The sequence below is a fragment of the Nostoc sp. DedQUE07 genome (assembly GCF_034530975.2).
Classification (GTDB): Bacteria; Cyanobacteriota; Cyanobacteriia; order Cyanobacteriales; family Nostocaceae; genus Nostoc.
Map to the genome: position 1 here is coordinate 115,343 of NZ_JAVRCC020000004.1, position 168,271 is coordinate 283,613.

The window sequence follows — 168,271 nt, forward strand, 5'->3', positions numbered from 1 at the left end:
TGCCACGAAAAATAAAGGTTTTTGTTGATTTAAATCAACAAATTCGGGCAATATTCAAAATTTAACATCAAAAAATCGGTTTTACATCCTGAATTTCCTTGATTTCTCTAGTTAATATTTACTAGCAAAAAATTAAATTTTATAGTAATCCTGAATCACTCGCGAAAAACAGGATACCCAACAACTTTTACAAAATCATGGATTTGTGGGTTGTAATTTTCACAAATTAAATAAAATTGATATATTTATTTGAAATATCCTGAATTTGATAGATGACAAATAGTCTCTTTGCTTAAAAGCAAGATAGTGTTTGTTAAGGAGGCGATGCCCACAGCGGGCTGCGCCAACGCGATTGCCATCTCTTCCATGAACGAAAGAAGTTTGTTAACATAACTGCCTTGCCATTAAAGGTAGCTAGATTGTGAAGTGATATTACAAAGCTTGCAAAAATATTTAGAAATTGCCTACAAGGCAAACATAGTTCTAACGTAGAACCTATTAGGAGAGACTTGAGGCAAATGTGATGAGCGAAAATAATATTCAAAAGTACCGGTTTGTCTGTACCCTGACTTTCGGTGATATCTACGGTCAAATAATTGTTTGGTTGATTACAATTACCCTAAGTTTGGCATCAGCCTTGGCGTTAATGGGTGCCAAGCGGCCCGTGTACGCTTTAGCAACAGCGGGTCTTGTTGTTCTGCTATCGCTACCTTTCTTGTTGTTCGCGTTTGTCACTACCTTGTTAAATCATATTGAAGTCAGTCCTGTAGGGCCAGGAACCAAAATGGAACCCATACCAGGTAATGTCTCTCAGCAACAACCTGTACAAGCAACTAGCTAAACAGTTAGGAGTTATGAATTATGAGTTATGAGTCACTTCATCTGTGCCATAACTCTTTTAGGACTTACGCACACTTTACGAATTCTTGGCGTCTTGGCGTCTTAGCGGTTCGACAAATTAAGCTTTTGGGCGATTTTTGCGTAAGTCCTATCTTTGTTTTTAACTTTTCACTCCTAATTTCAAAATTTGTTACAACGTCCCTGTATAGAAGCAGGGAATTTTTTTGTAGAGATGCTACTGCTACAACCCACTAGCTCATTAATCACGTCTCTACAATAGAACAGCAGTGGTTTGCAATCAGTGGGGTAATTATGCTGGAACACGATGTGATTATTGTCGGGGGCGGATTGGCGGGATGTCGCGCTGCTGTAGAAATTGCCCGCACTGACCCTAGTTTAAATATTGCTGTGGTTGCTAAAACGCACCCAATTCGTTCTCACTCGGTTGCAGCTCAAGGTGGTATGGCTGCATCGCTGAAAAATGTTGATTCCGAAGATAGTTGGGAAGCACACGCTTTTGATACTGTCAAGGGTTCTGATTACTTGGCAGACCAAGACGCTGTAGCGATTCTCGCCCAAGAAGCGCCGGATGTGGTGATTGACTTGGAACATCTCGGCGTTTTGTTCTCTCGCTTACCCGATGGGCGCATTGCCCAAAGGGCTTTTGGCGGACATTCTCACAACCGCACTTGTTACGCTGCTGACAAAACCGGTCATGCGATTTTGCACGAATTGGTTAACAATTTGCGGCGTTATGGGGTGCAAGTTTATGAAGAGTGGTACGTGATGCGTCTCATTTTAGAAGAAAATGAGGCTAAGGGTGTGGTCATGTTCCATCTTTTGGATGGACATATCGAGGTGGTGCGGGCTAAGGCGGTGATGTTTGCCACCGGGGGCTATGGTCGCGTTTATAACACTACCTCCAATGATTACGCTTCTTCGGGTGATGGTTTGGCAATGACTGCGATCGCAGGTTTGCCCCTCGAAGATATGGAATTTGTGCAGTTTCATCCCACTGGTTTATATCCTGTAGGGGTACTGATTTCGGAAGCGGTACGGGGAGAAGGGGCGTATCTGATTAACAGTGAAGGCGATCGCTTTATGGCGAATTATGCACCCAGTCGCATGGAACTAGCTCCTCGTGATATTACCTCACGAGCGATCGCTTACGAAATTCGCGCTGGACGTGGTATTCATCTCAATGGCAATGCTGGTGGCCCCTTTGTCTATCTGGATCTGCGCCATCTGGGCAAAGAAAAAATTATGAGTCGTGTTCCCTTTTGTTGGGAAGAAGCCCATCGTTTAGTAGGTGTTGACGCAGTAACTCAACCGATGCCAGTCCGCCCGACAATTCACTATTGTATGGGTGGTATCCCAGTTAATACCGATGGTCAAGTTCGCAGTAGTGGTGATGGTTTAGTTGATGCTTTCTTTGCGGCTGGTGAAACATCTTGTGTTTCTGTACATGGTGCAAATCGTTTGGGGAGTAATTCACTACTGGAGTGTGTAGTTTATGGTAAGAGAACTGGAGCTGCGATCGCCAAATTTGTGCAAAAACGTAAGTTACCTTCTGTAAATGAGCAACGGTATCTAACAGAAGCCCAGCAACAAATTCAAGCTTTGCTAGAACAACCAGGACAGTACCGCATTAACCAAGTCCGTGAAGCTTTTCAGGATTGTATGACTGATTATTGCGGTGTTTTCCGCACTGAGGCATTAATGACTGAAGGTTTGCAGAAATTAGAAGAAATACAACAAAAATACCCGCAAATTTATTTAGATGACAAAGGTAGTTGCTGGAATACGGAACTCGTGGAAGCTTTGGAATTGAGAAGTTTGATGGTAGTAGGACAGACTATTTTGGCATCAGCTTTAAATCGCCAAGAAAGTCGTGGCGCTCATTTCCGCGAAGATTATTCCCAGCGAGATGATACTAACTTTCTCAAACACACAATGGCTTACTATTCACCAGCCGGAATTGATATTCAATATCGACCGGTAGCGATTAATATGTTTGAGCCAAAAGAGCGGAAGTATTAGCCAAAGGTAAATTTATATGAGAAATCGAGGTGATTACAAAAATTTTGTTCACCTCGATTAAAAATATGAAATTGTTAAGTTATCAATCAGAACTTAATTGTTTCTGAATTACAGCAATTATTTTTTCTTCCCAAGCCGGATCGTTTAATTGTATTGTAGCATCACGATGACGAGATTTTCGTCTATCCATGTAAGCATAAAAGGCTTCCTTATCATCCTTGTGGGTGATAAAGTAACTTTTTAGCTCTTGGTCGCTCATTGCTGCATAGTTTACCTTATTCATGGTTCTGTACTACCATCTGGTGTAATTTCTAGCTTTATTTCTTCATTTTGCCCAGCTAATATAAAGCCCAAAAGATAGCGAATTAACAGAGAAAATCTTTTGAGTGTAGAGTTAGCTACAGAAACTACCCTCAAGCATCTAAGATATTATTGATCCGAAAAAAACTAATTATACGATTACATTTGCTAAATCCCAGATTCAGCAAGTGCGAAGATATTTTCTGTATGGCATAAAATTCTTACTATAAAAACAAGATTTTTATTTAAAATATGAGCAATTCACAAACTTGGTACATTATCAAGCGTTCTGCTGGAAACTGTGAAATTATCTCCAGCGACCAACTTGGCGATGATAATCTAGAAATTATAGAACAGTGGGGGCCTTTTAGTTCGCAAGAAGAAGCGATCGCTCGACGTGTCGGACTTATTAGGGCTGGAAAATGCAAACCAGTTTAAGTTAGTAGTTAGAAGTTGACAGTGATGGACTTTATTCCTAACTCCTCACTACTCACTCCTAACTTTATTCCTAACTCTTCATTTTTCTGCTGTAGGTGTGCCCTGAGCAGCAATTTTTTTACCTATCACTTCCACCGCTTTAGCGAATTGAGGATCTGCAAGAGTCGCGAGTTTGTCGCGTTCATGGAGCCACAAATCTTCCATCTGCTTTTTGCTCAAATCCACCTTCACATCTGGCGAAATGCCTTTGTGATTGATATCCGTACCATTGGGGGTATAGTAATGAGCAATTGTCACCGCTAATCCTGAACCATCTTCCAGGGGACGCACTGATTGCACTAGTCCCTTACCAAAGGTTTGAGTACCGACCAAAGTAGCACGCTTATTATCCTGCAAAGCCCCTGAGAGGATTTCACTGGCACTAGCGGAACCTTTATCTACCAGCACCACCAAGGGTTTATTTGTTAACGCTTTTCCGTTTGCCTCTTCCTTTTCTGCCTCTCCTTGGCGTTCAACAGTGGAGACAATCTTACCTTTATCTATCCACATCCGAGCAATATCGACACTGGAGAAGAGTAAGCCGCCTGGATTACCACGCAGATCGAGAATATATCCAGCTACCTTTTTGCTTTCTAAATTTTTGATAGCGGTTTGCATTTCTTTACCAGCATTGGCACTGAACTGGTTCAAACGGATGTAACCAAGATTGCCTGCTGGAGTTTTCTTTTCAGAAAACTTAACTGGATGGATTTCAATTCGCGCCCGTGTAATATCAAATTGTTTTATCTGCTTGTCGCGTTGAATAGTCAAGTTGACTTTCGATCCTGCTTCACCTCTAATCAAGGATACTGCCTGGTTAGTATCCATCCCCTTGGTATCTTTGCCGTCAATTTTGAGGATGATATCTTTTGCCAAAACACCAGCTTTAAAGGCTGGTGTATCTTCGATTGGCGCAATTACAACCAATTGCTTGGTTTTTTCATCCTGACTAATGGTGATCCCAATCCCTGTCAATTCTCCAGAGGTATCCACCTGCATATTCTTGAATTCCTCTGGACTCATAAACCGGGTGTATGGGTCATCTAGCTTTTTCAGCATTTCCCGAATGGACTTATATGCATCCTGCGGATTACTGTAGGACTTGCTCAAGTATTCCTTACGAACAGCTTGCCAATCTACCTGATTAAAAGTACCGTCGACATATTGGCGCTGAACAATTTGCCAAACTTCATCTACTAATTCTTTAGGACTTGCTTTAAATAAAGCCTGACCTCGCGAATGAATGCCAAGGCTAGTAACAGCGATCGTGGAGAGTGTAACTGCCGTAGCACCCAAAACAAGCCTATTTTTTGTAATCACCATAATGACAGCTGCGTCAGAGGGAAAATAATATAGTCAGTATGCTCAATCTAACACAGGCTACCACTGTACAGACCGAGTATGTATCCTTAATTTAAACAAAATACTTGACAATCCGGCGACCTTGATGGTTAAAAGATACAAAGTTTTTGGGGACTGGGTATGGGGCATTGGGCATTGAGAAGAGACAAGGTAGACAAGGAAGAAGGGGAAGATAAGGAGAGACTTGTTCAATAATTCCCCGTTGTCCCCCCTTGCCTCCCCTGCCCCCCTGCCCCTCTGCTCCCTTTAAGGTTCTACCCAGCGTTCATCTGCCTTAATGAGGTTAATTAATTCCTCTACACCTTTATCTTCTGGGACTTTTTTAATTTCTTCCCGACCACGATACAAAGAAATATAACCAGGTGTTTTGCCAACATACCCATAGTCGGCATCTGCCATTTCTCCGGGGCCATTGACAATACAACCCATCACTGCAATATCTAGTCCAGTTAAGTGTTTAGTGGCTTCCCGGACTTTATGCAGTACTTCCTCTAGATTAAACAAAGTGCGCCCACAGGAAGGACAAGCGACGTACTCCACCATCGTTTTTCGCAATCCCAAAGCTTGGAGAATGCTGTAGCAGACGGGAATTTCTTTTTCTGGTGCTTCTGTAAGTGAGACGCGAATTGTATCGCCAATGCCATCAGCAAGTAAGGTAGCAATACCAGCCGTAGATTTAATTCGCCCGTATTCGCCATCACCGGCTTCCGTAACGCCTAAATGTAACGGGTAATCCATACCCAGTTCATCCATGCGCTTGGCTATCAGGCGATAGGCGGCTACCATCACCGGGACTCGTGAGGCTTTCATGGAAACTACCAAGTTGCGGAAATCCAAGGATTCACAGATGCGAATGAATTCTATAGCAGATTCCACCATTCCTTCGGGGGTGTCACCGTAGGTAAATAGCATCCTTTCTGCGAGGGAACCGTGATTTACCCCAATTCGCATAGATTTACCTTGATCGCGCAAAGAAACTACCAGAGGTTCTAGGGTTTCGCGGATTTTATCGCCAATTTCGTCAAATTCGGATTTAGTATACTCGGTTCGATTGACGTTGGGCTTTTCAAAGACATATAACCCCGGATTAATCCGCACTTTTTCTATGTGCTTGGAGACTTCCACGGCGATTTTTAGTCCGTTGTGATGGACATCAGCCACAATGGGCACATCTTGGTAAGTTTTAATTAATTTTTGTTTAATTTCTGCTAAAGCTTTAGCATGAGCCATACTCGGCACTGTGACGCGGACAATTTCGCAGCCTATTTCGTGCAGACGACGAATACCAGCCACGGAACCATCAATATCAAGGGTGTCTTCGTTAATCATTGACTGCACTACAACGGGGTAGCCACCGCCAATGGTGACATTTCCTACCTTTACGGGGCGGGTTTTACGCCGCTTGATAGTTGTATCAAAGGTAGGTTGGCTTGATGTAGTATTTGAAGTATCTACTATGGGCAGAGTTTGCATAACCTGATTAGGTAAATTTGCTGTCGTTAAAATATCAGATTTGATAAATCTCTGTTTCCCAGATTGCCACAGGTGGTGGCTCTTTGGGACGATTAGGTAGAAAAAAAAGGAAAATAAGACAGGCAAAGAAATAAAGAGCAATTTAAAGGTTTTGCTCACTTGTAAAGATATATTGCTGAAAAATTATTTTAACTGAGTAGCTTGAGTAGCGATCGCGCAGCGTTCAGCAGCAAAGCTTAAGGAAGCGATCGCTTTATTATTGAGTTACAAATATTACTATTAATTCAGTAATTATATGACCCAACCTGCAATATCTGTAATATCAAGTTCGGGTGATTACTTATAATAAAATCTATCAATGTAGGTTGGGTTGAACGCCAGTGAAACCCAAGATGAATATGGATCAAATGTTGGGTTTCGTTCCTCAATCCAACCTACAGATATTAGAAGTGTTTAACCTAACCTGATATAATTAACTCAATTCCTGATGATGCGATTTTAATTACAACTATACTCTGTAAGTATCCAATTCTCAAGCCTCATAGATGTAAGTAATGGAAATTAATACAAATGGTGAATAAATTATTGGTCGTCATCATCAAAAGTTAATTCGTCATTATCTAAATCTAATAGATAATCAATCTCTTCAGGATCTTCAACCTTATGTAGTTGATTTTCTTCAATTCTCTTTTCTGGCATGATAGTGTTGTATAAGATAGCGCCCTGCAAGTCTGTATATCTCAAATAAGTATCTCGCAAGTCTGTATTTGTGAGGTTAGCATTCCTTAAGTCTGTGTGTATTAAGTTAGCACCTCTTAAATTACTGCCACTCAGATTTACACCTTGTAAGTCAAGACCGCTGAAATTACAACCGCTAAAATCTAGTCCACTTAAGTCAGCACCGGGATATATGCGAATTACACCTGGTGGATCATTTGCTGCTGTGTCTTTAAAACCATCAGAATTATAGTAAATAGCATCAGTTAAATTTGCTTCACAGTTATTTATTTCATTGGTATCGTCAACATATAAAACAGTACGCTTAAGATAAACTTTTTTCAACTAATGCTTAAATTCGACTACAAACCAATTATCAATATTTGCTTTTTCCCAGTTAGTATCACTGAGATTTACACCCTGCAAACCGATTTCTCTTAATCGAGCCTGACTCAAATCAGCACCAGTTAAATTAGAACCTTCAAAAGATGACTGAAATGCATACATACCTCTCAAGTTAGCACCTGTTAAATTGCATTCATCAATGCGAGTATGATCTAGGTGAACTTCACTCAGGTTAGCTTCTTGCAAATTGCTACAAATGATATCAGCATAGTGTAAATCAACATTACTGAGATTTGCTTTACTGAGGTTGACACCATACAACTCAACACCTTTTAGTTTGGCACGACTAAGGTCAACTCCTGAAAAGTCTCTCTCACCTGCGGCATAGCGTTTAAGTAATTCATCTCGGTTCATAAGAGCGATAACTTCGTTAAGCTTTGCTAACGCTAAATTTATTTAATAATACAAATATGCTATTAAGCAAGGAAAATGAGGAGCGAGTTTACTAAGGTAACTCTAGACTTGAGAAAATTGGGGGATTGAAATTATAGATGTTATTACAGAATAAAAGCGGCTGTAATTATGAACACCCAAATAACACCTCAACTACCAATTCCCCCACACTTTAATCCTGAAAAAGTCGGCGAAGTCTGGCGCGTACCTTACCAAGAACATGCCGCCGAAGCTGAAATCTGGGCAAAACAACACGATATCAAACCTGCATCTTTAGATAAAAGCCGGATTTGCTTACTATTAATTGATGTCCAAAACACCTTCTGCATCCCTGGATTTGAACTATTTGTAGGTGGGAAATCCGGGAATGCGGCGGTGGATGATAACGTCAGATTATCTGAGTTTATCTATCGAAATTTGGGAATAATCACGAAAATTGTACCAACTCTAGATACTCACACAGCAACGCAAATTTTCCATCCAATCTTTTGGGTGAACGCCGCCGGAGAACATCCCACTCAAGCAGCAACTAGCATCACACCAGCAGATGTTGAACAAGGTATCTGGAAAGTTAACCCAGCAGTTGCTAACAGTGTTACTAATGGGGATTATGAATTATTAGAAAAACACGCTTACCATTACCTTAAGAAACTCAGTCAAGACGGTAAATATCCTCTCACTGTTTGGCCTTATCATTCTATGTTGGGTGGTATTGGTCATGCTCTAGTTTCATCGGTAGAAGAAGCGATATTTTTCCACGGCATTGCGCGTCAGAGTCAAACGCAATTTGAAATCAAAGGTGAAAATCCTTTAACAGAAAACTATTCTATTTTGCGTCCAGAAGTGTTGGAAGATTTTGATCAACGTCCACTCGCTCAAAAGAACACGCGCCTGATTAAACAACTTTTAGAATATGATGCAGTAATTATTGGTGGTCAAGCTAAAAGTCACTGTGTCGCTTGGACAATTGACGATTTATTAGCAGAAATTAAACAGGTAGATGCTACCCTGGCGAAAAAAATCTATCTGCTAGAAGATTGCACTTCCCCCGTTGTTGTCCCCAATGTTGTGGACTACACAGAACAGGCAGATGCAGCATTTGCAAGGTTTGCAGAGGCAGGAATGCACATTGTAAAATCTAGCGAAAATATAGCATCTTTTTTTTAACGCAAAGGATCGCATTCGCAAAGCGTCTCGTAGAGAAGGTTTCGCAGAGGAACACAGAGATTTCCTCTGCGTTTCAAAACGAACTTCATTTTTTCAAATAGCCCTTTGGATCTTCTGCTACCCAACCCAGAGATGAGCTAGAACGCACTTCAAAATGGAGGTGCGGTTGAGCGGAACTTGGTTTTCCACTAGTTCCTACTGTTCCCAGTAAGTCTCCTTTTTTCATTTGCTGACCGATAGTAACTTTGATGCTGTCAAGCTGGGCGTATCGGCTTTGAAGTCCGCCACTGTGGTTAATAATGACCAATTTGCCATAAGAACCTCGATCGCTGGCAAAGGCTACAGTTCCAGGGGCGATCGCTACCACATTACTACCAACTGGTGATAATAAGTCAACACCACTGTGGAAGAAAACTTCACCTGTCGCCGGATCTATTTGCCAGCCGTAAGCTAATCCTACAGTTGCTATTTGCGCTAAGGGGTATCCCGACAAAGAAGCACGGTTTGGTGTACCTGCATCAGTAGGTAAAGGGGACTTAGTTACAACACCATTGGGCGACCAATTTACCCCCGGAACAAACACGATTCTGGGGTTTTGTTGGCAGCCATTCACCTCAAACAGGCTATCAGCGCGAACTTTGTATTGTGCTGCCACTTGTCGCCAAGTTTGACCGCGAGGCACTTCGACTACAATCCCATTGTAGGGAGGAATTTGAAGCACACTACCAACGGCGGCAGCTGCACCGTTCTGCAAAGCTGGATTCATGCCAATAATAGTTGTCGGAATGAGATTGTAGCGCTGCGCTATGCTCTCCAAAGTTTCGCCACGAACAACTTTATGGCGTTGGAAGCGAGATAGGGCTGGAGTTGAGCAACCACTTACAGCAGCGTTAGCACTGTTTGAGTATGGCAGTATGCTTACTAGGCCCAAGGCGCTTAAGCTACAGAGAAATAGTTGACGAAAGGGTAAAGTCATGTATAAAGGTCAATAGCGCATTAACTTTAGATTTTAGATGGGAAGAATGGGAATTGGGGAGCAGAGGAGCAGGGGAGACAAGGGGGGCAAGAGGGACAAGGGGGAATTATTGAAAATCTCTCCCAAGTCTCCCCTTCTTTCTTGTCTTTTTTGTCTCTTCTCCATGCTTAATGCCCAATTCCCAATGTCCAATCCCCAATGCCCCATGCCCAATGCCCAATCCCTAATTTCTCGTAAATTGATCTGTCCACTTGCCGTTCGCTTGACTACACTTAGAAATTAGCAACTGCATTGCTGTTCTTGAGCAAAACAATATGAAGTTATCCTTAAAGCAACTGGCGGTTTATGTGTTTTTACTGGTAATTGGCGGTGGTGCAGGTTTGTTTGGCAGTCGCTATCTCATTCCCCAAAATCGCTCGTTCCAACAGCTAAAAAATGTAACAATGGCTTCGCCTCCAGAATCCATAGTTCCGAATTCTCCTAACGGAGCTATTGGGGCTACTGGTGGCGATAACGTGAATTTTATTGCGACGGCAGTGCAAAAAGTTGGCCCGGCTGTAGTGCGAATTAATGCGACTCGCAAGGTAGCCAATCCTATCTCTGACGCTTTGAAAAATCCCATCTTGCGGCGATTCTTCGGAGAGGATGACCAACCAATTCCTCAAGAACGCATTGAGCGCGGTACAGGATCGGGATTTATTTTGAGCGATGATGGAGAATTACTCACCAACGCTCATGTAGTAGCAGATACAGATACAGTGCAAGTTACCCTCAAAGATGGTCGCAGTTTAGAGGGGAAAGTGGTAGGAGTTGATTCTGTGACAGATGTGGCGGTAGTGAAAATAAAAGCGAATGATTTGCCGACGGTAAAACTGGGCAATTCGCAAAACCTGATTCCAGGGCAATGGGCGATCGCTATTGGCAATCCTTTGGGTTTAGATAATACTGTCACTATCGGTATCATCAGCGCTACGGATCGTACTAGCACTCAAGTTGGTGTCCCCGATAAGCGAGTCAGCTTTATCCAAACTGATGCCGCTATTAACCCTGGTAATTCTGGTGGCCCCTTATTAAACGCTCAAGGCGAGGTGATTGGTATTAACACAGCCATCCGCGCTGATGCTCAAGGACTCGGTTTTGCCATCCCCATCGAAACCGCCGCCCGCATCGCTAATGAACTTTTTACTAAAGGGCGTGTAGAACATCCCTTCTTGGGTGTTGAAATGGCAGACCTTTCTCCCATCAGAAAACAGCAGATTAATCAAGAAAATCAACTGAATATTCAGCAGGATGCTGGAATTGTGATTAAAGGAGTCACAGATGATTCCCCAGCCAAGCGTGGAGGACTGCTTCCTGGAGACGTGATTCAAAAAATTAACGGGAAACCAGTCAAAACTTCAGCCCAAGTTCAGAGGCTGGTAGAGTCGAGCAAAGTTGGAGACATAATAGCGATCGAAGTCAACCGCAGTGGTAAAGTTCAAACCTTCAAAGTCCAATCAGGAGCTTATCCTGAAAAGAACTAGTCAAAATGATTCGTAATTTCTAGAGAGGGTCATTCCGAATTACGAATTAGTGATTATTTGGTCAATAGTCCCAGAATGTTTGACTAGCGACTATTAACTATTGGCCATTAGACAAATGCTCTAACTGCATTCTTTGTTCCATCTGGCGCAGAAAATACCCCGTCATCATGGCCGACGCTAGAAGTCCAGCTAAATTCTCCCGATCTGTTGTGATTTGCACGTTGAAATTTTCTGCCGGGAGCATTCCCACTAGCCCTTGGACATTTTGCGAGATGATTTGTTTAATTTCGGGGCTGGCGGACTGAGCAACCCTAGCTAAAACATCAGGAGACTGATGCTGTAGATATTTGAGTAACTGATTAGGGTATTCCTCAGAGTGGTCGGAAACAAGTTGATTAGGGTGTTCCTCGGAGTTGTCATTCAAAAAGTCAGGATTAAACACCATTGGCAGTTTTATTTAGCTTAATTGCTAACTCTACTCTAAACCATAGAACAAGAGTAGCGCATTCACCACGGGTATAAGTCAAGAGAAGGGGAGTGTGATTAGGGGAGAGATGACAGATGACAGGTTATAGGGAATAATTTGTACGCTGTAACCTGTACCCTATTCCCTTCTTTACTCCCCACTCGCCACTGCCTTTAGTTCTAGTTCTAGTTCTAGTTCTAGTTGTTCTTCCTTCTGATTTGTAGAAAGTATTTGTGGAAGTTGTTCGATTTGGAAATACTGATGGAATTTTGGGGTTACTTGGAGTGAGTAAGAGCGAGAATCGCTGTCTCGGCGTTTGCGGATGAAACCAAGTTCAACGAGTTCTGGGACGTGCTGATATACTCCTGAACCGCGTAGGTTAATCAAGTCGCTTTGGAGTATGGGACTATTAAGGGCGATCGCTGCCAAAGTTCGCAATGCACCTACACCCAATTCTACTGGTATCATCGTTTGCACTAAGTCATGAAAATCAGACCGGAGTTGCAAACTGTAACCATCTGGAGTTTCTACTACCTCTAGGGCACTATCTCGGTGGGCATAGTTGTCCATTAGTTCAATTATGCCTTCTTTGACAGTGGCGCGATCGCACGCGGCATACTCGGCGATTTCGCCGAGCGACAAGGGTTTACCCTTTAAATAGAGAATTGCTTCTATCTTCGTCGCTGTGGCTGTAATCATTTAGTCATTAGTCGTTTGTCATTGGTCATTAGTCATTGGTCATTAGTACATGACAACTAACAATCAACAAGTGTGTGGCATTATATCGTAAATTGTCAAAGTATTTTTTAAAATTGGGCATTGGGCATTGGGCAAAACAGTGTTGAGTAATGAGTAATGAGTGCTGAGTTAGGAGTTATTCTCCCCCTGCTCCTCTGCTCCCTTGCTCCCCCAGTCCCCAGTCCCTAATCCCCAGTCCCTCTATTTGTGAGAATAAATTCTGCGATCGCTAAATCTTGGGGAGTGGTCACTTTTAAATTTGTCTCTTCTCCCTCGATAATTCGGACTTCAATGCCGCACTTTTCAAATAAAGCAGCATCGTCAGTTACTTCCCAACCTTGACGGACTCCTTCAGCATGGCACTGTTTCAACAACTTGACATCAAATCCTTGGGGAGTTTGTGCTGCCCATAGTTGTCGTCTGTCGGGTGTTTCTTGAATTATGCCTTGTTCGTTGACAATTTTGATGGTGTCTTTGACGGGTACACCAGCAATTAAACCGGGACAGTGGCGAATGGCCTCGGCACAAGAGTTAAATAAATCTGATGTTACCAGGCATCTAGCACCATCGTGAATCAACACTTGTTCTGCGGCTATTGGCAGAGATTGCAAGCCATTGTAAACAGATTCTTGGCGAGTGGAGCCGCCTTGAATCAATTCTACTGGTTTAGTCAGCTTCAGATCGGCGAGAATTGCATTGAACTCTGGCCAATCGCTAGACTGAGAAATGATCCCGATCCAACTGATTGTACTGGCGGCTTCTGCGGCTAATAAAGTCCAAGCAATAATTGGTTGCGATCGCACTCTTAGCAGGAGTTTATTGCGGTTACTACCCATTCTTTTTCCGATTCCCGCAGCTGGAATTAGTAAATACACAGAATTCCTCAATCTTTAAGCTATATATTTTCCCCTAAAATAGGGAGCGAGTAAGCGTCAATAAATATTATGCGAGTAGTAGCCCTTGTACCTGGCGGAATTGGCGACCAAATTCTCTTCTTTCCGACTCTAGATGACCTGAAGCGCCATTACCCTGATGCTCAGATAGATGTCGTTGTTGAACCCCGGTCAAAGGCTGCCTACCGAGTGAGCAAGTCAGTTCACGAGGTGCTGAACTTTGATTTTAATGACCGTAACAGTCTGGCAGATTGGGGTAATTTAGTTGGGACAATTCGCGATCGCGAATACGATGTTGCCATTGCTGTTAAGCAAAATTGGTTGGTGGGTCTTTTACTCTGGTTGACGGGAATTCCTATACGCATTGGCTACCAAGGCAAAGGATCGGGTTTTCTTACCCATACTGTGCCGTTGAAATCATCCCAATATGTCGCAGCAGTTTATCACGACTTGCTGCAACCGTTGGAAATAAATAGCCCTGTCCCAGAGTTAGCAGTAAATGTACCAAAACCAGATATTGAATGGGCACAAAAGGAACAAAAACGTTTAGGGGTTCATGAAACAGGCTATATCTTGATTCATGGGGGTTCTGGCCAGTTATCCCAGGCTAAAGAACTGGATAAAATCTACCCTGTCGAGAATTGGCAACAAATTATTCAAGCCTTCCAACAAAAGCAGCCGGATTTACCTGTGGTGCTTATTAAGGGGCTTGATGATGAGCTGTTTGTGCGATCGCTTCTGGAGTCTTCTCCAGATATCAAGGTGACTGCCCCAGATGATATTGGTAAGTTAACTGCCATAATTGCTGGGGCAAATTTGATGTTATCTACTGATAGCGCGGCCCTACAACTGAGTGTTGCAGTTCAAACTTATACCATTGCCATCTTTGGGCCCAGCAATCCAGCTAAGTTGTTGCCGAAAAACGATAAATTCCTAGCTATTGAATCCCTTACGGGAAAAACGGCGGATATTTCACCAAACACAGTTTTAGAGAAAATTTGGGGTGGCTAAACCAGTAGTTTTCCCAAACTTAGATACCTAGAACAGACAGTAAGCCTCAAAACCTCTCTCCTGGAAAGAGAGAGGTGAATATATAATGCATACAAATGAAAAGCTCTATAATTTATCACTCAGCCGTTGCCAACTTGTGACAACGGCTTTCAGTTTTTATTTAGACAAATCGTATTCTAGTGCGTTATACCACAATAAAGTTGAGTTAAACCCAAAATCCTTAAAAATATACTATAGTTCAATACGATTCAATTAAGTTTCTGGTATTGATTTCGGCAAATAGAGGCGCGAAATTATACTTCGTGTCGGTCAATGCGCTAACGCTTCTCTACAGAAGATTTAGGGTTTAACTGAACGATATTGCAATATCAGAATAACCTCACACAGTTTACTAAAACAAAGAACATTTTCTCAAAACTCTTCCATCACCTATTAGCTATTTAAAATATTTCAAAAAAAGCATCATCTAATTCATAACCTAGAATTTGCGCCATAGACTTTAGGCGCGAGAGGCTGGGTATGTTTTGTTGTTTCAGCCAATCACCTAAAATAAAGATTTTGTGCATCAAAAATATCTCTAAGGCTTCAGGATTGTACTGAATACCTTCTTGAGAACTAAACTGGTGTGGTACAAGCATGGCGGCATAACGAGCAAATTCCCCAGCTTTCCAATCTAGTAAAAATGGCAACCAGGGATATTTGGCATCTAGACGCACAAACCACAGGCGCACCTCTGGAATTTCTGAGAGTTCCCGTGGGTCTCCAGGCTGGAGATCGTAATTGACATCAAAGCGTAGCTGCTGTTCGTGGGATACAACCCCATCTTGCAGCATTTTTTCAATCACCGTTGATGCAGGGGACAGATCCAGATTGTTAATGAAGTCATTATTGAGTGCGATCGCAATTGTCATTGATTTAGCAGCCACTTTCTTGATGCTCAACTGTAGGATCGAGAATATACAGTAGCAGCTTTCAGGGATTGACGCTACATTGACTTTTGATCGCACAATGTCTTTTTCATAAATAAATTAGTATTTACTGATACTTTTTGCTGATAATTTCGTCAACCCATACAAGGTTTAAACACAAGTCTGACCTTGCTCAAATTTATTTGATACTTTTGCTTAATTTTCGGTGATTATAACAAATATACATCCATTAATAGCCTTGATATGAGCCACTAGCGATGGCTGCGGTAAATACTCGCCTACGCGACTCACTTCACCGATATTTACTAAAATTAAATGTTACTTTTATCATTGATATATTTACTCGCATCTAATTAAATAATTACTACACGATTAATATGGTACGCGATTAGAATCAGCTTCCTTGGGCAAGGCAATGGCTGCCCCAAGGTGGACATTTACAACAATTTTAAGTTAAAGTTGTAATGAGTTTGTTTTAGATTAAGGTCTGACAAAGTAGCCGTCAACAACCAAAAAAAATCATAATCGCCACCTGTCACTTTCACAGCATCAAAAGCCAAAACATAAGTACAGGTGAGACAGCGGTGTGCAATATCATTGCATATATTAAATAACCAATAAACATTTAGACGGGAAAATTCCCCCCAACAGTTAACAAGCTGTAATATGCAAAAACAAACAATTACTACAAAACCAATTCGTTCCTTAGAAGATGCACTTGAGCGCTGTCAAATCCTGGGTATGCGCGTCAGTCGTCAGCGTCGCTTTATTCTGGAATTACTTTGGCAAGCAAATGAACATCTTGCTGCAAGAGAGATTTACGATCGCTTGAACCAACAAGGCAAAGAGATCGGTCATACCTCTGTTTATCAAAATTTAGAAGCACTATCCAGTCAAGGCATTATTGAGTGTATTGAACGCTGTGATGGACGTTTGTACGGCAACATTAGTGACTCTCACAGTCATATAAACTGTTTGGATACAAATCAAATTCTTGATGTTCATGTGGAACTACCAGAAGATTTGATCCGCAAAATTGAAGAAGAAACAGGAGTGCGGATTACTGAGTACAGTATTAACTTTTTTGGCTACCGCAATCCGCAAGAGGTCTAGGGAGCAGGGAGCAGAGGAGCAGGGGGGCAGGGGAGCAGGGGAGCAGGGGGGCAAGGAGGAATTATTGAAAATCTCTCCCTTGTTTCTTTTCTCTCTTCTCCATGCCCAATGCCCAATGCCCAATGCCCAATGCCCCATACCCTATTCTCCAATTGAATTCTTACCAAAAACTGTCTCATCATCGGCATCATCATCATCTAAATCTACTGATAAAATTGCGCCTTCACAGCTTTCAATTAGTCCGATCGCAGGGGTTTCGTTCCAATTAACGTTTGTATTTGGCGTGATTTTCACAGTGTTTAAAAAGCGCTGCTGCGATGCCTGCGGCGGTAAACTACGCAAATGTTTCAGTTTTTGAAACAACTCTTTAGAGAACAAGGCTCCATTATCAGCAGCCAATTTTTTGTCACTCGCCGCAAGGATGGCGTCAAATAAGCAGGCGTTGGTGAGATCGGCAGAATTGAGATTTGTCCCCATCAGGTTTGCCTGTTGCAGGTTTGCGCCTGTGAGATTTGCCTGTTGTAAATTCGCACCTGCGAGGTTTGCGTGTTGTAAGTTAGCACCTGCGAGGTTCGCCTGTTGCAAATTGGCTCCAGCCAAATTCGCCCCTGTTAACTCCGCATTAGATAAATTTGTTTGCTCAAGATTTACCCCAGTTAACATCACTTGCAATAAAGAGGCTCCCGATAAATTCAGTCCAGCCAGAGACTTGATTCGGGTTGCGAAGGCACTTTTATGTAAAACCGTTGTCCTAGCAATTAGCACACTCAACACTTCTGGATTGAATTCTGTCAAATTGACTGGATTCCCACAAGGCCAAAATGGAACTTTTGTTTCTCGGTAGCAAGCACAAAGCAATAAAAATACATTCAGTCCCACCGCAGCATTCACCTGTTCAACATTCACAGGGTTTTGCAGTGCATGAAAATTAGTCAAAGCGTTGTGCGCTATCCCCTCATCTAACCAACGTCCTTGACAGTAAGCACGCCAGAAAGATAAAAGACGTTGAAATAAAACTTCAAACGAAAATTTGTGCTTTTGCTGGCGACGCAATCCGGCGATCGCTAGTTCTTCTATTTCTTGGCTAAGTATCCCGTAACCTAATAAATTATAAATATTCTGAGCTACGCTACTGGAATCAAGTACAAAAGTGGGCGTACCATAAGCCTCATCTTGGTACTGAGTCAGAAGTTTAAGTTGGGCAACAATAGCATCTGCACAAAGAGATTCTCCTAACTTGAGATGCGAAAACTCAATTAAACTACTTTTCGCTGCGCTTTCACCTGAGCTTTTTACATCCCAAATTTTAAAATAAAACGCTGGTAAAGTATTAAACTCACCAGTTAGATTAATTTGATGACGTTGCGAGTGTAAAATTTTGAGAGCGATCGCTTGCATCTGCTCGAGTAAATCTTGGGGATGACGATTAGCGAGTAAATTAGCGATCGCTTCTGGAGTCCGATGAATATGAGCTGTACCCGAACGCAGTAACATCGTCTTGATCCCACCAATTAACGGATAACCCAACAACCATCGACTCAGACGATGATGAATTTCCCATAACAGAAAAGACTTTTGGGTATTAGCTGCTAACTGCAATAGTTCATCATCTAGCAATCCCTCGCGGTGCAAGAGGCCCAATAAATGCAGCATTAGGGGTTGACGGATAAGGGGAGATAATTCGCTTAACTTTGATTGGCTATTAAATAACCCTGCCTGTTTTAATAATGTAAATAAATTTTGAGCAATGGGTAATGATTGCACTTTTGCCCACTGTTGAAACCATTGTTTGAATTCGTCCACATCCAATGGCTGAATAATAATTCGCTTCAACAATAGCGGTAGTTCCGAGACGATTTCTGGTAAAGTCGTTGAGCGACTTGTCAACACAATTTTGTGGCGGTGCTGAGATTGAAGGTTTAGTAATTGCTGAATAAAAATTGCTTGTGCCCTGATACTCTGGACAGAATGGGGCAGTTCATCCAAACCATCCAGCAGCAACAGACAAGGGAGATTTTCTTGCTCTAACCAAGTTGAAAGATTAACACCAAAGGCAGAAGTTAGAGTTTCGATTAAAGTTTTACCGTATTTTACATCTCGCAACCTAATTACTATAGGCATCCAAGTAGGGTACAATTCCTGTGCTACCTGTACTGCCCAAAGTTGGCAAAAACTAGTTTTTCCATAACCTGGTTCTGACTCAATAACAGCGATCGTTTCTAAATCAGTTAACTGTTGCTGCGCCCATGTTTTTAAATCAACTGGTTTAACAGCTTTTTTATCTTGTTCAGAAATATTTTCTTCTATTGGTAAGCCTTTTTGTGGCACATAGATATCCTTAAGAGCAAAGGATTCCATCAGTAAAGGGATACTGAGGTTTTTAATCAAACTTGCACGGTAATGTTCTCGGTGCAAATCAATTTTTTCACTGACTGTAGAACCAACTTCTGGGGTAATGAAACTGGGAGATAATGAGATCCCCAAACGGAAAAATTTTTGCAGTTGGGCTAAAGGTGCAGCATTCTCAGTGACGACTACTAGTATGTCACCAGGAAGTGAGTTGACTAAACGCTGTGTTAGAAGTTTTGCTTCCGGTTCCTCTGCACCATTGGCAACTAACCAAGCGATAGTAGCATTATTTATTTGTTGCACTAGTAATGAATCTGCAACCGAAGACAGTGCTTGTTCAGCTTGAGTATCAGTCAATTTACCTGGGCTGAGAGTTTTTAGCAATCCTTGTAGTTGCGAATCTTGGAAAATGAGTTTACCCACATCTTCTTTAAGTATGTGTGCTTGTATGGGTATAATTGCTCGGTCTAACCACGGTTTTTGTAGGCTTGCTTCCTGCTCTAGAATTGCTTGCAAAGCTTGGAGATAGGCAATTTGAAACGCTAGCCATGTCCCTTCGTTACGTTTTAACGGTTTTTTTTGGCTGAGGCTACGCAACAGTTTTTCTGTCAACTGGGAAATGACACTAATTTCTTCCCAAACAATACTTAAGGGCAGTTCTAAAACCTCTACCAAGATACAGATATCAAAAGGCATCAGGCTTTTGAGTTCCATATCCTGAACAATACGGTAGGCAATACCTGCCAATTGCCCCTCAGAAAACTCTCTGATTTGATTGATTGCAATATGGCGTTCTGCCAACCAGTGCCGAATACTCAGGTTCATTTAATCACACAGTGAAAGCTGTTTATGGCAATTACGATCGATTTATCAGTTTGCGAAAACAGATGACAATGGGGAAGACAAAGTTTTATATCAAAGTTGTTTTCTGATTGGTAAAAAACAGTGCCGATCTAATTGAGTGGATTATGAGCGATCGCCCTTTAAAATTATTGTTAATCGACCAAGACCCGATTTTTCGTCTGGGATTACGGGTAGCTCTGGAAGCGATTCCTAACCTGGAAGCGATCGCAGTTGTAGAAACTGATACCATTGCCTTGCAGATTCTAGCAGAAATTGCCGAAAAAGACCCTAACCAGGTAAATTTGATAGTTTTAGAATTTGGCAACGGTCGCTCTACTACCAGTCAACAGCTGGGTTTACAATTCTGTCGGCAACTCAGAGCCTTATATCCCAACCTACCAATTCTGCTCCTCAGTTCTATTCAAGAACAAGGACTGCTATTAGCTGCGAAATCTATTGGTATCAATGGCTACTGCTCCAAAGGTACACCACTTCCTGAGTTAATCGCCGCCATCCAAGAAGTTGCAGATGGTGGTTCTTATTGGTTCCAGGACACAGAAGCAGTAATAACTCCTAAGTCCTGTAGAGACGCGATTAATCGCGTCTCTACTCCCTACTCCTCACTCCCCTTCTTTAAACTGCGAAATAATTTACGTTTGTCAGGAATCGCTAACATTGATGCTACCCTAGCCGCAGTAACAGCACAATTACAAACTCCTGGACTGCCATTACTAGATCGAGCCACTCTAGCTGGACAGCGGCGAGAACTGTTAGCGGCTCGTTGGTTGCTAAATCGGTTGTTGGTTTCATCACAAGAAAGGCAAGAGGAACAGATTCCGGTTGCTGATGAGCCGCCTGTGATTCCTTCATTGAGTAGTGCCATTCAGCAACGGCAAACTGTATTACCTTTACTGAGTCCGGGAACCCTACAATCTGCCTTGTTTACATCTTGTGTTGCTAAACTTCAATTTCCTTTACGAAATGTCACAGATATACCTTTAGAAATTGATATCTTTCGTGAAGATAAAAAACGGGAATTACTTTATCTAATCCTACAAAAATTAGCTGGACAGTTGGATGAACTGCGTACTTCTCAAATAGAGATAAATCAATTATATGAACTACAAAATACTTTGCTATGTGATTTATGGCAAGCAGCAATTACAGATTTTTTTGGGAAATTTTCTCGAATAAAAATAGTTAATCAAAACATAGAAATTGTTAATTTGTTGCTGCAAAATACAGAGATTGTACAGAGAGAGATTATCAATAAAATTCCGCTAGTTTGTGAGTTGTATTCTTATCTGTTATTTCAAACAGAATTGAACATTGATAATACCTCCTATCCAGTAGTAAGTGCCGAAGCTAAGTCTCAAGCATTAATGATTTTAGAGAACTTATTGATTCAGGTAGCGAATGGAGTAGTGCAACCACTATTAAATTATTTAGCAGATGTAGAAGAGATTAAGCAAAACTTTTATGGACGCCAATTGATTTCTACAAGAGAAATTGAACGATTTAGAAATGATTTGTCGTGGAAATATAGATTAAAAAATTATATAAACGAGCCAAAAGCAGTTTTTGAAAGTCGGTATGAACTATTTGTAATTGCGCCTCGTGGCATTGCCAATACTTCAGTTTATGCCCCTCGAAATCAGGAGTTAGTAAAACTTTCTAATATTCCCTTAGTAGTGACATTGCTCCTAGAATTTAGTGATGCGATCGCACCGCGTTTAAAATCACTATTAGCAGTTTTCGGTAGCGGTATAGTTTTTATCCTTACCCAAATAGTTGGTCGGGGTTTAGGTTTAATCGGTCGTGGTATTCTTCAAGGTATTGGTAGCGTTTCGTCAGTAGAAAAGAACTTTAGACGAAATAGCGATCGATCTAAGTGAACCAGCAGGCAAAGATGAGAAGGAGGGGACAAGGGAAATAACTCAATGCCCAATGCCCAATCCCCAATGCCCAATGACAAATGACAAATGACAAATGACAAATGACAAATGACAAATGATTTTATCGGACTAGCAATTTCTTATGTCTACGCTATCAGTCTGCTTGTGATTGGCGAGGGACTACGTAGGCTATTTGGTGTAAAGCCGGATTTGACCCGCAAAGTAATCCATATTGGTGCAGGGATGTGGGCTTTCGGCGTCCTGCTACTGTTTAAGAATTGGGAAATCGGAATTATACCTTTTGCTACCTTTATCGGACTGAACTACTTGTTTTACCGCTACCGAATCATCGGCGCAATGGATACCCAAGATAGCTCACCTGGTACGGTTTATTTCGCCATCTCAGTGACACTACTGTTCGGGCTACTGTGGCGACCAGATGGGCCAGTAGATAGCGTTGCGATCGCTGTAGCTGGGATAATGGCGATGACCTGGGGTGACGCACTAGCAGCATTAATCGGTAGACGTTTTGGGCAGCATAAATACCAAGTAGGAAGTTCTGTGCGTTCCTGGGAAGGTTCAGCAGCAATGTTTATAGCGAGTACAGTAGTGATTTTCTTGGTGCTGTTACTGCTACCTGGTTCTTTGCTAAGTCCCCTAGCAAAGCCTTTAAGTTTCGGATGGGCATTGTTGACGGCGGTGATAACTGCTACTTTTGCAACCTTAGCAGAGGCAGTCTCGCCCCACGGCACAGATAACCTCAGCGTACCTCTAACAGCGGCGGGAGTAGTTTGGATTTTCATGCAGGGTTTTTAAGGCACTTTTAATTACTTCGTTCCCAATCTACAACTAGAATTTCAGCCACTCATAATATAGATTCTCAATAAAAATAGCTATTTCAGTGCGATATCTGCGGCGGGCTGTGACGCTTGACGGCTCACTAACGCTGCGCTATCGGTATCGCACTATTAATTCGGCGATTTATACCCCTAATTTTTAGCACCTAACTTTGGAGTACTGCTACTTCATACTACAATACTACTATTTTGAAATTGGCAGTGTTCGTAAACACAAGATATCTGTGATCGAGAACACATATTTTTTGATTGAGACAACTATATGATCTTCCCCACATGGGCAATACAGCAAGAATACATCTTGTAGCCTGATTTCCATCTTGTTTCTCTTAACTCCAGCGATACACTGTTATGCTTCATTTTCTGATTTAGCAGAAATTGTCAAAGCATACCTGAAAGGATTTCCCACAATTGAAGAAGGCAGAAGCCTGTAAGTATCAATCAAAACTTTAGTTGTGGGTGATTGCCCATTACTAGAACAAAATTGTGTCGAGATATAACACAGACACAAAGCATCCTTGCTTCAATCTCATGCTTTTAAGGGTGGGATTAAAGCAGAAATGCCTTCATATCTCGTACCTTCTGGCTTCTGAATGCATTTTTCATCAAAAAACAACTCTAGCAACATAGGTACAATCAATATGAACTTTAAACAATTTGGTGTATTACTGTCTATATCTACAATTCTTGGAATCAACGCGATCGCGACTAAGGTTTTGGCTGACGAGCCTAGTATTACTTTTGGAGATGCAATCGGGTCTGGTGGATGTAAGGTTGCCGATCAACTTGTTGGAGAGGATGGTAGAACCTTATCGCTCATCTTGGATAACTTTAGTGCATTCAATGGTCAGCGTCAAAAGTGTATTTTACGCGTTCAAAGTTTTATTCCAAGTGGTTTCATCATCCAAAATGTACAAGTACTGTACCAAGGAACTACTGATATTAATACTAAGAGTAAAGGTACCAGCTTAAGCAGAACTTATAGCTTTAGTGGTGGTGCTCTTGGTCAAGCCGTAGCTTCCCCTAAAACTAGCAAGTTTACATCTAGTAAGGCATTTGCAGAGCAAGATGAGATTACTGTTTTAGCTGCTACAGGTTTATGTAGTGGTGGTGGACAAGGATTATTAGGTATTAATCTGACTGCACAATCCTCAGCAGGAAGTTCTATTTTTGTTGATACAGCCGATCTCAATGCTGGAGATGTGATACTTTCTTTTGACCTAAAGCGTTGTTAGTAGTTGCTTTTAGCGATTCTGTGGATAGATGGTGATATACGCACCAAATTCCAAATTTAGTGGTCTTCAATGAGTGGTGAATCTAAATCCCCCACTCGTTGAATCTACCAAATGTATTCTTCTTTAAAATTACAAATTTCTGTTGATGGAGAGGAAGTTATGTTGAGATTGAGTGATGCACGTAATTTTTTCATATTAATGTGCTTGTTTTTTTTCTGTTATGATGCCAATTCATCTAGCACTGCTGCTCCAGTAAACAACCAGCCGCGATTTTCGGTTAACAGAGGATGTAATATAAGCTTCAATCCGCAAATAAATCAGTTTACGCTTCGCGCTCCTATAACTGTAAAGGCACAATCGTCAAGGGCTAGATGTATCATTAGAATTGATACCTCTAATACTCAAAAGCAATTTAGACTCGTGCCTTTAGCTGTAAAAGGTGTAGTCAAGAAAGCACCAGCACAAGTAGCTATCACATCGTTTTTACTTGGCGATAAACCAACTCCATATCAAATAAGATATGAAAGTACTATAAATTTTGATTTGACCAAGCAAATACTTCCAACTAACTATACAACTACAGGAAAAAGTGTTTTAGGCATTAATTTAGTATTAACAACAACCGGAGGAGAATTAGAGTTGACAGATTTCAAATTTACACTTCAACAAAAATAATAAGCTCAATTTTGAGGAATGCTCCCCAATTCTGATGAGGTTGGTCTGCGATCGAGGTGCTGTCAATATTAGCAAAGGCAGCGAGAACTGCAAAGTCAGTAATGATATAGGACTAATATCTGATTTTTGAACGATATTTTAGATAAAACCCTTAGAAAACGGGGTTTTCAGTTTCAAAATGTTTTCAGAAATTAAATTGGAGTCCTATATCAATACCTTGTTTAAGTTATTATAGTGACAACTCCCTACGTAAGTGCTAATTCCAATTGCGACGGACATGGAAGAAGCCTTCTAAAAACTCTTGCAAAGGAATGTTGGTATTTAACTTTTGCTTACTCCACTCTCTTGCAGTTTGTTCCAGAATTTCTGAGAAACTGGGATAGGCAGGAGATAAATTTGCTAGGTGTTTAACTTTAATTTTTTGTGATATTGCCAAGGCAATCAAATTAATTAATTCTCCAGCTTCTGCCCCCAATATCGAAGCCCCTAAAATTTCTCCATTGCGTAGCACAATTAATTTACACATACCAGTGGTTTCATCCCGAAGTTGGGCTGCTGCCACTGTTTTAAAATACTGTCGCAAAACTAAAACTTCATCTCGACGAAATTGGCGTTTTGCCTGTGCCTCTGTCAAACCCACTTGCGCCAGCATCGGCGCAGAAAATATCGCCCAAGGAATTGAGGAATAATTTACTCGTAATCTAGGGAAAAATAGTGCATTGTTCAGGGCAATTTTTGCTTCATAATTAGCGATATTGGCAAAGTCGTAACCACCAATTACATCACCACAAGCATAAATGCGGTGGTTGGTGGTTTGCAGTTTATCATTTACTACTAAGCTACGCCGATGCCATTTCACACCTACTGTTGCCAAATTTAGAAATTCAAGATTCGGCTGTTGGCCAGTCGCCACTAAAATTTCATCAGTTTCAATGGCCTTATCTCCTGCTTGAATCCACTTTTTATTTTCAATTACCCTCACCTGAGTTACTGGTTTTTCGGTGAGTACGCGCACACCTTCGACTTCTAGCTGCGCCTGAAGCAATGTAGCTATCTCAGGGTCTAGATATGGAAGAACATAAGGATGCTTGACTACCAGCGTCACACTGCAACCAAACCTTGCTAAAGTTTGAGCAATTTCAATGCTTTGGGGAATTCCACCGATAATTACCCAATTTTTGGGTAATGTCGTTCCCTGGAACGATTGCCAAATATTAGAAAGGGTTAGATAGCCAGTGGCTTGTAATCCTTCAATCTCTGGAATTTCTGGACGCGAACCACTGGCTAGCAAATAAGTACGGGCACGTAGTAGGCGATTGTTAACGGCAAATGCCAATTGAGGTGAAGATTGAAACTGACCACTGCCAACGATCGCATCGACTCCCTGCGCAGCTAGAATGGCTGGGGAATACTGTTCTTGGAGATTTGAAGCGACGCATTGAGCATACAGCATCGCTTCTTGCCATGCCATAGATATTTGGCATTCTTGTGAGGTATCAGTGTGTGTGGCATGAATACCAAAACCAGCCGCATCCTTCAACTTCTGCGCTAGTTTACCAATTTCGGTAAGAGCATGGTGATGAGTAAACCCGTAGTCTACTTTGGGTTGTACCAGGGCAACTGTAGCATGTAGTTGGGTTGCAGCAAGTGCAGCATAGTATCCAGCAAGACTGCCACCAATAATTACAACATCGTAGTCAACGGTCACGTGAATTTAGATTAGAGTTAGGAGTTAGCAGTTAGGAGTTAAGAGTTAAGAGTTAAGAATTAGGAGTTAGGAGTTAAGAGTTAGGAATTAACAGTTAAGAATTAAAACCTTTTATAAGTTATAACTCCTAACTTATAACTTATAACTCCTAACTCTCTTTTAGCGCTGTTAGTAAGCGTTGGTTATCAGACTCTTGACGTACAGCAACCCGGAAAAAGCGATCGCCTAGTTCTTTAAAACTAAGGCAATCGCGGATTAAAATCTGGTGATACTTAAGTAATTGTTGCTGTAAATGGGAAGTAGATTCTTGGGACTCAACCAGTAAAAAGTTAGCAGCACTTGCTTGGGGTTGCAATCCTGGGATTTCAGCTAAACCCTGAAACAGTTGGTTTCGTGCAGGTGGTAGCCATGCCCAGGTTTGCTGCTGAAACTCCGTATCTTGGAGTGCCGCAATTGCCGCTGCTGCCGCTAGCGTGTTTACAGGCCAAGGGTCACGCCATAGCTGCCACTTAGCTAGGCAGTCGGGGTGTGCGATCGCATATCCCAATCGCAGTCCTGGGAGACTGTAAAATTTGGTCAGCGATCGCAACACTACTAAATTCGGATATTCCTGCACCACCGGAATCAGGCTTTGTTCCTCATTGGGCGGCACAAAATCCATAAATGCTTCATCCACCACAACCAAAGCAAATTGCTCCAGGTAGGGCAAAATAGACTCCCGTGAAAATAGTTTTCCGGTTGGGTTGTGCGGATTATTCAGCAATAGTCCTTTGTCCTTCGTCCTACCCTGCGGGAAGCCGCTGGGGCGTCTATGTCCTTTGTCAATGACCAATGACAAAGGACACTCCAGCACATTAGCGTTGTACGCTGCCAAGGTTCGGTAGTAATCGCCAAAGGCTGGAGTAATCAAAATTGTTGCGGCTAATTGAGCTAATTCCCTACCGATTAGAGTGAGTAATTCTGCGGAGCCGTTACCCGGCAGAATCCACTCTGACGGCAATTGATGGAAGTGACTGAGAGCTAGTCTCAGTTCACTATAGTTTGAGTCTGGATAGTGCTTAAGATTACCAATTTGGGACTTAATAGCAGCGATCGCGCTGTTTGGAGGCCCCAACGGGCTGATGCTAGCAGAAAAATCCAGAATAGCATCAGGGGGACAGCCAGCCAGTGCTGCTGCCCAGGCTAAATTTCCCCCGTGTGCAGGTTGCCGCATTAAAAAAGGGTTCCCGAAGACAGAACCTATGCTTTTGGGGGTGCTACCTTTTCTCTAAACAGTTTTCCTGCGGAGAAGGCAGGAACCCTCGTCGCTGGAATTTCCATTTTTTCATTTGTTTTCGGGTTGCGACCTTCACGAGCTTTACGTTCCCGTGATTCAAATGAGCCAAATCCCACCAATGTCACCTTATCACCAGAGGAAACCGCTTCAATAATCGTTTCTAGAGCAGCAGTTAAGACTGCATCCGCTTGTTTCTTGGTAACACTAGCCTTTTCAGCTACGGCATCAACTAATTCACCTTTGTTCATGTCAAACTCCTGAAGGTTTACTTGAGATTTCAGTACGGATACACATTAATACATCCGTACTGAAATCTTTGTTTGCGGAAATACAAAAATCATCCTTTGGGAGTATTTTTTCTCAAAACGGCTGTACATCCCATCGGCTCGACTTTTCAATGAATCATTCTAAGGTGTAGTAGCCTGATGTGGATAGATGAAACCATTAATTTATATAGATTTCAGGATTTTTTGTAATTTTAGGGTACTTGTTTCACTAAAAACCACCCCAAAAGTAGGAAAAAATACTTAGTAAATCCCGCAATTGCAAAGAAAACAGGGGAGTAGGAGGTGGAAGATGGTCAATGTTTGTTGGCATTGATTAACGATGTTGAAGAGTTATTGCTGAGATTAACCAATTTTTATGGAAATTGAAGGCTCAGATTCCCAATTTCTCTAAAAAGTCGCAGATTTTGCTCACTTTTTATCTGATGTGGAAAATCCAATGCGAAATTTAACCCCATAGCAAGCTTCTTTAGTAGCGAAGAGGGAAAAATTAAAACTTCTCCCCTAGAAGGCTATCCATTAGTTACATGTTTCTTAACATTTATGGGGCGATGCCTACGGCGGTAAACTACGCTGCAAAAACTTTTTCTGGTGCATCCGTTACGCGTAGCTTACCGTAGGGGTACAACGAACGTAGGCACTGAACAAACCTATTCCTTAGCAGAAATTTTCTGTTGCACCCAAGCCCGAAAAGCACGGGTAGTATCAATTTCCCCATTCTTCTTAGCTTCTTGGATAAACCGAGGAATCTCCTTGACCGACACAGGTGCAAAAGTAGGGCTGGTTTCGACTTCTGAGTATTGCCCATCTGCAAGCGTGTAGACTCGCAACACACTGCCGTTATAGCGCCAAAATTCAGGGACTTCCATCGCAGCATAAAGCCTCAGCTTGTCTATTGCAGACCTAGAATATTCCACTTCCAGCACTAGGTCAGGGGGCGGGTCGATAGCTATGTCAATATTTTCTTTATCTCGAACTAGCGCTTCATTTTGGATGTAATAGCTACTATCTGGTTCGGCTCCCCGCTGCAAATCATCCCGCATTAAAGTTAATGAACCAGCGCGTCTAATTTCCCAGCCCAACTCCTCGCACAACACGCCAACAAAAACCTCTATTAAGCGATTTGAGTTCTCATGCGGCATTTGTGGGGTCATAATTTCTACGGTTCTATTGTCATAAGCCAGTCGGGAGTTACGATCCGAACCCATTTCAGCCAACATGGTTTTAAATGTCTGCCAGCTGATATTTTGAAGTAAAACCCTATTTTCTGCGGATGTTGTTATTGCCACCATAGTTCATTTCTTTGCAACAAAACTTTTTCCAGTACCGTATCCCTACGAACCTATTACCAAATTCGTTATATTATATTGAGTACAAAATCAGGTAAAACATTTTCCCCGGAAATAGTTTGAGGACATTTTAAAACTTCCTCTTGTTTGTCTTGTGAAGAGAACGCCATTTTGTTAATAACTCTTGTTCTGGACTCATTAGTATTCACCCACTAGTATTACTACTTTTATTGTGATTGAGTATTCTTATTCTAAAATGACATTTAAAATCCTATTTATGAATAAGAAGATCCCCGACTTCTTTAAGAAGTCGGGGATCTGAGTTTTTGTCAGAGATAACTTACCTGCTCCTTATCTACCAGGAACCTTCAACCCACGACGCTCAAGGATTTGCCGCACCTCTGGGCTAGGGGCGTAGTTATAGCCGTAAGAGGAGTTCTCAGAGTCATCCATAATCTGAGGTGTAAGCAACACAATCACCTCTTGACGCTGGTTTTGTCGGTTTGTACTTCTAAATAACGAACCAATCAGCGGAAGATCGCCTAAGATAGGAATTTTGGAGACAGCTGTCCGATCTTGGTCTTGAATAATACCACTTAGGATTAGTGTCTGACCATCTCGTAAGCGAATTAAGCCAGAAGTAAGAGAGCGCTCAGACACTAAAATAATTTGTCCATTTCCTGTATTTTCTGAGGCGGAAGGAGCGCTGACAGTAGGAGCAACCGATAAAGAAACGAACCCATTATCGTCAATCCGCTCAATTTTGACACTCAAGGTTAAGCCAACTTTTTGTTTCTCAATTGTTCTTTCTGTTCTAGAACCACCAGAAGTATCCGTTGTTTCCAGGGTTATATTTCCCACTACTTCTTGAGTCAGATTCACCAGAGCCTGCTGACCTTCTTGCACAATTAAGGTTGGGTCGGTCAAAATCTTGGCATTGCCATTTGTCACTTGAGCCTGCAAGCTAGCGAGAAGACTTTTAGTAAATGTTATTGGCTTTGCAACAGTGCTAAAGACATCATTCACGATCGGTGTACTAGTCAAGCTAGTTCTTACTTCATCACTAGTAGCTGGTCTTTTACCTCCAAAATTCAGAGAGGCGATACCACCATCATTGCTAAAGTAGTTGTTACCAACCCCAAAAGAAAAGCTAGTGTTGTAGTCTTGAATGTTCGAGAGGTTGACATCAATAATCTTGACGTTGACTACCACTTGACGACGGCGGATATCAAGCTGAGTTAGTTGAGCCATCGCAATCTCAATTAGTCTAGGAGGACCAATTAAGGTTAGGGAATTGGTGCGCTCGTCTCCTAATGCCTGTAAACCTCTTAGTAATGGGCTAGAGTCTTTAAAATCAGCGCGTTGAGTTTCCAGTTTGGTTTCCGTGGTCGTCTGAGTTTGAGTGATGGGAGCAGCCGTATTACCCACGGCTACTGCACTAACACTGGTAACTTGTCGTTCGCGGCTGACGGCACTTTCTGCTCCTAAGCCAACCAAAAAATTTAGTGCGGTTCCCACCGTTACCTGATTGAGTCGCACACTACGCATAACCATGTCACGCGTTGCATTAGGTAATTTAGCTCCGACAAAAACTGTACGACCACTACGGTTAGCTTCTAAACCACTCAAGCGCAAAACGTAGTTAAATACATCTTGCACTGGCTCATTTTCTATGTCTAAAGAAATAGTTTGAGAAACTGCTGGTGCATTAGCACCGCCACCTGGCTGACCTCCACCACCTTGCTCACCTCCGACGTAAGCCAGGTTCAAACCAGCAGCACGAGCAAGCAATGATAAAACCTCACGTACTGGGGCATCTCGCAGTACTAAACGAGGTACACGTTCCTGAGTTGCTAAGTCAACGGTACTAGGAGAAGCATCAGTAGCAGAAATAGCAATATCTCCCACTGGTGGGGCGACGGCTCGAGGTAAGAACGGTGGAGCCTGACTCACAGGTTGACCTGGCCCAGCAGCTTGTGCAGGTTGTCCGTCAATGGTGACTTCCGGGTTAGGAACGAGAACACCTGGATTTTGACCAGGTTGGGCTGGAGTTGTAACAGGTGGTGCTGTGGATGTTGGGGTTGTTGGGGCTGTTGGCGTTGGCACTGATGCTGTAGAGCCTGTTGAAGGGCTAAAGCTGAGTGTAATTCCATTTGGCGATCGCATCACGGGTTGACTGCCAGGTGCATTGTTGCTCCCAGTTACCGTCACCCGAATACTATTAGCATCAAGCTGACTAACCTCAACAGAGGCAATTCCTGGTGCTGGGTTATCTTGACGAAAGCTATTACCTTGTGGTAATCGTAATTGAGTGTTGATAACATCAGCGACTAAAGCCTTGCCTCTTTTTGTAGTGAAAACTTGGGCGCGCGACCCGGAAGAAGTTTTCAAAGCGACGCTAATTCCACCATTAACTGGATTTAACTGGACATCAGTAACTTGACTAATTTGTGCCCAAACTGGTTGAGCTGCCAAAAATACAAAAGCAGCAGTAGCTAAAATAAAACTATTACCGTGAAGCTGTTTCACAGTTCATTCCTCACCTTATAAAACCTTGTTTACAAACAATTTTGAGTAGGCGCTTAGAAACCACACGCCAATTGCTTATGGGGTTTCCCCATTGGCGCTAGCCTCTCTTTTTTGAAGAAGATCGCGTTGGCTTAACTAGACGAGACTTTGCCCACCTACCCTGCGGAAAGACCAAGGACGAAAGTGAGTTTCAAAATCCTCAATTATTTCCTTAGTGTGTGGGAAGAGTTTGTCTACGCTTGTGTAGCCGCGAAATTCTATTCGTCCTAGCTCTAATTTGACTACTTTTTCGGGGCAGCTTTTGCTGCTGCCGCTATTTCTTCTGGACTAAGTGGCATCAATACCTGTAACTGGAATGATGTATTAATCGCTGCTGGGCCTACCTGCATCGGCGTTTTATCTAATGGGGATCTTGTCTCTACTGGAGCCAAAGTTGCTTGATAATCTTTAACTATTAACAAAGGCTGTAACCGCTCAATGTTACGAATTATCGATTGTGTTTGTTCATAAGTTGCTGTAATCTCAGCGCTGATCGTACTGCGTTGCAGCTTGCCGTCAACCCCTAGTCCTAGACTTCCATCGGTAATCGGTTCTGGTTTTTGGGAAATCGGCACATATCTCTTCAGTTTGGCTCTGACTGCATTAATAGAAGTTGCACTATTGCCAGACTCAATTAAGCGGTTCAAATCCAACAGTAATGTATCTAAGGTTTTTTCGTTAGCAAATAAACTTAAAACCTGAACTTTTTGCTGCTTTGCCTGTGCTAGTTCGTCTTTAACTTTGTCAATCTGTTTGATATTGGCTTTTTTTTGCTCAATTTGCGCTTGCAGTTCAGAGCTTTTGGCTTGCTGTTGCTGATAGTTTTCCCAAGCTGGCATCAGCAGGTTTAAAAATATATAAGCTGCTCCCGCTAAACCAACTACCCCTACCAAGATCCCAATAATTTTTGGTGTGAAGGCAATACCAAATACTACGGGTGCGGCTGGCGTTGCCTGATCGAATTCCCCACCTTGTTCGGAAAAATTTAAATCATCACTCAGCGTCATTTTGAAATGACTCCTGTTTGTTGCATATTACGAATTCGAGTTACTAACCCCACTGTGCCTTTTTTTTCCAACTCTCGAATTAATTCCGACGCTGGAACGTCGTTCATGCTCGATTGAATAGTGTATTTAACTACTTGAGGTGGCTTAATTACGACATTATTAGAAGATTGACTCGCACTTGATGTTAAGGGAGCATCTACTAATGCTGCTGTCACAATTCTGGTTTCTGTGGACTTCAAAAACTGAGACTGTTGTAAACTCAATAAGAAATCATTGACATCATTAAAGGAACGAGCCAATCCGTTAATTTCTAATCCCCCTGCGGGATTATTTGGTGGCTGACCTGCCGCTACTGCAATGGGTGGGATTTGCTTGATATTCTCGATTTGCACTGCCGTTGGGATGCGATCGCGCAAATCTTGCAGCATTGCTGACCAAGGACGAATCTGGTCAAATACAGTTACTAAAGCTTGGGTTTCCCCTTTAATTGCCTTCGTCTCGTCTTTGATTTTATTAATATTTCCTATTTCTGTATCTAACCTCTTGCTTTCTTGATCTAGTTGTGCAATCTGACCATCTAATTCAACAATCTTCCCTTGCAGCAACCACCAACCAACTCCAAATAAAACCGGAAGACCTATACCTACTGCAACTCCTACATACAGTAATGTCAAATCCCCTGTAGGAAGTTTTAGGGCTATTCCTCGTTGTTTCTCTGGCTTTTTTTGGTATGCTGGGCGGTCTTTAAGAAAGTTAACATCTAAGCTGTACATTTTATTACACCTCCCGCATTCCTAGACCTAGTACAATCGCCAAGCCAGAGCGTTGCACCTGTGGATATTTATCAGTGTCAACTTCCAAAGATAAAGACCCAATTGGATCTATTTGGGTAGTTGGCAAACTCAATCGTTGGGTAAAAAATTCATCTAGCTGTTGAAGTCCACCTCCTGGCCCGGCTAATAAAATCTGCGCTACCTCCAAATTTTCACTTTGATTCAGGTAAAAATCGATGGAACGGCGCAGTTCATCCGTTAGTTCCCCCAAGACTCTCAATATGGCAGCCATGCCAGGATCGAGTTCGGTAACGCCAGTTTTCCCGCCATCTATGGGAGTTGCAGGAATAACCATTCCGTGTAACATTTCCATATCTCGTGATGTAGGTAAACTCATTGCCCTTGCTAAGGCAGTTTGCATTTGATAAGTCCCGATGGGGACTGTGCGCGAAAATTGCGGCACTCCGTTAACGATGATGGCGATTTCTGTACTGTCGAACTCGATATCAACTAGTACTGCTGCTTCTTGCGGCCCAAATTGTCGCAGTTGTTCGCGAATAGTCCGAATTAGAGCAAAACTGTTAATTTCTAAAACATCAATTTGTAATCCTGCCTGCTCGAAGGTACTTATATAGGTATCCGTGATCTCCTTGCGGGTGGCAACTAGGAGTACATGTACTTTTTCAATGCCATCTTCATCTACAAAATACCCAAGTTTCTGATAATCTACATCAGCCTCTTCACGAGGATAGGGTAAATACAAACCTGCTTCATGGTTCAGCACCATTTCTCGCAATTCTTTATCGTCTAACTCTGCTGGCACTGGTATAATCCGAACGATAGAATCTCGTCCTGGGACACCAGTAGCAACGCGAGAAGTTTTGATTTTGCTCTCAGCTAGCGCCTGCTGAATTAATTGCGCCATTGCTGGAGGGTCGTTAATTTGACCATCGGTAACTATCCCTTCTGGAACTGCTACCGATGTATAGATTTCTAGTTTCAAGCCTTGACCCTGCTTGCGTAGCTGAACTACATTCACTCGTTCGGGAGCAAGCTCAATGCCTACTCCTTTTTTCGATTTGCCAAACAGACTATTGAAGCTTTTTACCACAGTTGTGCCCGCTGGACTGCTAAATTGAAAATTTAAATTTGTTGCAGTAAAGGCGTTATATATTACGTCTTTACGGGTAATTTATTTAGCCTATAATCTCAACAATTCTGTCTAAGCTTTTCACACCGATCAAGCGTAAAAATACTGGGAAAATGATTCAATTGCGAAAATTTAAACAACTTGTTGCTTTTGTACTGCTTGGCTTAATAACCAGTTGGGTTATAAGTTGCAGCACAGGTAATGTTAATACAAGTACAAAACAAGCTACTTCAGGAGCGGGAACTGTTGAGTTTTGGACAATGCAACTCCAACCTCAATTTACCGACTACTTCAAAAGCCTAATTGCGAATTTTGAATCGCAAAATCCAGGTATAAAGATTAACTGGGTCGATGTACCTTGGGCAGCAATGGAGAACAAAATATTAACAGCTGTCTCCGCAAAAACGCCACCTGATGTAGTTAACTTGAATCCGGGTTTTGCTTCTCAGCTTGCCGGACGAAATGCTTGGTTAGATTTGGATGCGAAAGTCCCGAATGATGTACGTTCCTCCTATCTGCCGAATATCTGGAAAGCAAGCACACTTAATGGCAAGAGTTTTGGGATTCCCTGGTATCTCACCACACGGTTAACCATTTATAACACTGATTTATTAAAACAGGCAGGTATCAATAAAGTCCCCGTAACCTACGCAGAATTAGCACAAGCAGCGCAACAAATTAAAGACAAAACGGGAAAATATGCCTTTTTTGTAACTTTCGTACCGCAAGATTCTGGTGAAGTGCTGGAATCTTTCGTGCAAATGGGAGTCACCTTAATAGATGCTGAGGGTAAAGCGGCGTTTAATTCAGCGCCAGGGAAAGCCGCGTTTCAGTATTGGGTAGACTTGTATAAAAAAGGTTTGCTTCCTAAAGAGGCTTTAACTCAAGGACATCGCCACGCGATCGATTTATACCAATCTGGAGAGACTGCGTTTCTAGCTTCTGGGCCAGAGTTCCTGAAAACGATCGCTAATAATGCCCCCAAAATTGCTCAAGCTTCGGAAATAGCACCTCAACTCACTGGTGACACAGGTAAGAAGAACGTCGCGGTGATGAACATAGTTATTCCTCGCGATAGTAAACAACCAGATGGCGCTGTGAAGTTTGCTTTATTTGTCACCAATGACGAAAATCAGTTAGCCTTTGCTAAAGCTGCAAATGTTCTGCCTTCTACAATCAAAGCATTGTCTGATAGTTACTTTAAAGATGTTTCAGCTAATGCTTCAACAATAGAAAAAGCACGAGTAATGAGTGCTCAAGAACTGCCAAAGGCAGAAATATTGACCCCGACATTGAAGGATTTTAATAAACTGCAAAAGGCAGTTTACGAAAACTTGCAAGCAGCAATGTTAGGGCAGAAAACTGTAGATAAAGCTGTAGAAGATGCGGCGCAGGAGTGGAATCAGAGGTAAATTCGTAATTCGTAATTCGTAATTCGTAATTCGTAATTATGATTTATGAAATATATTGGTGGTTGCTAAAAAGTCGCCGATTAAATAAAGGGAACCACACAAAACGATTAAATCGTCTGTGGTAGCGGTTGAGGTTGCAGCTGCTAGTGCTGTGAATAAATCTGGATGGATTCGGCGATCGCTTAATTCGGGACAGAGGCTGTAAGCTAGATTTGATAAGTAGTCTAGATCCGCAGAAGTTCTACCAGGCCAGGGTTCTACTGGTATTGGCACTAAATAAAGGCGATCGCCTGGTCGCAGTAATGCGGTAAAAATATCAGCATGATCCTTATCGGCAAACATTCCCACAATCCAATTGACGGGCTTATGGTTAACTGAGTCTAAGCTATCAACATATTGGCGAAGAACTTGAGCGGCGGCGGTATTATGAGCGCCATCAAGTAATAATTTATGGTTGTTCCAAGTAATCCATTGCATCCGCCCTGGCCATTTAGTTTTGGCCATGCCGTTAATTATGGCTTCTTCTGAAATCTGCCAACTCTGTTGTTGGAGAATTTCTAAAGCAGCTATTGCCAAAGCTGAATTAGTTAACTGAATTTGTCCCGCTAACGGCAAAGGGTATTTAATTAAGTTTGAATTTTGAATAGTTTGATATTCTGCCCATCCTGTAGCGATTTCACGGGCGGGTTGAGGTGTAAAAATTGGACATTGTAATTTTAAGGCGCGCGATCGCACCACTTGGTCTGCCTCTGGTGGTAATGGCCCAACCACAACGGGACATCCAGGTTTGAGAATACCTGCTTTTTCTCCAGCAATGTCAGCGACAGTAGGGCCAAGTTGTTGCCAGTGTTCCCGGCTAATGGAAGTAATGAGTGTAACCAAAGGTTCCAAGCAGACATTGGTTGCATCTAAGCGCCCTCCCAGTCCGACTTCTACCACAGCTACATCAACTTGCTGCCGAGCAAAATATAACCAAGCAGCCGCCGTAATTACTTCAAACTGAGTTGCCGATTCGTCCTGATGACGAATAACCGCTTGGACTTTTTCTAATAATTGACTCAATTCCTCAGAGGAAATTTGCTGCTCGTTCAGACAAATACGTTCCGTCCAATCAACTAGATGGGGTGAAGTGTAGCGTCCTGTACGATAACCAGCCTCTGTGAGTACTGAGGAAATATAGGCACAGACAGAACCTTTGCCATTAGTGCCAGCAACATGAATTACCGGGACTTGGTGATGGGGATTGCCGAGATTTGCCAATAGGTTGACAATGCGATCGAGTCCCAAATGAACACCAAAGCGTTGCAGGGGTTGTATTACAGAATCGATATCCAAGGAATGGGAGTAGGGAGTGGAGACAAGGGGACAAGGGGACAAGGGGACAAGATGAATAATCAATGCTCAATACTTCGGCTTCGCGGTAGTTGAGCGCAGTCGAAACTCAGTACAAGTACCCCGTGCCCCATGCCCCATTAATGAATTTAAGCTTCTCTATCGAAAAAGCCTTGAAATTGTCTTAAAGCCGCAGCGCCAATATTAAACACTGCCCAACTAGCAGCAATGACTACTGGTGCTAAAACGATCGCTATACGAAAATCGATATCCATATCTAAGAACCCCTCTTTTAAGTAGAAATTAAAGTTTTGTCAACAGCTCTCATTTTTATTTTTAGCTGAAGTGGGCAATTTTTCCAAATCCAAATGTAAAGAATGTTTAAATTATGGGGTATTGAGCATTGGGCATTGGGCATTGGGCATTGGTTATTAATTCTTCTCCCCCTGCCTCCCCTGCCTCCCCTGCCTCCCCTGCTCCCCTGCCCCCCTGCCTCCCTACTCCCTACTCTCTAAGCCTTGCTAAAACCAATATCAGTACCCTTACCAGCATGAACTAAAGCTAACTTTTGGTAACGTTTAGCGTGTTCAATCAGTTCTGCGGCTTCAACATCTGTTACTTGCCGTAATACTTTACCTGGAATACCGACAACTAATGACAAAGGCGGTACATTTTTAGTTACTACTGCGCCAGCACCAATAATGCTACCAGCGCCCACTCGTACCCCATCTAAAATCACTGCGCCAATGCCAATCAAACTTCCACGCTCAATGTAAGCAGAATGTACTACAGCGCGATGCCCTACGGTAACATGATCTTCTAAAATTGTTGGAAAACCAGCGTCACCATGTAGAATTGCACCATCTTGAATATTGGTACATTCGCCAATTTCAATTCGTTCTACATCTCCCCTCACCACTGCTCCATACCAAATGCTCACTCCTGTTGCTATATTTACCGAACCCATAACAACAGCATTGTTCGCAATGAAGGCAGCTTGAGAAAAATCAGGAGATGTCCAGTAAGAAGCGGTAGACACGATAGAATATGAATATGGTACCCAGGAACACTGGAGAAACACCAACCTTTGAGGCTGGTTGCACAACCAGGATATCACAGCGTCAAGCCTCTACGCTGAGGAAAACACTAGTGAACAATGTTCCTGCCGCAACACCGTGTCTATGCAGCAGCGAGCAAGTAACCCAAAGTGGTTGAGCCGAAGTGTATAATCCAACCCACTAGTGCTGGTGAAGACAAAACTATGTTTGTACGCACTTCATGATGAATCCAGGTTTGCAGTACCCGATGTTTGGGCCGGAAATACAGTGTCCCCATTGTCGCCAGACTATTCCGGCGTTGACACTCACAGATACCTATCTGTGTCCGCGTCATGGCGCGTTTGAAGCTAATCCTAAAAATGGAGAGTTAATCCATTTGCAATCGGGGCGTCATTGGCGGAGATGGAATAATGAATGGTATAGACAACATACTCATCCTGATGGTATTCGCTTTGAAATTCACGAAGCATTAGACAAGCTCTATACCCAAGGTTTTCGAGCAACACGAGTGATTATTGCTCGACGCTATCAGGAATTAATGAGTGGCTACTTAGAACGCAGCACGCCTTGGCGTTCTGGACAACCAGAAGCTACTGCGGCACGTTTGTACGGTTTACCCGTGGAGTTTAGCCCTGATACCTCAGATGATGCCTGTTGGGAAGTGATTAATTTTGACTTGGAAAAAGAGCCTGGTGTCCCTGTACGCTACCCTTATTTCAGGTTGTTTGAGTAATGGTCATTTGTCATTAGTCATTTGTCATTAGTGAATAACAAAGGACAAATGACTAAGGACTAAGGACTAAGGATTAATATGCACCACGCTTCTATTCGGACTGCGAATATTCATCGAGCGATCGCTTTCTACGAACTTCTAGGGTTTACAATCTCAGAACGCTTTACCACAGGCTACACCCTAGCTTGCTGGATGGAAGGATTGGGCGGCAGCAGAATTGAACTGATCCAAATTCCCGAACCAAAGCCAGCCCCAGACGCGTTTGCTGACGAACATTATGTAGGGTATTATCATCTCTCGTTCGATTTAACAGAGATTACACCAGATTTACCTAGCTGGTTGACAAATTTGCAAGAATGTGTATTATTGGCGGCTGAGAGTCAAACCGAAGGATTAGAACCGTTGAAGGTGCTTTTAGAACCGACACAACAGCAAATAGGCGATCGCATTTACGAAGTGGCTTTCATCGCCGATACTGATGGCTTACCTCTGGAATTCATTCGGATTTTAGCAAAACTCTCGTAATTCAGCTTTTTTATTAGCTTTGTTGCTAATATATTTTTTTTCTGTATTGTTACTGAAGTCACAGATTTTTTCGTCAGATTAGAGTGTAGTCATTCTTAAAAATAACTATGTAACTTAATTTACAGATAAATCTGCTAAATACATGTATGGATTTTCCAAATTTTATTCTAAATTTTATAAATATCCCTTGCCGATATTACTTTTAAGTTTATGGCTAGTAGCTGTTTTTTTGTTGAGCGATCGACCTGCTCATAGCCAACATCCAGTTATATTTACTAACAAAGAAAAATATCAGTCAACCTTGCTAGCAAAAAGAATAATGCCCTCAACACTGACAGAAAATGTCCGCAAGACAGTACTAGAGAATGGTCTAACTGTCCTGACAAAGGAAGTGCATACTGCGCCAGTGGTGACGGTGCAAGTGTGGTACAAGGTTGGCTCGCGTAACGAAGAACCAGGCGTGAATGGCATTGCCCACCAGCTAGAACACATGATGTTTAAAGGTACAAAAAACCGTCCAATTCAATTTGGACGTTTGTTTAGTGCTTTAGGTAGTGATTCTAATGCTTTCACCAGCTACGATCAAACTGCATATTACGGTACTGTGGAACGAAACAAGCTGAAAGCGCTCTTGGTGCTGGAAGCAGACAGAATGCGAAATTCCCAGATTGAGCCGGAGCAATTAGCCAGTGAAAAGCGGGTAGTAATTTCCGAGTTACAGGGTTACGAAAATAGTCCAGAATATCGCCTCAACCGCGCCGTTATGCAAGCGGTGTTTCCCAATCATGCTTATGGGTTGCCTGTAGGTGGCACCAAAGCTGATGTCGAGAAATTTGAAGTTGAGCAGGTAGAAAAATATTACCGCAATTTTTACAGTCCCGATAATGCCGTCTTAGTGATTGTTGGAGATTTTCAAACTGCAAATGCTCTCGAAACAATTAAAGAAGTGTTTGGTAAATTACCAAAAAAAGTTAGGAGTGAGGAGCTAGGAGTTAGGAGTGAGGAGTTAGAAGTTAGCAGTAAAAATACTTTTACCCCATCTACCTCACTCAGCACTCCCATCGTATTGCGAGAACCAGGAGCAGGGCGGCTGTTACAAGCTGTGTATCCGTTACCGGATGCAAATCAACCGGATGTGCCGGCGCTGGATGTGATGGATTACATCTTGACAGAGGGACGGAATTCTAGACTTTATCAGGCATTGGTGGAATCAGGTTTAGCTAGTGAACTTACAGCATCCGTTACCAGTTTGCAAGAATCTGGCTGGTATGAGTTGTTGGTAACGGCTGGAGCTAAACAAGATTTGAAAAAAATTGACTCAATGTTGAGTAGTGCGATCGCTAATGTAGCAGAAAAAGGTGTGACATCTGAGGAAGTAGAACGAGCCAAAACTCAATTAGCAGCAGATGTAATTTTGAGTAACCGTGATATCACCTCTCAAGCAATCCGATTGGGGACTGATGAGACAACTGTTGGTGATTATCGCTACACAGACCGCTATTTGGCAGCTGTTCGTCTGGTGAAGCCGACGGATGTCGTTGCTGTGATTAACAAATACCTGACAAAAGAAGCGCGGACAGTTGGCTTTTTTGAACCAACTCAGAAGCGGATAACAGAAGTTGCTGACAAAGCAGACTCAGCCCAAACTACAGAAAACTTCTCTCCTGGCGTACCCGTGCTTTTTTCTGAGGTGATAAAGTACTTACCGCCTGTGGATTTGGCTACAGATGCGATTGCCCAAGTCTTACCCCAGGAATTTAAATTGACTAATGGATTGCGGTTATTACTGTTACCAGATCGGAGTACTCCCACCGTTACCTTGAGCGGTTATATTCAAGCTGGGACGGAATTCGATCCAGAGAATAAAGCTGGATTGGCTGCTTTTGTGGCAGATAATTTGCTAAATGGTACTAAGAGCAAAGATGTTTTAACTATTGCTAAAGTCTTAGGAGAACGAGGCGCAAGTCTAGACTTTCAAACCTACCGCGAAGGCGTGCATATCGAAGGTGATAGTTTAGCAGATGATTTGCCAATACTCCTAGAGATATTAGCAGATGTTGTGAAAAATAGTACCTTTCCCAGCAAAGAGTTAGAACTGCATCGCCAACAAACTTTAACTGATTTGCAACAGGAATTAGATGAGCCATCAGAAGTAGCCAGAAGAGTATTTGTTCAGTCAATTTATCCGAAAAAACACCCCTTACATACCTTCCCGACAGAGGAGAGTTTACAGCAGATTCAGCGCCAGGATGTGATTGATTTCAAAGCTAAACATTATCGTCCAGATACAACAGTACTAGCGCTGGTGGGAGATTTCGATCTAGACAAAGTGCGATCGCTGATTAAAAATAAGTTGGGAGACTGGGAAGTTAGCGGCCAAGCACCCACATTAAAATATCCCCCGGTGGCAATGCCGCAGAAAATTGTCAGTGTCAACCCAGTTTTACCAGATAAAGCCCAAGCTGTAACTTATATGGGTTACACAGGCATTAACCGTTACGATCCTCGGTTTCATGCAGCCTTAGTATTAAACCAGATATTGGGAGGTGATACCTTATCTAGTAGACTAGGTGCAGAAGTGCGCGATCGCCAAGGTTTGAGCTATGGAATTTATAGCTCCTTCCAAGCTCTTAAGAATGTAGGGACATTTTTGATTGAGATGCAGACTAGTCCTGAAGATAGCAGTAAAGCGATCGCTAGTACCCGTCAAATACTACAACAAATCCATCAACAAGGTGTCACGGCACTGGAAGTTGAAACAGCTAAACACACCCTTATCAGCAACTACAACGTTTCCCTAGCAAAGCCAGAGGAATTAACAGATAGAATTCTGATGAATGAGGTGTATGGACTAGATAAAGTAGAATTACACTCCTTCACTGATAAAATCCAGAAAGTTACTCTTGCCCAAGTTAACCAAGCGGCTCGTGAGTTACTCCACCCAGATCAAATCGTAGTCGTTACTGCTGGGCCATCTGTGTTAGCAGAGAAAAGTATTAGGTAGAAATAGGCACTGAGCATGGATAATATAAAGAATAGGTAAAGTGGTTTTCCCCGTTCCCTATTAATTGTTATTGCTCATCAGCATTGCCTTTTGAGAATTAGTGATGAAAATTTATAACTATTTTTACGAAATTGTAATTAAATCCCTTACTTTCACAATTCATACTTGGGTACAAATATTACGGTGTAACTACGTGATATTAACGTTACTTCTAGCTCTAAATTTCATCGCTGCTACTCCAGCAATGGCGGCGAATAAGTCTTTTGATTTGCTCAAGCAACCAGCCAAAGAATTTACAGTTAGCTTGGGTAATGCGGCTAACGACCTCAAATTTGAGCCAAATCATTTGGAATTTGAGGTTGGTAAACGTTATCAACTACGGCTTAATAATCCCAGCCAACTGAAGCACTATTTTACCGCTAAAGATTTTGCCGATGGCATCTGGACACAAAAAGTTGAAGCAGGCAAAGTAGAAATCAAAGGAGCCATTCACGAACTGGAACTCAAACCCAGTGCTGAAGCCGAATGGGTATTTGTGCCCTTGAAATCTGGTACTTATGGCTTACGTTGTACAATACCAGGACATACAGAAGCGGGTATGATTGGAGAAATTGCCATCAAAAATTAAAAATAATTGAGATAAATACAACATTTCATGAAATTCTCTGCGTACCTTTGCGCTTAACTTTGCGCCCCTTTGCGTTTAAATTTGAAACCTCAATTCACCACAATTTTAGACTAAACTGTACTAACTCCCATAGTGTTAAATTATAGATATTATTTCTCAATTAATCTAGAGAAAGCATTCATACTTCAGCGTCACAGCCACCAGTAATTATTAATTTCCCATGAACATTTTCAGTAACTTACTTTCTCAAGCGACTCAGCCTGCACCTGCGAAAAAACAGCGCCGAGGAATTGAAATTAAATCGCCGCGTGAAATAGAAATCATGCGGCAATCATCGGCAATTGTCGCAACGGTCCTCAAAGAAATTTCCGAGCTAGTAAAGCCAGGAATGACAACAGCTGATTTGGATGCTTATGCAGAAAAACGCATCCGCGAAATGGGTGCAACACCGAGTTTTAAAGGATATCACGGTTTTCCGGGTTCTATCTGTTCCAGTATTAATAATGAAGCAGTACATGGCATTCCTAGCCCCAAAAAAGTGATTCGCGTCGGGGATGTATTAAAAGTAGATACGGGTGCTTATTACCAAGGCTTTCATGGTGATTCTTGCATTTCAATTGCTGTCGGTGAAGTGACGCAAGAAGCTGCTAAATTAATTCGCGTAGCAGAAGAAGCTTTATATAAAGGCATTGAACAAGTAAAGGCTGGTGTATACCTACTTGACTTAGCTGGAGCAATTGAAGATCATGTGAAATCTAACGGCTTTAGTATAGTTGAAGAATTTACTGGACACGGTGTCGGTCGTAACCTGCATGAAGAACCTTCAGTATTCAACTACCGTACTCGTGAGATGCCAAATGTTAAACTCCGGGCAGGGATGACGCTGGCAATTGAGCCAATTTTAAACGCGGGTTCCAGACACACACGAACATTATCTGACCGTTGGACAGCAGTCACTATGGATAATTCTTTGTCGGCTCAATTTGAGCATACAGTTTTGGTAACGGAGACTGGTTATGAGATTTTAACTGACCGTTTTAAGCTGTAATTGTTTAGTTGTAATTATCTGTTGTTGAGAGAGGTAAAGCGTCAAAAGAGGGCGATTTATCTCTTTATTTGTTTAACCCAATTTGTAAAATATTCAATAACTGCTATAGCAATCCTATCTAATTTTTCATAAATGATTTAGGACTGCTGATTAGTCCCTGCATAATTAGTTTTGTAAATAGAAAGCATCTCTTTAGCTTGCACAAAGACAGACGTACTTTCTGGAATAGCTTCTAACAAATTAATTGCTTGCCGCCATTTATTTTGTGCTTGCTGCCGACTTAGTCGTGAATGAGGTGAATTTTTAACAACTAAATTAGCTTCTGTTGCTAACTTGTGGGCTAATTCTAAGTTTCCTACAGCTTTCTTTTCAATTAGTACTCTTTGACTAATAGATTTATAGTTAATTTGATAGTAAGCTAATTTCTTTTTTGCGCGGTCATAAACTGATGTTTTAGCAGGAATGTTATCTAATAAAATTATTGCATGATACCATTTAGTTTCTGCTTCTTGCCAGACTTTTAGAGTATGCGGTGGCTTTTGAACTAGAGAAGCAGCCTCCATACCAAGTTTTTGAGCAGATTTAAAGTTAACGATCGCACTTCCTTCTTGAGTTAAACTTAGACTTTGTTCTCTAATTTTCAAACCAGCAAAAGTTAAGATTAATAAACTTGAAGCGATAATCAAAGCTGAACGTATTATTTTTGGTGTTGAAAACTTTGTTAATATTCCTACTTCCTGGCTACTAGTTGTTTCTCTACTACTTTCCTGTTCAATGTTTTTCAGGGCTTGTTCTCCCTGTTGAGTTAAAGTATTACCCCTAATAATTAAAGCAGCAATTTGTTCTTGGAAAAAATCACAATCATTGAGAATATCTGTCAATTCTTGAAATTTTCCCTCACTCGATATAATTAATTCGTGGTCATCGTCTAACCACTCTAAAGCGAAACCAGATTTACCATAAAAAGCTGAGACACCTAATAAAATATTTAATAAGCTACGACTATTTTTAATAGTATCAAAAATATAATTTAATTTTTGCTGTAACTGTAAGAGTTGTGTTTGAGAATCGCCAATTTTTTCAATTTGATGTTTTAAAATATTAGATTTAGCCAAGGCTAAGTCAATTTGTAAGCTGTTATTCAAGGTTTGAAATTCATTAGATATACTTAAATTAAAAATATCAGAATTTAGTTGATTTACTAATTGAATGTCACTAAGAATATCAGCAGCTATCGCTTGTAAAAAATAACCCCATTCAATCCAATCATCAATTTTTGATTGTAAATCAGTTAATGAAATTTTAGTTTCTGAGTTTCCAAACTTTTCTGCGATCGCTGGCTCGGCTAATCCAAAATTAGGTATAAATAAAGTAGCTGCTGCGCTCAATGGAGGAAGTGTAGCGATCGCAGAATTCTTAGTGCGCTCGAATCTCAATTCCTGAGCGATTATTTTTTTAATACTCCGTAGCTGTTCCTGAGCATTATTGATTAGGATAATTTGTTCCATAATTTGATTAGAATCACCAATAGTCAGTTTTAAATTTTGAATTAGTGTTGGCAATTTACTAACAAGTATTTCTAGGTTAGCCATAAATACCCCTTGGGGATTTGTCGAAAGTTTATGCAGAACAATTAAAATAGCTTGAGTAATACAACCACGTTTATTGCATCTGAGCATCCTAAATAAGTCAAAAATCTTAGGAGCTATAAAATTTATAGTTCCCGGAAATCCTGCTAAAGTAACAATTTCAGTTTAAAAATCCCAGAGAAAGACAAAATTACCCATTCACTAACCTATGAATGAAGTTGATTTAGCATTTACCCCAGCACTAGAGTTGGCGCAATTAATTCGTCGCCGGGAAATATCACCGCTAGAGTTGGTAGAAATATATTTAGAAAGGATTGGGCAATTAAATCCCCAATTAGGAAGTTATTTTACGGTGACGTCAGAGTTAGCGATCGCAGATGCCAAAGCCAAAACAGAATTATTAACAACTACCTCAGAACTACCGCCATTTTTTGGCGTGCCGATTTCTATTAAAGACCTCAATGCTGTAGCAGGTGTTACCTGTACTTATGGAAATCCGGCATTACTGAACAATATCCCTAACTATGATGATGGGGTTGTAACGCGGATTAAGCAAGCTGGATTTACTATTCTTGGTAAAACAGCCACTTCCGAATTAGGTTCTTTTCCCTACAGTGAACCTATGGGTTTTCCCCCAGCGAGAAATCCGTGGAATTTAGAATACACCCCTGGCGGTTCCAGTGGTGGCGCGGCGGCGGCGGTAGCGGCGGGACTGTGTGCGATCGCTCAAGGTTCTGATGGCGGTGGTTCAATTCGCGGGCCTGCGGCTTGTTGTGGTTTAGTGGGACTTAAACCATCCAGAGGCAGAGTGAGTAAAGCACCCGTAGGCGAACGCCTCGCTGGAATTGCCGTCAACGGGCCGATCGCCCGCACTGTTGCTGATGCTGCTGCCCTTTTGGATGCCATATCTGGTTACATGACAGGCGATCCTTACTGGTTGCCAGATCCCGAACCATCATTTCTCGCCGCTACTCAGACAAAACTCGGTGCTTTGCGAATTGCCTTTGACACTAGTATTTCTCCTTTGGGAGAAGCTGACGTTAACTGTCAGCAAGGTGTTCGCGAAACAGTCCAGTTGTTAGAACAACTCGGCCACCACGTTGAACAAAAATCCCCAGATTTTAGTAGTTTAGTTGAACCATTTCAAATCGTTTGGCAAGCTGGGGTAGCCGCATCGGGACTTCCTGCTGAAGCTTTGCAGCCATTAAATCGCTGGCTATTTGCACGTACAGGTTCCGTTGGAGAATACCTGCAAGCAGTTTCTCAAATGCAGATAGTAGCACGTCAAATTGTGGCGTTTTTCGATACCGTGGATGTGCTGGTATTGCCAGTTTATCTACATTCACCTATCCGCGTTGGGGAATGGGCTTCGCTCAGTCCAGAAGAAACATTCCAAAATATTATTGAGTGGGTTGCTCCTTGTCCGCCTGCGAATGCAACTGGACAACCTGCGATCGCCATTCCTGTCAGCTTTGATAATCAAGGTTTACCCATCAGTGTACAGCTAATTGGTAAACCTGCCGCTGAAGCCACAATCATCAGCCTAGCAGCACAATTAGAAGCGGCTAATCCTTGGATTCATCATCGTCCAGCCTGGGCAATATCAGGCTGATCGTGCAAGCGTCCCTGGAACAACTTTCACAAATTATCGTGTTTGCGGGTTTAAAAACGGTAGAGAAGATCGGTTTACAAGCTTACACTCAGGTACAAGGCTATCGCAAAGGAGAGATTATTCTCCATGAAGGCGATCGTTTACCAGCAAAACTCTACGCTGTTGTCAATGGATCGATTCAAGTTACTAAAACAGCAACAACGGGGAAAGAAACAATTCTTCGTGCCTTAGCTGCTGGAGAAATTTTTGCGGCTCCTGCTTTGTTGGGAAATGGAATTTCTCCGGCAACTGTCACTGCTGAATCTGATTGTGAAATCCTCACTGTAGAGCGAGATGCTTTATTAAAAGCTATTGGCGAAAATCCTGAAATCGCCTTACGAATGCTGATGGTTTTTAACAGTCGGATTCAGCAATTACATCAAACAGTCCACGGATTAGTTTCTGAAAGAGCGATTGTTCGCCTTGCGAGATTAATTCAATATTTTGCTGCTGAATCAGGAACTGAATCTACTTCACAAGGCGAGTGTTTAAAAGTTAAATTATCTTATTATCGGATGGCTCGAAGTAGCGGCATTACTTACGAAGAATGCGTGCGATTAATTAAAAGTCTCAAGTCAGTAATTGTCTATCATCGTGGTGGGACAATTACTATACTTGATACTGAGAAATTAGATGCGATCGCATCTGGAGATATAGATTAGTCGGGACGCACATCTGTGCGCCACTACACGCGGGAGACAGCAATTCAGACTGCTACAGCTGCTCTATCTTGTTCGCGTGCAGCCACAACTAAAACTAGACATAGAGCTGCGATCGCTTTTTGCCATTCTTGCCGAACTTGCGCGTCTTCGACATCTTCAAACATACCTATCAAGCGGGGAATAGAAGCTTCTAAAGCCGGACGAGGTAGTGGACGGTGCAACTCAACTAAATGAGTTAGACTTTCTTGATTATGGAGAAAACCAATTACCCATGTTGTTGTGTGATCGGGACTATCAGGAACCCGCTTGACTCCCAACTCATTTTTTAGCCAGTTGTAAAAAGGTGGTAATTCCTTAGCTAAAACTCCTCCTGCTGTGGGTAAAGTTTCCTTAAGTAAACTGGTATCTAAGCTGTTTAATTCTTGTTGCAATCCAGGTGAATTGAGAACTTCAGTTAAAGGTTGTAATAGTATTTCTTTCAATTGAGTTTCAGATAAACTTAATTTTTCAGCAAAAGTTAAAAGTAGCGATTTCATTTTTTTAAATTCCAAAATTAACTAATTTTTATCTGTGACTTTCTCAGAAAGTGTGAGCAGAAATGTTAGATTTTCTTCAGCTTTTAAGGTATGAGGTGCATTAGCAAGCATCGACATGAAAACACCAGGTTCAAGTACAATTTCTTCTCTAGTTAAAGTGAGTAAACCTCTGCCTTCAATCACAGCTATAAAACTGTTTATCTAGGCTGAAAGTTTGCCCACTGAAATAATTTTTTGGTGGCTATTCGTCCACCAGGACGGAGATATTTTTTACCCTCTGCTGCTAATACTTCGTGTCCGGTAGCTGTTTGGAAATTGAGGATAGTGTTGGTCATGTCTGTGACCCTCTGAACTTGTCTTACCCTTAATTTCTCAGCAATTTATGATATTGTCTCTGAGGTAGCTCATAGAAGCAATATTAGTTTGCTTGCCACTCATGCTCAAGGATCGCGTAAAGAAAGTTGTCGTACCATCTGCCTTTGATTAACTCTTTTTCCCGCAGATAACCTTCACGACGCATACTAATTTTTTCTAATACCTTTACAGAAGCAACATTCTCTGCAACACACCAAGACCAGATACGATGCATTCTCAATTCTTCAAAGCCGAACTTTAAAATTGCCTGTGCTGCTTCCGTTGCATAACCTTGTCCCCAATATTGAGTATTTAGTTCATAGCCGATATTTGCTTCCCGCATTTCTGGATCGTTTACACGGATACCACAATTGCCAATCAGCCGATTTTCTTCTTTGAGGACAACAGCTAACTGAAACTTAGTCCGAGGTTGCTCTTTTTGCTGATTGATAAACATCTGGATAAACTCGCAAACATCGTTCTGTGTGCGTTGTGTCCAGTAGTTATAACGCAAGTACAAAGGATCGGATTGATAGGCAAAAACCGCCTGCCAATCTGTCTCTACAAAGTCACGCATTAGCAAGCGGTGTGTTTCTAATATCATGTCTTTTTTTATAGGCAAGTTCTACCATATTTATGTTAGCCAGTGGAAGAATTGGCGTTGCTGAATTCAGGTATAAAAATGATTTTGAGCAATTTCAAAATTTTTGTAAAAACCTTACATGGCAACGTCTTTACATCCAGATTTATACATTGAATTAGCAACGCCAAATAATTAAGTTGCCCGATCGATTTTTTGCACTTCTTCGTCAGATAATTTCACGTTGATAGCACGCGTTGAGTCTTCAATGCTGGAAACCTTGCTAGCACCAGGAATAGGCAAAATAACGGCCGATTTGGAACGCAACCACGCTAGAACGATATTATACACCGACACGCCTTTTTCTTTAGCTAATTTAGCGATCGCAGAAATATCTTGCAAATCCTGATGGCGACGCCTACCACCAAAGGGACTCCAAGGTAAAAAGGTCAATCCCTGCTGTTCGCAATATTCTAATACGCCGTCATTTTCTGGCTGTCGCTGCCAAGGGCTGTATTGATTTTGCACCGAAACAATATCGACGATATCCCGCGCCCGCTTAATTTGTTCAACGGAAAAGTTAGAAACTCCTACAAACCGAATCAAACCAGCCTCTACTGCTTCTTTAACTGGCGTAAGAGATTCTTCAATGGTGTAATTAGGATCGGGAGAATGGTATTGCCAAACATCGATGGGTTTAGCACTGCCCAAAGCCTCAAAACTGGCTCGAATTGTTTGGCGCAAATGTTCTGGGTTGCCGTTGCTTGTCCAGTTGCCATTGGGACGCATCAACCCGCCCTTAGTTGCTACAATCACTTGGCTAACATCGCCTTTGTAACTACTAAGTGCTTTGTGAATTAGCTGCTCATTGTGGTGCTTATCTGACTCATCTTTGCAGTAAGAATCGGCTGTGTCAATAAATGTAATACCCAAATCCAAAGCCCGATGGATAACTTGGATTGATTCCGATTCAGGAGGACGATTAGCAATTGACATCGGCATACCACCCAAACCAATCGCACTTACAAAGATACCAATTTTTCCTAGCTGTTTGGTTTCCATGCTTTTAGCTATAGCTTTCTGCCCCAATTATCTATCAGTTAGTTATTCATCAGAAATCCTCCCTAGTACTTAGACTTGAGGATAAGTGAATGTAATTCTTCTTTCTGCTATGTGTGACATACCACATTATTTGACAGATAAACGACGATTTACTCTAACTTATACTTAATAAAGATGATTGACATGAAATTTTTAATTTCATTTTCTAAAAGTCATCTTTGATTGGGTCTTAGTGAAATTAATTATTATTGATGCTTACCAATATTTATAGCCGTTTGCCATGCTGTCAGAGTAGGAATAGTTGCGATCGAGTAAAGTAATATATTAACATTTACGCCCGTCAAACGGACGTAAATATTGTTAAGTAATTGTGCTGGCTAAATTATTTCCTCTAAATTTATTAGGAAATTTAGAAATTTAATTAATAGCCCTCTATAGTATAACCAGCAGATTGAACCATCTGTTTAATTGATTCTTCAGAAGCTGCAGCATCTACAGTTACGGTTTTAGTATCAACGTTCACATCTACTTTGGCATCAGATTCCATAGTCAGAATAGATTTAGTTATTTTCTTAGCGCACTCATCACCTTTAATATCGGGAACTTTCAATTTAATTGCCATTACTTACCTCATTACGTAAACTGAAATTTACATTTAATAAATATAATATCGATTTTGAGAGTGAGGGCACATCTTACTTGAGTTAGGGAATTGAGCATCACATAAATAGTAATAACTAATAGTTCTACCTAAATCGTTTTTGACAAACTATTGAAGCAGTCAAACTAAATTAAATGCTAAAATGTATAAAGTTATTTATGAAAATCCACTTAGAAACCGCTAACTTTTAAAAAGCCTTTTTTAGTTTGTGATGAGGACTCCACAAGACATTCTCCCTACTTTTTTAGGCATTGGTGTTAGAGATAGTTATTTTAGTAAGACTACCCAATCGTATAAGAGTCTATGCGTAATTCACAAAATCTTTTTATCTGTAGTTTTTAATTTATTGTATGCTTCAGATACTTTTGCCCAACATTTGAAGTACATATAGATTCAAAAAACAGCTATCTTGCGGCATAAATATATTGTGGGTTCCCAACAAAAACTTTCAGCGACATAATTATGATACGAGTGTTAGACACTGCTTAATTTGGGTATTTACGCTAGAGACTGCTTCACATTGCGAGTGGGAACGATTCCTGAAATGTACCAGTAGTTGAAATGCGATCGCTAGAAGCAACGAAAAAATTAGCATTTCTCGTTTGATTTATTTTCCAATATCTATGACGAACTATGACCCTCGAAGTAAAACTCGCTAACGCTTCTCTAGGAGAGGCTACGCCTAGTTTGCTTACGCTATCGGTGGCGCAACTCCAGGATGCTGAAGTCATCTTACTCATAAACACAACCTAGTTAACTACAAATACCCACTTTGTCAGTTTGTCTAATTGAGATATGTTTGGTAAATAAAATAAGTAGCCTAGATCATCGGCTGTTATTCCACACTTGACATAAAGCATTGTGAGTGCAAAACGTCTGCCAGAAACCATTGCCCATGTCAGAATTACCCGCCAATCCTGGCAACACGGCTTCCTTGAAGGTGAAGTGAGTGCGGGTGAGTTTGAGTGGCATTTCCAGTGGCATTTTCGTCGGGGAGAACTTGCCGTCAAGCCTTCCCAAGGTCGCGCCTTAATCAAAGAACCTCTGGGTCGATTCTTAGAGCAACAAGATTACCAGCTAGAGCCTGGAGGAGACTATGCTTTTACGATTCGGGCGGAACTTTAAAAGTTTGGAGTTATTCAATTTTGGATTCTGGATTGAAAAAAAAAGTGTTCGACTGAGCGCTCACGCCGAAGTCTAAAATCTAAAATTGGCTGGTTGCTGATTCAGTGAGGCGATTTAAGTATCTTTCGATTAAAAGGATGGCAACAATGTCATCTATGGGTCTTGGAGGCTGTCGTAGACCCTGTGGCAATAGCTTGATTAGCCCTTTGGGCGGGAACATTTGCCAATAGCGATCGCGTGCTTCTAAGGTTGTGTAGCGCTCATCTACTAAAATAATACTCAACGGTTCTGTCAATTCTTGATATAATCTCTGTCTCCACTGTTTGGCTGTAGTTTGGTCGCCCATGACCATCAAAGAGATCGGAAACCTTTGGCGCAGTGTCTCAATGCTAGCGATCGCCTCTTTTGCTAACACAACTTGATGATAATACAGTTGCCGATCCAGTCCCATCACCCCTAAACCACACTTATCTCGACCTGGATCGAACCCCAAAATGACTGGTTGCATTGGTGAAAATTCACGGAAATTCATAATTAATTAAAAATTAAAAATGTTCGCATAGTATCTGCTAAATAAAAAATGCAGCTACAGCAATTATTTTGACTGCTGTTCAATATGTTTAAATCTTACTAATAACAGTGTGCAAATAATTTTTTAAGTACTAAAAATAATTTTTCCGTTAACTATTGCTACCAATTTTACTCTCAATGGCCCGGCTGTATAAGTATCCTCTGCTGCGATCGCTTTGATCTCCAAAAGTTGATTATACTGTCTTAATTGGCTGACAAAGCGCAGAAAAGTCCCCTCTACTTGCACATTTTCGACAATTCCGGCATTACGGGCACGAAATTGGGAAGCAGAAATCAGTATTTCTAGCCGCTGCTGTAACTGATAAGATGTCATGGTTTGGGAATCAGCAGTAGTCGTGGCTAACACCGTGCCTCCCGAAAAAACCAGTTGATTCTGGGCTGTATCCGCAAAAAATTCGATCTGCTTTTCTCCCCTGACGTAATTACCAGCAGAAAAAATTCGCACGACGTATTCTTTACCATCGCCAATTTGCTTGCTTAATTGATCGACCCGATCCTGGGTCACGCGCAACAGCTCTAAGTTTGCCGAATTTGCACCAGGTTCGCTTAATTCGAGGTTGGCGTTGCGATTGGCTTCTTGTAAAAGTTGTACCACTGCCTGACGAGCAGCGGCAGGTTGAGTAACACGAATTACAGCAGCAGACAGAACTTGACCGCGAACTAAAGCCAGCTTACCCAAACGCAGGTCGCGGTAGGACTGATAATATTTTTCCAGTCTGGCAACTTCCTGTTCTAGTTCCTCCTGTTGTGCTTCCAATTCTTTGAGGCGCGATTCCCGTTTGGCAATCACTTGCTCTCGTGCTGCAACTTCTACGTTACGCTTTTGAATCAGTTGATCCAGTTGAGCAATTTTTTGATCGCGCGCTTCTATGGCTTCTTGACGGTTAGCAAGTTCGCGATCGCGTTTTTCAATTGCTGTTTTGGCTTCGTCAATGGCTTTTTTCGCTTCTGCATACAGTCGTTGTCGTTCTGTCTTCAAGAGTTCAACTGCCGCCTGTAGCTGTTTTCTCTGATTGGAAACGCTTTGCAACTCAGCTATGGCTTTTTGGTACTGAGTTACAACTTGTCCTAGCTGGCCTTGAGTGCGTTGGAGTTGAGTTTGAGTTTGAGCTTGTTGACTAATAGTGCGATTCAACTGGGCTTGCGTTTCCCTCTGTTTGGCATTTGCCGCCTGCAAGGATTGATTAATTGCCTGCAAGTCTTGTTGTGCTTTTGCTTGAGCAATTCTTGCTTGGTTTAGCTCGCTCTCTACCTGACTTTTCTGCGTTTCTGCGGTTTTTAGCTGTTCCCGCTTCTGTCTGAGGTCTGTTTGAATATCTTCTAACTCAAAGACTCCTTTTCGCAAACCTTCGTCGGCAGCGAATAAAATCCCTAACGTTGATGCTGAAATCAAACCACCAGTAAAAATTGTTACTAGTACGGCGGTGTTTTTTGGACGAAGCTTAAAAAGTGAGAGGCGGGCTTTGCCAACTCGTGTGCCGATGCGATCGCCCACGGTGGCAATTACGCCTCCCAGAATCAAAATTGCTGCGATGAGGATGTATCCGGTGGTCATCTTTAGCTACCGAAATCCTTCCTGATACAGCCTACTACTTTTAAGCATTGTCTGGAAAGAAGTGGAAATTGGCAATAGCTGAAATTATTCAATTTTAGATTTACCTCTAGCTATTAGTGTCATTTTTCAAAATAGAACACGCGCCGATTCCCCTTTCTCCAATTGTTTTTATGTGAACTGTCTACTTAAGGTAACAGGTTTATGCACAGTAATCTTCTTTTTGTGGATAGAAATCATTTTTTTCTCACGCAAATCTCCCAGTAGCCTAGTAACGGTAACACGAGTTGAACCAATTGCCTCTGCGATCGCTTGATGAGATAATTTCAAATCAATTGTGATCCCATCTGCACAAGGAACGCCAAAATCCCGACAAAGAATTAACAAAAAACTCACCAACCTAGAACCCATATCTCGGTGAGCAAGAGTTTCAATCATCATCTCTGTTTGTAAAATGCGCGAAGACAGACCTCGCAGCATTAACATTGATAATTCTGGATTTTCCTTGAGTGCTTGTTCCACTTGTTCAATTGGTGCTGACAGTAATTCCGCAGGCGTAAATGCAACCGCATGGTAAAACCGATCCGACTTATTTCCTGTCAGCAATGACAATACACCAAAAACACTATTTTCCCGCAGCAACGCTACCGTTATTTCCTCTCCTGCCTCGTACACCCTGGAAAGTTTAACAGCACCTTTCAAAAGAAAATAAACTCGTTCGGCAGGATCGCCAGGAAAAAAGATCGTTTTATTGCGTTCAAACGTTTCCACAACTGGCGGAAACGCCCCGGTCGCCATCTGACGAAAAACATTTGCTAGGGCTTTATCTTGTGTCACGATCATCTCCCTTCCCCTACCCAATGCCGGAAAAACAAAAACTGATTACCTAAGAATACACCCGAAAAATGAATAAAGCACCGTCAACCTTTCTGTACTTTCCTATACTCCAACTAATCTCTTCATAACTCTTTGTTTATAATGATACATAATTGTTGATCCTTTCAGCTACTAATTGTTGATAAGTACTTCCAATAGCTATATTCAAAAGGTTTTTTGAAGAACAAATAAAGATATCTTGAGAATATCTTTATAAAAAATCAAGGTTTTTGTCACAGCAAACACCCTTAGCAATATTCATTTTTGTCAAGCCTGTATAAAACAAAGACAAAACGTGCCTCAGATTCTAGTATGCTCCTAATGATCGATCGCATTAACAATTTATATGCTAAATCTGACTGGAAAAAATGCCCTTGTTACAGGTATTGCCAATAACCGCTCGATCGCTTGGGGCATCGCCCAACAACTGCACAAAGCTGGAGCAAACCTGGGTATTACTTACCTGCCGGATGAACGCGGCAAGATGGAGAAAAAAGTCGCGGAGTTGGTAGAACCTCTTAACCCCAGCTTATTTCTTCCCTGTAATGTCCAAGATGAAGACCAAATTAAATCTACCTTTGAGACAATTCGCGAACAGTGGGGAAAGCTAGATATCCTCATCCATTGTCTGGCTTTTGCCAGCAAAGACGATTTAAGTGGAGATTTTAGCCAAACCTCTCGTTCTGGCTTCAACACCGCCTTAGAAATTAGTACTTACTCATTAGTGCAATTAAGTGGTGCAGCGAAACCTTTGATGACAGAGGGAGGTAGTATCGTCACCCTGACATATTTAGGTGGTGTTAGGGCAATCCCCAACTACAACGTTATGGGAATTGCTAAAGCGGGTTTAGAAATGAGTGTGCGTTACCTGGCTGCTGAACTAGGGCCGCAAAATATCCGCGTGAATGCCATCTCCGCAGGCCCCATCCGTACATTGGCATCTTCAGCAGTGGGTGGAATTTTGGATATGATTCATCATGTAGAAGAAGTAGCTCCCCTACGACGCACCGTCACTCAGCTAGAAGTAGGCAACGCTGCGGCTTTCTTGTGTAGTGATTTGTCCAGTGGGATTACCGGACAAATTCTATATGTAGATGCAGGATATGAAATTATGGGAATGTGACGCGATAAAGTTAGGAGTTAGGAGTTATGAGTTATGAATTTTTAACTCCTAACTTCTAACTCCTAACTCTTTTCACTCCCCATGCAAACAACCAATCGCCAAGTTAATTCAAACTACGATCGCCTAACTGAAACTTCTCGGATTGCCACTGTTCACCGCACTACTGGTGAAACTGATGTGCAAGTTACCATCAACCTGGATGGTAGAGGAACTTGCACAGCAGGAACAGGCATTCCGTTTTTGGATCATATGTTGCATCAAATTGCCTCCCACGGGCTGATTGATATAGATGTCCAAGCCAAGGGAGACTGGGAAATTGATGACCATCACACCAACGAAGATGTAGGCATTACTTTAGGGCAAGCTTTCAACCAAGCACTAGGCGACAGAAAAGGCATTGTCCGCTTTGGTAATTTTCTTGCACCACTGGATGAAGCCTTAGTTCAGGTAGCGCTAGACTTTTCTGGACGGCCTCACCTCAGCTACGGCTTGCAAATTCCTACTCAGAGGGTAGGAACATATGACACCCAACTGGTGCGAGAATTTTTTGTGGCTTTGGTGAACCATAGCCAAATGACACTGCACATTCGGCAACTGGATGGTATTAATTCCCATCACATTATTGAAGCGACATTTAAAGCCTTTGCAAGAGCAACACGGCAGGCGGTAGAAATTGACCCCCGACGTGCTGGCTTTATTCCCAGTTCTAAGGGAGTTCTATGACAGGAGTCAAATTGAATATTGGGATTAGGCATTGAGCATTGGGCGAATGGCACTAAGAAAAGATAAAACCCCTGCTAGGGCTGGGTGTTGGGGGTAGGGTGTAGGGTGTAGGGAAAAAGTAAGAAAAGTACAATCCTCGTGCGAACATCAATGAACTTCTTGCTCACTACACCCCACACCCCACACCCCACACCCAAAAGCCTTACGAATAATAGGTTTGCCGTTAACAAGCGTGCCATGCGGCATTGGGCATTGGGCACTTGTACTGAGTTTCGACTGCGCTCAACTAGCGCGTAGTCGTAAAGCCTGCGGCATAGCTACGCTTCGGGCGCAGCCTCTTCAAGAGTTGTATTCGGCATTGGGAAAAATCTACCCTTGTCTTCCCAATCCCCACTCACCAGTTTGAGCTAATTGACACACTCGTTTGTGATGGTTATTATCAGCCTACTGGGTAATTTTTAATTAATACCAAGCTGATAAATAGTGATTTAACCGAGATGAAGTCTGTTGCAGATGACCCTAATTCTCAACTTAATACGACAGACACTCCGCCAGTAGTCCTAACTTCTGAGTTGCGAAAAGCCTATCGCACTGGTTTTTGGCTAAATCAAAAAGTCGTATCTCTCAAAAACTGTTCTTTAACGGTTTACAAAGGCGAAACCTTTGGGCTGTTGGGGCCTAATGGCGCTGGTAAAACCACCCTTTTAAAATTATTGCTGGGAATTATTCATCCTACCTCTGGACGGGGATTATTATTGGATAAGCCAATAGGCGATCGCAGTGTTAAGCAACATATTGGCTATCTGCCAGAAAATCCCTATTTGTATGACTATCTCACTGGTTGGGAGTTTTTACAGCTTGCTGCTGGGTTATTCCAAATTCCCCAAAGTGTCCAACGCCAGCGCATTCCCCAACTATTGGAATTAGTGGGTTTATCCCAAGCTGATGCCCGTAAAAAGCTTTTGCGCCGCTATTCCAAAGGAATGCTCCAGCGTGTTGGTATGGCACAGGCGCTAATTAACGAACCAGATTTGGTTTTTCTAGATGAACCAATGTCTGGTCTCGATCCGGTGGGACGCTACCAAATGCGAGAAATTATTCTGGCGCTCAAAGCTGCTGGTAAGACGATTTTTTTCAACAGCCACGTTCTTAGTGAAGTAGAACAGATTTGCGATCGCATTGCCATCCTCGCTCAAGGTGAACTAATTTGCTCTGGTTCGCTCAATGAACTCTTAGGCATAAATCACATATATCAAGTAAAAGGTCAAGGTGGTGACTGGGAAATTCTCAAAAAATGGATACCCACTCTCATATTTGAGCCTGATGGTTCCTGGCACGGTACACTACAAGACGGTTACTATGATTTTCTTGCCAGTCTTCGTCTTATGGAAGGTAAAATTATCGCCATTAACTTGTCACGCCAATCCTTAGAAGAATTTTTTATTCAACAGATCCAAAGAAAAAACAACCCCTTGAATTAGTCTTGTTGCTAAGTAGTAAATTGTCTACTGGCTTGAAGAACAAAACCCAAAATTCTGCCTTTTTGAGTTCTCTTTGCCAACGCAATCCACAAAAAATAAAATTCCGACATCTTTTCAAGGTTATTTATATTTATTTAATGAACTCGTTCCTAATTTTAGTAGTCCTTTACTACTCATCGCAGATTTTAAATGTCATCAAATTAACTCTGACAATAAAAATTTATTCGTGACTACTTGATTGTTAGCTAACAGATAATTTATTGTAGAAACTGGGTTTATTGGCGTAAATCTTATGTTTTTTGATATTACTCTATTCAAGCAACATTAAATTTAAGCTAACTTCACTAAAAATTTAACTTCAATAAACAAATTTCCTCCGGAAAATCACACTTTTCTAGGAAAATAAGAGTGTCGGGGAACATGAATACTTAGGTATAGTCAAAATAAAAATGTTTAGACAGTACTTTATTGATTGTAGTTTCAGAGTCTCAAGTAAATATGCTTAACAAAAGTTTGTCTAAATTCCTAATTCAGCCAGCTGTAGGTATGGCTTTGTTAACTGCTGTCAATGCCGCTGTGTCATCTGCCAGTCTAGCTCAGGGACAACCATTACCACCAACAACACAACCACCAATTACACAAACACAATTAGATACTAATTATTCATTAGGAGGCGGCGATCTCATCCGTGTAAATGTATTTGAAGTACCTGAATATACAGGTGAATACCAAATTCCCCCCGGTGGAGCAATCAACCTACCTTTAATTGGCAGTGTATCGGTATTAGGGCTAACAACTGAACAAGCTTCTGACGAAATAGCTAGAAGATATGCTCGCTTCCTCAAACGCCCCTTAATCTCAGTCAATCTCTTGTCTCCTCGTCCCATCAATATTTTTGTTGCTGGAGAGGTGACACGTCCTGGAGCTTACACTCTAAACTTGAGCGGAGGCGCCGGGAACAATCCAGGCGTACAATACCCCACTGTATTAGCCGCATTAACAACAGCGCAGGGGGTGACTTTAGCTGCGGATGTGACTCAAGTTCAATTACGGCGTAGAATAGGACGTTCTTCAGAGCAATCTGTCACCCTCAATTTGAAAGAACTCATTCAAACAGGCAAGTTATCGCAGGATATTACCTTGCGGGATGGAGACACTATAGTTGTGCCAACAGCAACCAACTTCAACGTCGCAGAATCTCGCAATATATTTGCATCCAACTTTGCCGCCAGTCAAACCACACCCCGCACAGTAACAATTATTGGTGAAGTTAACCGTCCTGGTTCGTATCTTGTCACCCCAGGTAATACAGATAGCCAAGTGGGCGCAACCCCTAACAGTGGCACTGCTAGTCCCACTGGTTTACCAAATGTGACACGAGTAATTCAATTAGCTGGCGGGATTACAGCACAAGCTGATGTGCGTAATCTCAAGCTACGCCGACCTACAAGAACTGGCTCAGAACAATCTATAGATATTAATCTTTGGCAACTGTTACAGAGTGGTGATGCCAATCAAGACATCATTGTGCAAGACGGAGATACAATTGTTATTCCGACGGCAACTGAAATTAACCCCGCAGAAGCGACTCAATTAGCTACGACTACTTTGTCTCCTACACGGATTCAGGTTGGTGTGGTAGGCGAAGTTAAAAAACCAGGTCTAACAGACGTTCAACCAAATAGTTCTTTAAATCAAGCTATACTCGCTGCTGGCGGATTTAATGATGCCAGAGCTAGTAGTAGTGCTGTTGATTTAATTCGCCTCAACCCTAATGGTTCTGTCACTAAACGTATAGTAAAAGTGGATTTCTCGGCTGGGATTAATGAGCAAACTAATCCCATACTCCGCAATAATGACGTTGTAGTAGTCAACCGATCTGGTTCAGCTAAGACTGGCGATACCGTCAACACCATAACTGGACCTCTAGGTGTTATCTTTAATCTTTTGAACTTATTCGGACTTTAGTTTAAAAGATAGATGCAAATTGGGGACGTTAGCCAACCCTCTTCGTCCCTAAAATTGCACTATCCTTTAATCAAAAGCAAGTTACACATAACAAACGCTTCACAAGACATTGCTTCTTCCAACTTGCGTTTTCTAAATGCTGTGATACTTGTTAATACAAGTCTGCTATAAATACTCTGACAGCCGCTCTCTTCTGATTTGCCAATGTTCTAAGCTATCTGACCACTTTTATATATCCGTCATTATAATAATTTTAAGTAATATTACCTATAAAAAAATACTGTAAACTTTAAAACTCTCACTGTAAATTCATAATGTGCATTGATAGGCTTTTGAAATCTTTATTGTAGGTACTCGGATTTCTTATGATAATGAGAATCTTTTAGAAAGCAGATTTCGTAAATACTAGTTCATCACTGATTTTTAGTCATTCAGTGATTCTTATTATCATAAGAATTATTTAAGTAAATCAACTAATTGATGACAGATATACTATTTTAACCACAGATACCGCGTATACACAGTAGAATGATGTCGAATTGGAAATGACGCCATTTGTACGGTTGCTTGGTGTTCATGAATAGGGTAACTCTGGATACTGATATTTTTGATTCAGTGACTTTATCAGATGTTTGCAATTTTTTGGAACACAAGCTCAAAAGGTGGTTCAGCCATATTTACGCGAAAATGCGCAGGTTTAAACCTATAAAACCGTGTATAAACTTACAAGTGGCAGTGATACGACCGTATCCAATACTGGGTTATTAACTAAGGCTAGAGTTACTAACCGTTAACGATTGAGTTTTTGCAACATACCCTATTTTTTCCCTATGATGATTCATGGTTTCGGTTTTCTCAGTTTGAGCGCATCTCTTGTACTTCCCTGGGCATTAACAGGTCTGGTTCAAGGGCAGAGAATAACAGAGTCTTTCTTTAAAGATGTTCCTCAGCCATCCACTATTCAGGAAACACCACTACCTAACCGCAAGTTGATCAGTGGTATTTCAACTGGGACAACATACTATGTTAGTGGTAACGGAAACGACAGAAATAGCGGACTTTCTACCTCATCCGCTTTTAGAACACTTCAAAGGGCAGCAAACCTGACTAATCCTGGCGACACGGTACTTATTATGAACGGGCAATACAAAAATGGGCCCAAAAACGGTGCTGTACTAAGTATTAAACGTTCTGGAACTGCAAATGCATGGATTAAATATAAAGCATATCCTGGGCATTTTCCAAAAATTCAGCACAATACGTGGAATGGTATCTCGATTTCAAATGGAGCTTCATACATCGAGATTAACGAGCTGGAGGTTATAGGGAACAATGCTAATATCACCCGTAATTATGCGTTAAGTCAGAAATATAACACATCAAATCAGCTTACTAGCGGAAATTGCATAAGCATTGATGGAGGAAACAAAGGCCGTTCTCATCATATAAATATTCTAAACAACAAAGTGCATGATTGTGGAGGAGCAGGTATCTCAGCAATCCAAGCTGATTATGTGAAAGTGGATAATAACACTGTTTTCAATAACGCTTGGTACACAGTTCATGGTTGCAGTGGCATTTCCCTGCTTAATAATTGGAGTTCTGACAACAAGCAGGGATACAAGATATTTGTGACCAATAACAGAAGCTACAATAATCGAATGTACGTTCCTTGGATTGGTTCCGGAACGATTTCAGACGGTAATGGTATTATTGTTGATGTTTCAAAAGGATATAGAGGACGGATTTTAATTGCAAACAATCTCACCTACAATAATGGCGGTTCAGGTATTCATTCCCATGATAGTCAGCATATCGATATTATCAACAACACGGCATATTTGAATCAGCAAAGTCCAGAAGTTAAAAAAAAGGGAAAAGGCGAAATTTATGCGGGTTATTCGTCTGATGTCAAAATTTTCAATAACATTATGTATCCTTCCCCTGGTAATGTTGCGAATAGCAATATGAAAAATGTCAACGTCAGTTATAACTACAATGTTTATCGTAATAATTCGACAATCAAGATTACAGGGCCTAACGATATGATTGCAGATCCACAGTTTGTTAATGCCTCGGCTCGTGACTTTAGATTGAAATCAACAAGTCCGGCAATTAATAGTGGCTTAAAGTGGAGTAGTTTGAAAACTGATTTTCTAGGCAATCCTCGTGTGTCCGGTTCTGCACCTGATAGAGGAGCATACGAAAATCGGTAGTAGTTAAAAGTATGGCATTGGGTTGTAGGATAAAGTTTTTATTGATATATAGCTTTTGTCTACAACTCAATTCAAGAAGGCCAGCAACAGCCACGAAGCAAAACAGTGAAGATATATCTTATCCGATCTAGGAGCGCTATATAAATAATTCTTAGTCCGGTTAATTACTTATTATTTAAAACTTCTGGCGTCTTTACGTCAGTCTTTATTAATAAATATTTATCCGGACTTGATGTAACTCCTAAAATAATTTTTTAGAAGCTTTATTTCTTCGCCAGTCCCTTAAGCTCTTTTTTCAACTCTCTTGGGTTAAAGTATTCGTGAGAATGATATCGATAACTACTAGATTCATTTTTATCAATGACTCCATTGACTACTAAACCTAGAACGTTGTAATTGGATCTCTCTAATATCTCTTGAGCAGCATTAGCACTGTTGGAATCAATTACTCCGGGTCGGGCTACTAACAAAATACCATCAGTCATTTGGCTTAAAGTCAAAGCATCGGCTGCCAAAAGCAGTGGAGGAGCATCAATAATTACAAAATCATACTTGTACTGGGATGAGAAACTATCAATGAGTGATGCCATCCGTTTTGAGTCAAGCAAAGCAAGTGGGTTGGGAGGCCTAACTCCAGCAGTTAAAACATCAAGGTTGTCCATTACCTTAGATACGGCAATGTTAAATTCAGCCTGACCTACGAGAACCTCACTTAAACCAACTTCATTGGTTAATTGCCAGAGATGATGTTGAGAAGGAACTCGCATATCTGCATCTATTAATAAAACTTGACGTCCTAGTTGAGCGATCGCTGCTGCCAAATTAGCTGAAACTGTAGACTTGCCTTCTTTAGGAATTGCACTAGTTATCACAATGGTTTTAAGCAATTTATCTGAACTTAAGAATTTCAGATTTGCTTGAATCATTCGGTACATTTCACTCGTTAAAGAGTGGGGAGTATCTCTGACGGCAACTGTTTGAGACGTTGATTCTGCATTTGAATCACGGGAACGAAGCTTTTTAACAGACAAAGGAACAATTCCTAGCAAAGTATATCCAAATACATCTCTAATTTCTTTAAGTGTTTTTAGAGATCTATCTCTCATCGCGAGAAAAAGTACAGTTGTGGTAGCAAAAAACAAACCGAACATGACTCCTAGCACCAAAACAATTATTTTTTTGGTTAATGTAGGATCTTCAGGCACTAAAGCCTGAGCAATAATTCGGGAACTAGGGGTATTTGTATTTTCAACTAACTGTAATTCTTGAACCTTTTTCAATAGAGTTTGATAGGTCGATTCTGCAACTTCAACTTTCCGTTCTAACTCCCGCTGGTTTTGAGCCAACTGGGGTATGAGTTTCACCCGCTGTTCATAGCTGGCACGAGAATTATATAGTGACGAGAGTCTTTGAGTTAAGCCAAAACGTTGTATTTCTGATTGCAGAAAGTTTTGTATCAAGCTTTGTCTGAGTTCTCCAATCTGCAATAGGCTCTGGGGAACTTGTGTTTGATTGCCAACAGTCTGACCAACTTGCTGTTGTAGGAGAGATTTTAAATTCGCTTTTTTTGCTTCTAGGTTAATAATTACTGGGTTATCATCTAGAAAACGGCTGCGCTCAACCGCTAACTGCCGATCGGTCTCTTGGAGTTGTGTAAGAATTCCCTGTACTGCTGGTGACTGACTGAGGGCACTCACAGCGATCGCTTCTTGAGAATTTAGCTCTACTTTCTGCCGTAGTTGATTGGTTTGGGCATTTACCTCATCCAGTTGAGCCTTGACAGTATTCATCTCATTGTCTAGATTTCCAATAGTCGCAACAGCTGACCTTGTTTCCTCTGATAAATCTGCAATCTGATGCTTTTGTTTAAATATACGTAGCGCTACTTCTGCATTATTAACAGCAGCTTGAGTTGTAGGAAGTTGCTTGGCCATAAACTGACGAGTCGCTCCTGCCTCAGAGCGATTTGTCAGAATATCATTTTCTAAATAAAACCTCATAATTGTGTTGACTACTGCTGCTGCTTCTTCAGGATTGTGACTTTTATAAGTAATACGCAATACATCTGTCCCACCAACAATTTTTAGGTTCAGGGCTTTTAGTAGTGCTTTCACCTCCAAAGGTTCACCTTCGTTGTCTTTTAGTTGTAGTTTGTCTATTGTCCGTTGTAATAAAGCTGGGGAAGAAATAACTTCTATCTGACTGCTTATGGGATTTTGAGTTGCTACCAATGGTTTCAAATCTCCTGCTTCTCCTCCTTCAGAGGTATCAGGGTAAAGATTATTGCCTGCTACTTTAAAACTGGGAATCCTGAATAACAGTTTTCCTTCTGCTTCATAGTCTGGCTTCAGAAATTGTGTAGATATGGCACTCAGAATAACTGTCGCCACAAATATACTGAAAGCAGGCAACCACCAGCGTTTCAATATCAATAAGTAACGATTAAGGTCTAAATCAATAGATTCTCTAGATTCCATAGATTTTTCTGACATAAATCTTCCAAAGTACAGGTCTTAAGCAAGAAACTCAAAATTGACTTATAACAGTCACAAACCAGTGCAATTGACAATACTGATTATGTATAATTTTACAATATAAAACATAGTATAGACGAATACGGTTCAGTTAAAGCTTAACTCTTTATCGAAATCCTTTTTTTAACGAACCGCCAAAGGCGCAAATAAAAGAAGCAAGAAGTGCTTAAATGAAATGTATTGTAGTATATATTTAAGTTAAAAATTTAGTCCCCATTGAGTGAAATGTGTAACGGTGGTGTGTACCTTTATTGAGCAAAACCTTTGTTAATTTTGGAATTTCAGATGAGTTAACTACGTCCTAACTATAACGACCTTCCCATAAATCAACCCTTTAGTAACAGGAGGTTAAATTAAATTTTTTTTGCATTAGCCATCAACCACTAATATTCATTCACATTTATTTCTGGATTATCAAAGACTTGATTTTTGGCTTGGATATTATACGGCTAGATTCCTTGTCAGATCAACTATCTTAGCCAAAGCCAAAATTTCAAAGTCAAGTAAAAAATCCGTTCTTTAGTCATTTTGTAATTTTGACCATAAACATCTACTCATTAGTCAACTCATTTACTACTCAATATAGTAATTCTGAAAGTTAAAGTAGCTACCTACTTTGCCAAACTTTATCGTAAGCATCTAACAGTTTTGGAGCTTGATATTGCCATTCAAGAATTTCCTCCATTCTACGTCGGCCCTCGGCTCCGATCTTTTGTCTACGTTCAGGAGAATCTAGAAGTTCCAAAATTTTCTCGGCAAATTCTACCTCGTCATTAGGTTTGGCATAAAGAGATGCTTCTTGTGCAGAACGTCTTCCCTCTCGCAAATCAAACTGGACAATTGCTTTTCCCATTGCCATGTATTCAAGGATTTTATTCATAGTGCAGTTTTCGTTATAAGCAGATGTTGGAGAAGGTTCTACACACACGTCGCAGCTGGAAAGCCGCTCTAAAAGTTCTTCACCTTGCTTAAACCCTGTAAATTCTACAAAATCATTCACTTCTAACTCTTTGGATAAGTCCTTGAGCTTTTCTGCCATAGGACCACTACCAATTAGCATAAAGTGAATATCAGAGCGATTTTTTTTGTGGACAATGTAATATACCATTCTTAAGAGATAATCGATACCTTCTGGTTCTCCCATGACACCCATGTAACCTATCAAGTAGTTTCTACCTCTGCGGTAATTGGGGTTTGGAGGCATTCGGCGAAAGCGCGAAAGATCCGGCGCACTACGAACTACAAATACTTTCTCTGGTTTCTTTTGCCCACGCTTAAGAGCTACTTCTCGGTGTGACTCGTTCGTTGAAATTACCATATCTGCTGTGGCATAGGTTAAGCGTTCAGCCCAGCGTAATCCATAATAAAAAATATCGCGCCGACGATACTTAGCTTCATACATTTCTGGACTGAGATCGTGATGATCGAAGATAATAGATATACCATGAAATAATTTAAACCATGCTGCTACCAAGAAAAGTAAATCGGGCGGATTACAAATATGTATGACATCAAAACCACGCTCTCGCCATACCCTTTGAGCTAGACGGAATTGCCAGTTAATCGCCCAACTGTACTCTCGGAGATAGCCAATGACAGAACTTTCTTCCGGTGGTAGAGGGTGACGGTAAATGTGAATCTGCTCAATAATTTCGTAATCTTTTTCAAAGCCATTACCCGTAGGTGAAATTACACTAACTTCATACCCAGCTTTTTGCAAAGTAGTTGCTTCCATCCATACCCGTCTATCAAAGGGAACTGGGAGATTTTCAACAATAATTAATACTTTTTTCGGTGATGCCATAATAATTTCAATTTTTAATTAGTTTAGTCAGTAATTATTCACTTACTCGGAAAAATGCTTGAAACCCTGAATTTATAGGTATAGCCAGGGTAAATGTGAAAGGCTACTTTAGTAAAACACTCAGTCGTCAAGTCTAAAATATACCTTATTTATGGAACTTATATTCATAACTTGGCGAAACTGGATTAAATAATAAATATGCATATACACATCATGACAGCTATCAGTTTTGCTGTTATTAGCTGGTTACAATTATATTGATTAATCATCTGATTTTTAGATTTTGACTGAGAGAGATGCCGCCACATAGAGTATCCAAGTCAAACTATTTGATTCCATTAAGTTAGACTCAGTGAGGCTAGATAAAAGTATATATGTCATGTGTATAAGTGGCCAAATATCAAATGCTGTTTTGCTACTACGCACCCAAGCAAATCCTTGCAGATAATTGCGCCAAAATCCAAAAAAGAAGACTCCTAAGCCCAAAAGACCCAAATCTAGGCAAAGAGCGAGATATCCATTGTGGGGGTGGCTTGGCGTCCATGCAGCTGCAAGCCAAATATCGGCAGATTCGCCATTCCATCCTTGCCAGAATCCACCATAACCGTAACCAAGCCAAGGATGTTTCCAAATCTTATCAATTACTAATGGCCACAACTCTGTTCGACCCGTCAGCGTCGCATCTTTACCAATTGCATTGAACAGGACATTCGCGTTACTAGACAACCAAAAATATAAGCTTTGGCCGATAGTAGCTATCATTATTAGGGTTGGTACCATGAACTGGTAAGACCAACGCCAAATTTGAAAACCAAAAAATGTCAATATTATGATTAATAGGTTAACTAAAGATGAACCGGAAGCAGAAAGCCGTAAGAGTATTATTGACAAGCCAAATCCTGCCCAGAAAAGCCAATTACGTCTTTGAGTTTGATAACCAAGTATAAAAAAAGTCATACTACTTGTTACCATTCTTGCTCCCAGACCGTTTTTGTGCGTGAATACTCCACGCCACTTTGAGCCATCCAAATCGCTCTGTATTCCGTATTTAGGCAAAGCTATGGCAAAAACAAAACTGAGTACTATAATAATTGCAAAGTTCCAAGCAAGTAAATGTAACTGCTGTTTTAAGTTATATCGTGAAGCAAAATATAGTCCAAATAAACTGGAATTAATCAGGGAAAAACTATTTTTTAATGTTGTTGATGGTTCAAAAGACCAAATAATAGAAACAGCTGACAATAAAATTAAAGAATAAAGCCAAAAGTCTTTCCTAAGGAAATAAAGAGTTTTCTTCCAACGCAAAATTAGTAGTACTAAGGTAACTAAGTAGATTAAAGAATAAATAATCCGAATCACAGAGCTATCATATTCTACTAAATCAGTCTGCCCTGCTCCTCCTGACAGTACAACAACAAAAATTGCCCCTGAATACATCAGCAAGCTCAAAATTGTGAATACCTGTTCAGCAAAAATTAGTATTTTTTTCATAATAAATTAACTAATATTTATTTTGCATATTCAGTTCTTTATAATAAACTTGAGCTGTTTGAGCGGCAATATTTGACCAATTTAAATCTTCCTGACAGCGAGCTAATGCCGCAGCTTGCATACGTTGTTGCAAATCGCGATCGCTTAACAAATAAATAATGGCATCAGCTAAAGATTGAACATCACAAGGTGGAACTAACAACCCATCTTTTTTATGCTGAATTATCTCACTTAATCCCCCTACTTCAGAGGCTACAACCAAGGTTCCCATCCCATAAGATAAAGCTGCCACTCCACTTTGAGAGGCTTCTATGTATGGTAGAACTGTTATCGTACTGCGTTGAAATAGATTACTTACTTCTTCAAGGGGGATAAAGTCATTGATAATTTCGTAGTGTTTCTCATCATAACCATTAGGGAAATATTGTTTGATATTTTCTCCCCGTCCAGCGATAATCAGTTTGACTTCAGGTATACGTTCAGCAATTAAAGGCATAGCCTGAAGTAAATATTTCAATCCTTTGTATGGCCAGATCCGGCCAAAAAATAGTAACGTATTTGGATCGCGAGTCTGACTATATTTCTTACCCCGACGCTGATACAAACTACCAAGTTCCCCATGTGGTAAAACATTGACTCGCTCTTGAGGTATACGAAATTGTTCAATTAGAATCTTTTTTAGTTGATGAGTATGAACAATCAATTGTTGGGAACGATAGAAGGCAATACGCCTAGTATACTCTGAACCGAATACAGCCATGCTATCTCCTGGGTGACGGAATATGTCGTGGATAGTTGTCACCAATGGCGGCATTTTGTTGAGTAACAAAGTCCAATCATACCAAGGATCGTTAGTTTCTTGCACATGCAAGATATCCGGCTGTATGTCTTTGATAATACGCATCATCGCGTACATCGACAATAGGTTGCGTGGATCGCGAATCCGTGGTTTTTTAAAGCTAATTACGCGGATGTTGGGATCGAGAACATTGCTACAGACATTTGAAACTTTTTCCGGGTGAATTAGCGTTAAATCAACATATTTAACCAGACTGTTTGCTAATTCAATAGTGTAATCTTCAAAGCTAAAATGTAATAAAGCAACTTTAATCATAATTACAATTATATCCTCCCTCTTAAATTCTTTATTTCATCAGTTTTTATATTTTTTTATTTATGAGTTAATAATAATTTATTTGAGACTAATTACATTACTGCGATCTTAACAATTTCAACCATAAAAACCGAAACCCTCCAAATGCACGAATACCTAAATAAGTTACAAATAAAGTATAAACACAAGTTGCAATAATTAAAGTTAATATAAAGTTTAAACTAAGTTTTTGTAAAAATATTAATATAGGTAGCATTACAATAGTTATTATTAATGGTCGGCGCACAATTCGCCATAAATTTAATGAAAATAGACGAGTATAGGTGAAATAAATATACTGGCTAAAACCAGAAATAGTCATCAATAATACCATTAAAGCTGCACCTAGTAACTGATAGCGCGAAACTAATACCACACCTCCTAAGCTCCCTAATGTACTGGTAATAACTACTTCACGTAGGTTCACTATCTCGAAACCATTGGCTACAAGTAAATAAGTCAGTGAGCGGGTAAACGGCAAAAAAATAAGTGATGCAGCGCTGATCGTAAGAGCTATATTTGCTTCAGCAAAGCTAGCATTATAGAGAAAAACTAATAAATCTTTGCCAAACAATAAGATCCCAAGAAACAAGGGCAATGCGATGATTAGTAGGATTTCGATAAGATTTTCAGCTATCTGCCTCTGCTTTTCCCTTCCTTGCTCTACTGCTTTTGAAAGCCTTGGAAATATTGCTAAACTCATACTGTTAGCAATAATCAAAAACGGTTGTAATAATTGTGTTATTCCGCCAAATAAACCTACTAAAAACTCGTTTCCTAATAATGAAAGGATCAGTATTTGAATTCTGCCAATTACTACAGCTATTGCTTCAATAGCAAAAAATGTGCGCGCATTTGTGATTGTATTCAAGACAAAATTTCTATCGATTTGCCATTTTATTTTTACTAACCGAGCGATAAAAATCCATTCAATTACTAAAATTAGTGTTTCAGAAAAAACTAGGATCGCCCCTAAATATTCAATTCCATATTTTAGTTGCATCGCCCAAATCATGATTATTAGGCGTAAAATATAAACTGGCACTGTAGCGATCGCAATCAGATGCATCTTTTCTTTCGCTTGAAAAATTGCCTCTGTGATATTAGAAAGCGCAAAGGGGATGATCGTTAAACCCATTATGTAACAAACAGTCGAGGTTTTAGTACTGTAGGGAAGTAAAAATACTACAATCACCAATGCTCCATAACTGAAAAAACTAAATATTAGCTGTAAGCAAGTACCACTCATTAAATAGACTGATGTTTTTTGGGGTTCACGAGCTAGTTCTCTAGTGAACAATGTTTTTAGCCCTTGTGAAGCAATGCCTACAAAAATAAAATAGTAGCTATATGCTAGTAGATACTGCCCTAAAGCCTCAGCTCCTAGAGTACGAGCAATCGAAGCGGTTAACACAAAGGCTGTAACACTTTGTACTAACCGATTGAGTATCATTGAGAAGGAATTACTTATGAATTTGTACTTTTCTACCATTCTTATAATTCTTAATTCAGCTTAATTCTTTCATTTTGAGTCATCATGATTTTTTCGGATATATCCTGCTAGATTTTTTAGAACATCCTCTCTGTAATGTAAAAAAATCTAAATTGAATCCGCCACAAATTAAACTGAAAACTGCAATAATTTTATTGATTTATACGAAAAGTAAATTCTCTAATCATAGCTGCCCAGCTAGAGATTTTTTATTTTAGTAAGCACCATCTTTTTGCAAAACCACCATAACTGTTTTAAGAAGAATTTCAAAGTCTAACCTTAGTGACCAATTTTCGATATAGCTAATATCGAGATGAATCACTTGTTCAAAATCTAAAATGTTTGAGCGACCTGAGACTTGCCAAAGACCCGTAATACCAGGTAAAATTTCATGTCGAATAAAATGATGTTCGGCAAACTTTTCAACATCTCTGGTAGGTAAAGGGCGAGGTCCCACTATACTCATTTCTCCAAGGATAACGTTAAAAAGTTGAGGTAATTCGTCTAAACTGTAACGACGGAGAAATTTTCCAACACGGGTAATGCGAGGATCATCTTTAATTTTAAAGATAATCCCATCTTTTGTTTCATTTAATGCTTCTAATTCTTTTTGTAACTTTTCCGCATCAGACCTCATTGTTCTGAATTTCCATACTTTAAACTGTTGACCATGTAGACCTATACGCGTTTGTTTGTAGAATACTGTGCCTGGAGAGTCAAGTTTTATAGCTATAGCTATAGCTATATAAATGGGGAATAAGAACATTACAAATAAAGTTGCAAAACAAAAATCACAGCTACGCTTTATCCAAAAATCTTTACCTGTAATTATCGGACAATCCAAACTTAAACAAGGCATTCCTCCTATTTTGTTGAATTGTACGTTTTTGTAAATTGGTTTTAATTCCATCGGTAAAATATGTACTTGTATCCCAGATGCTTGAAACAACCAGCACAAAAACATTCTATTTTTTAGTGCATCCCAAGATATAAAAACTTCTGTCACTCCTAGTTGATTAAGCTGAGTCAATGTTTGCTGACGCTGATATCTGTCTAGTGAATTGGCATTCGCAGTTCCAGATATAATGTAATGCTTTTCTTTTTTTATAAAACTCTCTATCTGCTCGTGATCCTGAGGATCGCAAATAATGAAAACAGAAGAACGAACTATTTTTTTTTGTTTGCGTAGATATTCAAGAGTAATATTTACAGCATATCTACCAGTACAAACAAAAAATACACTTAGCAACCAAGGTAATAATATTAATTTTGGACGTGTTATATCAATAACTGGTTTATACAAAAAACTAACTAATAGTATTAATCCATGAGCAAAAGTTAGCGATTTGATAATATTGAAATAGTCATAACGTTTTTGACCTTCTCTATAAATTCCTTCGATAGCTAGCGATCCTATTTGAATCCCAATAGCTGTTAAAATAGGTAAATAATGGCTCGGTATATACCAACTAAAGTGTCCATCAGTAGATTGATATGCTGCTAAAACCCAAGCTAAAAATAAAAGAGTACAGTCTACTAAGAATAATGTTGTTAATCTTAACCACCACGAACCCTTACGTACTGTGACAAACGTCGATGCACGTAAATCCAAAGGTGCTTCACTGAATTTATTTGTTGTAATGCTTTGATTACTCATGAGTAGGAACACTTGGTGTAGGTAAAATTTGATAGGAGCTTAAAAATACAAGACAATTTAGCTATTTCACTATTTTTATTTACAAATAAACCTGGAATTTTTAGTCTTAGTCTTAATCATTTTCTTTAGAGTAACTTTAAGTTCTCGATCAAAAACATTTTCCAGGTCGGTTTGAGTGCTGTTTTACTAACGAGATATTTAGGTTTGATTGCAGTATATAATCACATTTTAGTCTGTACAAATTTAATGAAAAAAAAAGGATTTGTTGACTAATTTAGATTATTAGTAATTAAACAAAACTGCGGATGTTAAGAATCAAGCAAGTAGGCAAACATAAAAATAAAATATTATAATTTTCCAGGTTACTAATACATCAGATCGATCGTGGATATCGCAGATATCTTGGAGAGTTTCACTTCTTTGTTCGAGGTATAGAATTATTGATATAACCTCAGAAATCACTCTAGCATATTTATTTAGACTAATTCAGCTTTGAATATAAAGTTGTCTTATTCTATCTGTTGTTCTTACGCAGAATTACTGATTAAAAATCATATTACATAATTTATAACAAAATGCATTAAAAGTTTGATTTTTGTAATGAAACTTTACATACTGACTTAAGTCAGTTTCATAGATATTTCTAAATGAAGTCTTAAAAGGGCAGCAACCTTAAGATGAGACTGTAGTTTAGAGTAGAAGACTGATGTTACAAACTTAATTGAGTTTTATGAGGTTGGCTAAATTATCCAAAAAAATAAGATTATGACTTTACATTAAATTTATATAATTAGAGATAAAATGAAGATTTTGTAAAAACTATCTTTCATCAAGTAGATTTTACTGAGATAGGATAATGTACCTTTATAATTACGTGTAAGTGTTTGTATTTATTCGATAAAACAGAAATTTGATTTTTGGGATTAAACTGCAATAATTTCGAGTTTCATTTCAATCAATAAGACACAGGGTAAAAGTATGGTGACTAGTAAATTAGATATAGTAGATCGATTGGGCAGGTTTTTAAACAATAAAAAATGGCGTTTGCTGACAAATTTGCGTCTAAACAATTTAAAAGTTAATAAGATTTTACGATCAACAAATGATTCGGAAATAGGCAAAGTCCAAATAGAAATAAACAATTTATATTTTTCTGAAAAAGATTATAGGGATTTTATAAATTCGGATGTATTAAGTAAATATAATCAGCTTGATTACATCCATTCTAAGCCACTTGAATATCTGACGACAATGAGTCTATTAGATTTGAAAGAAGGTGATGAAATACTAGATGCCGCTGGTGGTGAGAAAGCTGAATATATAAAGGCTTTAATGGCAGTTTCGGAGTTCAAATTGAATGCTTACTGTCAAGACTCCTTATTGGACGGAAAAGTCACAGATGGAATTAAGTACATTGGTGGCTCTATTGATGCGATCCCTCTCCCAGATGAATCTTTAGATGGAATTAGCTGTCATCATTCTTTTGAGCATTTTCAAGATGATTTGGATATTAAGTTTATTAAAGAGGCAGTACGTTTATTGAAAGTGGGCAGAAAACTTGTCATTGCACCGCTATTTTTAACTAACGAATATGCAGAAATCTGGAACAATAAACGGATTCAGAAGCCCAATGTTGACAAAGCAATTACAATTTTTGACAATACTGCAAGCTTTGCTGGATGGGGTGCATATGAAGGCTTTGCTAGAACTTATAGTCCTGATGCATTTAAAACAAGAATTGTTGAAAATTTACCGAGCAACTGCTATGCAAAAATCTACAAAGTTATTGTAGATGGGAAACCTGTGCCAGACCTCCAAAAAAATTATCATCAACCTCTGCTCAATGCTGAAATGAAGGCACTGGTAATAGTCAAAAACTAAAGAGCAAGCAACTTTTTAGTTTGATAAGTGTTATAGCTGTTTGCAATTCTTTGGAGTTCAAATAATTAGTAGGGGTGCACAAGATGTCTGTGTGCTCCTAGCGTCTGTATCATTTAATATTGCTGTATATCAGTTCTATGATAACTAATAGTATTCTGCTTATTTTCTAGAGATTGGAAACTATATTTGCTCATATCTTTTTTAGTCATAAACCTTTAATTATTTATGCCCACTGGAACTTAATATATAAAATGCAGATAAATAGTCAGACATCAGAAGAATATAAGCAAAAGATTACCTTAAATACCTTAACTAACATTATCGACACTCAAGTTTTACAGGAATTAAATGATACCCAAGTAGTTTATCATCAGTATCTGTGCATTCATCAAATGTTCGAGATGCAAGTAGAGCGATCGCCCCAAGCCATTGCAGTAATATGCGAAAATACACAATTTACTTATCAACAGTTAAACCAGCGGGCGAATCAACTAGCGCACTACCTACGTTCTTTAGGCGTTGGACCGGAAGTACTTGTGGGTATATGCCTGGAGCGCTCCTTAGAGATGATTATAGGACTACTGGGCATTCTCAAAGCTGGAGGCGCTTATGTGCCTTTAGATCCAGCATATCCCTCAGAACGTTTAGCTTTTATTTTGCAAGACACCCAGACACCAGTATTGTTAACCCAAGAAAAATTAGTTAAGAACTTACCACCGCATCAGGCACAAGTGGTTTGTCTGGACTTAGACTGGCAAGGGAATATTCAAAACAGTCAAGAAAATCCTGTAAATAGAACTACAGCTGATAACCTCATTTACGTAATCTACACATCTGGTTCTACAGGACAGCCCAAGGGTGTGATGATTTCTCACCGTAGTATCTGTAATCAACTCCACTGGAAGCAAACAACTTTTGGATTAACTCACACAGACAAAGTTTTACTAACTATTTCTTTTAGCTTCGACCCCTCAGTGTGGCAGATATTCTGGTCATTGTGCTTTGGGGGTCAATTGTTCATGGCTCGCCCTGGTGGACATCAAGATATAGCCTATCTTGTGAAAGTGATTACTGAGCAGCAAATCACAGTTCTGGCTTTAGTACCTTCCGTACTGCGTGTCTTATTAGAAGAGAAAGGAATTGAAAATTGCCGATTCATCAGACACATTACCTGCGGTGGTGAAGCTTTACCTGGCGAACTCATAGAACGCTTCTTTGCCCAACTGAATTTGGACAATGTTTTACATAATTGTTACGGTCCGACAGAAGCTTCTATTGATACCACTTTCTGGAGTTGCCGACGAGACACTAATTATGCTAATGCACCCATTGGTCGTCCGATTACCAATGCAGAGATTCACATCCTCGATGACAATTTGCAGCCAGTGCCTATTGGTGAATCAGGTGAACTGCACATTGGCGGTATTGGTCTAGCGCGAGGTTATCTTAACCGTCCAGAATTGACCATAGAGAAGTTTATTTTTGACCCCTTTAGCTCTGAACCTGGGGCACGCCTTTACAAAACTGGGGACTTAGCACGTTATTTGAGCGATGGTAATATCGAGTTCCTTGGTCGGATTGACCACCAAGTGAAAATACGTGGCTTCCGAATTGAATTAGGAGAAATTGAAGCCATACTAGCTCAACATCCAGCACTGACGCAGACTTTAGTCATAGCCAGAGAGGATGCGCCTGGAGACAAGCGACTCATAGCATATATTGTTGCCAGTCCAGAGCAAATTCCTAGTCAAGCTGAATTGCGTTGCTTTTTGGAAGCTCGGTTGCCAGAATACATGGTGCCTGCTTTCTTTGTCTTTTTGGACACCCTACCATTAAATCCCAACGGTAAAATAGACCGCCGCGCCTTACCTGCACCGGATACATCTTATATTAGGCTGTCAAATAACTTTGTTCCACCTCAGAATTCGACAGAAGAAGTCTTAGCTGGCATTTGGGCGAAAGTTTTGTGTCTGGAACAAGTAGGCATCCACGACAATTTTTTTGAATTGGGAGGGCATTCACTCCTGGCTACTCAAGTGATGTCTAGAGTTCGTCAAGCTTTTCAAATAGAAATAGCGTTGCAACTCTTATTTGAGAATCCCACGATCGCTACTTTAGCTCAAGCAATCGCCCAAAACCAAACTCCAAAAAACGACCCCCAAAATCAGACCATTCCTCAAATAGCCAATCGGCAATCAGCCCCTCTATCCTTTGCCCAGCAGCGAGTCTGGTTTTTGGAGCAGTTGGAACCCAACAGCCGAGCGTATATTGTCTCCAATGCACAACGCTTAACGGGCAAGTTAAACCTGAGTATATTACAACAGTCACTGGATGCGATCGTTGTCCATCATCAGGCATTGCGAACCAACTTTATTACATCACCTGATGGTAGCCCGATACAAGTAATTGGTACGCCTCGGCCAGTGGAACTTAAAATCATTCAGGTAACAAAGGAGCAAGTAGAATTGCTCCTAAATCAAGAGGTGCAACGCCCCTTCAACTTAGAATATGACTTGATGCTGCGTGCTACTTTGCTCCAAGTAGACGAGCAGGAGCATATACTCTTGTTAATGATGCATCACATCGCTTCAGATGGTTGGTCAATTGGTATTCTTTGGCAGCAGTTAATAGCGCTTTATGAAGCCTTTTTGAGTAGTAAGCCTTCTCCATTAGCAAAATTGCCCATTCAGTATGCGGATTTTGCTGTGTGGCAGCACCAATGGCTATCAGGTGAAGTACTTTCTAAGCAAATTAACTATTGGAAAACCCAATTAGCAGGTGCTAATACTGTACTGGAATTGCCTACCGACCAACCACGGCCACCAGTGCAAACTTACCAAGGAGCAGCCCAATCTCTGATGCTACCGCAGACTTTGAGTGCATCACTCACAGAACTCTCGCATCAGGAGGGTGTCACTCTATTTATGACATTGCTGGCAGCTTTTGGGACAATACTGCACCGCTACACTGGGCAAGAAGACATTCTTATCGGTTCTCCTATTGCCGGACGTAATCGTTCTGAGATTGAAGAGTTAATTGGATTTTTTATTAACACCGTTGTTTTACGGACTGATTTTGCCGACAACCCCAGTTTTCGTTTAGTGCTAAATCGAGTTCGCCAGATGGCATTAGCTGCTTATGCCCATCAAGATATGCCCTTCGAGAAACTGGTAGAAGAACTGCAACCAGAGCGAGATACCAGTCGCAACCCACTGTTTCAAGTGTGGTTTAATATGCTCAACTTAAGGGACATCCAACTAGAACTACCTGGAGTGGCTATCGAACCAGTCTCGATCCTAGAAACAGCTTCTAAGTTCGACTTAACTCTTTACGTTACAGAACAAAATCAAGGAATCCAACTTGATTTAGTTTACAACACCGCTCTGTTTACTTCCGAGCGGATGATGGAAATGCTTCATCAATTCCATCACTTGCTAAATCAAATTGTTGCTGCTCCAGAGAGGAAAATTAGTTTATATTCTCTGGTGACACCAAAAGCGCAACTTTTGCTGCCAGAACCAAGGGCGGTTTTACCAGAACCACAGTATGAATTGACGACAACAATGTTTACCTCTTGGGTAAACCGTACCCCAGAACATTCATCACTTCGTCAAGGAATTCGCACTTGGAATTATGGGGAGTTGGGCAAAACCGCTCAAACCTTAGCACAGGTTTTGTTATCTCATGGAGTAGAGCGGGGAGATGTTGTAGCCGTATATGGTACACGCAGCTTTGGGCTAATTGCCAGTATGCTTGGTGTACTCTTGAGTGGTGGTGTGCTACTCACCCTCGATCCGAAACTTCCTAGCCAACGCCAGCGCCTGATGCTACAGGAAGCTAAAGCTAAATACATATTATATATTGATGGTCAGCGTCCAGAAGACGAAAATATAGGGGAGTCTTTAACTAACATCTGTGTTAACCGAGACACAGGAGAAGCTATAAATTCCCAAAAGAGGATTGAAACCGTAAATCTACCTGAAATTGCTGACGACGATGCAGCTTATATTTTCTTTACTTCCGGCACTACTGGTGTGCCCAAAGGGGTGCTGGGGTGTCATAAAGGGTTGGCGCATTTTCTCAACTGGCAGCGACAGACCTTTGAAATTAATCAGCAAGACCGCATTGCCCAATTAACTGGTCTTTCTTTTGATGTCGTTCTTAGAGATATCTTTTTACCTTTAACTAGTGGTGCAACCCTATGCTTGCCAGAAGAAGAGGATAACCTAGAACCAACGAGAATTCTGCGTTATTTGGAAAATGAGCAAATTTCTGTACTGCATACAGTTCCTTCGCTGGCGCAATTATGGTTAGCGAATGTGCCGTCAGGAGTTTCTTTACGTAACTTACGCTGGTTATTCTTGGCTGGAGAACCTCTGAAAGAAACCCTTGTAGTTCGCTGGCGGGATGCTTTTCCTGAATCAGGTGAAATTGTTAATCTCTATGGCCCGACAGAGACAACTTTGGCAAAATGTTATTATCGAGTACCTGTTGACTGTAGTCTTGGTGTACAGCCAGTAGGATTACCGTTGCCTCAAACTCAAGCACTGGTTTTCACACCAAATCACCAACCATGCGGTATCGGTGAACCGGGCGAGATTGTAATCCGAACTCCATTCCGCAGTTTAGGCTACATCAATGCCCAGCAAGAAAACCGTTCTCGGTTTGTCAAGAATCCTTTTCGGAACGATCGCCACGATTGGCTTTATTATACAGGCGATCGCGGATGCTATCGTCCAGATGGCTCTCTAGAAATTCTCGGTCGCCGAGATCATCAAGTCAAGATCCGGGGGATACGCATTGAACCAGGGGAAATTGAAACGGTGTTAGCCCAACACCCAGATGTACTCCAGACTGTAGTAATTGCTCGTGAAGATGTTCGCGGCGAGAGATGTTTGGTGGCTTACATTATACCGAATCAAGACTCAGCAATTGCAATTACTGCTATCCGTGGCTTCCTGTCGACAAAATTGCCACAGTACATGCTACCTTCAGCTTTTGTCGTGCTGGACACCATGCCCTTAACTCCCAATGGCAAGGTAGACCGTCGCGCTTTACCAGCACCAGACTTATCAAGGCAAGAGTCAGAAGCGAGCTTTGTTGCTCCCCGTAACCAACTGGAACGCCAGTTAACCCAGATTTGGGAACAAATTTTAGGCGTCCAACCGATTGGTGTTAAGGATAACTTCTTCGAGCTAGGAGGACATTCTATCCTAGCAGTAAAACTGTTTTGGCAAATTGAAAAGACATTTAATAAAAACCTGCCTCTTGCTATTCTTTTCCAGTCAGGGACTGTAGAAGCTCTAGCCAAAATAATCTGTCAAGAAGAAGATTTAACAACAAACTCGGTTTTAGTAAATACCTTAAATCAGTCAAAATCTAGCTGGTCATCCTTAGTAGAAATTCAACCCAACGGCTCCAAGCCACCTTTTTTCTGTATTCACGGGCTGGGTGGAGAAGTCTTATGTTTCCGTGAATTGGCATTACATCTGGGAACAGAACAACCATTTTACGGATTGCAACCACGAGGGCTAGATGAAAAATACCCTCTCCATACCCGCATTGAAGATATGGCAGCGCACTACATTCAAGAAATTCAAACCCTTCAACCTCATGGCCCTTATTTTCTCGGAGGTTATTCCTTTGGGGGTACAGTTGCCTTCGAGATGGCTCGGCAACTCTATGAGCAAGGCGAACAAATTGGCATTTTAGTTATGCTTGATAGTTGTCGTCCAGGTTATAGCTGGCAAGCGCCATTTCTCAAGCGAGTTTTTTTGCATTTAAATAATATTGTTCAACAAGGGCCTAACTATGTTTGGAAAAAGGTTGTGAGATGGAGTTATTGGCGTAAGCGAGAACTGCAAAATACATATAACCGTTACTTGGAAGACGTACTTCATGTACCTGAAACTGACAAGCATTTAAAGGTTATAGATACTAACACTCAAGCCCTTAGTGACTATATTTTTTCACCTTACCTTGGTCGAGCTGTTCTTTTGCGGACAGAGGATCAAAATCGGGACGAAGCTATAGGCATAGAATACGATCCTCAATTCGGCTGGGACGAGGTAGTAGTTGGAGGATTAGATATTCATTACCTTCCCGGATCTCACCTTGACATACTTAAAGAACCCCATGTACAAGTATTAGCTGAAAAATTGAGAAATTGCTTAACTCAGGCGCAGTCTCAGATTGCAAAAAATTAATTTGAACTTTTCCGTTAGTTCACCTTCGCACAACTCAGGACTGCTGGGTTGTTTTGCCATTTCATGGTCTAAACTTGAAATAATAATAGAAAAATGCTTGCTAGTGGTAACTAGAGTGAGATAATTATTCTGTGGAACTGGAATATTGGTAAAAATCCAATAACCAAAAGACCTGACCGATTTAAGAATGCGATGAATATTGCTAGTGTCACAGATTGAACAGAGGGAATGATTGTGGCACTAATAGCTGGAATGACGATCGTTGTTAGATTTTAAGTTGGCAAGCAATCCACAATCCACTGATGCTATATAGAAGATTTGGGCGCACAGAATTACAGATGCCAGTGTTTTCCTGCGGTGGCATGAGATATCAGTTCAAATGGGAGGATGTTCCCAATCATGAAATTCCTGCTGATAACCAGGCAAACTTAGAAGCGACTATTAGAAGGGCAGTCGAGGTTGGGATTAATCATATTGAAACTGCCCGTGGTTATGGCACTTCTGAAATGCAATTGGGGAGAATATTGCCCAAGTTTCCCCGCGAAAAGTTGATTGTTCAGACAAAAATCAATCCAAAGGCAGATGCGAAAGAATTTCGGGAGACATTTGAACAATCCTTGAAAAATCTTCAGCTAGATTATGTTGACCTTTTAGGGTTGCACGGCATTAATCATCCTGAGTCGTTAGATGAAAGCATCCGTCCTGGCGGCTGTTTGGAAGTAGCACAGCAGTTGCGAGCAGAGGGAAAAGTTAGATTTATTGGCTTTTCCACACATGGCTCGACAGATATGATTGTGCAGACAATTAATACCAATCAATTTGATTACGTAAACCTGCACTGGTACTACATTAATCAATGGAATTGGGCGGCAATCGAAGCAGCTAAACGCCACGATATGGGGGTATTTATTATTAGCCCATCTAATAAAGGAGGTTTGTTGTATGAGCCTCCACAAAAATTAGTAAATCTTTGTGCCCCGTTGAGTCCAATGGTGTTTAATGATTTGTTTTGTTTGAGCCATCAAGAGGTACATACCCTGAGCTTGGGAGCAGCAAAACCACAAGATTTTGATGAACATCTGAAGACTTTAGAATTATTAGATCGAGCATCAGAAATTTTGCCGCCACTTTTAGCAAGATTGGAAGAAGAAGCGATCGCAACTTTGGGAGAAGATTGGGTAAAATCCTGGGAAACAAATCTACCAACCTTTGACGAAACCCCTGGTGAGGTAAATATTCGGGTGATTTTGTGGCTGCGGAATTTAGCGATCGCCTACGATTTAGTAGACTACGCTAAAATGCGCTATAACCTGCTTGGCAATGGCGGTCACTGGTTCCCCGGCAACAAAGCCGATCGGCTAGATGAATTAGATTTAGGGAAATCTCTTACCCGTAATCCCTACGCCGATAAAATCCCCCAACTCCTGAAACAAGCTCATCAGATGTTGGCGGGTGAAGAGGTCAAACGTTTATCTCGCACTTGATAAATCGCGTAAATCGGGCATGGGTTATGGCGTATGGTAAATAGTAAACGATAATTATCAATGCCCAATGCCCAATGCCCAATGCCCAATCCTAATCAGATTTTTTCGTATCTGCTGATTTAACTGCCTTCGGTACGACTAGCACCTTATCAACGCGATTACCATCCATATCCATTACTTCAATTCGCATACTTTGCCATTCAAAATGATCTGCTGCGGCAGGAATACGACCTAAATGGGTAATCACAAAACCGCCTAATGTTTGATAACTACCGCGTTCCTCAGATTCCCACTCTTCCATCCCAAAAAGTTCCAAAAACTCCTCTACAGGCAACATCCCATCCAAAAGCCACGAACCATCTTCGCGTTGTACAGCTTGTGGTTGATCCTGCCCATCCGTTGAAGGAACGTCACCTACGATTTCACTCATGATGTCGTTGAGAGTGACTAATCCTTGAATTACGCCGTATTCATCCACTACCAGCGCCATGTGAGTGATAGTTTGCTTGAACAATTCCAAAACTTTCAAGCCACGGGTGCTTTCTGGCACAAATACAGGCTGTCGCAATCCGATGGTTAAGTCTAGTGGTTCCCCTCGGAAACTCCTGGCTAATAAGTCGGTGACAGGGATAACACCCAGCACATTGTCGAGTCCTCCCTGACAAACTGGATACCGAGAATAAGCACTATCAACCATTTTTAGGCGATTTTCTTCGGCAGAGTCGTCTAAGTCTAGCCAAACAATATCAGGACGAGGTGTCATTAAGTAACTAACAGGGCGATCGCCTAAACGAAAGACTCGCTCTACCATATCCTGTTCAGCTTCCTCAAAGGTTCCCGCCTCTGTGCCTTGCTCGATTAAGATTTTAATTTCTTCTTCGGTGACTTGCGGCTCAGTAGAAGCTGTAATTCCTAGCACTCGCAGGATCAAATCTGTAGAAGCACTTAATAGATATACCATTGGCGAAGCGATCGCCGATAAGGCACGCATTGGAATAGCTACAGTCGATGCAATTCTTTCTGGGTTGTTTAATGCCAGACGCTTTGGTACTAATTCACCAACAATCAGTGACAAATAAGTAATGATTAAAACCACTATTCCAAAAGATATCGGTTCGCTATAAGGTGCTAACAAAGGTACAAGTCGCACATAGACTGCCAGCCGATTGGCAATTGTTGCTCCTCCAAAAGCACCAGTTAGGATACCGATCAGGGAAATACCCACTTGAACAGTTGACAGGAAATGATTTGGAGACTCCGCTAATTTCAATGCTGCCATTGCCTTGACATCTCCTTGATTGGCAAGCTGTTGTAACCTTACTTTCCGTGCCGAGACAATCGCCATCTCAGACATAGAAAACACGCCATTGGCAATAATTAGCACCAAAATGATTAAAATTTCAAAAGTGATGGAGGACATGTTTAAAATTGCCGCTTATCAGAGCAAACGTAGCTCAATCCTTAGTATCTAGTATTAAAGGTGCTTCGATAAATACTTTGACTATACACAAAGTAGTAGTTATAGTTCTTAAATTTATTAGTCACTGTGCATTATTCTTCCACCTAAAGAATAAGAAAGCTGTTAACACTTTTAAAATAGTTGACATAAACTGCCTCAAGATTTGCTGATCCACAAAGACTCCCATCGCTAGTAGTACTTATGTCATTTTCTTCTATTGTGCGTGCCTTAGGCCGATCGCCGCTCACCACTGAATTTATTTCTAAGCTGAATCGACAACAAGAATTGCGGTTAAATGGCATTCCCAGGCTGCCCAAGACTCTAGTGGCTTCGGCATTAGCGCAGTCTCAGGGTAAAGATTTGTTTGTGGTTTGCGCCACCCTAGAAGAAGCTGGACGCGTTTACGCACAACTGGAGGCAATGGGATGGCAAACAGTACATTTTTACCCCACCTCCGAGGCTTCTCCCTACGAACCTTTTGACCCGGAAACTGAAATGAGTTGGGGGCAAATGCAGGTTTTAGCAGATTTACTCAAAAATCAAGAGTCATTAGTCATTAGTCAGTTGTCATTAGAAACAAACCAAGAACAAATGACAAGGGACATAGACGCGCCAGCGGCTTCCCGCAGGGTAGGACAAAGGACAAATTTAGCGATTGTGGCTACTCAAGGGGCGTTGCAACCTCATTTACCACCACCAGAAGCTTTTGGGCAATTCTGTCTTACCCTAAAAAAAGGGATGGAATTAGACCTGAATAGCTTCAGTGAAAAAATAACTATTTTGGGGTATGAAAGAGTTCCTTTGGTGGAAATGGAGGGGCAATGGAGTCGGCGGGGCGATATTGTTGATGTGTTCCCGGTTTCCTCGGAATTTCCAGTCAGGTTGGAATGGTTTGGTGATGAAATCGAGCAAATGCGGGAATTTGACCCAGCAACCCAACGTTCCGCCCTCGACAAAGTTGACCAGTTAATTCTTACACCCACTAGCTTTACTCCTATCGTGATGGCTGCACTGAAAAATAGTGCTGAGTTTGGAGTGCTGAGTGCTGAGTTAAATTCTGACTCAGAACTTAGCACTGCGAATTCATCAATGTTGGAGGGTAGCCGTCGCTTTTTGGGGTTAGCGTTTGAGCAACCAGTATCTCTGCTAAACTACTTAGCAGAAAATACCCTGATTGCCATTGATGAGCCAGAACAGTGTCATGCTCATAGCGATCGCTGGGTAGAAAATGCCCAGGAACAATGGGGAATGGCGTATGGGGAAGAATCTACTCCTCTAACATTGCCGAAAATTCACCGTTCGTTTGATGAGTGTCTAGTTGATGTTGCCAGATTTAAAACATTATATTTATCGGAATTGTCAGAGGAAAATGATGGGATCAATCTTGCCAGCCGTCCTGTTCCAGTCACGCCACACCAGTTTGCTAAACTAGCTGAAACCATCCGCCAAGAACGCGATCGCAATTTCTCGATCTGGCTGCTTTCTGCTCAACCTTCGCGTTCTGTCTCGCTGTTACAAGAACATGATTGTCCGGCTCAGTTTATCCCCAATCCCCGCGACTACCAAGCGATTGATAAGCTGCAAATTAACCATACTCCCATAGCTTTAAAATATTCTGGGCTTGCGGAACTAGAAGGTTTTATTCTGCCTACGTACCGATTAGTAATTGTCACAGATCGGGAATTTTTTGGGCAGCATTCTTTGGCGACTCCCGGCTATATCCGCAAGCGTCACAAAGCGACATCTAAGCAAGTCGATCCCAATAAGCTGCGTCCAGGCGATTATGTAGTTCACAGAAATCATGGTGTTGGTAAATTTGTCAAGCTGGAAAGTTTGACGATTAATAACGAAACTCGTGATTATTTGGTGGTGCAGTATGCTGATGGCTTACTCAGAGTCGCAGCCGATCAAGTAGGTGCTTTATCCCGGTTCCGCGCCGGAGGTGATAAAGCACCGGAACTCAACCGGATGACTGGTAAAGCTTGGGAAAATACCAAGAATAAAGTCCGCAAAGCGATCAAAAAATTGGCGGTGGACTTGTTGAAACTGTATGCAGCGCGATCGCAACAACAAGGTTTTAGCTTTCCAAGTGATATGCCTTGGCAGGAAGAATTGGAAGATTCTTTCCCCTACCAACCCACGACGGATCAACTTAAAGCTGTACAAGATGTAAAACGCGATATGGAAAGCGATCGCCCAATGGATCGCTTAGTTTGTGGCGATGTCGGTTTCGGAAAGACGGAAGTGGCGATTCGTGCTATTTTCAAAGCAGTCACCGCCGGTAAACAAGTGGCACTCCTTGCGCCAACGACTATTTTAACACAGCAGCATTACCATACACTCAAAGAACGTTTTGCACCCTACCCTGTGAATGTCGGTTTGCTCAACCGTTTCCGTTCCGCCGAAGAACGCCGTGATATTCAAAAGCGATTGGCAACAGGTGAATTAGATGTAGTAGTTGGTACGCACCAACTTTTAGGTAAAGGCGTGACATTCCGAGATTTAGGACTTTTGGTAGTAGATGAGGAACAGCGATTTGGGGTCAACCAAAAAGAGAAAATTAAAAGCTTGAAAACTCAAGTTGATGTGCTTACCCTCTCCGCCACTCCCATTCCCCGAACTTTGTATATGTCCTTGTCAGGAATTCGGGAAATGAGTTTGATTACCACGCCACCCCCAACCAGACGCCCGATTAAAACACATCTATCACCGATAAATTCCGAAAGTATCCGCACTGCAATTCGTCAAGAATTAGACAGAGGTGGACAAGTATTTTATGTAGTTCCACGAGTAGATGGGATTGAAGAGACAACAGCCAATTTACGAGAAGTAATACCGGGGGCTAGGTTTGCGATCGCTCACGGTCAAATGGATGAAAGCGAGTTAGAATCAACCATGCTCACTTTCAGCAATGGCGATGCAGACATCCTTGTTTGTACGACAATTATTGAATCTGGCTTAGATATTCCGCGAGTCAACACGATTTTGATTGAAGATGCTCACCGCTTTGGATTGGCACAACTGTATCAATTACGCGGTCGTGTGGGACGTGCAGGGATACAAGCTCATGCTTGGTTATTTTATCCGAAGCAACGGGCATTATCTGATGCGGCACGGCAACGATTACGAGCGATTCAAGAATTTACTCAGCTAGGTTCTGGATATCAACTAGCGATGCGCGATATGGAAATTAGAGGCGTGGGTAACTTGCTAGGTGCAGAACAATCCGGTCAAATGGATGCCATCGGTTTTGATTTATACATGGAAATGCTAGAAGAAGCAATTCGGGAAATCCGAGGACAAGAAATTCCGAAAGTGGAGGATACCCAGATTGACCTCAACTTGACAGCATTTATTCCGGCAGATTATATCACCGATTTGGATCAAAAGATGAGTGCATATCGGGCGGTAGCGACAGCTAAATCTAAATCAGAATTAAAGCAGATTGCAGCCGAGTGGAGCGATCGCTATGGTAGTTTACCAGTGTCGGCAAATCAACTTTTGCGAGTTATGGAACTCAAACAACTAGCGAAAAAGCTCGGATTTAGCCGGATTAAACCAGAAAACAAGCAGCACGTCGTTTTAGAAACGCCAATGGAAGAACCTGCTTGGAATTTGTTAGCGGCGAATTTACCAGACAATCTCAAGACGCGCTTTGTGTATTCTCCAGGTAAAGTGACAGTACGCGGGTTAGGAGTTTTTAAAGCCGATCAACAATTGCAAAATTTGATTGATGCTTTTGGAAGAATGCAAGGGGCGATTCTAGAGGCGGCTATTGTTTGATAAGTAGAAAAAGATTATTCATCAAATGAAAACCTATGTCAGACTTACTTAGAAGAATCACAGTTAATCCCAAACAATGTGGTGGTCATCCATGTATTCGGGGCATGAGAATTCGGGTGTCAGACGTACTGGACTTGTTTGCATCTGGACTTAGTGCCGAACAAATCTTGGAAGAAATGCCCGATCTTGAGGCTGATGATCTCAAAGCAGCACTTCTATACGCTTCACGTAAGCTTAATCATCCAGTGTTAGTAGCATGACCATCTGGGTAGACACACACCTGTGACCTGCGATCGCAAGTTGGATCGCTAGCACTTTTGGGATAACAGCCTTCTCTTTACGTGATGTTGGTCTGAGAAATGCTGAAGACCTTGAAATTTTTGAAGTAGCCAAAGCTAGAGGAGTTATTTTTATAACTAAGGATAGTGACTTTGTTGACTTGGTTGAGCGTCTTGGATCGCCACCACAAATTATCTGGTTAACTTGTGGAAACACATCAAATGCTCGGTTGCAAGAGATTTTGAGTGCTACTTTGCCAGAAGCACTAAAGTTTTTGCGAACAGGTGAAGCCTTGGTCGAAATCAGAGGAGACTAGCAATTTTACTACTACACACGTTAACAGCTAAAAGATATCTGGTTCTAGATGTCTCTTAAGTAGCTCAATTACATCAGTACTCCATTTCAATTGAAAGCCAGAATGGTTGTTTTTGCCTGTGTAGGGCAGAATTACGCTTAATCTTTGGCCTAATATGGTGGGTTCCCATACATTAGCAACTTTACATTGTAATTGTATTGCTTGCAGTAGTCTGTTGACCTGCATCCCACTTATTTTATTACCTGTAATTTTTTCTAATTCTCTTCCTATCTCTGTGGGATTCAAGAATTGAGCTTCTAGTGTCATTCATTTCACCTCAGTATCAATAGTATGAGGTTAGAGTTTGGGAACTTCCCAATGGAACAAGATGCTAGCTAAAGGATTAAAGTCTTTTAGAATATAGACATAGAGCATTTAGGAACGTATTTTCATTTGGGACATTCCCAAACTTTTTTGGAAAGTTATTATAGTTGACCTATGCCAAAAGTTAGCTGGAGTTCTGATGTTCAACAGCGCGTAAGAGGCTTGTTAAAAGAATTGCTAGGTTACGTCTTTGATTACCGCAATGACCTCCATCTGTTATATAGGTGGGAGCATGAGGATACTGATAGACCTAAGTTAATTGTTGAAACTCAGAGAAGATTTCTTGTAGAACTAGCTCACTTTAATCAACAAGGTCACTTTTACGAAGCTATCAACCGTCTTAAAGACTTGAATATTTTTGAAGACAAACGCTTCCATAAAAGAGGAAAAGATTACTGGCACTTTGCTTTAAGACTTTGGAATAAAGATCCGCAAATAAACATGAAGGAGTTTGATAGGGAATGGGAATACAGAAAAAACGATAAATCGAAAAACTCGGAGTATAAAAATAAGCTTAAATTTAAACAAGTTAATGATAGCTATTATGATTCTCAGCCTGTTTTTAGCAAAGCAGACAATATTGATCGGCGTAGCTTTGCAATAGGAACGCACATTGGTACAAATAGTATTATCTATTTAGATTTTGATCGCCTTTTACAAACAAATGTTGGGGTATTTGGAAACTCAGGAACAGGTAAAACCTTCCTGACTAAATTAATGCTATCGGATCTTATTCATCAACAAGCAGCTGTGAATTTAATTTTCGATCTCCACTCAGAGTACGGAAGGGAAGCTGCACTGCAGGATCAACAATTTAGTACAGTTAAAGGTTTGAGTCAGATGTTTCCTAGTGCAGTGGAAATTTACGTTACTGATCCTGACTCTATATTTCGCTCAGGCGTGCGTGAAGTACAAGAACTCTATCTTAGTTATGACCAAATTGAAGTTGAAGATATAAAGTTAGTCAGTCGAGAGTTAGGAATATCTGAAGATAGCCTGGATAACGCCAACATATTGTATACGGAATTTGGCAAGAAGTGGATTACTCAGTTATTCAATATGACTAATGATGAAATCCAGATTTTTTGTGATAAAAAGCGGGGAGACAGAAATTCGATTATGGCATTGCAGCGCAAATTGCTGCGACTGGATAATCTGAAAAATATGAGAGATGTTCTACCGCATAATTACATCCATCAACTTTTACGTTCATTGGAAGCAGGTAAGAATGTTGTGGTGGAGTTTAGTCCCCAGTTGGATATGCTCTGTTATATGTTGATGGCAAATATGATTTGTAGGCGCATTCACATTCACTATATCAAGAAAACTAAAAAGTTTTTGCAGACAAAAGCTCAGAGCGATACACCTCGTCGGCTAGTGATAACCGTTGAAGATGCCCATCATTTGCTAAACTCCAACACAGTTCACCACAATATCTTTAGCACTCTTCTTCGACAATCGTGGAAGTTCTACATCACTTTATTTGTAGTAGAGCGATATCCCTCAAGGATTGATAAAGAAATTATGTCTGAGCTTGGTACTCGTATTACTGGTTTTCTTAATGCTGAAGAGATTGATGCTATGTTTACCGATGTTGCTAGCAATCAAAGCCTACGTTATATGATGTCCAAGGTAGATTCTAGCCAACAAGCTCTAATCTTTGGTTACGGAGTTACTGCACCAGTAGTGGTACAAACACGAGTTTACGATGCAAAATTTTATCGTGAATAGCGATCGCCCTCGCCATAGCTTAGGAAATCCAATACTTGCTACTAAAACTCTACGATATTGAGAGCGATCGCGCTTTGCTCCCACCCCAAGCGATCGCACTTTAACAAACCCAACATGCAAGCAGGGATAATTTATAGTATGACTGAGGTGGGGATTTAAACCCCGCCTTAAAAAAACGACTGATATTCGTCGGGGCTTCTTACTCCCTTGCGGGAATAGGGAACAAGGAACTGTTTCCCGCTAAAAGTTCCCTATTCCCTTCTTTGGTAAATTTCCAGATGATTTATAAATATTCAAAAAATACTTCAGGCACTAATCTGAATTCTCCAGATTTCAAGCGAGAGATATCTATCCATAATGCTCTATGTTTATGATGTGGCGATTCTGAAAAAATTAAACTTTCCAGTTGATAAAATTTGGAATCAACAAAGTCACATTGATAAAGCTGAATAATTTCATGACCTTGCCTACCATTAAATGTAAACAGGTTCTCTATACAACCTAAATATTTAATATTCGTTAATTCTGCCTGAATTTCCTCTTGAAATTCCCGTTTTAAGGCGGCGTGGCTGGTTTCACCAAAATCCACACCACCGCCTAAAGCACGATAAAATGTTTCTTGTTTTACGGGATCGTAGCCTTCAGAAACAAAAATGCGTTCGCCCTTGGCGTTGGCGGAGCCATCGCCATTCCGAATTAACCCCAAGGCTATTACCCGAATTTCACCTGCTTTATTCATTTTTGTAACTAATTATCATAAATAGACTGAGGACGACTTTCGCTATCCTCAATAGGCCAATCTGGATTTTCACCACCGATGTACAATTCTTCAATGGTGACATATTCCTGACTTAGCTGGGTGAGAGCGTTGATTAAAATATCCAATGCGATCGCATCACTGGTTCCTAAGTCAAACCAACAACGCCCCCACTGACCCTCATATTCAAACTCACCGATGTTGTGCATCAGTGCTAGTAGGCTTTTATCATACCCTTGTTCATCATAATTCATGTAGCTGATATCGAGTCCAGTGTCCTGCACCTGAAGATTCTCTGCATTAAATGCACCCAATTTACCCAGATAAAACCAGGAATTGAAGACTTCTTCTACATACTGCTTTTCACGCGCAGAAGGATTTGTGCTGAATTTTAGCCAAATCCACACATCAAAAGGATTAATTTCGCGGAACTGAATCTCCATTTTGGTTTAATATCTCAATTACTTGTCTGCAAATAAGCATATCAAAGTAGGGAATGGGGCATGGGACATAGGGAATAGAGAATAAAACTTAATCGCCAATGCCCAATGCCCAATGCCCAATGTCCAATGCCCAATTATCCAGGATTCTTAAGGCTAACAGCACTATTGCGTTCGCGCTCAATTTGTTTGACTAAATCGCCTGGGAGTTGGGATTTTTTAGTCAATGCTTTGTCAAAATTAGCGATCGCTTCCTGGATCATCTGCTGACTTTTTTCTCTTTGCCCCAGTCGCTTCAGTATTTGGGCTTTAAGATAATAAATTTCTGGATTATCAGATGTCGTTTTGATCGCCCGGTTGACATACTCTAGCGCCTGTGGATACCGTTTTAAATCCCGGTAAGCAAGAGCAATACCCCGATCCACTAAATACTCAGGAGCAGCATTTTTTTCTAAGCGTCCAATTGCCTGATCTGGGCTAGCAAAAGGCAAATTAACCGCCAATAATAAATCCATATAACCCTTGATTAAATTCAGTTCTGGATCGTTGGCAGAAATTGCTTCGGCTTTGTCTAAATATTCAAAAACTTGCCGCAGCCGACTAAAAGCTTGGGGTACACCATTGACAGTACCTTCACGGGTGATAACTACTGCACCTTCTAAAAAATGACCAACAGCAGTGTATAAATTACCACGCAATGGATCGCTAGCAATCAGTTTTTGTCCAGTTTCTAGAGTTTTTTGGCTGTAAGTATCTAGTCTAGCCCAATCCTTATTTCCGTATGCTAAAGATGCGCTCATGGCATAAGCTAGAGGTTCATTTGGTTCTTTGGATAGTGCTTGTTCCAGATAACGCTGTGCTGCTGGATAATTGCCCTGTTGGAAAATCGCTTTAAAAGCGGCTTCTGTTTGGTCGCCAATTTGATGAGGTTCGCTATTGCGAAAGGGATCGCCAGCCAGAGAGGGATTTACCCAGACATTAAGTGCGAAAGCAGCTGCAAAAGCAGTCTGAGCAAAGGTAATGAGTTGAGCAGACACTACTAATTGAGGCAAAGAAAACCTTTTAGTCATTTTAACCCTCAGAATAATTGCGGTTGAAATAGTTGTATGTGTTACTTAGAATGCAAAAATGGTTAATTTCAACTTGCCTTTGCTTCAACCAAAATTTTCTTATATATTGGTAATCTTTCCATGTTTGCAGGCTTGCTCTAGCCATTATTTCAGGCTTAGTCTGCCACAATGGAGAAAAAGTGGATAATTCTTGCTGCTAAATTAAGGTGTTAATCCAGGTAATACGCTGTAAATTTTTTTCTAGAATTTTCCAGACACTTTCAGTGTAGCTAATTAGTAATTTGCTGACTTTTTGGTAATCTTAACAAATGCTTTATCTCCGAAATGTAAATTATCATCCCACAGCGTGCCCAACAGCGATTCTCAAATCGATCAATTTAGAATTAGCACCCCAGCAGCTAGGTTTGATTATTGGCCCGAGTGGTTCCGGTAAAAGTACCTTACTAGAAATTTTGTCTGGACTAGCCGAACCCACTACTGGCGCTCTCTTCTGGCGGGAACAAGAACTTATAGCCGAACAGTTACAACAATTAGCCGGGTTAGTATTTCAGTTTCCAGAGCGGCACTTTTGCGGTGGTTCGATTTTAGAAGAATTGCGTTTAGGACATCCTGAGTTAGGGTCAGAAAGAGTCAGACAGGCGCTGAGTGAAGTGGGATTAGAGCATTTATCGCTTTCTGCTGCCCCTTATGCTTTGAGTGGTGGTCAGCAACGACGTTTAGCTTTGGCAGTCCAATTAATTCGCCAGCCAAATTTACTGTTATTAGATGAACCCACAGCTGGTTTAGATTGGTCAATGCGTCGGCAATTGATAAATTTATTAGCGAAACTGAAACAAGATTGGACGTTGTTAATTGTGACACACGATGCTGGGGATCTGTTAGCGATCGCAGACCGTTGCTGGACACTCAACCACGGCGAACTAGAATCAGTAGACCCAAAGACACTAGAATCCAAAGTTAAAGAACCTCTACCAACGGTGTGAGAAAAAAGCAGGGGGACAAGGGGACAAAGAAAAAAACTATGTCCCATGTCTCATACCAAATGACAAATGACAAATGACAAATGACAAACCTATTGCCTGAGATGGCAGAAATCTGGCAGAAAACTCTCAATTGGCAACCAACTCTTCAACAACAAGCGCAATTTCAAAAGCTTTATGAGTTAATTCTAGAAGGTAATCGCCAACAAAATTTAACTCGGATCGTTGAACCTCAAGAGTTTTGGGAAAAACATCTCTGGGATTCTCTGCGAGGAATTGCACCTCTTTTATCAGCAAATTTCTCTCCTGCTTCCCCTACGATCGTCGATATTGGTACAGGTGCAGGTTTTCCAGGTGTTCCCGTAGCAATTACTGTACCTAATTGCCCAATTACTCTTCTCGATTCCACTCGGAAAAAAATTACTTTTCTCGACAATATATTAACTGAACTTGCCCTTACCAATGCCAAAACTCTTGTTGGTAGGGCTGAAGAAATCGGTCAGCACCGCCAACATCGACTAGCTTATGATATTGCATTGATCCGTGCTGTAGGAGCAGCCTCTGTCTGTGTAGAATATACCCTACCACTGCTCAAACAGGGAGGTTTAGCTATAATTTATCGCGGTAATTGGACAGAGGATGAAACAGCTGCTTTAAAGAATGCTGTGAAGCAGTTGGGTGGTGTAATTGAATCAATCGAACAATTTACAACACCGTTAAGCCACAGCATCCGCCACTGTGTGTATTTGCGTAAGGTAGCTACCACTCCAGCTAATTTTCCTCGTGCTGTAGGTGTACCTACTCAAAAACCTCTTTGAGTAAGAGTGCGAGAAAAAGAGCCTAATTCCCAAAAATATACCAAGTGCCATTACTCGGTCGCCAAACTGCGAAGTCATTCCTAATAGAGAAATCATAATTGCCAGGGGCAGGAATATCACCACCAACGCCCCATTGTCTAGTAATTGCTAGACCTGTAGAACTGTTAATTACATACCAAGTACCATCACTTGGTCGCCAGACTGCAAAATCAGTTTTACCATCATTATCGTATTTGCCAGGGGCGGGAACATCACTACCGACGCCCCATTGTCTAGTAATTGCTGCACCTGTAGAACTGTTAATCACATACCAAGTGCCATTACTCGGTCGCCAGACTGCAAAATCAGTTTTACTATCGCTGTCATAATCGCCGGGAACAGGAATATCGCCACCAACGCCCCATTGTCTAGTAACTGCTACACCTGTAGAACTGTTAATCACATACCAAGTTCCATTACTCGGTCGCCAGACTGCAAAATCAGTTTTACCATCATTATCGTATCTCCCAGGTGCAGGAACATCACCACCAACACCCCATTGTCTAGTAACTGCTACACCTGTAGAACTGTTAATCACATACCAAGTGCCATTACTCGGTCGCCAGACTGCATAATCAGTTTTGCGATCGCTATCATAATCGCCGGGAACGGGAATATCGCCACCAACGCCCCATTGTCTAGTAACTGCTACACCTGTAGAACTATTAATGACATACCAAGTGCCATTACTCGGTCGCCAGACTGCATAATCAGTTCTACCATCATTATCATAATCGCCAGGAACGGGAATATCGCCACCTACACCCCATTGTCTAGTAACTTCAGCTTGTGCTTTAAAATTTACAATTCCAAGAAGCAATGGAACACTTAAAGCAACCGTTAATAATTTGCAACCAATCTTCATGAGAACATCCTCCTTATAATCAAATTTAAATTCGACATTTAAAGAAAGATTCTAAATTTCATGTATTGTGATGATTAAATCCGAAATTGCAATTCTTATATAATTTTTTTCAACATAAATATAGCACTATACAAGTAAGATTAATTACAAGATTTGTTGAGATATATTCTTATTTTTAACGTAAAATCAAGCTATATTAAATCTCAAAAAATAAAAAAAATACCTGCAATAATTGAAGAAAACTAATTATTAAAGAAAATCATTTTCAAAAGATGAATAATGATTAGATGATCGCATCAAAAAACTGGCAACAGAAAGAACATTCTGTCGCCAATTTTTAAGCGCCTGTGACTCTAAATTGTTGTCTGGTTTTAGGCAAATTTACTTGCTGCTGCAAACCGCTTGTTAATCTCATCCCAATTAACCACGTTCCACCAAGCATCTAAATAATCAGCGCGGCGATTCTGGTAATTGAGATAATATGCATGTTCCCATACATCATTACCCAAGATGGGATATTTACCTGCACTTAAGGGAGTATCTTGGTTAGCTGTAGTTGTCACTTCCAACTTGCCACCCTTGTTACGTACTAACCAAACCCAACCACTACCAAAACGGCCAGCACCAGCTTCATTAAACTGTTTTTTGAAAGCTGCAAAAGAGCCAAAATTTTGATTAATTGCGGAGGCTATATTTCCAGTTGGTTCTCCCCCACCTTTTGGCTTCATAATTTGCCAGAACATTGAGTGGTTCACATGACCGCCGCCATTATTACGTACTGTTTTGCGAATATCTTGTGGTACACTGTCAAGTTTTTGCAACAGTTCTTCAACAGTTTTACCTTTGAGTTCTGGATGTTTTTCTAAAGCTGCATTCAGGTTTTTCACATAAGTTGCGTGATGTTTATCGTGGTGAAATTGCATCGTTTTGGCATCGATGTGCGGTTCCAGTGCTTCGTAGGCGTAAGGTAAAGGCGGTAGTTGGATAGCACCTGCTTTATTTAGTGTTGTATTTGCTGTTGTGTTTGGTGTTGTTTCAGAAATTGCAGTGTTTCTCTCAGGAGATTTCTCTGCCAATGCACAAGCATCTAATGCAAAAGCACCGGCACCTGATGTCAGTAAAAACAAGAAATGGCGTCGATTAATAGTCATATAAGTTTTTGCAGCTAATCCATGAAGTCTCTATTGCAGTTTTTATTTTCTTAGATTCTGGCTACAAAAAATTGTTAATTGTGATTATTTATGGCAGTTTAAGAAACTATTTACAAGACTTGTAATATTAAGTACTAACATTCAAAACGTTATGTATTTTTACTTAAACTATCTTTTTGCAACTAATCATAGGTTCGCACCCAACCACCAAAAAACAAACTCTATCGTCACAAGAGACGCTACGGGGTGTTAAGGGAATTGTGGGGTATTGGGTAGTTAATCGAGGTCGTCAGGCATTTCACCCACATTATACTTTCTTCTTATTTTTTTCCTCGCTTAAAATCAAATATAGGCTGATCGAGTCCTGGGGGTAAGTGTAAATGAAACACATACTTATCTATGTTAGTAGGATCAGATGGGTCAACAGTACGCTTAGTACCGTATCCCCATACACGTTTTATGTATTTACCGAAGAATGCTCGCGATCCTTCCCATCCGGTTCCGATATTCCTTTTCTCATTATCAAATTCATCGAGCGTTGCTCCTTTCGTGAGCAGGGTGACAATTATATGTATTTGACTATTTTCTTTAGTAATAGGTTTAAGTTCCTCCTTATATTTAGGAGCAACATCGGCGTATTTATCAACATTTTTAGTTGTCATTTTATTAATTCTTAGTTGTTTGGTGTTTTGTATTTTTGGTGAAATGTCGGGAAATACCTGTTTATCAATAACGTACTGAAAAAATTTGTTCAACAGTTAGATTTAAATCTGGAAATGTTGGAGACTTTATACGGTCGTCTCCTCTAAACTGTTTACCACGATATTCACCCTCATCACTTAAAGAGTAAATTGTGATTGTTGGTTGTTTGGGGTCGCCTATCAATTCCTTGCTACCCAAAGCAGCATAATCCACAATCCAATATTCTTGAATACCCATTTCTTCATAGTCAGCAAACTTTTTATGATAATCATCTCTCCAGTTAGTACTGACCACTTCAATCACTAATGGAATTGAAGCTGGTTTACTAAGGATAGATTGTTTCTCCCATAATGGTTCATTACCCAAGTTAGAAAAATTCATTAATAAAACATCAGGATAGTACCCTGACATTTTATTTTCTGGCTTCACTGTTGCGGTTTTAGGTATACCGTAATTAAGTTTAAGACGAAGACACTCATACCCTAACATCATTGTTAACAATGCTACTATTTGCTCGTGTTTGCCTGATGGTGGCGGCATTTGAATAATATCTCCATCGTGTAATTCATAACGAATGTTTTCCGGTTGTGTTTCTAAAAACTCTAAATATTCATCAAATGTAAATAGTTTTTGTAGTGATTGAATCATTATTTCATCCTGATTATGGATATAAACACTTCACACTGCTGTAACCTGAAAATTAACAGTTAACGGGGTGTAGCGGCCAAAGGTGAAAGTCAATCGGCATGGGCCAGCCAAGGTTCTTACTCAGCAAGAGATACAGCAAATTTTCGCTATTGGGTTAACAAATGACCGCGATCGCACGACGCAGTAACGGCGGTGTGATGATGATTCTGGATGCGATCGCTAACCTATCCCTCGCCACGAATTACAGCGATTGCCCCTACACTCCGTCACAGCGATCGCGCACAAAACAATTATATTTTACACTCCGAAGCGCTTATAGTATTCTGTCCCCAGTTTTGGGATCAAATACAAACAAGTGATTTAAATCAAGTTGTAGAGAAAGGCGATCGCCTGGACGAAGACGCACATCAGAGCCTACTTGAATATTCAGCATCACCGCCGAACCGGGTAAACCAGCACGAATCAAAGTTTCTCTTCCCAAAGGTTCCACAACTTTAACTTCAACCGATAATAATCCTAAGTTTTGAGTACTGTGTTCTGAGTCAGTATCAGTGTTTATTTTTATATGCTCTGGACGAATTCCCAAATCAAAACTGTGTCCTTGACGCGACTGTAATTTTCCTTTCACAACTGCTGGGATTGCTAATAACTGTCCGCTCACATCAAAACCATTATTTTGATAGATTGCAGGCAAAATATTCATTGGCGGACTGCCTAAAAAATTTGCCACCATCTGATTAGCAGGATTTGCATAAATCGTTTGGGGATCGCCAATTTGTTGAATTCGTCCGCGATTTAGCACGACAATTTTATCAGCCAAAGTCATGGCTTCAACTTGATCGTGAGTGACGTAAATAGTTGTAATCCCTAATTCTTGATGTAGTTGTTTTAATTCTGCCCTGGTATCATCGCGCAATTGGGCATCTAAATTAGATAAAGGTTCATCAAGTAAAAAGACTTGGGGTTCGCGAGCGATCGCTCTCCCTAATGCTACCCTTTGTTGTTGTCCCCCAGAAAGTTGTTTGGGTTTACGATCTAGCAAATGATCCAGAGAAAGCGATCGCGCCACATTCATCACTCGTTCTTGAATAATTTTTCGGTCAACTTTCCGCATTTGCAAGCCAAAGGCGATGTTTTGGGCCACACTCATGTGAGGATAGAGAGCGTAGTTTTGGAACACCATCGCCACATCCCGTTGTCTGGCTGGAATATTATTTACCAAGCGATCGCCAATAAAGAGTTTGCCAGATGTAGCGGTTTCTAAACCGGCGATCGTTCGCAAAATTGTAGATTTACCACAACCCGATGGCCCAACTAAAACCCAAAATTCACCATCAGGAATTTCAAAGGTAATGTCCTCGATCGCGGTGACATTATTGAATCTACGCTTAATATCTTCTAGACGAACGTTTGCCATTATCTAATTTGAGATTGTGGATTTGGGATTAGTGGAAAACTTCCCAAGTCTATTATTCCAGCAAACCTATAAACTCTTCCCTTGTAAGTTCAACATCGCGTAGTATTTTGCGTAATAATCCTTTACCTATTGTTTTACCAGGATGAACAGGAATAGTTACTAACCGCCCATCTTCATGTTGCATTTGTACATGAGAGCCTTTTTGACGCACCGCCTGAAATCCTATTTTCTCAAGGGCGTTAATAACTGTTTTGCCTGTTAAAACTGGTAGTTTTGGCATTAAATTACTACCTTTTGAATACCTATAAATTCTGGTATTTTTTCATCACTTGTTGTTTCTAAACAAAGTTCAATTACTTCTTTCATATTAACCATCAACTCATCAATTGTTTCTCCCTGGCTGTAACAGGCTTTTAGCTGAGGAACTTCTCCAACATAGTAGCCATCTTCATCCCGTTCAATGATGACGTAGAATTCTCGGTTCGTGGGATTAATCATAATCTATTTGTACGTAGGCTCAAAATCATTTTTCTGAATTCTTCGACCAAGCTGGGTGAGAGAGTAAAGAAGCAAAGACTCTTACTCCCCGAAGCTGATTAGAAAGGGGTAAGTGACCTTTAGGCGCACTCAAATCCCAGGTAAACTCGTTAGGGTATCGCGTCCAGTTATTACCTGCTTTCCAGCCAATTTTTGGCCAGAAATTCTCCCAGTTTTTACCCAAACTTAACCAAATTTCTCGCTGCACTGAAAAACCAAATTTACCTTCGGAGTGGACTAACCAGAGGTTGTTAATGGTTTGCAAGTCAACAGCCGAGATATTTTCTACCTCGGTAAAGTACAACCATTTTCGTTGTACAGCCGTTGGCCCTGATAGTTCGCACATTTTTTCGATGGTGAGGCGATCGGCTGCTTGGAAGTCTTGAGTAGCTAGTAGCTGTTGCAAAGAATTGTAGTTAATCCCGCACTCTGATTTTAGAGGTACAATTCCTTCAGGAAAACAGGAGCGCAAAAATTCTTTGGCTTGAGGTGCATCAGAACTGTAAAGGACTTGGTAAGCTTTGCCATCAATCCAAGTCGCTGGGTTCTCACGCCGTTTCAGTAAAAATTCCATCAACACGTCTAATCCCTCATTACCCAACTCAGCTAATTGTGGGATTATCTGCTGTTGGACTTTTTCAGACCCAGCGATTAACGGTTGTCGGAGGGAGTCGATGTCATTTGCAGGGCCTGATAAAATCATTGGGTCTGTCATGCCATTCTTGTGTTAACGGTCAGTGAAAGAGCGGTAAGCTATCGGGCATTCTTTAAAGTGAAGTACTGATAGCGAAAAGTAGTTTACTATTTTTGATCGTACAAAATTGCGATCGCTTCACTGAATCCCACACTTAATCCCCAAATAATGTACAAGGGGAATAGGGGGAAAATCTGTGCCTTATGGCTTGGCGAACAAAAGACATAGCAAAATATACAAGCCTGCCACATAAGGTTTTTTGAATAGCAGCGTATCGATTAGGAGTGTGTGAACGATGTACGAAAAGATTACCCCCCCCGCAACCGGAGCAAAAATCACGTTCAAAAATGGTGAACCAATTGTACCGGACAATCCAATTATCCCTTTTATTCGTGGCGACGGCACAGGTATAGACATCTGGCCTGCTACCCAAAAAGTGTTAGATGCGGCGGTAGCCAAAGCATATAAGGGTCAACGTCAAATTAGCTGGTTCAAAGTTTACGCTGGCGACGAAGCTTGCGATTTATACGGGACTTATCAGTATTTGCCTCAAGACACTTTGACGGCAATTGAAGAATATGGTGTAGCTATTAAAGGGCCTTTGACTACTCCCGTTGGGGGGGGAATTCGTTCTTTAAATGTAGCGCTGCGACAAATTTTTGACTTGTATGCCTGCGTGCGTCCTTGTCGTTACTATGCAGGTACACCCTCACCCCACAAAAACCCTGAAAAGCTGGATGTAATTGTTTATCGGGAGAATACGGAAGATATTTATTTAGGCATTGAGTGGCGACAAGGTAGCGAAATCGGCGATCGCTTAATTAAAATTCTCAATGAAGAACTGATCCCCGCCACCCCAGAACACGGAAAAAAACGCATTCCTCTTGATTCTGGAATTGGCATCAAACCTATCAGCAAAACTGGTTCCCAGCGTCTAGTCAGACGTGCCATCAAACACGCTTTGCTATTGCCCAAACACAAGCAACAAGTGACTTTGGTGCATAAGGGCAACATTATGAAGTACACCGAAGGCGCTTTCCGCGATTGGGGTTATGAACTAGCAACCAGCGAATTTCGCCAAGAAACTGTTACCGAACGAGAATCTTGGATTTTGAGTAACAAGGAGAAAAATCCGAATATTTCCTTGGAAGAAAACGCCCGCGAGATCGATCCTGGGTTTGATAGTCTCACTGAAGAGAAGAAAGCGCAAATTGTCAAGGAAGTTGAAACTGTTCTTAACTCAATTTGGGCAACTCACGGCGATGGCAAATGGAAAGAGAAAGTTTTGGTGAATGACCGGATTGCTGACAGTATTTTCCAACAAATCCAAACCAGACCAGATGAGTATTCGATTTTGGCGACGATGAACTTAAACGGCGATTATTTGTCTGATGCGGCTGCTGCGATTGTTGGGGGATTGGGAATGGGGCCAGGGGCAAATATTGGTGATTCTAGTGCCATATTTGAAGCTACCCACGGCACTGCACCCAAACACGCCGGCTTAGATCGGATTAATCCTGGTTCAGTGATTTTGTCTGGTGTGATGATGCTGGAATTTTTGGGTTGGCAAGAAGCCGCAGACCTAATTAAGAAAGGTTTAAGCGATGCGATCGCAAGTAGTCAAGTGACTTACGATTTAGCCCGGTTGCTAGAACCGCCAGTTGAACCCTTAAAATGTTCTGAATTTGCTGAGGCAATTATTCAACATTTTGGTTAATTCTATTAGGGTTAAGTCGAATTACCCCACCCTAACCCTCCCCTTGTAAAGGGGAGGGAACTGGATCTCTTGTTTCCCGCCTTCTAAAACGGAGAGAACTGGATTTCTTGTTTCCCGCCTTCTAAAACGGAGAGAACTGGATCTCTTGTTTCCCCCCTTTGCAAGGGGGGATTAAGGGGGGTAATTTAACTTGTGCATACAACCCTAGCTTTTTTAAGAGTGGTTAGGGGAGATCGACAAATATTTAATACTCCTCAGACATCCTCTAATAAATCAACCATTTTAAAAAAGCGAAATGGCATTTTATTTGCAAAAAACACCAAAATCAAAAAGCAAACTGGGGTTTGAGTAAGTCAAATGGCATTTTGAGAAAGTCAAAGCTTCGTTTGCTTGCGGAAAACACCAAAATGACTAAGCAAAAGCTTCTTTTGAGAAAGTCAAAGCTTCTTTTGCTTGCGGAAAACACCAAAATGAGTAAGTAAAAGCTTGTTTTGAGAAAGCAAAAGCTTCTTTTACTTGCGGAAAACACCAAAATGAGTAAGCAAACTGGGGTTTGAGTAAGTCAAAGCTTATTTTGAGAAAGTAATTGCGGATTTTACTTATTGAATTTAGTCCAAATATGAAGTTTAGATAAAATTATTGAAAAAATTGCTGATAAATTTTGATCCGTCAGATTTTAAAGTAGGCAAAAACAAAGTCCCCGGCTTTTCTAAAAAGTCGGAGATTTTTTTGGGGCAATCCCTTATAAAGTTTCCCTTATTCGGATTTAGAGTTATCGAGAATTCGGCGTAAGTTCTCCATTAATTCGGATTTAACCCAATCGGTACTTGCTTTACCTGTGATTTTGCTAATTTATCAGGTGCGATCGCTCCATTCTCTGTAATGATGGCTGTAATCAACTCAGCTGGAGTCACATCGAAAGCTGGGTTGTAAAAATCTACACCCGCAGGTGTGAGAATGGTATCGCCAACTTGATAGATTTCTGTTGGTTCGCGTTCTTCAATGGGAATTTGGCTGCCATCAGCTAATTCAAAATCAACGGTGGAAAGGGGTGCAGCTACAAAGAAGGGGATATTATGTGCTTTAGCTGCGATCGCTACACTGTATGTACCAATTTTATTAGCAGTGTCACCATTAGCAGCAATGCGATCGGCACCCACAACTACAGCATGAATTAAACCTTGTTTCATGCAATGGGCTGCCATATTATCAGTAATTAATGTAACTGGAATACCTTCTTGCACGCATTCCCAAGTGGTGAGTTTTGCGCCTTGCAAACGAGGACGGGTTTCGTCGGCAAATAAACGTTCTAAACGTCCTTCCCTCCAAGCAGAACGTACAACACCCAAAGCTGTGCCATATCCGGCTGTAGCTAATGCCCCAGCATTGCAGTGAGTAAGCAACCTTAGCTTTTCTGGAGTATTGGGCAAGACTGCCAAACCATTGTCGCCAATCGCTTGACAGGTTTGCAAATCTTCAACGTTGATTGCTTGGGCTGTTTGGAAAAGGGTTTGCTTGATTTCTTCTACAGTTCCCAGCGTTTCGTAGGCGGCTTTCAGCATCCGGCTAATTGCCCAAAATAAATTTACCGCCGTCGGACGAGTAGAACGCAACAACTGGGCTACTTTATCTAAGTGTTGCAAAAATTCGGTGCGATCGCTTGTTTTAATTTCCCTTGCACCAAGATACATTCCATAAGCCGCAGCTACACCAATTGCAGGCGCACCTCGCACAATCATAGTCTTAATCGCCCGCGCCATATCTTCACTGCGGTGAATTTCTACAAATGTATATTCATTGGGTAAGCGAGTTTGGTCAATTAGTGACACTGAGTCGTTGTGCCAAATAACGGGATAAACCTGGTTTGTCGAAGGTGTCATAGAAAAAGGTAGTTAGTAAAGGGTCAATATTTTTTACTTTAATGCACCCTGATGATTTCATTCTTAAACTGATTAAACGTTCTGAGTATTGGATTTAAAAGCTTTGAAAATTTTAGTGTCAGATGGTCTGATGAAATTGGTATTTTATTTATTAGTTTGGTATATAGCATTTCCCGACCTGCTGAGGTACTGAGTAAATCACTAATAACATTAGGTAAGCCTCTGCGTACCTTTGCGTTTGACTCTGCGCTCCTCTGCGTTTAAAAACATTATTTCTGTACCTCACGTAACTAGGAATTGCGATAGTCAAATCCTGAAGAATCAAAAAAATAGAGCAGTTGCACTGTAATACAACTGCTCTAAAAATTATTGAGATAGATATTTACTCTACCTATCCACAGACCCCATAATTACGTCAACGCTACCGAGAATCACCACAATATCTGCAACCTTCATCCCGCGTAGTAAATGTGGCACAATCTGGAGATTGTTAAAATCTGCGGCGCGAATCTTCCATCGTGCAGGGAAGACATTATCATCGCCAACCAAATAAATTCCCAATTCACCTTTACCACTTTCTACACGGGCGTAGATTTCACCCTTGGGCATCTTGAAAGTCGGCGAAACTTTTTTACCGATGAATTGGTAATCAAATGCGTCCCACTCAGATTTTTTCCCTGCGGCTAAACGCTTGGCTTCCAGATTTTCGTAAGGGCCGCCAGGAAGTCCTTTAATTGCTTGGCGAATAATCTTCACAGATTCGCGCATTTCCCGCATCCGCACTACATAACGGGCAAAGCAATCACCGGCAGTTTCCCACTGCACATCCCAGTCGAAATCGTCGTAGCATTCATAATGGTCAACTTTTCGTAAATCCCATTGCACGCCAGAAGCGCGTAACATTGGGCCAGAAAGTCCCCAGTTAATTGCTTCTTCTCGCGTGATAGTACCAATACCCTCAACACGTCGCCGGAAGATGGGGTTATCGGTTACTAAACGTTCGTACTCATCAACTTTGGGTAATAAGTAGTCGCAGAATTCCAGACATTTATCTACCCAACCGTAAGGTAAATCAGCCGCTACTCCACCAACGCGGAAGTAGTTGTTATTTACCATCCGATAACCTGTGGCTGCTTCCCACAAATCATAAATCATCTCCCGTTCGCGGAACTGGTAAAAGAAGGGAGTTTGAGCGCCTACGTCAGCGAGGAAGGGGCCAAACCATAGCAAGTGGTTAGCGATACGGTTCAACTCCAGCATAATGACGCGGATGTAGCTAGCGCGTTTGGGAACAGCGACACCTGCAAGTTTTTCTGGGGCGTTAACAGTGACAGCTTCGTTGAACATTCCCGCCGCGTAGTCCCAGCGACTAACGTAGGGGACGTACATTACATTAGTGCGGTTCTCGGCAATTTTTTCCATTCCTCGGTGCAAATAGCCGATGACTGGTTCACAGTCAACAACATCCTCGCCATCCAGAGTCATGATTAGCCGCAGAACCCCGTGCATTGAGGGGTGGTGTGGCCCCATGTTTAGCACCATTGGTTCAGTGCGGGTTTCTAGTCTGGTCATAGATTTCGTGTTCTCCCGTTGTGTTCGTGTAGCGTGCTGAAGGCAAATTTTAAATTGAACCGCTAAGATGCCAACCAGAATGTTTTAGTTTGTTGCACTTCTTCAACTATTATATGAAAGCTCGATATCCACTTAATTGAGGCATCGGATTTTTTTCACCTCATTGTGCTGGGACAAGGGGACAATGCCCAATGCATAATGCCCAATGAATTCTGAGTTTTTACGTAAGTCATAGAGATATTGTGTCAGTTATATTACAGTTTTATGACCCTGATACTCATCTATGACTTTCAATCAAGAGCGTTTTGATAAGCTAATTCAGAAGTTAGAAGTTTTTGCTAATAAACAACCGCGTCTTTATAAATTGCACGTTGCTTTTTTGGCTACTTTAGGCTACGCATATATATTTTTGGTTTTAGGTGTAACGTTGACTTTGTTAGTAAGTATTATCTTTGGGATACTTAATGCTCAGTCAATTTCTAAATTATCTTTGACAGGTCTTCTGTTTTTGCTGACGTTAGCATTCGTATTAGTGCGATCGCTTTGGGTTTCTTTTCCCCCACCAACAGGTTTACCATTACAATCCAAAGATGTACCTAATCTCTATTCTTTAATTAACGAAATCTCATCGAAGCTAAAAGCTCCACGGTTTCACCACATTCTGCTGACCGACGATTTTAATGCAGCAGTTGTCCAAATACCACGCTTAGGTTTGCTGGGATGGCAGCAAAATTACTTAATTGTGGGTCTACCACTCATGCTAGCACTGTCGCCCGAACAATTTCGTGCTATCTTAGCTCATGAACTGGGACATTTATCAGGAAATCACAGCCACTTTAGTGGTTGGATTTATCGCCAACGCGAAACTTGGTATCGCATTCTTAAGGGACTCCAACAAAGTGGACACGATCTATCATTGTTAATTTTTCAACTGTTTTTGATATGGTACATTCCATTTTTTAATGCCTATTCTTTTGTGTTAGCACGAATGGATGAATATGAAGCAGATAGATGTGCTGTTGATTTAACAGGAGAACAAAATATTGCTAAAGCTTTGATAAATTTTCATGTCAAATCTAGATTTTTAGAAAGATATTTTTGGTCTAGTATTTATAAACAATCACAAACAGAGATTGAACCACCAATAATGACTTACATGGATATGAGGCAGGCTTTAAGCCAGAGACTTCATCAGGAAATTACAAGTGCTTATTTAAGTGAAGCTTTAACGGAAAAAACCAACAATGCTGATACTCACCCTTGCCTGACAGATAGATTAAAAGCCTTGGGATATATCGCCGATACTCAGCAGGAATTAGCTATATTTGCACCAATTGAAATTAGTGCTGCCCAAGAACTTTTAGGCGATGCATTAGAAGTTTTTATTGATTATTTTAGTCTAAATTGGCGAGAAAATATAGCAACACCTTGGCGACAAAAATATGCTAGGTTTCAAAAATTGATAGCTACATTAAAAGATTTAAATTACAAATCGCAAAAACAACAGCTAACTTTAAAAGAAGCTATCCAACAAGCATTTTTGACACTGGAAATTGAGGGCGAAGAAGCTGTTATACCTCTATTACAAGAAATTCTTAATCGTGATGCTTACCATGCATCAGCTAATTATTTACTAGGTGAAATATTATTAAAAAAACAAGATTCGACTGGAATAGAATACATTGAGAAGGCAATAGAGCAAGACTCAAATATAGTTATAGTAGGTTGTCAGATAATTTGCAATTTTCTGAAAAACCAAGGTAAAAACAATGAGGCAAAGTCTTATCAAGAACGTGCAGAAAACTATGATAAATTAATTTTAAAAGCCCGGAAAGAGCGTTCTAATTTGAAAAGGAATGATAAGTTTTACTCTCATAATATTTCGGATATAGAGGTAAATAAGCTTCGTCAGCAGTTATCTCATTACCCGCAGATAATAACTGCTTATTTAGTTCAAAAGAATCTGCAATATTTTCCTGAAAAACCACTTTATGTTCTAGCTGTGAAGCGTGGATTTAGTTTTTGGGAAGGTAGTCGTATTTATGAAACCGATAACTCTAAAATTGTTCAAAGCTTATTAAAGGAAAATGAATTGCCCGATAATGTATTCATTTTTATTTTAAATAGCAATTTAAGTATGGAGAAAAAATTAAAACGCATATCAAATTCGATGATTTATCAGAAAAAAGGTAAAAAATAGCACCACAGATTTTTGAGGCTCAACATCCAAGCCTGACGCTGGGTGTGGAATTTATGATATTTTCCTTTTGTATATTTATGGTTTAAAAACTATTTTTTAGCTATAAACCCGCAAAGACACAAAGAAAAGAATACATAATTAAAGTTCATCTGTGGTTTTTTGCCTAAGTCTCATGAATCGTCAGCTAGCTATTGAAGAACCGACATTTTCCCATCTACCAGTTTTACCGCAGGAAGTTATTGCAGGTCTAGCGGTATCTCCAGGAGGTCATTATCTTGATACGACGGTAGGCGGTGGAGGTCACAGCCGTTTGATTTTAGCAGCTGCGCCAGATGTAAAATTAACGGCAATTGACCAAGATGAGGATGCTTTAGCCGCAGCAAGGAAAGAATTAGCCGAGTTTAGCGATCGCATACAATTTATCTATAGCAATTTTGCCGACTACGAATTTCCCCCCAACACTTTCGATGGTATTCTCGCCGATTTGGGGGTAAGTTCTTACCATTTAGACCAAGCAGAAAGGGGTTTCAGCTTTCGCCAAGCTGCAAATTTGGATATGCGAATGGATCGAGGGCGATCGCTAACTGCTGCTGATGTGATTAATAATTGGGATGAGGCAGAATTAGCTGATATTTTCTTTAAGTACGGTGAAGAGAGATTATCACGGCGCATTGCGAGACGCATTGTAGAACGCCGACCGTTGCACACGACTACAGAATTAGCTGATGCGATCGCTTCTTCAGTTCCCCCCAAATACCGTTATGGAAGAATTCACCCTGCTACCCGTGTTTTTCAAGCTCTGCGAATTGTCGTCAACGATGAGTTAAAATCCCTAGAAACCTTTTTAGATAAAGCCCCAAATGCCCTTGTCCCTGGCGGTAGAATTGCGATTATCAGTTTCCACAGTTTAGAAGACCGTCCGGTAAAGCATGGTTTGAGAAATTCACCTTTGTTAAAAGTCTTGACAAAAAAGCCGATTATTGCACAAGAAGAGGAAATTAGTCAGAATCCGCGATCGCGATCGGCCAAACTGAGGATAGCCCAAAAGCTGCTGTGACTACAACGCAGCGTTAAAATACTCCATCTCAACGATCTGCTAATGTAGCGTTGTTGAAGAGTGAAAAAATAATAAATGGAAATTAGTAATCTGTTTACAGCAGGTGGCGTTGTCATGTGGCCTCTGCTGGCGTTCTCTTTGTTAGGGGTGGCGCTGATTATCGAACGTATCATTTTTTGGGTAAAGATAAATAATCGGCAAAACAAGGTGGTGCGAGAGGTGCTACACCTTTATCGCCTTGATAATGTCGTTAGTGCTTTAGATAAATTGCACAAAAATACTGATTTACCCTTGGCTCGAATTTTTTTAGCAGCTTTAGAATTGGAGGAGCCGACACCAGACGAATTTCGTTTGGCATTAGAAAGTGAAGCACAAGCCGAAATCCCTTTACTCAAGCGCTCCCAAAATATTTTTGAGACAATTATTGGTCTTGCGCCTTTGTTAGGACTTCTCGGCACTGTATTGGGATTAATTAACTCTTTTGCTTCTCTGAATATCGGAGATGTGGGAGGTAGTAAAACAACAGGTGTGACAGCTGGAATTAGTGAAGCTTTAGTATCTACAGCATCAGGGTTGGTAGTGGCAATCTTTACACTATTATTTGCCAATACCTTCCGAGGACTCTACCAGCGCCAGATTGCTTGGATTCAAGAATATGGCGGACAGTTAGAATTACTCTACCGTCGTCGCTACGAAAGAGGAGATAAATCATATCCGCCAAATAAATGAAGCAAAACTGGGTAATTGTAAATTAGCAATCAGTAATTGGGATTAATTCACTATTTGTTACTGAATTTTGCTCTAAAAGTTTTGACTCTAATAGTATTCTAAAATGACGAATAGCTTTGTTCGCTACAGTTATTGAGGAAATATTCCATGACTATTTGGGTAAATGAGCAAATCGATCCGTCTGGGATGATTCATGCCTGTATTGCCACTCGTAATGAATCTCAAGCCAAAGATTGCCATGATTCATTTCAGAATAATTTGACTGAGAGGCAAAAGGCAGCAGGTTGGGTGGCACGATTGCGGACAGTCGATTCTTGGGATGAAGTGCCGGTGAATTCTTTAAAACTCAATTAATTGAGTTTTAAAGAAATTAGGCTGCATAGCTGAAGTATTTTCTGGCAGACATAATTACTTTTGTTATTTTCTGCTTACTTCAACCTGCTTTGCTTTTTTGGGATTTCGAGCGAACATATTTCATCTACGTAGGCGTAGCCCGTCATAGGCATCGCTTGTCTAACACACGCTGCATCTCTGCTAATACCTACAGCGATCGCAACAACTTCTATGAAAACAGGTTAATAAAGGATAAAGTTCGGATTAAATTTCTCACATTATTATTAACTGCTTCCAAAAAAAGTAACATATTATAGAAAAGTGATGATTTTTCTTAACTTTTAAGAGGTATCATCTATACCGTAGATTAAATTCAAAAATTTGTATAAGCCGAATCAATTTAGTGAACTATCCCAAAGTTTACACTTCGGAGCAAGTCTGTCCCATTAATTTAGTTGGCGAAACAGGACAAGCGGTTCAAATTTCAATTCATGCTCCCAGCCAATATATCTGTGCCAACTGCGAACGGATATTACCAGATTGGAAACGGCAGCCATTTTTACGAGTAGTGATTGTATTACAACAGTCGCGTTATCAATTAGTCGAAAAGACAGCAGAAGTAGAGTCAGAGAAAGAACGCTTACGAGAAAAGTTTATGAGATTTGGCTGTGATTTAGCATTTAATCTGCGCGATCGCGGCTATTTAACTGACCTGATTGACCCTCGTACAGGCTATCCCTTGCTTTCCCATCCCGGAGCAATTCCTCACGATGACACAGCAGTTGTCAAAGCTTTGCTCAACTATCCAGTAATTAAAAATCGATGCCGTGTGTTAGTTCATCCCAATTGGGGTGCAGCAGTTTATCCTAGCATTTTGATATCAGAAGCTCCCCCAATTTTGATCGAATGGGTTACAAAAGGCGTAGCATCCATGCATGGGTGGAAAGAAATTAATTATTAGTCATTAGTCACTTCTACTGAGCGTAGTCGAAGTATTGGTCATTGGTCATTGGGTATGTAAAGGCGTATATCAGCACTTGTGTCTCCAAAGAAGTTTTTCTAAGAAGCTAGGATAGTCAAAGCGATAGTGCGGCTTGTTACTTCTCTCTCATAAGTAAATGCTACGAAGCCAAACCGGGAAGAATGGTTTTTGGTTCTTGTTTGGGTAACATCTCAGGTTGATCGGCAGGTATTTCAAATTGATGATAATTTTACCCACTACTGTCAGAATAAACTTTTAGCCTGTAGCGAAGAGAATGGTACTTTAGCAGCATCTACGGGAATTATATAACTATAACTATCGGGAAAAATCCTGTTCCCAACTTTCTGCATATAAGTACATGGATGAGGAAATTTATAAGTATGACTGTTGCGAGGATTGCGATCGCAAAGCGTCTCTCGTTAGGACTGCGCGAAGTGTTTGCGTAGCCTCTCGTAGAGATGCAATCGCAGGGGTTTCAAGCTTTTTATATCTCGTTAGATAGTTAGATTTATTTGTGCTTACCTACCTTAGAAACCAAGTTGATTTTGAGCAAACTGAAATACTTGTTTTCTAGTTATGCTCAACCACAATTCCTATAAATACAAAATTTCCCATAGCTAATATATGAAAATATTAATTCAACACCGTCATTACGACAATGAAATTAGTGGAGTTTTAACTTATATTTATTCTATTATTCCTGAGTTGGAAGCTAGATTAATTGAGGTTAAAACTATTTCTACTAAACAAGATAATATCACTAAATGGTTTAGTTATATTGCTTGGGCAGATATAGTACACATGAATTCTAACGATTTATTATTTACTTTTTTATGTAAAGCTTTGCGAAAAAAGATAATTATTAAATACCATTATTCTCTTTATCAATCTACTCATACTAGTTATGAGCAGATGAACTTGACACAACGTTTAAAAACTGAATTTAAACACACATTGCCAAAAGCTAATTATCCATTAAAGTGGAAATTACACACTTTTATCAAATGGGCACGCCTAAGCACCCGACTTTCTACTGCTTTCTTAGCCGATTATCATACAGCTTGTAGTAACTTTTTAGGAGAATCTTCTGCTTTTCCTTGGTCAGTTGATACTTTATATAATCCGATCGAAATCAAGTCGGAAACCCAGCTTAAAACTTTAGAAAATTTATCTCAACCATATAATTTTATTTTTGTCGGTAGATTAGCTACAGACAAAGGTGTAGATATTTTATTAAAAGCAGTGCGGATTTTACAAGATGAAAATAAAGAATTTAAAATTACTATTATTGGCGATGGCGAACAATCTCAGCAATTAAAACAGCTAACGTCTGATTTAGGGATTGCCAACAAAGTTAATTTTTTAGGTAAAGTTCCTCAAAAAGAAGTGCTTCTAAAAGTTCAAGATGCTTTGGCTTTAATTGCTCCATCTCGTTGGCAAGATCCGGCACCTTACGTAGTGCAAGAAGCCTCTAGCGTTCAAACCTGCTCGATTGTCTCAAAAATGGGAGGATTGTCAGAAGTAGGAGGGCCGCACAGCCTATTTTTTGAAAATGAAGATGCAGAAGAATTAGCCAAATGTATGCAATATTGCCTAGATAATCCAGATGAAGCAATTAATCGGGGTTTTCAGTCCAGCCAATACGTTGCACAAAAGTTTTCAGCAGCGCGTGCTGTTAATAGACTACTGGAAATTTGTAGCCAACTTACTCCTAAAGCATTGGTAACAAAATCTGATACATAATTGCCATTACAGGGTTGCTGTCCTGCAACAGGCTGATTGGAAGCTCTACCAATAGTACATAAGCACTTCCTTATGGCCCAGAAAACACAGCTTGTTCTACATCATCCCGACTAAGAGAATACTTGAATGAGCGTTGGATATCTTGTCCATTTTCCCCAGATTGAAGATATCGCACTACAATCTGCTCGACATCGAGCCATAATTCAGCTTGCCAATTAGGTCGCTGTACACGCCAGCAATGCCTTTGTGTTTCATCTTGTTGACAGCCTTGGTCTTTTAGCCACTGCTCAATTTGTGGCAGGGGATGATTATATAAAGGAGTATCAGAGGGAAGAAGAGCCATAGAAATTTTTGATTTTGGATTAGGGAATTGTTTAATTTTTAATTATCGGATGGGCAATTAGTTGCGATATATAGCTAATTTGCTGTTGTACAGATGTATTTGGTTGCAGCAAATGGGAATGGATCGCAGCCTCGCCACGAGTTAAGCCAATGGCAACTGCTAATAACAGACAACCTACAAATGTTAACACCAGCATAAATAAAGCAAATATTTCGCCAGATGATAAGGGGCGATCGCTCGCATCGAGGTAAGCTGATTTTGACCAGTCATGAGAATGCGAGACGGGATGATTCAAATCAGGGGGTGGTTGAATCACTCCAAAGCGGGAATAGCCAATTTTCAAATCGTAGCTTAATCGGCGTTCTGGATGGCTCAGGGTCGCGTAAGCTTCGTTGATTTGCTGAAATTTGGGAGTGGCGATCGCAGTCGGCAAGTCTGTAGTATCAGGATGATAGCGTTTGCTCAGTTGCCGATAAGCACGACGAATGTCAATTACCGATGCCCAGGGATGCAGTCCTAGCAGAGAGTAATAAGTTGGTTCGCTGCTTTGTGGCATTGCCCCGTTTTGATTCACATCTGTTTGAGTCACTTTGCTCAAAGATATTTTTTATATTTTAAATCCTTTGTGAATTTCAGAAGACACAGCAGGTCTAGCATTTGATAAGATTGCTTAATAAAGCATTTAATTAGATGCGATGCAAATCAAAATTAATCTCGAAAATATTCAAACTCTTACCGACTTTAAGCGCAATGCCAAAGATTACGTAGATAGAATCAAGGCCACAAAGTCCCCACTTGTACTAACGGTGAATGGGAAAGCTGAGGTTGCGGTGCATGAAGCGCAAGCATTTCAACAGATGATAGATGAACTTCAACGCCTTGAAGAAGAACTGCAAAAACTCAAGTTAGAAGCATTACGCAGCCAATTTGCGAATATTAAAGCACGAGGACAGCAAAATTTGGCTAACAGCGATTCTGTGTGAGTCGATTTCGTATTTATACTCAATAAGTGCAAGATATTGAGCTAACGGATTAAATCAGCACGGGGTTTAAAGGTTTCAATTTGCCGTAACTTTTCGTAAAGTTCCCGTTCTTCTTGACTAATATTTTTCGGTGTAACTATTTGAATTTCTACTAATTGATCGCCACGTTTTCCGTCATCATTAGGATAACCTTTATTACCTAATCTAAATTTTTGACCAGACCTAACTCCAGGAGGGGTGGTCATTTTCACAGGGCCATCAAGAGTAGGTGCTTCTACCTGTCCTCCTAAAACTGCCTCGCTGGGAGTAACGGGTACTTGGCAGACAATATTTAAACCTTCTAGCTTAAATAATGGATGAGGTTCAACGGTAATTTTTAAGTATAGATCGCCACCACCAACGCCTTGGTTCCGCAAACGGATGGTTTGACCTGTTACCATACCTGGAGGCATATTAACTTCTAGCGATCGCCCATCTTCCAAACGAATGCGTTCATTACCACCTTGATAAGCTTTTTCTAGTGGAAGCGTTAATCTGGCTTCTATATCTCGGCGGGTGGTGCGAGGTGGGGGATTAACTGTGTAGGCAACTTTTGTTCTGGGGGAACGGAATGGATCGCTATTATTGCCATTACTGGAGTTATTTGCCGCACTCTTATTTTTGACACCAATAACTTGATTAATAAAGCTTTCAAAGTCGGAGAATTGGCTGGGATCTACGTCTTGATTGCCGTTGCGATCGCTAGCGCCACTCTGCCAAGTTTTAGCCTTGGGTGTTTGTTTGTTGCCTGCAAAGCCTTTTTGCTTCCAGTAGCGGCTAAACTGATCGTACTGCGATCGCTTGGCTGGATCGGAAAGAACTTCATAAGCCTCGCCAATATCCTTAAATTTTTCCTCAGATTCTTTGTTACCCGGATTCAGATCGGGGTGATATTGCCTTGCTAACCGCCGATAAACCTTTTTAATTTCCTCACCGGAGGCATCTTTAGATACTCCTAAAATTTCATAGTAATCGCGAAAGTTCGGCAAATTTTGCATAGTTCAGTTATTTAAATTTTAGATTTTAGATGAATTAAAAGTGAGGAGTTAGGAGTTAGGAGTTAGGAGTTATGAGTTGAAATATTTATTTTTAACTCCTGTACAGACGCGATTAATCGCGTCTCTACTCCTAACTTTTCTTATAACCAATCATTGTCTTCTTCATCATCCCAGTTATCTTGGTAGCTGGGGCGGGATTTGCGTGGAGGACGGCTTTCATAAGCGGAAGAACGATTATCGCGGCTATAATCTCTGTCATAGTCTCTGCCATAATCTTTACTGTATGAGTCGCGTTCTCGATATGTATCTCTGGGAAATTCGCGTTCTCGTTCTTTATCACCGCCGGTAAAGATGTCACGGATAGTCCCAAACAAGTCATCGTCTTCATCTTCAGCATAAGTCTGGCGGACTTCCCGATTTAGCTCGTAGAGAGCATCTTGTAAGTCGGCGTAGGCTTGATCGATACCGCGATCGCTATTTTCCTGAAGACTCTCTTTCAGTTGTCGGCAAATATTATCAATTCTCTGGCGGCGGTTGCGGGCAAACTGCATACCAAATTCCAGCGCTACTTCTCTCAGTTGTCGTTCTGCTTGGAAAATCAATGCCTCAGAACGAGTCCGCTTTTCTATTCTTTCTTTACGTTCGCGATCGACATCAGCATATTTTTGAGCGTCTTGAATCATCCGATTCACTTCCGACTCGTTCAAGGTAGAAGCGCCTTGAATGGTGATACTCTGCTCTCGTCCAGTGGTTCTATCTAAGGCTGTTACCTGTAAAATACCATTAGCATCAATATCAAATGACACCTGAACTTGAGGAATTCCTCGTGGTGCTGGTGGGATGCCATAGAGCTTGAACCGTCCCAAAGACTTGTTGCTTGCTGCCATTTCCCGTTCGCCCTGGACTACGTGAATTTCCACAGTATTTTGGTTATTTTCAGACGTGGAAAAAATATCAGAACGACGTACTGGGATAGTGGTGTTGCGGGGGATAAGTTTTTTCATCACGCCGCCGATGGTTTCCAATCCCAAAGAGAGGGGTGTGACATCCAAAAGCAGCACATCTTTGAGTTCGCCTGCAAGAATACCTGCTTGAATTGCTGCACCCACTCCCACGACTTCATCAGGGTTAACGTTTTCGTTCGGTTCTGTACCAATCAAGTCCCGTACAAGCTGCTTTACCATTGGCATTCGTGTAGAACCGCCAACTAACACAACTTCTTCAATGTCTCTAGGTGAAAGTCCGGCATCTTTGAGAGCGCGTTTTACTGGTGTTCGCAATCTTCCCACCAAATCACCACACAAACCTTCAAACTGGGAACGAGTTAAACGAGTTTCGAGATGTTTAGGGCCATCTGCCGTGGCAGTGATGAAGGGTAAATTAATCTCGGTGACGCTAACAGCAGAAAGCTCAATTTTGGCTTTTTCCGCCGCTTCCATCAGACGTTGTAAAGCTTGGCGATCGCGTCTTAAGTCTACCTCTTCTGTTTCCAGAAATTGCTCTGCTAACCAATCTACGATTATTTTGTCAAAGTCGTTCCCACCAAGTTGCGTATCTCCACTGGTAGCTTTGACTTCAAAAATCCCATCGCCTACTTCTAAAATCGACACGTCAAAGGTGCCACCACCCAAGTCAAAGACTAAAATAGTTTCTGTGTCACCCCGATCTAATCCATAAGCTAAAGATGCCGCAGTCGGTTCATTGAGAATCCGCAGCACTTCTAAACCAGCAATTCTGCCAGCATCGCGGGTTGCCTGCCGTTGAGAATCATTAAAATAGGCGGGTACTGTAATCACTGCCCCTGTGACTGGTTCACCCAAATAGCGACTAGCATCGTCTGCCAATTTCTTCAGCACCATTGCCGAAATTTCTTCTGGGGCGAAATCTTTATTGAGACGAGGACAGGCAATTTTAATATTACCTACTTCGTCTTTGCGGATGGTGTAGGGTACACGCTTGGAATCTGCATTAAGTTCGCCATACTTCCGCCCAATGAAGCGTTTAACTGCGAAAAAGGTATTTTGAGGATTGAGGACGGTTTGTCGCCGTGCCATTTGCCCAACCACCCTTTCACCTTCTTTGCTGAAGCCAACTACGGAGGGGGTTGTTCGCATTCCTTCTGCATTGGCAATCACCACCGGCTTGCCACCCTCCATAACGGCGACTACTGAGTTGGTTGTACCCAAGTCGATGCCGACTACCTTGCCCATGCGTTACTCTTCTCCTAAAGTGTCTTATATATTTATTATGATTGGGCGGAACTACCTCTAGCTTTGTGCTACAAGATAAAAACACCTCAATGTATAATACCGATCATTAAGGCAGTAAGCTAAGAAGTGCAGCTAGAGGAGATAGTTGCAAGACTAGGATAGCATTGAGATGGTTGGTGTGCCCAAGCAGCCTCAATTCTTGATATCCCCCTACTTCTGTTTAAGTTATCTGCAAATTGGTAAGTTAAACTTAACAACGCTTGCTCTGCTTTTTTGAGTTCCTAAAAATTCTCATATTATTGCTACTACTTAAAAGATTTGAATTTAACAGAGCGATTACAGACTTCCCTGAGTGAGATAGCGCGAGAACGCGATCCTTACATGGCAACGGCTGGACATTTTTTTGTCCAAGAATATATCCGCCAGCAATTTTCTCAATGGGGGAGTGTGGAAATCCACACCTTTGAAGTCAGAGGTAAAACTTGTAATAACTTGATATTAAATTTACCATCCCAAGCTAAAGGGCAAAAAAAGGATTTACTACCAATTTTAATTGGCGCTCATTATGATGGCGTTCCAGGAACAGTTGCGGCTGATGATAATGCTACAGGTGTCGCGGTGTTGCTGGAATTAGCGAGAAAATTTGCTGCCGAACCTGTGAGATACCCCTTAAGACTGGTTGCTTTCGATATGGAAGAATACGGCTTACTGGGTAGTGCTGACTATGCAGCCCTGTTGCATCAAGAAAAGCAACAGCTACGCTTAATGATCTCCCTAGAAATGCTGGGCTATAAAGATTCTACACCTGGTTCCCAAAGTTACCCCCCTCCTCTGGAACGCTTCTACCCAGATACAGGTGATTTTATTGCTTTAATTGGCAACTTGCGGACATTGCCTGACTTAATTGGCATGAGCCGTAATATTCGCAAAGCTGGCGTATCTAGTCAATGGCTACCCGTGCCAAATCGAGGTTTAATAGTTCCCCAAACCAGACTTAGCGATCATGCACCTTTTTGGGATTTGGGTTATCCGGCAATGATGGTGACAGATACGGCATTCTTGCGAAATCCACATTATCACAAAGTTAGTGATGCGATCGCTACTTTGGATTTAGATTTTCTGACTCGTGTATGTGAAGGTTTAGAAATTGCGATTCGGCGGTTGTGAAAGCGTGAGTCTTGCATTTTTCACCTTACTTACTTGTTACAAACTGCTATATATTCTTTTTTATTAATCAATATCTTCAACTTTTTTCAATTAGTTATACTATCTTGTTGATGCGATCGCGCATTAGGAGTCAAAGTAATTAAATCGTCAATATTACGCTTCATTGTCTCGCAAATTGCATCTAATGGTAAATCATTAGCGTCATAACCAAAGGGATTTTCTATCTCTAAGCCAATGGCTTCGATGCCAAACACAGTGAACCCAACCAAAGCAGAAATTAAACCTGTCCACCAACCGAGCTTCTCAACTATTTGAAATGGTAGCAGAAAACAATATAATATTAGCAATTGCTTCAAATGAAGGGCATAAGCAAGCGGCATAGGCGTTTTCAAAATACGTTCGCAAGCACCTAAATTATCCACAAGATTATTCAATAATTCTTGCATTGATGTTAGCTGGTAGCTATTAAGGCAATTACGATTATACTGTTCCTGTAAATAATCTCCTATCCAAAAGGCAACCTCTATAGGGGGATTATTCATAATCTTCAGTTTTATATACTTAGTAGATGGCATTAAATCTTCTAACTCGCTATTGACAGTTTCTCCTCGCAAATGTAATTTAGTTGTTACTGCAAAAGCCGCCAATAAGTTTAATGCCGTAATTTTCTTGTCTTTATCTTCTGGTAAAATTTCATCAACTGATACCCAAATTTGCCTTGCTAAATTTCGGGTGTTATTTACTATAGATCCCCAGCATTTTCTTCCTTCCCAAAATCGCTCATAAGCAGTATTTGTCCGAAAGACAAGTAACAAACCTAAAACAATACTAGGAATCACATTTGCTAAGATTGGCTGGGATACAGGTTTTTCAAAATGGTGAAGCAGAGAAATTAAAAATCCGAAAGCTCCACACCATAAAATATGTTTGAAAATTGCTTTCGTGACTGAACCTTTAGGTTGTAGTGCTGTGCGTAACAATTTGATTTTTTCGGCTATCATGTAGTCACCCTAATAAAATATTTATTGAACCGATACACTCAATATTTATTAGCTTAAAAATAATTATAAAAGTAGCATATTTAATAAAGAAATACTTCCAAAAATATTTTTGCTAAGAAAATATACTGGCGACAATGTATTCTAGCTTTTGCGATCCAATATTAACTCTGGTTAAAATCAGGATTTACACAGAGAGTTTTTTGATCGTCAATTAGATAGACATTATATAAAAGTCAAAAGCGATACATAAGCAGTAATTGTAAATAAATGTAAATATTTTTCTGTGGCTGCATAAACTCCACATTTTATCCCGATAAATCTATGGAAGAAAAGGTATACTCCTATCGTTAATGTTCATACAACATTAGTCGGTATTATGTACCTTAGTAAATCAAAAAGTTCTAGCCTGTAAAAATCCTGCCCTGTAGATTAAACATCTAGACATAACTTATTGGGTTATGTCTTTTTTGTTGTCGTTAGTCTCAAAACGTTGAATTTCAATCAAATAACCATCAGGATCGCGGAAAAAGCAATGGTAAATCTTGTACTTTTTATTTAGTGTCGGTGGCTTTTCAAATTCAACGCCACGTTTTTTGAGATATTCAAACCATTCATCCACCTGCTGTGTTACTAGGGTAAAAATAACACTTGATTGCTTTTCGGTTGGAGGACTTAATTTTTCACTTGCTTGACATAATCCTAAGTATCCAGAACCAATAACAGTATAAATTCGGCAGGTTCCTTGGTCAAGCCATAACTCCAAACCTAGCTTTTGTTCGTAGAATTCTGTAGATACATTGAGGTTATGGGTAGAAAAGAAGGTAACTTGTTGGTCGATTTGCGGATGAGTAGACATAAAACACATTTGAGTATATACCCTAACGACATCGGGCGATCGCAGATGTAAAAATTGATTGATGTTAGAAACCTGTTACTGCTCCAGAATGCCTTAGTGCATCTGGAGTTTCTTTTTGAAAAAAGCCATAAAAATTTTCCCAATCATCCTGATATGGCAAAACATAGCTGAATAAGGATGCATACTGAATTATCTATATTTAACATGGGCATCACTTATTGATGTACCCCTTCTATGAAACAACTCTCGCAAAACAGCCTCAGCTTATCTGGGGCTGTTTTGCGTTACTTCCAATAGAGAAGGAGTGTAATGAGAATCCTCAAACACTTTTATCTGTATTTGAGTGTATACCCTGATGACGTAGGTTTATCTCAAGGTGAAAATTTGGTATAGGTAAATGCGTATCTTTCCTGGCTCCAGATTTGTCACAAACATTTCTGGAGTTTTTCCATTACTGAAGTTTGAAATCAGCAATCTAGTCTAGATTCAAGTGAATATTTGATTTTGAACACGCATATTATAGCTGTGCAGTAAAATAAATATAAATTAGGAATTTTTATAAAAATTACTGAGAAAGTATGGAAATCTCAAATTCTACTCCTCAGAGAGACATACCACAGCTACAAGCTTCGGAAATACTTGTACAAGCAAAGAGTATCAGTCGTCGGGAGTTTATGAAATTGTCATTAGAAGAACGGCGATGCATATTAGCGGCACAGGCTGAGTTAATGTTATTACATTACGAGCAAGATAGAGAATGGGAGGAGTTACAGACAGGAGACTTGATTGATTATTAAATATACATCTTCTAAACGGGGTGATATTTGGCTTGCTAATTTCGATCCGACAGTGGGAGCAGAAATAAAAAAAGTCCGTCCTGCTATAGTAGTAAGTTCTGATGGTGTTGGCAAGCTACCCATTAAGTTGATTGCACCAATCACAGACTGGAAAGAATATTATGCTGGCAATATTTGGCACGTTAAAATTGAACCAGACAGTGCAAATAGTCTAACAAAAACTTCTGCTGTAGATATTTTGCAACTGCGCGGTATGGATATACAAAGATTTATCCGTAAAATTGGAGGATGCTCGAGTGAAATTATGGAGGAAATTGCTGCTGCTATTGCTGCTGTAGTTGAGTATTATTAGTGATTTGTATAATTCATTTATTAACGTGCATATTAAAACTATAGGGTGCGTCAACATAATGTAACGCACCTTGAATTACCTTACTATTTTTTGTTTTCTTTCCCGAAGTGATAGGCTCCTAAAGCAGCCCCTATTCCTAATACAGCAGGAGCAGCAACGCCAACAGCAATAGCAGCACCTCCTCCTACAATAAAAGCAGCAGCTCCTCCGGCCAGTCCTCCAGCTATTGATCCTATTTTTCCTGCATCTCTACCATTTTTCCTAGCTTCACGTTCATGTTCAGATAAGTTTTCATCATCTTCTAGAACTTTAGTAAATGCCGTAAAAATTTCCGATAAAGTTAGAGCAAAATATTTAGAGATACAGTTAGAAAAACTAAAATATTATTTAAGCAAATTTTGGGATATATCAAGAGAAAAATATGAAATATTATAGATAAAAGTCTGCAAAGTATGAAGTAAATAAGAAGCGCGATCGCACTTACCTATCATTCTTGATTCGACTCAGAAGAAAATAGTTAAGCGATCGCACTCCTAAATTTGACTATATAAAAGTGCGATCGCAGTAAATATAAATGTTTATTTCGTTGTATATGTTACAAAAATATCCTTTTTCATTTCAACTTCTGCCAGTGCTTCTGGATCGTAAGCTGGTGATAACAAAAAACTAGCAAACGACGGCAAAGGAACTCCAGTTTTAGAACTACATGAGGGATAAAATAATGTGTAAAATGGCTCGGCGACAGAAGGAGTACCAAGTTTAACTTCCATCGCAGATGCTAAAGCCTGGGCGCGGCTTTGAGCATCTTTCATCGCTGATTGATAAACTGAACTCTGCAAACTCTGGCAATCATTAACTGCGTACTCAACACCCACACTCTTGACAGAAAGGTTTTCAATTTGGCTTGTGGAATTGTTCGCTGTAGCAACAATTTCCTGGACGCGATCGCGCGTTGGTTTTTCTAGTCTCACCAATATCTTGGCGTTATTTTCACTGGAATTAGGATTAATTTGCACTTGAATTTTATCAGCCTTAATGCCTTTAGCAACTAAGCTATCCACTACAGGCTGAAGAGTTGCTTTAGTTAGGGATTTTTTGTTTGGTAAAGGTTCTGCTGCTGTTTTGTAATTAAAAAGTAGAGTTGGTGAGGATATGCGGCGGGTTTCTGGGAAGGATGATGGTTGCGTTTGTAACTCATCATTGCTACCTCCACTACTGAATACCAACTCAATATCCGCTGTATCTGCTGGCACTCTCACTACCCCTTGACCGATTACCATTAATGAATGGCGATCGCTTGCTGGTGGGTAAAACAATTGGGCATTAGTGACTTTGGGTGTTAATGCCCCTACCCCGACAGTCACGGTAATACTTAGCATTAGAGCAGTTATTTTTCTCATATCCTGGGAATATCCTTTGAACTTAGTGATTGTCAAAGTTTACACCTCAAGAGGAATCTACTTAAAAAAATATTGAGCTAATCCCACGACTAAAGGCTGTGGGATTAACTCAAAAATTCAAAATTCACTGCGGACGTTATTGATATCTCAGCAGAGAGCCAAATCTTGTTAGAACTATTAACCAAACCAGTGAGAGGGTTCACAAGCTGGTTGAACTGTTTCACAAACACGATGGCTAATCCAATCTGACTTTTCTTGAACGATTAGACAAATGCCTTGGTGAATCAAATTCTGTAAATGTAGTTGCTGCTCTAAGGGTTTACGAGGCAATTTGTAATAAGCCAAGCTTCCTTGTTCAGCCTCTGCTGGAATCTGTTCATCAGACACGACGCTGTAAAAGGAGGGAATGCGGTTGAGGACGAAATTAATTAGCTCTTGGCGTAAATCAGGAATCGCAAAGGCTTGTTGATATGGATGGGATGGATATGTATTCAAAATACTTTCAATTTCTCCCACTATTGATTGTTGTGTTAAATTGACTACCGTTTTCATGGTTTTTAAACTCCTTTTTTAATCAAGTCAATGGTTGGTGGAGAGAATAACTTTTTTAGATGACAAAGTCGTGATGACAATCAGTTAAAAGTAATTAAACTTACAGATGCAATCAACCCCAAAACTAGCCTCTTATCTTGGTACAATCTCAGACATTTGGTTTTGCTTATTTTAGTTAAAGTTTATACTGTTTTACAGCATTACTTATTAAAATAGCGTCCCATAAGCTGGTAAGTTATCAGCATTTTATATTTATAATCCTAATTATTTCAAATTTGTGCCTTTTTGGCAGAAATCTACATAAAACGCAGTACAAAGACTAGGGGATCAAGGTTAACAGCAGTTAAATAACCTGAATTAGGAACAAATTTTTCATTAAGTTAAGCTTTTTGGCTAATCTGCATCACTTTTTAGGTTCGCAGCAAAATTTGCTATTTCATCTAAAAAACTTATTTATTGCACTTTGATTTAGCAGTCAGAAAAATAGCGACTCACTGTAGTGCAGGATCAGTCTAGCGACAGATGAAATGATTGGGCAAAAACGTTTAAAAAGTTCACATTATCAAAAGATAGATGATGTAACTGATGATTAATTTCATCAGCCGCAGCTAATCCAGAAAGCATCGCACCTTCGACAAGATTGCCGCCACACCAATCACCACAGCAAACTAAAGGTAAAGGAGTTCCAGCAGACAAAACAGCTTCGTGCCAAGGATGGCTAGGAAAGGCATAACGCCAACGATGTGCTTGCATCCATTCGGGAGCATTCAGCCAAGGAAGGGACAGAGATTCAGCTGCTCGTTGCAACATATATTGTCCCGCAGGTAGTAAATCTTGTGATTCTAGATGACGTTGGGCAAAATCAGCGCTACTTTGCACCACAAAATGTGGTTGTTGAGGGTTAGGACGCTTGCTACTATCCAAACCAATCCATGCTAAATCAGCATCATCCACAAAAGTTAAGGCTTTCCATTGAGGGAAGGGTTGGGATGTAGAAGAATATCCCGCGATCGCACTAATTGAAGGATAAAATTCTACAGAACGCAAGTTATTAAGAAAGGCTGCATCCAATACACTCTCACCTAAAGATTCCAATAACATCACAGCTTGGGGTGCAGGAATAGCGACAACTATAGCTTTTGCGGTTAATTCTTCATTACTAGATTCGAGAGTCAAACGCCAGCTATCTTCGGCAGTTGGGGTAATAGCTATGACACGCTGATTCAGTAATATTTCTAAACCTGGAGCGAGGGATTTAGCGATCGCACTCATTCCCGCAGGCGCAACATAACGCGGACTGCGGTTTTTCGGTTCAGATAAAGGAGCGCCTGTTGTAAGTTTGTAAACCTCATCTGTCCAAACTTTTAGGATATGGTGGGATTGCAATATCTCCACAAAACGCCCCAATAATTCACCCTTTGGCTTCAGGTAACAAGCCCCATGATCCGCCAAAGTTCCATGCAAGCGGCGTGTAGCCAGTCTTCCTCCCAAACCACGCGACTTTTCCACCACTACCACCGAATATCCAGCTTGACTTAACTGCTGGGCACAGACTAAACCGGCAATTCCGGCACCAATTATTGCAATATCAGTCATGAGTCAATAGTCCTTAGTTATTCGTCCTTAGTCATTATTTATCAAATGACCAAGGACGAATAACAAAGGACAAAATAGCTAATAGTAGAATAAGGTACAGAAAGCTGCACGGAAGGGAGGAAGGGAAATTGGATGAAATGAGGGCGGCGCTAGAGTTAGCGACCGAAGAAGAATTGCAAGATTTAACGGCAATTTTATTTAGTCGTAAGTTCAATCCCTTAGACTATGTACACACACCCGAACCCATCGAAGTGCAAAGCCAAGACCGCAAAGCTTGGTTAGATGCACTAGAGGGCCGCTTTCGTTTTTTGGCGGCAGATGGGATGACAGTATTACGAGGACGCACAGGACAGGTAACTTACCGACAAGCGTTAGTTCAAGTATGTAAGTATCTAAAAATTCCCTATTCTCATCAGCTGGCAACTATTGATTTAGAAGCAGAAGTCTTTTTGCATCTACTAGGACAGGTGTGGAAAAAATTGCCGGAACAAGAAAAACAAAAATTGACTGTACAAGTGCAGCGCCAGCTGCTCAAATCAGAATTAAAACAACCTTTACCACTTTTATTACAACGCGACCCCTTGGGGTTACTTTTCAAAGGCGGTAGTGCGATCGCGGTTACTTCTCTTCTCCAGCCACTTGTACTGAAGCAAATTGCCCGTCAATTCGCCATCCACTTTGCTACTTATGAAGTAGCTAAACAAGCGGCGATTACAGGCACAGAAGCAGCTGCAACGCAATTTCAAAGCTATGTAGCAATGCAAATGGCACAACGGGGTATGACAGTGAGTGCAGCTCGTTATGGGGCAGCCCGCACGATGTTTGCCGTGATTGGGCCAATGATGTGGACTTGGTTTATTGCAGATTTGGGCTGGAGAGCGATCGCTACTAACTATGGTCGAATCATCCCCACTATCTTCGCCTTAGCTCAAATTCGCCTCACTCGTGAGGAATGTTGGGAGCCAGCTTGAACAAGGTTTTTGAATATTTCAAGTCTCGTTGGCAATCTTCTTGGAACTACTCTCTATGGGCACTGTTAATCTTCCCATTGAGTCCTTTTGTGGGGGCTGTAACTGTAGGTTTTGTCTCATTAATAACTTGGCTGAAACAATCCCGCAAAATTAATCGCCGCCCCCTCAACTGGGGATTTGCCCTGTTGAGTGTATTACTGATCGTGAGTGCTGGGTTTGCCCAAGACAAAACAGCAGCTTTCCTCGGCTTATTCAATTTATTACCATTCTTTTTACTTTTCGCTGCCCATAGCGCTCTGATTCAAACATTTGCCCAATTGCGGCAAATGGCTTGGGCTTTAGCGATCGGTTCTATGCCTGTAGCAATTATGGGCTTGGGACAATTATTTTTCGGCTGGAGTTTCAAGTTCGAGTTTGTCTGGGTTGTGTTTAGTTGGACAATCACACCAGGCGGAAACCCACCAGGTCGTATCGCTTCACTTTTCTTACACGCTAACACCTTCGCAGCTTATCTAGTAATAGTTTTCATCCTTAGTCTAGGGTTGTGGATCGAACAATGGCGATTAGGGATGAGGTCTTGGAAATTGGGCATAAAAGGCAGAGGGGCAGGGGGGCAGAGGGGCAGGGGGGAAAGACTGACTGCGCGCCAGTCTCCAGTTCCCTTTCTTTTCCTAACGTTGGCGGTAATTACAAATTTCATTGCCTTGATTTTTACCAACTCACGTAATGGGTGGGCGATCGCTATTTTTGCCTGTTTAGCTTATGCACTCTACCAAGGTTGGCGCATTCTTGTAGGTAGCGTTGCTGCGATCGTCTCTAGTATTCTTTTGGCAGCTTTTGCTCCCTCATCAGTCGCTCACATTTTTCGCTTCGTAGTTCCTGCCTTCTTTTGGGCAAGGTTAAATGACGATATGTATCCAGATAGACCAGTCGCTTTAATGCGAAAAACTCAGTGGGAGTTTGCCTGGTCTTTAGCTCAACAACATCCTTGGACTGGCTGGGGGTTACGCAGTTTTAGTACACTTTACAAAGCAAAGATGCAGATTCCCTTGGGTCATCCCCATAACTTGTTTTTGATGTTATCTGCTGAAACAGGTTTTCCCAGTACTTGTTTATTTTGTGGCTTACTAGCTTGGATTGTGATTACAAGTGTCCAATTACTGCAAAATTCAAAATATATAGATGCAGGAGACAAATTAATATTTTTCAGTTATCTTCTGTCCTTTGTTGGGTGGATTTTATTGAATACAGTAGATGTAACTCTCTTTGATTTTCGTTTGAATGCGCTTTCATGGCTAATTTTGGCTGCTATTGTTGGAGTGGTACATCGCGATCGCGATAAAGACAAGCTTGCATCTCGTCAAAATTAACTATTAGTTTTTTCAGTGTATGCACTGGGGACATTGAGAGTTTTAAGTTAATAAGATTGTTATATTCACGTCTGTGAGTGTGACTAATACCTAATTAGTCACTGTTGCTGATTGTTGGGAAGGTGTAGGGACATCCCTTTGGGGTTTTCCTGCATGACGGGCATCTCTTGTAGATGCCCTTTTGTATATTTATTATTTTTATTCAGTTAAACACTATTTTAAAAAGATTGAATCTAACGCAAGATCTGAAATTTTTTATCTTTGATAAAGGAATATAAAATATGATTGCTAAAATTAAACTAGGTCTTTGTAACCCACCAGAACCTATTTATTTATATGTGAAAAGCGGAGAATTAAACGGTGAATCCTACTTGTGGTATAACTACGATAACGATCAAACTATTCCTGTTTACAAAACAGGGCTAACTGGGTATATATCGGAACTTAAATTAACGACGAGAGAATATAGAGAAAGGGACAACAATAAGTTAGATATCTTTGTTAGAGCAGATGAAATTTATGTTATTAGGACTGGGAGAGAAACGAACTTTGCTAAAAGTTTCCTTTTAGCTGCATCATGTATCCAGGATTTTTCCAAGCCACTAATTATTGCTGCAACTGCTGGAAAAGAAAATGTAGTTTTTTGTAACCTCTACGACGCAGCAACTAAAACCAGGATTCACTCTGAATGGAATAGAGATGCTGATTGGCTAGCAATAATTGATAGTATTCAAACTAGGTTGCAGACATCTAAAAATTCCCATATAGTCTCTAGTGAACCAATACTGTTCTAGGAAAACTAGATAAACCGAGAGATATATTCGCGTTAACCAAGTCAAGACTCTGTATAACTGTTTCAATTGTTCTGACGTTGGCTCCATTCACCGCTAAACTTAGGCGAAACTCGATAACCTTTATGATCTGGTAGCAATTCTTTGTGAAACTGCACAAAATTAGGCTTGGTGATATATAGCGTTTCCCGACCTGCTGAGGTACTGAGTAAATCACTAATAAAATTAGGTAAGCCTCTGCTTACCTTTGCGTTTGACTCTGCGCTCCTCTGCGTTTAAAAACATTATTTCTGTACCTCACGTAACTAGAAATTGCTATAAGCGGCTTGAGCAAGTTGTTGTATCTATGCAACCTCACAGGTAATCGGTGTAAGCTCTCGGTAAAATGGGTGTGTCGGTAACGAAAAAAAGACGCCTCCATAACCAACCTTATGCTCACAACAGCTAACTTTTTTCAGTACACCCAATGGTCAGGTATAGCTACATTGGTATTTGCTGCCTTGACATTTTTGGCTTTTATTCTCAAATGGGGCATCCGCTTTCGGTTGGTGGGTACGACTGGCTTTATGCTGGTGGTGACTGCTGGTTTATTTGGACTCTCAATAGTCCCCTTGAGTCGGACTGTGATTCCTGGAGCAGCCCGGTACACTCTAGTTTATGACAATGGTTCAACACAAGCGGTGATTGCCACATCACCCCAAATTACACCCACACAATTAGAAGCAACTTTACGTCAAGCAGCTAGCAATCTTTTTTCTTATGGCCGTTCAGGTACACAGGAAGACGGAAACTTGACAGTTCGCGCCCGTACCATTATCCACCCGGAAACAGGGATTTCTGTCCCAGTTTACTTGGGTGAGGTCAAGCGATCGCTCATTTCTCATCAAAATTCTCCGGTAACAGTCAAAATTTACACAGACAATTTCGCCAAATTGCCAAAACCTACTGCTTAAGAGGCAGGGAGCAGGGGAGCAGGGGAGCAGGGGAGCAGAGGGGCAGGAACAGGGGGAGAAGAATTAATAATCAGTGCCCAATGCCCCATGCCCAATGCCCAATGCCCCATGCCCAATGCCCAAAGAACAAAAGTAAATTACCTGTTATCAGGATGACAAAAATTATTTTGTATTTACTGATACATTAATGGTTATTTTTAGATTAAGATATTCACACTTTAGTGGTTATACTGTGGGAAAAAGTTAATCAGCGTGGGGTAATGGGTACTGACAGTTGTAATTTGTCAGTTGTTGTCCTAATTGCCCCTGTTGCCATTTTCAAAATTCTTTGCAGCAAATCAAGGGATTGTAGGGAAATATATTTGCATACCTTTACATATATATCTGTAGCTAAAAATTGCATCAAATAATACAACCGCCTACACATTATCAATTCTCGATTGCTTTTCTTGAGAATCTGACAATGTTAATGTTAATTAATTATACGGTTATTCAAAACTTTGATAGTTCGGAATTTCAGACCAATGGGTATTTATAGATTCAAGCAATATCGTCAAACTACTCAATCAGTCGGCAACAGGACTTATCTATTTAATTGCTTGGTTCAAATCCAGATCGGCTGGGTGTCAGGTTGGAGCCAGCCAAAAACCAGTTTGGCAACAAGTATCCTCGATCGCTAGTCTATTTATATTAAGAAGTATCAAGGTTTTGGTAAACGAGATTATATGCCCAATAATTTTTCTACTCAACCTTCTTTGTCTACTCAAACCTCTAGTTCATTATTTACGCTCACAGTTTCCCCCGCAAAAGTAATCCGTGGTTCTGGGGTGTTGCAAACAGCCGCAGCAGAAATTGCCTGTTTGGGAAGTCGTCCCTTAATTGTGGCAGGTGAGTCTACTCTCGCTATCAGCCAACAAAATTTGCAACCAGTTTTAGAAGCGCAGCAGTTACATACTGTCCAAGCTTCTTATGGTGCAGATTGCTGCGAAGCTAGCCTAAAATCTTTACAGAAGAAGGCAAAAGAACATAAATCTGATGTAATTATCGGTGTTGGTGGTGGCAAAGCCTTAGATACAGCGAAATTAGTCGCACAACAGTTACATCTACCAGTGGTGACAATTCCGACTTCTGGGGCTACTTGTGCAGCTTGGAGTGCCTTATCGAATGTTTATTCGGAAGATGGGGCTTTTCTCTACGATGTGGGGCTATCTCGTTGTCCCGATTTATTGATACTCGATTATGACTTGATTAAAACTGCGCCACAACGTACCTTAGTAGCTGGAATTGGTGATGCGATCGCTAAGTGGTATGAAGCCTCAGTTAGCAGTGGGCATTTGCAAGAGACTTTAATTATTGCTGCGGTGCAACAAGCACGAGTTTTGCGAGATATCTTGTTACAAAAGTCAGCCGCGGCCCTGGAAGAACCAGGTAGTGAGGTTTGGCGAGAAGTGGTAGATGCTACTGTGTTACTAGCTGGAGTAGTTGGGGGACTTGGAGGAGCGCAGTGTCGCACAGTTGCCGCCCATGCCGTGCATAACGGTTTAACTCATATTTCTGGACATGGCAGTATTCATGGCGAAAAAGTTGCTTTTGGAATTTTGGTGCAACTGCGTTTAGAAGAGATGCTACAAGGCAATCAACTAGCAGCATCGGCACGACAACAGTTGTTAAAGTTCTACACAGAAATTGGACTACCCCAGAAATTAAGTGATTTGGGATTGGGCAATATTACATTAGGTGAATTGCAAACAGCCGCCGAAATGGCTCTAGTTCCTAATTCTGACATCCATCGACTACCGTTTAAAGTCGTGCCAGAACAGTTAATGGCGGCAATGGTTTCTACCACTGCACCTATAGATAGTAGAGATACTGCAAATCGAGTTTCGCCCAAGGGAATGAATGACGAGGTTTTATGAGTTTAAATTGGATTGTCCCAGCAGAACGCATACAAAAACTACCACCTTATGTATTTGCCCGTTTAGATGAACTGAAAGCTAAAGCACGGGAACAAGGGTTAGATTTAATTGATTTGGGTATGGGAAACCCCGATGGTGCAACGCCAGCACCAGTAGTAGAAGCAGCGATCGCTGCTTTAAAAGATTCTAGCAATCACGGTTATCCACCTTTTGAGGGCACAGCTAGTTTCCGCCGTGCCATTACTAACTGGTATCGTCGCCGTTATGATGTGATTCTCGATCCTGATAGCGAAGCCTTGCCATTGCTGGGTTCTAAAGAAGGATTAACTCATTTAGCGATCGCCTACATTAACCCTGGTGATTTAGTTCTGGTTCCTTCCCCAGCTTATCCGGCACATTTTCGCGGCCCGGCGATCGCTGGTGGGAAAATCCACAGTTTGATTCTCAAACCTGAAAATGACTGGTTAATTGATTTAGCTGCCATTCCTGAAGAAGTTGCAAGACAAGCTAAAATTCTCTATTTCAACTATCCCAGCAATCCTACCGCCGCTACCGCCCCCCGCGAATTTTTTGAAGAAATCGTTGCCTTCGCCCGCAAATATGAAATTTTGCTGGTGCATGATTTGTGTTATGCCGAGTTAGCTTTTGATGGTTATCAACCCACTAGCTTGTTAGAAATTCCCGGTGCGAAAGATATTGGTGTGGAATTTCACACCTTATCTAAAACCTACAATATGGCTGGTTGGCGCGTCGGGTTTGTCGTGGGGAACCGCCATGTAATTCAAGGTTTGCGGACGCTGAAAACTAACTTGGATTATGGCATTTTTGCCGCACTACAAACGGCAGCCGAAACAGCTTTGCAACTGCCAGATGTGTATTTGCACGAGGTACAACAACGCTACCGTACCCGCCGCGATTTCCTGATTCAAGGGTTAGGAGAGTTGGGTTGGGATATCCCCAAAACCAAGGCGACGATGTATCTTTGGGTGAAGTGTCCCGTTGGCGTTGGTTCCACAGATTTTGCCCTGAACGTGTTGCAACAAACAGGCGTTGTGGTTACTCCCGGTAATGCCTTTGGGGTTGCAGGTGAGGGTTATGTCAGGATCAGTTTGATTGCAGACTGCGATCGCTTGGGTGAAGCTTTACATCGCTTCAAGCAAGCTGGCATCCGCTATCAGCCTGAAGCTGTAGTCCCTGCTTCAGAAGCGATCGCCGATCTGGTTAGTTGATTAGAGAAAAAAACCAATATTACATGACTAAAATTTTTGCTGAGGATCTTTGAGAGCGTGTAACAAATACGATTATACGAAGCGACAGCTATTGCAAGTGAACTCTCTAACCTAGACTTTCAGGTTGAGACAACCCGTAGCTATATTCAATAGACTTCTTGCAGTAGTGGGGGAAGGGGCAAAGGTATGGAACTTTCCCTTCCCCTTTAACCTTTCCCAACATCTTGCAAAAATAACTTTGCAAGATGTGTAATATCTGCTGCCAAAAGTTAATGTAGCATTTATTACCCGCAAACTAGGATATTGAATGAAGACGGAGGGCAGTTCAAGTTTACGGAAGACTGCCTTCTGCTTGCTGTCTTTCTTAATAAATACCTAATCTTAAATCCAATATCTAATTTTTTTGCTATGGTGATCCCAAAGGAATTGTTAAGTGCTTACGAGATGTAAATTAAATGACTAATCAATAACTAAGTATTACTTGATACAAAAAAATAAATAATTTACTTATAAAATACATCTTTCTTGTTACTTATTGGGTTGGACAATACGCGTTTCAATATCTTCTAATGTTTGTAACAATAAACGATTTGCCTGCAATTTCCAACCCCATTTCTGAACTCTATAAGCTAATACAGTTCCAACTACACACGCTAACAAGCCTATGGGTTGATTTAAAGAAATTCCTAGTAACAAACCCAATCCAGCAATTCCCCAAAATGGTAAGGCTACTGCTTGTCTTTGTTCTTCTACAACTTGGGTAATTAGATTAGATTTCATCGTAGCAAGTAATGCCTCTTTCACTTGCTGCTGTTCTGTTACGGATACTGTTAAACCTATTTTACGGCGTAGTTTTTCTATTTTACGGGCATCAGTACTGTATTCAGTTAGTTCATCTTCTGCCATTTTCAGGAGTCGTTCTAGCTGCGCCATAATTTATTACATCCGGTATTTCGATCGAGTTATTAAACTGAATAATTGTTAATTTTTATTGCTTATAATTTGGTATTTTATCGCCAAATATCAAACTCCGCGACAGAACCAAAAATCTCAAGTTGAATATGGGAAAAATAAATATAGTAGCAGTTATGCACTTACAAATTGAGTATAAACTGAAAAGGTAATATTTATGACTACAGTATCTAAAAGCACTTTGTCTCTATCTGCCCAAGAGCGATCGCTCATTCTCTGGTTTGATGAAATTGGGATTGCTGATATACCTGTCGTTGGTGGTAAAAATGCTTCATTAGGGGAAATGATTCAACAGCTAACACCCAAAGGCATTAACGTTCCCACAGGATTCGCCACTACTGCTTACGCTTATCGTCATTTCATTCAATCAGCGGGGTTAGAAGCAAAGCTACGCAAACTCTTTGCTGACTTGAATGTTGAAGATGTCAAAAATTTACGAGAACGCGGCAAAAAAGCGCGATCGCTCTTAATCCACACACCATTTCCTGTAGAATTGCGCTCGGCGATCGCCACAGCATACCATAGTCTCTGCGAACGATACCATGCAGATACAGATGTGGCAGTCCGTTCCAGCGCCACTGCTGAAGACCTTCCCGATGCTAGTTTTGCTGGACAGCAGGAAACTTACCTTAACGTTGTCGGTGTCGAAGGAGTTTTAGCAGCTTGTCATAAATGCTTTGCTTCTCTATTTACCGATCGCGCTATTTCTTATCGCCACACCAAGGGATTTGACCACTTTAGCATTGCTCTGGCTGTGGGCGTGCAAAAAATGGTGCGCTCTGACTTAGCAACCTCTGGGGTAATGTTCTCTATTGATACAGAAACAGGTTTTAAGGATGCGGCACTAATTACAGCCGCCTACGGTTTAGGTGAAAATGTTGTCCAGGGGTCTGTCAATCCCGATGAATATTATGTTTTTAAACCAACTTTAAAAGCTGGTTTCCGCCCAATTATCGATAAAAAATTGGGCAGCAAAGAACTGAAAATGATTTATGATGACGGCTCCAAATTTACGAAAAATGTTTCGGTTTCACCCAGCGAAAGAGGTAAATTCGCTCTGAGTGATGAAGAGATTTTACAACTAGCAAGTTGGGCATGTTTAATTGAAGACCATTATTCTCAAGTCCACGGCATTTTCACCCCAATGGATATCGAGTGGGCAAAAGATGGAATTACAAACCAACTTTTTATTGTGCAAGCGCGCCCCGAAACCGTCCAGTCACAGAAGACGGGAAATGTGTTGCGGAGTTATCGATTGGTATTGGGGAATAAGGAATCGGGAATCGGGAATGGGGAAAAATCTTTCCAATCCTTAATTCCCCTGGTTACGGGAAGTGCAATTGGGGAAGCAATTAGTCAGGGAAAAGCACGCCTAATTTTGGATGTTCAGAAACTAGAACAGTTCCAAGTCGGGGAAGTTTTGGTGACAGAGAGAACCGATCCCGATTGGGAACCAATTATGAAACGCGCTAGTGCAATTGTCACCAATTCTGGAGGTCGCACGTGTCATGCAGCAATAATTGCGCGAGAATTGGGTGTGCCTGCGATCGTGGGATGTGGCAATGCTACAGACATCTTGAAACCTGGTCAAGAGGTAACAATTTCTTGTGCTGAAGGTGAAGAAGGAAAAGTTTATCCAGGCTTATTACCTTTTGAAGTTAAAGAAGTCCCTTTAGAGAACTTACCCCGCACCCGCACTAAAATTTTAATGAATGTGGGTAATCCCCAAGAAGCATTGAGTTTATCGGCAATTCCCAACGATGGCGTAGGTTTAGCGCGGACAGAATTTATCATTGCTAACCAAATTCAAATTCATCCAATGGCCTTGATTCACTATGATTCGTTAAAAGATGAATTTGCCAAAGCTAAAATTGCTGATATTACCGCACTTTATAACGATAAACCCCAATATTTTGTAGATAAATTAGCTCAAGGCATTGGTAGAATTGCCGCAGCATTTTATCCCAAATCAGTGATAGTCCGAACCTCAGATTTCAAAAGTAATGAATATGCCAATTTATTAGGTGGACGACAGTTTGAACCCCATGAAGAAAACCCAATGTTAGGTTGGCGAGGGGCGGCGCGTTACTACGATGAAGGCTACAGAGAAGCTTTTGCCTTAGAATGTCATGCCCTCAAAAGGGTACGGGAAGAAATGGGTTTGACAAATGTCATCCCCATGATTCCCTTTTGTCGCACTCCTGACGAGGGGCGTTTGGTTTTAGCAGAGATGGCAAAAAATGGTTTAAAGCAAGGTGTTAACGACTTACAGGTTTATGTGATGTGTGAGTTGCCCAGTAATGTGATTCTGGCTGAGGAATTTGCTGAGGTATTTGATGGCTTCTCGATTGGTTCTAACGATCTAACTCAATTGACATTAGGGATAGATAGGGATTCGGCGTTAGTAGCGCGATTGTTTGATGAACGCAGTCCAGCTGTTAAGCGAATGGTAAAAATGGTCATAGAAACAGCGAAAAAATGCGATCGCAAAATCGGCATTTGTGGGCAAGCACCCAGCGACTATCCAGAATTTGCCCAGTTTTTGGTGGAACAGGGAATTGACTCGATTAGTCTAAATCCAGATTCGGTTTTAAAGACAATGCTGGAAGTGGCAAAAGTCGAGGGTAGTAATACTTCGGCTACGCTCAGTACAAGTTCGTCATTCGAGTAATTTATGCCAGCTAAAGACCGCTACCACCAGAACGTCAAAAATGCCCTAATCAAAGATGGCTGGACGATTACCGACGATCCATTTCATCTGAAGTGGGGAAAAAGGGATATGTATGTTGACCTGGGTGCAGAGAAATTAATTGCTGCTGAAAAGGAAGGACAGTGCATAGCCGTTGAGATTAAAACTTTTCGCAGTGTATCGGACATGACCGATCTCGAACACGCGCTAGGGCAGTATCTTGCATACCGCTCTGTGATGAGTAGAACCAATCCCGATCGCGTCCTCTATCTCGCCGTTCGTGACGAAGTATACGCCGATATCTTTGATGAGCCAATTGCTAAACTTTTGATAGAAGATTACAAAGTCCATATCGTTGTATTTCAGCTAGAGCAAGAGGTTATTTTCAGATGGATACCTTGGAGCAGTACAGGCAATTAATTAGGAATATTCTGATCGATCGTACAACGATCCCCTTCAGCATTGGCAATATCCAATTTGAGACAGTTTTCGACAGCGAACAAGACCGTTACTTGTTGATGATTTTGGGAAGAGAACCAGCCTATGATTTATCGCCTACTGTGACTCGTCGCGTTCATGGCTGTCTGATTCACATTGATATTATTGATGGCAAAATTTGGATTCAACGTGATGGCACTGAAGAGGGGGTAGCAACGGAATTGGTGAAAGCAGGTATACCAAAAGATCGGATTGTATTGGGATTTCGGTCTGAAGAACTGCGGAAAGATTCAGAATTTGCCATTGCATAGCCAACGGTAGTTAAACTTCTGGATAATTGCCCATAGTATAGCGATCGCTATATTTTGTTTGTTAATTGTCTACAAAACTTTTGACTGCTCAACCATAAGTATCTTAGTATTTTGCAGAATGGCAATTTATTTTAGCCAAAAGCAAGATGACAAATCTTTTGGAAACCGAACGCTTGATCTTTCGCAGTTGGATACCCGAAAGCGATGCTGAACAAGCGTTTGCAATTTACAGCGATCCTGAAGTTACGCACTTTCTTGGTAAATCTTCTCGCGTCACAAGCATTGAGTCACAGCGTCAGCGCTTGATTGAAGGTATCGAGCGAATGCACCAACGCAACAATGGTACTGGAGCCTGGGCAATTGTTGAAAAGGAAAGTACAACAATTGTGGGAACTATCCTTCTTAAACAATTGCCCGACAAAGATGGTTTACCCACTCAAGATTATGAAGTAGGCTGGGAATTGCGGCGAGCTTCTTGGGGTAAAGGGTATGCAACAGAAGCCGGACGAGTTATGCTCAATTACGGATTTAGTGTTTTGAACTTGCCAGTGATTTATGCCGTAGTGAAGCCAGAAAATCATGGTTCAATCCGTGTAACAAAACGATTGGGTATGAAACCAATAGGGCAGACAAACAAGTATTACGGTATTGAACTACTCCTGTTTCAACTAGATGCACCTGAAGAGTGGAAGGGGAATAGAGGAGCAGTTCTTGAGCAGAGGGCAGGGGGGCAAAGGAGTGGTGTTGAAAGACTCATTCACGAGTATTAAAGACTCGTCGGCGAGTATTAAAGACTCATTCACGAGTATCAAAGACTCATCGGCGAGTATCAAAGACTCGTCGGCGAGTATCAAAGACTCATTCACGAGTATCAAAGACTCGTCGGCGAGTATCAAAGACTCATTCACGAGTATTAAAGACTCGTCGGCGAGTATCAAAGACTCATTCCCTATTCCCCATGCCCAATGACAAATGACAAATGACAAATGACTAAAAAGTGGTTCCGAATTGGGATGGTGAGTGTATTTCTTTTCTCACTCGCCTTAAGGTTTTGGGGACTGGAGCGATTCAACACTCTGGTATTTGATGAAGTTTACTTTGCCAAATTTGGTAATAATTATCTTACGCATACGCCATTTTTTAATGCTCATCCGCCGCTAAGTCAATATATGATCGGCATCGGCATTTGGATTGGCAGTCACATTCCTTTTTGGCACGATACGGTTAATGGATTAACAGGATCATTGCGATCGCCTTGGACTTATCGTTGGTTCAATGCCCTTACAGGCTCATTTATTCCTGTAGTTGTGGCTGCGATCGCCTATCAGTTAAGTTATCGTCGTACCTTTGCAATACTTGCAGGATTATTCACAGCTTGTGATGGTATTTTTTTAGTTGAGTCTCGGTATGCTCTAAGTAATATTTATATCGTCATTTTTGGTTTGTTAGGGCACTGGTTTTTATTATTGGCATTAGATAACCAAAATCGGCGACGTTCTTTTTGGTTAGTTTTAGCTGGCATTGGTTTTGGTGCCTCAGTTGGTACTAAGTGGAATGGTTTATGGTTTTTATCAGGTGCTTATCTCATTTGGATAGTAGCTTGGATAATTTATTTGATACATTCTTTCTCTAACTCTAAATTCTTTTTTAAATCCCCCTCATTAGAGCAGGAGGCAGGAGGCAGGAGGCAGGAGGCAGAAGGTAGGAGGCAGGAGTTAGGAGTTAGGAGTCAGCAGGTAGAAGGCAGGAGTCAAGAGGCAGGAGTTTCTACTTATTCTCCCTCATCCCCCTTATCTATATCATCTCAGACACCACTACAAAATTTAACTCAGCTAAATATTTTTCAAATGCTGTTTTATCTAGGAATTATCCCAGCTTTTATCTACAGCATCATCTGGATTCCTCACCTTCAACTAGATAAAACTTATGGATTTATTGCAGTACATCAGCAAATTTTGAAGTTTCATTTACATCTAGGTGGTAATAGCCCTAACGTACATCCTTACTGTGCTGCTTGGTATAAATGGCCTTTGATGACTCGACCAATGGCATATTATTATCAAACGGCTGAAAGTATTAGCGAACCCTTACCTGTGATGGGGCCGCCTTTACCTGCTGGTGCTGGACAAGTTATTTATGATGTCCATGCAATGGGCAATCCATTTTTGTGGTGGTTTGGTGTTGCTGCTATGTTGTTTTTAGTAGGGATGCTGGTGTCACAAGCGGTAATTCCTTGGGTGAAAGAAAAGCGTTTTTCTATGCCTGCAACTCTGAGTGTTGATACTTGGATTGCTTTGTATTTAGTTATAAATTATGCTGCGAACTTATTACCTTGGGTAAAAGTGACAAGATGTGTTTTTATTTACCACTATATGTGTGCAGTGGTGTTTGTATTTTTAGCGATCGCCTGGTTTGTCGATCGGTGTCTTTGGAGTTATTATCAACAACTCCGGGCGCTAGGTGTCACCATTACTTTTATCATTCTGGCTGCTTTTATTTTCTGGATGCCCATTTATTTGGGTTTACCCCTTTCTCCTAACGGTTACAAGCTGCGAATGTGGTTCAACTCTTGGATTTGATTGAAGAGCATGGGGCATGAGGCATGGGGTATTGAAATAATAACTCCTAACTTATTTCTCAACTTAACATAGCTATAGATATACAGAATTGTTTAATCACATGGTTTTCATATTTCTTATCGCTATGTAACTTTAGTCACTGTTAGACTTTTCAAAGCACAAGCAGATAAAACTAAGGCTGCAAAACGCAACACTAGGGCATGGGAAATTAGATACTAAGTAAAAATGGTGAATGGAAAATTATAAAATTTTTACATTCATCATTCTGCATTATTATAGATACTCTAGTTTTGATGCTCCCGGACAACACAGGAGGATCGTCATGGAAATGAACTTACAATTGCCAGGTATTAATTTAATTAGCTTGAAAGAGGCTCCGATTCATATTTCTAGCCAAATTCAGCCTCATGGTGTCCTGTTAGTCTTGGAGGAGCCTGAGCTAAAAATATTACAAGTTAGCACTAATACGCTAAAGATTTTCGGAATTGCTCCCGAAAATATGTTACATAAACAACTAGAAGATTTACTAGATCCCTTTCAAATAGAGAGAATTAAAACAGGGCTATCCGGGGAAAATCTTGATTTTATTAATCCCACCAAAGTTTGGGTGCGAAAAAAAGGTGATGAATACGTAGTATTTGATGCAGTATTTCATCGCAATACAGAAGGATTTTTAATCTTGGAGTTAGAACCTGCTCTTACTCAAGAAAATATCCCATTTTTAAGCTTTTATCATCTAGCTAGAGCATCTATCAACCAACTAGAAAAAACAGCAAATCTCCGGGACTTTTGTCAAGTTATCGTTCAAGAAGTTCGGAAAATAACGGAATTTGACAGGGTAATGTTATATAAATTCGATGATGATGGGCATGGTTCCGTTGTCGCTGAAGAAAAACTAGAAAGCTTAGAACCATATTTAGGGCTGCATTATCCAGAGTCAGATATTCCCAAACCAGCGAGAAAGTTATTTGCTGCTAATTCGATCAGAATTATCCCGGATGCTTATTCCCAGCCAGTCAAGCTGTTTCCTGTGAATAATCCAATTAGCGATCGCCCCATTAATTTAACCAACTCCATTCTCAGAAGTGCTGCTTCCTGCCATACAGAGTACTTGCATAATATGGGTGTTGGTGCTTCGCTGACGATCTCTTTAATTAAAGACCAAAAACTCTGGGGACTGATTGCTTGTCATCATCAATCTCCTAAACATGTTTCCTACGAATTGCGTAAAGCTTGTGAATTTTTGGGACGAGTCATATTTGCAGAAATCTCAGCTAGAGAAGAGACAGAAGACTACTATCACCGGATAAATCTGACACACCTTCAATCAATCTTGATTGAATACATGTCTCAAGAAGAAAACTTCATTGATGGTTTAGTTAAAAACCCTCAACATCTTTTAGATTTGGCCAGCGCTCAAGGTGCAGCCGTTTGTTTTGGGGGAAATTGTACGGTAGTTGGTGAAACCCCTAGAGAAGAAGACCTGAATTTTTTAGTCCAATGGCTGAAAAATAATGTTGAAGAAGAAGTTTTCTATACAGATTCTTTGCCACAGATTTATCCAGATGCCGAAAGTTTTAAAAATGTCGCCAGTGGTTTATTAGCTATTCCCATCGCCAAGCGAAATTATGTTTTGTGGTTCCGACCAGAAGTAATTCAAACTGTAAATTGGGGTGGCGATCCTAATAAGGCGTTTGAAGTTAACCAGTCAGAAGGAAATGTCCGTCTGTGCCCGCGCAAATCATTTGAACTGTGGAAAGAGACGGTTCGCTTAACATCTTTACCTTGGAAAGATGTAGAAGTAAAAGCAGCATTAGAATTGCGGAAAGCAATTGTTAATATTGTGCTGCGTCAAGCCGATGAACTAGCCCAGTTAGCCCAGGATTTAGAACGTTCTAACGCCGAACTGAAAAAGTTTGCTTACGTCGCCTCTCATGACTTGCAAGAACCACTCAATCAAGTTGTGAATTACGTGCAACTGTTGGAGATGCGCTATAGCGAAGAACTTGACGAAGATGCTCAGGAGTTTATTAGTTACGCTGTGCAGGGAGTTAGCCTGATGCAGACGTTAATTGATGACGTGCTGGCATACTCGAAAGTCGATATGCAAGCGATCGCATTTCAAATGACCGAGGTAGAGAAAGCCTTAAGTCGGGCGTTGGGCAATTTGCGTCAACGCATTAATGAAACTGGCGCTATTATCACCCACGATCCCTTACCCGTAGTTATGGCTGACAGCACCCAACTGATGCAGCTATTCCAAAACCTCATCGGTAACGCGATTAAATTCCACAGTGACCAGCCCCCACAAATTCATCTGGGAGCAGAAAGGATAGAAGATGCATGGCTCTTCTCAGTTCGGGATAATGGTATTGGCATTGATCCGAAATTTAGCGATCGCATTTTCGTAATTTTTCAGCGCTTACACACGCGGGATGAATATACTGGTACAGGTATGGGTTTAGCCATCTGTAAGAAGATTGTCGAATGTCACCGGGGGCGGATCTGGGTAGAGTCAGAACTAGGTGAAGGCGCAACCTTCTACTTTACGATTCCAGTTGGAGGACGCGAACTTGAGCGTAGAAACGGGAGAAAGACACAAAACCATCTTTTTGGTCGAGGACAATAAAGCTGACATTCGCTTAATCCAAGAAGCGTTGAAAAATAGTTCAGTGCCTTACCAAGTGGTAACGGTCAGGGATGGCATAGATGCTATGGCTTATTTACGCCAAGAAGGTGAATATGCTGATGCATCACGCCCTGACCTCATTCTATTAGATTTGAATTTGCCTAAAAAAGATGGTCGAGAAGTGCTGGCGGAAATTAAAGCTGACCCAGTGCTAAAACGCATTCCAGTTGTTGTGCTAACAACCTCAAAAAATGAGGATGATATTTTTCACAGCTACGATTTACATGTGAATTGCTATATCACTAAATCTCGCAACCTCAACCAATTATTTCAAATCGTCAAGAGTATTGAAGATTTTTGGCTCTCTACTGTGACGCTACCATCGGAGTGAGGCGGGGAGCAGGGGAGCAGCACTTCTCTACGAGACGCTGCGCGAACGGCTACGCTCAGTGACCAGAAAGCAGGGGAGCAGGGGGAGAATAACTAATAACTAATGACAAATGACAAATGACAAATGACAAGATAGAGCAGCAATAGGGGGTGAAACCTGAAGATTATGGTTGTGAGCTACTCAGTAAAAATCTTGTTAATTGAGGATAACCTAGCTTCTGCTAGGTTGTTACAAGAGTTTCTGACACAAGCCCAGTCCCAAGAGTTTACTCTGGTTCATGTAACGCGATTGGGGGAAGCACTTCAGGAACTAAGTAAATGTAATTATGATGTTATTTTATTAGATTTAACTCTACCTGACAGCCAAGGATTGTCATCTCTACCTCCTCTGATTGGTCAAGCGCCAAGCATACCAATTGTTGTTCTAACAAATACAAATGATGAAGAACTGGCAATTGAAGCAGTACGACAGGGCGCGCAAGATTATCTAGTCAAGCGCCAGGTAAATGTAGATGTGTTGGTTCGCTCTTTGCGTTATGCGATCGAGCGCAAGCAGGTTTTAGAATCATTACGCACTGTTAATGAAACATTACAAACTAGGGTTGAAGAACGAACTGCGGAACTCGTAAAAGCCAATGAACTCAACCAGTTCAAATCTGAATTTGTCTCAATGCTCTCCCATGACATCCGCAATCCGCTAAATACTATTCTCTTGGCTGCTGGATTGCTACAAAATCAGGATGAAAGATTAACTAAAGAGAAAAAACAAAATCATTTGCAAATGATTCGCTCGGCAATTAAAAACATGGCGCAGCTATTGGATGAAGTTACATTCATCGGCAAAGCTGATTCTGGCAGGCTTGGTTTTGAAGTTATCTGCTTAGATTTAGAAGCCTTTTGTCGCCAAATGGTCGATGAAGTGCGATTGATTGCAAATGATAAGCATCTGACTTTAGTGTTCGCCAGTTTTGGGCAATTAGATGAAGCTTTATGGGATGAAAGCTTACTACGGCACATTTTGGGCAATTTACTTAGCAATGCTATTAAGTATTCACTACCGGGCGGTATGGTGCGCTTTGAACTAATTGGTCAGGAAAAAGCGGTAATTTTCCGAGTTCAAGATTGGGGAATTGGCATTCCTCAAGAAAACCAAAAACGATTGTTTCAGCCTTTCCGACGTGCGGACAATGTGGGAAACATCCCTGGTACTGGCTTGGGGCTAGCGATCGCTAAAAAATGTGTCGATGCACATGGGGGCGAAATTGTAGTTAATAGCCAAGTTGGAGTAGGTACAACCTTTACCGTCACCCTTCCTTTACTAGAAGTTTAAGCGGTTACAGCAATTTTCATATATAGGGAATACAGTTCATTATTGAGGCACAATATATTTATTTGTGCCTTTACGTATGCGAGCTTTCAAACGAATTTTCATTCGTGGTAATGGCGACTTTGCGATCACTTTTTTCTCTGCTCAGAAGAAATTTATATTTACAAAAAATTTACTAAAATTTAACGGCTATTTTCGGAATTCACAAATTGGATTTGTAGCCTAATATAGGCTTACAAAAGGAATGTTTAAAAACTGTTGTCAAACATATTACTTAACTCAATTATTTCTTGCATAAAATAAAAAACAAATCGTAATAAGTATTACATCTGCAAAAAAATTAGCTTTTGCAATATCTCTAGAAGTAGGATATTGCAAAATTCTGCATCGTTTAGAAAACATTTGTGTGTCCACAAATCTAGTTAATTATACGTGTATGTCGGACTGTCAAAGTAAAATTGAAACAAGATACATAAAAGTAACTAACAGCAAGTATTTAACATCATTTCAACGGAAATTACTGTTAGCAAGTTTGGAAAAAACTTTACCCGAATCTTACCAACAACGTATTGAAATCATGTTGTTGGCAGATGAGGGAAAAACCCAAACTCAAATTTGTCAAATTTTGGGGTGTTGTCCAGCAACAGTAAGGCATTGGATGCACATAGCCCGAACAGGGATGGCGCACCAATGGCAAGATTGCCCCATTGGTCGCCCGAAGGCAATAAATGACGAGTATTTAGAACGTTTGAAAGAACTAATTAAAAGTAGTCCCCGCGATCATGGGTATTCTTTTAGGCGATGGACAACAAACTGGCTAGGGAAACATCTAGCGAAAGAATTTGGGATTGAGGTGAGCGATCGCCATATCAAGCGACTGCTCAAACAGATGGGATTATCCACAGTACCAAAATCCAGCAATTCTGAACAAAACAGCACTGAACAGGCTCAAGGTTCCAAAATTTTGATTAGTGACTTGAAATCGGCAGTTATTCCTGATAATCCCGAATTTTTACCTATTAACTTTGCAAAATTAGCAAAAGATGTAGACATTCATGGCGCAAGATATGTCCGCTCAGTTAGTAACTCTACAACAGTTCAACAAAATTCTGGGGCATTCTCTTTCGACAGATGAATTTCAACACTATCTTCAACAAGTTAAATTTATCAACCCGAAAGTCGGCAAATTCTGGCAAGGAACTGATGTTCAACCAGGAATCTATATTGCGATCGCAGCTCCTAATACCAAAGAAACAATCCTGCGCTCCATCGACCTAATGATTACTCTCAAGCGCCATATGCGTCCCGGCACTCAACTGTTTCTCCACACAAGAGAAGGGCAAGTCCACCTACTTATCCCAGAACTAGAAGGCGTTACACTATTACCTAATTCTGCGATCGCCTGGTAAAGTAACTAATAAATTAAAGTTTTTAGCTGTAAGTAATTCTACCTTAATCGGTGGTTGTTCTAACTGATTACATAATCCCTGTTCAATTAAATAATCGACAATATATGATAGTTTAAGACAAATGTCATAATTTTTAAATTTATCAACCAATTTTGATGTAGAGAAAATTGTGGTAGTTAAGTTACTACCACAACCTGTTTTTGCAAGGATTATTAAAACTAGTACCGCACCTTGGAAATAAATCATCCATTCCAAAGTAATCAAATATCTGCGGTATATAAATTACAAATTACGCCCAGCAGTACTAACCCAGTAGATAGCCGCCTAATAAAATTATCGCATCTCTCACATCTGTTGCTACTCCACTACCCGTAATGTTTTTCTGTTCTTCTTCAGACAGTTCTGAGAGTGAGTTTTGTTCTAAAACTTGTTTTCGTCTTGCAGATGCATTCACAACAGCTTCTTCAATCAAGTTCGTAATTTCAATTTGACTTGTGAGATATTTGTGATGAATGTTCATTGACATGATATTCTTCTTAAATTACTTAAATAAACTTTGTAGCTTTGTTTAGCCAACAGTCGGTGTCGCCACCTTAACTAGTAGTTCAGAGGGATTGTAGTTATCTGTAATAACTTGTGGACAACGCATACAAGCTGCCTTACGTTCTTGTTGCCACCACTGACAATCTCGGCGTATGGAACAAGGTGGTAAATCCTCTACTACCTTTGGCAAGTTTTCTACAATTCGCATTGCCAGACGACAATCTTTACCATCAAAATGTTGACAACCCTTAGTTGCACAGGGTGCAGCCGTCCGAAAAATTTCAGTGGGTGTTACTGGACTAGCCTTTGCTATTAGTTCATCTGTGACAGGTTGGGGGTGCTTAAGATAAGCTACGCGGGGTTCTGTGACTGTGCCACCAACGACGCCGAAAACAACACTGTCTTGCCATTCTGGTCTTGCGCTAGGGCAAAGTGTAGTCTTTTCAGTAGCGATGTCTTCCATAAATTGAACCTATAGTGAATTGTATTTTTAAGCTGATGGAGATTGACAGCTAATTTTGGGTCGGACTCTTCTCCATCAACCTAAATAAGCAAATTAAATGTCCAAGAGTTTAATACTGATTGGTCATTTCAAAGACTTGTGCTTTCAGATCAAGAGATCAAGTTCTGGTCTTGTGCAATTAGTCCACAAATAATCGGTTTTATCACAAGAATATCATTAGTCGGTTTTACACTAATATCACCTGCAATGGTTGGATTCAATGTTGTAACCGTTGTAAAACTACCTGCAACGTTTGCCATTTCTTCATCAGACAGAGTTAGCAAAGCATCTTCTGAATCCTGATTTGGGTTTCGTCGTACTAGTGCATTGCTAACAGCATTATCAATCAGATTGCTAATGTCCAATTGAAAATCTGAATTCTTTTTATTCCTTTTCATTGTGATTTTCCTCTGAATATATAACTAGATATAGGCGGAATCACTAAGGACTGCAATTACCTAATCTGTATACATTTTAAGCATAGTAATAATGATTTAATTATGTTTTGAAAATTTATAAGTAGATATAAATAAACCTTTTATGTCACTAAACAATAACTTGAAAGTTTTACTTATAACTATTTATTGATAAAGTTTATATCTCTATCAATCACTTCAACCGCAGAGTTCTGGCTATTAATAAAACATTTATGTCCCAAAAAATTTTCTAATCTTGGGCAATGTTTAATAAAAAGATAATAAGCAATACTTAAGTAATATTAACAAATATTTATAAGGCTGCTCAATAAAACTTCAAATTCAAAATTGGGAAATAGAGTTGGTATTATAAACATCTCTATTCTGTAGTTTTCACTCTTTCAAACAAAGCCCGATAAATAGGTTCACCTTTTTTTTGCGTACCTATTTCCCTTTCTGTGGAGACTGGTAAGGGGTTTTCAGCCAACCATTCTTCTGTACCAACTTTCTGAAAAGCTGAATTAGCTGCAAAGCGATCGCGCATTTCCACAGCCACAAATTCCATATCTGATTGCAAAAATACCAACCCTCCAACCGCAAGATACTTAGCTAAGTCTGCCACTAGTTCTGGTTGGACTACACGACGTTTAGCGTGGCGGGTTTTAAACCAAGGATCGGGAAATTGAATAGTGACGCGTTGTAAACTTTCTGGAGGCAGGGAAGATAAAAGTGAGTGCAATGAGTTATTCACGTTGCAAAATAAATAGTGCAGGTTTGTTAAACCTAATTCAGAACGTAACTTATTCGCCTCCACCACCAGCGGTTCTCGAATTTCCAAGCCGAGAAAATTCCAGTTAGATTCTATCTTGGCCATATTCAACAAAAACAGTCCCTTAGCGCAGCCAATATCTAAATGTAGTGGTTGATTTGGCTTTGCATAAATTTCTTCCAAGTCTTGGGGACTTGCTGGTGTTTGATACTTTTTACCAAGTGGATTAACATGCTGGCGGACTCGGACTGCTGCCAAAATTTTTCTCCTTTACGTGAAAATATCCTGTAATCAAATTTCAGGTTATATCAATTTAAAAAATGTTTGCGACCAGATGCCCACGCTTACTGACGCACACCCTCCCCAAAGCCTTGTAGAGGGTTGGGTAAGGTCTTATCTATGTATTGCATTCTTTTTTCAAATTGGTATTACAAGGAAGTCTAGCAAAAGTATGCCAAAAATTACCGGTCTATGATTCGATTGCCTACCCAGCAGCAAGTTAGTACAGCAGTCTCAGTCAAATACATGATCCTTGCACTGTTTTTTTAGGTTTTCGAGAAATTTATATTTTGGAAGTCCCTCATTTTGCATTAATCTCTAGAATTAAAATGCCTTAACACATTTGCTTTAGTCGTGGAGGGAGGAAGTTTAAACAGTGGATATTTTAGATTTGTTTTACAAGGGTGGGCCAGCTATGTGGCCTTTACTCATTCTGTCGATTCTGGCTTTGAGTGTCATTTTCGAGCGTTTGTGGTTCTGGTTGCGAATTTTGACTCAGGAAAAGCAAATAGTCGATCGCGTCTTGGATGCTGCCCAGGATAATTGGGAAGTAGCTGCGGACATGGCTAGACTTGCAAGCCATCAGCCTGTCGGGCGTTTTCTCTACGCCCCTCTACGTTTTGCCAAAACTGATGCGGAAACTTTTCGACTAGCACTGGAGGCTACAGCAGAAGACGAATTAGCTGGGATGCGTAGGGGCGAAAAACTTTTAGAAGCGGTGATTGCTCTAGCGCCGTTGCTAGGATTGTTGGGTACAGTTTTGGGTTTAATCCACTCTCTGCGCTCAATTCGGATTGGCGATTTGGGAACTGAATCTACCGCTGGGGTGACTACTGGTATTGGTGAATCCTTAATTAGTACGGCAAGTGGGCTAATAGTTGCCATCATTAGTTTGGTATTTTACCGTCTATTTCAAAGTTTTGTAGTCAACCAAGTCAAAGTTTTTCGGAAGGCAGGGAATGAGATGGAATTGCTCTATCGCCAGTCTCCTCCTGACTTTAGCAATAGGACATCAGCAATTGTGCCAGAAAATTTCACTCCACCCCGCAAGCCAGGAAAGACTAGAGTTTCTGAACCTCCTGAACCCCCGAATACACCTAATTAATAGTCAATAATTCAACCCCCAAACCAGGTTTGTGAATGAGACATGAAAGTTAATCTACATACTCCAATTGAAGAAGTCCAAATTCAAATCATCCCTTTAATTGATGTCGTTTTTTGTATCCTGACATTTTTTTTATTAGCGGCTTTACAATTTACACGGCAACAGGCAATAAATGTTGATTTGCCTAAAGCCAGCCCCAGTACAGTCTCGGGAATAACGTCACAAAGTGGAAGTGTGATTGTTACCATCGATGCTGTGGGCAATACTTACATAGAAAAACAGCCTGTAAAACAGGAAGATTTGAGACAGAGTTTAAAACAGTATCTCCAAGCAAACCCTAATGCTGTTGTTGTGCTGAATGCTTCGCGCACAGCAACTTACAATGATGTGATTGAGACATTAGATTTGCTACGACAAGTAGGGGGCGATCGCGTTTCTTTAGGAATTATTCCTGGCCCATCTCAACCATCCATAAACTCGCCTAACCAGCCTGCTGTCCCTTCTTTCCCAATCAACCCTGGAACTGGTGCAGTACCAGGAATCAATCCCGAAGGGAATATTACCCCAAAATTCCCCTTAGCACCTAATTCTGTGCCCTTTCCTAGCATCACTCAGCCTCCAGCTGGACAAGGCATCAGTCCTATCAATCCTGGCATTTCTCCCGTGGTTCCTAACTCACCAGCGCCTCAAGCGCCTGTAGCACCCAAACAAACCCAACCTCCTCTTAAAAGATGAGATAGGGAAAGGGGAATTGGGCATGGGGCATGGGGCATTGGGCATTGGGAAAGAGGAGGCTGGAGGCAGAAGTTCTACAATGTTTGAATTTTGAATTTTGAATTTTGAATTTTGAATTGATTTCTCCCCTGCTCCCCTGCTCCCCACTCCTTCTTCTCCCTTGTCCCCTTGTCCCCCATTCATCACCTCCCCTGCAAGCCTTTTCCCAAACCTAAAGATATCTAGAATAAATTTCAGCTAGATAAAAAAAAACTGCTAATTTACAAATAATTGGTTGAGCTTTAAAGATTTTTCCACCTATAGACTGAGCAATTTATCACCAATTACCATCCACATTTCATACCAAATTGGGGAAGGATGTCTAAATAGGTTAACAGATTGAAAAGCGCTTATATTAAGCGTACTTCAGTGTGTCTGAATTAGGAATTACAAACTACTAATTAGTATCAGGGGTTGTGGCATGAACATCGTGACGCTTTTAATTGTTTGGGTCGTAACAGCTATCAGCTTGTTGATAATTAGTAAGTTGCCTTTGGGAGTTGAAATTGATACTCCTGGGAAAGCGTTTCTTTCTGCCGCAGTGCTTGGTATCGTGACAGCAATAGTCAGACCAATTTTAAGCCTCATTTTTGCAGTACCAAATCTACTCACATTAGACTTATTATCTGGCATTTTCACATTTATGATTGCCGTGGTTTGTTTTAGTATTGCTGCTTGGTTAGTAGAAGGCTTTCGCTTGCGTTACGGGATTTGGAGTGCTGTTATTGGGGCATTTACGCTGACTATAATTAACAGCTTAATCTACAAAATCTTGGGCGTTTAAAGTTAAGAGTTAGGAGTTAGGAGTTATTAACAATTCCTCACTCATAACTCCTAACTCATCACTGCCAGATTCTAACTATTCGTTGGAACTTGGGGGAGCAACTGGGGTAGTTGATTGTTGTTTACGTTGCTCGCGTTTTTTGCGATCGGCTGAGAGTATATCTGCCATCACTACTAACGCTTGCGCCATTTTGTCTAGATTAGAACGGTATAACTCCAAATCCTTGTTGAGTTTGTCATCGGAGAGGTGCAAGCCAGCAGCGATCGCTTTTAGCGCCTCAGTGAGTTGCTTTTCGTCTTTGACTAATTCGGGATCTGACTGTTCTAATAACGAAAATACACCAATTGCGAACAAACGGTTGTATTTAAAGTTAGGATTATTGGCGATCGCTTGTAGGGTTGCTTGCAAGTCAGCATCTCTATCTAAGTGAGTAGTTTGGCCTAGCCACCCAATTAAATCTTTAACTGGCAAACCTTTAGCTACAGCTTGCAATCTCTGGGCATCCTGTCGATATTGTTGCGGATCTGTTTCTATAGCCTGACATAAGGCGTTAAAAATTGATTCTTGATCCCGTTCTGGTTGATAGCCTTCCATGAAGCGGTCAAAAGTAGTGACGACACCCAAGGCATAAATTGGATTGTAGCTAAAATCGATATTTACTGACAGCAGATGCATTTCCACCATCAATTCTTCTACTACCCGACGATAAATAGTGTTGATCGGACGGGTGTGAAGATTATAGAAAGTTCGCTTTGTATCAGAGACTGTACGGACGTTATTCACAAAGAAAAAAGAAATGTTAAGGGCGACGTATCTTTATTTTCTCGCTTAAAGGCTACTTTGCCAAGTTGAGCTTTTAGCGGGTAACGGTTTCATTTACAATATATACACATTAGAAGTATTTTATAAGCTGATAGCTACAGGAGATCAGACCTTTTCTCCTAAAAAATTAGCCGAAAATTATTATCCTTAATGATTTATTTATTGTACTTATGAACTTCTCGCCACAGTTAATTGCTTTAGGTGAGTACCTAGCTGGTGAATTTGATAATCGGGAACAAGCCATAGCAGAACCAGTTTGGTATGTCCACCTCCGTCTGTGGCAAAGACCAGTTAATCTGTTCCTAGAAGATAGCATCACCTTATTTGCTGAACAGGCTAACGTTAATACCTTAGATCAACCTTATCGCCAACGAATTATCCGGTTGCGTCAAAGCAGCGACTCTGACGCAACGGTGGAAGTTCAATATTATATGCCTCAAGATCCAGGTGGATTAAAAGGCGCAGGTGATAATCCTGCTCTATTAAACACACTGACATCCGAACAATTAGATTTACTACCAGGTTGTATCCTAACAGTTACTCAGGAGAAACTAGCTGGCGATCGCTATAAGTTTACCGCTACCCCACTTCCAGAGACTCGTTGTAGCTTTACTTATCTTGGCAATAGCATCCATGTTTCTTTAGGTTTTGCAGCTACAGCGACAGAATTTCACAGCTACGACAAAGGAATTGATCCCGCAACTGGAAAAGCAACCTGGGGAGCGATTATGGGGCCTTATCGCTACACCAAGCGAAATCAGTATTTAATAAGATAAAGTTATGAATTATGAGTTATGAGTTATGAATTTTGAATTAACTCCTCACTCCTCACTCCTCACTCCTCACTCCTAACTGTTTTTTAGCTAGCAATGCTGCGAGGTACACCTTCTAAAGCTTCCTCTTCTGTTTCAAAGATTTCAAAAACAGTATCCATCATCGTCACTTCAAACACGAGTTTGGCTTCTGGATGTACATTACAGATGCGGAAACTGCCCTTGACTTTATCAGCATCACGCATTCCAGCTACCAAAGATGTAAGACCAGAACTATCAATAAAATTTACTTGAGCCAGATTTACAACCACATGGCGACTGAGTTTGGAAATACACTCTTGTAACTTCAGGCGAAATTGCCAAGCAGTGGTGATATCCAGACGGCCTGATGGTGTCAAGACGATAACCGTGTTTCCGTCTTGGGTTGTATAAGTTTTTTGGTCTATATGAATCACTAAAGCCCTCCCCGTGGCATTCCTTTTAAGATTAACTGGTGACAGAATTTTCTAATGCTGTCACTTGAGATTAACAAGCTATAGCTAAATTTGTCACCTTTTTCGGCTAAGTGCTTAACTTTAGTAGTTATAACTCACCAAAATAGTGGAGAATAGGGCATTGGGAATAGGGCATGGGGCATGGGACATAGGGAGATGAGAAAGGTGGGGGAGATAAGGAAGTGAGGGATAAAGAATTAATAACCAATGCCCAATGCCCAATTAATGTGGTGTCCAGTTGCTCCAATCTTGAGGTTTAAGGAAGGTTTCATACAACTCGGCTTCAGGGGAATTGGGTTCCGGTTGATAGCCATATTCCCAGCGCACTAAAGGAGGTAGGGACATGAGAATTGATTCGGTGCGTCCATTGGTTTGCAGACCAAAAATAGTACCTCTGTCATAAACCAAGTTAAATTCTACATACCGTCCTCGGCGGTAGAGTTGAAAATTCCGTTGGCGATCGCCATACTCTATCCCATGTCGCCGTTCTACAATTGGTACGTAAGCTGGTAAAAATGCTCTGCCACAGCCTTGTACAAAGCCAAACAAATCTTCCCAATTACGGGTTGCTGGTGTTCCCACCTGGTTGCTATAAATGGCAGCTTCCCCACTGGGATTTGGGCCGCGGTATAAAGCACCTTGGCCATCTTGGTAATCAAAAAATAGACCACCGACACCCCGTGTCTCATCACGATGCTTGAGATAGAAATATTCATCACACCAGCGCTTAAACACCGGGTAATACTCTGGGTGGTGTTGGTCGCAAGCTTGCTTTAATGTTTTGTGTAAATGTGCCGCATCTTCAGCAAAGGGGTAATAAGGTGTCAAGTCTAGACCGCCACCAAACCACCACACTGGCCCCGCTTCAAAGTAGCGATAATTGAGATGAACTGTGGGCACATAAGGATTGCGAGGATGTAATACCATTGAAGTCCCTGTGGCATAAAAGCCATGCCCTGCGGCTTCTGGGCGTTGGGTTAAAATTGAAGGTGGCAAATGGGAACCCTGAACTTCAGAAAAGTTTACACCGGCTTGTTCAAATATTGCACCATCTCGCAGTACGCGCGATCGCCCTCCCCCTCCTTCTGGGCGTTCCCAACTATCTTCATTAAATTTAGCCACACCATCTAGTTTCGCTAATGATTCGGTAATTTCGTCTTGCAGTTGTTTCATAAACTGACTGACCCTAGTCTGGGCATCAGGTGCTGGCAAAGACTTTGATGATTCTGCTTCTACAGTTGGTGTTTGCGAGTTGGTCAACATAGATTCCCGAACCTAAATTACAATTTCCAGAAAGCCACAAATTTTTCATTTTAAAATTTGAGGGAAACAAGCGCCAACAATCTAGCTTTATTTGCCCAACCCGCTTTTTTCTTCCTGGGTTAGGCATTTATCCGATTGATGGGCATCACTAGAGTTATTTTCCCTCAAATGCGTATAGGCTTGTATATTGAATTAATTTTTTTTGAAATTCTGAATTGGAATATTCTGGTATAAAGACTAAATTTTAGTCTTAAGCTTGAGGTATCTAGGACTTACGCATCGTACATAAGTACTAAACACAATTTGGGTATTTTAGCCATGTTTTGCATCCAGCGATCGCAAATGTCGGAATAAATCAGGGTTATCTGAAGCCTCTGAAAAGACTAAATACCGTAGTACACGTTTTGGTTGATTTGTATAGTGCGTAAGTCCTAGTATCAAGGATTTGACTGGTCTACTCAGAACTTTGCCATATTGCTGATGTCGGCTGTTAGGGTCTTTACCAAATCGAGGCTTGCTATGTTTAGGACATTTTTGAGAAAGTTTTAATTTAGCAATTGCTCGTAGTTGCACACCATACCAGATTTCCCAGAAAGTATCTAGGGAGGAGGATTAGGAAAATGCAAGGTTGGTTATCCAAATTCATCCACCGCAAACGTCGTCGGTTTTGCGCTTCTCTGGTGTGGACATATCGAGAGATTAGTTCTGCTTCTGTAGATGAACTGTGGCAAAAAGTGGTTGACTTAACAGATGTTTCTTGGCATCCACAACTTAAGAGTACTAATGTTCCCCACGGATTAGTACCCAAACCAGGATTAATTTTTCAAGCTGTAACACGCTTTTCGCCGATTCCCATCAGAATTTTTGTGGAACGCGTCAATCCCAGAGAGATGCTGAGTATCCGAGTGATGGCGATTCCTGGAATAGAGGAACGAGTAACTTACCAAGTAGAGTCAACGGTTTGTGGTACTTGTTTATCTTATTCTGTAACGTTACGGGGTTGGTTATCACCTCTGATTTGGTCTTTATCCCGTCCTTATGCAGACAGAGTTGCACGTTCTTTAGTCGAGGCAGTAGAAAAGACGGCATTACCAGCGGTATCTGGTAATAAAAAATCCCTTAATGACAGTTGTTTTGATTTTTAGGTAGTGAGGATTGGGGAAGAAGCAAGGGAGTAGAGAAGCAGGGGGCAGGGAGATGAGGGGACAAGAGGACAAGGAGATAAACAAAACTCCTAACCTAACTCCTAACTCAGCACGGGCTAAACCTTAGCTTTCCGCTAACAGCACAGGCTAAACGCCCTGCTTTCGCTAACAGCACTCAGCACTCCCAATGCCTAATGCCCAAAGAAAGTTAAGATTCTATTAGGTAATAATGCAATTTGCTAAGTTTTATCACGGCAGTAACAGTGATAACACTAAGCTGACCTTACTTAAGAAGGCATCCAGTTAATAGCTAAGATGTTCCCCACAAGTGTATTTATTCATTTTGAATTTTGAATTTTTATGTACGATGTCCTCGATTCCCGCTCTGTCTTAGAAATTTTGCGACCAGTGGAAGACCCAGAACTCCGCAAAAGTCTGGTAGAACTGAATATGATTCGCAACGTAAAAATTGACGGTGGTAAGGTTAGTTTCACTTTAGTGTTAACCACCCCTGCCTGTCCTTTACGTGAATTTATTGTCGAAGACTGTCAGAAAGCTGTCAAAAAACTTCCAGGCGTGACAGATGTCAGCATAGAAGTGACGGCAGAAACACCACAACAAAAAAGTTTACCCGATCGCACTGGCATTTCTGGAGTCAAAAATATCATTGCTGTATCCAGCGGTAAAGGTGGCGTTGGTAAAAGTACCGTGGCGGTAAATGTTGCAGTGGCTCTAGCCCAAACTGGGGCGAAAGTCGGCTTGCTAGATGCTGATATTTACGGGCCCAATGACCCAACCATGCTGGGTTTGTCTGATGCTCAAATTACTGTGCGTTCTACTGAAACAGGTGAAATCCTGGAACCTGCTTTTAATCACGGCGTCAAATTAGTTTCAATGGGCTTTTTGATTGACCGAGATCAACCAGTAATTTGGCGGGGGCCTATGCTCAATGGTGTAATTCGCCAGTTTCTCTATCAAGTGCAATGGGGTGAACTGGACTATTTGATTGTAGATATGCCACCGGGAACAGGAGATGCTCAGTTAACTTTAACGCAAGCAGTGCCAATGGCAGGGGCGGTAATTGTCACCACACCGCAAAACGTAGCTCTGTTAGATTCTCGCAAGGGATTGCGGATGTTCCAGCAAATGAATGTTCCAGTATTGGGGATCGTGGAAAATATGAGCTATTTTATCCCCCCCGATCGACCAGATAAGCAATATGACATCTTTGGTTCCGGTGGTGGCTCCAAAACAGCTGCGGAATTGGGAGTGCCACTCTTGGGGTGTGTGCCGCTAGAGATTTCTACGCGAGTTGGTGGTGATAGCGGTGTACCGATAGTTGTTGGCGACCCAGATTCAGCTTCCGCAAAAGCATTAATAGCGATCGCTCTTACCATTGCTGGTAAAGTATCAGTTGCTGCCCTGACATAATTATAAATTTTATATTTCTATCTACTTCCTGGGCTATAGCTTGGGAATACTAGAAATTGGGTGTTAGGGATTAGAGAAGTTGGGGAAGAATAAATATTGATTATTGACCAATTCCCAAACCCCAATCCCCAACAATTAAAGCTAAAGTCTAAACTGGCACAATGTTGTTAAAACGATCGCTCCCCAAAATTCGCTGGAAGTCTTGGGTTAAGCCCTGGCAGCATGTAGATTGGCTACTTTTTTGTTTGCCGATTGCTGTCAGTATCTTTGGCGGCCTGATGATTCTCAGTACGGAACTGAAGCAGCCAGTAACTGACTGGTGGTGGCACTGGATGGTAGCGGGTATCGGCGTGCTTATAGCCCTATTTTTATCTCGCATCCGGTACGAACTCTTGATGCAGTGGCACTGGGTAACATACACACTGACAAACTTCAGTTTAATTGCCGTGATGATTGCTGGTACTAGCGCCAAAGGGGCACAACGGTGGATTAGTATCGCCGGTTTTAACGTGCAACCCTCAGAATTTGCCAAAGTCGGCATGATTATTACATTAGCAGCTTTGCTACACAGACGGACTGCTTCTAGCCTCGAAGGTGTTTTCCGCGTTCTGGCAATCACCGCTATACCTTGGGGATTAGTATTTTTGCAGCCAGATTTAGCAACATCACTGGTATTTGGTGCGATCGTCTTAGGAATGCTTTACTGGGCAAATGCTAACCCAGGCTGGTTAATTCTGATGATTTCTCCGGTGGTTGCCGCCATTTTGTTTAGTATCTCTTGGCCTTTAACAGAGCCGATAGTTTTATTCAAAGAACTATCTTTTGGCCCATTAGGATTAATTTGGTCAGTTGCAATGGCTATTGTGGGCTGGCAAACTCTTCCCTGGCGTCGATTTGGTTTGGGTGCTATCGGTGCGTGGACTCTCAATATACTGGGTGGCGAATTAGGAGTCTTCGCCTGGAACCATGTTTTGAAAGAGTATCAAAAAGACCGATTAACTGTATTCATGAATCCCGATCACGATCCACTCGGTGCTGGATATCACTTAATCCAATCTCGCATTGCTATTGGTGCTGGTGAAATCTGGGGATGGGGTCTGTTCAAGGGGCCCATGACGCAACTGAATTTTGTACCAGAACAGCATACAGACTTTATTTTCTCTGCGGTAGGGGAAGAATTTGGTTTTGTCGGTTGTTTGTTAGTACTGTTTGTCTTCTGCTTAATTTGCTTCCGTCTACTGCATATTGCCCAAACCGCCAAAGACAACTTTGGTTCTTTGTTGGCTATTGGCGTTTTGTCCATGATTGTGTTTCAGCTGATTGTCAACATTGGCATGACTGTTGGTTTAGCACCTGTGGCAGGAATTCCCTTACCTTGGATGAGTTATGGGCGTTCTGCGATGCTGACCAACTTCATTTCCTTGGGAATAGTAGAATCGGTAGCAAATTTTCGACAAAAACAGAAGTATTATTGATTCGTCATTAGTCATTTGTCCTTTGTCCTTCGCTAATGACAAATGACTATTAACAAGTATTAAGCTATTAAAAGGAAACAAACGAGGCTAAAAAAATGATTCTGCCTGGAGCAACTGTTCGTATTAAGAATCCCGCAGATACCTATTATCGCTACGAAGGACTCGTGCAACGGGTGAGTGATGGCAAAGTAGCCGTATTATTTGAAGGTGGTAACTGGGATAAATTAGTTACCTTTCGTTTGAGCGAATTGGAACTCGTAGAAACTACCGCCGGACGTAAAAAAGCCAAATAAGATTAGTCATTAGTCATTTGTTCTTTGTCATTTGGCAAAAACTAATGACTAATGACGAATGACTAATGACTAAATTACTATGCGCCTCCCCCTACCACAGTTTGCCACTGGCGATCGCCATCCGAACCACATTGCAGAGGTGATTGAAACTACTAGTACTGAATTTTTAGCTCAGTGTTTAGAGCCAGAAGATTTAAGCTTTCCCTCCATGCCACCCTTTGGTAGTTGGGTCTGTTCTGTAGATGAGGAATCTGGCAATCAAATTTATGCTGTAGTGTATTATGCCACAACTATGCCCATAGATTCCGTACACAGAGCAAGAGCATTAGGGTTGTCCTTGCAAGACTTACGGGAAGAACAACCCCAAATATTTGCCATGCTCCGCACAGAATTCCGGGCTGCGATCGTCGGATTTGAACTATCTTCGCAAAATCAAAGTTATAACCAAAGAGTATATCAGTATCTTCCACCCCGTCCCCCGCAAATTCATCAAGCTGTTTATCGATGTGAACCAGAAGCTATCATTAAATTTACTGAAGAACTAGATTTTTTACGGACACTGCTGTGTATAAATGGTGCGCCAATCGAGTCTTTAGCCGCAGCTGCCATTCGAGATGTATACCAGTTACGCAAAGCTGACCGACAATGGCTAATTAAAGCTGGACGTAGTTTAAGTGTGCTACTTAAAGACGACTACGATCGCTTACGATTCATTTTGAGTCAAATCCACCCGTAGGTAGTTAATTCTTAAATAATTGCCTAGTTAGTGTAAATTAAGAAGATTTTTGATTTTTTGTCAGGTGGCTTCCCTATTTATTCATATTGATCGGGCGATCGCCTCCAAGGTAATCGCTGTTTTACCATAGCCCCTTCAATTCCTATATATGGAACTAATATCACAAGTTCTTGTTCTGGAACCAACTTCCCAAGTTCTTGGCAAAGAACCAATTGTTCCCTTTGCTATTTTGCTGGTGGTCATCTTAGTTATACCCATCATGTTTGAGCGGCTAAGATTACCAGGATTAGTGGGTTTGGTTTTCTCAGGGCTAGTACTTGGGCCCTCAGGTTGGAATCTTTTTCAGTCTGACTCACCCATGATTAACCTACTATCAGACATTGGGTTAATTTATTTGCTATTTGTCGCTGGGCTAGAAATTGATTTAGAACAGTTTCGCCGGAAAAAAAGTCGTGCTTTTGGGTTTGCTAGCTTTACTTTCAGTGTACCCCTACTCATGGGAACCTTAGTAGGGCTGATTTTCGGCTATGGCTGGAATACTTCAATCTTAATTGGCTCTTTATTTGCTTCCTATACCCTTTTGGCATACCCCATAATCAGCCGTTTGGGAGTAATGAACAACGAAGCTGTTACTGTCACCATTGGAGCTACGATTTTTACAAACATTGGTGCAGTACTAATATTAGCCATTTGTGTAGCTGTCTCTCATACTGAAGCATTCAGCTTTGCGAAACTACTCACTTTGTCTGGTTGGTTAATTATTTACTCTGTGGCCGTTGTGACAGGCTTTGATTGGGCAGGCAAAGAATTTTTCAAACGGTCTGGAGACGATGAAGGAAACAAGTTTTTATTTGTATTGCTTTCTGTGTTTCTGGCAGCTGTGGGCGCTCAATTGATTGGGGTAGAAAAAATTGTTGGTGCTTTTTTAGCGGGTTTGGCAGTGAATGAAGCTGTGGGTGAAGGCCCAGTCAAAGAAAAGGTGGTATTTATTGGCAGTGTGCTGTTCATTCCTATTTTCTTTGTTGACCTTGGCTTACTGATCGATTTACCCGCCTTTGTGAATAATCTGAACACGCTCAAATTAACGCTGTCGGTCGTAGTTGGTTTGATTATCAGTAAATTGATCGCAGCTTTGTTGACAAAACTGGTTTACCGCTATAAATGGCAAGAAATGCTAACGATGTGGTCGCTGTCACTACCCCAGGTTGGTACAACGTTAGCAGCAACTTTAGTGGGATATCAGTCTGGGTTGCTGCCAGTAGAAGTATTACATAGTGTGATTGTTTTAATGGTGGTCACATCAACCTTGGGGCCGTTGATAACTAGTCGAATAGCTGTGAGTTTGAATTCCCCACCAGATGAAGATCCAGCACCACCCCTAGTTGAGGAGAATGCATCAAAAACAGACAATGCTTTTACTATAGTCGTACCTATATATAATCCTCAGACCCAGCAGCATTTGATTGAAATGGCAGCGTTATTAGCACGTCAGTCTCATGGCAAAATTATACCCCTGGCGATCGCTACTGCTGCTGCTCACATGGATGCACCCCAGTTAGAAGCGTCTCTACAACGGAGTGAGTGGTTATTGAATAAAGCCACGACACAAAGTCGAACCTTGGGCGTAGCCGCAGAACCAATGCTGCGAATCGATGATGCTTTTGCTCAAGGAATTAGCAGAGCGGCTCGCGAACAAAAGGCTAATTTAATTGTTATGGGTTGGGGTAAACGGACTGGGTTACGAGCGCGTTTATTTGGGAATGTGATTGATGGTGTGCTTTGGGCATCTCATTGTCCAGTAGCAGTGACACGTCTAGTAGAATCACCGAAAAAAATTCAGCGGATCTTAGTACCAATAGAAAACTTAACAGCACCAACATTACAACCCGTACAATTTGCCCAGCTGCTAGCACAGGCAAATCAGAGCCACATTACTGTGCTGAATGTGTGCGATCGCCGTACTAGTTCTAGTAAAATTGCTTGGAGGCGATCGCATCTCTCCTTATTGGTATCTAAATTGGCTTTAGCCAATGCCCCAGAAATTCAAATCATCGCTCACGAAAATGTTGCCCAAGCGATTTTACAGGCAGCAAGATTATATGATTTAGTAGTTTTACCTTTTATACGTAATCGTACCAGTCCTGGAGGGTTAGCCATTAGCGATGTCACAACCCAGTTAGCCAGACAACTCACCTGCTCAATTATTATGCTTGGAGAACCGCAACGCACTCAAAGCACAAATTTAATTATGTCTACCACGGCTAGCAGCATTACATCTGCTGTATGATGTAAAGCAGAATACAGTTCAAGTAAGTAAACCTGGGCTGCATTAGAATAGTCCGCCGGAGGCATCAAATTTCCGAAAATATTGCTAATAAATGAATAAGCTGTAGGGATTTACATCTGTATTATTTGGATATATTTGTAGCGCGAGTGTCAACGCCATCTCGACTAATTTTTTGTATCCAATTAAAAACTTGATAACCGTAAAAATACTTTATATTTTTGAAGATTTGATAAAGTTCGGCTGAACAACAAACAACTTTTAAACAATTTCTGTTATTTTGCTAATTAAATTCTTAAGAAAACAGGTAAAAATATAACAAAACTACAACTGTGAAAAAATAGGTAAGTTCAACAACAATTTTTGATTGAGCCTTGTTATTTTTTTTTGTTTTGTATTTTTGTGCCCAAGGTGGGTAATCTAAAAGTAAGTGCAATAGCTACTGAAAATATTTGTAAGTAACTGGGAAATTATGAGAATTTTGGTGACGGGCGGTGCTGGGTTTATTGGTTCCCATCTCATCGACCGACTAATGGCTGCTGGGCATGAAATAATATGCTTGGATAATTTTTACACTGGTCATAAACGTAACATTTTGAAATGGTTAGGCCATCCGTACTTTGAATTGATCCGTCACGATATTACCGAACCAATTCGGTTAGAAGTCGATCAAATTTATCATTTAGCTTGTCCTGCTTCACCAGTACATTACCAGTACAACCCAGTTAAAACCGTTAAAACCAACGTGATGGGAACACTGAATATGTTGGGGCTAGCTAAACGTGTGAAAGCGAGGTTTTTCTTAGCTTCCACTAGTGAAGTATACGGAGATCCAGAAATTCATCCCCAAACTGAAGAGTATAGAGGTAGCGTCAATCCCATTGGAATACGTTCGTGCTATGACGAAGGTAAAAGAATTGCTGAGACTCTAGCATTTGATTACTACAGGCAAAATAAAGTTGATATTCGAGTTGTGCGGATATTCAACACCTACGGACCGAGAATGTTAGAAAATGATGGTCGGGTGGTGAGCAACTTTATAGTTCAAGCCTTGCAGGGTAATCCTTTAACCGTGTACGGTGATGGTTCGCAAACTCGTAGTTTCTGCTACGTTTCCGATTTGGTAGAAGGATTCATCCGCCTAATGAATAGCGACTACATTGGCCCAGTCAATCTGGGTAATCCTGGTGAATACACGATTTTACAATTGGCACAAACTGTGCAAAATATGATCAATCCAGACGCGCAGATTAAATTCGAGGCACTACCTTCGGACGATCCCCGACGTCGCCAGCCTGATATCACAAAGGCAAAAACTTGGTTAAATTGGGAACCTACCATTCCTCTACAAGAGGGTTTAAAACTAACAATAGAAGATTTTCGCGATCGCATTCAAAGCGATGTCAATAATTCAACCACCTGAGTTACGTCTAGCGTCGCTCTAAATTTTCATGCAGGCTAACCCCATCGGTAGCTAGTATATTTAGTTGCTGATTTTTCTCAAGCGTCTAAGTGTAAAATTGATAATTTCTTTTTGAAGATTAAACCCAAATAAGTGAGGAGTTAAATAAATGCGTGTTTGCGTTATTGGTACCGGTTACGTTGGTTTAGTTACAGGCGCTTGCTTGGCTCATATTGGGCATGATGTAATTTGCGTAGACAACAACGAAGAAAAAGTTAAGTTAATGAAGTCTGGGCAGTCTCCAATTTTTGAGCCGGGACTCTCAGAAATTATGCAGTCTGCCATTCAAACAGAGAAGATTCATTTTACTAGCGATCTTGCTGCTGGAGTTTCCCACGGAGAAATTTTGTTTATTGCTGTAGGAACGCCACCTTTACCCACTGGTGAAAGTGATACTCGTTACGTTGAAGCTGTAGCCCGTGGGATTGGGGAAAATCTCAACGGTGGTTATAAAGTCATAGTGAATAAATCTACAGTACCGATTGGCTCAGGTGACTGGGTACGGATGCTTGTTCTAGATGGTGTTGCAGAGCGGCAGAAAACACTGGTACCCGCAGGTGGAGTGCCGAGTGATGAGAAATTACCTGAATTTGTAGCCGAGTTTGATGTAGTCAGCAACCCAGAGTTTTTGCGCGAAGGTTCGGCAGTTCACGACACCTTTAACCCCGATCGCATCGTACTAGGAGGCAATAGCCAAAGAGCAGTAGCTTTAATGCAACAACTGTATGCCCCAATTGTAGAACGCAAGTACGCTGACGATCAATCTTTACCCCCAGTGCCAATTCTGGCAACAGACCTGAGTTCGGCGGAGATGATTAAATACGCTGCTAATGCCTTTTTAGCCACTAAGATTAGTTTTATTAACGAAGTTGCTAATATTTGCGATCGCGTTGGTGCTGATGTCACCCAAGTAGCTAGAGGTATTGGTCTAGATTCCCGCATTGGTAACAAGTTTTTACAAGCTGGTATTGGTTGGGGTGGTTCTTGTTTTCCCAAAGATGTCTCTGCTCTAATTCACACTGCTGATGACTATGGTTATGAAGCCCAGCTACTGAAATCTGCTGTCAGTGTCAACGAACGTCAGCGGTTGATTGCTTTGGAAAAACTCCAACAAGTTCTAAAAATTCTCAAAGGCAAAACAGTCGGACTACTCGGACTGACCTTCAAGCCCGATACCGACGACTTGCGCGACGCCCCAGCACTCAACCTAATTGAGCAGCTAAACCGACTGGGAGCTAAAGTTAAAGCCTATGACCCCATTGTTTCCCAAACAGGTCTACGTCATGGACTTTCTGGTGTGCTAGTAGAAACCGATGCCGAAAGACTCGCTGACGGCTGTGATGCCTTAGTACTTGTCACCGAATGGCAGCAATTCAGCACTCTGGACTATGTGAAGATGGCGAAACTGATGGCCCACCCCGTTATCATCGACGGTCGTAACTTCCTCGACCCCGAAGCAATGATCCGCGCTGGATTCCAATATGTAGGTGTGGGAAGATAAAAAGTTAAAAGTTAGGAGTAATTAATAACTCCTAACTTTCTCCAAAAACTAAAGATTTAAATTACCGTCTAGAATCATCTAGGCGGTATTTAATTTGTTTAAAGCTTCACTATACTTTAATTTTTTGCCTATAATTTTGGATTAAGGACTATTTGGAATACGTTCAATTTCAGCATATCCACTGAAAATAATTTTTTGACCTTCAGTTTCTAATCGGTTGAGGCGCATTTTCACTCCATCAAGATCAAAACGATCCAAATCGACCATATTATCTAAAATTTCTACCAGTGCTACGCTCAAGGTTTGCGAGATTTCCCGTTGCCCTTCTGGCACTTGGTCAAGTTGAATTTTCGGATCTTTGAAAGAAACTCGCCGCCGTCTTTCAATACCTACAGTTAAAATCATGTTCAGGGGTACGAGTTCGCCATTATTTAAATCTGCTTTTGCTACAAGCTGTAAGCGATTTTCTGGCAATAGCTGTACCTGAACATCTGTAAAGGAGACTGGTTCTCCACCAGATAATTCTGTCAGTGATGGTACGGTGAGGTTAAGCAAGCGCTTTTTCACCAGTTCTGCATTAAAAGCTTGGTTTATGCCTGCTTCTGATAAGATTACTTGAGCGATCGCTTGAGTAGGTTGCTTAAGGCTAAGTTTGCCCTTTAAAACCGAGCCGAAGTCAATGGCCACCGCATCAGTTTCAAACGACATCTCCTCAACCGCGAAATCTCTCCGAATCACCAAGCCACGGCCGCTCATTTTGAAGCTATCAATGCTGCCTTGCAAGAGCTTGCTGGAAGGATAGCAGCGCACAAAGACTTCTACTGACTCGCTCGTGCTAAACAGGTGGCGAATCGTTTGGCTGGCGACTGTGTTGAGCATTCGCTCTCCCCAATCTGTGCCTTTAGGATCTTGTAAACCAGTAAGTCCGCCGAACATGTGGTTTTGGGTCTCTAGAAGTTCTTTGTACTTTTGTAACAAATCATGAAGAATACAGCAAGCGATCCCGTGATTAATTGTGCTAATGGATAGGCATAGAATGGCTGATAATTGATGAACTATGTATTAAATATTACTATGTGACTTAAGTTGAGAGAAAGTCGTAGTATTCATGACAATAGTAATCCTAAGAGAATCAGATTACTGCGGCGTAGTATTTTATAGATGGTTAAAATGTATCATTTATACTGTTATAATACATTTTGGTTACTTTGATACTACATAGATAAAGTAAGGCTGAGTCTTCCTGAATCAGCTTCAACCTCATGGTTTCCACACGTATTGCGAGGTCTTACGATCCGCTCAAATACTGCATTAGCAATATTAATCGTGCTAATTTTGATATGATTCTGGATTTATTTAATGTATAAAACCAGAATAATATCAAGATATTCACGTTCTTTGGCAATTTTCGTTATAGTTTCCGTGGCGATCGCTCCATAGTTTTTATAATTTTAAATTCATTAATCAAGTTTCTAGAATTCAAAATATATTGGTATTGAGTTTATTTTCTTGATGCTGACATCAATTCCTGGATGCCCTGTGGTTCTTCTCCCAGCCAATCTTGATTTTGGGCAGTGCTGTCGAAGATTGATGAGGTTTTGAAAGGCTCAAACTCGCCGCGTGATGACGCTTCTGCCGTTTTTGCTAAGAGCGATCGCACTTGCTCGTCGTTCATTGGCTGGAACGTCCGCACTGCTTCAAAAGCTTGCTCTAGAATCTCCATACTGTCAATTCCGGTAATCACAACCGATGTGGGCAGATTCAAAGCATAGTGTAAACATTCAATTGGCGTTACAGTATTTGACCGTAAAAGAATACCGTTTGCCAAGCTTTTCATTCCCAAAACGCCAATGTTTTGTTTAACTAACTCTGGTAAAACCAGCTTTTCAAAGCTTCGGTAGTGGGCATCCATCACACTCAGAGGCATCTGCACTGTATCAAATTTAAACGCGTTAGTGGCTGCAACTTCCAGCATATGCAGATGAACATAGGGGTCTTTATGCCCAGTAAAACCTATATATCGGAGTTTGCCAGCTTTCCGTGCTTCAATCAAGGCAGCATTTGCCCCTTCTTCGTGAAAAACTCGATGCGGATCTTCGTGCCGCAGGATTTCGTGGTGCTGAACGAGATCGATGCAATCAACTTGCAAGCGTTGCAGTGATTCGTCTAGCTGTTTTGCTGCTGCTTTTTTAGAGCGACCATCGATTTTCGTCATCAGGAACACTTTGTCTCGATAGCCATGCAAGAGCGCTTTTCCCATGCGAATTTCGCTGACTCCACCGTTGTAATCCCAACTGTTATCCATAAAAGTGATGCCGCGATCGATCGCGGTTCTAACAATTCGGATACCTAGTTCCTCATCAACATGCTTCAAGGCGATGTGCCAACCACCCAATCCGATGGCGGAAACTTTCTCTCCTGTACTGCCGATAACTCGGTATTGCATTTCTGAATTTGACGTAGTTTCTGACATGAGTTTTCCAAGTCTTTCAGCTATTACTTAAGTACATATAGCCATCTGCCAATTCAAACACAAGAGAAAGTTGACAATATCTTGCTGAAGATACACTTTTCAACTCATCGGGAAATTACTGAAGAAGCCAAAATATCGATGGCAATTTGCTATGTTTGAGGTAAAGAATCGAGGGCACAGCATTGCTGTACCCCTAGAACATATTTGGTTCAAATAAATGAAAACTGTTGTACGAAATTAACAATTATTTACCACTATAAAAAAAGGCAATTTCTTTTTCTTTTAGAGGTGCGAAACCAGCATCTACAAGTAATTGGTCGAGTTCTGCTTGGGGAATGTGTTTTGCGCCAATTCGTACAATGCGCGATCGCATCGTATTAGATACACCACTACGCTGTCTATTGGCTTCTAGCGCCATAACTTTACTATAAAGTTCTAGCTTGGCAGGTGGAATGGGAGAACCATCAAAATCAATTCCCTGTGCGATCGCTTCATCAATCGCATCAGCTCCTGTAGTAGTTTGATTCCCTGGGTTAGTTTCGGTAGGCATGGTGATTTACTCTTTTTCGCTATGGGTAGATTTTACCAGTCTTGCTAATATATCAGTTGAAACAATAGTATTGTTAATCGAAACAAAGTTTTGGGAATCATTACAACAACATAATGTTATACACATTTGGAGTTGTCATGAATCCTCATAAGCTGTTACCTACTTTGTCTTCAATCACAACATCTGATAAGTGGTACACTTATTACAAAGCCAACGCTGAGTTTCAATTAGAGATCCCTTGGAAGCGAGGTGCGGAAATCACAGAGGATGAACGAAATGCAATAGGAGATTCTTTAGCAGCTTGGCAGTTGGGTGAGACATCAGATGGATTGCACTTACTGGCTGCTGCTAAAAACTATGCACAGCACATCAAAGATCCCAGATATATTGACGTAATTGAACTATTCATAAAGGAAGAACAACGTCATGGAGGGGACTTAGGAAGGTTTCTTGACCTTGCCCAAATTCCTCGGTTGCAGCATAACTGGGGTGATACGTTGTTTCGGAAAATACGCTATGCAATCCCAACAATGGAGATTTGGACAACTCCCGTCATTATGGTTGAGACTCTAGCGTTGGTTTATTATAAAGCAATTCAAAACGCAACAAATTCCCCAGTTCTAAAACAGTTGTGTCAACAAATATTGAGAGATGAAGTAAAGCATATTCGTTTTCAATACGAGCGTTTGGCAATTATACAGAAAAACCGCCCTGCATGGTTACGGAAGCTCACTTATCTTATACAGCAACTTCTTTACTATGTACCAGTGATTCTGGTCTGGATGGGTCATCATCGCGCACTGAGAGCAGGAGGGCATAGTTTCAAAAGTTACTGGCGGGATGCTTGGGTAAAAATGAATTTTGCTTGGGAGCGAATGAAACCAGAAAGATATCCCTCTTCTGTCACTTTCCGAGTATTCTGAATAAAAGGATTAAAAGAAAA

General features: G+C 41.0%; 150 protein-coding genes and 1 pseudogene. 76 read left to right on the forward strand and 75 right to left on the reverse strand.

Going from position 1 to position 168,271, the window contains the following annotated elements:
- The first annotated feature begins 523 nt into the window (after positions 1-523).
- Together RMZ95_RS04740 and RMZ95_RS04745 are read left to right on the forward strand one after the other, a co-directional pair.
- Complete coding sequence (locus RMZ95_RS04740; RefSeq protein ID WP_099102821.1) at positions 524-841, forward strand: hypothetical protein; 318 nt, start codon at positions 524-526, stop codon at positions 839-841.
- A gap of 311 nt (positions 842-1,152) precedes the next feature.
- Complete coding sequence (locus RMZ95_RS04745) at positions 1,153-2,880, forward strand: succinate dehydrogenase/fumarate reductase flavoprotein subunit (RefSeq protein WP_322686343.1); 1,728 nt, start codon at positions 1,153-1,155, stop codon at positions 2,878-2,880.
- An 82-nt stretch (positions 2,881-2,962) separates the two neighbouring features.
- Here the strand turns inward: RMZ95_RS04745 and RMZ95_RS04750 are convergent, their stop codons facing one another.
- Positions 2,963-3,163 carry a DUF6887 family protein gene (locus RMZ95_RS04750; RefSeq protein ID WP_322686342.1) on the reverse strand — a complete coding sequence of 67 codons (201 nt, stop codon included), beginning with the start codon at positions 3,161-3,163 and terminating at the stop codon, positions 2,963-2,965.
- A gap of 269 nt (positions 3,164-3,432) precedes the next feature.
- On the opposite strand from RMZ95_RS04750, the gene RMZ95_RS04755 reads away from it, so the two are divergent.
- Positions 3,433-3,618 (forward strand): DDE transposase family protein, encoded by a 186-nt coding sequence (locus RMZ95_RS04755; protein ID WP_322686341.1) that lies wholly within the window; start codon positions 3,433-3,435, stop codon positions 3,616-3,618.
- A 78-nt stretch (positions 3,619-3,696) separates the two neighbouring features.
- Here the strand turns inward: RMZ95_RS04755 and ctpC are convergent, their stop codons facing one another.
- The 4 genes from ctpC to RMZ95_RS04775 all read right to left on the reverse strand — a co-directional run bounded on the left by ctpC (position 3,697) and on the right by RMZ95_RS04775 (position 7,968).
- Entirely contained in the window at positions 3,697-4,980 is a 1,284-nt protein-coding gene (ctpC, locus tag RMZ95_RS04760; RefSeq protein WP_322686340.1) for a carboxyl-terminal processing protease CtpC, read from the reverse strand.
- Positions 4,981-5,265: 285 nt separating this feature from the next.
- Entirely contained in the window at positions 5,266-6,492 is a 1,227-nt protein-coding gene (gene ispG / locus RMZ95_RS04765; protein ID WP_322686339.1) for a (E)-4-hydroxy-3-methylbut-2-enyl-diphosphate synthase, read from the reverse strand.
- Positions 6,493-7,074: 582 nt separating this feature from the next.
- Positions 7,075-7,554, reverse strand: coding sequence for a pentapeptide repeat-containing protein (locus RMZ95_RS04770; protein WP_322686338.1), 480 nt, complete (start codon positions 7,552-7,554; stop codon positions 7,075-7,077).
- The gene (locus tag RMZ95_RS04775; protein ID WP_322686337.1) at positions 7,555-7,968 is read right to left on the reverse strand and encodes a pentapeptide repeat-containing protein; all 414 of its coding nucleotides are present in this window, start codon (positions 7,966-7,968) and stop codon (positions 7,555-7,557) included. It lies immediately after the preceding gene.
- Positions 7,969-8,136: 168 nt separating this feature from the next.
- Between RMZ95_RS04775 and RMZ95_RS04780 the strand changes: the two genes are divergently transcribed.
- On the forward strand, positions 8,137-9,174 hold the full coding sequence (locus RMZ95_RS04780) for an isochorismatase (protein ID WP_322686336.1): 1,038 nt from the start codon (positions 8,137-8,139) through the stop codon (positions 9,172-9,174).
- 85 nt (positions 9,175-9,259) lie between these two features.
- Here RMZ95_RS04780 and RMZ95_RS04785 read toward each other — a convergent pair whose 3' ends face one another.
- Positions 9,260-10,150, reverse strand: a complete 891-nt coding sequence (locus RMZ95_RS04785; RefSeq protein WP_322686335.1) for a M23 family metallopeptidase — start codon at positions 10,148-10,150, stop codon at positions 9,260-9,262.
- A gap of 314 nt (positions 10,151-10,464) precedes the next feature.
- Here RMZ95_RS04785 and RMZ95_RS04790 point away from each other — a divergent pair, with 314 nt between their 5' ends.
- On the forward strand, positions 10,465-11,673 hold the full coding sequence (locus RMZ95_RS04790; RefSeq protein WP_322671764.1) for an HhoA/HhoB/HtrA family serine endopeptidase: 1,209 nt from the start codon (positions 10,465-10,467) through the stop codon (positions 11,671-11,673).
- 97 nt (positions 11,674-11,770) lie between these two features.
- On the opposite strand, the gene RMZ95_RS04795 is transcribed toward RMZ95_RS04790, so the two are convergent.
- The 3 genes from RMZ95_RS04795 to ispD all read right to left on the reverse strand — a co-directional run bounded on the left by RMZ95_RS04795 (position 11,771) and on the right by ispD (position 13,752).
- Positions 11,771-12,118, reverse strand: a complete 348-nt coding sequence (locus tag RMZ95_RS04795) for a DUF760 domain-containing protein (protein WP_322671763.1) — start codon at positions 12,116-12,118, stop codon at positions 11,771-11,773.
- 171 nt (positions 12,119-12,289) lie between these two features.
- Positions 12,290-12,838, reverse strand: a complete 549-nt coding sequence (gene scpB, locus RMZ95_RS04800) for an SMC-Scp complex subunit ScpB (protein WP_322686334.1) — start codon at positions 12,836-12,838, stop codon at positions 12,290-12,292.
- Between the two features lie 224 nt (positions 12,839-13,062).
- On the reverse strand, positions 13,063-13,752 hold the full coding sequence (ispD, locus tag RMZ95_RS04805) for a 2-C-methyl-D-erythritol 4-phosphate cytidylyltransferase (RefSeq protein ID WP_322686333.1): 690 nt from the start codon (positions 13,750-13,752) through the stop codon (positions 13,063-13,065).
- Between the two features lie 69 nt (positions 13,753-13,821).
- Between ispD and RMZ95_RS04810 the strand changes: the two genes are divergently transcribed.
- Positions 13,822-14,781 (forward strand): glycosyltransferase family 9 protein, encoded by a 960-nt coding sequence (locus tag RMZ95_RS04810; protein ID WP_322671760.1) that lies wholly within the window; start codon positions 13,822-13,824, stop codon positions 14,779-14,781.
- A gap of 440 nt (positions 14,782-15,221) precedes the next feature.
- Here RMZ95_RS04810 and RMZ95_RS04815 read toward each other — a convergent pair whose 3' ends face one another.
- The gene (locus RMZ95_RS04815) at positions 15,222-15,692 is read right to left on the reverse strand and encodes a CRR6 family NdhI maturation factor (protein ID WP_322686381.1); all 471 of its coding nucleotides are present in this window, start codon (positions 15,690-15,692) and stop codon (positions 15,222-15,224) included.
- A gap of 684 nt (positions 15,693-16,376) precedes the next feature.
- Between RMZ95_RS04815 and RMZ95_RS04820 the strand changes: the two genes are divergently transcribed.
- Complete coding sequence (locus tag RMZ95_RS04820; protein WP_322671759.1) at positions 16,377-16,823, forward strand: Fur family transcriptional regulator; 447 nt, start codon at positions 16,377-16,379, stop codon at positions 16,821-16,823.
- 141 nt (positions 16,824-16,964) lie between these two features.
- Here RMZ95_RS04820 and RMZ95_RS04825 read toward each other — a convergent pair whose 3' ends face one another.
- The gene (locus tag RMZ95_RS04825) at positions 16,965-19,997 is read right to left on the reverse strand and encodes a pentapeptide repeat-containing protein (RefSeq protein WP_322686332.1); all 3,033 of its coding nucleotides are present in this window, start codon (positions 19,995-19,997) and stop codon (positions 16,965-16,967) included.
- 143 nt (positions 19,998-20,140) lie between these two features.
- On the opposite strand from RMZ95_RS04825, the gene RMZ95_RS04830 reads away from it, so the two are divergent.
- The 4 genes from RMZ95_RS04830 (at position 20,141) to RMZ95_RS04845 (ending at position 24,677) form a co-directional block, all read left to right on the forward strand.
- Positions 20,141-21,910 (forward strand): DUF3685 domain-containing protein, encoded by a 1,770-nt coding sequence (locus RMZ95_RS04830; RefSeq protein ID WP_322686380.1) that lies wholly within the window; start codon positions 20,141-20,143, stop codon positions 21,908-21,910.
- Positions 21,911-22,018: 108 nt separating this feature from the next.
- Positions 22,019-22,726, forward strand: a complete 708-nt coding sequence (locus RMZ95_RS04835; RefSeq protein WP_322686331.1) for a phosphatidate cytidylyltransferase — start codon at positions 22,019-22,021, stop codon at positions 22,724-22,726.
- A 682-nt stretch (positions 22,727-23,408) separates the two neighbouring features.
- On the forward strand, positions 23,409-24,002 hold the full coding sequence (locus RMZ95_RS04840) for a DUF4360 domain-containing protein (protein WP_322686330.1): 594 nt from the start codon (positions 23,409-23,411) through the stop codon (positions 24,000-24,002).
- Between the two features lie 111 nt (positions 24,003-24,113).
- On the forward strand, positions 24,114-24,677 hold the full coding sequence (locus tag RMZ95_RS04845; protein ID WP_322686329.1) for a hypothetical protein: 564 nt from the start codon (positions 24,114-24,116) through the stop codon (positions 24,675-24,677).
- Between the two features lie 256 nt (positions 24,678-24,933).
- Here the strand turns inward: RMZ95_RS04845 and RMZ95_RS04850 are convergent, their stop codons facing one another.
- From RMZ95_RS04850 to RMZ95_RS04885, 8 genes are all read right to left on the reverse strand, one after another.
- Entirely contained in the window at positions 24,934-26,385 is a 1,452-nt protein-coding gene (locus tag RMZ95_RS04850; protein ID WP_322671754.1) for an NAD(P)/FAD-dependent oxidoreductase, read from the reverse strand.
- Between the two features lie 148 nt (positions 26,386-26,533).
- Positions 26,534-27,598: a threonine-phosphate decarboxylase CobD gene (gene cobD, locus RMZ95_RS04855; protein ID WP_322686328.1), complete on the reverse strand. Its 1,065-nt coding sequence runs from the start codon at positions 27,596-27,598 to the stop codon at positions 26,534-26,536.
- A gap of 26 nt (positions 27,599-27,624) precedes the next feature.
- Entirely contained in the window at positions 27,625-27,909 is a 285-nt protein-coding gene (locus RMZ95_RS04860) for an HU family DNA-binding protein (RefSeq protein ID WP_010998076.1), read from the reverse strand.
- A gap of 686 nt (positions 27,910-28,595) precedes the next feature.
- Complete coding sequence (locus tag RMZ95_RS04865; protein WP_322686327.1) at positions 28,596-29,237, reverse strand: Uma2 family endonuclease; 642 nt, start codon at positions 29,235-29,237, stop codon at positions 28,596-28,598.
- A 348-nt stretch (positions 29,238-29,585) separates the two neighbouring features.
- Positions 29,586-31,763: an AMIN domain-containing protein gene (locus RMZ95_RS04870; RefSeq protein WP_322686326.1), complete on the reverse strand. Its 2,178-nt coding sequence runs from the start codon at positions 31,761-31,763 to the stop codon at positions 29,586-29,588.
- Between the two features lie 281 nt (positions 31,764-32,044).
- On the reverse strand, positions 32,045-32,809 hold the full coding sequence (locus RMZ95_RS04875; protein ID WP_322686325.1) for a pilus assembly protein PilO: 765 nt from the start codon (positions 32,807-32,809) through the stop codon (positions 32,045-32,047).
- On the reverse strand, positions 32,806-33,582 hold the full coding sequence (locus RMZ95_RS04880) for a PilN domain-containing protein (protein ID WP_322686324.1): 777 nt from the start codon (positions 33,580-33,582) through the stop codon (positions 32,806-32,808). Before RMZ95_RS04880 ends, RMZ95_RS04875 begins: the two co-directional genes overlap by 4 nt.
- Before the next feature lie 4 nt (positions 33,583-33,586).
- Positions 33,587-34,693 (reverse strand): type IV pilus biogenesis protein PilM, encoded by a 1,107-nt coding sequence (locus RMZ95_RS04885; RefSeq protein WP_322686323.1) that lies wholly within the window; start codon positions 34,691-34,693, stop codon positions 33,587-33,589.
- Between the two features lie 152 nt (positions 34,694-34,845).
- Between RMZ95_RS04885 and RMZ95_RS04890 the strand changes: the two genes are divergently transcribed.
- Positions 34,846-36,144, forward strand: a complete 1,299-nt coding sequence (locus tag RMZ95_RS04890; RefSeq protein ID WP_322686322.1) for a sugar ABC transporter substrate-binding protein — start codon at positions 34,846-34,848, stop codon at positions 36,142-36,144.
- Positions 36,145-36,180: 36 nt separating this feature from the next.
- Here RMZ95_RS04890 and RMZ95_RS04895 read toward each other — a convergent pair whose 3' ends face one another.
- From RMZ95_RS04895 to RMZ95_RS04905, 3 genes are all read right to left on the reverse strand, one after another.
- Entirely contained in the window at positions 36,181-37,479 is a 1,299-nt protein-coding gene (locus tag RMZ95_RS04895; RefSeq protein ID WP_322686379.1) for a folylpolyglutamate synthase/dihydrofolate synthase family protein, read from the reverse strand.
- Between the two features lie 146 nt (positions 37,480-37,625).
- Complete coding sequence (locus tag RMZ95_RS04900; protein ID WP_322671746.1) at positions 37,626-37,751, reverse strand: photosystem II protein Y; 126 nt, start codon at positions 37,749-37,751, stop codon at positions 37,626-37,628.
- Positions 37,752-37,987: 236 nt separating this feature from the next.
- Positions 37,988-38,515, reverse strand: coding sequence for a gamma carbonic anhydrase family protein (locus RMZ95_RS04905; RefSeq protein ID WP_322686321.1), 528 nt, complete (start codon positions 38,513-38,515; stop codon positions 37,988-37,990).
- 239 nt (positions 38,516-38,754) lie between these two features.
- On the opposite strand from RMZ95_RS04905, the gene RMZ95_RS04910 reads away from it, so the two are divergent.
- The 5 genes from RMZ95_RS04910 (at position 38,755) to map (ending at position 44,472) form a co-directional block, all read left to right on the forward strand.
- Positions 38,755-39,267: a TIGR02652 family protein gene (locus RMZ95_RS04910; RefSeq protein ID WP_292868208.1), complete on the forward strand. Its 513-nt coding sequence runs from the start codon at positions 38,755-38,757 to the stop codon at positions 39,265-39,267.
- A 78-nt stretch (positions 39,268-39,345) separates the two neighbouring features.
- A complete protein-coding gene (locus tag RMZ95_RS04915; protein ID WP_322671744.1) occupies positions 39,346-39,792 on the forward strand; it encodes a VOC family protein in 447 nt (148 codons plus the stop codon).
- A gap of 142 nt (positions 39,793-39,934) precedes the next feature.
- Positions 39,935-42,796: a pitrilysin family protein gene (locus RMZ95_RS04920; protein WP_322686320.1), complete on the forward strand. Its 2,862-nt coding sequence runs from the start codon at positions 39,935-39,937 to the stop codon at positions 42,794-42,796.
- A gap of 103 nt (positions 42,797-42,899) precedes the next feature.
- On the forward strand, positions 42,900-43,424 hold the full coding sequence (locus tag RMZ95_RS04925) for a plastocyanin/azurin family copper-binding protein (RefSeq protein ID WP_322686319.1): 525 nt from the start codon (positions 42,900-42,902) through the stop codon (positions 43,422-43,424).
- A gap of 220 nt (positions 43,425-43,644) precedes the next feature.
- On the forward strand, positions 43,645-44,472 hold the full coding sequence (gene map, locus RMZ95_RS04930) for a type I methionyl aminopeptidase (protein ID WP_322686318.1): 828 nt from the start codon (positions 43,645-43,647) through the stop codon (positions 44,470-44,472).
- Between the two features lie 137 nt (positions 44,473-44,609).
- Here map and RMZ95_RS04935 read toward each other — a convergent pair whose 3' ends face one another.
- On the reverse strand, positions 44,610-46,064 hold the full coding sequence (locus tag RMZ95_RS04935; protein WP_322686317.1) for a hypothetical protein: 1,455 nt from the start codon (positions 46,062-46,064) through the stop codon (positions 44,610-44,612).
- Positions 46,065-46,269: 205 nt separating this feature from the next.
- Here RMZ95_RS04935 and RMZ95_RS04940 point away from each other — a divergent pair, with 205 nt between their 5' ends.
- Positions 46,270-47,673 (forward strand): amidase, encoded by a 1,404-nt coding sequence (locus tag RMZ95_RS04940; RefSeq protein ID WP_322686316.1) that lies wholly within the window; start codon positions 46,270-46,272, stop codon positions 47,671-47,673.
- Between the two features lie 2 nt (positions 47,674-47,675).
- The gene (locus RMZ95_RS04945; protein ID WP_322686315.1) at positions 47,676-48,374 is read left to right on the forward strand and encodes a Crp/Fnr family transcriptional regulator; all 699 of its coding nucleotides are present in this window, start codon (positions 47,676-47,678) and stop codon (positions 48,372-48,374) included.
- A gap of 44 nt (positions 48,375-48,418) precedes the next feature.
- On the opposite strand, the gene RMZ95_RS04950 is transcribed toward RMZ95_RS04945, so the two are convergent.
- From RMZ95_RS04950 to RMZ95_RS04975, 6 genes are all read right to left on the reverse strand, one after another.
- Positions 48,419-48,910 (reverse strand): hypothetical protein, encoded by a 492-nt coding sequence (locus RMZ95_RS04950; RefSeq protein WP_322686314.1) that lies wholly within the window; start codon positions 48,908-48,910, stop codon positions 48,419-48,421.
- Between the two features lie 21 nt (positions 48,911-48,931).
- Positions 48,932-49,093 carry a hypothetical protein gene (locus tag RMZ95_RS04955; RefSeq protein ID WP_322686313.1) on the reverse strand — a complete coding sequence of 54 codons (162 nt, stop codon included), beginning with the start codon at positions 49,091-49,093 and terminating at the stop codon, positions 48,932-48,934.
- 14 nt (positions 49,094-49,107) lie between these two features.
- Positions 49,108-49,245 (reverse strand): hypothetical protein, encoded by a 138-nt coding sequence (locus RMZ95_RS04960; RefSeq protein WP_322686312.1) that lies wholly within the window; start codon positions 49,243-49,245, stop codon positions 49,108-49,110.
- Between the two features lie 83 nt (positions 49,246-49,328).
- Positions 49,329-49,868 (reverse strand): GNAT family protein, encoded by a 540-nt coding sequence (locus RMZ95_RS04965; RefSeq protein ID WP_322686311.1) that lies wholly within the window; start codon positions 49,866-49,868, stop codon positions 49,329-49,331.
- 171 nt (positions 49,869-50,039) lie between these two features.
- Positions 50,040-50,906 (reverse strand): aldo/keto reductase, encoded by an 867-nt coding sequence (locus tag RMZ95_RS04970; RefSeq protein ID WP_322686310.1) that lies wholly within the window; start codon positions 50,904-50,906, stop codon positions 50,040-50,042.
- Between the two features lie 421 nt (positions 50,907-51,327).
- Complete coding sequence (locus RMZ95_RS04975; protein WP_104908368.1) at positions 51,328-51,528, reverse strand: heavy-metal-associated domain-containing protein; 201 nt, start codon at positions 51,526-51,528, stop codon at positions 51,328-51,330.
- A gap of 900 nt (positions 51,529-52,428) precedes the next feature.
- On the opposite strand from RMZ95_RS04975, the gene RMZ95_RS04980 reads away from it, so the two are divergent.
- On the forward strand, positions 52,429-52,692 hold the full coding sequence (locus RMZ95_RS04980) for a DUF3146 family protein (protein ID WP_069070640.1): 264 nt from the start codon (positions 52,429-52,431) through the stop codon (positions 52,690-52,692).
- A gap of 79 nt (positions 52,693-52,771) precedes the next feature.
- Here RMZ95_RS04980 and RMZ95_RS04985 read toward each other — a convergent pair whose 3' ends face one another.
- The 3 genes from RMZ95_RS04985 to ntcA form a co-directional block, all read right to left on the reverse strand.
- Positions 52,772-53,224 (reverse strand): resolvase, encoded by a 453-nt coding sequence (locus tag RMZ95_RS04985; RefSeq protein WP_322686309.1) that lies wholly within the window; start codon positions 53,222-53,224, stop codon positions 52,772-52,774.
- Between the two features lie 123 nt (positions 53,225-53,347).
- Positions 53,348-54,838, reverse strand: a complete 1,491-nt coding sequence (locus RMZ95_RS04990) for a DUF3084 domain-containing protein (RefSeq protein ID WP_322686308.1) — start codon at positions 54,836-54,838, stop codon at positions 53,348-53,350.
- A 168-nt stretch (positions 54,839-55,006) separates the two neighbouring features.
- Positions 55,007-55,678: a global nitrogen regulator NtcA gene (ntcA, locus tag RMZ95_RS04995; RefSeq protein WP_017652326.1), complete on the reverse strand. Its 672-nt coding sequence runs from the start codon at positions 55,676-55,678 to the stop codon at positions 55,007-55,009.
- Between the two features lie 379 nt (positions 55,679-56,057).
- On the opposite strand from ntcA, the gene fabI reads away from it, so the two are divergent.
- The 5 genes from fabI (at position 56,058) to RMZ95_RS05020 (ending at position 63,222) form a co-directional block, all read left to right on the forward strand.
- Complete coding sequence (fabI, locus tag RMZ95_RS05000; RefSeq protein WP_322671731.1) at positions 56,058-56,834, forward strand: enoyl-ACP reductase FabI; 777 nt, start codon at positions 56,058-56,060, stop codon at positions 56,832-56,834.
- Positions 56,835-56,915: 81 nt separating this feature from the next.
- Entirely contained in the window at positions 56,916-57,557 is a 642-nt protein-coding gene (gene hisB, locus RMZ95_RS05005) for an imidazoleglycerol-phosphate dehydratase HisB (protein ID WP_322671730.1), read from the forward strand.
- A 497-nt stretch (positions 57,558-58,054) separates the two neighbouring features.
- Positions 58,055-59,038: an ABC transporter ATP-binding protein gene (locus RMZ95_RS05010; protein WP_322685418.1), complete on the forward strand. Its 984-nt coding sequence runs from the start codon at positions 58,055-58,057 to the stop codon at positions 59,036-59,038.
- Between the two features lie 498 nt (positions 59,039-59,536).
- A complete protein-coding gene (locus RMZ95_RS05015; RefSeq protein WP_322685417.1) occupies positions 59,537-61,006 on the forward strand; it encodes an SLBB domain-containing protein in 1,470 nt (489 codons plus the stop codon).
- 830 nt (positions 61,007-61,836) lie between these two features.
- On the forward strand, positions 61,837-63,222 hold the full coding sequence (locus RMZ95_RS05020) for a choice-of-anchor Q domain-containing protein (RefSeq protein ID WP_322685416.1): 1,386 nt from the start codon (positions 61,837-61,839) through the stop codon (positions 63,220-63,222).
- Positions 63,223-63,485: 263 nt separating this feature from the next.
- Here the strand turns inward: RMZ95_RS05020 and RMZ95_RS05025 are convergent, their stop codons facing one another.
- The 6 genes from RMZ95_RS05025 to RMZ95_RS05050 all read right to left on the reverse strand — a co-directional run bounded on the left by RMZ95_RS05025 (position 63,486) and on the right by RMZ95_RS05050 (position 73,353).
- Complete coding sequence (locus tag RMZ95_RS05025) at positions 63,486-65,714, reverse strand: polysaccharide biosynthesis tyrosine autokinase (RefSeq protein ID WP_322671726.1); 2,229 nt, start codon at positions 65,712-65,714, stop codon at positions 63,486-63,488.
- A 649-nt stretch (positions 65,715-66,363) separates the two neighbouring features.
- A complete protein-coding gene (locus tag RMZ95_RS05030; protein WP_322685415.1) occupies positions 66,364-67,560 on the reverse strand; it encodes a glycosyltransferase family 4 protein in 1,197 nt (398 codons plus the stop codon).
- Positions 67,561-67,836: 276 nt separating this feature from the next.
- Positions 67,837-69,051, reverse strand: coding sequence for an O-antigen ligase family protein (locus RMZ95_RS05035; RefSeq protein ID WP_322685414.1), 1,215 nt, complete (start codon positions 69,049-69,051; stop codon positions 67,837-67,839).
- 10 nt (positions 69,052-69,061) lie between these two features.
- Entirely contained in the window at positions 69,062-70,165 is a 1,104-nt protein-coding gene (locus RMZ95_RS05040; protein ID WP_322685413.1) for a glycosyltransferase family 4 protein, read from the reverse strand.
- A gap of 97 nt (positions 70,166-70,262) precedes the next feature.
- The gene (locus tag RMZ95_RS05045; RefSeq protein ID WP_322685412.1) at positions 70,263-71,696 is read right to left on the reverse strand and encodes an oligosaccharide flippase family protein; all 1,434 of its coding nucleotides are present in this window, start codon (positions 71,694-71,696) and stop codon (positions 70,263-70,265) included.
- 214 nt (positions 71,697-71,910) lie between these two features.
- Positions 71,911-73,353, reverse strand: a complete 1,443-nt coding sequence (locus RMZ95_RS05050) for a sugar transferase (RefSeq protein WP_322685411.1) — start codon at positions 73,351-73,353, stop codon at positions 71,911-71,913.
- A 978-nt stretch (positions 73,354-74,331) separates the two neighbouring features.
- Between RMZ95_RS05050 and RMZ95_RS05055 the strand changes: the two genes are divergently transcribed.
- The 3 genes from RMZ95_RS05055 to RMZ95_RS05065 all read left to right on the forward strand — a co-directional run bounded on the left by RMZ95_RS05055 (position 74,332) and on the right by RMZ95_RS05065 (position 82,924).
- On the forward strand, positions 74,332-75,234 hold the full coding sequence (locus RMZ95_RS05055) for a methyltransferase domain-containing protein (protein WP_322685410.1): 903 nt from the start codon (positions 74,332-74,334) through the stop codon (positions 75,232-75,234).
- Positions 75,235-75,485: 251 nt separating this feature from the next.
- Entirely contained in the window at positions 75,486-81,440 is a 5,955-nt protein-coding gene (locus RMZ95_RS05060; RefSeq protein WP_322685409.1) for a non-ribosomal peptide synthetase, read from the forward strand.
- Between the two features lie 302 nt (positions 81,441-81,742).
- Positions 81,743-82,924: an aldo/keto reductase gene (locus RMZ95_RS05065; RefSeq protein ID WP_322685408.1), complete on the forward strand. Its 1,182-nt coding sequence runs from the start codon at positions 81,743-81,745 to the stop codon at positions 82,922-82,924.
- A 91-nt stretch (positions 82,925-83,015) separates the two neighbouring features.
- Here the strand turns inward: RMZ95_RS05065 and RMZ95_RS05070 are convergent, their stop codons facing one another.
- Positions 83,016-84,344: a hemolysin family protein gene (locus tag RMZ95_RS05070; RefSeq protein ID WP_322671717.1), complete on the reverse strand. Its 1,329-nt coding sequence runs from the start codon at positions 84,342-84,344 to the stop codon at positions 83,016-83,018.
- Positions 84,345-84,584: 240 nt separating this feature from the next.
- Here RMZ95_RS05070 and mfd point away from each other — a divergent pair, with 240 nt between their 5' ends.
- The 3 genes from mfd (at position 84,585) to RMZ95_RS05085 (ending at position 88,761) form a co-directional block, all read left to right on the forward strand.
- Complete coding sequence (gene mfd / locus RMZ95_RS05075) at positions 84,585-88,166, forward strand: transcription-repair coupling factor (protein ID WP_322685407.1); 3,582 nt, start codon at positions 84,585-84,587, stop codon at positions 88,164-88,166.
- Positions 88,167-88,201: 35 nt separating this feature from the next.
- Positions 88,202-88,426: a DUF433 domain-containing protein gene (locus RMZ95_RS05080; RefSeq protein WP_322685406.1), complete on the forward strand. Its 225-nt coding sequence runs from the start codon at positions 88,202-88,204 to the stop codon at positions 88,424-88,426.
- Positions 88,427-88,488: 62 nt separating this feature from the next.
- A complete protein-coding gene (locus tag RMZ95_RS05085) occupies positions 88,489-88,761 on the forward strand; it encodes a DUF5615 family PIN-like protein (RefSeq protein WP_409882159.1) in 273 nt (90 codons plus the stop codon).
- A 27-nt stretch (positions 88,762-88,788) separates the two neighbouring features.
- On the opposite strand, the gene RMZ95_RS05090 is transcribed toward RMZ95_RS05085, so the two are convergent.
- Complete coding sequence (locus RMZ95_RS05090; RefSeq protein ID WP_322685405.1) at positions 88,789-89,067, reverse strand: hypothetical protein; 279 nt, start codon at positions 89,065-89,067, stop codon at positions 88,789-88,791.
- Between the two features lie 171 nt (positions 89,068-89,238).
- Between RMZ95_RS05090 and RMZ95_RS05095 the strand changes: the two genes are divergently transcribed.
- Complete coding sequence (locus RMZ95_RS05095) at positions 89,239-90,855, forward strand: helicase HerA domain-containing protein (RefSeq protein WP_322685404.1); 1,617 nt, start codon at positions 89,239-89,241, stop codon at positions 90,853-90,855.
- A 283-nt stretch (positions 90,856-91,138) separates the two neighbouring features.
- Here RMZ95_RS05095 and RMZ95_RS05100 read toward each other — a convergent pair whose 3' ends face one another.
- The 3 genes from RMZ95_RS05100 to RMZ95_RS05110 form a co-directional block, all read right to left on the reverse strand.
- Entirely contained in the window at positions 91,139-91,594 is a 456-nt protein-coding gene (locus RMZ95_RS05100) for an NUDIX hydrolase (RefSeq protein ID WP_322685403.1), read from the reverse strand.
- Positions 91,595-91,602: 8 nt separating this feature from the next.
- On the reverse strand, positions 91,603-92,055 hold the full coding sequence (locus RMZ95_RS05105; RefSeq protein WP_322673316.1) for a DUF3531 family protein: 453 nt from the start codon (positions 92,053-92,055) through the stop codon (positions 91,603-91,605).
- A gap of 134 nt (positions 92,056-92,189) precedes the next feature.
- Positions 92,190-93,122: a Sll0314/Alr1548 family TPR repeat-containing protein gene (locus RMZ95_RS05110; RefSeq protein ID WP_322685402.1), complete on the reverse strand. Its 933-nt coding sequence runs from the start codon at positions 93,120-93,122 to the stop codon at positions 92,190-92,192.
- Positions 93,123-93,430: 308 nt separating this feature from the next.
- Between RMZ95_RS05110 and RMZ95_RS05115 the strand changes: the two genes are divergently transcribed.
- Together RMZ95_RS05115 and rsmG are read left to right on the forward strand one after the other, a co-directional pair.
- Positions 93,431-94,105, forward strand: a complete 675-nt coding sequence (locus RMZ95_RS05115) for an energy-coupling factor ABC transporter ATP-binding protein (RefSeq protein WP_322685401.1) — start codon at positions 93,431-93,433, stop codon at positions 94,103-94,105.
- 80 nt (positions 94,106-94,185) lie between these two features.
- Complete coding sequence (gene rsmG / locus RMZ95_RS05120) at positions 94,186-94,920, forward strand: 16S rRNA (guanine(527)-N(7))-methyltransferase RsmG (RefSeq protein WP_322685400.1); 735 nt, start codon at positions 94,186-94,188, stop codon at positions 94,918-94,920.
- 22 nt (positions 94,921-94,942) lie between these two features.
- Here rsmG and RMZ95_RS05125 read toward each other — a convergent pair whose 3' ends face one another.
- From RMZ95_RS05125 to RMZ95_RS05140, 4 genes are all read right to left on the reverse strand, one after another.
- The gene (locus RMZ95_RS05125; RefSeq protein WP_409882151.1) at positions 94,943-95,824 is read right to left on the reverse strand and encodes an FG-GAP-like repeat-containing protein; all 882 of its coding nucleotides are present in this window, start codon (positions 95,822-95,824) and stop codon (positions 94,943-94,945) included.
- Between the two features lie 371 nt (positions 95,825-96,195).
- Complete coding sequence (locus RMZ95_RS05130) at positions 96,196-96,975, reverse strand: superoxide dismutase (RefSeq protein WP_322685398.1); 780 nt, start codon at positions 96,973-96,975, stop codon at positions 96,196-96,198.
- Between the two features lie 320 nt (positions 96,976-97,295).
- On the reverse strand, positions 97,296-97,637 hold the full coding sequence (locus RMZ95_RS05135; protein ID WP_322685397.1) for a hypothetical protein: 342 nt from the start codon (positions 97,635-97,637) through the stop codon (positions 97,296-97,298).
- Positions 97,638-97,701: 64 nt separating this feature from the next.
- Positions 97,702-98,325 (reverse strand): Uma2 family endonuclease, encoded by a 624-nt coding sequence (locus RMZ95_RS05140; RefSeq protein ID WP_322685396.1) that lies wholly within the window; start codon positions 98,323-98,325, stop codon positions 97,702-97,704.
- A gap of 161 nt (positions 98,326-98,486) precedes the next feature.
- Here RMZ95_RS05140 and RMZ95_RS05145 point away from each other — a divergent pair, with 161 nt between their 5' ends.
- Complete coding sequence (locus RMZ95_RS05145; RefSeq protein ID WP_322685395.1) at positions 98,487-98,684, forward strand: hypothetical protein; 198 nt, start codon at positions 98,487-98,489, stop codon at positions 98,682-98,684.
- On the opposite strand, the gene RMZ95_RS05150 is transcribed toward RMZ95_RS05145, so the two are convergent.
- From RMZ95_RS05150 to RMZ95_RS05165, 4 genes are read right to left on the reverse strand one after another with little or no spacing between them, the layout of a single operon-like run.
- Positions 98,639-99,742: an ABC transporter ATP-binding protein gene (locus RMZ95_RS05150; protein WP_322685394.1), complete on the reverse strand. Its 1,104-nt coding sequence runs from the start codon at positions 99,740-99,742 to the stop codon at positions 98,639-98,641. The genes RMZ95_RS05145 and RMZ95_RS05150 overlap by 46 nt on opposite strands.
- Before the next feature lie 52 nt (positions 99,743-99,794).
- A complete protein-coding gene (locus tag RMZ95_RS05155) occupies positions 99,795-100,022 on the reverse strand; it encodes a type II toxin-antitoxin system HicA family toxin (protein WP_322685393.1) in 228 nt (75 codons plus the stop codon).
- Entirely contained in the window at positions 100,022-100,240 is a 219-nt protein-coding gene (locus RMZ95_RS05160) for a type II toxin-antitoxin system HicB family antitoxin (protein ID WP_322685392.1), read from the reverse strand. The genes RMZ95_RS05155 and RMZ95_RS05160 overlap by 1 nt, the downstream gene beginning before the upstream one ends.
- Positions 100,241-100,265: 25 nt before the next feature.
- Positions 100,266-100,994, reverse strand: coding sequence for a GUN4 domain-containing protein (locus RMZ95_RS05165; RefSeq protein WP_322685391.1), 729 nt, complete (start codon positions 100,992-100,994; stop codon positions 100,266-100,268).
- Positions 100,995-101,268: 274 nt separating this feature from the next.
- Here RMZ95_RS05165 and RMZ95_RS05170 point away from each other — a divergent pair, with 274 nt between their 5' ends.
- The gene (locus tag RMZ95_RS05170) at positions 101,269-102,690 is read left to right on the forward strand and encodes an NADP-dependent isocitrate dehydrogenase (protein ID WP_322685390.1); all 1,422 of its coding nucleotides are present in this window, start codon (positions 101,269-101,271) and stop codon (positions 102,688-102,690) included.
- An 800-nt stretch (positions 102,691-103,490) separates the two neighbouring features.
- Here the strand turns inward: RMZ95_RS05170 and mtnA are convergent.
- On the reverse strand, positions 103,491-104,570 hold the full coding sequence (gene mtnA, locus RMZ95_RS05175) for an S-methyl-5-thioribose-1-phosphate isomerase (RefSeq protein ID WP_322685389.1): 1,080 nt from the start codon (positions 104,568-104,570) through the stop codon (positions 103,491-103,493).
- A 387-nt stretch (positions 104,571-104,957) separates the two neighbouring features.
- The gene (locus RMZ95_RS05180) at positions 104,958-106,142 is read right to left on the reverse strand and encodes an NAD(P)H-quinone oxidoreductase subunit H (RefSeq protein ID WP_194041009.1); all 1,185 of its coding nucleotides are present in this window, start codon (positions 106,140-106,142) and stop codon (positions 104,958-104,960) included.
- A 283-nt stretch (positions 106,143-106,425) separates the two neighbouring features.
- Here RMZ95_RS05180 and RMZ95_RS05185 point away from each other — a divergent pair, with 283 nt between their 5' ends.
- The 6 genes from RMZ95_RS05185 (at position 106,426) to RMZ95_RS05210 (ending at position 113,186) form a co-directional block, all read left to right on the forward strand.
- The gene (locus RMZ95_RS05185) at positions 106,426-108,342 is read left to right on the forward strand and encodes a M48 family metallopeptidase (protein WP_409882152.1); all 1,917 of its coding nucleotides are present in this window, start codon (positions 106,426-106,428) and stop codon (positions 108,340-108,342) included.
- Between the two features lie 172 nt (positions 108,343-108,514).
- Entirely contained in the window at positions 108,515-109,399 is an 885-nt protein-coding gene (rsmH, locus tag RMZ95_RS05190; protein WP_322685387.1) for a 16S rRNA (cytosine(1402)-N(4))-methyltransferase RsmH, read from the forward strand.
- A gap of 75 nt (positions 109,400-109,474) precedes the next feature.
- The gene (locus RMZ95_RS05195; protein WP_322685386.1) at positions 109,475-110,128 is read left to right on the forward strand and encodes a MotA/TolQ/ExbB proton channel family protein; all 654 of its coding nucleotides are present in this window, start codon (positions 109,475-109,477) and stop codon (positions 110,126-110,128) included.
- Between the two features lie 147 nt (positions 110,129-110,275).
- Positions 110,276-110,482 (forward strand): glycogen debranching protein, encoded by a 207-nt coding sequence (locus RMZ95_RS05200; RefSeq protein ID WP_194046500.1) that lies wholly within the window; start codon positions 110,276-110,278, stop codon positions 110,480-110,482.
- 382 nt (positions 110,483-110,864) lie between these two features.
- Positions 110,865-111,422, forward strand: a complete 558-nt coding sequence (locus tag RMZ95_RS05205) for a methylmalonic aciduria and homocystinuria type D protein (RefSeq protein WP_322685385.1) — start codon at positions 110,865-110,867, stop codon at positions 111,420-111,422.
- 645 nt (positions 111,423-112,067) lie between these two features.
- Positions 112,068-113,186, forward strand: coding sequence for a glycosyltransferase (locus RMZ95_RS05210; protein ID WP_322685384.1), 1,119 nt, complete (start codon positions 112,068-112,070; stop codon positions 113,184-113,186).
- A gap of 70 nt (positions 113,187-113,256) precedes the next feature.
- Here RMZ95_RS05210 and RMZ95_RS05215 read toward each other — a convergent pair whose 3' ends face one another.
- Positions 113,257-113,529 carry a DUF3143 domain-containing protein gene (locus tag RMZ95_RS05215; protein ID WP_322668492.1) on the reverse strand — a complete coding sequence of 91 codons (273 nt, stop codon included), beginning with the start codon at positions 113,527-113,529 and terminating at the stop codon, positions 113,257-113,259.
- Positions 113,530-113,560: 31 nt separating this feature from the next.
- Positions 113,561-114,085: a J domain-containing protein gene (locus RMZ95_RS05220; protein WP_322673320.1), complete on the reverse strand. Its 525-nt coding sequence runs from the start codon at positions 114,083-114,085 to the stop codon at positions 113,561-113,563.
- A gap of 139 nt (positions 114,086-114,224) precedes the next feature.
- On the opposite strand from RMZ95_RS05220, the gene RMZ95_RS05225 reads away from it, so the two are divergent.
- Positions 114,225-114,512 (forward strand): type II toxin-antitoxin system prevent-host-death family antitoxin, encoded by a 288-nt coding sequence (locus tag RMZ95_RS05225; protein ID WP_322685383.1) that lies wholly within the window; start codon positions 114,225-114,227, stop codon positions 114,510-114,512.
- A 41-nt stretch (positions 114,513-114,553) separates the two neighbouring features.
- Here RMZ95_RS05225 and RMZ95_RS05230 read toward each other — a convergent pair whose 3' ends face one another.
- Positions 114,554-115,549 carry a J domain-containing protein gene (locus tag RMZ95_RS05230; RefSeq protein WP_322673293.1) on the reverse strand — a complete coding sequence of 332 codons (996 nt, stop codon included), beginning with the start codon at positions 115,547-115,549 and terminating at the stop codon, positions 114,554-114,556.
- A 140-nt stretch (positions 115,550-115,689) separates the two neighbouring features.
- A complete protein-coding gene (dnaK, locus tag RMZ95_RS05235) occupies positions 115,690-117,759 on the reverse strand; it encodes a molecular chaperone DnaK (RefSeq protein ID WP_322685382.1) in 2,070 nt (689 codons plus the stop codon).
- 318 nt (positions 117,760-118,077) lie between these two features.
- Here dnaK and RMZ95_RS05240 point away from each other — a divergent pair, with 318 nt between their 5' ends.
- A complete protein-coding gene (locus RMZ95_RS05240; RefSeq protein WP_322685381.1) occupies positions 118,078-118,926 on the forward strand; it encodes a M28 family peptidase in 849 nt (282 codons plus the stop codon).
- An 86-nt stretch (positions 118,927-119,012) separates the two neighbouring features.
- Here RMZ95_RS05240 and RMZ95_RS05245 read toward each other — a convergent pair whose 3' ends face one another.
- Together RMZ95_RS05245 and RMZ95_RS05250 are read right to left on the reverse strand one after the other, a co-directional pair.
- A complete protein-coding gene (locus RMZ95_RS05245; RefSeq protein WP_322673290.1) occupies positions 119,013-119,927 on the reverse strand; it encodes a bestrophin family protein in 915 nt (304 codons plus the stop codon).
- 448 nt (positions 119,928-120,375) lie between these two features.
- Complete coding sequence (locus RMZ95_RS05250; protein ID WP_322685380.1) at positions 120,376-120,783, reverse strand: VOC family protein; 408 nt, start codon at positions 120,781-120,783, stop codon at positions 120,376-120,378.
- Between the two features lie 578 nt (positions 120,784-121,361).
- On the opposite strand from RMZ95_RS05250, the gene RMZ95_RS05255 reads away from it, so the two are divergent.
- Together RMZ95_RS05255 and RMZ95_RS05260 are read left to right on the forward strand one after the other, a co-directional pair.
- Positions 121,362-121,580, forward strand: a complete 219-nt coding sequence (locus tag RMZ95_RS05255) for a hypothetical protein (protein WP_322685379.1) — start codon at positions 121,362-121,364, stop codon at positions 121,578-121,580.
- Positions 121,570-121,932: a type II toxin-antitoxin system PemK/MazF family toxin gene (locus RMZ95_RS05260; RefSeq protein ID WP_322685378.1), complete on the forward strand. Its 363-nt coding sequence runs from the start codon at positions 121,570-121,572 to the stop codon at positions 121,930-121,932. The genes RMZ95_RS05255 and RMZ95_RS05260 overlap by 11 nt, the downstream gene beginning before the upstream one ends.
- A gap of 578 nt (positions 121,933-122,510) precedes the next feature.
- On the opposite strand, the gene RMZ95_RS05265 is transcribed toward RMZ95_RS05260, so the two are convergent.
- The 3 genes from RMZ95_RS05265 to RMZ95_RS05275 all read right to left on the reverse strand — a co-directional run bounded on the left by RMZ95_RS05265 (position 122,511) and on the right by RMZ95_RS05275 (position 125,480).
- Entirely contained in the window at positions 122,511-123,332 is an 822-nt protein-coding gene (locus RMZ95_RS05265) for an SIMPL domain-containing protein (RefSeq protein WP_409882153.1), read from the reverse strand.
- Positions 123,333-123,509: 177 nt separating this feature from the next.
- Positions 123,510-123,884 (reverse strand): hypothetical protein, encoded by a 375-nt coding sequence (locus tag RMZ95_RS05270; protein WP_322685376.1) that lies wholly within the window; start codon positions 123,882-123,884, stop codon positions 123,510-123,512.
- A gap of 507 nt (positions 123,885-124,391) precedes the next feature.
- A complete protein-coding gene (locus RMZ95_RS05275; protein ID WP_322685375.1) occupies positions 124,392-125,480 on the reverse strand; it encodes an NAD(P)/FAD-dependent oxidoreductase in 1,089 nt (362 codons plus the stop codon).
- Between the two features lie 128 nt (positions 125,481-125,608).
- Here RMZ95_RS05275 and RMZ95_RS05280 point away from each other — a divergent pair, with 128 nt between their 5' ends.
- The 3 genes from RMZ95_RS05280 (at position 125,609) to RMZ95_RS05290 (ending at position 128,615) form a co-directional block, all read left to right on the forward strand.
- The gene (locus tag RMZ95_RS05280; protein ID WP_322685374.1) at positions 125,609-126,451 is read left to right on the forward strand and encodes a YaaW family protein; all 843 of its coding nucleotides are present in this window, start codon (positions 125,609-125,611) and stop codon (positions 126,449-126,451) included.
- Positions 126,433-127,821 carry an O-antigen ligase family protein gene (locus RMZ95_RS05285; protein WP_322685373.1) on the forward strand — a complete coding sequence of 463 codons (1,389 nt, stop codon included), beginning with the start codon at positions 126,433-126,435 and terminating at the stop codon, positions 127,819-127,821. The genes RMZ95_RS05280 and RMZ95_RS05285 overlap by 19 nt, the downstream gene beginning before the upstream one ends.
- A gap of 281 nt (positions 127,822-128,102) precedes the next feature.
- Positions 128,103-128,615 (forward strand): hypothetical protein, encoded by a 513-nt coding sequence (locus RMZ95_RS05290; RefSeq protein WP_322685372.1) that lies wholly within the window; start codon positions 128,103-128,105, stop codon positions 128,613-128,615.
- A gap of 36 nt (positions 128,616-128,651) precedes the next feature.
- On the opposite strand, the pseudogene RMZ95_RS05295 reads toward RMZ95_RS05290, so the two are convergent.
- Positions 128,652-128,702 (reverse strand): annotated as a pseudogene (locus RMZ95_RS05295) (hypothetical protein); the annotation flags it as partial.
- Between the two features lie 341 nt (positions 128,703-129,043).
- On the opposite strand from RMZ95_RS05295, the gene RMZ95_RS05300 reads away from it, so the two are divergent.
- The 4 genes from RMZ95_RS05300 (at position 129,044) to RMZ95_RS05315 (ending at position 132,710) form a co-directional block, all read left to right on the forward strand.
- Positions 129,044-129,565, forward strand: a complete 522-nt coding sequence (locus RMZ95_RS05300; RefSeq protein ID WP_322685371.1) for a Ycf51 family protein — start codon at positions 129,044-129,046, stop codon at positions 129,563-129,565.
- A gap of 524 nt (positions 129,566-130,089) precedes the next feature.
- Complete coding sequence (locus tag RMZ95_RS05305) at positions 130,090-130,245, forward strand: hypothetical protein (protein WP_322685370.1); 156 nt, start codon at positions 130,090-130,092, stop codon at positions 130,243-130,245.
- A gap of 45 nt (positions 130,246-130,290) precedes the next feature.
- Entirely contained in the window at positions 130,291-131,481 is a 1,191-nt protein-coding gene (locus tag RMZ95_RS05310) for an iron-containing alcohol dehydrogenase family protein (protein ID WP_322685369.1), read from the forward strand.
- A complete protein-coding gene (locus tag RMZ95_RS05315) occupies positions 131,478-132,710 on the forward strand; it encodes an aspartate aminotransferase (RefSeq protein WP_322685368.1) in 1,233 nt (410 codons plus the stop codon). Before RMZ95_RS05310 ends, RMZ95_RS05315 begins: the two co-directional genes overlap by 4 nt.
- Before the next feature lie 528 nt (positions 132,711-133,238).
- Here RMZ95_RS05315 and RMZ95_RS05320 read toward each other — a convergent pair.
- A complete protein-coding gene (locus RMZ95_RS05320; protein WP_322685367.1) occupies positions 133,239-133,643 on the reverse strand; it encodes a hypothetical protein in 405 nt (134 codons plus the stop codon).
- A gap of 196 nt (positions 133,644-133,839) precedes the next feature.
- On the opposite strand from RMZ95_RS05320, the gene ppsA reads away from it, so the two are divergent.
- The 10 genes from ppsA to RMZ95_RS05370 all read left to right on the forward strand — a co-directional run bounded on the left by ppsA (position 133,840) and on the right by RMZ95_RS05370 (position 145,454).
- Positions 133,840-136,353, forward strand: a complete 2,514-nt coding sequence (gene ppsA, locus RMZ95_RS05325) for a phosphoenolpyruvate synthase (protein WP_322685366.1) — start codon at positions 133,840-133,842, stop codon at positions 136,351-136,353.
- Positions 136,354-136,356: 3 nt separating this feature from the next.
- A complete protein-coding gene (locus RMZ95_RS05330; protein WP_322685365.1) occupies positions 136,357-136,791 on the forward strand; it encodes an element excision factor XisH family protein in 435 nt (144 codons plus the stop codon).
- A complete protein-coding gene (locus tag RMZ95_RS05335) occupies positions 136,761-137,120 on the forward strand; it encodes a XisI protein (RefSeq protein WP_322685364.1) in 360 nt (119 codons plus the stop codon). The genes RMZ95_RS05330 and RMZ95_RS05335 overlap by 31 nt, the downstream gene beginning before the upstream one ends.
- Positions 137,121-137,266: 146 nt before the next feature.
- On the forward strand, positions 137,267-137,890 hold the full coding sequence (locus RMZ95_RS05340) for a GNAT family N-acetyltransferase (protein WP_322685363.1): 624 nt from the start codon (positions 137,267-137,269) through the stop codon (positions 137,888-137,890).
- Positions 137,891-138,106: 216 nt separating this feature from the next.
- Positions 138,107-139,699, forward strand: coding sequence for a dolichyl-phosphate-mannose--protein mannosyltransferase (locus RMZ95_RS05345; protein WP_322685362.1), 1,593 nt, complete (start codon positions 138,107-138,109; stop codon positions 139,697-139,699).
- Between the two features lie 322 nt (positions 139,700-140,021).
- Positions 140,022-142,328: an ATP-binding protein gene (locus RMZ95_RS05350; protein WP_322685361.1), complete on the forward strand. Its 2,307-nt coding sequence runs from the start codon at positions 140,022-140,024 to the stop codon at positions 142,326-142,328.
- Positions 142,273-142,719, forward strand: a complete 447-nt coding sequence (locus RMZ95_RS05355) for a response regulator (RefSeq protein ID WP_100900409.1) — start codon at positions 142,273-142,275, stop codon at positions 142,717-142,719. The genes RMZ95_RS05350 and RMZ95_RS05355 overlap by 56 nt, the downstream gene beginning before the upstream one ends.
- Positions 142,720-142,884: 165 nt before the next feature.
- Positions 142,885-144,048, forward strand: a complete 1,164-nt coding sequence (locus RMZ95_RS05360) for a hybrid sensor histidine kinase/response regulator (RefSeq protein ID WP_322685360.1) — start codon at positions 142,885-142,887, stop codon at positions 144,046-144,048.
- Between the two features lie 529 nt (positions 144,049-144,577).
- A complete protein-coding gene (locus RMZ95_RS05365; protein ID WP_409882154.1) occupies positions 144,578-145,180 on the forward strand; it encodes a helix-turn-helix domain-containing protein in 603 nt (200 codons plus the stop codon).
- On the forward strand, positions 145,113-145,454 hold the full coding sequence (locus RMZ95_RS05370; RefSeq protein ID WP_322685358.1) for a hypothetical protein: 342 nt from the start codon (positions 145,113-145,115) through the stop codon (positions 145,452-145,454). The genes RMZ95_RS05365 and RMZ95_RS05370 overlap by 68 nt, the downstream gene beginning before the upstream one ends.
- A 304-nt stretch (positions 145,455-145,758) precedes the next feature.
- On the opposite strand, the gene RMZ95_RS05375 is transcribed toward RMZ95_RS05370, so the two are convergent.
- The 4 genes from RMZ95_RS05375 to trmB form a co-directional block, all read right to left on the reverse strand.
- A complete protein-coding gene (locus RMZ95_RS05375; RefSeq protein WP_322685357.1) occupies positions 145,759-145,980 on the reverse strand; it encodes a hypothetical protein in 222 nt (73 codons plus the stop codon).
- 42 nt (positions 145,981-146,022) lie between these two features.
- Positions 146,023-146,460, reverse strand: a complete 438-nt coding sequence (locus tag RMZ95_RS05380; protein ID WP_322685356.1) for a nitrogen fixation protein — start codon at positions 146,458-146,460, stop codon at positions 146,023-146,025.
- Between the two features lie 149 nt (positions 146,461-146,609).
- On the reverse strand, positions 146,610-146,897 hold the full coding sequence (locus RMZ95_RS05385; RefSeq protein WP_322685355.1) for a hypothetical protein: 288 nt from the start codon (positions 146,895-146,897) through the stop codon (positions 146,610-146,612).
- 397 nt (positions 146,898-147,294) lie between these two features.
- Positions 147,295-147,942: a tRNA (guanosine(46)-N7)-methyltransferase TrmB gene (gene trmB / locus RMZ95_RS05390; RefSeq protein WP_322673266.1), complete on the reverse strand. Its 648-nt coding sequence runs from the start codon at positions 147,940-147,942 to the stop codon at positions 147,295-147,297.
- Between the two features lie 397 nt (positions 147,943-148,339).
- Here trmB and RMZ95_RS05395 point away from each other — a divergent pair, with 397 nt between their 5' ends.
- From RMZ95_RS05395 to RMZ95_RS05405, 3 genes are all read left to right on the forward strand, one after another.
- Entirely contained in the window at positions 148,340-149,068 is a 729-nt protein-coding gene (locus RMZ95_RS05395) for a MotA/TolQ/ExbB proton channel family protein (protein ID WP_322685354.1), read from the forward strand.
- 42 nt (positions 149,069-149,110) lie between these two features.
- Positions 149,111-149,803 (forward strand): ExbD/TolR family protein, encoded by a 693-nt coding sequence (locus RMZ95_RS05400; protein WP_322685353.1) that lies wholly within the window; start codon positions 149,111-149,113, stop codon positions 149,801-149,803.
- Positions 149,804-150,263: 460 nt separating this feature from the next.
- Entirely contained in the window at positions 150,264-150,626 is a 363-nt protein-coding gene (locus RMZ95_RS05405) for a phage holin family protein (RefSeq protein WP_289798955.1), read from the forward strand.
- Between the two features lie 75 nt (positions 150,627-150,701).
- Here RMZ95_RS05405 and psb29 read toward each other — a convergent pair whose 3' ends face one another.
- On the reverse strand, positions 150,702-151,409 hold the full coding sequence (gene psb29, locus RMZ95_RS05410; protein ID WP_322685352.1) for a photosystem II biogenesis protein Psp29: 708 nt from the start codon (positions 151,407-151,409) through the stop codon (positions 150,702-150,704).
- Between the two features lie 209 nt (positions 151,410-151,618).
- Here psb29 and RMZ95_RS05415 point away from each other — a divergent pair, with 209 nt between their 5' ends.
- Positions 151,619-152,224, forward strand: coding sequence for a chromophore lyase CpcT/CpeT (locus RMZ95_RS05415; RefSeq protein ID WP_322685351.1), 606 nt, complete (start codon positions 151,619-151,621; stop codon positions 152,222-152,224).
- Positions 152,225-152,307: 83 nt separating this feature from the next.
- On the opposite strand, the gene RMZ95_RS05420 is transcribed toward RMZ95_RS05415, so the two are convergent.
- The 3 genes from RMZ95_RS05420 to RMZ95_RS05430 form a co-directional block, all read right to left on the reverse strand.
- Complete coding sequence (locus RMZ95_RS05420) at positions 152,308-152,676, reverse strand: STAS domain-containing protein (RefSeq protein WP_094351701.1); 369 nt, start codon at positions 152,674-152,676, stop codon at positions 152,308-152,310.
- A gap of 261 nt (positions 152,677-152,937) precedes the next feature.
- Positions 152,938-153,978 (reverse strand): oxygen-dependent coproporphyrinogen oxidase, encoded by a 1,041-nt coding sequence (hemF, locus tag RMZ95_RS05425; RefSeq protein ID WP_322685350.1) that lies wholly within the window; start codon positions 153,976-153,978, stop codon positions 152,938-152,940.
- 312 nt (positions 153,979-154,290) lie between these two features.
- Positions 154,291-154,551: a hypothetical protein gene (locus tag RMZ95_RS05430; protein WP_409882155.1), complete on the reverse strand. Its 261-nt coding sequence runs from the start codon at positions 154,549-154,551 to the stop codon at positions 154,291-154,293.
- Between the two features lie 47 nt (positions 154,552-154,598).
- Between RMZ95_RS05430 and RMZ95_RS05435 the strand changes: the two genes are divergently transcribed.
- The 8 genes from RMZ95_RS05435 (at position 154,599) to RMZ95_RS05470 (ending at position 164,305) form a co-directional block, all read left to right on the forward strand.
- Positions 154,599-155,123 carry an SRPBCC family protein gene (locus RMZ95_RS05435; RefSeq protein WP_322673260.1) on the forward strand — a complete coding sequence of 175 codons (525 nt, stop codon included), beginning with the start codon at positions 154,599-154,601 and terminating at the stop codon, positions 155,121-155,123.
- 360 nt (positions 155,124-155,483) lie between these two features.
- The gene (locus RMZ95_RS05440) at positions 155,484-156,554 is read left to right on the forward strand and encodes an Mrp/NBP35 family ATP-binding protein (protein WP_322685435.1); all 1,071 of its coding nucleotides are present in this window, start codon (positions 155,484-155,486) and stop codon (positions 156,552-156,554) included.
- A 161-nt stretch (positions 156,555-156,715) separates the two neighbouring features.
- A complete protein-coding gene (gene rodA, locus RMZ95_RS05445) occupies positions 156,716-158,029 on the forward strand; it encodes a rod shape-determining protein RodA (protein ID WP_322685434.1) in 1,314 nt (437 codons plus the stop codon).
- Positions 158,030-158,124: 95 nt separating this feature from the next.
- On the forward strand, positions 158,125-158,322 hold the full coding sequence (locus RMZ95_RS05450; RefSeq protein ID WP_322673257.1) for an NAD(P)H dehydrogenase subunit NdhS: 198 nt from the start codon (positions 158,125-158,127) through the stop codon (positions 158,320-158,322).
- A gap of 79 nt (positions 158,323-158,401) precedes the next feature.
- Positions 158,402-159,058 carry an HAS-barrel domain-containing protein gene (locus tag RMZ95_RS05455; protein ID WP_094351696.1) on the forward strand — a complete coding sequence of 219 codons (657 nt, stop codon included), beginning with the start codon at positions 158,402-158,404 and terminating at the stop codon, positions 159,056-159,058.
- Positions 159,059-159,206: 148 nt separating this feature from the next.
- Entirely contained in the window at positions 159,207-161,345 is a 2,139-nt protein-coding gene (locus RMZ95_RS05460) for a cation:proton antiporter (protein ID WP_322685433.1), read from the forward strand.
- 469 nt (positions 161,346-161,814) lie between these two features.
- On the forward strand, positions 161,815-162,765 hold the full coding sequence (locus RMZ95_RS05465) for a UDP-glucuronic acid decarboxylase family protein (protein WP_322685432.1): 951 nt from the start codon (positions 161,815-161,817) through the stop codon (positions 162,763-162,765).
- 148 nt (positions 162,766-162,913) lie between these two features.
- A complete protein-coding gene (locus tag RMZ95_RS05470) occupies positions 162,914-164,305 on the forward strand; it encodes a UDP-glucose/GDP-mannose dehydrogenase family protein (protein ID WP_322685431.1) in 1,392 nt (463 codons plus the stop codon).
- Between the two features lie 141 nt (positions 164,306-164,446).
- Here RMZ95_RS05470 and RMZ95_RS05475 read toward each other — a convergent pair whose 3' ends face one another.
- The 3 genes from RMZ95_RS05475 to RMZ95_RS05485 form a co-directional block, all read right to left on the reverse strand.
- A complete protein-coding gene (locus RMZ95_RS05475; RefSeq protein ID WP_322673253.1) occupies positions 164,447-165,241 on the reverse strand; it encodes a DUF2993 domain-containing protein in 795 nt (264 codons plus the stop codon).
- A 565-nt stretch (positions 165,242-165,806) separates the two neighbouring features.
- On the reverse strand, positions 165,807-166,778 hold the full coding sequence (locus tag RMZ95_RS05480; RefSeq protein ID WP_322685430.1) for an aldo/keto reductase: 972 nt from the start codon (positions 166,776-166,778) through the stop codon (positions 165,807-165,809).
- Between the two features lie 244 nt (positions 166,779-167,022).
- The gene (locus RMZ95_RS05485; RefSeq protein ID WP_322685429.1) at positions 167,023-167,328 is read right to left on the reverse strand and encodes a DUF4090 family protein; all 306 of its coding nucleotides are present in this window, start codon (positions 167,326-167,328) and stop codon (positions 167,023-167,025) included.
- Positions 167,329-167,465: 137 nt separating this feature from the next.
- On the opposite strand from RMZ95_RS05485, the gene RMZ95_RS05490 reads away from it, so the two are divergent.
- Positions 167,466-168,251, forward strand: a complete 786-nt coding sequence (locus tag RMZ95_RS05490; protein WP_322685428.1) for a ferritin-like domain-containing protein — start codon at positions 167,466-167,468, stop codon at positions 168,249-168,251.
- Positions 168,252-168,271: the final 20 nt, after the last annotated feature.

Excerpts from the sequence above, each read along its gene's own strand:
- RMZ95_RS05095 (WP_322685404.1), top strand. The coding sequence starts at position 89,239 with ATGCCAAAAGTTAGCTGGAGTTCTGATGTTCAACAGCGCGTAAGAGGC.
- RMZ95_RS04840 (WP_322686330.1), top strand. The coding sequence starts at position 23,409 with ATGAACTTTAAACAATTTGGTGTATTACTGTCTATATCTACAATTCTT.
- RMZ95_RS04940 (WP_322686316.1), top strand. The coding sequence starts at position 46,270 with ATGAATGAAGTTGATTTAGCATTTACCCCAGCACTAGAGTTGGCGCAA.
- RMZ95_RS05090 (WP_322685405.1), bottom strand. The coding sequence starts at position 89,067 with ATGACACTAGAAGCTCAATTCTTGAATCCCACAGAGATAGGAAGAGAA.
- hisB (WP_322671730.1), top strand. The coding sequence starts at position 56,916 with ATGCAAACAACCAATCGCCAAGTTAATTCAAACTACGATCGCCTAACT.
- RMZ95_RS04815 (WP_322686381.1), bottom strand. The coding sequence starts at position 15,692 with ATGACAATTGCGATCGCACTCAATAATGACTTCATTAACAATCTGGAT.
- RMZ95_RS04845 (WP_322686329.1), top strand. The coding sequence starts at position 24,114 with ATGTATTCTTCTTTAAAATTACAAATTTCTGTTGATGGAGAGGAAGTT.
- RMZ95_RS05290 (WP_322685372.1), top strand. The coding sequence starts at position 128,103 with ATGATTGCTAAAATTAAACTAGGTCTTTGTAACCCACCAGAACCTATT.
- map (WP_322686318.1), top strand. The coding sequence starts at position 43,645 with ATGAACATTTTCAGTAACTTACTTTCTCAAGCGACTCAGCCTGCACCT.
- RMZ95_RS04950 (WP_322686314.1), bottom strand. The coding sequence starts at position 48,910 with ATGAAATCGCTACTTTTAACTTTTGCTGAAAAATTAAGTTTATCTGAA.
- RMZ95_RS05150 (WP_322685394.1), bottom strand. The coding sequence starts at position 99,742 with ATGGCAAACGTTCGTCTAGAAGATATTAAGCGTAGATTCAATAATGTC.
- RMZ95_RS05195 (WP_322685386.1), top strand. The coding sequence starts at position 109,475 with ATGGAAATTAGTAATCTGTTTACAGCAGGTGGCGTTGTCATGTGGCCT.
- RMZ95_RS05145 (WP_322685395.1), top strand. The coding sequence starts at position 98,487 with ATGACCGCGATCGCACGACGCAGTAACGGCGGTGTGATGATGATTCTG.
- ispG (WP_322686339.1), bottom strand. The coding sequence starts at position 6,492 with ATGCAAACTCTGCCCATAGTAGATACTTCAAATACTACATCAAGCCAA.
- RMZ95_RS05015 (WP_322685417.1), top strand. The coding sequence starts at position 59,537 with ATGCTTAACAAAAGTTTGTCTAAATTCCTAATTCAGCCAGCTGTAGGT.
- RMZ95_RS04915 (WP_322671744.1), top strand. The coding sequence starts at position 39,346 with ATGCACCACGCTTCTATTCGGACTGCGAATATTCATCGAGCGATCGCT.
- ntcA (WP_017652326.1), bottom strand. The coding sequence starts at position 55,678 with ATGATCGTGACACAAGATAAAGCCCTAGCAAATGTTTTTCGTCAGATG.
- RMZ95_RS05170 (WP_322685390.1), top strand. The coding sequence starts at position 101,269 with ATGTACGAAAAGATTACCCCCCCCGCAACCGGAGCAAAAATCACGTTC.
- RMZ95_RS05350 (WP_322685361.1), top strand. The coding sequence starts at position 140,022 with ATGGAAATGAACTTACAATTGCCAGGTATTAATTTAATTAGCTTGAAA.
- RMZ95_RS05275 (WP_322685375.1), bottom strand. The coding sequence starts at position 125,480 with ATGACTGATATTGCAATAATTGGTGCCGGAATTGCCGGTTTAGTCTGT.
- RMZ95_RS04775 (WP_322686337.1), bottom strand. The coding sequence starts at position 7,968 with ATGAACCGAGATGAATTACTTAAACGCTATGCCGCAGGTGAGAGAGAC.
- RMZ95_RS05065 (WP_322685408.1), top strand. The coding sequence starts at position 81,743 with ATGCTATATAGAAGATTTGGGCGCACAGAATTACAGATGCCAGTGTTT.
- RMZ95_RS04740 (WP_099102821.1), top strand. The coding sequence starts at position 524 with ATGAGCGAAAATAATATTCAAAAGTACCGGTTTGTCTGTACCCTGACT.
- RMZ95_RS05435 (WP_322673260.1), top strand. The coding sequence starts at position 154,599 with ATGCAAGGTTGGTTATCCAAATTCATCCACCGCAAACGTCGTCGGTTT.
- RMZ95_RS05340 (WP_322685363.1), top strand. The coding sequence starts at position 137,267 with ATGACAAATCTTTTGGAAACCGAACGCTTGATCTTTCGCAGTTGGATA.
- RMZ95_RS05230 (WP_322673293.1), bottom strand. The coding sequence starts at position 115,549 with ATGCAAAATTTGCCGAACTTTCGCGATTACTATGAAATTTTAGGAGTA.
- RMZ95_RS05200 (WP_194046500.1), top strand. The coding sequence starts at position 110,276 with ATGACTATTTGGGTAAATGAGCAAATCGATCCGTCTGGGATGATTCAT.
- RMZ95_RS04810 (WP_322671760.1), top strand. The coding sequence starts at position 13,822 with ATGCGAGTAGTAGCCCTTGTACCTGGCGGAATTGGCGACCAAATTCTC.
- RMZ95_RS05485 (WP_322685429.1), bottom strand. The coding sequence starts at position 167,328 with ATGCCTACCGAAACTAACCCAGGGAATCAAACTACTACAGGAGCTGAT.
- RMZ95_RS05300 (WP_322685371.1), top strand. The coding sequence starts at position 129,044 with ATGCTCACAACAGCTAACTTTTTTCAGTACACCCAATGGTCAGGTATA.
- RMZ95_RS04825 (WP_322686332.1), bottom strand. The coding sequence starts at position 19,997 with ATGAACCTGAGTATTCGGCACTGGTTGGCAGAACGCCATATTGCAATC.
- rsmG (WP_322685400.1), top strand. The coding sequence starts at position 94,186 with ATGACAAACCTATTGCCTGAGATGGCAGAAATCTGGCAGAAAACTCTC.
- RMZ95_RS05285 (WP_322685373.1), top strand. The coding sequence starts at position 126,433 with ATGTTGGGAGCCAGCTTGAACAAGGTTTTTGAATATTTCAAGTCTCGT.
- RMZ95_RS05415 (WP_322685351.1), top strand. The coding sequence starts at position 151,619 with ATGAACTTCTCGCCACAGTTAATTGCTTTAGGTGAGTACCTAGCTGGT.
- RMZ95_RS05400 (WP_322685353.1), top strand. The coding sequence starts at position 149,111 with ATGAAAGTTAATCTACATACTCCAATTGAAGAAGTCCAAATTCAAATC.
- RMZ95_RS05250 (WP_322685380.1), bottom strand. The coding sequence starts at position 120,783 with ATGTCTACTCATCCGCAAATCGACCAACAAGTTACCTTCTTTTCTACC.
- fabI (WP_322671731.1), top strand. The coding sequence starts at position 56,058 with ATGCTAAATCTGACTGGAAAAAATGCCCTTGTTACAGGTATTGCCAAT.
- RMZ95_RS05135 (WP_322685397.1), bottom strand. The coding sequence starts at position 97,637 with ATGACAACTAAAAATGTTGATAAATACGCCGATGTTGCTCCTAAATAT.
- RMZ95_RS04860 (WP_010998076.1), bottom strand. The coding sequence starts at position 27,909 with ATGAACAAAGGTGAATTAGTTGATGCCGTAGCTGAAAAGGCTAGTGTT.
- RMZ95_RS05010 (WP_322685418.1), top strand. The coding sequence starts at position 58,055 with ATGAAGTCTGTTGCAGATGACCCTAATTCTCAACTTAATACGACAGAC.
- RMZ95_RS04785 (WP_322686335.1), bottom strand. The coding sequence starts at position 10,150 with ATGACTTTACCCTTTCGTCAACTATTTCTCTGTAGCTTAAGCGCCTTG.
- rsmH (WP_322685387.1), top strand. The coding sequence starts at position 108,515 with ATGAATCGTCAGCTAGCTATTGAAGAACCGACATTTTCCCATCTACCA.
- RMZ95_RS05210 (WP_322685384.1), top strand. The coding sequence starts at position 112,068 with ATGAAAATATTAATTCAACACCGTCATTACGACAATGAAATTAGTGGA.
- RMZ95_RS05370 (WP_322685358.1), top strand. The coding sequence starts at position 145,113 with ATGTCCGCTCAGTTAGTAACTCTACAACAGTTCAACAAAATTCTGGGG.
- RMZ95_RS04920 (WP_322686320.1), top strand. The coding sequence starts at position 39,935 with ATGTATGGATTTTCCAAATTTTATTCTAAATTTTATAAATATCCCTTG.
- RMZ95_RS04795 (WP_322671763.1), bottom strand. The coding sequence starts at position 12,118 with ATGGTGTTTAATCCTGACTTTTTGAATGACAACTCCGAGGAACACCCT.
- RMZ95_RS05305 (WP_322685370.1), top strand. The coding sequence starts at position 130,090 with ATGGGTATTTATAGATTCAAGCAATATCGTCAAACTACTCAATCAGTC.
- RMZ95_RS05155 (WP_322685393.1), bottom strand. The coding sequence starts at position 100,022 with ATGCCAAAACTACCAGTTTTAACAGGCAAAACAGTTATTAACGCCCTT.
- RMZ95_RS05045 (WP_322685412.1), bottom strand. The coding sequence starts at position 71,696 with ATGGTAGAAAAGTACAAATTCATAAGTAATTCCTTCTCAATGATACTC.
- RMZ95_RS04745 (WP_322686343.1), top strand. The coding sequence starts at position 1,153 with ATGCTGGAACACGATGTGATTATTGTCGGGGGCGGATTGGCGGGATGT.
- RMZ95_RS04820 (WP_322671759.1), top strand. The coding sequence starts at position 16,377 with ATGCAAAAACAAACAATTACTACAAAACCAATTCGTTCCTTAGAAGAT.
- RMZ95_RS04975 (WP_104908368.1), bottom strand. The coding sequence starts at position 51,528 with ATGGCAATTAAATTGAAAGTTCCCGATATTAAAGGTGATGAGTGCGCT.
- RMZ95_RS05450 (WP_322673257.1), top strand. The coding sequence starts at position 158,125 with ATGATTCTGCCTGGAGCAACTGTTCGTATTAAGAATCCCGCAGATACC.
- RMZ95_RS05035 (WP_322685414.1), bottom strand. The coding sequence starts at position 69,051 with ATGAAAAAAATACTAATTTTTGCTGAACAGGTATTCACAATTTTGAGC.
- RMZ95_RS05140 (WP_322685396.1), bottom strand. The coding sequence starts at position 98,325 with ATGATTCAATCACTACAAAAACTATTTACATTTGATGAATATTTAGAG.
- RMZ95_RS05220 (WP_322673320.1), bottom strand. The coding sequence starts at position 114,085 with ATGCCACAAAGCAGCGAACCAACTTATTACTCTCTGCTAGGACTGCAT.
- RMZ95_RS05255 (WP_322685379.1), top strand. The coding sequence starts at position 121,362 with ATGGAAATCTCAAATTCTACTCCTCAGAGAGACATACCACAGCTACAA.
- RMZ95_RS04935 (WP_322686317.1), bottom strand. The coding sequence starts at position 46,064 with ATGGCTAACCTAGAAATACTTGTTAGTAAATTGCCAACACTAATTCAA.
- RMZ95_RS05050 (WP_322685411.1), bottom strand. The coding sequence starts at position 73,353 with ATGAGTAATCAAAGCATTACAACAAATAAATTCAGTGAAGCACCTTTG.
- RMZ95_RS04780 (WP_322686336.1), top strand. The coding sequence starts at position 8,137 with ATGAACACCCAAATAACACCTCAACTACCAATTCCCCCACACTTTAAT.
- RMZ95_RS05105 (WP_322673316.1), bottom strand. The coding sequence starts at position 92,055 with ATGGAGATTCAGTTCCGCGAAATTAATCCTTTTGATGTGTGGATTTGG.
- RMZ95_RS04925 (WP_322686319.1), top strand. The coding sequence starts at position 42,900 with ATGAAAATTTATAACTATTTTTACGAAATTGTAATTAAATCCCTTACT.
- RMZ95_RS05125 (WP_409882151.1), bottom strand. The coding sequence starts at position 95,824 with ATGAAGATTGGTTGCAAATTATTAACGGTTGCTTTAAGTGTTCCATTG.
- RMZ95_RS05180 (WP_194041009.1), bottom strand. The coding sequence starts at position 106,142 with ATGACCAGACTAGAAACCCGCACTGAACCAATGGTGCTAAACATGGGG.
- RMZ95_RS04890 (WP_322686322.1), top strand. The coding sequence starts at position 34,846 with ATGATTCAATTGCGAAAATTTAAACAACTTGTTGCTTTTGTACTGCTT.
- RMZ95_RS05470 (WP_322685431.1), top strand. The coding sequence starts at position 162,914 with ATGCGTGTTTGCGTTATTGGTACCGGTTACGTTGGTTTAGTTACAGGC.
- RMZ95_RS04865 (WP_322686327.1), bottom strand. The coding sequence starts at position 29,237 with ATGGTGGCAATAACAACATCCGCAGAAAATAGGGTTTTACTTCAAAAT.
- RMZ95_RS05455 (WP_094351696.1), top strand. The coding sequence starts at position 158,402 with ATGCGCCTCCCCCTACCACAGTTTGCCACTGGCGATCGCCATCCGAAC.
- RMZ95_RS04960 (WP_322686312.1), bottom strand. The coding sequence starts at position 49,245 with ATGACCAACACTATCCTCAATTTCCAAACAGCTACCGGACACGAAGTA.
- RMZ95_RS04985 (WP_322686309.1), bottom strand. The coding sequence starts at position 53,224 with ATGAATTTCCGTGAATTTTCACCAATGCAACCAGTCATTTTGGGGTTC.
- RMZ95_RS04965 (WP_322686311.1), bottom strand. The coding sequence starts at position 49,868 with ATGATATTAGAAACACACCGCTTGCTAATGCGTGACTTTGTAGAGACA.
- RMZ95_RS05315 (WP_322685368.1), top strand. The coding sequence starts at position 131,478 with ATGAGTTTAAATTGGATTGTCCCAGCAGAACGCATACAAAAACTACCA.
- RMZ95_RS04910 (WP_292868208.1), top strand. The coding sequence starts at position 38,755 with ATGATGAATCCAGGTTTGCAGTACCCGATGTTTGGGCCGGAAATACAG.
- RMZ95_RS05375 (WP_322685357.1), bottom strand. The coding sequence starts at position 145,980 with ATGTCAATGAACATTCATCACAAATATCTCACAAGTCAAATTGAAATT.
- RMZ95_RS05080 (WP_322685406.1), top strand. The coding sequence starts at position 88,202 with ATGTCAGACTTACTTAGAAGAATCACAGTTAATCCCAAACAATGTGGT.
- RMZ95_RS05310 (WP_322685369.1), top strand. The coding sequence starts at position 130,291 with ATGCCCAATAATTTTTCTACTCAACCTTCTTTGTCTACTCAAACCTCT.
- RMZ95_RS05070 (WP_322671717.1), bottom strand. The coding sequence starts at position 84,344 with ATGTCCTCCATCACTTTTGAAATTTTAATCATTTTGGTGCTAATTATT.
- RMZ95_RS04900 (WP_322671746.1), bottom strand. The coding sequence starts at position 37,751 with ATGGATATCGATTTTCGTATAGCGATCGTTTTAGCACCAGTAGTCATT.
- RMZ95_RS04755 (WP_322686341.1), top strand. The coding sequence starts at position 3,433 with ATGAGCAATTCACAAACTTGGTACATTATCAAGCGTTCTGCTGGAAAC.
- RMZ95_RS05330 (WP_322685365.1), top strand. The coding sequence starts at position 136,357 with ATGCCAGCTAAAGACCGCTACCACCAGAACGTCAAAAATGCCCTAATC.
- RMZ95_RS05385 (WP_322685355.1), bottom strand. The coding sequence starts at position 146,897 with ATGAAAAGGAATAAAAAGAATTCAGATTTTCAATTGGACATTAGCAAT.
- RMZ95_RS05030 (WP_322685415.1), bottom strand. The coding sequence starts at position 67,560 with ATGGCATCACCGAAAAAAGTATTAATTATTGTTGAAAATCTCCCAGTT.
- RMZ95_RS05110 (WP_322685402.1), bottom strand. The coding sequence starts at position 93,122 with ATGACTAAAAGGTTTTCTTTGCCTCAATTAGTAGTGTCTGCTCAACTC.
- RMZ95_RS04970 (WP_322686310.1), bottom strand. The coding sequence starts at position 50,906 with ATGGAAACCAAACAGCTAGGAAAAATTGGTATCTTTGTAAGTGCGATT.
- RMZ95_RS05245 (WP_322673290.1), bottom strand. The coding sequence starts at position 119,927 with ATGATAGCCGAAAAAATCAAATTGTTACGCACAGCACTACAACCTAAA.
- RMZ95_RS05215 (WP_322668492.1), bottom strand. The coding sequence starts at position 113,529 with ATGGCTCTTCTTCCCTCTGATACTCCTTTATATAATCATCCCCTGCCA.
- RMZ95_RS04875 (WP_322686325.1), bottom strand. The coding sequence starts at position 32,809 with ATGACGCTGAGTGATGATTTAAATTTTTCCGAACAAGGTGGGGAATTC.
- RMZ95_RS05130 (WP_322685398.1), bottom strand. The coding sequence starts at position 96,975 with ATGACTATTAATCGACGCCATTTCTTGTTTTTACTGACATCAGGTGCC.
- ctpC (WP_322686340.1), bottom strand. The coding sequence starts at position 4,980 with ATGGTGATTACAAAAAATAGGCTTGTTTTGGGTGCTACGGCAGTTACA.
- RMZ95_RS05480 (WP_322685430.1), bottom strand. The coding sequence starts at position 166,778 with ATGTCAGAAACTACGTCAAATTCAGAAATGCAATACCGAGTTATCGGC.
- hemF (WP_322685350.1), bottom strand. The coding sequence starts at position 153,978 with ATGTTGACCAACTCGCAAACACCAACTGTAGAAGCAGAATCATCAAAG.
- RMZ95_RS05225 (WP_322685383.1), top strand. The coding sequence starts at position 114,225 with ATGCAAATCAAAATTAATCTCGAAAATATTCAAACTCTTACCGACTTT.
- RMZ95_RS04835 (WP_322686331.1), top strand. The coding sequence starts at position 22,019 with ATGACAAATGATTTTATCGGACTAGCAATTTCTTATGTCTACGCTATC.
- RMZ95_RS05345 (WP_322685362.1), top strand. The coding sequence starts at position 138,107 with ATGACTAAAAAGTGGTTCCGAATTGGGATGGTGAGTGTATTTCTTTTC.
- RMZ95_RS05020 (WP_322685416.1), top strand. The coding sequence starts at position 61,837 with ATGATGATTCATGGTTTCGGTTTTCTCAGTTTGAGCGCATCTCTTGTA.
- RMZ95_RS05115 (WP_322685401.1), top strand. The coding sequence starts at position 93,431 with ATGCTTTATCTCCGAAATGTAAATTATCATCCCACAGCGTGCCCAACA.
- RMZ95_RS05380 (WP_322685356.1), bottom strand. The coding sequence starts at position 146,460 with ATGGAAGACATCGCTACTGAAAAGACTACACTTTGCCCTAGCGCAAGA.
- RMZ95_RS05475 (WP_322673253.1), bottom strand. The coding sequence starts at position 165,241 with ATGTTCGGCGGACTTACTGGTTTACAAGATCCTAAAGGCACAGATTGG.
- RMZ95_RS04750 (WP_322686342.1), bottom strand. The coding sequence starts at position 3,163 with ATGAATAAGGTAAACTATGCAGCAATGAGCGACCAAGAGCTAAAAAGT.
- RMZ95_RS04790 (WP_322671764.1), top strand. The coding sequence starts at position 10,465 with ATGAAGTTATCCTTAAAGCAACTGGCGGTTTATGTGTTTTTACTGGTA.
- RMZ95_RS05405 (WP_289798955.1), top strand. The coding sequence starts at position 150,264 with ATGAACATCGTGACGCTTTTAATTGTTTGGGTCGTAACAGCTATCAGC.
- RMZ95_RS05025 (WP_322671726.1), bottom strand. The coding sequence starts at position 65,714 with ATGTCAGAAAAATCTATGGAATCTAGAGAATCTATTGATTTAGACCTT.
- RMZ95_RS04830 (WP_322686380.1), top strand. The coding sequence starts at position 20,141 with ATGAGCGATCGCCCTTTAAAATTATTGTTAATCGACCAAGACCCGATT.
- RMZ95_RS05320 (WP_322685367.1), bottom strand. The coding sequence starts at position 133,643 with ATGGCGCAGCTAGAACGACTCCTGAAAATGGCAGAAGATGAACTAACT.
- ppsA (WP_322685366.1), top strand. The coding sequence starts at position 133,840 with ATGACTACAGTATCTAAAAGCACTTTGTCTCTATCTGCCCAAGAGCGA.
- RMZ95_RS05100 (WP_322685403.1), bottom strand. The coding sequence starts at position 91,594 with ATGAATAAAGCAGGTGAAATTCGGGTAATAGCCTTGGGGTTAATTCGG.
- RMZ95_RS05460 (WP_322685433.1), top strand. The coding sequence starts at position 159,207 with ATGGAACTAATATCACAAGTTCTTGTTCTGGAACCAACTTCCCAAGTT.
- RMZ95_RS05465 (WP_322685432.1), top strand. The coding sequence starts at position 161,815 with ATGAGAATTTTGGTGACGGGCGGTGCTGGGTTTATTGGTTCCCATCTC.
- RMZ95_RS04990 (WP_322686308.1), bottom strand. The coding sequence starts at position 54,838 with ATGACCACCGGATACATCCTCATCGCAGCAATTTTGATTCTGGGAGGC.
- mfd (WP_322685407.1), top strand. The coding sequence starts at position 84,585 with ATGTCATTTTCTTCTATTGTGCGTGCCTTAGGCCGATCGCCGCTCACC.
- RMZ95_RS05335 (WP_322685364.1), top strand. The coding sequence starts at position 136,761 with ATGGATACCTTGGAGCAGTACAGGCAATTAATTAGGAATATTCTGATC.
- RMZ95_RS05270 (WP_322685376.1), bottom strand. The coding sequence starts at position 123,884 with ATGAAAACGGTAGTCAATTTAACACAACAATCAATAGTGGGAGAAATT.
- rodA (WP_322685434.1), top strand. The coding sequence starts at position 156,716 with ATGTTGTTAAAACGATCGCTCCCCAAAATTCGCTGGAAGTCTTGGGTT.
- RMZ95_RS05160 (WP_322685392.1), bottom strand. The coding sequence starts at position 100,240 with ATGATTAATCCCACGAACCGAGAATTCTACGTCATCATTGAACGGGAT.
- RMZ95_RS05490 (WP_322685428.1), top strand. The coding sequence starts at position 167,466 with ATGAATCCTCATAAGCTGTTACCTACTTTGTCTTCAATCACAACATCT.
- mtnA (WP_322685389.1), bottom strand. The coding sequence starts at position 104,570 with ATGACACCTTCGACAAACCAGGTTTATCCCGTTATTTGGCACAACGAC.
- RMZ95_RS05185 (WP_409882152.1), top strand. The coding sequence starts at position 106,426 with ATGACTTTCAATCAAGAGCGTTTTGATAAGCTAATTCAGAAGTTAGAA.
- RMZ95_RS04880 (WP_322686324.1), bottom strand. The coding sequence starts at position 33,582 with ATGTACAGCTTAGATGTTAACTTTCTTAAAGACCGCCCAGCATACCAA.
- RMZ95_RS05165 (WP_322685391.1), bottom strand. The coding sequence starts at position 100,994 with ATGACAGACCCAATGATTTTATCAGGCCCTGCAAATGACATCGACTCC.
- cobD (WP_322686328.1), bottom strand. The coding sequence starts at position 27,598 with ATGCGGCAACCTGCACACGGGGGAAATTTAGCCTGGGCAGCAGCACTG.
- RMZ95_RS05440 (WP_322685435.1), top strand. The coding sequence starts at position 155,484 with ATGTACGATGTCCTCGATTCCCGCTCTGTCTTAGAAATTTTGCGACCA.
- RMZ95_RS05060 (WP_322685409.1), top strand. The coding sequence starts at position 75,486 with ATGCAGATAAATAGTCAGACATCAGAAGAATATAAGCAAAAGATTACC.
- dnaK (WP_322685382.1), bottom strand. The coding sequence starts at position 117,759 with ATGGGCAAGGTAGTCGGCATCGACTTGGGTACAACCAACTCAGTAGTC.
- RMZ95_RS05055 (WP_322685410.1), top strand. The coding sequence starts at position 74,332 with ATGGTGACTAGTAAATTAGATATAGTAGATCGATTGGGCAGGTTTTTA.
- RMZ95_RS05360 (WP_322685360.1), top strand. The coding sequence starts at position 142,885 with ATGGTTGTGAGCTACTCAGTAAAAATCTTGTTAATTGAGGATAACCTA.
- RMZ95_RS05040 (WP_322685413.1), bottom strand. The coding sequence starts at position 70,165 with ATGATTAAAGTTGCTTTATTACATTTTAGCTTTGAAGATTACACTATT.
- scpB (WP_322686334.1), bottom strand. The coding sequence starts at position 12,838 with ATGATTACAGCCACAGCGACGAAGATAGAAGCAATTCTCTATTTAAAG.
- RMZ95_RS05265 (WP_409882153.1), bottom strand. The coding sequence starts at position 123,332 with ATGAGAAAAATAACTGCTCTAATGCTAAGTATTACCGTGACTGTCGGG.